Origin of the sequence: Streptomyces sp. RG80 (assembly GCF_040446465.1) — a bacterium.
Taxonomy (GTDB): domain Bacteria; phylum Actinomycetota; class Actinomycetes; order Streptomycetales; family Streptomycetaceae; genus Streptomyces.
In genome coordinates this window covers 1-228,561 of record NZ_JBEAAJ010000001.1, presented here as the reverse complement: position 1 = coordinate 228,561, position 228,561 = coordinate 1, and the positions used below count along the sequence as shown (strand labels likewise).

The 228,561-nt window shown below is 70.4% G+C and carries 210 protein-coding genes, 4 tRNA genes, 4 pseudogenes and 1 riboswitch (1 of these 219 only partly in view); of the genes and pseudogenes, 66 read left to right on the top strand and 152 right to left on the bottom strand.

Features of this window, described 5'->3' with window-relative positions; genetic code table 11:
- On the bottom strand, positions 1-23 hold the beginning of the coding sequence (locus ABKA17_RS01085) for a GMC family oxidoreductase (RefSeq protein ID WP_353689873.1). 1,501 nt of this gene lie to the left of the window's left edge; only the first 23 of its 1,524 coding nucleotides appear in the window; the start codon lies at positions 21-23; the stop codon falls past the left edge of the window.
- A gap of 41 nt (positions 24-64) precedes the next feature.
- Complete coding sequence (locus ABKA17_RS01080; RefSeq protein WP_353689872.1) at positions 65-1,573, bottom strand: aldehyde dehydrogenase family protein; 1,509 nt, start codon at positions 1,571-1,573, stop codon at positions 65-67.
- Between the two features lie 226 nt (positions 1,574-1,799).
- Between ABKA17_RS01080 and ABKA17_RS01075 the strand changes: the two genes are divergently transcribed.
- Positions 1,800-2,546, top strand: a complete 747-nt coding sequence (locus ABKA17_RS01075; protein ID WP_353689871.1) for a LolA-like protein — start codon at positions 1,800-1,802, stop codon at positions 2,544-2,546.
- Positions 2,547-2,608: 62 nt separating this feature from the next.
- Positions 2,609-3,535: a bifunctional helix-turn-helix transcriptional regulator/GNAT family N-acetyltransferase gene (locus ABKA17_RS01070; protein ID WP_353689870.1), complete on the top strand. Its 927-nt coding sequence runs from the start codon at positions 2,609-2,611 to the stop codon at positions 3,533-3,535.
- Positions 3,536-3,548: 13 nt separating this feature from the next.
- Here ABKA17_RS01070 and ABKA17_RS01065 read toward each other — a convergent pair whose 3' ends face one another.
- The 6 genes from ABKA17_RS01065 to ABKA17_RS01040 form a co-directional block, all read right to left on the bottom strand.
- Entirely contained in the window at positions 3,549-4,544 is a 996-nt protein-coding gene (locus ABKA17_RS01065; RefSeq protein ID WP_353689869.1) for a serine/threonine kinase C-terminal domain-containing protein, read from the bottom strand.
- A 117-nt stretch (positions 4,545-4,661) separates the two neighbouring features.
- Positions 4,662-5,651, bottom strand: coding sequence for a malate dehydrogenase (locus ABKA17_RS01060; RefSeq protein ID WP_353689868.1), 990 nt, complete (start codon positions 5,649-5,651; stop codon positions 4,662-4,664).
- 338 nt (positions 5,652-5,989) lie between these two features.
- On the bottom strand, positions 5,990-7,165 hold the full coding sequence (locus ABKA17_RS01055) for a helix-turn-helix domain-containing protein (RefSeq protein ID WP_353689867.1): 1,176 nt from the start codon (positions 7,163-7,165) through the stop codon (positions 5,990-5,992).
- A 335-nt stretch (positions 7,166-7,500) separates the two neighbouring features.
- Positions 7,501-7,968: a helix-turn-helix domain-containing protein gene (locus tag ABKA17_RS01050; RefSeq protein WP_353689866.1), complete on the bottom strand. Its 468-nt coding sequence runs from the start codon at positions 7,966-7,968 to the stop codon at positions 7,501-7,503.
- A 218-nt stretch (positions 7,969-8,186) separates the two neighbouring features.
- Positions 8,187-8,663, bottom strand: a complete 477-nt coding sequence (locus tag ABKA17_RS01045; protein WP_353689865.1) for a DUF3017 domain-containing protein — start codon at positions 8,661-8,663, stop codon at positions 8,187-8,189.
- Positions 8,653-9,507: a bifunctional methylenetetrahydrofolate dehydrogenase/methenyltetrahydrofolate cyclohydrolase gene (locus tag ABKA17_RS01040; RefSeq protein ID WP_353689864.1), complete on the bottom strand. Its 855-nt coding sequence runs from the start codon at positions 9,505-9,507 to the stop codon at positions 8,653-8,655. Before ABKA17_RS01040 ends, ABKA17_RS01045 begins: the two co-directional genes overlap by 11 nt.
- Positions 9,508-9,745: 238 nt before the next feature.
- Here ABKA17_RS01040 and ABKA17_RS01035 point away from each other — a divergent pair, with 238 nt between their 5' ends.
- The 8 genes and pseudogenes from ABKA17_RS01035 to ABKA17_RS01000 all read left to right on the top strand — a co-directional run bounded on the left by ABKA17_RS01035 (position 9,746) and on the right by ABKA17_RS01000 (position 17,847).
- Entirely contained in the window at positions 9,746-10,399 is a 654-nt protein-coding gene (locus ABKA17_RS01035; protein WP_353689863.1) for a hypothetical protein, read from the top strand.
- Positions 10,400-10,572: 173 nt separating this feature from the next.
- The gene (locus ABKA17_RS01030; RefSeq protein WP_353689862.1) at positions 10,573-11,319 is read left to right on the top strand and encodes an FHA domain-containing protein; all 747 of its coding nucleotides are present in this window, start codon (positions 10,573-10,575) and stop codon (positions 11,317-11,319) included.
- Positions 11,316-12,830 carry a protein kinase domain-containing protein gene (locus ABKA17_RS01025; protein WP_353689861.1) on the top strand — a complete coding sequence of 505 codons (1,515 nt, stop codon included), beginning with the start codon at positions 11,316-11,318 and terminating at the stop codon, positions 12,828-12,830. The genes ABKA17_RS01030 and ABKA17_RS01025 overlap by 4 nt, the downstream gene beginning before the upstream one ends.
- A gap of 90 nt (positions 12,831-12,920) precedes the next feature.
- Positions 12,921-13,394: a hypothetical protein gene (locus ABKA17_RS01020; RefSeq protein ID WP_353689860.1), complete on the top strand. Its 474-nt coding sequence runs from the start codon at positions 12,921-12,923 to the stop codon at positions 13,392-13,394.
- Positions 13,395-13,567: 173 nt separating this feature from the next.
- Complete coding sequence (locus tag ABKA17_RS01015) at positions 13,568-14,305, top strand: FHA domain-containing protein (RefSeq protein ID WP_353689859.1); 738 nt, start codon at positions 13,568-13,570, stop codon at positions 14,303-14,305.
- Positions 14,302-15,279: pseudogene (locus ABKA17_RS01010) on the top strand (serine/threonine-protein kinase); the annotation flags it as partial. The gene ABKA17_RS01015 and the pseudogene ABKA17_RS01010, both read left to right, overlap by 4 nt.
- Before the next feature lie 188 nt (positions 15,280-15,467).
- Positions 15,468-15,776, top strand: a complete 309-nt coding sequence (locus ABKA17_RS01005) for a hypothetical protein (RefSeq protein ID WP_353689858.1) — start codon at positions 15,468-15,470, stop codon at positions 15,774-15,776.
- Positions 15,777-15,912: 136 nt separating this feature from the next.
- Positions 15,913-17,847, top strand: a complete 1,935-nt coding sequence (locus ABKA17_RS01000; RefSeq protein ID WP_353689857.1) for a protein kinase domain-containing protein — start codon at positions 15,913-15,915, stop codon at positions 17,845-17,847.
- Positions 17,848-17,863: 16 nt separating this feature from the next.
- Here ABKA17_RS01000 and ABKA17_RS00995 read toward each other — a convergent pair whose 3' ends face one another.
- From ABKA17_RS00995 to purN, 3 genes are all read right to left on the bottom strand, one after another.
- Positions 17,864-18,604, bottom strand: a complete 741-nt coding sequence (locus ABKA17_RS00995) for an AAA family ATPase (protein WP_353689856.1) — start codon at positions 18,602-18,604, stop codon at positions 17,864-17,866.
- Positions 18,605-18,681: 77 nt separating this feature from the next.
- Positions 18,682-20,247 carry a bifunctional phosphoribosylaminoimidazolecarboxamide formyltransferase/IMP cyclohydrolase gene (purH, locus tag ABKA17_RS00990; RefSeq protein WP_353689855.1) on the bottom strand — a complete coding sequence of 522 codons (1,566 nt, stop codon included), beginning with the start codon at positions 20,245-20,247 and terminating at the stop codon, positions 18,682-18,684.
- Positions 20,244-20,873, bottom strand: a complete 630-nt coding sequence (purN, locus tag ABKA17_RS00985) for a phosphoribosylglycinamide formyltransferase (RefSeq protein WP_353689854.1) — start codon at positions 20,871-20,873, stop codon at positions 20,244-20,246. The genes purH and purN overlap by 4 nt, the downstream gene beginning before the upstream one ends.
- A gap of 307 nt (positions 20,874-21,180) precedes the next feature.
- On the opposite strand from purN, the gene ABKA17_RS00980 reads away from it, so the two are divergent.
- Positions 21,181-21,963, top strand: a complete 783-nt coding sequence (locus tag ABKA17_RS00980) for a hypothetical protein (protein ID WP_353689853.1) — start codon at positions 21,181-21,183, stop codon at positions 21,961-21,963.
- Positions 21,964-21,966: 3 nt separating this feature from the next.
- Here ABKA17_RS00980 and ABKA17_RS00975 read toward each other — a convergent pair whose 3' ends face one another.
- Entirely contained in the window at positions 21,967-23,898 is a 1,932-nt protein-coding gene (locus ABKA17_RS00975) for a cell division protein PerM (RefSeq protein ID WP_353689852.1), read from the bottom strand.
- A gap of 96 nt (positions 23,899-23,994) precedes the next feature.
- Here ABKA17_RS00975 and ABKA17_RS00970 point away from each other — a divergent pair, with 96 nt between their 5' ends.
- Entirely contained in the window at positions 23,995-25,083 is a 1,089-nt protein-coding gene (locus tag ABKA17_RS00970) for a helix-turn-helix domain-containing protein (RefSeq protein ID WP_353689851.1), read from the top strand.
- Positions 25,084-25,272: 189 nt separating this feature from the next.
- Here the strand turns inward: ABKA17_RS00970 and sucD are convergent, their stop codons facing one another.
- The 7 genes from sucD to ABKA17_RS00935 all read right to left on the bottom strand — a co-directional run bounded on the left by sucD (position 25,273) and on the right by ABKA17_RS00935 (position 36,400).
- Positions 25,273-26,157 (bottom strand): succinate--CoA ligase subunit alpha, encoded by an 885-nt coding sequence (sucD, locus tag ABKA17_RS00965; protein ID WP_286064160.1) that lies wholly within the window; start codon positions 26,155-26,157, stop codon positions 25,273-25,275.
- Between the two features lie 18 nt (positions 26,158-26,175).
- Complete coding sequence (sucC, locus tag ABKA17_RS00960; protein ID WP_353689850.1) at positions 26,176-27,354, bottom strand: ADP-forming succinate--CoA ligase subunit beta; 1,179 nt, start codon at positions 27,352-27,354, stop codon at positions 26,176-26,178.
- Positions 27,355-27,779: 425 nt separating this feature from the next.
- Complete coding sequence (locus tag ABKA17_RS00955; RefSeq protein WP_353689849.1) at positions 27,780-29,684, bottom strand: hypothetical protein; 1,905 nt, start codon at positions 29,682-29,684, stop codon at positions 27,780-27,782.
- A 131-nt stretch (positions 29,685-29,815) separates the two neighbouring features.
- Positions 29,816-30,829 (bottom strand): hypothetical protein, encoded by a 1,014-nt coding sequence (locus ABKA17_RS00950; protein WP_353689848.1) that lies wholly within the window; start codon positions 30,827-30,829, stop codon positions 29,816-29,818.
- Between the two features lie 241 nt (positions 30,830-31,070).
- Entirely contained in the window at positions 31,071-32,240 is a 1,170-nt protein-coding gene (locus ABKA17_RS00945) for a VWA domain-containing protein (protein WP_353689847.1), read from the bottom strand.
- A 139-nt stretch (positions 32,241-32,379) separates the two neighbouring features.
- Positions 32,380-35,088, bottom strand: a complete 2,709-nt coding sequence (locus ABKA17_RS00940; RefSeq protein ID WP_502994091.1) for a DUF5682 family protein — start codon at positions 35,086-35,088, stop codon at positions 32,380-32,382.
- A gap of 142 nt (positions 35,089-35,230) precedes the next feature.
- Positions 35,231-36,400 carry an ATP-binding protein gene (locus tag ABKA17_RS00935; protein ID WP_353689846.1) on the bottom strand — a complete coding sequence of 390 codons (1,170 nt, stop codon included), beginning with the start codon at positions 36,398-36,400 and terminating at the stop codon, positions 35,231-35,233.
- A 145-nt stretch (positions 36,401-36,545) separates the two neighbouring features.
- Between ABKA17_RS00935 and ABKA17_RS00930 the strand changes: the two genes are divergently transcribed.
- Both ABKA17_RS00930 and ABKA17_RS00925 read left to right on the top strand, forming a co-directional pair.
- Positions 36,546-37,895, top strand: a complete 1,350-nt coding sequence (locus ABKA17_RS00930) for an SWIM zinc finger family protein (protein WP_353689845.1) — start codon at positions 36,546-36,548, stop codon at positions 37,893-37,895.
- A gap of 277 nt (positions 37,896-38,172) precedes the next feature.
- Positions 38,173-39,831, top strand: a complete 1,659-nt coding sequence (locus tag ABKA17_RS00925; RefSeq protein ID WP_353689844.1) for a DUF5691 domain-containing protein — start codon at positions 38,173-38,175, stop codon at positions 39,829-39,831.
- Positions 39,832-39,914: 83 nt separating this feature from the next.
- On the opposite strand, the gene icmB is transcribed toward ABKA17_RS00925, so the two are convergent.
- Entirely contained in the window at positions 39,915-40,331 is a 417-nt protein-coding gene (gene icmB / locus ABKA17_RS00920) for a coenzyme B12-dependent isobutyryl CoA mutase small subunit (protein WP_353689843.1), read from the bottom strand.
- 584 nt (positions 40,332-40,915) lie between these two features.
- Between icmB and ABKA17_RS00915 the strand changes: the two genes are divergently transcribed.
- The gene (locus tag ABKA17_RS00915; RefSeq protein ID WP_353689842.1) at positions 40,916-41,782 is read left to right on the top strand and encodes a lipase family alpha/beta hydrolase; all 867 of its coding nucleotides are present in this window, start codon (positions 40,916-40,918) and stop codon (positions 41,780-41,782) included.
- A gap of 225 nt (positions 41,783-42,007) precedes the next feature.
- Positions 42,008-43,450 carry a M23 family metallopeptidase gene (locus ABKA17_RS00910; RefSeq protein ID WP_353690736.1) on the top strand — a complete coding sequence of 481 codons (1,443 nt, stop codon included), beginning with the start codon at positions 42,008-42,010 and terminating at the stop codon, positions 43,448-43,450.
- A gap of 62 nt (positions 43,451-43,512) precedes the next feature.
- On the opposite strand, the gene pcrA is transcribed toward ABKA17_RS00910, so the two are convergent.
- On the bottom strand, positions 43,513-45,996 hold the full coding sequence (pcrA, locus tag ABKA17_RS00905; protein WP_353689841.1) for a DNA helicase PcrA: 2,484 nt from the start codon (positions 45,994-45,996) through the stop codon (positions 43,513-43,515).
- A gap of 164 nt (positions 45,997-46,160) precedes the next feature.
- Positions 46,161-47,258, bottom strand: a complete 1,098-nt coding sequence (locus ABKA17_RS00900) for a ScyD/ScyE family protein (protein ID WP_353689840.1) — start codon at positions 47,256-47,258, stop codon at positions 46,161-46,163.
- Positions 47,259-47,542: 284 nt separating this feature from the next.
- Positions 47,543-47,700: riboswitch (cyclic di-AMP (ydaO/yuaA leader) on the top strand.
- Positions 47,701-47,708: 8 nt separating this feature from the next.
- On the opposite strand from ABKA17_RS00900, the gene ABKA17_RS00895 reads away from it, so the two are divergent.
- Entirely contained in the window at positions 47,709-48,863 is a 1,155-nt protein-coding gene (locus ABKA17_RS00895) for a C40 family peptidase (protein WP_353689839.1), read from the top strand.
- Between the two features lie 20 nt (positions 48,864-48,883).
- On the opposite strand, the gene ABKA17_RS00890 is transcribed toward ABKA17_RS00895, so the two are convergent.
- A complete protein-coding gene (locus ABKA17_RS00890) occupies positions 48,884-49,483 on the bottom strand; it encodes a hypothetical protein (protein WP_353689838.1) in 600 nt (199 codons plus the stop codon).
- Positions 49,484-49,606: 123 nt separating this feature from the next.
- Here ABKA17_RS00890 and ABKA17_RS00885 point away from each other — a divergent pair, with 123 nt between their 5' ends.
- Positions 49,607-50,590 (top strand): tellurite resistance/C4-dicarboxylate transporter family protein, encoded by a 984-nt coding sequence (locus tag ABKA17_RS00885; RefSeq protein ID WP_353689837.1) that lies wholly within the window; start codon positions 49,607-49,609, stop codon positions 50,588-50,590.
- A 1-nt stretch (position 50,591) separates the two neighbouring features.
- Here the strand turns inward: ABKA17_RS00885 and ABKA17_RS00880 are convergent, their stop codons facing one another.
- Entirely contained in the window at positions 50,592-50,945 is a 354-nt protein-coding gene (locus tag ABKA17_RS00880; protein ID WP_046261580.1) for a hypothetical protein, read from the bottom strand.
- 480 nt (positions 50,946-51,425) lie between these two features.
- Between ABKA17_RS00880 and ABKA17_RS00875 the strand changes: the two genes are divergently transcribed.
- Entirely contained in the window at positions 51,426-52,487 is a 1,062-nt protein-coding gene (locus tag ABKA17_RS00875) for a C40 family peptidase (RefSeq protein WP_353689836.1), read from the top strand.
- Positions 52,488-52,542: 55 nt separating this feature from the next.
- Here ABKA17_RS00875 and ABKA17_RS00870 read toward each other — a convergent pair whose 3' ends face one another.
- The gene (locus ABKA17_RS00870) at positions 52,543-53,253 is read right to left on the bottom strand and encodes a LuxR C-terminal-related transcriptional regulator (RefSeq protein WP_353689835.1); all 711 of its coding nucleotides are present in this window, start codon (positions 53,251-53,253) and stop codon (positions 52,543-52,545) included.
- A complete protein-coding gene (locus ABKA17_RS00865) occupies positions 53,250-54,578 on the bottom strand; it encodes an ATP-binding protein (protein ID WP_353689834.1) in 1,329 nt (442 codons plus the stop codon). Before ABKA17_RS00865 ends, ABKA17_RS00870 begins: the two co-directional genes overlap by 4 nt.
- A 153-nt stretch (positions 54,579-54,731) precedes the next feature.
- On the opposite strand from ABKA17_RS00865, the gene ABKA17_RS00860 reads away from it, so the two are divergent.
- Complete coding sequence (locus tag ABKA17_RS00860; protein WP_353689833.1) at positions 54,732-56,216, top strand: PspC domain-containing protein; 1,485 nt, start codon at positions 54,732-54,734, stop codon at positions 56,214-56,216.
- A complete protein-coding gene (locus ABKA17_RS00855) occupies positions 56,203-56,448 on the top strand; it encodes a hypothetical protein (protein ID WP_353689832.1) in 246 nt (81 codons plus the stop codon). The genes ABKA17_RS00860 and ABKA17_RS00855 overlap by 14 nt, the downstream gene beginning before the upstream one ends.
- Positions 56,449-56,715: 267 nt before the next feature.
- Here ABKA17_RS00855 and ABKA17_RS00850 read toward each other — a convergent pair whose 3' ends face one another.
- From ABKA17_RS00850 to ABKA17_RS00840, 3 genes are all read right to left on the bottom strand, one after another.
- On the bottom strand, positions 56,716-57,243 hold the full coding sequence (locus ABKA17_RS00850) for a DoxX family protein (RefSeq protein ID WP_353689831.1): 528 nt from the start codon (positions 57,241-57,243) through the stop codon (positions 56,716-56,718).
- 183 nt (positions 57,244-57,426) lie between these two features.
- A complete protein-coding gene (locus tag ABKA17_RS00845; protein ID WP_353689830.1) occupies positions 57,427-57,891 on the bottom strand; it encodes a hypothetical protein in 465 nt (154 codons plus the stop codon).
- A gap of 156 nt (positions 57,892-58,047) precedes the next feature.
- The gene (locus ABKA17_RS00840; RefSeq protein WP_353689829.1) at positions 58,048-59,325 is read right to left on the bottom strand and encodes a hypothetical protein; all 1,278 of its coding nucleotides are present in this window, start codon (positions 59,323-59,325) and stop codon (positions 58,048-58,050) included.
- Between the two features lie 187 nt (positions 59,326-59,512).
- Here ABKA17_RS00840 and ABKA17_RS00835 point away from each other — a divergent pair, with 187 nt between their 5' ends.
- Positions 59,513-60,433 (top strand): DUF4429 domain-containing protein, encoded by a 921-nt coding sequence (locus ABKA17_RS00835; RefSeq protein ID WP_353689828.1) that lies wholly within the window; start codon positions 59,513-59,515, stop codon positions 60,431-60,433.
- A gap of 17 nt (positions 60,434-60,450) precedes the next feature.
- Here ABKA17_RS00835 and ABKA17_RS00830 read toward each other — a convergent pair whose 3' ends face one another.
- Positions 60,451-61,254: a class II aldolase/adducin family protein gene (locus ABKA17_RS00830; RefSeq protein ID WP_353689827.1), complete on the bottom strand. Its 804-nt coding sequence runs from the start codon at positions 61,252-61,254 to the stop codon at positions 60,451-60,453.
- A 168-nt stretch (positions 61,255-61,422) separates the two neighbouring features.
- On the opposite strand from ABKA17_RS00830, the gene ABKA17_RS00825 reads away from it, so the two are divergent.
- The gene (locus ABKA17_RS00825) at positions 61,423-62,049 is read left to right on the top strand and encodes a hypothetical protein (RefSeq protein WP_353689826.1); all 627 of its coding nucleotides are present in this window, start codon (positions 61,423-61,425) and stop codon (positions 62,047-62,049) included.
- A 42-nt stretch (positions 62,050-62,091) separates the two neighbouring features.
- Positions 62,092-62,565, top strand: coding sequence for a pyridoxamine 5'-phosphate oxidase family protein (locus tag ABKA17_RS00820; protein ID WP_353689825.1), 474 nt, complete (start codon positions 62,092-62,094; stop codon positions 62,563-62,565).
- A 9-nt stretch (positions 62,566-62,574) separates the two neighbouring features.
- Here the strand turns inward: ABKA17_RS00820 and guaA are convergent, their stop codons facing one another.
- Positions 62,575-64,152 carry a glutamine-hydrolyzing GMP synthase gene (guaA, locus tag ABKA17_RS00815; RefSeq protein ID WP_353689824.1) on the bottom strand — a complete coding sequence of 526 codons (1,578 nt, stop codon included), beginning with the start codon at positions 64,150-64,152 and terminating at the stop codon, positions 62,575-62,577.
- Positions 64,153-64,478: 326 nt separating this feature from the next.
- On the opposite strand from guaA, the gene ABKA17_RS00810 reads away from it, so the two are divergent.
- Entirely contained in the window at positions 64,479-64,760 is a 282-nt protein-coding gene (locus ABKA17_RS00810; protein WP_353689823.1) for a chorismate mutase, read from the top strand.
- Between the two features lie 587 nt (positions 64,761-65,347).
- Here ABKA17_RS00810 and ABKA17_RS00805 read toward each other — a convergent pair.
- Positions 65,348-66,457 carry a hypothetical protein gene (locus ABKA17_RS00805; RefSeq protein WP_353689822.1) on the bottom strand — a complete coding sequence of 370 codons (1,110 nt, stop codon included), beginning with the start codon at positions 66,455-66,457 and terminating at the stop codon, positions 65,348-65,350.
- A gap of 217 nt (positions 66,458-66,674) precedes the next feature.
- Here ABKA17_RS00805 and ABKA17_RS00800 point away from each other — a divergent pair, with 217 nt between their 5' ends.
- Positions 66,675-67,706, top strand: a complete 1,032-nt coding sequence (locus ABKA17_RS00800; RefSeq protein ID WP_353689821.1) for an LPXTG cell wall anchor domain-containing protein — start codon at positions 66,675-66,677, stop codon at positions 67,704-67,706.
- Positions 67,707-67,779: 73 nt separating this feature from the next.
- Here ABKA17_RS00800 and ABKA17_RS00795 read toward each other — a convergent pair whose 3' ends face one another.
- The 8 genes from ABKA17_RS00795 to ABKA17_RS00760 all read right to left on the bottom strand — a co-directional run bounded on the left by ABKA17_RS00795 (position 67,780) and on the right by ABKA17_RS00760 (position 82,618).
- Positions 67,780-69,558, bottom strand: coding sequence for a GMC oxidoreductase (locus ABKA17_RS00795; protein ID WP_353689820.1), 1,779 nt, complete (start codon positions 69,556-69,558; stop codon positions 67,780-67,782).
- 11 nt (positions 69,559-69,569) lie between these two features.
- A complete protein-coding gene (locus ABKA17_RS00790; protein WP_353689819.1) occupies positions 69,570-71,180 on the bottom strand; it encodes a succinic semialdehyde dehydrogenase in 1,611 nt (536 codons plus the stop codon).
- 155 nt (positions 71,181-71,335) lie between these two features.
- Positions 71,336-72,985 carry a serine/threonine-protein kinase gene (locus tag ABKA17_RS00785; RefSeq protein WP_353689818.1) on the bottom strand — a complete coding sequence of 550 codons (1,650 nt, stop codon included), beginning with the start codon at positions 72,983-72,985 and terminating at the stop codon, positions 71,336-71,338.
- Positions 72,986-73,027: 42 nt separating this feature from the next.
- Positions 73,028-74,677: a serine/threonine-protein kinase gene (locus tag ABKA17_RS00780; RefSeq protein WP_353689817.1), complete on the bottom strand. Its 1,650-nt coding sequence runs from the start codon at positions 74,675-74,677 to the stop codon at positions 73,028-73,030.
- 133 nt (positions 74,678-74,810) lie between these two features.
- A complete protein-coding gene (locus ABKA17_RS00775) occupies positions 74,811-75,851 on the bottom strand; it encodes a serine/threonine-protein kinase (protein ID WP_353689816.1) in 1,041 nt (346 codons plus the stop codon).
- Between the two features lie 57 nt (positions 75,852-75,908).
- Complete coding sequence (locus ABKA17_RS00770) at positions 75,909-77,519, bottom strand: serine/threonine-protein kinase (protein WP_353689815.1); 1,611 nt, start codon at positions 77,517-77,519, stop codon at positions 75,909-75,911.
- Between the two features lie 152 nt (positions 77,520-77,671).
- Positions 77,672-80,299 (bottom strand): serine/threonine kinase C-terminal domain-containing protein, encoded by a 2,628-nt coding sequence (locus ABKA17_RS00765; RefSeq protein ID WP_353689814.1) that lies wholly within the window; start codon positions 80,297-80,299, stop codon positions 77,672-77,674.
- A gap of 174 nt (positions 80,300-80,473) precedes the next feature.
- On the bottom strand, positions 80,474-82,618 hold the full coding sequence (locus ABKA17_RS00760) for a serine/threonine-protein kinase (protein WP_353689813.1): 2,145 nt from the start codon (positions 82,616-82,618) through the stop codon (positions 80,474-80,476).
- Between the two features lie 394 nt (positions 82,619-83,012).
- Here ABKA17_RS00760 and ABKA17_RS00755 point away from each other — a divergent pair, with 394 nt between their 5' ends.
- Entirely contained in the window at positions 83,013-84,056 is a 1,044-nt protein-coding gene (locus ABKA17_RS00755) for a serine hydrolase domain-containing protein (protein ID WP_353689812.1), read from the top strand.
- A 205-nt stretch (positions 84,057-84,261) separates the two neighbouring features.
- On the opposite strand, the gene ABKA17_RS00750 is transcribed toward ABKA17_RS00755, so the two are convergent.
- Positions 84,262-85,968: a glycerol-3-phosphate dehydrogenase/oxidase gene (locus ABKA17_RS00750; RefSeq protein WP_353689811.1), complete on the bottom strand. Its 1,707-nt coding sequence runs from the start codon at positions 85,966-85,968 to the stop codon at positions 84,262-84,264.
- Positions 85,969-86,262: 294 nt separating this feature from the next.
- Here ABKA17_RS00750 and ABKA17_RS00745 point away from each other — a divergent pair, with 294 nt between their 5' ends.
- Both ABKA17_RS00745 and ABKA17_RS00740 read left to right on the top strand, forming a co-directional pair.
- Positions 86,263-87,474, top strand: coding sequence for a nucleotide sugar dehydrogenase (locus tag ABKA17_RS00745; protein WP_353689810.1), 1,212 nt, complete (start codon positions 86,263-86,265; stop codon positions 87,472-87,474).
- Between the two features lie 134 nt (positions 87,475-87,608).
- Positions 87,609-88,094, top strand: coding sequence for a hypothetical protein (locus ABKA17_RS00740; protein WP_353689809.1), 486 nt, complete (start codon positions 87,609-87,611; stop codon positions 88,092-88,094).
- A gap of 115 nt (positions 88,095-88,209) precedes the next feature.
- Here ABKA17_RS00740 and ABKA17_RS00735 read toward each other — a convergent pair whose 3' ends face one another.
- From ABKA17_RS00735 to ABKA17_RS00720, 4 genes are all read right to left on the bottom strand, one after another.
- Positions 88,210-89,334 carry a GuaB3 family IMP dehydrogenase-related protein gene (locus ABKA17_RS00735; RefSeq protein WP_353689808.1) on the bottom strand — a complete coding sequence of 375 codons (1,125 nt, stop codon included), beginning with the start codon at positions 89,332-89,334 and terminating at the stop codon, positions 88,210-88,212.
- Positions 89,335-89,440: 106 nt separating this feature from the next.
- Entirely contained in the window at positions 89,441-90,946 is a 1,506-nt protein-coding gene (gene guaB / locus ABKA17_RS00730) for an IMP dehydrogenase (RefSeq protein ID WP_353689807.1), read from the bottom strand.
- A 162-nt stretch (positions 90,947-91,108) separates the two neighbouring features.
- A complete protein-coding gene (locus tag ABKA17_RS00725; protein WP_353689806.1) occupies positions 91,109-91,696 on the bottom strand; it encodes a sigma-70 family RNA polymerase sigma factor in 588 nt (195 codons plus the stop codon).
- A gap of 296 nt (positions 91,697-91,992) precedes the next feature.
- Complete coding sequence (locus ABKA17_RS00720; RefSeq protein ID WP_003948568.1) at positions 91,993-92,604, bottom strand: response regulator transcription factor; 612 nt, start codon at positions 92,602-92,604, stop codon at positions 91,993-91,995.
- 382 nt (positions 92,605-92,986) lie between these two features.
- On the opposite strand from ABKA17_RS00720, the gene ABKA17_RS00715 reads away from it, so the two are divergent.
- A complete protein-coding gene (locus ABKA17_RS00715; protein ID WP_046261616.1) occupies positions 92,987-93,316 on the top strand; it encodes a WhiB family transcriptional regulator in 330 nt (109 codons plus the stop codon).
- Positions 93,317-93,355: 39 nt separating this feature from the next.
- Here the strand turns inward: ABKA17_RS00715 and ABKA17_RS00710 are convergent, their stop codons facing one another.
- Complete coding sequence (locus tag ABKA17_RS00710) at positions 93,356-94,261, bottom strand: LysR family transcriptional regulator (protein WP_353689805.1); 906 nt, start codon at positions 94,259-94,261, stop codon at positions 93,356-93,358.
- Positions 94,262-94,342: 81 nt separating this feature from the next.
- Here ABKA17_RS00710 and ABKA17_RS00705 point away from each other — a divergent pair, with 81 nt between their 5' ends.
- From ABKA17_RS00705 to ABKA17_RS00695, 3 genes are all read left to right on the top strand, one after another.
- Positions 94,343-95,011 (top strand): MOSC domain-containing protein, encoded by a 669-nt coding sequence (locus ABKA17_RS00705; protein WP_353689804.1) that lies wholly within the window; start codon positions 94,343-94,345, stop codon positions 95,009-95,011.
- An 86-nt stretch (positions 95,012-95,097) separates the two neighbouring features.
- Positions 95,098-95,871 (top strand): SDR family NAD(P)-dependent oxidoreductase, encoded by a 774-nt coding sequence (locus ABKA17_RS00700; protein WP_353689803.1) that lies wholly within the window; start codon positions 95,098-95,100, stop codon positions 95,869-95,871.
- A gap of 101 nt (positions 95,872-95,972) precedes the next feature.
- Complete coding sequence (locus ABKA17_RS00695) at positions 95,973-96,680, top strand: ester cyclase (protein ID WP_353689802.1); 708 nt, start codon at positions 95,973-95,975, stop codon at positions 96,678-96,680.
- A 78-nt stretch (positions 96,681-96,758) separates the two neighbouring features.
- Here ABKA17_RS00695 and groL read toward each other — a convergent pair whose 3' ends face one another.
- From groL to ABKA17_RS00675, 4 genes are all read right to left on the bottom strand, one after another.
- The gene (gene groL / locus ABKA17_RS00690; protein ID WP_353689801.1) at positions 96,759-98,387 is read right to left on the bottom strand and encodes a chaperonin GroEL; all 1,629 of its coding nucleotides are present in this window, start codon (positions 98,385-98,387) and stop codon (positions 96,759-96,761) included.
- Positions 98,388-98,504: 117 nt separating this feature from the next.
- Complete coding sequence (gene groES, locus ABKA17_RS00685; protein WP_171145943.1) at positions 98,505-98,813, bottom strand: co-chaperone GroES; 309 nt, start codon at positions 98,811-98,813, stop codon at positions 98,505-98,507.
- Positions 98,814-99,050: 237 nt separating this feature from the next.
- On the bottom strand, positions 99,051-99,857 hold the full coding sequence (locus ABKA17_RS00680) for a polysaccharide deacetylase family protein (RefSeq protein ID WP_353689800.1): 807 nt from the start codon (positions 99,855-99,857) through the stop codon (positions 99,051-99,053).
- Positions 99,854-100,777 carry a polysaccharide deacetylase family protein gene (locus tag ABKA17_RS00675; protein WP_353689799.1) on the bottom strand — a complete coding sequence of 308 codons (924 nt, stop codon included), beginning with the start codon at positions 100,775-100,777 and terminating at the stop codon, positions 99,854-99,856. Before ABKA17_RS00675 ends, ABKA17_RS00680 begins: the two co-directional genes overlap by 4 nt.
- A 90-nt stretch (positions 100,778-100,867) precedes the next feature.
- On the opposite strand from ABKA17_RS00675, the gene ABKA17_RS00670 reads away from it, so the two are divergent.
- Entirely contained in the window at positions 100,868-102,043 is a 1,176-nt protein-coding gene (locus ABKA17_RS00670; protein WP_353689798.1) for a THUMP-like domain-containing protein, read from the top strand.
- Here the strand turns inward: ABKA17_RS00670 and ABKA17_RS00665 are convergent.
- The 6 genes from ABKA17_RS00665 to ABKA17_RS00640 form a co-directional block, all read right to left on the bottom strand.
- Positions 102,035-103,291: an RNA polymerase sigma factor gene (locus tag ABKA17_RS00665; RefSeq protein ID WP_353689797.1), complete on the bottom strand. Its 1,257-nt coding sequence runs from the start codon at positions 103,289-103,291 to the stop codon at positions 102,035-102,037. The two genes, ABKA17_RS00670 and ABKA17_RS00665, sit on opposite strands and share 9 nt — an antisense overlap.
- Before the next feature lie 79 nt (positions 103,292-103,370).
- Positions 103,371-103,727 (bottom strand): YciI family protein, encoded by a 357-nt coding sequence (locus tag ABKA17_RS00660; RefSeq protein ID WP_353689796.1) that lies wholly within the window; start codon positions 103,725-103,727, stop codon positions 103,371-103,373.
- 152 nt (positions 103,728-103,879) lie between these two features.
- The gene (locus ABKA17_RS00655) at positions 103,880-105,256 is read right to left on the bottom strand and encodes an FG-GAP-like repeat-containing protein (protein ID WP_353689795.1); all 1,377 of its coding nucleotides are present in this window, start codon (positions 105,254-105,256) and stop codon (positions 103,880-103,882) included.
- Positions 105,257-105,358: 102 nt separating this feature from the next.
- Positions 105,359-106,396, bottom strand: coding sequence for an LCP family protein (locus tag ABKA17_RS00650; RefSeq protein WP_353689794.1), 1,038 nt, complete (start codon positions 106,394-106,396; stop codon positions 105,359-105,361).
- 89 nt (positions 106,397-106,485) lie between these two features.
- Positions 106,486-107,847 (bottom strand): glycoside hydrolase family 10 protein, encoded by a 1,362-nt coding sequence (locus tag ABKA17_RS00645; RefSeq protein WP_353689793.1) that lies wholly within the window; start codon positions 107,845-107,847, stop codon positions 106,486-106,488.
- A gap of 82 nt (positions 107,848-107,929) precedes the next feature.
- Positions 107,930-109,000, bottom strand: coding sequence for a LacI family DNA-binding transcriptional regulator (locus tag ABKA17_RS00640; protein WP_353689792.1), 1,071 nt, complete (start codon positions 108,998-109,000; stop codon positions 107,930-107,932).
- A 146-nt stretch (positions 109,001-109,146) separates the two neighbouring features.
- On the opposite strand from ABKA17_RS00640, the gene ABKA17_RS00635 reads away from it, so the two are divergent.
- The 3 genes from ABKA17_RS00635 (at position 109,147) to ABKA17_RS00625 (ending at position 112,788) form a co-directional block, all read left to right on the top strand.
- Positions 109,147-111,450 carry a beta-xylosidase/alpha-l-arabinosidase gene (locus ABKA17_RS00635; RefSeq protein ID WP_353689791.1) on the top strand — a complete coding sequence of 768 codons (2,304 nt, stop codon included), beginning with the start codon at positions 109,147-109,149 and terminating at the stop codon, positions 111,448-111,450.
- 27 nt (positions 111,451-111,477) lie between these two features.
- Positions 111,478-111,996, top strand: coding sequence for a hypothetical protein (locus ABKA17_RS00630; protein WP_353689790.1), 519 nt, complete (start codon positions 111,478-111,480; stop codon positions 111,994-111,996).
- A 102-nt stretch (positions 111,997-112,098) separates the two neighbouring features.
- Positions 112,099-112,788, top strand: a complete 690-nt coding sequence (locus tag ABKA17_RS00625; RefSeq protein WP_353689789.1) for a DUF4253 domain-containing protein — start codon at positions 112,099-112,101, stop codon at positions 112,786-112,788.
- Positions 112,789-112,795: 7 nt separating this feature from the next.
- Here ABKA17_RS00625 and ABKA17_RS00620 read toward each other — a convergent pair whose 3' ends face one another.
- From ABKA17_RS00620 to tsaB, 4 genes are read right to left on the bottom strand one after another with little or no spacing between them, the layout of a single operon-like run.
- Complete coding sequence (locus ABKA17_RS00620; RefSeq protein ID WP_353689788.1) at positions 112,796-113,050, bottom strand: hypothetical protein; 255 nt, start codon at positions 113,048-113,050, stop codon at positions 112,796-112,798.
- Entirely contained in the window at positions 113,047-114,132 is a 1,086-nt protein-coding gene (gene tsaD / locus ABKA17_RS00615; protein ID WP_353689787.1) for a tRNA (adenosine(37)-N6)-threonylcarbamoyltransferase complex transferase subunit TsaD, read from the bottom strand. The genes ABKA17_RS00620 and tsaD overlap by 4 nt, the downstream gene beginning before the upstream one ends.
- Entirely contained in the window at positions 114,125-114,622 is a 498-nt protein-coding gene (gene rimI, locus ABKA17_RS00610) for a ribosomal protein S18-alanine N-acetyltransferase (protein ID WP_353690735.1), read from the bottom strand. Before rimI ends, tsaD begins: the two co-directional genes overlap by 8 nt.
- Before the next feature lie 17 nt (positions 114,623-114,639).
- A complete protein-coding gene (gene tsaB, locus ABKA17_RS00605; RefSeq protein ID WP_353689786.1) occupies positions 114,640-115,296 on the bottom strand; it encodes a tRNA (adenosine(37)-N6)-threonylcarbamoyltransferase complex dimerization subunit type 1 TsaB in 657 nt (218 codons plus the stop codon).
- A 110-nt stretch (positions 115,297-115,406) separates the two neighbouring features.
- Between tsaB and ABKA17_RS00600 the strand changes: the two genes are divergently transcribed.
- On the top strand, positions 115,407-115,970 hold the full coding sequence (locus ABKA17_RS00600) for a hypothetical protein (protein WP_353689785.1): 564 nt from the start codon (positions 115,407-115,409) through the stop codon (positions 115,968-115,970).
- A gap of 25 nt (positions 115,971-115,995) precedes the next feature.
- Here ABKA17_RS00600 and ABKA17_RS00595 read toward each other — a convergent pair whose 3' ends face one another.
- The 6 genes from ABKA17_RS00595 to ABKA17_RS00570 all read right to left on the bottom strand — a co-directional run bounded on the left by ABKA17_RS00595 (position 115,996) and on the right by ABKA17_RS00570 (position 121,906).
- The gene (locus tag ABKA17_RS00595) at positions 115,996-116,163 is read right to left on the bottom strand and encodes a hypothetical protein (protein ID WP_353689784.1); all 168 of its coding nucleotides are present in this window, start codon (positions 116,161-116,163) and stop codon (positions 115,996-115,998) included.
- A 145-nt stretch (positions 116,164-116,308) separates the two neighbouring features.
- Positions 116,309-116,821: a tRNA (adenosine(37)-N6)-threonylcarbamoyltransferase complex ATPase subunit type 1 TsaE gene (gene tsaE, locus ABKA17_RS00590; protein WP_353689783.1), complete on the bottom strand. Its 513-nt coding sequence runs from the start codon at positions 116,819-116,821 to the stop codon at positions 116,309-116,311.
- Positions 116,787-118,022: an alpha/beta fold hydrolase gene (locus tag ABKA17_RS00585; protein WP_353689782.1), complete on the bottom strand. Its 1,236-nt coding sequence runs from the start codon at positions 118,020-118,022 to the stop codon at positions 116,787-116,789. The genes tsaE and ABKA17_RS00585 overlap by 35 nt, the downstream gene beginning before the upstream one ends.
- Before the next feature lie 70 nt (positions 118,023-118,092).
- The gene (gene alr, locus ABKA17_RS00580; RefSeq protein ID WP_353689781.1) at positions 118,093-119,262 is read right to left on the bottom strand and encodes an alanine racemase; all 1,170 of its coding nucleotides are present in this window, start codon (positions 119,260-119,262) and stop codon (positions 118,093-118,095) included.
- A 45-nt stretch (positions 119,263-119,307) separates the two neighbouring features.
- Complete coding sequence (locus ABKA17_RS00575; protein ID WP_353689780.1) at positions 119,308-120,183, bottom strand: L,D-transpeptidase family protein; 876 nt, start codon at positions 120,181-120,183, stop codon at positions 119,308-119,310.
- A 253-nt stretch (positions 120,184-120,436) separates the two neighbouring features.
- On the bottom strand, positions 120,437-121,906 hold the full coding sequence (locus tag ABKA17_RS00570; protein WP_353689779.1) for an NAD(P)H-hydrate dehydratase: 1,470 nt from the start codon (positions 121,904-121,906) through the stop codon (positions 120,437-120,439).
- 132 nt (positions 121,907-122,038) lie between these two features.
- Between ABKA17_RS00570 and ABKA17_RS00565 the strand changes: the two genes are divergently transcribed.
- Positions 122,039-123,184 carry a hypothetical protein gene (locus tag ABKA17_RS00565; protein ID WP_353689778.1) on the top strand — a complete coding sequence of 382 codons (1,146 nt, stop codon included), beginning with the start codon at positions 122,039-122,041 and terminating at the stop codon, positions 123,182-123,184.
- Positions 123,185-123,224: 40 nt separating this feature from the next.
- On the opposite strand, the gene ABKA17_RS00560 is transcribed toward ABKA17_RS00565, so the two are convergent.
- Entirely contained in the window at positions 123,225-123,596 is a 372-nt protein-coding gene (locus ABKA17_RS00560) for a holo-ACP synthase (protein WP_353689777.1), read from the bottom strand.
- 40 nt (positions 123,597-123,636) lie between these two features.
- Complete coding sequence (gene glmS, locus ABKA17_RS00555; protein ID WP_353689776.1) at positions 123,637-125,484, bottom strand: glutamine--fructose-6-phosphate transaminase (isomerizing); 1,848 nt, start codon at positions 125,482-125,484, stop codon at positions 123,637-123,639.
- Positions 125,485-125,672: 188 nt separating this feature from the next.
- Here glmS and coaA point away from each other — a divergent pair, with 188 nt between their 5' ends.
- A complete protein-coding gene (coaA, locus tag ABKA17_RS00550) occupies positions 125,673-126,641 on the top strand; it encodes a type I pantothenate kinase (RefSeq protein WP_353689775.1) in 969 nt (322 codons plus the stop codon).
- Positions 126,642-126,672: 31 nt separating this feature from the next.
- On the top strand, positions 126,673-127,593 hold the full coding sequence (locus ABKA17_RS00545; RefSeq protein ID WP_353689774.1) for a DUF389 domain-containing protein: 921 nt from the start codon (positions 126,673-126,675) through the stop codon (positions 127,591-127,593).
- A gap of 82 nt (positions 127,594-127,675) precedes the next feature.
- Here the strand turns inward: ABKA17_RS00545 and glmM are convergent, their stop codons facing one another.
- The 3 genes from glmM to rplM all read right to left on the bottom strand — a co-directional run bounded on the left by glmM (position 127,676) and on the right by rplM (position 130,225).
- A complete protein-coding gene (gene glmM / locus ABKA17_RS00540) occupies positions 127,676-129,034 on the bottom strand; it encodes a phosphoglucosamine mutase (protein ID WP_353689773.1) in 1,359 nt (452 codons plus the stop codon).
- 179 nt (positions 129,035-129,213) lie between these two features.
- Positions 129,214-129,741 carry a 30S ribosomal protein S9 gene (gene rpsI, locus ABKA17_RS00535; protein WP_045559466.1) on the bottom strand — a complete coding sequence of 176 codons (528 nt, stop codon included), beginning with the start codon at positions 129,739-129,741 and terminating at the stop codon, positions 129,214-129,216.
- Positions 129,742-129,781: 40 nt separating this feature from the next.
- Entirely contained in the window at positions 129,782-130,225 is a 444-nt protein-coding gene (rplM, locus tag ABKA17_RS00530; RefSeq protein ID WP_045559465.1) for a 50S ribosomal protein L13, read from the bottom strand.
- 435 nt (positions 130,226-130,660) lie between these two features.
- Between rplM and ABKA17_RS00525 the strand changes: the two genes are divergently transcribed.
- Positions 130,661-131,548 (top strand): hypothetical protein, encoded by an 888-nt coding sequence (locus tag ABKA17_RS00525; protein WP_353689772.1) that lies wholly within the window; start codon positions 130,661-130,663, stop codon positions 131,546-131,548.
- Positions 131,549-131,603: 55 nt separating this feature from the next.
- Here the strand turns inward: ABKA17_RS00525 and ABKA17_RS00520 are convergent, their stop codons facing one another.
- Positions 131,604-133,028, bottom strand: a complete 1,425-nt coding sequence (locus ABKA17_RS00520) for a cellulose binding domain-containing protein (RefSeq protein WP_353689771.1) — start codon at positions 133,026-133,028, stop codon at positions 131,604-131,606.
- Between the two features lie 300 nt (positions 133,029-133,328).
- On the opposite strand from ABKA17_RS00520, the gene ABKA17_RS00515 reads away from it, so the two are divergent.
- Together ABKA17_RS00515 and ABKA17_RS00510 are read left to right on the top strand one after the other, a co-directional pair.
- Positions 133,329-134,600, top strand: a complete 1,272-nt coding sequence (locus tag ABKA17_RS00515) for a nucleotide sugar dehydrogenase (RefSeq protein WP_353689770.1) — start codon at positions 133,329-133,331, stop codon at positions 134,598-134,600.
- Complete coding sequence (locus ABKA17_RS00510; protein ID WP_353689769.1) at positions 134,597-136,678, top strand: glycosyltransferase; 2,082 nt, start codon at positions 134,597-134,599, stop codon at positions 136,676-136,678. Before ABKA17_RS00515 ends, ABKA17_RS00510 begins: the two co-directional genes overlap by 4 nt.
- Positions 136,679-136,726: 48 nt before the next feature.
- Here the strand turns inward: ABKA17_RS00510 and ABKA17_RS00505 are convergent, their stop codons facing one another.
- Positions 136,727-138,199 (bottom strand): polysaccharide deacetylase family protein, encoded by a 1,473-nt coding sequence (locus ABKA17_RS00505; RefSeq protein WP_353689768.1) that lies wholly within the window; start codon positions 138,197-138,199, stop codon positions 136,727-136,729.
- A gap of 266 nt (positions 138,200-138,465) precedes the next feature.
- On the opposite strand from ABKA17_RS00505, the gene ABKA17_RS00500 reads away from it, so the two are divergent.
- Positions 138,466-140,268 carry an Ig-like domain-containing protein gene (locus tag ABKA17_RS00500; RefSeq protein ID WP_353689767.1) on the top strand — a complete coding sequence of 601 codons (1,803 nt, stop codon included), beginning with the start codon at positions 138,466-138,468 and terminating at the stop codon, positions 140,266-140,268.
- A gap of 51 nt (positions 140,269-140,319) precedes the next feature.
- Here the strand turns inward: ABKA17_RS00500 and truA are convergent, their stop codons facing one another.
- From truA to ABKA17_RS00320, 36 genes are all read right to left on the bottom strand, one after another.
- Positions 140,320-141,165: a tRNA pseudouridine(38-40) synthase TruA gene (truA, locus tag ABKA17_RS00495; protein ID WP_353689766.1), complete on the bottom strand. Its 846-nt coding sequence runs from the start codon at positions 141,163-141,165 to the stop codon at positions 140,320-140,322.
- A gap of 145 nt (positions 141,166-141,310) precedes the next feature.
- Complete coding sequence (rplQ, locus tag ABKA17_RS00490; protein ID WP_353689765.1) at positions 141,311-141,826, bottom strand: 50S ribosomal protein L17; 516 nt, start codon at positions 141,824-141,826, stop codon at positions 141,311-141,313.
- A gap of 181 nt (positions 141,827-142,007) precedes the next feature.
- Positions 142,008-143,030, bottom strand: coding sequence for a DNA-directed RNA polymerase subunit alpha (locus ABKA17_RS00485; protein ID WP_003966937.1), 1,023 nt, complete (start codon positions 143,028-143,030; stop codon positions 142,008-142,010).
- 171 nt (positions 143,031-143,201) lie between these two features.
- Positions 143,202-143,606 (bottom strand): 30S ribosomal protein S11, encoded by a 405-nt coding sequence (gene rpsK / locus ABKA17_RS00480; protein ID WP_003956432.1) that lies wholly within the window; start codon positions 143,604-143,606, stop codon positions 143,202-143,204.
- A 70-nt stretch (positions 143,607-143,676) separates the two neighbouring features.
- Complete coding sequence (rpsM, locus tag ABKA17_RS00475) at positions 143,677-144,057, bottom strand: 30S ribosomal protein S13 (RefSeq protein ID WP_037680379.1); 381 nt, start codon at positions 144,055-144,057, stop codon at positions 143,677-143,679.
- Positions 144,058-144,249: 192 nt separating this feature from the next.
- Positions 144,250-144,363 (bottom strand): 50S ribosomal protein L36, encoded by a 114-nt coding sequence (rpmJ, locus tag ABKA17_RS00470; protein ID WP_003998809.1) that lies wholly within the window; start codon positions 144,361-144,363, stop codon positions 144,250-144,252.
- Between the two features lie 71 nt (positions 144,364-144,434).
- Positions 144,435-144,656 (bottom strand): translation initiation factor IF-1, encoded by a 222-nt coding sequence (infA, locus tag ABKA17_RS00465; RefSeq protein ID WP_003948620.1) that lies wholly within the window; start codon positions 144,654-144,656, stop codon positions 144,435-144,437.
- Between the two features lie 253 nt (positions 144,657-144,909).
- Positions 144,910-145,743 (bottom strand): type I methionyl aminopeptidase, encoded by an 834-nt coding sequence (map, locus tag ABKA17_RS00460; RefSeq protein WP_353689764.1) that lies wholly within the window; start codon positions 145,741-145,743, stop codon positions 144,910-144,912.
- A gap of 103 nt (positions 145,744-145,846) precedes the next feature.
- Positions 145,847-147,031, bottom strand: a complete 1,185-nt coding sequence (locus tag ABKA17_RS00455) for a hypothetical protein (protein ID WP_353689763.1) — start codon at positions 147,029-147,031, stop codon at positions 145,847-145,849.
- 134 nt (positions 147,032-147,165) lie between these two features.
- Positions 147,166-147,546, bottom strand: coding sequence for a hypothetical protein (locus ABKA17_RS00450; RefSeq protein ID WP_353689762.1), 381 nt, complete (start codon positions 147,544-147,546; stop codon positions 147,166-147,168).
- 168 nt (positions 147,547-147,714) lie between these two features.
- On the bottom strand, positions 147,715-148,380 hold the full coding sequence (locus ABKA17_RS00445) for an adenylate kinase (protein WP_353689761.1): 666 nt from the start codon (positions 148,378-148,380) through the stop codon (positions 147,715-147,717).
- A complete protein-coding gene (gene secY, locus ABKA17_RS00440) occupies positions 148,380-149,693 on the bottom strand; it encodes a preprotein translocase subunit SecY (RefSeq protein ID WP_353689760.1) in 1,314 nt (437 codons plus the stop codon). Before secY ends, ABKA17_RS00445 begins: the two co-directional genes overlap by 1 nt.
- Positions 149,694-149,937: 244 nt before the next feature.
- On the bottom strand, positions 149,938-150,393 hold the full coding sequence (gene rplO / locus ABKA17_RS00435; RefSeq protein WP_353689759.1) for a 50S ribosomal protein L15: 456 nt from the start codon (positions 150,391-150,393) through the stop codon (positions 149,938-149,940).
- Positions 150,394-150,395: 2 nt separating this feature from the next.
- On the bottom strand, positions 150,396-150,578 hold the full coding sequence (gene rpmD, locus ABKA17_RS00430) for a 50S ribosomal protein L30 (protein ID WP_006376032.1): 183 nt from the start codon (positions 150,576-150,578) through the stop codon (positions 150,396-150,398).
- On the bottom strand, positions 150,578-151,183 hold the full coding sequence (rpsE, locus tag ABKA17_RS00425; protein ID WP_015658456.1) for a 30S ribosomal protein S5: 606 nt from the start codon (positions 151,181-151,183) through the stop codon (positions 150,578-150,580). Before rpsE ends, rpmD begins: the two co-directional genes overlap by 1 nt.
- Positions 151,184-151,224: 41 nt before the next feature.
- On the bottom strand, positions 151,225-151,608 hold the full coding sequence (gene rplR, locus ABKA17_RS00420; RefSeq protein ID WP_020132625.1) for a 50S ribosomal protein L18: 384 nt from the start codon (positions 151,606-151,608) through the stop codon (positions 151,225-151,227).
- Positions 151,609-151,611: 3 nt separating this feature from the next.
- Entirely contained in the window at positions 151,612-152,151 is a 540-nt protein-coding gene (rplF, locus tag ABKA17_RS00415; protein ID WP_037719144.1) for a 50S ribosomal protein L6, read from the bottom strand.
- Between the two features lie 24 nt (positions 152,152-152,175).
- On the bottom strand, positions 152,176-152,574 hold the full coding sequence (rpsH, locus tag ABKA17_RS00410) for a 30S ribosomal protein S8 (RefSeq protein WP_266521146.1): 399 nt from the start codon (positions 152,572-152,574) through the stop codon (positions 152,176-152,178).
- A gap of 214 nt (positions 152,575-152,788) precedes the next feature.
- Complete coding sequence (locus tag ABKA17_RS00405) at positions 152,789-152,974, bottom strand: type Z 30S ribosomal protein S14 (protein ID WP_003956452.1); 186 nt, start codon at positions 152,972-152,974, stop codon at positions 152,789-152,791.
- 5 nt (positions 152,975-152,979) lie between these two features.
- The gene (gene rplE, locus ABKA17_RS00400) at positions 152,980-153,537 is read right to left on the bottom strand and encodes a 50S ribosomal protein L5 (RefSeq protein WP_030619154.1); all 558 of its coding nucleotides are present in this window, start codon (positions 153,535-153,537) and stop codon (positions 152,980-152,982) included.
- Positions 153,537-153,860: a 50S ribosomal protein L24 gene (rplX, locus tag ABKA17_RS00395; protein ID WP_107904101.1), complete on the bottom strand. Its 324-nt coding sequence runs from the start codon at positions 153,858-153,860 to the stop codon at positions 153,537-153,539. The genes rplE and rplX overlap by 1 nt, the downstream gene beginning before the upstream one ends.
- Positions 153,861-153,862: 2 nt before the next feature.
- Positions 153,863-154,231, bottom strand: a complete 369-nt coding sequence (gene rplN, locus ABKA17_RS00390; RefSeq protein ID WP_003992364.1) for a 50S ribosomal protein L14 — start codon at positions 154,229-154,231, stop codon at positions 153,863-153,865.
- 108 nt (positions 154,232-154,339) lie between these two features.
- Positions 154,340-154,624: a 30S ribosomal protein S17 gene (gene rpsQ, locus ABKA17_RS00385; protein ID WP_353689758.1), complete on the bottom strand. Its 285-nt coding sequence runs from the start codon at positions 154,622-154,624 to the stop codon at positions 154,340-154,342.
- Positions 154,624-154,848, bottom strand: a complete 225-nt coding sequence (gene rpmC / locus ABKA17_RS00380) for a 50S ribosomal protein L29 (RefSeq protein WP_018564811.1) — start codon at positions 154,846-154,848, stop codon at positions 154,624-154,626. The genes rpsQ and rpmC overlap by 1 nt, the downstream gene beginning before the upstream one ends.
- Positions 154,848-155,267 (bottom strand): 50S ribosomal protein L16, encoded by a 420-nt coding sequence (rplP, locus tag ABKA17_RS00375; RefSeq protein ID WP_004927269.1) that lies wholly within the window; start codon positions 155,265-155,267, stop codon positions 154,848-154,850. The genes rpmC and rplP overlap by 1 nt, the downstream gene beginning before the upstream one ends.
- Before the next feature lie 5 nt (positions 155,268-155,272).
- Complete coding sequence (gene rpsC / locus ABKA17_RS00370) at positions 155,273-156,103, bottom strand: 30S ribosomal protein S3 (RefSeq protein ID WP_353689757.1); 831 nt, start codon at positions 156,101-156,103, stop codon at positions 155,273-155,275.
- The gene (rplV, locus tag ABKA17_RS00365; RefSeq protein ID WP_003974262.1) at positions 156,103-156,450 is read right to left on the bottom strand and encodes a 50S ribosomal protein L22; all 348 of its coding nucleotides are present in this window, start codon (positions 156,448-156,450) and stop codon (positions 156,103-156,105) included. Before rplV ends, rpsC begins: the two co-directional genes overlap by 1 nt.
- A gap of 44 nt (positions 156,451-156,494) precedes the next feature.
- Positions 156,495-156,776, bottom strand: coding sequence for a 30S ribosomal protein S19 (gene rpsS / locus ABKA17_RS00360; RefSeq protein WP_003992359.1), 282 nt, complete (start codon positions 156,774-156,776; stop codon positions 156,495-156,497).
- A gap of 12 nt (positions 156,777-156,788) precedes the next feature.
- A complete protein-coding gene (gene rplB / locus ABKA17_RS00355; protein WP_007494772.1) occupies positions 156,789-157,625 on the bottom strand; it encodes a 50S ribosomal protein L2 in 837 nt (278 codons plus the stop codon).
- A 38-nt stretch (positions 157,626-157,663) separates the two neighbouring features.
- Entirely contained in the window at positions 157,664-158,083 is a 420-nt protein-coding gene (rplW, locus tag ABKA17_RS00350; protein ID WP_353689756.1) for a 50S ribosomal protein L23, read from the bottom strand.
- Entirely contained in the window at positions 158,083-158,739 is a 657-nt protein-coding gene (gene rplD, locus ABKA17_RS00345; protein WP_353689755.1) for a 50S ribosomal protein L4, read from the bottom strand. Before rplD ends, rplW begins: the two co-directional genes overlap by 1 nt.
- Positions 158,740-158,746: 7 nt before the next feature.
- A complete protein-coding gene (rplC, locus tag ABKA17_RS00340; protein WP_020135811.1) occupies positions 158,747-159,391 on the bottom strand; it encodes a 50S ribosomal protein L3 in 645 nt (214 codons plus the stop codon).
- Between the two features lie 17 nt (positions 159,392-159,408).
- Positions 159,409-159,717: a 30S ribosomal protein S10 gene (gene rpsJ, locus ABKA17_RS00335; RefSeq protein WP_003948644.1), complete on the bottom strand. Its 309-nt coding sequence runs from the start codon at positions 159,715-159,717 to the stop codon at positions 159,409-159,411.
- Positions 159,718-160,157: 440 nt separating this feature from the next.
- A complete protein-coding gene (locus tag ABKA17_RS00330) occupies positions 160,158-160,754 on the bottom strand; it encodes a hypothetical protein (protein ID WP_353689754.1) in 597 nt (198 codons plus the stop codon).
- A gap of 42 nt (positions 160,755-160,796) precedes the next feature.
- The gene (locus tag ABKA17_RS00325) at positions 160,797-165,344 is read right to left on the bottom strand and encodes a DUF6531 domain-containing protein (RefSeq protein ID WP_353689753.1); all 4,548 of its coding nucleotides are present in this window, start codon (positions 165,342-165,344) and stop codon (positions 160,797-160,799) included.
- A 145-nt stretch (positions 165,345-165,489) separates the two neighbouring features.
- On the bottom strand, positions 165,490-165,666 hold the full coding sequence (locus tag ABKA17_RS00320) for a DUF397 domain-containing protein (RefSeq protein ID WP_353689752.1): 177 nt from the start codon (positions 165,664-165,666) through the stop codon (positions 165,490-165,492).
- Between the two features lie 12 nt (positions 165,667-165,678).
- Between ABKA17_RS00320 and ABKA17_RS47905 the strand changes: the two are divergent.
- Positions 165,679-165,906 (top strand): annotated as a pseudogene (locus tag ABKA17_RS47905) (hypothetical protein); the annotation flags it as partial.
- A 154-nt stretch (positions 165,907-166,060) separates the two neighbouring features.
- A pseudogene (locus tag ABKA17_RS47900) lies at positions 166,061-166,276 on the top strand (helix-turn-helix domain-containing protein); the annotation flags it as partial.
- Between the two features lie 17 nt (positions 166,277-166,293).
- Here ABKA17_RS47900 and ABKA17_RS00310 read toward each other — a convergent pair.
- On the bottom strand, positions 166,294-166,956 hold the full coding sequence (locus ABKA17_RS00310) for a hypothetical protein (RefSeq protein WP_353690783.1): 663 nt from the start codon (positions 166,954-166,956) through the stop codon (positions 166,294-166,296).
- 56 nt (positions 166,957-167,012) lie between these two features.
- Positions 167,013-167,363, bottom strand: a complete 351-nt coding sequence (locus tag ABKA17_RS00305; protein ID WP_353689750.1) for a hypothetical protein — start codon at positions 167,361-167,363, stop codon at positions 167,013-167,015.
- Positions 167,364-167,582: 219 nt separating this feature from the next.
- On the opposite strand from ABKA17_RS00305, the gene ABKA17_RS00300 reads away from it, so the two are divergent.
- A complete protein-coding gene (locus ABKA17_RS00300; protein ID WP_353689749.1) occupies positions 167,583-168,548 on the top strand; it encodes a hypothetical protein in 966 nt (321 codons plus the stop codon).
- Positions 168,549-168,583: 35 nt separating this feature from the next.
- On the opposite strand, the gene ABKA17_RS00295 is transcribed toward ABKA17_RS00300, so the two are convergent.
- Positions 168,584-168,799: a hypothetical protein gene (locus ABKA17_RS00295; protein ID WP_502994090.1), complete on the bottom strand. Its 216-nt coding sequence runs from the start codon at positions 168,797-168,799 to the stop codon at positions 168,584-168,586.
- 125 nt (positions 168,800-168,924) lie between these two features.
- Between ABKA17_RS00295 and ABKA17_RS00290 the strand changes: the two genes are divergently transcribed.
- Complete coding sequence (locus ABKA17_RS00290; RefSeq protein ID WP_353689748.1) at positions 168,925-169,305, top strand: phage holin family protein; 381 nt, start codon at positions 168,925-168,927, stop codon at positions 169,303-169,305.
- A gap of 86 nt (positions 169,306-169,391) precedes the next feature.
- On the opposite strand, the gene tuf is transcribed toward ABKA17_RS00290, so the two are convergent.
- The 4 genes from tuf to rpsL form a co-directional block, all read right to left on the bottom strand.
- Positions 169,392-170,585, bottom strand: coding sequence for an elongation factor Tu (tuf, locus tag ABKA17_RS00285; RefSeq protein ID WP_353689747.1), 1,194 nt, complete (start codon positions 170,583-170,585; stop codon positions 169,392-169,394).
- 144 nt (positions 170,586-170,729) lie between these two features.
- Positions 170,730-172,856, bottom strand: a complete 2,127-nt coding sequence (fusA, locus tag ABKA17_RS00280) for an elongation factor G (RefSeq protein WP_353689746.1) — start codon at positions 172,854-172,856, stop codon at positions 170,730-170,732.
- A gap of 39 nt (positions 172,857-172,895) precedes the next feature.
- Positions 172,896-173,366, bottom strand: coding sequence for a 30S ribosomal protein S7 (gene rpsG, locus ABKA17_RS00275; protein WP_003974303.1), 471 nt, complete (start codon positions 173,364-173,366; stop codon positions 172,896-172,898).
- Positions 173,367-173,368: 2 nt separating this feature from the next.
- Positions 173,369-173,740 carry a 30S ribosomal protein S12 gene (gene rpsL / locus ABKA17_RS00270; RefSeq protein WP_003948652.1) on the bottom strand — a complete coding sequence of 124 codons (372 nt, stop codon included), beginning with the start codon at positions 173,738-173,740 and terminating at the stop codon, positions 173,369-173,371.
- A gap of 383 nt (positions 173,741-174,123) precedes the next feature.
- Here rpsL and ABKA17_RS00265 point away from each other — a divergent pair, with 383 nt between their 5' ends.
- From ABKA17_RS00265 to ABKA17_RS00240, 6 genes are all read left to right on the top strand, one after another.
- On the top strand, positions 174,124-174,843 hold the full coding sequence (locus tag ABKA17_RS00265; protein ID WP_353689745.1) for a Crp/Fnr family transcriptional regulator: 720 nt from the start codon (positions 174,124-174,126) through the stop codon (positions 174,841-174,843).
- Between the two features lie 240 nt (positions 174,844-175,083).
- Positions 175,084-175,938: a hypothetical protein gene (locus ABKA17_RS00260; protein ID WP_353689744.1), complete on the top strand. Its 855-nt coding sequence runs from the start codon at positions 175,084-175,086 to the stop codon at positions 175,936-175,938.
- A complete protein-coding gene (locus ABKA17_RS00255; protein WP_353689743.1) occupies positions 175,935-178,115 on the top strand; it encodes a hypothetical protein in 2,181 nt (726 codons plus the stop codon). The genes ABKA17_RS00260 and ABKA17_RS00255 overlap by 4 nt, the downstream gene beginning before the upstream one ends.
- Positions 178,116-178,152: 37 nt before the next feature.
- On the top strand, positions 178,153-179,640 hold the full coding sequence (locus ABKA17_RS00250; protein WP_353689742.1) for a hypothetical protein: 1,488 nt from the start codon (positions 178,153-178,155) through the stop codon (positions 179,638-179,640).
- Positions 179,637-180,176 carry a Pycsar system effector family protein gene (locus ABKA17_RS00245; RefSeq protein ID WP_353689741.1) on the top strand — a complete coding sequence of 180 codons (540 nt, stop codon included), beginning with the start codon at positions 179,637-179,639 and terminating at the stop codon, positions 180,174-180,176. Before ABKA17_RS00250 ends, ABKA17_RS00245 begins: the two co-directional genes overlap by 4 nt.
- 38 nt (positions 180,177-180,214) lie before the next feature.
- The gene (locus ABKA17_RS00240; protein ID WP_353689740.1) at positions 180,215-181,336 is read left to right on the top strand and encodes a M48 family metalloprotease; all 1,122 of its coding nucleotides are present in this window, start codon (positions 180,215-180,217) and stop codon (positions 181,334-181,336) included.
- A 14-nt stretch (positions 181,337-181,350) separates the two neighbouring features.
- Here ABKA17_RS00240 and ABKA17_RS00235 read toward each other — a convergent pair whose 3' ends face one another.
- The 12 genes from ABKA17_RS00235 to ABKA17_RS00180 all read right to left on the bottom strand — a co-directional run bounded on the left by ABKA17_RS00235 (position 181,351) and on the right by ABKA17_RS00180 (position 196,246).
- Complete coding sequence (locus ABKA17_RS00235) at positions 181,351-181,881, bottom strand: DUF1707 and DUF4190 domain-containing protein (protein WP_353689739.1); 531 nt, start codon at positions 181,879-181,881, stop codon at positions 181,351-181,353.
- A 138-nt stretch (positions 181,882-182,019) separates the two neighbouring features.
- Positions 182,020-185,919: a DNA-directed RNA polymerase subunit beta' gene (locus ABKA17_RS00230; RefSeq protein WP_353689738.1), complete on the bottom strand. Its 3,900-nt coding sequence runs from the start codon at positions 185,917-185,919 to the stop codon at positions 182,020-182,022.
- 113 nt (positions 185,920-186,032) lie between these two features.
- Entirely contained in the window at positions 186,033-189,518 is a 3,486-nt protein-coding gene (rpoB, locus tag ABKA17_RS00225; RefSeq protein ID WP_353689737.1) for a DNA-directed RNA polymerase subunit beta, read from the bottom strand.
- Between the two features lie 581 nt (positions 189,519-190,099).
- Positions 190,100-190,483, bottom strand: a complete 384-nt coding sequence (gene rplL / locus ABKA17_RS00220; RefSeq protein WP_030773785.1) for a 50S ribosomal protein L7/L12 — start codon at positions 190,481-190,483, stop codon at positions 190,100-190,102.
- A 115-nt stretch (positions 190,484-190,598) separates the two neighbouring features.
- The gene (gene rplJ, locus ABKA17_RS00215) at positions 190,599-191,129 is read right to left on the bottom strand and encodes a 50S ribosomal protein L10 (protein WP_353689736.1); all 531 of its coding nucleotides are present in this window, start codon (positions 191,127-191,129) and stop codon (positions 190,599-190,601) included.
- 286 nt (positions 191,130-191,415) lie between these two features.
- Positions 191,416-192,276, bottom strand: a complete 861-nt coding sequence (locus tag ABKA17_RS00210; protein ID WP_353689735.1) for an SCO4651 family lipoprotein — start codon at positions 192,274-192,276, stop codon at positions 191,416-191,418.
- Between the two features lie 91 nt (positions 192,277-192,367).
- Complete coding sequence (locus tag ABKA17_RS00205; RefSeq protein ID WP_353689734.1) at positions 192,368-193,291, bottom strand: SCO4651 family lipoprotein; 924 nt, start codon at positions 193,289-193,291, stop codon at positions 192,368-192,370.
- Positions 193,292-193,427: 136 nt separating this feature from the next.
- Positions 193,428-194,159, bottom strand: a complete 732-nt coding sequence (gene rplA, locus ABKA17_RS00200) for a 50S ribosomal protein L1 (RefSeq protein ID WP_353689733.1) — start codon at positions 194,157-194,159, stop codon at positions 193,428-193,430.
- Positions 194,160-194,240: 81 nt separating this feature from the next.
- Complete coding sequence (gene rplK / locus ABKA17_RS00195; protein ID WP_353689732.1) at positions 194,241-194,675, bottom strand: 50S ribosomal protein L11; 435 nt, start codon at positions 194,673-194,675, stop codon at positions 194,241-194,243.
- A gap of 168 nt (positions 194,676-194,843) precedes the next feature.
- The gene (nusG, locus tag ABKA17_RS00190; protein WP_353689731.1) at positions 194,844-195,704 is read right to left on the bottom strand and encodes a transcription termination/antitermination protein NusG; all 861 of its coding nucleotides are present in this window, start codon (positions 195,702-195,704) and stop codon (positions 194,844-194,846) included.
- An 81-nt stretch (positions 195,705-195,785) separates the two neighbouring features.
- Positions 195,786-196,067, bottom strand: coding sequence for a preprotein translocase subunit SecE (gene secE, locus ABKA17_RS00185; RefSeq protein WP_353689730.1), 282 nt, complete (start codon positions 196,065-196,067; stop codon positions 195,786-195,788).
- A gap of 106 nt (positions 196,068-196,173) precedes the next feature.
- Positions 196,174-196,246: transfer RNA gene (locus ABKA17_RS00180), tRNA-Trp, on the bottom strand.
- Positions 196,247-196,531: 285 nt separating this feature from the next.
- On the opposite strand from ABKA17_RS00180, the gene ABKA17_RS00175 reads away from it, so the two are divergent.
- The gene (locus tag ABKA17_RS00175; RefSeq protein WP_353689729.1) at positions 196,532-197,758 is read left to right on the top strand and encodes a pyridoxal phosphate-dependent aminotransferase; all 1,227 of its coding nucleotides are present in this window, start codon (positions 196,532-196,534) and stop codon (positions 197,756-197,758) included.
- A 121-nt stretch (positions 197,759-197,879) separates the two neighbouring features.
- Complete coding sequence (locus ABKA17_RS00170; RefSeq protein ID WP_353689728.1) at positions 197,880-198,920, top strand: adenosine deaminase; 1,041 nt, start codon at positions 197,880-197,882, stop codon at positions 198,918-198,920.
- Here ABKA17_RS00170 and ABKA17_RS00165 read toward each other — a convergent pair.
- The 9 genes from ABKA17_RS00165 to ABKA17_RS00125 all read right to left on the bottom strand — a co-directional run bounded on the left by ABKA17_RS00165 (position 198,901) and on the right by ABKA17_RS00125 (position 205,302).
- Positions 198,901-199,572: a hypothetical protein gene (locus ABKA17_RS00165; RefSeq protein WP_353689727.1), complete on the bottom strand. Its 672-nt coding sequence runs from the start codon at positions 199,570-199,572 to the stop codon at positions 198,901-198,903. The two genes, ABKA17_RS00170 and ABKA17_RS00165, sit on opposite strands and share 20 nt — an antisense overlap.
- A 75-nt stretch (positions 199,573-199,647) precedes the next feature.
- On the bottom strand, positions 199,648-200,703 hold the full coding sequence (locus ABKA17_RS00160; protein ID WP_502994089.1) for a UDP-N-acetylmuramate dehydrogenase: 1,056 nt from the start codon (positions 200,701-200,703) through the stop codon (positions 199,648-199,650).
- Positions 200,704-201,604: 901 nt separating this feature from the next.
- A complete protein-coding gene (locus tag ABKA17_RS00155) occupies positions 201,605-203,059 on the bottom strand; it encodes an MFS transporter (protein ID WP_353689726.1) in 1,455 nt (484 codons plus the stop codon).
- 80 nt (positions 203,060-203,139) lie between these two features.
- Positions 203,140-203,709 carry a TetR/AcrR family transcriptional regulator gene (locus ABKA17_RS00150; RefSeq protein WP_353689725.1) on the bottom strand — a complete coding sequence of 190 codons (570 nt, stop codon included), beginning with the start codon at positions 203,707-203,709 and terminating at the stop codon, positions 203,140-203,142.
- A 136-nt stretch (positions 203,710-203,845) separates the two neighbouring features.
- Complete coding sequence (locus ABKA17_RS00145) at positions 203,846-204,274, bottom strand: MaoC family dehydratase (RefSeq protein WP_353690733.1); 429 nt, start codon at positions 204,272-204,274, stop codon at positions 203,846-203,848.
- Between the two features lie 8 nt (positions 204,275-204,282).
- Positions 204,283-204,735, bottom strand: coding sequence for an FAS1-like dehydratase domain-containing protein (locus ABKA17_RS00140; protein ID WP_353689724.1), 453 nt, complete (start codon positions 204,733-204,735; stop codon positions 204,283-204,285).
- Positions 204,736-204,855: 120 nt separating this feature from the next.
- Positions 204,856-205,020: a 50S ribosomal protein L33 gene (gene rpmG, locus ABKA17_RS00135; protein ID WP_003948671.1), complete on the bottom strand. Its 165-nt coding sequence runs from the start codon at positions 205,018-205,020 to the stop codon at positions 204,856-204,858.
- Between the two features lie 90 nt (positions 205,021-205,110).
- Positions 205,111-205,183, bottom strand: a tRNA-Met gene (locus tag ABKA17_RS00130).
- Between the two features lie 46 nt (positions 205,184-205,229).
- Positions 205,230-205,302, bottom strand: a tRNA-Thr gene (locus ABKA17_RS00125).
- A gap of 307 nt (positions 205,303-205,609) precedes the next feature.
- Here ABKA17_RS00125 and ABKA17_RS00120 point away from each other — a divergent pair.
- The 3 genes from ABKA17_RS00120 (at position 205,610) to ABKA17_RS00110 (ending at position 208,190) form a co-directional block, all read left to right on the top strand.
- A complete protein-coding gene (locus ABKA17_RS00120) occupies positions 205,610-206,866 on the top strand; it encodes an amidohydrolase family protein (RefSeq protein ID WP_353689723.1) in 1,257 nt (418 codons plus the stop codon).
- 276 nt (positions 206,867-207,142) lie between these two features.
- The gene (locus ABKA17_RS00115) at positions 207,143-207,799 is read left to right on the top strand and encodes an SDR family oxidoreductase (protein WP_353689722.1); all 657 of its coding nucleotides are present in this window, start codon (positions 207,143-207,145) and stop codon (positions 207,797-207,799) included.
- Position 207,800: 1 nt separating this feature from the next.
- Positions 207,801-208,190 (top strand): nuclear transport factor 2 family protein, encoded by a 390-nt coding sequence (locus tag ABKA17_RS00110; protein WP_353689721.1) that lies wholly within the window; start codon positions 207,801-207,803, stop codon positions 208,188-208,190.
- A 104-nt stretch (positions 208,191-208,294) separates the two neighbouring features.
- On the opposite strand, the gene ABKA17_RS00105 is transcribed toward ABKA17_RS00110, so the two are convergent.
- Positions 208,295-208,507: a hypothetical protein gene (locus tag ABKA17_RS00105; RefSeq protein ID WP_353689720.1), complete on the bottom strand. Its 213-nt coding sequence runs from the start codon at positions 208,505-208,507 to the stop codon at positions 208,295-208,297.
- Positions 208,508-208,792: 285 nt separating this feature from the next.
- Positions 208,793-208,874 (bottom strand) — tRNA-Tyr (locus ABKA17_RS00100).
- 223 nt (positions 208,875-209,097) lie between these two features.
- On the opposite strand from ABKA17_RS00100, the gene ABKA17_RS00095 reads away from it, so the two are divergent.
- Positions 209,098-209,586: a YajQ family cyclic di-GMP-binding protein gene (locus tag ABKA17_RS00095; RefSeq protein WP_353689719.1), complete on the top strand. Its 489-nt coding sequence runs from the start codon at positions 209,098-209,100 to the stop codon at positions 209,584-209,586.
- A 116-nt stretch (positions 209,587-209,702) separates the two neighbouring features.
- Here the strand turns inward: ABKA17_RS00095 and ABKA17_RS00090 are convergent, their stop codons facing one another.
- Positions 209,703-209,969, bottom strand: a complete 267-nt coding sequence (locus tag ABKA17_RS00090) for a GlsB/YeaQ/YmgE family stress response membrane protein (RefSeq protein WP_353689718.1) — start codon at positions 209,967-209,969, stop codon at positions 209,703-209,705.
- A gap of 191 nt (positions 209,970-210,160) precedes the next feature.
- Between ABKA17_RS00090 and ABKA17_RS00085 the strand changes: the two genes are divergently transcribed.
- A complete protein-coding gene (locus tag ABKA17_RS00085) occupies positions 210,161-211,411 on the top strand; it encodes an APC family permease (protein WP_353689717.1) in 1,251 nt (416 codons plus the stop codon).
- Between the two features lie 182 nt (positions 211,412-211,593).
- Here the strand turns inward: ABKA17_RS00085 and ABKA17_RS00080 are convergent, their stop codons facing one another.
- From ABKA17_RS00080 to ABKA17_RS00025, 12 genes and pseudogenes are all read right to left on the bottom strand, one after another.
- A complete protein-coding gene (locus ABKA17_RS00080; RefSeq protein WP_266823342.1) occupies positions 211,594-211,989 on the bottom strand; it encodes a YccF domain-containing protein in 396 nt (131 codons plus the stop codon).
- The gene (htpX, locus tag ABKA17_RS00075; protein WP_353689716.1) at positions 211,986-212,849 is read right to left on the bottom strand and encodes a zinc metalloprotease HtpX; all 864 of its coding nucleotides are present in this window, start codon (positions 212,847-212,849) and stop codon (positions 211,986-211,988) included. Before htpX ends, ABKA17_RS00080 begins: the two co-directional genes overlap by 4 nt.
- Positions 212,850-213,034: 185 nt before the next feature.
- Entirely contained in the window at positions 213,035-214,558 is a 1,524-nt protein-coding gene (locus ABKA17_RS00070; RefSeq protein ID WP_353690732.1) for an NADH-quinone oxidoreductase subunit N, read from the bottom strand.
- Positions 214,559-214,584: 26 nt separating this feature from the next.
- On the bottom strand, positions 214,585-216,159 hold the full coding sequence (locus ABKA17_RS00065; protein WP_353689715.1) for an NADH-quinone oxidoreductase subunit M: 1,575 nt from the start codon (positions 216,157-216,159) through the stop codon (positions 214,585-214,587).
- A 6-nt stretch (positions 216,160-216,165) separates the two neighbouring features.
- On the bottom strand, positions 216,166-218,160 hold the full coding sequence (locus ABKA17_RS00060) for an NADH-quinone oxidoreductase subunit 5 family protein (protein WP_353689714.1): 1,995 nt from the start codon (positions 218,158-218,160) through the stop codon (positions 216,166-216,168).
- Positions 218,157-218,549: an NADH-quinone oxidoreductase subunit NuoK gene (gene nuoK, locus ABKA17_RS00055; protein ID WP_353689713.1), complete on the bottom strand. Its 393-nt coding sequence runs from the start codon at positions 218,547-218,549 to the stop codon at positions 218,157-218,159. The genes ABKA17_RS00060 and nuoK overlap by 4 nt, the downstream gene beginning before the upstream one ends.
- Positions 218,549-219,424 carry an NADH-quinone oxidoreductase subunit J gene (locus tag ABKA17_RS00050; RefSeq protein ID WP_353689712.1) on the bottom strand — a complete coding sequence of 292 codons (876 nt, stop codon included), beginning with the start codon at positions 219,422-219,424 and terminating at the stop codon, positions 218,549-218,551. Before ABKA17_RS00050 ends, nuoK begins: the two co-directional genes overlap by 1 nt.
- Complete coding sequence (locus tag ABKA17_RS00045; RefSeq protein ID WP_353689711.1) at positions 219,421-220,059, bottom strand: NuoI/complex I 23 kDa subunit family protein; 639 nt, start codon at positions 220,057-220,059, stop codon at positions 219,421-219,423. The genes ABKA17_RS00050 and ABKA17_RS00045 overlap by 4 nt, the downstream gene beginning before the upstream one ends.
- A complete protein-coding gene (locus tag ABKA17_RS00040) occupies positions 220,059-221,027 on the bottom strand; it encodes a complex I subunit 1/NuoH family protein (protein ID WP_353689710.1) in 969 nt (322 codons plus the stop codon). The genes ABKA17_RS00045 and ABKA17_RS00040 overlap by 1 nt, the downstream gene beginning before the upstream one ends.
- Positions 221,024-222,988, bottom strand: coding sequence for an NADH-quinone oxidoreductase subunit C (locus ABKA17_RS00035; protein ID WP_502994138.1), 1,965 nt, complete (start codon positions 222,986-222,988; stop codon positions 221,024-221,026). The genes ABKA17_RS00040 and ABKA17_RS00035 overlap by 4 nt, the downstream gene beginning before the upstream one ends.
- A pseudogene (locus ABKA17_RS47895) lies at positions 222,976-223,338 on the bottom strand (NADH-quinone oxidoreductase subunit B); the annotation flags it as partial. The gene ABKA17_RS00035 and the pseudogene ABKA17_RS47895, both read right to left, overlap by 13 nt.
- A 104-nt stretch (positions 223,339-223,442) precedes the next feature.
- Complete coding sequence (locus tag ABKA17_RS00025; RefSeq protein WP_353689707.1) at positions 223,443-223,850, bottom strand: NADH-quinone oxidoreductase subunit A; 408 nt, start codon at positions 223,848-223,850, stop codon at positions 223,443-223,445.
- 214 nt (positions 223,851-224,064) lie between these two features.
- On the opposite strand from ABKA17_RS00025, the gene ABKA17_RS00020 reads away from it, so the two are divergent.
- The 4 genes from ABKA17_RS00020 to ABKA17_RS00005 all read left to right on the top strand — a co-directional run.
- On the top strand, positions 224,065-225,270 hold the full coding sequence (locus ABKA17_RS00020; RefSeq protein WP_353689706.1) for a sensor histidine kinase: 1,206 nt from the start codon (positions 224,065-224,067) through the stop codon (positions 225,268-225,270).
- Between the two features lie 176 nt (positions 225,271-225,446).
- The gene (locus tag ABKA17_RS00015) at positions 225,447-226,793 is read left to right on the top strand and encodes a sensor histidine kinase (RefSeq protein ID WP_353689705.1); all 1,347 of its coding nucleotides are present in this window, start codon (positions 225,447-225,449) and stop codon (positions 226,791-226,793) included.
- Between the two features lie 272 nt (positions 226,794-227,065).
- Complete coding sequence (locus tag ABKA17_RS00010; RefSeq protein WP_289922472.1) at positions 227,066-227,725, top strand: response regulator transcription factor; 660 nt, start codon at positions 227,066-227,068, stop codon at positions 227,723-227,725.
- Between the two features lie 266 nt (positions 227,726-227,991).
- The coding region (locus tag ABKA17_RS00005; RefSeq protein WP_353689704.1) for a 2-oxoacid:acceptor oxidoreductase family protein at positions 227,992-228,561 on the top strand (570 nt) is incomplete at its 3' end.

The window sequence follows — 228,561 nt, the reverse complement described above, 5'->3', positions numbered from 1 at the left end:
TAGTCGTATTCGTGCTGGTGCATGGGGGTACTCCAGGGACGTGCGGTGCGGAACGAGTGGTGCTTCAGCCGGCGAACCAGCGGACGGGCTTGGGCGCGAGGTTCTGGTAGATGTGCTTGGTCTCGCGGTACTCGGCGAGTCCGGCGGGGCCCAGTTCGCGGCCGGTGCCGCTCTTGCCGAAGCCGCCCCACTCCGCCTGCGGGAGATAGGGGTGGAAGTCGTTGATCCAGACGGTGCCGTGCCGCAGCCGGCCCGCGACCCGGCGAGCGCGTCCGGCGTCGGTGGTCCAGACGCCGCCGGCGAGGCCGTACTCGGTGTCGTTGGCGAGGAAGACCGCCTCGTCCTCGGTCTGGAAGGTCTCGACCGTGAGGACCGGGCCGAAGACCTCCTCGCGGACGACCCTCATCTCGCGGTGGCAGGCGTCCAGGACGGTCGGCTCGTAGAAGTAGCCCGCGCCCAGGCCCTCCGGTCGCTTGCCGCCGGTGCGCAGGACCGCGCCCTCCGCGACCGCCGAGGCCACATACCCCTCGACCTTGTCGCGCTGCTGCTCGGAGACGAGCGGCCCGCACTCGACGTCGGCGTCGGTGCCGCGGCCGAGGCGGATCCGCCCGGCGCGCAGGGCGAGTTCGGCGACGAACCGCTCCCGGACCGACTCCTCGACGATGAGCCGCGCGCCCGCGGAGCAGACCTGTCCGCTGTGGATGAAGGCGGCGTTGAGGGCCTGGTCGACGGCGGTGTCGAAGCCCTCCTCGGTGGCGCAGGCGTCGGCGAAGACGACGTTGGGGTTCTTGCCGCCGAGTTCGAGGGCGACCTTCTTGACGGAAGGGGCCGCGGCGCGCGCCACCTTGGTGCCGCTGGCCAGGCCGCCGGTGAAGGAGACGAGGTCGACGTCGGGGTGCTCGGCGAGCCGGGCGCCGACGGAATGGCCGGGCCCGGTCACGATGTTGGCGACCCCGGCGGGGAGTCCGGCCTCGACCAGCAGCTCGATCAGCGCGATGGTCGTCAGCGGCGTGATCTCGCTCGGCTTGACGACGAAGGTGTTGCCGGCCGCGAGAGCCGGGGCGATCTTCCAACTGGCCTGGAGCAGCGGGTAGTTCCAGGGCGTGATCAGCGCGCAGACGCCGACCGGCTCGTGCACGACGACGCTGTGGATCTCGGGTGACCCCGCGTCGACGACCCGGCCGGGGGCCTCGGCGGCGACGAGGCCGGCGAAGTAGCGGAAGGCGTCGGCGACACAGTCGATGTCGACGCGGCCCTCTTCGACGGTCTTGCCCGCGTCACGGCTCTCCAGCAGACCGAGCCGCTCGCGGTCGCGAACCAGGAAATCGGCGACGCGGTAGAGCAGTGCGGCGCGCTCGGAGACGGGGGTGCGTGGCCAGTCGCCGTGGTCGAAGGCCTGCCGGGCGGCGGCGATCGCCAGATCGGTGTCCTTCTCGTCCCCCTCGGCGACGACGGCGAAGGGCTGCGCGTCCGCGGGGTCGAGGATGTCGCGGGTCGCGCCCGAGACGGCTGTGCGCCACTCGCCGCCCGCGTGGATCGTCTGCCGCGCCTGTCGCGCGTGCTCTTCGGCCATGATCGGTGTTGCCTTCCGTTCCTGTTCGGTTCCCGTGAGTCACACGGGTGTCACTCACGAGGACCGTCGTCACCTGCCCCCGGCCCCCGATTGCATGCGCAATCGAACTCCGGAAGTGGGCCGTGTCACTGAACATGCGGACAAACAGGGGTGAATCGTACGCTGAGTAGTGGTCCGCACGTGACGGCCTTGTGGCGGCCACCACATGCGCACCAGGAGGTGACGCATGGCAGGGAAAGCGCTGATCTGCGCGACGGCCGTCCTACTGCTCGCACCGGCTCTGATCGCCGCGGACGACGGCGACGATCTGACCGCCCGGCAACTGGCCGACCAGGCGGAGGACAATCTCCTCGCCGCCGAGTCCGTCCATCTGAGGCTGACGGACCGCAGCACGAGCACCATCACCAGCAGGACACAGCCGACCTCGATGGACCTCGCCCTCGACCAGGACGGGAACTGCGTGGGCTCGATGCGGATGGCCTCGGGCGGCGGCAGCGTCGAACTCGTCAAACAGGGCGACGAGGTGTGGATGAAACCGGACCGGACCTTCTGGAAGGCCCAGGTGCCCGGCAGCCAGGGCGAGGCGGTCGCCGAGCTCTTCAAGAACCGCTACATCCACGGCTCCACGGACGACGCCATGCTCAAGGGCCTGGCCGACACCTGCGATCTGACCTCGTTCCAGCGCGACGTCAAGGGCGACGGCTCCACGGCGAACACGCTGAAGAGGGGCGAGCGGACGAAGGTCGACGGCACGGAGGTGATCCCGCTCAGCGGCGTCGAGGACGGCAAACGGTCGGTCCTGTACGTCACTTCGGACTCCCCGCACCGGCTGGTGAAGGCGATCCAGCGGGGCGAGGGCACCGACATGACGCTGACCTTCACCGACTACGACAAGCCGGTCCCGACCGCGACCCCCTCGGCGGACGAGTCGGTGGACGTGGGCAAGCTTCAGGAAGAGCTCCAGAACACCTGAGCAGCCGTGGACGCCACGGAGAAGCCATGGACGCCACGGAAACCTTTGACTAAAGTCAAAGAATGGACCCAGGACACCCGCACCCGATGCCGGCGGATCACGTAGCGGCCCTTCGCCTCTTCAACCGCTACTTCACGCGCCGCATCGGCGCACTGGACGACCACTACCTCGGCCAGGACCGCCCGCTCGGCGAGGCCCGGCTGCTGTTCGAGATCGGTGCGGGCGTGTCCCTGCGCGAGCTCAGGAGCCGTCTCGGTCTGGACGCCGGGTATCTGAGCCGGATGACGAAGACCCTGGAGGCCCAGGGCCTGGTCCGGATCAGCGTGCACCCCGAGGACAGCCGGCTGCGCAGGGTCGAGCTCACCCCGGCCGGCCGCGCCGAGGTCGAGGAGCAGAACCGCCGGGCCGACGACCTCGCCGCCGGCCTGCTCTCCGGCCTCACCGAGGGACAGCGCACCGACCTCACCGGCGCGCTCGCCACCACCCACCGCCTGCTGCGCCTCGCCGCCATCACGGTCGACCTCGTCGACGGCCACGCCCCGGACGCCCGCGCCTGTCTCGACGCCTACGCCGCCGACCTCGACGAACGCTTCCCGGAGGGCTTCGACAAGTCCGACCTGGTACGCCCCGAGGAGGTCTCCGGGGACGCGGGCGCGTTCTTCGTCGCGTACGAGGAGGGCCGGCTGGTGGGCTGCGGGGCGCTGCGCCGCCTGGAGCCGGGCATCGGGGAGATCCGGCATGTGTGGGTGCACCCTGAGGCCCGCCGCCTGGGCCTGGCCCGCCGGCTGCTCGTCGCGCTGGAACAGGCCGCGGTCGTCCGGGAGTTGAGCGTCGTACGCCTGGACACCCACGCCACGCTCACCGAGGCACAGGCCATGTACCGGGCGTGCGGATACACGGAGATCCCGGCGTACGACGACCACGTCTACGCCAGCCACTGGTTCGAGAAACGGCTGCCCGCGCCTCCTGACACAACCCTCGACCCCTGACACACGGGACCGCTCAGAGGCAGGGCCCGCTGCCCGGGCAGAACGAGCCCAGCGCCGCGGTGAGGGGTTCGCGGATCTGTGCCAGGGACAGGTCCTCGGGGCCGCTGGCGCGGATCGCGTAGAGCTCGCCGTCGTCCGCCTCGAAACGGTGGTCGATCACCCGGCGCGGGCCCTTGTCCTCGTCGTCGTAGCGGTAGGACAGCTCGGACCAGCCGTCACCCTCGTCGCGCTCGAGCGCCTGGTAGTCGGGCCGGCGGGCGAAGCCGTAACCGGGGTCGTTCTCGGCCAGGCGCAGGGACTCGGCGGGGCTTTCCTCGGCGAGCCGGAAGATCTGCAGTTGCCGGCCGTCGTCGGGGGCGTCGTAGAAGACCACCGGGGCCTTCTCGCCCTCCTTCTGTCTGCGGACCCAGTCCTGCGGGACGAAGAGCGTGTAGCCGACGGGGTCCTCGACGCTGCGGTAGCCGGGAGCGGGGGTCGGCGGTGGGGAATCCAGCGGCGAGGGCGGCGGTGTGGACTCCGGGACGGTCTCGGGAGGTGTGGTCGGCGGGGTCGAGGTCGTGACGGCGACGCTCGTTCCCGGGGTGGCCCCGGGGCTCGTCGAGCCGTCCCGGCTCAGGAACCAGACACCCGCGCCGACGCCCGCACCCAGCACGGCCATCGCGGTGAGGATCACCAGCAGCCGACGCGGGCCGGGAGGTGAAGGAGGCGGGGGCTGCACATACGTCGGGGGCGGCGGATACGTCGTTCCGCCCGTCTGCGTCGGGGCCGCGGCCCACGGCGGCGGGGTCATGGGCGAGCGGGTCTCCGCGGCGGCCCAGGGCGGCGGCGCGTTGGACGTCTGCGTCTCCGCCGAGGCCCACGGCGGCGGGGAGCCCTGCCCCTGCGCACCCCAGGCCGCCTGGCCTCGCTCCTCGCTGGGCTCGTGCTCGTCGGAACCCGAGCTGTAGCCGTGCCCGCTTCCGTGCCCGTTCCCGTGGCCGTTTCCGTTCCCGTGCCATCCGCTGTTCATCGCGAACCCCCCGAATCACCTTGGCGGGTAACGTTCTTGACGGTAGCGGTGAAAACGGGCGCGGGCCCCGCTCCGGAAGAAACCGGAACAGGGCCCGTGCAGGCTCGTGACAGAAACTCAGATGAGGCCGAGGGCGCGGACCGCCTCGCGCTCCTCCGCGAGCTCGGCGACAGAGGCGTCGATCCGGGCGCGGGAGAACTCGTTGATGTCCAGGCCCTGGACGATCTCGTACTTGCCGTCCTTGGCGGTGACGGGGAAGGAGGAGATCAGGCCCTCCGGGACGCCGTAGGAGCCGTCCGACGGGATGCCCATGGAGGTCCAGTCGCCGTCGGCGGTGCCGTTGACCCAGGTGTGGACGTGGTCGATGGCGGCGTTGGCGGCCGAGGCGGCGGAGGACGCGCCACGGGCCTCGATGATCGCGGCGCCGCGCTTGGCGACGGTCGGGATGAAGGTGTCGGCCAGCCACTGCTCGTCGTTCACGACCTCGGCCGCGTTCTTGCCGGCGATCTCCGCGTGGAAGATGTCGGGGTACTGGGTGGCCGAGTGGTTGCCCCAGATGGTCAGGCGCTTGATGTCGGCGACCGTGGTGCCCGTCTTCTTCGCGAGCTGGGTCAGCGCGCGGTTGTGGTCCAGGCGGGTCATCGCGGTGAAGCGCTCGGCCGGCACGTCCGGGGCGGCGGCCTGGGCGATCAGGGCGTTGGTGTTGGCCGGGTTGCCGACGACGAGGACCTTGATGTCGTCCGCGGCGTTGTCGTTGATGGCCTTGCCCTGCGGCTTGAAGATGCCGCCGTTGGCCTCGAGGAGGTCACCGCGCTCCATGCCCTTGGTGCGCGGGCGGGCACCTACGAGGAGGGCTACGTTCGCGCCGTCGAAGGCGACGTTCGGGTCGTCGCTGATCTCGATGCCCTGGAGCAGCGGGAACGCGCAGTCGTCGAGCTCCATCGCGGTGCCCTCGGCGGCCTTGAGCGCCGGGGTGATCTCCAGAAGGCGCAGCTTGACCGGCACGTCCGCGCCGAGCAGCTGGCCGGAGGCGATGCGGAAGAGCAGGGCGTAACCGATCTGGCCGGCCGCGCCGGTGACGGTGACGTTCACGGGAGTGCGGGTCATGGCGTTCTCCGTATGACAGCTGTCGGTGGTGGCGTCCCTGCCCCGGGGTGCGGGACGTACAAATGATCGATCTCTTGGTATCAAGAGATCCACCGGTCAGGCTATCGCGCATCCGGGATCTCGGACCGCCGGGTCCCTGTGGCCCACCCCACAGAGGCGAAAAAAAGGGGGCGGCCGCCCGTCCGGGAGAGGGGGGACGAAGGCGGCCGCCGTATGGGGGTACCGACTTGGCCGGACTCCCGTGGGGGTACGGTTCGCGTGCCCACGATCGGCCCGGCCATGCCTGCCGTCCCCCTGATTCTTTTGTCGTCCGCGTCACGCGGCCGGGGCGCGCCCTCCTACTGGGTGCACCCCTTCTCCCCCGCCGTCAGGGTCACACAGGCCGTCGCGTCGCCCGCGTCCTTGACCGCCACCATCGGCGTGTACGCGATGGTGTCGCCGGCCTCGGTGATCGAGCCGTTCTGCGCGGCCTTGCCGACGGTCACCGTGACCTCGTCGCCCTGCGCGGCCTGGGTGATACGACCCCAGGCGGCGCCGCACGTCTTGCTGTAGCGGACCTCCACGACCGTCGTGCCGACGGTGCGGGTGGCCGCCGTCGTCACCAGGTCGCCGCTGCACCCCATGCTCTCCGCGTCCTTGCCGGTGCAGGAGTCACCGCTGCACTTGACGCCGGGCGGCAGGTCGACGGAGGCGGTGGCGGACGGGGAAGGCGAGGCGCCCCCGCCCTCGTTCTGCTTCTCGCCGCCGCCCTTGGTGAGGAAGTAGGCGGCGCCGATCACCACGAGCACCCCGACGACCCCCGCGAGGAACATCGTCAGCCGCCGCCTGCCGCCCTGACCCGCCGGAGCGGCGGGACGCGGGCCCTGCGGCGGTTCGCCGTACGACGGACCGGGCGCCGGTGTGTGCGTCGGTACCGAGGTCGGTGCCGGGCGGGCCGTACCCTCCGGGGCGCGTCCGCCCGTCGGGGAAGGCCCCTTGTATCCGGCCAGGCCCCAGGAATTGGCGCCCTCACCGCTCTCCCTGACCCCCGGCGTCGAGTCCCTGACCTCGGACGACGTCGGCTGCGGCGGCACCGTGGGGGCCACGCCCGCAGGCCCGGCCACCCCCGGGGTCGCCGTGGCGCTGGTGCTCTTGCGGGCCGTCTTGCCGCCCTTGGCGTTCGCCGGAGGCGCCCCGAACTCACCGAGCGCGGCGCGCGCCTGGGAGATGCGGATGGCCTCCATGGTCATGTCGTGGCGCATCTCGGAGCGGCTCCAGGCACGCTCGGCGAGCTCCCACATCGTGGTCAGGTGAATCGGATTGGTACCGGTGACCTCGGCCAGTGCCACGATCGCGCCCTTGGGTGCGAGCAGCCGGCCGTTGAGATAACGCTCCCAGGACGTCTTGCTGTAGCCCGTGCGGTCGGCCAGCGCCGCGATGCTCAGGCCGCTGCGGTCCACGAGCCGCCTGAGCTGGCTGGCGAACTCCCTGACCTGCGGATCAAGTTCATCGGGCAAGGCCCTCCAACGAGGCATTGCTTCCCCCCTCTTCCCCCCGGTTGGTGCTGGTTTGTTCCCCCGCGCATGTGCCCTCTGCTCAGGTCCCCGTCTGGCTACCCAAAGGGATGCGCCCGATAAGGATCTCAGTTCCCGGGGTGGGGGCGCACGGGTGCATCGGGGCTGTGGGCATGCACCGTCGCACGCTCACCATGCCGCGGTCCAGTCTTCCAGCAGCCGGGACGTCCCGGACCGTCCCGGTTGACCACGCTAACTCGGTTCTTGAACGACTTCGTTGCACATCCGCTAACTTGTCAATACATCGACACACAGACCGCACACAAGTCGTAACACTCACCACTCTCGTGTGTAACTCACCCAAAAGCCACGACGCCGCCGACCGTGACGAGGAGCAGCACGAGCAACAGCAGCCCCGCGTACCGGAGCAGCCGTCCGCTCTTCTCCCCCGTCGCCGCCTTCTCCTGCGGCGGGGTGTCCCACCAGGGGAGCGTGGGGTCGTCCTCGTACTCCTCGGCGCCCTCCGGTGGCGGCGGGACGGTCGCCGGGCGGGGCCAGGCCTGGACGGCGAGTTCCCAGCGGACCTTGACGCGTTCGATCTCGGGGTCGGTGAGCCCGACGACACGGCACAGGGCGGTCACCGCCTGCCGCGGCGGTGGCTGTGTGGCGTTGAGATAGCGGTGCCAGGAGGACTTGCTGTACGCGGTGCGCGCGCCCAGCGACGCCAGGCTCAGGCCCGTGCGCTCCTTGAGCCGCCGCAGCTGCTCCACGAAGTGCCGCACCTCCGGCGGCAGCCCGTCCGGCAGCGGCTGCCAGGCACTCATCCACCTCACCTCCACGCTGTCGGACGACGTCAGGGCGGTGATCGGTTCCCGTGGTGACAGGGACCGGACACCGTAGCGGAACGGTCACTTCCGTGCCACAGCGCACTGCCAGGCGTTGAACAGGGCGTTCACCGTGCAAGAAGGTTGACGCAGACGGCGGCCCGTCCTTACTCGGGGGAGAGGACGAGCCGCCGTCGCCGTGCGGGCGCGGAGCGCGACTAGCTGTCGACCGTGAAGTGCAGGGTGTCCTTCAAAAACGGGATCTCCAGCCAGGGGTCCGGCTGGGCCATCATCGACAGCAGGACGATCACCGCGCCCAGCACGCCGTACGTGAGGATGTCCGTGAAGCGGGAGCGCACCGCGAGCATGCCGACGTCCCGGACCATCCAGCGCAGCACCGCACCGACCAGCAGCGCGGCGCCGATCAGCAGGGTGCCGTAGCGGAAGACGTCGAGCGCGGTGAGCAGCAGGCCGACCGCGACCGCTCCCAGCACGGTGAGGATCGGCCACTGCCGGGCGGGCGCCGGGGCGTCGCCGGGTGCGGCCCGGCCGCCGCCCTCGGGGCGGGCGGTGTCCCGGGTGAACAGCGGGAAGCGGCGGGTGACACGGCGCGGCCTGCCCTCCGCGTCGGGCGCGCTGATCGCGTCCCGCACCTCGATGTCGTCGATGTCGTTTCCCTGGTCGTCAGTCGACACTGCGCTCCGCCGCCTCGACCACGTTGACGAGCAGCTGGGCCCGGGTCATCGGGCCGACACCGCCGGGGTTGGGAGAGATGAAGCCGGCGACCTCGGCAACGCCGGGGTGGACGTCGCCGACGATCTTGCCCTCGGCGCTGCGCGAGACACCGACGTCGAGGACGGCGGCGCCCGGCTTCACGTCCTCGGGGCGGATCAGATGGGCGGAGCCGGCGGCGGCGACGATGATGTCCGCGCGCTTGAGATGCGCCGACAGGTCACGGGTGCCGGTGTGGCACTGGGTCACGGTCGCGTTCTCGCTACGCCGGGTCAGCAGCAGCGGCATCGGGCGGCCGATGGTGACACCGCGGCCGACGACCACGACCTCGGCGCCCTTGATCTCCACGCCGTACTGCCGCAGCAGGGTGAGGACACCGTTGGGGGTGCAGGGCAGCGGGGCCGGCTCGTTCAGGACGAGACGGCCGAGGTTCATCGGGTGCAGGCCGTCGGCGTCCTTGTCCGGGTCCATCAGCTCCAGGATGCGGTTCTCGTCGATGCCCTTGGGCAGCGGCAGCTGGACGATGTAGCCGGTGCAGTCGGGGTCCTCGTTCAACTCCCGCACCACCGCCTCGATCTCCTCCTGCGTCGCCGTCTCGGGGAGTTCGCGCTGGATGGAGGCGATGCCGACCTGGGCGCAGTCGCGGTGCTTGCCGGCGACGTACTTCTGGCTGCCGGGGTCGGTCCCGACGAGGATCGTGCCGAGGCCGGGCGTGACGCCCTTCTCCTTCAGCGCCGCCACGCGGGCGGTCAGATCGGACTTGATCGCGGCTGCGGTGGCCTTGCCATCGAGAATCTGGGCGGTCATGGCCCCATCCTCGCGGATGACCGGGCCCCGGTTCCAATCAGGGCCCTCCCGAAGATCAACGAGGTTGCACTTGCACAACACATATGGATTGCGGCTGGACAACGAACCAGCCACTGAAGAACGATTGTGGCCACAGTGCCGCGGGCTGTACCGGGGGGACGAACCGCATCTGTAGAACCTTCCTCCGACCGTGCCGCTCGTCGTCCCCGCACATTCGGTATACGGAGGAAACACCGCCATGAGTTTCGGCGATCCGAACAACCCCTACGGGCCCCCGCCCCAGCAGCCGCCCGCCGCTCCCCCCGGTTACGGCTACCCGCAGCAGGCCCCGCCGCCGCCCGGCGTCCCGCCGCAGCAGGCCTACCCCGGTTACCCGCCGCAGCAGCAGGCGTATCCCGGCTACCCGGGCTACCCGGGCGTCAACCAGATGATGCCGCAGTCGATGCCGGGCCTGCTGGTGACGGCCCGTGTCTTCCTCTACATCATCTCGGCCGTGCAGATCATCGGCGCCCTGGGCTTCCTCTACTTCGCCGCGTTCGCGAGCGACGTGTCGGACGGCGCCGACGAGTTCGGGTTCAGCGCCGGAAGCGACGGCGCCGACATGGCGGCCGGCATCTTCGGTGTCTTCGCCCTGATCGCGGCCGCGCTGGCGGCCCTGTCGATCACCCTCGGCGTCAAGTTCGGCCGGGGCGGCCAGGGCATCCGGATCACCACGGTGATCTACGGCGCGCTCGGTGCCATCGTCGGGCTCCTCGGCCTGTTCGTCGGCGTCGACTCCGGCTTCGCGTCGGCGGTCGTCGGCCCGCTGCTGTGGCTGGTCTTCGGCGGCATCATCGCGGCCGCCCCGGTCGTGCCCAGCGGTACGGCCTGGTTCGCGCGCCCGCGGTACTGAGCGGACCGTTCGCGACGGAACGGACCGTTCGCTGCTGAACGAACCGTTCGCGACTGAACAGTTCGCGCCAATCCTGCTCCAAGGGCCGTGTCTCACCCGTAAGAGGGGAGACACGGCCCTGGTGCGTCGCCCTAATCTGATCCGGGTAGCCGTCAGGCACGGGGAGACGCACCTTGTACAGCATCATCGTGGTACCTCCGCCGACCACGGAGGACGAGCGAAACCGCACCCAGTTCAGGCTCGCCCCCGGCGAGCGCCTCACCTTCGGCCGGTCCGCCCGGGAGAACGACCTGCGGATCGCCCATGACGGGGTGTCCCGCAGAGCCGGTGAGATCACCGCGCAGGGCGCCTTCTGGATACTCAGCAACCTCAGCCGGGAGCAGACGTACGTCGTCGAGAACCCGGAAGGGGCCGGCGAGCACATCAAGGTCGGACCGGGACGCCTCGACGCCCCCGTCCCCTTCGAGTTCTCGCGGATCGTGCTGCCCGCCGCCGGTGACCTGCTGGCCCTGGAGGTGTGGGCGCCGCGTCACGACTACCGGGACGGCGAGAGCGCGCGGGAGGGCGACACCACCGCCGCCGCGTTCTCCCTGGACGCCTCCAAGCGCTACTTCGCGGTCCTCGCCGCCCTGTGCGAACCGAGGCTGCGCGGCGAACCGCACGCCCCGCTGCCCACCGTCGACCAGGTCGTGGACCGACTGCGCCCCAACTGGCCCGCCGCGTCCCGCACTTCGGTGCAGTGGAACATCGACTACCTCGCCGTGAAGCTGCGCCTGAAGCCCGGCCCGGACGAGGCCGACACCGGCCCGCGCCTCAACGGCAAGAAGGAGTCACTGGTCTCCCTGGCGCTCCGCTTCGATCTCGTACGGGAGGACGACCTGGTCGTCCTGACGGAACCGTCCGGCCGGGTGGCCCGGTGACCGAGCCCTACGCCGTCCCGGTGCCCAAGGGGTACCGGGTGGGCGGCTGGGAGGTGCGCGAGCCCCTCGCCACGGGCGCTTTCGGCAGCGTCTACGCGGCCCGCCGCACCGGCCCGGGCGACCCGCGCACGGCCGCCCTGAAGTTCCTGCCCACCGGCACGGGAACCCCGAGACAGCTCACCCACCTGCGTGAACTCGTCGACCGTGAGGTCGAGTTGCACCGCCGCCTGAAGCAGCCGCGGCTGATCCGGATGTACGAGACGCTCGTCGTCGACGACCCGGGGCGCCCCGAACTCGACGGCGCCACCGTCCTCGTACTGGAGAAGGCCGAGGGCTCCCTGAACGGCGTACGGCCGCAGGAGCCCGGGCCGCTGCTCGCGCAGATCTGTGAGGGGCTGGCCCAGTTGCATCAGGCGGGCTGGGTGCACGGGGACCTGAAACCGGCCAATGTGCTGCTGATGGCGGACGGTTCCGCGCGGCTGGCCGACTTCAACATGGCGGCCGAGCTGGAGGGCACGCACGCGTACACACCCGCCTTCTCCACCCCGGACTACACACCGCCGGAGCTGCTCTGGTCGGAGATCGGCGAACGGGGCCGCCGGATCCGGCCGTCGGCCGACGTCTGGGCGTACGGCGTCCTGGCCCATCTGCTGCTCACCGGCTCCTTCCCGCTGCCGGGCGGCACCCCGTCGGCCCGCCGGGACGCGGCCGCCGCGTACGCCCGGGGCACCGACGAGCTGCGGCTGTCGCCCGAACTGCCGGACGCCTGGCGGGGGATCGTGCGGGAGTGTCTGGCCCGGACGCACGCCGAGCGGATCGGCACCCAGGCGCTGCTGCGGCGGGTGGAGGCCGCGGCGGGCACGGGCCGCTCGCCCCGGCTGCCCCGCCGCCGCTCCCGGCGTACGACGGTGGTGGCCGCGACGGCCACCACGGTCGCCGTGGCCGTGCTCGGGTACGGCGTCAACACCTGGGCGGATCAGGGCGGTTCGGACGGCAGGAACAACTCCGAGGCCACCGCCGCCGTCTACGGCGCCGCCGAGCTGCGTACCGGCAAAGGTGTTCCCGTGACCTATCGCCGTCTCATCGTCGACTCCGCCCACGACTGCCAACAGGCCGAGGTCACACCGGCGTTGATCGCCGCGATGCTCAAGACGGAGAGCGGCTTCGACCCGGAGCTGTCGGATCCCGCCAAGAACGAGTACGGCATCGCCCGCTGGACCCCGAGCGTGCTGCGCTGGTGGATCCGGGCGGACGGAACCCCCGCGAAGGAGACGCCCCGGCCGCCCCTCACCCCCGCCGAGTCCATCCCGGCCGTGGGCCGCTACCTCTGCTTCATCGAACCGCGGCTGAAGACCTCCCTGTCCGGCGACCGCCGGGTGCTGCTCGCGGCCTCGTACCGGACCTCGTACAAGAAGGTGAACGACGCGGGCGGAGTTCCCCCGAACCAGCGTGCCTACGCCGCCCGCGTCGCCCACTGGCTCAAGGAGTACACGCCGACCGGCGAGCAGTGACCCTGAGAGTTCTCAGGTACCCGCCCGCGACTCCCCCTGGAACGGTGGTCCACGGAAACACCGACCACGTTCATCCATGGGGGAACCATCGTGAACATCGTCAAGCCCGCCGCGCTGCTCGTCGCGGCCACCGCCCTGCTCGCCGGCTCCACGGTCGCGGCCACCGCGGCCGACGGCCCGGACGGCACCCGGGTGACCAGTCTCCAGCAGACCGCCGACGACGTGCTCGGCAAGGAGCAGAAGGCCCTGCGGGTCACCGCCGACAAGGTCACCTACGACGGCCTCAGCGTCACCAAGGCCCCGAAGGGCGCCGCCGGCGCCCAGGACCTGGCCTGCGACTACGGCCATCTCTGCATGATCGTCAAGGGCACCAAGTTCGACTTCTACAAGTGCCAGACGTGGACCGTCTCCAACTGGACCGGCAACGGCCCCTTCACCAACAACCAGACGCCCGGCACGGTCGCCAAGTTCTACAACCAGGACGGCAGCGTCCGCTGGACGTCGACGGCGTACCAGGCCGGCACGGCGACCTGGGACCCGATCTACTCGCTGCGCCCCTGCTGAGCCGCGCCGCACGGTGACCTCGGGTGGAGGCTTCGGGGACATCTCCCCGAACCCTCCACCTGACACGCCGTATCAGACTCAAGCTTCGGACTCTCCTACGAACGTCCCTTACCCTCCCCTGAGTTGGACTGGGGGAGGGTGGCCCTCATGGAATCGGGCGAGGGGACGAATCCATGTACAGCGTCATCGTCGTACCGCCGGCCTGCGCGCGGCCGGACGGTCAGATCAGGCTCGCCACCGGTGAGCGACTCGAGTTCGGCAGGGACGCGACGAACGGCCTCACCATCGCGCACGAGGGGGTCCCCCGGATCGCCGGGGAGATCGCCGCCCAGGGCACCTTCTGGCTGCTGAGCAACCGCAGCGAGCAGCAGACCTACGTCGTGGAGAACCCGGAGGGGGCCGGCGAGCACATCAAGGTCGGGCCGGGCCGGGTGGACGCGCCGGTGCCGTTCGAGTTCTCGCGGATCGTGCTGCCCGCCGCGGGCGATCTGCTCACCTTCGACGTCTGGGCGCCACGGCACGTCTTCCGCAGCGTCGCCCGGCACGGGCTCCCCGGAGCCCTCACCGCACCGGCGTTCACCCTCGACCGCACCAAGCGGTACTTCGCGGTCCTGGCCGCCCTGTGCGAGCCCCGGCTGCGCGGCGAACCGCACGCCTCGCTGCCCGCGGTCGAGCAACTCGTGGACCGGCTGCGCCCGATGTGGCCGTCGGTCAGCCGCTCGGCCGTCTACTGGAACATCGACTACCTCGCCCTGAAGCTGCGGCTGCGGCCCGGCCCGGACACGACGGAGCCCGGTCAGCGCGTCAACGGCAAGAAGGAGTCACTGGTCTCGCTCGCGCTGCGCTTCGACCTGGTGCGCGAGGACGATCTGGTGGTGCTGGCGGCGTCGGCGCGGGAGGCGTGCCGGTGAGCGGGCAGACGTGTGCCGTGCCGGTCCCGAAGGGATACCGGGTCGGGCGCTGGGAGATACGGGAGCCGATCGCGTCGGGGGCGTTCGCGACCGTGTACGAGGCTCATCGCACCGACGGGAGCAGGGGCGTCCCGCGCGCGGCCGCCCTGAAGTTCCTGCCGACCGGCGACCGCACCGCGCCCCGCCCGCGCCACCTGCGTGAACTGGCGCGGCGGGAGAGCGAGTTCCTGGCCCGGCTGCGGTCCCCACGGCTGATCCGGATGTACGAGACGCTCGTCGTCGACGACCCGGGGCACCCCGAACTCGACGGCGCCACCGTCCTCGTACTGGAGAAGGCGGAGCGGTCCCTCGACACCCTGCCCGGGCACGGCGATCCCGGACCGCTGCTCGCGCAGATCTGCGAAGGGCTCGTGGAGCTGCATCGCGCCGGGTGGGTGCACGGGGATCTGAAGCCCGCCAACGTGCTGCTGATGCGGGACGGTTCGGTACGGCTGGCCGACTTCGGCATGGCCGCCGAGCTGGAGGGCGCGCACGCCTACGCCCCCGTCTTCGCCACCCCGGACTACACGCCGCCCGAGCTGCTCTGGGCCGAGGTCGACGAACGCGGTACCCGGGTCCGTCCCTCCGCCGATGTCTGGGCCTTCGGTGTCCTCGCCCACACCGTCCTGACCGGCGCCTTCCCGCTGCCGGGCGGCACGACGGAGGCCCGGTCCGACGCGGCCATACGGCATGCCCGGGGGGCGGCCAAGCTACGGCTCTCCCCCGGGCTCCCGGACGCCTGGCGGGAGATCATCCGCGACTGCCTGGCCCCCACACACGCCGAACGCGTCGACACCGAGGAACTCCTCGGAAGGGTGGAGGCCGCGGTCGGTATCGCCCCCGCCCCCCGTCCACCCCGCCCCCGTCTGCGCCCTGTCCTGGCGGGCTCCCTCACGGCCGTACTCCTGGCGGTGTCAGGGCTGGGGTTCGCGACGGAGGTCGCCCACCGGACGGTCATGCGGGAGGACGGAAGCCGGGAGCACCGGCCCGTACCGGTCGCGGGAGGCGTCCCGCCCTCGTGGTTCCCGGCCATTCCCATTCGGATCAGGGCGTGAGCGTGTGGACGGTGCAGTTCTCGCACCCGTCGTGCTGTGAAGCCTGGTAGTTCCCCGTGGAGTTCTTGATGGTGGCCTTCGAGGCGCAGATCATCCTGTACGCCGAGGGCGTCAAGGAGAGCAACGGAACCCAGTTCGACAAGGCCGACATCGACGGCAAGTTCGGCGCGGCCGACGACAAGTGGAACTCCTCCACACGCGCGGGTGAGTTGGAGTACCGCAGCACCGGCTCCACCTCCGCCACGAAGTACAAGGTCCGCTACCACGGTTCCCGCTACTACTTCGACATCTTCCGCACGTCGGACGGCAAGTACCGCATCTACCACAACAGCCAGTGGCAGTACGCGAGCTACAAGAACAACAGCAGCTGCAGCTGACCCAGCGCCCCGCAGTCCGCGTTCTTCGGCCCGTCGGTTTCCAACCGGCGGGCCGAACAGCTGTCCGACGCGCTAGCCTCGGCTCAACTCGCGGGACGCCAGAGGGCGTTGAGGCGGCACAGCACTCGGGGGACTCATGACGGATCAGCGGCACGCCACGCCGCCGTACCACGCGGCCCTGATACAGGCGGGCGCCGATCCGCTCCAGCCCGCCGACCCCGCCCGTATCGGACCGTACGTGCCGCTCGGGCGGCTCGGCAGCGGCGGCATGGGCCGGGTCCACCTCGCCCGCCCCGCCGACGACGGCCCCGGGCTCGCCGCGGTGAAGGTGATCCGGCCCGAGTACGCCGAGGACCCGGAGTTCCGGCGGCGGTTCGAGCGGGAGGCGGCCGTGCACGGGCGGGTCAGCAGCCCGCACGCCCCGCAGCTGCTCGGCACCGGCTTCGAGGACGAACTGCTGTGGATGGCCACCCAGTTCGTGCCCGGCATCAACCTCGCCGACGCGGTGCGCCACGGCGGCAGGCTGGCACCGGACGGGGTGTGGCGGCTGGTGGCGGAGCTGGGGCAGGCCCTCGCGGCGCTGGCCGCCGTCGGCGTCGTACACCGGGATCTCAAGCCCTCCAACGTGCTGCTGTCCCTCCAGGGCGTGCACGTCATCGACTTCGGCATCTCCCGGGCCGTCGACAGCAGCGCGATCACCGGCACCGGCAGCCGGGTCGGCACACCCGCCTTCATGTCCCCCGAGTATCTGCGCGAGGGCCGCTGCGACGGGGCCTCCGACGTCTTCTCCCTCGCGGGCACACTGATCTACGCCGCCACCGGACATGCCCCGTTCGGGGACGGGACCGGCGTCGACGTCATGCACCGGGTGGCCTTCGAGGAGCCGAGGGCGGCGGTGATGTCCGACCTCGCCTCCGTGGACGGCCCGTTGGCCGCGCTCCTCACCGCCTGCCTCGCCAAGGACCCCGCCGGACGCCCCACCCCGGAGCAACTGATCGAGGCCGCCGCGACCGCGCGCCACGGTGACACCGACTCCTGGCAGGAACCGTTGGCCGGCCGTCTGATCGCCCGCCGGGAGGCATGCGCCCTGCTGGAGGCGGCCTCGGCACAGGAGACGGTCCACCTCCGCCGGCCGACGACACCCAAGACACCGACGACTCCGAAGACACCGATGGCGGTGCCGACCGCGCCGACCGCGCCGACCGCGCCGGGAACATCGCCGGCACCGGCGGCACCGGCAGCACCAGGGGCCAGTGAGGCTTCGCTCGCGACCCCCAGCCCCGGCCCCGGCCTCAGCCCCGGCCCCGGCTCCGGCCTCGCCACACCGCCCGGCGCCTACGGAGCCCCCACCCCGCCCGGCCAGTTCGGCCCTCCCACACCCCCGGGCCAGTACGGTCCCGTCGGGCCCGGCGCTCCCCGCAACCGGCGCAAGCCCTACCTCGCCCTCGCCGCCGGTCTCGCGGTGGCCGTCGTGGCCGCGGGCGCGTTCCTCCTCACCAGCTCGTCCCACGACGACACGGCCGCGCCCTCCCCGTCGCTCTCCACGGGCATCACCTCCGACGCCGAAGCGGCCTCCGCCCTGCCCGGCTTCTCCCCCTCCCCCTCACCGTCCGCGAGCGGGTCGGCGGGCGGAGTCGACGCCAAGGCGGGGGCGACGAGTACGGCGACGGACGGCGCGGCCGGTACCGACGGCGGCACGGACGGCCGTACCCCCTCCGCGACGGCCACCGGGGGCGGTGGCGCCGACGGCGGCACCGGCGACGGCGGCGCGCCCACTCCCACCGCCACGGTCACCGAGACCGCGACCACCCCCACCGAGCCGGCCTGGATCACCGACTGCACCTACTACTCCGGCACCGAACTCACCAAGCGCGGCGACAAGGGCCAACAGGTCGTCCAGGTCCAGTGCATGCTCACCCGGCGCGGCTACGACGTCGGCGGCTCGGGTGTGGACGGCCAGTTCGGCAAGGACACCCAGGCCGCGGTGAAGAGCTTCCAGAGTGCCAAGGGGCTGGCGGTCGACGGGCAGGTGGGGCCCAACACCTGGGCGGCGCTGCGGAGTTCGACCTAGCCTCGGTCTGGTGGGGTCAGCCGCCGACTATGTGCCGCAGATACGCCCGCGGATCGTCCAGATAGCGCCGCCAGTGCTCGACCAGCTCCAGTTCGGGCCACTCCACGGTGCGCATCCCGTGCTCGCCGACCTCGATGATCTCGGCGCCGGGCAGGGCCGTGAGCAGGGGTGAGTGGGTGGCGCAGATGATCTGGGCGCCCGTGCGGGACAAGTCGTCGAGCACGCCCACGAGTTCGAGGCAGGAGGCGAAGGACAGCGCGGACTCCGGCTCGTCCAGGACGTACAGGCCCGGGCCGAGGAAGCGCTCGCGGAACGCCATCAGGAAGCCCTCGCCGTGGCTCATCTCGTCCGGGGTGCCGGTGAGCCGGCCGGTGCGCTGCTCCCGGCCGAGGGCGTCGAGCGCGGTCTCGGCGCGCAGGAAGAAGCCCCGGCGTCGGGTGTGGGGCGCCCGCAGCATGTGGCGGCCGGCCTTGGTCGCCTCGAAGCGCATCCGGGCGCCGAGCAGCGAGGGGCCCCGCGGACCGGCGTAGCGATGGCCCGCAGAGCCACCCCAGGGGTCGAGACCGAAGGCCTCCGCGAACGCCTCGACGAGGGTCGACTTCCCCGAGCCGTTCTCCCCGACCAGGAAGGTGACCGGGGCCGTGAACCGCAGGCCGTCGTCGAGGAGCTGCCGCACGCAGGGCACCGACCAGGGCCAGCCGGCGGGGCCGGACAGCTCGGCCTCGGCGGCATGGGCGTAGGCGCGTTCCACGATCATGCCGCCAGGCTCTCATCCGGCACTGACAACGGCGCCCGGTCACCAGGACCGGGCGCCGTTGTTCAGCGGGATCGGGCTCAGTGGAAGAAGTGCCGCGTCCCCGTGAAGTACATCGTCACGCCCGCCTTCTGCGCGGCCTCGACGACCAGCTCGTCACGGACCGAGCCGCCCGGCTGCACGACCGCCTTCACACCGGCCTCGAGCAGGATCTCCAGGCCGTCGGGGAAGGGGAAGAACGCGTCGGAGGCGGCGTACGCGCCCTGCGCGCGCTCCGCGCCCGCCCGCTCGACCGCCAGCTTCGCGGAGTCGACGCGGTTGACCTGGCCCATGCCGACGCCGACCGAGGCGCCGTCCTTGGCGAGGAGGATCGCGTTGGACTTGACCGCGCGGCAGGCCCTCCAGGCGAAGGACAGCTCGGCGAGCTCGGCCGCGCTCAGCGCCTCACCCGTGGCCAGGGTCCAGTTCGCCGGGTCGTCGCCGTCCGCCTGGAGGCGGTCGGTGACCTGGAGCAGCGCGCCGCCGTCGACGAGCTTGAGCTCGGCCGGGCTCGCGGGCGCGGCCGGGGCCTTCAGCACCCGGATGTTCTTCTTCTTGGCGAGGGCCTCCAGGGCCCCCTCCTCGTAGTCCGGCGCGACGATGACCTCGGTGAAGATCTCGGCGACCTGCTCGGCCATCTCCTTCGACACCGGACGGTTGACCGCGATCACACCGCCGAACGCCGACAGCGGGTCACACGCGTGCGCCTTGCGGTGCGCCTCGGCGACATCCGCGCCGACCGCGATACCGCACGGGTTGGCGTGCTTGATGATCGCGACGGCCGGCTCGTCGTGGTCGTACGCGGCACGGCGGGCGGCGTCCGTGTCCGTGTAGTTGTTGTACGACATCTCCTTGCCGTGCAGCTGCTCGGCCTCGGCCAGGCCGCCGCCCGTGCCGTCCACGTAGAGCGCGGCGGGCTGGTGCGGGTTCTCGCCGTAGCGGAGGGTGTTCTTGCGCTCCCAGGTGGCGCCGAGGAAGTCGGGGAACTGCGACTCGTCCACGGGCGCGTAGGAGGACGCGAACCAGGAGGCGACCGCCACGTCGTAGGACGCGGTGTGCTGGAAGGCCTCGGCGGCGAGCCGCTTGCGGGTGGCGAGGTCGAAGCCGCCGTCCTGTACGGCGCCCAGGACGTCGGCGTACCGGGCGGGGCTGGTGACGACGGCGACCGAGGGGTGGTTCTTGGCGGCGGCGCGCACCATCGACGGACCGCCGATGTCGATCTGCTCCACGCACTCGTCGGGGGACGCCCCGGAGGCGACCGTCTCGCGGAAGGGGTACAGGTTGACGACGACCAGGTCGAACGGCTCGACACCCAGCTCGGCCAGCTGCCGCTGGTGGTCCTCCAGGCGCAGGTCGGCGAGGATGCCGGCGTGCACGCGCGGGTGCAGCGTCTTGACGCGGCCGTCCAGGCACTCGGGGAAGCCGGTGAGCTCCTCGACCTTGGTGACGGGAACGCCCGCGGCGGCGATCCGGCCGGCGGTGGACCCGGTGGAGACGAGCTCCACGCCCGCTTCGTGCAGCCCGCGCGCGAGGTCTTCCAGACCCGTCTTGTCGTAGACGCTGACGAGCGCCCGTCGGATGGGCCGCTTGTTGCTCTCGGCGGTCACTGGATAACTACCTTTCGTCCCTCAATGCGATAGCCGTTGCGGGCGAGCCGCCCCACGACATCGACGAGCAGCCTTCGCTCGACTTCCTTGATGCGCTCGTGCAGAGCGCTCTCGTCGTCCTCGTTGCGGACCTCGACCACGCCCTGCGCGATGATCGGCCCGGTGTCGACGCCGTCGTCGACGAAGTGGACGGTGCAGCCGGTGACCCGGGCGCCGTACGCGAGTGCGTCACGGACGCCGTGGGCGCCGGGGAAACTGGGCAGCAGCGCGGGGTGGGTGTTCACGAACCGCCCGCCGAAGCGCGCGAGGAACTCCTTGCCCACGATCTTCATGAACCCGGCGGAGACCACCAGGTCGGGCTCGTACGCGGCCACGGCCTCGGCGAGCGCGGTGTCCCACTCCTCGCGGGTCGCGTGGTCCTTGACCCGGCAGACGAAGGTCGGCAGCCCGGCGCGCTCGGCCCGGGCGAGCCCCTCGATGTCGCCGCGATCCGCCCCGACGGCGACGATCTCGGCCCCGTAGGCCTCGACGCCGGTCGTCGCGATGGCGTCCAGCAGCGCCTGGAGGTTGGTGCCGGATCCGGAGACCAGCACGACGAGGCGCTTGGCCACGGGCTTGGCGGCCACGGTGGGGCCCTTTCTCGGGGGAGCGTTTTCCGTACGGTCGACCGTATGTACGTTCGTACGAATGCTTCGCGCCCCGGGATACGGGGAAGTCTACGAAGCGGCCGAACGCCAGCAACGATACCGGCACTCCGGACGGCCCCCACGGGACGGGGGCGTGGCCGGAAGGTAGCGTCTGCAAGGGCCCGAGTCGGGAACGCGGTCGTCGTGCGGTGCGTTTCCGAAGGGGAAGGCTCACGCCGGACCCGCCGTACCAACGTCTGTTCGTCGCTGTAACACGTCGTATCACCTAGGGGAAGACGCTCACTTGATGCCGGACCGCAGCCTGCGAATCCTTTCGCTCCCCCCGCAGTCGGCGCGGGGAGGGGAGCACCGCGGCGTGCTGCTGCGGGAGCGCCCCGCCTCACCGCCCGACGCACCCTCGGACAAGCCGGACCGCAAGGCCGAGGAGGACAATCCGTTCGCCCCGCCGCCGGAGGGCACCCCGGACCGCCCGTGGCAGCCGCGGCGCCCGACGGGCGACTCCTCCGACGACTCGGGGGACTCCGGCGGCGACCGAGGCCGTCGCTCGCCGTGGGGCAGCCAGTGGAGCGACCGCCAGCCCGGCCGTTCCTCCTCCGGTGGCTTCGGCGACCGCCCCGGCGGCGGTCCCGGCCCCGAGGGCCAGGGCGGCCCCGGCACGGGCGGGGGCAACCGCTGGGACCCGACCGACCCGGCCCAGCGCCGCGCGCGGTACTCCCTGCTGAGCGGCATGTGGGCGTTCTTCTTCGCCCTCTTCAGCTGGCCGTACGTCGCCCTGCTGCTCGGCGCGCTCGCCCTGTACTGGGGCATCAGCGCGCTGCGCGCCAAGTCGCGCACACCCGACCCGGACGCCCCGGCGGCGGAGTCGGGGGGCCGTCCCCAGCGCACCGCCGCCATCAGCGGGCTGGTCACCTCGTCCCTGGCGATCGCCCTGGTGGCGGGGACGTTCACGGTCCAGCTGGTGTACAGCGACTTCTACACCTGCACCAACGACGCCCTCACCAACGAGGCGAAGCAGTCCTGCAACCAGCTTCTCCCGGAGGAGCTGCGGGACATGTTCGGCACCAGCTGACCCTCACGGCCCCTCCGGCGGCTCCAAGGGCGCCGACGCCTCCTTGAGCGCCGCCCAGCGGGCCTGCCGGGAGGCGTCGCGCGAGGCGTCGTCGGGCCAGGCCTGCGGGTCGGCGGGCAGGAAGTCGTACGGCTCGAAGGCGAGGTCGTCGTCGGCGGAGGCGTACGGCAGAGCGGGCGTGGCGGGTGCGGCGGCGGGTGGGGCCTGCTTGCCTCGCGAGAACCACGCGAGGTGGCGACGGGGCGCGGGGTGCGCGGCCGCCGGGCCGGTGTCCTCGTGCGCCGGGGCCGCCGGGACTCCGGTTCCGCTTCCGGCTCCGACTCCGCCTTCCGTCGTGGGCCGCGGGACGGGCCGATCGGCGCGCTTCCGGCGGGCGAACCAACCGCCCCGCCGCGTCGGCGTCTGATCGGCGCCGGGCAGTTCACCCGCCTCCGGCCGCTGCATCCACTCCGGCCCTTGCACCCGCTCCGGCCGCTCCACCCACTCCGGCCGCTCCGGCCGCAGCAAGCCGTTGTCGGTCTGCCGTGCCCCTGTCTCGGGTGCACCGTCCGCTGCCCCGGCGGCCCCGGACTTCCGCACCCGCCGCTCCCGGCACCGCCAGGCCCGCAGCCCCACGGCCGTGGGGACGGCCGTCGCCGAGAGCCAGACCAGCGCCGCCGGGCCGGTCAGCCACCACATCGGGCCGAACCGGGCGAGCGCGGCGCCCCCCAGCGGACCGCCCGCGAGCGCGGCGAGCACGGCGACAAGCGCCGCGCACAGGGCGGCCGCGAGCCAGGCGGTACCGGCGGTCCGGCCACGCGACCAGGGCGCGGGGTGCCCGGCGGGCGACCGGCCGCCCGTCCGAGGGCCGATGGAGGCCGCGTCGGCCCCAGCGTCCGCCCCCCGGCTCCCCGCTCTCCCCACGAACCACCCGACCGTCACCCCGGCCACCACCGGCACCCCGGCGGCCGCCCAGTTCGGCCACGTCCCCGCGCCCGCCTCCGGGACCGCCGCCAGCAGCGGGAACGGCGGCAGGAGCGGTGCCGGCGCCGACGACAGGGGCCCCACGACATGCCCCGCGCCGAGCACGAAGCCCGGCCCCAGCGCGTACGACGCCGACCAGACCGCCGCGTTCGGCACCAGCGCCACGCACAGCAGGAGCACCGCGAACCGGCCCGACCAGCCCTCCGTCAACTGCAGGAACGACAGCCGTGTCGCGTCGCCGTGCCACACCAGGGACGTGCCCAGCAGCAGCGCGCCGCCGCCCACCAGGACGGCCGCGCCCGCGCCCGCCGCCCGCGCCGCCGCACCGAGACGGCGGCGGGCATCCGGGCCGACGAGCAGCCGCCGTACCCCCGCGGGCAGCGACAGCAGCGCGGCGTCCACCGGTTCGCGCGGGCGGCCGTACGCCGTCCAGACGCCCGCGCCCGCGGCCCCGATCACCACCGCCGGCACGCACACCGCCGTCCACACCCACGCCGGCCGCAGGTCGCCCCCCGCCGCGTACAGCGCGGCACCCGCGCCGACGGCGAGGTAGCCGAGGAGCACCCCCGCGAACGCCGGCCAGCCCGAAGCCTCCGGGGCGTCGTCCACCGCGTCCCGCGCCGCCCGGTGCACCAGCCACACCGGCAGCACGAGCAGCAGCAACGGCGTCACCCCCATCGGCGCCGGAACCCCGGACAGCGTGTCGGTGCGCACCAGTTCCGCGCCGTGCGCCAACAGCCACAGCGCCGCCGCGACATGCAGCGCACCACTGGGCCCGCTGTCCGGATACGGCGAACTGATCCACAGCACCATCACCAGCACGGCGAGCGAACCGAGCCCGAGCCCCGCCGCGAGCAGTCCGCCGAGCAGTCCGGCGGCGAGCCCCGGCGATCGCTCGCGCAACCGGGCGAACAGGGACGACAGGGATGACAGGGGCGTGCGGCGAGCGGTCATCTGGATCACGCCCGTCATGGTCCCAACGACACGCGCTTTCCCGTCGTAACAGGCGAACCCCCGAAGTGTCGCTCAATATACGACTATGTTCATTTTCGTACGAAGGGGCGCCCTGTGACACAGAGCCCTGCGATCCCGCTCCCCCCGCCCAAGGAACGCCGACGCCTGCGCGAGGCCGGGTCCTTGACGCAGGCTCAGGTCGCCGAACGGGTGGGCGTCACCCGGGAGACGGTCCGCGCGTGGGAGTCCGGCCGTACGAACCCGCGCGGTCGCAAGCGGGAGGCGTACGCGAAGCTGCTGGGCTCCTTGCCGGAGGAAGTGACGCCCCGCCAGGAAGAACCCGCCGCGCCTGAACAAGCCCCGGAACCCCCCGCCCTCACCCCCGAACCCGACCCGCCCACCCCACCCCTGACACCCGCTCAGGCCTTCGACGCGCTGTACGCGTTCTGCGCCCCCGCCCTCGTACGCCAGGCCTATCTGCTCACCGGGCGACGCGAGCTCTCCCGCGAATCGGTCGAGCGGGCCTTTCAACTCGCCTGGCAGCGCTGGCCCGAGGTCGCCGTCGACCGCGACCCGGCGGGCTGGGTACGGGCCACGGCGTACGAGTACGCCCTCTCCCCCTGGCACCGCTTCCGCCCCCGCTACCGGCACCCGGAACCCCCGCCCGCCGACGCGTCGGACCGCGCCCTGCTGGACGCCCTCCTTCGGCTCCCGCCGCCGTATCGCCGCACGCTGTTGCTGTACGACGGGGTGGGCCTCGACCTGCCGGAAACGGCCGCGGAGACGGAGGCGAGCACGCCGGCGGCGGCCGGGCGTCTGTTGCGCGCGCGCGAGGCGATCGCGGCGCGGCTGCCGGAGCTTTCCGACCCGGTCGAGCTGCACCGGCGGCTCGCCGAACTCGCCTCCACGGAGCGGTTGCGTGCCGCGAAGCCGCCGACGGTGCGGACGGGGAGTGAGCGCAGGGCACGATTCTGGACCCGGGCCGCGATCGCGTTCACGGTGGCGCTGATCGGCACGACTGCGTTGACGGTACGGACGGCTCCGACGCACTACGAGCCGCCGATCGCCCCGGGCGCGGAGATCCAGGGGGTGCCGCCGCGGGTCGCACAGGGTGCGTTGTCGGAGGCGGAGGTGGAGCTGCGGGAGAAGCTGCGGAGCGGGATGACGAGCGGGCCGGAGAGACTGGCACCGCTGAGTCGTTAGCTGCGGGCCGGTGGGGGCTGGTCGCGCAGTTCCCCGCGCCCCTTAAAAGCAGGTCCGCTCAAGCGCCCCGTCTTTTAGGGGCGCGGGGAACTGCGCGACCAGCCACAACGCACCCGCACCCGGCAACGCACCGATGGGCCCGCCCCCACCCCGGGGAACGGGCCCATCAACGTGCAGCTAGGTACCTGCTCAGCCGGCCAGGATCTCGCGCGCCAGCTTCGCCGTCTCGGTCGGCGTCTTGCCGACCTTGACGCCGGCGGCCTCGAGGGCCTCCTTCTTCGCGGCGGCCGTGCCGGAGGAGCCGGAGACGATGGCGCCGGCGTGGCCCATGGTCTTGCCCTCGGGCGCGGTGAAGCCCGCGACGTAGCCGACGACCGGCTTCTTCACGTTGTCCTTGATGAAGGCCGCGGCCCGCTCCTCGGCGTCGCCACCGATCTCACCGATCATGACGATCAGGTCGGTGTCGGGGTCCGCCTCGAAGGCAGCCAGCGCGTCGATGTGGGTGGTGCCGATGACCGGGTCGCCACCGATGCCGACCGCCGACGAGAAGCCGATGTCACGCAGCTCGTACATCATCTGGTACGTCAGCGTGCCGGACTTCGAGACCAGGCCGATGCGGCCCGGCTTGGTGATGTCGCCCGGGATGATGCCGGCGTTCGACTGACCCGGCGTGATGAGGCCGGGGCAGTTCGGGCCGATGATCCGGGTCTTGTTGCCCTGCGACACGGCGTACGCGTAGAACGCGGCCGAGTCGTGGACCGCGATGCCCTCGGTGATGACGACCGCGAGCGGGATCTCGGCGTCGATCGCCTCGACCACGGCGGCCTTGGCGAAGGCCGGCGGCACGAAGAGGACGGATACGTTGGCACCCGTCTTCTCGATCGCCTCGGCGACCGTGCCGAAGACCGGGATCTCGTTGCCGTCGATGTCGACCGACGTGCCCGCCTTGCGCGGGTTCACGCCACCGACGATGTTCGTGCCGTCGGCCAGCATGAGCTTGGTGTGCTTCATGCCCGTGGCACCGGTCATGCCCTGGACGATGACCTTGCTGTCCTTGTTGAGGAAGATAGCCATGGCTGGTGTCCTCGTCCCTTACTTCGCAGCCGCGAGCTCGGCGGCCTTGTCGGCCGCGCCGTCCATGGTGTCCACGCGCTGCACCAGCGGGTGGTTGGCGTCGGAGAGGATCTTGCGACCCAGCTCGGCGTTGTTGCCGTCCAGACGGACGACCAGCGGCTTGGTGACTTCCTCGCCCTTGTCGGCGAGCAGCTGAAGCGCCTGGACGATGCCGTTGGCGACCTCGTCACAGGCGGTGATGCCACCGAAGACGTTGACGAAGACCGACTTGACGTCGGGGTCGCCGAGGATGATCTCCAGGCCGTTCGCCATGACGGCGGCGGAGGCGCCACCGCCGATGTCGAGGAAGTTGGCCGGCTTCACGCCACCGTGGTTCTCACCGGCGTACGCGACGACGTCCAGGGTGCTCATGACGAGACCCGCGCCGTTGCCGATGATGCCGACCTCGCCGTCGAGCTTGACGTAGTTGAGGTTCTTCTCCTTGGCGGCGGCCTCCAGCGGGTTCGCGGAGTCCTTGTCCTGGAGGGCCTCGTGCTCCGGCTGACGGAACTCGGCGTTCTCGTCGAGGGAGACCTTGCCGTCGAGGGCGATGACCTCGCCGGAGGCAACCTTCGCCAGCGGGTTGACCTCGACCAGGAGGGCGTCCTCCTTGATGAAGGTGTCCCACAGCTTGACGAGGACGTTCTCGACCTTGTCGGCGACCTCGGCCGGGAAGTTCGCGGCCTCGACGATCTGGCGGGCGACCTCGGGGGTCACACCCACGTTGGCGTCGATCGGCGTCTTGGCGACGGCCTCGGGGCGGGTCTCCGCCACCTCCTCGATCTCCATGCCGCCCTCGACGGACGCGATGGAGAGGAAGGTGCGGTTGGCACGGTCCAGGAGGAAGGAGACGTAGTACTCCTCCACGATCTCCGGGGCCGTCTCGGCGATCATCACCTTGTGGACCGTGTGGCCCTTGATGTCCATGCCGAGGATGTTGGTCGCGTGCTCGACCGCCTCGTCGGTGGTCGAGGCCAGCTTCACGCCGCCGGCCTTGCCGCGGCCGCCGACCTTCACCTGAGCCTTGACGACGGACTTGCCACCGAGACGCTCGGTGGCTGCGCGGGCCGCCTCAGGCGTGTCGATGACTTCACCGGCCAGCACCGGTACATCGTGCTTGGCGAAGAGGTCCCTCGCCTGGTACTCGAACAGGTCCACGCGCTTCCGTCCCTATCAGTGATCTCGCGGTTCGTTGTCTGCGTGGGCGTGCCGCGAGGGCAACGTGACGTCCGACTGTTGTCTGTCACAAGGGAGGCGCACACGGTGTCCGAGCGCGCGGCATGTCCGTCTCGCAGGTTATCGCTGCTTGCAGGGGGCCCCTAAATCGAGGGTCACACCTGAGCGGTGATACCTGTCACATGATGCCGCCCTCACTGGCACGCCGTGCCAGAAGTGCGGGGCCTCACCGGGCTGGGGTTGACCCGGTGAGGCCCCTTGAACAGCCCCTAAGGGCGCGGAGCGGACGATCCCCACCCCAATGGGGACCACTCCGCCCCGTCCGTGAGGTTTCGGCCGGACAAACCGACGGCTTTCGGCCGTCCGGGTCCTGCGTCCTCACGGAGTCGGGTGAGGGGGGAAGGTGATCAGACGTTGTACGAGGTGCCGTACGGAGTGCCGTTCGAGGTGCCGTACGAGGTGGAGTCCAGGCCGTTCTGCGCGTAGCCCGGCGTGACCGACTCGGCGACGCCCTGGACGCCGCCGACGGCGTTCCCGGCGAGCGGGGTCACACCGTCGACCGTGTGACCGACGACGGGTGCGACACCCTCGACGACGGGCCGCACGTCCCCGACCACGCCGTACGCGAAGGGGCCGACATCGCCCGTCACGCCGTACGCGAGGTTCCCGGCGCTGCCGCCGACGCCCTGGACGACGGGCTGGACGAGGTCGACGACCGGCTGGACGGCTTCGGCGACGCCCTGCCCGAACGGCTGGATCTCGCCGGTCACGCCGTACGCCAGATCGGCGGTGTGCCCGGCCACGCCGTACGCGAGCGGCGGCACGCCACCCACGACGGGCCGCACGTCGCCGGCCACGCCGTCCACGAGACCGCCCACGTCCGCGACGGCCCGCTCCGCGACCGGGACCACGCCGTGCACCGCGGTGTTCGCGACAGGCGGCAGGACGGCTCCCGTCGCATCGGCGGCGACCTGTCCGACCAGGCCGGTGGCGTACGCCGGTACGTCGGTGGCGACGCCGTTCACGACGGTGTGCACGTCGGCCACAGCACCGGTGGCTACGGGGGCCACCCCGTACACGGCCGCACCGGCGAGGTGGTGGGCGTGACCGACGGCGGCGGTGGCGACGGGCTGGACGTCGGCCGCGACGCCGTACGCGAGCGCGGTCGCGGCGTCGACGGTGTGGTGGGCGGTCCGCGCCACGCCGGTGACGGTGCCGCCGACGAGCGGGGTGACGCCCTCCACCGTCCCACCGACGACCGGGGTGACCCCGGCGACGGCGTGCTCGGCGGTCGGGACGACACCCGCCACGGCCTGCCCCGCGACCGGCAGCACACCGTCCACGGCTTCGGTCACCACCGGCGGCACGGCCGCGGCGACCGTCTCGTCCACGACCGGGGCGACGGTGCCCGGCACGGCGGCCACGGTGCCGACCACCTGCTGCCGTACACCGTCGACCGTGCCCGTGAGGTGGCTCGGCACGGCGGAGACCGTGGCCTCGGCCACCGTGGTGACGGTGCCGGTCTGCGTTCGGGCGACGCCGAGCGTGTCGGCGGCGCGGCCCTCGGCTCCGACCGCGGTGGTGTGCGCGGCGCCGGTCGCACCGGTGGCGGTACGGCCCGCGCCCGCGACGGTCTGCCGCACCTTCGTCCGTACGACGCCGTCGACGCCCCGCGCCTGGGTACGCGCCGCCGACTGGGTGGCCTGGAGCTTGGTCTGGGCGCCGGCGAGGGCGCGCTCGAGCTCCGGGGCGAAGGCGGCGAGGGGGCCGAAGAGGTAATCGACCTGGTCCTGCGGGGTGGTCGCGTCGGAGACGGCGGCTCGGGTGGTGGCCTGGGCTGTGGCGAGGGTCTCGTCGGCCGTGGCCGTGGGCATGTCCATGGGCTTGGCCTTGGCCTGCGCCTGGGCGGCCCGGGCGGCCTTCGCGCCCTGGATGGCAGCGGCGCCCTTGATCTTCGAGGCCTTCGCGGCATCGGCGGCATCGGCCGCCTGCGGGAGGGTGTCCTTCGACCGGGACGTGGCCGAGGCGGCGGTGTCCTCGACCGTGGTGGTCCCGCCGGAGACTGTGTCCCGCACGTCGGAGACGACGCCGTCGACCGTGCCGGTCAGGGCGTCCGTGACACCGGTGATGACGTCGGTGGTGGTGTCGGTGGTGGTGTCGGTGGTGGTGTCGGCGGCCGCGTCGGTCGTCGGGTCCGACACGGACAGGGAGGAGGCGGGGAGCTCGTCGGCGCTGGCCACGGTGGAACCGAGCGCCCACGCGCCGGTGACGCCGGCGGCTATGACGATGGAACGGCGGATGTTCTTGTTCATACGTGCGTCAGATCCTTAGATCCTGGGAGACCCGAGGCTTCCGGCAGGTCCGTTGCGGAGCTCCGGTGCTTCGGAGGGCTGGGGACACGTCCGCCCCCGCGAGACAGGTCGACGGGGGCCGAGGCCCTGCCCTAAGCCGGAGAAACCGGAATGTCCCGGTGCCGATCCCGGGTCTCGAACGCCTCGGCGGCCACAGCCGTACCGGCCACGAGCCGCACCGCCGCCCGGTGGTCCAGGGACACGGCCTGCGCGTCCCCGTGCCGCGACGAACCACCGTCCACCGCCGACCGGTTGCCCCTCAGACCGCCCGGGTCACCATCGGGCGCCTGCTGTACGGGGGCGTGCGCGTCCTGCACCGCAGCACGGTGTCCGTCGGTCCGCGGCGCCGCACCCGTTGTGGGCGAACCGGCGACGGACGCCGGGCCGTAGAAGGCGGCCCTGGTCACAGCCTTGCCCGAACGCTTTCCGGAGTCGTCGCCCTCGGAGGACGGCGAACCGGCCACCGGGGACTCCGGCTGAGGCGCCGTCGTGACCGGCGGCGTCTGCCCCGGAAGCCCGGGCAGTTCCGGCAGAGTCGGGAGCCCGGGGAACCCCGGGTACTCGGGCAGGCCCGGCAGCTCCGGCGCGGGCCAGGTCGGCATCGGCGGCATCTTCGCCGGCGCCCCCGCCAGTTGCTCGGTCACCGTCTCCACGAGGTCGCCGACCGGTTGCAGGACCTTTCCGTCCACGGCACCGACGACATGCTCGGTCACCGGACGCAGCACCTTGTCGTCGACCGCCGGCGGAAGGAGCGCCGAGGTGGCCGCGTCGGTGCCGCCGCCCAGCGGGGAGGACTTGGTGGCGGCAGCGGTGTCGTCGTCGGCCTTGGATTCGCCCGTGAGCTGGGCCGTGGGCTCTCCTGCCACCGGGGCGGGCGCAACTCCGGTGGCTCCGGTGGTGGCCCCGTCGACCGCTGCCGTCGTGGCCGCCGGTATGTCCTCCGCCGCACTCGCCTGGCCCCCGCAGAGGAACCCGAGCGCGAACAACCCGCCCACCAGCAGCGCCAGTCGCAGAGCAACTCGCACCGCCACTTGCCGCGCACGCCGCCCGGCCGCCGTGCGCGGGCTGCGCAGAGCGGCACCAGGCAGTGCGGCCGGCCAGGTCAAGGGGACGGGTCCTCCCGTGCGGCGGAACGAATCACGCGTGACGAGCAACGAGTCGGTTGCGACGCGGTACGAACGAGCGGTGCGCGGCGCACCGCTGACGAGGCACCGATACTCGCACGGGAGTGCGGAGGTTACGCAAGCCCCCCGTTACCGATGCGACTCATGTCCGTTTTGCTGGCCGAATTCGGATGTCGCCGGATCGACAAATCACCGCCTGCGCGCCCCCGTTACCAGCGGTCTCTCATGCCGTGTCCGGGATCGGTATCGGCCGCTTCTCGATCGCCGCCGCCATCACCTCCGGGAACAGATCGGGCGTACAGGCGAAGGCCGGTGCGCCCAGCGCGGCGAGCGCGGCCGCGTGCTCCCTGTCGTACGCGGGCGCCCCCTCGTCGGACAGCGCGAGCAGCGTCACGAACTGCACCCCCGACGCCTTCATCGCCGCCACCCGCTTCAGCATCTCGTTCCGGATGCCGCCCTCGTAGAGGTCGCTGATCAGCACGACGACCGTTTCCGCGGGCCGGGTGATCTGCGACTGGCAGTACGCCAGCGCCCGGTTGATGTCCGTGCCGCCGCCGAGCTGGGTGCCGAAGAGGACGTCGACGGGGTCGTCGAGCTGGTCGGTGAGGTCGACGACCGCCGTGTCGAAGACGACGAGCCGGGTGTTGATGGACCGCATGGAGGCGAGCACCGCTCCGAACACGGACGCGTAGACGACCGATGCCGCCATCGACCCGGACTGGTCGATGCAGAGGATGACCTCCTTCTTCACCGACTGCGACGCCCGCCCGTACCCGATGAGCCGCTCGGGCACGATCGTCCGGTACTCCGGCAGATAGTGCTTGAGGTTGGCCGCGATCGTGCGGTTCCAGTCGATGTCGTGATGCCGGGGCCTGCTGATACGGGCGCTGCGGTCGAGGGCACCGGTGAGAGTGGCCCGGGTGCGGGTGGCGAGCCGCTTCTCGAGGTCCTCCACGACCTTGCGGACGACGGCCCGTGCCGTCTCCTTCGTCGTCTCCGGCATCGCCTTGTTGAGGGAGAGCAGCGTGCCGACGAGATGCACGTCGGCCTCCACCGCCTCCAGCATCTCCGGCTCCAGGAGCAGCGTGGCGAGGCCGAGCCGGTCGATGGCGTCGCGCTGCATGACCTGTACGACGGAGGACGGGAAGTAGGTGCGGATGTCCCCGAGCCACCGCGCCACGGACGGCGCCGACGCCCCCAGCCCTGCGGAACGGTCCCGCCCGGACTGCTGTCCCTTCCTGTCCCCCTTCCCGTAGAGCGCGGCGAGCGCTCCGTCCATGGCGGCGTCCCGCCCGCCGAGCGCACATCCGGTGCCGTCGGCGGTATCACCCCCGAGCACGAGTCGCCAGCGCCGCAGCCTCTCCGGTGCCGGGTCCATGGCTTCCGTCGTCATCGGGCCACCCCCGTGAGCGGCCGTGCCCAGAGCGGAATCACCCGGACGGTCGTCGCCGGGCCCTCTTCCGTCGGGCGTCCGTCTCTCACGGCACGCGTCGCCGCCGCCCGTTCCCTTGGCTCGCTCAGCCGGTCGGCCGTCATCGCCCCACCCCCACAAGGTCGTTGTCGTCGGCGCCGTCCAGCCCCAGCAGCAGCCGCACCACCGGCAGCACCGCATCCGCACGGGCCGTCTCCAGGTCGGCGGCGAAGCCGGGTATCCCGGAACCGCCGCCCGTCACGCGCCCTCGCTCGCCCGGCCCCCGCCGGACCAGCTCGCCGAGCGTCCGCCGTACCCCCGGCTCGTACGCCGAGAAGGTCCGCCGCAGCAACGGCAGCACATCCGTGAACGCCTCCGCCGACACCCCGGTCAGCCAGGCGTCGACCAGCCCGAGCAACCGCTCGTCGTGCACGAGCAGCATCCCGCCGCCGGCACCGCCGCCGACGACCCCCTCGATCCACGCGGCCGCGTCCGCCGGCGGCGTCCCCGGCGACAGCACGAGCCCCATGAGCCGCGCCGCCTCGTCCTGCCCCAACTCCCCGTCGTCCAGCAACAACCGCACAGCCCGCCCCCGAACCACACCGGGCACGCTGTCCCGCCCCGACAACACCCGAAGAACCGACCGCCAACGCGGACGAAGGTCGCCGTGGGGCGGGGGCGGCGTGGCGGGCGTGGGTGCGGGCGCGGGCGCGGGCTCGGGCGCGGATGCGGTGACGGGCGCGGGGCCCTGCACCCGAGTGGTAGCGGGCGCCGGGCCCTGGTCCGGAGTAGTGGTGGGCGCGGGGCCCTGCGTCGCCGCGCCAGCGGGCACGCTTCCCGGCGCCACTGCGGTGGCGGGCGCGGGGTCGTTGTGGTCCGGGCCAGCCGTGTCCGTGGTGTGTCCCGGCCCCGGGATGTCCGGGGTGTCGCCCGACCCGGTACCCCCGCCCGGCGTCGCCCGTCCGACCGCGACCGCGTCCCCGAGCAACCCCACCGCCCCGTGGACCGCGTCCACATGGCGCCGCATCTCCTCCGCCGCGTCCGTGTCGAGCGCGGCGCAGGCCGGGGGCAGGCCGACGAAGACCCGCTCGGCGAGCCCCGCGGCGACCTCCGTCAGGGCGTGGGTGTCCGTGCCGCGTACGTCGCCGTAGCGCAGGGAGCGGACCAGGGCGGGCAGGGCCTGGGCGAGATGACCGACGTCGGCGTCGAGGGCGGCGCGGTCGGCGAGGACCCGCATCACCACCGGGAGCGCTTCGGGCAGTTCGGCCAGGAGGCAGCGCTCGGCGAGGGCGGTGACATCGGCGAGGCTCCGCGCGGCCACCGCGTCCGCTTCCACCTTGGCGGTCGCCGCGGCGAGTACGGTCGTCCCCCACACCCCGGCCTCGGCGACCCGCACCGCCAGCTCGGGCTCCCACCGCAGCCGCCACGTTTCCCGGAAGGTTCCGGTACTCCCCCGCGACGCCACCGGCTCGCCCCACCTGACGCCCAGCAGCCGCAGCCGGTGCAGCAGCCTGCTGCGCCCCGCGTCGGTCTCCTTGCGCAGATCGAGCTCCAACTCCCGCTCCAGCGCCTCCGGTTTGAGCCGCAACCGGCGCTGCGTCCGGTCGAGGTCGCGCTGCAACGGCACCGCGGGCGCCGCTCGCGGCACCTCACCGAGCACGTCCCCCACGACGAGCCGGTCGTGCACCAGCGACAGCGGTACGTCCGAGCCCTCGCACATCACCGCCCGCACCGCGTCGGTCGTCTCGCTCAGCCCCGCCAGCGGGCGCCCCCGCATCGCCGCCAGCGTCTCGGCCAGCCGCACCGCCTCGATGACATGGGCCGAGGAGACGATCCGGTCCTCCTCCCGCAGCAGCCCCGCCACCTTGGTCAGCCATCGCTCGACGGGCCGGTCCGGGGCGCCGAACAGATGCCCGTACCAACCCGGCGAGTCGATGCCGGCCCCGTACCCACTGCCCCGGGCCAGCCGCCGATACGTCCACGGCACCCAGGTCATGTCCGCCTTGACCTTGGGCAGCCCCTTCAGCAGGGCCCGGTCGGCGCCGACAGTCGTCCTCTCCCGCAGCGCGGGCACATGCCACGCCCCGCACACCACGGCCACCCCGCCCCCGAACTCCCGCTGCGCCGCCCGCACCTGGAGCCGCATATACGCCTCCCGCACGAGATCCCGCTCGTGCCCACCGCTCCCGAACTCCGCCCGCAGCGCCCCCATCGCCTCCTCCAGCGCGACGAACGGCGCGAACACGTCCCCGTCACCCACCCCCCGGTGCTCGACGACGTCCTCCCACCACCGCTCGGGATCGTCGTAACCGGCGGCCTCGGCAAGCACGGCGAGGGGGTCGATCCGAACATCAGGCTCACTGAAAACCTCAGTCCCGTCAGTCCCGTCAGCCTTGCCCGATTCTTCGGTCCCGTCAGTCCCGTCGGCCGCCGTGTCCCTCCCCCACACCAGCGAATGCGTGGCGGGCAAGTCGATGAACCTGGCCGGGACTTCGTGGTCCAGGGCCCAGCGGATCGCCACCCACTCCGGGGAGAACTCGGCGAGCGGCCAGAACGCCGACCGGCCCGGTTCGTCGACGACGGCGTGGGCGAGGAGGGCGACCGGTGGCCGCATGTCCTCGTCGGCGGCCAGCGGGATCAGGGCGTCCGCTTCGGGTGGCCCCTCGATCAGCACGATCCGCGGCCGCGCCACCTCCAGCGCCGCCCGCACGGCCCGCGCCGAACCGGGCCCGTGGTGCCGCACTCCCAGCAGCAGAGGCTGCCGTAGGTCACCCGCCCCGCTCCCGCCGCCCTCGACCGCAGCGCTCCCGTCCGTCTCACACCCCGTCACGCCGTCCCCCTCCCCTCCGGAACCACCGACCGGCGACCACTCATGAACGCCGACTTGCCCGACCCCTCACTCCCGCCCGAGCCTCCGGAGCCGCCCGTGCCCTGGCCCCCGCCGGGCCGGCCCCACCCCAGGTCGTCCCCGCTCACGCGCTCACCTCGCGACAAGCTCGGTAGAAGTCCTTCCAGTCGTCGCGCTCCCGGACGACCGCCTCCAGGTACTCCTGCCAGATGACGCGGTCGGCCGCCGGATCACGGACCACGGCGCCGAGGATGCCCGCGGCGATGTCACCGGCCCGCAGCACGCCGTCGCCGAAGTGGGCGGCCAGGGCGAGGCCGTTGGTGACGACGGAGATGGCCTCCGCCGTCGACAGCGTGCCGCTGGGCGACTTGACCTTCGTACGGCCGTCCGCGGTGACCCCGCCGCGCAGCTCGCGGAAGACGGTCACCACACGGCGGATCTCGTCGATCCCCTCGGGCACGGCGGGCAGGTCGAGGGAGCGGCCGATCTGGTCGACGCGCCGCGAGACGATGTCGACCTCGGCCTCGACGCTCTCCGGCAACGGCAGCACGACCGTGTTGAAACGGCGGCGCAGCGCGCTGGAGAGGTCGTTCACCCCGCGGTCGCGGTCGTTGGCCGTGGCGATGAGGTTGAAGCCGCGGACGGCCTGCACCTCCTGCCCCAACTCCGGTATCGGCAGTGTCTTCTCGGAGAGGATCGTGATGAGGGTGTCCTGGACGTCGGCGGGGATCCGGGTCAGCTCCTCGACCCGCGCCGTCATCCCCTCCGCCATGGCCCGCATCACCGGGCTGGGCACCAGCGCGTCACGGCTCGGTCCGTTCGCGAGCAGCTGCGCGTAGTTCCAGCCGTACCGGATCGCCTCCTCCGGGGTGCCGGCCGTGCCCTGCACCAGCAGGGTCGAGTCGCCGCTGACCGCCGCGGCCAGGTGCTCGGACACCCAGGTCTTCGCGGTGCCGGGCACGCCGAGCAGGAGCAGGGCGCGGTCGGTGGCGAGCGTGGTGACGGCTACCTCGACGATGCGGCGCGGTCCCACGTACTTCGGTGTGATCACCGTGCCGTCGGGCAGGGTGCCGCCGAGCAGATACGTCGCCACCGCCCACGGCGAGAGCTTCCAACGGGCCGGGCGCGGACGGTCGTCCTGGGCGGCCAGCGCGGCGAGTTCGACGGCGAAGGCGTCCTCGGCGTGCGGCCGCAGCGCCGCTGCCTCCGATGTGGGTGTGTCCGCGTTCCTGTTCGCGGGCGCGGACCCGTTCTGGCTCGGGTCGACGGTCGTCGGTTCTGCGGACACAGGCATGGCTGAGTCCCCCTCCAGCTCGGCCGGTTCGGATCTGGAGACCACGTTGCACCATGCCACTGACAATCCGTTCTGACCTGCGCAAACGTGCTCGCCAGGCCCAGCGCCGGACCGATTGTCAGTGGGGGGATCTACCTTCGATGACATGACTCAGCAGGGGGTGCGCTGGAGCGCGGACCAGGTGCTGGCACTGGCGCCTGACGCCGCGTCACGCAAAGCGGGAAGCAAACTCGGGGCGGCGGGGCCGTGGTCCGAGGCGGGGAGTTCCGAGGAGGGGGCGGTGTGGGGGCTGTGCAAGGGCAGTGGCAGCAAGCCGTATCAGACGGTCGTCGACCTGGCGGACGTGTCCGGGCCTGCGTACAAGTGCAGTTGTCCGAGCCGGAAGTTCCCCTGCAAGCACGCCCTCGGGCTGCTGCTGCTCTGGGCCGGCGAGGACGGTGCGGTGCCGCGGGGGCAGGCGCCGGACTGGGCGGAGCAGTGGATGGAGGGGAGGAGGCAACGCGCGGAGGAGAAGAAGGCCGCGACACCGTCCGACACCGGCGCCGGTGACCCGGAAGCGGCGCGGCGCAGGGCGGAGCGCCGGGCCACGCTGGTCACTGCGGGGGTCACGGAGCTGGAGCAGCGCCTCGCGGACCTGCTGCGCGGCGGACTGGCCGGCGCGGAACAGGCGGGGTACGGGCTGTGGGAGGAGACGGCCGCCCGCATGGTCGACGCCCAGGCGCCCGGACTCGCGGGGAGAGTACGGGAGTTGGGGGCGATCCCGGCGTCCGGACCGGGCTGGCCGGTGCGGCTGCTGGAGGAGTGCGCTCTGCTGCACCTCCTGAACCAGGGCTGGCTGCGCCGCGAGCAACTGCCCGAGGGCCTGGCGGCCACGGTCCGCTCGCGCGTCGGCCTGCCCGCCTCGGCGGAGGGGCCCGCCGTCCGGGACCGCTGGCTGGTGCTCGCCCAGTACGACACGGCGGACGCCCGGCTGACGACCCGCCGGATCTGGCTGCACGGCGCCGAGTCCGGCCGCACGGCCCTCCTCCTCTCCTTCGGCGCTGCCGGCCGCGCACCCGAACTGGCCCTGCCGGTGGGGCTGGTCCTGGAGGCGGAGGTGTCCGCCTACCCCGGCGCCGGTCAGGTGCGGGCCGCGCTGGGCGAGCAGTTCGCACCACCCGCGCCGTCGCCGATACGACCGCCCGGGACGACGACGCTTCAGGCTGCGGCGCGTTACGGCGAGGCGCTGCGCGACGACCCGTGGCTGGACTCCGTCCCGGTGACCCTGGACCGGGTCGTCCCGACCCCGCACGACGACACCTGGCAACTGGCGGACGCCGACGGGGACACGGCCCTGCCACTCACCCCCACCGCCCGCTCCCGCCCGGGCCTGTGGCGCCTGGTCGCCCTTTCGGGCGGCGCCCCGATCAAGGTCTTCGGCGAGTGCGGCCACCGCGGCTTCACCCCCCTGACGGCCTGGCCGGAGGGGGTGGGCGAGCCGGTACCACTGTGCTGAGCCGACGCCCCCGCACGACCCGCCCATGCCCTGACCACGCAGCACGCCCGTCCACGTCCCTCGACCTCGGAGCAGATACGAACACCAACCTGCACGCCCCCCACACCAGCCGCACAGCGCACACCGACACGGACAACGTGCACGCCACCCGCGTCCGCGCCCACCACGCCCACCAAGCCCGCGCCCACCGCGCCACGTACTCCGACAACCTCCACGCCACCCGGCGCACCCGCCGCCTCGCATCCCCCGCACTGGGCACGCCACGGAAAGGACCCGCATGAACAGCATGTCCACACCTGTGGATCCGCCCGCGCAGGCCGCCTGGGAGGAGCTCGTCACCACGGCCCTGCTCGGGACGGACCGGCGCACCCCACCGGCCGCGACACAGGGCGGGGCGCCGGGCTCGGCACCAGGCGCGGCGCCGGGCCGCAAGGCACCTGTGGTGTTGCTGGACGCCGCGGCCGCGGAGACCGTACGGCGGCGGGCCGGGCTGCGGCCCGCCCGTGCGGCGGCGCTGCCGGAGCCGGCTCCGGAGGATCCCCGCCCCGCGCTGCCCGCCGCGGCGGCCCGCAGGCTCTCAATGCTGCTGGCCGACCGTCCGGGCGCGGGCGGTGGCGGCCGCCGCGGTACGGCACCGGACCTGATGGAGCTGTTGCCGCAGTGGCTCGCGGCGGCGAACGGCCGGGGTTTCGCGGCGCCTCCGGAGGTGCTGCCGGCCCTGCTGGACGCGGCTCGGGGGCGTACCGACCTGCGCCCGGCGGCGCTGGCGTTCGCGGGGCCGCGTGCCGTGTGGCTGGCCCGGCTGAACCCGGACTGGCGGTTCGCCCTGCGCGCGGCCCCCGGCGGGGACCCGGCGCTGCCGCACCCGGGGGACACGGGCCGGGTCCGACAGCTCTGGCAGGAAGGCCTGTTCGCGGAGCGGGTCACGCTGCTCACCGCGATACGCGCCCGTGAGCCCGCGGCGGCTCGGGAGCTGCTGGCGACCACATGGGCCACGGAGCGGGCCGAGGACCGGCTGATGTTCCTCGACTCATTGCGGACGGGCCTGCGCGCGGACGACGAGCCGTTCCTGGAGCAGGCCCTGGCCGACCGGAGCCGCAACGTCCGGGCGACGGCAGCCGAGCTGCTGTCGGCGCTGCCGGGTTCCGCGCTCGCCGCGCGGATGGCGGTCAGGGCGACGGCGTGCGTGGCCCTGGACCGTATGCGGGAGACACCGACGATCACCGTTGAGGCACCGTTCGAGTGCGACGCGAGCATGGAGCGGGACGGTGTGGTGCCGAAGGCTCCGGCGGGGCGGGGTGAACGGTCTTGGTGGTTCGGCCAGTTGGTGGAAGCGGCGCCGCTCGGTACCTGGGCGGCGCGGCTCGGCGGCCGGACGCCGGAGGAGATCGTGGCGCTGCCGGTGACGGACGACTGGCAGGCCGATCTGCACGCGGCATGGTGCCGGGCGGCGGTACGGCAGCGGGACGGGGCCTGGGCGCGGGCACTGCTGGGAGCACCCGGGGCACCCGAGGCGGGCGGGCCCGGCGCGGTGTCCCTGGCCGAGCGCGCCAAGCTGCTCGGCACGCTGGACTCCGGCGAACGCGCCGACTGGGTGGCCGGGTTCATCTCGGCGCACGGTCTGTCGGAGGCGTTTCAGCTGCTCGGGGGATGTGCGGTGCCGTGGGCCGGGCCGCTGGGGCGGGCTGTGGTCGACGCGCTCAACATCGCGCGGGACGCGGGGAGTTACCCATGGAGTTTCAGTGGAGTGATGGGGCTGGCCGAGCGGTGCCTCGACCCGGCCGAGGCGGGGCGGCTCGACGGGCTGCTGGCGGTGCCGGACGAGTCGGAGGACTCGAGCCCCGGGGCGGGGGGTTACTGGGCCGAGGCGTTCCAGCGGTTGGTCACGACCTTGCGGCTGCGGGCGGCCATGGCCGAGGAGTTGGCGGCGGCCTGAAGACGCCGGTCGGGGCGCCAACCGGGACACCGGCCGGGACGCCGACCGGCGCCGGACGCCCCGGTCCACCGCTTCGCGGCAGCTCAGGCTCCCGCCGGCTCCTGCACGTTGGCGCGTACCCAGTCCACGATCGCCTGGGTCGTGGCCCCCGGCGTGAAGATCTCCGCGACACCCTTCTCCTTCAGCGGGGCGATGTCCGCCTCGGGGATGATCCCGCCGCCGAAGACGAGGATGTCCGCCGCGTCCCGCTCCTTGAGCAGGTCGATCACGGCGGCGAAGAGCGTGTTGTGGGCACCGGAGAGGATGGAGAGGCCGATCGCGTCGGCGTCCTCCTGGATCGCGGTGTCGACGATCTGCTCGGGGGTCTGGTGGAGCCCGGTGTAGATGACCTCCATACCGGCGTCGCGCAGCGCCCGCGCGATCACCTTGGCCCCGCGATCGTGGCCGTCGAGCCCCGGCTTGGCCACCACGACGCGGATCGGACCGGCTGCCACACCCATCACTGCCTCCATGAAGCGACTGCATCCATCCGTACCGACAGGTACCGCACAGGCCTGGAATGTCACCACGGCGGCGCCGGTACGGCACGGACGTCCTCACACCGCATTGTGCGAGGAAGTGAACGAACGTTATCTCCAGCATCCCGCAACCGGCAGTTTCGCGGCGCGGACCGAGGGGGAAATCACACGGTGGGACACGTTCGCCGCGCACCGTTCCGAGTCTTTGCGGCACACGGACCGCAGGACCCTGCGGCACCCGTACCGCAGCGGGAGCAAGCGCAACGGGAGCCGCAACGAGGTCGCCTTACCACCGCGTCGCGGGCCGCGCGCCGTGGCGGTGGGGCGCGTCGACGGTGGCACGAAGGGCACGTAGGGCAGGTAAGGCACGACAGCGGGGAGCCTCGTCGCCACACCGGCAGGGAGCCTCGTCACGTCATCGGCGCACCACGCTCCACTCGCGCCACACGCCGCACTCACCCCACGCGTCCTCCTCGTGCCGCGCCGAAGGCCTCGGCCGCGGTCTCCCACGAGGGCACACGGGGGACAGAGCCGTCCTTCGCATGTGTGCCGACAGGAGGTCGGCCATGAAGGTCACCAGGGCAGCGGCGCCCTTTCTTCCGCTCTGCCAGCGGCTGCTCCCGAGCAGACTGGCCGGACTGTCCGTGACGCTCCTGAAGGCGACCGCCCTCGAGATCGCGATCCTCGCCGGACACCTCCTTCTCTATCCCTCCGGCGTCCTGCAGGAACGCCGCGCGCCGGCCGTCCCGCTCCCTTCCCGGGACGGCCCCGCGCAGCTTCCGACGGAGACCAAGCCCCCGGTCGTGCTGCTGCACGGCTTCATCGACAACCGCTCGGTCTTCGTGCTGCTGCGCCGCAGCCTCCTCCAGCACGGCCACCAGCGGGTCGAGTCGCTCAACTACTCGCCGCTGACGTGCGACATCCGTACCGCGGCCGAGTTGCTGGGCCGCCATATAGAGGAGATCTGCGAGCGCACGGGCAGCAGGCAGGTCGATGTCGTCGGGCACAGCCTGGGCGGGCTGATCGCGCGTTATTACGTGCAGTGCCTCGGCGGCGACCTCCGGGTGCGCACCCTGGTCACGCTCGGCACCCCGCACTCCGGCACCCGGGTGGTGCCGCTGGCGGACACGCACCCGATCGTGCGGCAGATGCGCCCCGGCTCGGACGTCCTCGAGGAGCTGACCCGGCCCGCGCCGGGCTGCCGTACGCACTTCGTGAGCTTCTGGAGCGATCTGGACCATCTGATGGTGCCGCTGGAGACCGCCTGTATCGACCACCCCGACCTGATGGCGCAGAACGTCCAGGTGAGCGGGGTCGGGCATCTCGCCCTCCCCGTGCACCCGGCCGTCGCGACCGGGATACGGCAGGCGCTCGACACCCCGTGGACCGGAACCGCGGCCGCCACCGGAGCCGGAGGTCTGACAGTGGCGTGACAGTGGCGTGACAGCCGTCCAACATCGAACAACTTTCGAACACAAAGCCAAACCCGCGCCCACAGTCCCCCGAAACACGCCCGGATGCCCGTTTCCTGAAGAGGCGAAACCTGCCGAAGATTGTCGTGCCCGCGTACCGCCGGGTACAGTCACCGCACTGCTCTGGCAGCCCCTGTTGTCGAGGCGAAAGAGAAGTTGGTGAACGACCCGTACCCGTCGGGGACCATGACCACCCCGACCCCCGCTTCCGATGCCTCGGCGCACTACGCGTCGTACGGCACCCAGGAAGCTCAGTACGGAGACTTCGCCGGCTACAGCCACGACACGGGCGCCCACAGCACCACGCACTTCGACGCGGACCCTCTGTTCGGCAGTCTCCCCGGTGACGCCACCGGGTCGTACGACGCCAACCAGTGGGCCACGGACAGTCACCAGACCCTGAACTACGACGCGTACGCGGCCCAGCACCACGCCGCCTACGACACCGGCGCGTACGACACCACGAACTGGACCGGCGAGCACCAGCAGCTCTCCGCCATCCCGCCGCAGGTCGGCTCGCCCGACGTCAGTGGCCAGTGGGACGCGAACGCCTGGCTCCAGCCCGACCAGTCCAGCAACCCCGCCGACCAGACCCAGCACTGGGAATGGGGCACGCAGACCTTCGACACCGGCGCCTACGACGCCACGCAGTGGAACTCCGACGGCACCGCACCGGTCCACGAGGAGCCCGTCGACCACCAGTCGACGGCGATGTTCGAGCAGGTCGCGTACGACGAACCGGCCACGCACGACGCCGAGTCGATCGCCACCGGCGAGCTGCCGGCCCTCTCCGAGGACGCCTTCCCCGAGGACGCGGCCGCCCCGCTCCTCGACGGCGAGGAGGACGCGGTCCCGGCCCCGGGCTCGCGGATGGCCGCCCGCAACGCGGGCCGCTCCCGCCGCCGTACACCCCCCAAGCGCTCCGCGCTGATGAAGATCGCGGTGCCTTCCGCGTGTGTGATGGGCGTGACCGGGATCGCCGCCGCCTCCGTCGGCGGCATGAGCGACGACAAGAACACCTCGACGACCGCGTCCGACGCGACGACCAAGTCCGTCAAGCCGTCCGCCGCGAACAACAAGCTGGACACCCAGCTCGCGAGCCTCTCCGCCGGCGCCGACGACTTCGCCGACCGGGCCAGCCGTACGCAGGAACGTATCGACCTCAAGGCCCAGCAGGTGGCCGAGAAGAAGAAGGCGGCGGAGGAGGCGGCCCGCAAGGAGCGGCTGCGCCCCAAGTTCGCCCTCCCGGTCGCCCAGCACGGCCTCAGCGCCTACTACGGCCAGGCCGGCGTCAACTGGATGTCCGTGCACACCGGCATCGACTTCCCGGTCTCGTACGGCACCACGGTGATGGCCGCGACCGACGGCACCGTGCGGACGCAGTGGAACAGCGCCTACGGCAACATGATGATCGTGACCGCGAAGGACGGCACGGAGACGTGGTACTGCCACCTCTCCAGCTACCGCGTCGCCTCCGGTACGACCGTGAAGGCCGGCGACCCGATCGCGTACTCCGGCAACTCCGGCAACTCCACCGGCCCGCACCTGCACTTCGAGGTGCGCCCGGGGGGCGGCTCGGCGATCGACCCCCTGCCGTGGCTGCGCAGCCACGGGCTGAACCCGACGTAAGCCCTCAACTGCCTTGCGAGCCCCCGCTGTCGAACAGCGGGGGCTCACTCACGTAACGGCTCCTACAACTTCTCCACCGGCGCGTACCGCAGCAGCAGTCGCTTCGCCTTGGCGTCGCCGAAATCGATCGTCGCCTCCGCGTTCGCGCCCGTGCCCTTGACCGACGTCACGGTGCCGAGCCCGAACTGGTCGTGCGTGACCCGGTCCCCGACGGCCAGCGAGACCACCGGCTTCTCGGAGGTGCGGCGGGTGGCGAAGCCGGAGGCGCCCGAGGCGGAGGAGCGCGAGCGGGAGGACGACAGCGAGGCGGCGATCCCCGAGGTCGGGCCCGCCGGAGCCGAGGTGGCGCCGGTGCGCTTCCACTCCAGGTGCTGTTCCGGGATCTCGGAGAGGAAGCGCGAGGGCGGGTTGTACGACGGCTGCCCCCAGGCGCTGCGCAGCGACGAGCGCGTCAGGTACAGCCGCTCACGCGCGCGCGTGATCCCGACGTACGCCAGGCGCCGCTCTTCCTCCAGCTCCTTGGTCTGGCCGAGGGAGCGCATGTGCGGGAAGACGCCGTCCTCCATGCCGGTGAGGAAGACGACCGGGAACTCCAGGCCCTTGGCGGTGTGCAGGGTCATCAGGGTGATGACGCCGGAGCCGTCCTCGTCCTCGTCGGGGATCTGGTCGGAGTCGGCGACGAGCGCGACCCGCTCCAGGAAGTCGGAGAGCGAGCCGGTCTCCTCGCCCTCGGCGGACTCCTGCTCGAACTCCAGGGCCACGGCGGCGAGTTCCTGGAGGTTCTCGATCCGGGTCTCGTCCTGCGGGTCGGTGGAGGCCTGCAACTCGGCGAGGTAGCCGGTGCGTTCGAGCACCGCCTCCAGGACGGTCGCCGGGCCCGCGCCGGACTCGACGATGGTCCGGAGCTCCTCCATCAGCACGTTGAACCGCTTCACGGCGTTCGTCGACCGCGCTGCCATGCCGTAGGCCTCGTCGACCCGCTTGAGCGCCTGCGGGAAGCTGATCTTCTCGCGCTGGGACAGGGCGTCGATCATCGCCTCGGCGCGCTCGCCGATGCCGCGCTTGGGCACGTTGAGGATCCGGCGCAACGGGACGGAGTCCTCGGGGTTGGCGAGGACGCGCAGGTAGGCCAGGACGTCCCGGACCTCCTTGCGCTCGTAGAAGCGGACGCCGCCGACGACCTTGTAGGGCAGGCCGACGCGGATGAAGATCTCTTCGAAGACTCGGGACTGGGCGTTCGTCCGGTAGAAGACGGCGACGTCGCCGGCCTTCGCGTCGCCCGCGTCCGTCAGTCGGTCTATCTCGTCGGCGACGAACTGCGCCTCGTCGTGCTCGGTGTCGGCGACATAGCCGGTGATGTTCGCGCCCGCGCCCGCGTTGGTCCACAGGTTCTTGGGGCGGCGGGACTCGTTGCGCTCGATGACCGCGTTGGCGGCGGACAGGATCGTCTGGGTGGAGCGGTAGTTCTGCTCCAGCAGGATCGTGGTCGCCTGCGGGTAGTCCTCCTCGAACTGGAGGATGTTGCGGATCGTCGCGCCACGGAAGGCGTAGATCGACTGGTCGGCGTCACCCACGACACACAGCTCGGCGGGCGGGACGTCGAACTCGTTCGGGGGGACGTCCTCGTCGTGCGAACCGGTCCCGACCAGCTCCCTGACCAGCGCGTACTGGGCGTGGTTGGTGTCCTGGTACTCGTCGACCAGGACGTGCCGGAAGCGGCGGCGGTAGTGCTCGGCGACGTCCGGGAAGGCGCGCAGCAGGTTGACCGTCGTCATGATCAGGTCGTCGAAGTCGAGGGCGTTGGCCTCCCGCAGCCGCGACTGGTACATGGCGTAGGCCTGGGCGAGGGTCTTCTCGAAGCCGTCGGTGGCCTGGGCGGCGAAGTCCTCCTCGTCGATCAGCTCGTTCTTGAGGTTCGAGATCTTGGCGCTGAAGGACTTGGGCGGGAAGCGCTTGGGGTCGAGGTCCAGGTCGCGGCAGACCAGGGCCATCAGGCGCTTGGAGTCGGCGGCGTCGTAGATCGAGAACGACGAGGTGAAGCCGAGCTTCTTGCTCTCGCGGCGCAGGATGCGCACGCACGCGCTGTGGAAGGTCATGACCCACATCGCGTTGGCGCGCGGGCCGACGAGCTGCTCGACGCGCTCCTTCATCTCGCCCGCGGCCTTGTTGGTGAAGGTGATGGCGAGGATCTGGCCCGGGTGCACGTTCCGCTCGGCCAGCAGGTACGCGATGCGGTGGGTCAGCACCCGCGTCTTGCCCGAGCCGGCGCCGGCCACGATCAGCAGCGGGGTGTCCGAGTGGACGACCGCCGCCCGCTGGTTCTCGTTGAGCCCGTCGATGAGCGCGGCCGCGTCCAGGACCGGGCGTGGGGCCCCGTCGCGGTAGTACGCGTCCCGGTCCGGCGGCACGTCGAACTTCCCGCCGAACAGATCGTCCGGAACGGGCTCCGGCCCGTGCTCGTCCTCGGGCGGCGGCGGGGGCTCCTCCACATGGCCCTTGGGGCCCTGCAGATCCGCCAGGAAGCTGTCATCAAAGAGGCTGCTCATCGCTCTCCGAGTTTAGGGCCTCCCCGATGCCCCGGTCCGGGGGTCGCGGGGTCTGTTGACCAGGCCCCGGCGCAAAGCCGAACCAGGCCGTCGGACAGACCCTACGGCTCCCCACTGACACCCCGCCGCCGCCCTGGGAACATGGCCTCTTTTCGGCCGTCGGTTCAGAAGCCGAGGATCTTCCAGACCTGGCCGCCCGGTGTCTTCTTGCCCTCCATCACGGTGGCGTCACGGTCCGCGACCGACCAGGCCGAGACGTACACCTTGCCGTCGTACGGGTCGACGGCCACGCCCGCCGGGAACGGCACCTTCACGTTCGTACGCTTGCCGTGCGAGACCTTGGTCACGGCGCCGGTGAAGAGCTGGCTGACGTACAGGTCGCCGCTGTCGTTGAAGGCGATGCCGGTGATCGAGCCGAAGCCCGACTTCCAGCCGAGGATCCGGCCGGTCCGGGGGTCGACCTTCCACACGCGCGCCGTGGGCTTCTGGGCCTCGCCGTTCAGCTCGCCGACGTAGAGGTTGCCGTCGGGGCCGAGCGCCAGGGACGTGGGGACGGACTGGTTGCGGTCATGGTCCGGGAAGACCGTGAAGGGGCGCGCCTTGCCCTTGGGTGACACGACGACCAGGTCGTTGCCCGCCGCGTCGGCGACGATCCGGCGGCCGTCCGGGAGCGCGAGGACGGCGTACGGGTTGGACTCGACGGAGGCCTTGTGCGGGTTGTACCGGAACTCGACGGCCGAGATGTCGGCGGCGATCCTCGCCTTGTCGTGGCCGCCGCCGGGGTCGATGCGCAGCAGCTTGCCGAGCTTGTTCCAGGGTGGTGTCGTCGGGACGCCGGCCTCCGGCGGGGCGTAGGTCTCGACGCCCCAGAGCTCGCCGTGGAGGGCGGAGACGCCGTCCAGGCCGGTCGCGAAACCGCCGTCGGGGGCGGCGCCCGAGGGCAGGCCCTGCACGACCCGGTGGTGCTGCCACGCGCCCTGGGCCCAGTAGATCCTGGTGACGGCGGAGGAGAGGCCGACGCAGGTCTCGCCTTCGGGTCCCTCGCCGATGCACTTCTTGCCGCCGCGGCCGGCCTCGGCGACGTACAGCTGCCCGGTGTCGTGGTCGTAGGAGAGCTGGCGTGGGTTGTCGAGGCCGGTCGCGATCACGCGGACGACCGGCTTTCCGCCGCCGTGGCCGCCCGAGGCGGTCGCCGGGGCGAGGCCCGCGGTGGCGACGAGCGCGACTCCTGTGGCGACGACGAACGATGTGCGCTTCCTCATGGCCGAACCCCCTGTGCCCTTCGTGCGCCACGGCACCCGACCGCGGCTCGGCTGGAAGTTAGCGTCCGGAAGCGGGCGGACGTCGTCACTCCGCCCAAAATACGTACAACTCCTGGCAGATCACTCCGTATTGGCCACGGTCGGCTACGTCCTGACCTAAGGTCACGAAAATGTATCGGGCATATCGAACATCAACCTTCACAGGGGCCACACGCGTTGGCTACCGTGCCGGAAGGCCGTACGACCCCCACCGGCGAACATCGCCGGGCCGCGCGGCCTCCGCCGAGTCCGGTGCGCCCGTCCAGGCAGCCGGAGCCGGGGACCCACACCGACCTGGGGTGAATCGGCCCAACTCCCCTCCGGGGAACGGCCGTAGGGCACACCTTCCGAAGCACCCGCCCGAACCCGACAGCTAACTCGGTAGGCGGAGCATGGAAGGAGTCGCCAACCTTGGCGTCGCACCGCAAGTCGCCTCCCGCTGGTACGCGCGTGGCAGGTATACGCACCCCCGCTCTGGCCACGGCCGCCCTCACCTCCGTGGCGTTGCTCTCCCAGACGGCCACCGCGGCCCCCTCGACCGACGACAAGCCGAGCATCGAGGAGGTCGAGAAGAAGGTCGACGACCTCTACCGCCAGGCGGAGTCGGCGACCGAGAAGTACAACGCGACCAAGGAGAAGACCGCCAAGCAGCGCAAGGAGGTCGACACCCTCCTCGACGACGTCGCCAAGCGCACCCAGAAGCTCAACGAGGCCCGCGAGGAGCTCGGTTCCTTCGCCGCGGCCCAGTACCGCACCGGCGCCTCCGCGCCCGACACGGCGACCTTCCTGCTCGCGGACTCCCCGCAGGACTACTTCGACCAGACGCAGCTGATGGGCCGTATGACGTCCCGTCAGAAGGACGCGGTCGACGACTACGTCACCGAGCAGTCCGCGACGATGAAGAAGCGGCAGGAGGCCACCCAGAGCCTCGAGACGCTCACCGACTCGCAGAGCGACCTCAAGACCGCCAAGGCCACCGTCCAGCAGAAGCTGTCCGACGCGCGCGAGCTGCTGTCGAAGCTGACCGCGGAGGAGAAGGCGCGGCTCGCGGCGATCGAGAAGGAGAAGCAGGAGGAGGCCGCCCGCAAGGCCGCGGAACTGGCCAAGCAGCAGGCCGCCGAGGACAAGGCGGCTCAGGAGGCGGCCGCCGCCCAGGAGTCGACCAGCGGCTCGTCGTCGTCCTCCCAGGCCACGGACTCCTCGTACGCCACCAAGGCCGAGAAGGCGCTCGCCTTCGCCCGCTCACAGGTCGGCAAGCCGTACGTCTGGGGCGCCACCGGCCCCGACTCCTACGACTGCTCCGGCCTCACCCAGGCCGCCTGGAACGCCGCCGGCATCACCCTCCCGCGCACCACCTACGACCAGGTGAACTTCGGCGCCACGGTCACCCTCGCCAACGCCCGCCCCGGCGACCTCGTCTTCTTCTACGACGACGTCACCCACGTCGGCCTCTACATCGGCAACGGCATGATGATCCACGCGCCGAAGCCGGGGGCGTACGTGCGCGAGGAGTCGATCTACTACGACGGTGAGTCGGCGATCCACAGCGTGGTGCGGCCGGCCTGACGCGCCGCAGGGCCCTGGCGTCAGTGACCTCCGCGGTTCTCGACACAGGGCCCCTCACCGGGCTGGGGCTCGGCGTAGACGCCGTGCACCTCGCCGGTCAGCTCGTCCTTCGTCACTCGTCCGGAGACGCACACGACGCCCGTGTAGACGGCGTAGAAGCCGTTCCCGACGGACAGCCCGTGCTTCTCGCCGCAGCCGACACGGGCCAGCGCCGCCTTCACGCGCGCGTCGCTGAAGCCGCCGTACTCCCCCGACCCGCCTTCCTTCCGGACCTTCGCCAGCTCCGCGAGGATGAGTTCCGCCGACGCCTGGCCGCTGGCCCGCTGCTCGGCGCTCAGGGAGGCCTGCATGCGGTACGCGTGGTTGTCGGCGTAGTTCGGGGGCTGGTCGAGGTTCTCCTCCGGCCGGACCGTGCCGGTGCGGGGACTCGGATAGGACGGCACCGGGGCGGGCGTCCGGGCGGCCTGTGCGCACTTGGGCGGGGGCGCGTAGGAGGGCGAGGGAGCTGTCGACTGCGCGGACGGCGCGGACTCCGCCCGCGCACCACCCTTCTGGCTTCCGCACGCGGTCAGGGTGATCGCGAGGAGGGCGGCCGCTGCGGCTGATCGCCTGAGGAGCATGGGCAGAGTGTTCCGGCCCGGCACGGTGGTTGTCATGAGCGGAACTACTCAGATGGAGGCCATCTCCACGCACGCGCGCGTGCCCTGCCCCCGCCCTCCTCCCGCGCTCCCTAGCATCGCCTCATGCCCGGACCCTCCCCGCTCCGCGCCTGGTGGGCGCAGCGTCCGCCGGCCGCCGGCGCCGCCGTGATGGCGACCGGCATCCTGTCGGTCGGTCTGCATCTGACGGACCACGAGACCCTGTCCCGCATCGCCCTCGCACTGGCCGGCGCCGCCTGGATCGCGCTGGCCGCGGACTTCGCCGTACGACTGCTGCGGGACCGGCCGCGATGGGTGGCGGAGGCCGAGACACCGGGCGCCCTGACCGCCGTGGCCGCGACGACCGTGCTCGGCACCCGGCTCTCCGCGCTGGGCTGGCAGGCCCTCGCCGAGGCGCTGCTCGCGCTGTCCGCGCTGCTGTGGCCGGTGCTGATCGTGCTGGTCGTGGGGTACTGGAAGCGGCGGATGCCGGGGGCGGTGTTCCTCGCCTGCGTGGCCACGCAGGGGCTCGCCGTGCTCGGCGCCACGCTCGCCGCGGCCGAGTCGACGGCATGGCTCGCACACACGGCGCTCGTGCTGTTCTGGCTCGGCCTGGTCCTCTACGGCATCGCCCTGGCCCTCTTCGACCTGCGCCAGGTGACCGCGGGCGCCGGGGACCACTGGGTGGCCGGCGGGGCGATGGCCATCTCGGCGCTGGCCGGCGCGAAGCTCATCGCCGCGGACAGCGCCCGCCTGTATCTGTGGAACGTCGACGACAACGACGTACTGCGCGCCGTGACGGTCGCACTGCTCGTGCTCGACCTGGCCTGGTACGCCGTCCTGCTCGTCGCGGAAGCCCTGCGGCGCCGGCCGCGCTACGACGTGCGCCGCTGGGCGACCGTGTTCCCGATGGGCATGACATCGGCGGCGACGCTGTCCGTCGCCGCCGCCCTCGATGTGTCCTGGCTCAGGACGCCCGGTCAGGTACTGCTGTGGATCGCGGTGGCGGCCTGGCTCGCCGTCGCCGCGGGTGCCGCCGCGTCGGCGCGGGCCGCCCTCACGTCCCTCGCAACCACGGCACCACGCTGAATCAGGTCCAGAGCACCGCGATGAAGATGTCCGTGACGGTCAACGCGCCCACCAGGCCGAACAGCCCCTTCTCCACCTTCTCGTCGTCCCGCTTCACGTAGACGAGGCCGAGGATCACCACCAGCAGGGCCAGCTTGATGCCGATCTTGACGTTGTTGACGGACTGGTCGTCCGCCTGGTTGAGGCCGACCAGGATCACACCGGTGACCAGCATGGTGAGCGCGCCGTGCAGCATCGCCGGGACGAAGCGGGCGGTTCCCTGACCCATGGCCTTCATCTGGGTGAGGAAGCCGCCGAGCAACGAGGCGATGCCGATGATGTGCAGGCCCACGAAGAGATGGATGAGTACGTCCATGAGGCCGGAGCCTAATCAGAGGCACTTGAGCCGCCCTACACCGCCCTGCCGCTTCCGTCACGATCTTGCATATATGCGGCCCATAGCACCTCATCGCCCCCGTCCGTTCCGGAATCCCCACTTCGGTCATCACACTGCGTGAAGTCGACGGCACGAGAAGGGAATCACGGTCGCATGCGGTCACCCGGCCGCCCCTTCGGAGCAGTTCCGCGCATCCCGTTACCCCCACGACACAGTGAGGTTTAGCGTCCTCCACCAGGTGACCGGCTCCCCACCGCCGCCCGGGCCAGGGGCGGCAGTCGGACACCACCGCCGAGAAGGTCCGGCGGCGGCCCGCTCCCCCTGTGCGGGCCGCCGCCGGACGCGTGAACCGCCCCGGGCGGTCGCCCGTCCGCTCCCCCTGGCGGCCGAACGACCCACAGGACGTCCGGGGCGGCGGCACGGGAACCAGGCGGTCGTACGAAAGGACGTGCAGTCCACGTGGCAGCGCACCGCAAGCCCAGGCAGCGCTCGGCCGGCGGCAATACGGTCCGTACGGCGGCGACGATCGCCCTGGCGGGCGCGGCGACCGCGACCGGCTTCGACGGGACCGGGTACGCCGAGCCGAACCTGACACCGGCGCAGGTCAAGGCGAAGGTGGACAAGCTGTACCAGGAGGCGGAGGTCGCCACCGAGAAGTACAACGGCGCGAAGGAGAAGGCGGATGCGGCCGAGGAGCGGCTGAAGTCGCTGCGGGACGAGGCGGCACGCAAGACGGACAAGCTCAACTCGGCGCGGGACGCGCTGGGTTCGATGGCGGCGGCGCAGTACCGCGACGGCGGCCTGGACCCCGCGCTGCAACTGGCGCTCTCCGACGACCCCGACCGCTATCTCGAGGGCGCCGAGTTCGTCGAGCGGGCGGGCACCCGGCAGGCGAACTCCGTCTCGAGCGTGCGCAGACAGCTGCGGGAGATCGAGCAGCTGCGCGGCGCCGCCCATGTCGAACTGGCCTCGCTCAAGTCGCGGCAGGCGGAACTGAAACGGCACAAGAAGACGATCACCGGGAAGCTGGACGCGGCCCGCCGACTGATGGCACAGCTACCGGACGACGACAGCGCCGGCGATGCGCAGCGCGCCTCACGCTCCTCCGGCTACGGCTCCGGGTCCGGCGCCCGCGACGCCCTGACCGCCGCGAGTGACGTACAGGCCCCCAACTCCCGTGCCCAGTCCGCCATTTCGTACGCCTACTCGAAACTCGGCAGCCCCTATGTCTGGGGCGCCACCGGCCCCGACGCCTTCGACTGCTCGGGCCTGATCCAGGCCGCCTACCGCTCCGCCGGGATCTCCCTGCCCCGCACGACCTACGCCCAGATCGACGCCGGCCGCCGCGTCTCGCGCTCCGAACTCCTCCCGGGCGACCTGGTGTTCTTCTACTCCGCCATCAGCCACGTCGGCATCTACATCGGCAACGGCCAGATGATCCACGCCCCGAACCCCTCGGCACCGGTGCGGGTCGCGCCACTGGACGAGATGCCGTTCGCGGGGGCGACCCGGGTGGTGTGAGGTCCCGGGGTGCCGGGCTCCGGCCGGTTCGCCGGTCACCTCGGGCGGGCGGACCTCACACCAGCCGTCGGGCCGTCGCCCAGCGAGTCAGCTCGTGGCGGTTCGACAGCTGCAACTTCCGCAGCACCGCCGACACATGGGACTCGACCGTCTTCACGGAGATGAAGAGCTGCTTGGCGATCTCCTTGTACGCGTACCCGCGCGCGATCAGCCGCAGCACTTCCCGCTCGCGCTGGGTGAGGCGGTCGAGGTCCTCGTCCACCGGCGGCGCGTCCGTCGAGGCGAACGCGTCCAGCACGAACCCCGCCAGCCTCGGCGAGAACACCGCGTCCCCGTCCTGGACCCGGAAGATGGAGTCGACCAGATCCGTACCGGTGATCGTCTTGGTGACGTACCCCCGCGCGCCGCCCCTGATCACGCCGATCACGTCCTCCGCCGCGTCCGACACGGACAGGGCCAGGAAGCGGACCGGCTGCTCGGCGTCGGCCATCAACGGAGCACAGCGGCGCAGCACTTCGACCCCGCCGCCGCCCGGGAGGTGGACGTCGAGGAGGACCACCTCGGGCCGGGTCGCGGTGATGACCGTGATCGCCTGGTCGACGTCCGCGGCCTCGCCGACAACCTCGACACCGGTCTGCTCGGTCTGCCCGATCTCGGCCTGTACGCCCGTACGGAACATCCGGTGGTCGTCGACGAGGACCACGCGCACCCGGCGCTCGTCCGCGCTGTCGGTGGCCTCCGCCGTACCGTTCGCCTCGTCGCTCATGACGTCTTCTCCGCCCTCTCCATCTCCAGCTCGACCTCCGTGCCGCCGTCCGGCACCGCGCGCAATCTGGCCGTACCGCCGTTGCGCTCCATGCGGCCGATGATCGATTCTCTGACACCCATGCGGTCGGCGGGTATCGAGTCGAGGTCGAAGCCCGGTCCACGGTCCCGGACGGACACGAAGACCGTCCGTCCCTCGACTTCGGCGTAGACCTGCACCGCGCCGCCCTCGCCACCGTACTTGGCCGCGTTCACCATCGCCTCGCGCGCGGCCTGCATCTGCGGACCGATCCTCTCGTCGAGCGGGCAGTCCCCGACCACGACGACCTCTATGGGGACGCCGTGCTTGTCCTCCACCTCCGCGGCGTTGCGCCGCACCGCGTCGGCGAGGGTGGTGGGTTCGTCGGCCTCGTCCTTGCCGGTGCCCTCGGGTTTGTACAGCCAGGTCCGCAGGTCGCGCTCCTGGGCCCGGGCCAGGCGGCGCACCTCGCTCGCGTTCTCCGCGTTGCGCTGGATCAGGGTCAGGGTGTGCAGCACGGAGTCATGGACATGGGCGGCGACCTCGGCGCGCTCCTGGGCGCGAATGCGCATCAGGCGCTCCTCGGAGAGGTCCTGGGTCATGCGCACGAGGTAGGGGCCGGCGAGGAGCGTTATACCGACCAGGACCGCGAGGGCCGCCTGGAGGACCGAGCCGAGGTGGGCGGCGGAGCCCTGGAGGACGAAGATGCCGGAGACTCCGGCCGTCACCAGCAGGACACCGCCCGCGGCGCGCAGCAGGCTGAGGGTGCGCTTGCGGCGCCCGACCTCGACCCAGCGGGCCCGGCGGGCGTTGTCGGCCTGCCGCCAGACCAGGGCCACGCCGGCGCCGACCAGCACGGCGGGCCAGAGATAGGCCTTGGCGCCGGTGCCCAGATTGACGTTGCCCACGAAGACCATGGCCACGACGACCATCAGCAGCAGGGCGACGATCTGGCCCTTGTCGGGCCTGCGCGCGACGAGTCTGCGGCGGCCGTCCGGCGAGGTCTCGGTACTGACGAGGGAGGGCGGTCGCTGTCCGCCGACCCCGCCGACCCCGAGCGGCACGAAGAACCAGAACGCTGCGTACAGCAGAGCCCCGAGCCCGTCCGCCATGAACAGGCCCACGAAGACGAGCCGCAGCCAGATCACGGGCAGCCCGAGATGCCCGGCGAGCCCCCGCGCCACACCACCGAGCCAGCGTCCGTCGCTGCTGCGGTAGAGCTTGCGCGGCGGCCGCGGTTCGACGAGTGGCGCTGCTGCGGCTTCCGGCATGCCATCGATGTTCACACGGCGCGACTGCCGGGGCATCAGGGTCGGCCCCCTAGACTCCCCTGATCTTCGAAACGTGCAGAAACGTCGGGCCGTCGAACGCTTCCCCGGCGCCGGCTCAGGGGCGATATCAGGGTCCGGCCAGGGTCGTTCCGACTCCCGCCGGAGCGTCTCGCCCGTCACCATGGACACATGACAGATCACCGGCATGCCGCGGACCCGGCGCCCGACGAGGGCGCCTCGTCCGCCGCGCCTCCCGCGGCCGCCGCGGGTGAGGAACCGCGCGCGCACGAGCGGGCGGACGCGCATGAGCGGGTGGGCGCGCGCACGGAAACGGGGACGGCCGACCGACCGGCCCCGGCCGCCGGCGGCGTCGAGCCACCCGCCCAGGCCGGAGCCCCCGGGCCCCCCGCGAGGTTCCGGCGCGACCGTCGGTTCAAGGTGCTCGCCGGGGTGTGCGCGGGGCTCGGGCGGCAGTGCGACATGGACCCGGTGATCTTCCGCATCACGCTCGCCGTGCTCTCCGCGACCGGCGGCATCGGCCTCATCTTCTACGGCTTCGCCTGGCTCTTCGTCCCGTACGAGGACGACGAGGAGAACGAGGTCCGCAAGCTGCTGACCGGCCGCGTCGACGGCCAGGCCCTGACCGCCGTGCTGTTCGCCCTGGTCGGCTGCGGGGTGTTCCTGACGATGCTGAACAACGGCGGAGTGCTCACCTTCGCCGTCGTCCTCTCCCTCCTCCTCGCCGGCGCCGGGTACTGGACCCGCCGGCGCGGCGAGCCCGACACCGACCCACTGGCCGCGCAGGCAGTCGCCGACGCCCCGCCGGAGGCCCAGGCACCGCCGGTCGGCGCCGGGTACCCGTCCTGGTGGCGCGACCCCATCGTCAAGGACGGCACACACGAGGGCGGCACCGGCTATCTCTGGGGCCCCCGCGACTCCCGCGACCGGGACATCATGGCGGCCGTCAACATCGGCCTCGGCGCGTACGGCGAGGGCCGCGTCCCCACCCGCGTCACGCGCACCCAGCCGCCCAAGAGCCGCGGGCCCCGCTGGATCGGCGGCTGGATCTTCCTGTTCGCGCTGCTCGCGGGCGGCCTCGGCACCAGCCTGACGTGGGACGAACACCCGCTCGGCACGAGCCTCCAGACCGGCCTGTCCTGCGCCCTCATAGTCATCGGCCTCGGTATAGCGATCAGCTCCTTCCTGGGACGCACCGGAGCGGGGTCGGTCTTCCTCGCGGTGATCACGGCGGGGCTGCTCGCCGGCTCGGCGGCACTGCCCAAGGACATCGGCACGCACTGGATCGAGGAGACCTGGCGGCCCGTCGCGGTGACGGACGTCCGGCCCAAGTACGACCTGGGCACGGGCGTCGGCACCCTGGACCTGACGAAGCTGGACCTCACCAAGGGACAGACGGTGACCGCACGGGCCGAGGTGGGCGTGGGCAAGCTGAAAGTGGTCGTACCGCGGGACGCGACGGTGAAGGTCAGCATCGACGTCGGCGTGGGCGACATCCAGCTCCCGGGCGACGACCAGGAGGACGTGGACGTGGAACCGGGCAAGTACAAGGAGGCCACCCTGGCACCCCCCAAGGGCACCAAGTCCTCCGGCACCCTCGACCTCGACCTCCAGGTCGGCGTCGGCCAGGCGGAGGTGAGCCGTGCTACGTCATGAGTTCCGCCCCGGCAGACTGATCGCCGGCTTCTTCCTCACCCTCGCGGGCATCATCTACGCCGGTGACGCGGGCGGCGCCTGGGAGACACCGTGGTTCGCGGTCATCCCCCTCGTCACGGGCGGCCTCTGCCTGGCGGCCACGGTGGGCATGCTGACCCGAACCCTCCGCCGACGCCGCAACGCGACGGCCGCGAGCACGACAACGGAGGCCGAGGCACAGATACCGACCTGACCGACCGGGCTGACCTGACCGGCCTCCCGGACCGCCGAGGGCGCAGACCTAGGCCACCGAGGACGCTGACCGGGACCACCGAGGGCGTGGACCGGGGTCACCGAGAACGTGGACCGGGGTCACCGAGCCGGGTGCACGGACAGGACAGGCATGGCCGTGGGAGGGCCGGGTCGGCCTCCCCGGCTCGGGTCCGCGTCCGATGGCCCGGCCAGTACCCCGCGGCTCATGTTCGGCCCGACCAGTACCCCGCGGCTCATGCTCGGCCGGCTAGTACGCCGCCGCCCGTTCTCGCCGCCGAGCGCGCCACGCCGCGTCCACCGAGAGGTACGGCGCGCCGGCCAGGACCAGGGGGAGCCAGGCCATCAGATAGGCAAGGTCGTTTCCGTAGTAGTACGGATCCGAGGCCCAGCTCATCGTCAGCCACAGGCTCAGGGAGATCAGTGCTCCGCCGAGGGCGGCGAGACGGGCGAGGAGGCCGATGAGCGTTCCGATGCCGACGGCCAGTTCGCCGAACGCGATGGCGTAGCCGAAGCCGACGGGGCTCTTCAGGGCCATGTCGATCATGTCCGGGATCGCCGCGGAGTCCCGCACGTTGCGCATCTGCTCGCCGATGGAGCCCGTACCGGAGGACTTCATGAAGGCGCTGTCGGTGATCTTGTCCAGGCCGGCGTAGATGAACGTGACGCCGAGGAAGAGCCGCAGCGGGAGCAGGGCGTAACGGGTGGCGGTGTCCCGCCAGCTCCGACCGCCGTCGTAGTAGGGGGTGTGCGTGTCCGTACGGAAGCTGTGCGTCATCGCCTCGAGCCGCCTCTCACCCAGCGTGCCGTGACCCCTCAAAAGACGATACGCACGAAAGGGAGATGCCGCTCAATGCTGACGCGACCGTTTTCCCCGGCCCGGACAGGCCGCAGCCGGCGCCCGCGGGACCGCGCACCCGGGACGCCCGGGACGCCCGGGACGCCCGGGACGCCCGGGCGATCAGATGTGGGCCTGGATCTGGCGCACCGGGTGCCCGAGGGCCTCGGCGACGGCGGCGAGCTGCTCGTCGGTGAGCCGGTCGAGCTCCGGGTTCCACGCGGCGATCTCGAAGCGGGCGAAGCCGCAGGGCCAGTCGAAGTCGAGGGTGTCGAGGGAGGTGGTGGCGCCGCAGCAGGGGACGTCCATGGAGAGGGTGGGGAATCCGTCCTCGTGGTCCTCGACGAGGTCCGCCCACCAGTCGAGGTCGATCGACCCCCGGCAGTGCGGGCACCCGATCCGGGCCAGGTTCTGCGCGCTGTCGACCACGGCGGGCGCGTCGTACCAGTCGACGTCGACCTCGACGTTCGTGTCGACGGCGAGACCGCCGGTCAGGGCGGTCACGAGGGCGGTGGCCCGGTCGGCGGCGAGGCGCTCGGGCTGCCAGTGCGGGTCGGTGGGGATGACGGAGAGGACGTCGTCACTCATCGGTCACCGCTCTTCGGTCCTTCACCCCGTCACCCCTTCACCCGTCGTCATGAATCAGCCCCGCCCACACTCCGCACCACCGGCCGTCCCACCTCACGCACCGACCGCCCCACCTCACGCACCAGCCGCCCCACCTCCCGCACCGGCCATCGCGCCTCAGTCCGTCACATCGATCGCGTACCGGTTCGTCTCCACGCCCGCCGCCGTGATCACCTGGACCTCCACCCGCCCTGGCTCCACATCGGCCGGGACCGGCACGGTCAGGACGGCGTCCGTCGGGTTGCTGAAGCCGCCGGAGACCGGCACGAGCGGGACGTGGACGTGGACCGTGCCGACGCGGACCGTCATCCGGGAGAGCCGGTCGGCGCCCTGGGCGCCCGGGGGTACGAAACCGGCGCCGCGGATCTCGATGTCGTCGCCCGTGCGGATCGGGGCGTCGAGATCGCCGGCCTCGCGGGCGCGGACGACGGAGAGGATGACCGGGCGGCCGCCCTCGGCGTACTTCCCGGCGACGTAGGTCGCCGCCGAGACGAGGACCACCACCGCGAGGCCCCAGGGGAGGTCGGGCAGTTGGTCGGGGCGGCGGGCCAGCCGCACCGCCGCGAACAGCAGGGCGACGGCGCTGATGACGACGTACTGGATGTCGGCGAAGGTGCCCCGGCCCGCGTCGTCCGTGAGCAGGTCCGCGGCGCGCGGCCGGTCGGCGGGTACCTTCTGGAGCCGCTGTCCGAGCACCCGCAGCCCGACGACCCGCCGCACCAGGACCGCGATCCCGCACACCACGGCGAGGACGGTCACCACTCCGGCGCCGCGGGCGAGTTCGAAGCCGGAGATCAGGGTGTCGCGCTCGGCGGGGTCGGAGGCGGCGGCGAGCCGGCCGACCAGGACCAGCACGGCGTAGGCGACGAACAGCACCCAGGCCACCGCCACCGCGCGGGAGGTGGAGAGCCGGTTGTCCTCGCCGATGACGGGCGCGAGCGCGCCGCCCCGGGTCCGGTGGAACCAGGAGGCGGCCGTCAGGGCACCGGCGGTCAGCAGCGCGGCGAGCAGGCCGGCCGTGCGGGCGGTGGTCCAGCCCGCGCCGATCGCCGTCAGTGCCTGGACGAGCAGCAGGACGACCACGCCGGCCCAGACCGTGCAGGCCGTACGGCTCCACAGGCGGGCCAGCCAGGCCTCGCCCTCGGCGCGGCCGCGTTCGGCGACGACCTCGGCGGACTGGGTGAGTTCCTCCGACACCCACTGGCGGGAGGCGGAGGCCGAGTGGGCGACCGCGGCCGGCAGTCCCTGTCCGGCGGCGAACTCGTCCCGTTTCAGCAGGAATTCGGCGACCGCCCGCCGATGTCCCGCACGCGCCCCGTGCGGACAGTCCCCGCAGGTGCAGCCGCCTCCGTGAGCGCCCGATTCCACGCTCTGTCTCGCCTCCTGCACCGCCACGCCCGACGCCTGCCTTCCCCGCGATCTCCATGCGCTGCGGCCCCTGCCGAACCCTCGGCGACCGCCCTGCAACTCCCGTGCGACGAAAGCGAATTGTGCCCTACGCCACTGGGTGCTCGACCGCCAGGTCTGGTCAGGGCGGGTGAAGACGGGGCCGCCGTGTTGACCCGGCTGCGAGAATTTCCCTATGGCCGAGATCATCCAGCGCGACGGGACCTGGGCCTTCGACGGCACGACGGTCAGGATCACGCCGGGCCTGCACCGCTCGGTGCCGCTGTTCCGGCAGACGTACGGCGAGATCGCGGTGCCCCTGGAGGCCGTCTCGAGCGTGGTCTACGAACCCGAACGCAAGCGGGGGCGGCTGCGGATGCGGCTGCGCGAGGGGGCGGACCCACTGCTCCAGGCGACGGGCGGCCGGCTGCCGGACCCGGCGGATCCGTACCGGCTGCTGGTGGACATCGACCGCTCCGGGGTGGCCGAGTACGTGGCGGAGGAGATCCGCCGGGCGCTGTTGCTCGACCAGGTCCCCAAGGACCCGACGAAGACGTATCTGCTGGCGGGCCCGCCGGTTCCGGTCTCGGTGCGCTCCTCCGACGGCACGGTCTCCTTCGACGGCCTCCAGGTCCGTATCGACTGGTCGGACACCTCCGACCGGGTCAAACGGGCGACCGGGCCGCGGATCATCGCCGCCGGCGATCTGGTGGGGGTCGAGTGGCTGCCCAACTCCGGTTACGAGGACGGGTTCCTGCGGTTCGTGACCCGCGAGACGGCGTTCTCCAAACTCCCGCCGGAGAAGGACCCCTACGCCCTCGACCTGTGGGGCAGCGCCCGCCGCGACCTGCTCACGGCCCTGGTCGCCACCGCCGTCACCGCCCGCCTCCCGCACCCCTCCACTCGCACCGGCACCGGCACCGGCACCGGCACCGGCACCGACCACGCGGACGCACCGCGCCACCTCCAGGCCGCCGTCCCGGCCCAGGCCGCCCGGCCCGACCACCACGACGTACTGCTGCGCAGACTGCGGGAGTTGGGCGAGCTGCACCGCGACGGCGTGCTCACGGACGAGGAGTTCGCGCTGACCAAGGCGGCCGTGCTGCGAGGGTTCTGACCCTGGTGAAGGCGCCCTTAACTCAGCAGGTCGGGTTCGCTGCGGCTGATGTCCTGCCACAGCGGCTGGTAGTTGATCCACGCCACCAGATCGCCGCCCAGCTGCTCCCGCGTGGACACGGCCGCCCTGTGCTCGATCAGCACCGGCCGTCCCGCCGCCCGGGCCGTCAGCTGGACCTGCGAGGAGCGTTCCATGGACAGGAACCACCAGGCCGCCGCGTCGACGGAGTCGCCGACCGTCAGCAGGCCGTGGTTGCGCAGGATGAGGGCCTTGCGGCAGTCGAGGGCGGCGGCGATACGCCGGCCCTCGGCAGCGTCGACGGCGACGCCGGTGTAGGCGTCGTAGAGGGCGTGGTCCTCGTAGAAGGCGCAGCTCTCCTGGGTGATGGGGTCCAGGAGGTCGCCGAGGGCGGCGAGCGCCCGGCCGTGCACCGAGTGGCAGTGGGCGACCGCGACGACGTCGGGCCGGGCGGCGTGCACCTGGGCGTGCACGGTGAAGGCGGCCTGGTTGACGTGGTACCGGCCCTCGACGACCTGTCCGTCGGAGTTGGCCAGGACCAGGTCGCTCACCGTGACGTGCTTGAACGGCATGCCGAACGGATTGACCCAGAAGCAGTCGGTCAGCTCCGGGTCCCGCGCGGTGATGTGACCCGAGACGCCGTCCTCGAAGCCCATCCGCCCGAAGATCCGCAGCGCCCCGGCGAGCCGCTCCTTGCGGTGCCGGCGCTCGTCCTCGACCGAGTCGTGCATCGGGGGCATCGCGAACTGGAGTTTGTCGGTGGGCAGGGGGGTCGGCGGGTTGGGCCCATACGTCCCGTGCATAGATCCTCCTGCACTGGGGTTGCTTTACGTGGCGGAAGTTACCGTCGGTCAGCGCAGGAGAACAGGCTTGAGAAGTAACGATGCCGTGCACAACCGTTCCCGGAGCTCAGGGGTCTGGGATGCGGAACAAGAAGTTCAGCACCTGTTTTGAGCCACCCGGAGCCCTCCTTGAGCATCGCCGAACGTCACCTCAGCTCCCTCATGCGGCAGCTCGCGACCCAGGACCACGTCGAGCTGGTCCACCCCTTCGCCGAGCACAAGACCTTCGGCGCGCTCGTCTACGTCGCCGAGTGCTTCGGCTTCCGCTACTCCGGTGTCCGCCTCGTCGGTCGCCACAAGGTCCTGCACGTCCATCTCGTCCGCTCCCCCGAGCCCTGGGCCCAGCAGCGTGCCGCCGCGAACCTCGCCGCGTTCGGGCAGGTGGGCGCGGGCGGGCCGGTGCCCGGTATGTACCTGAACTCGCTCACCCCGGTCCCCGAGGCACAGGCCGACGTCGACCTGATCATCGCGCTCATCAAGTACGACGGCCTGGTCGAGGCGGGCAACCGCAAGCAGCTGCTGACCATCGCCTGGGGCTCCGGCGCCCTGTTCCTGCTGCTGGCGCTGCTGACGGGTGTGTACGCCGTCCTGCTGCCGCTCGCGGTCCTGATGCCGGCGTTCGTGCTGTGCGCCCTCCGGATCAACACGGTCCGGCGCGCCAAGCTCGGCGCACAGCTGACGGCGGCCGGATGCGCGCAGGTGCGGGACGACGCGGGCCGGGAGCGGTACGTACGACCGGTACCGCACGTCGCGTAAAAGCAGACAGCGGATGTCGGGTATTGGCGTCACACTCGTCGTATGACAGCGAACTGGTCCACCTTCACCGACGCCGAACCCGAGCTCGCCAAGATCGTGGAGGATCGCTTCAGCGCTTTCACCCACCACGTCCTCGCGACGCTCCGCAAGGACGGCTCCCCGCGCACCACCGGCCTGGAGGTTCGTTTCCTCAACGGCGAACTCTGGCTCGGCATGATGCCGGGCTCCCTCAAGGCGCTCGACCTGCTCCGCGATCCGCGTTTCGCGCTTCAGGCGAACCCCGGGGAGGGGCAGACCCTGGGCGGCGGGGACGTGCGGATCAGCGGGCGGGCGATCGAGGTGCACGACGCCGCGACCCGGGCCCGGTACAGCGAAGAGGTGGAACCGCCGGAGCCGTTCCACCTCTTCCGCACCGAGCTGACGGAGGTCGTACGGATCTCCATCGAGGACGAGAAGTACCTGGTCGCCCAGGTCTGGAAGCCCGGAGAGCCGGTGCGCACTCTCAAGCGGACCTAGTCAGCGGGACTACTCCCACTCGATCGTGCCCGGCGGCTTCGACGTGACGTCGAGGACGACCCGGTTGACGTCCGCCACCTCGTTGGTGATCCGCGTCGAGATCTTCGCGAGCACCTCGTACGGCAGGCGCGACCAGTCGGCGGTCATGGCGTCCTCGGAGGACACCGGGCGCAGCACGATCGGGTGGCCGTAGGTGCGGCCGTCGCCCTGGACGCCGACGCTGCGGACGTCCGCCAGCAGGACCACCGGGCACTGCCAGATGTCCCGGTCGAGGCCGGCCGCGGTGAGCTCCTCACGGGCGATGGCGTCGGCGTCGCGCAGCAGGTCCAGACGCTCCTTGGTGACCTCGCCGACGATCCGGATGCCGAGGCCCGGGCCGGGGAACGGCTGGCGCTGGACGATCTCGTCCGGGAGCCCCAGCTCCTGGCCGACCATCCGGACCTCGTCCTTGAACAGCTTGCGCAGCGGCTCGATCAGCTTGAACTCGAGGTCCTCCGGCAGACCGCCCACGTTGTGGTGGGACTTGATGTTGGCCGTGCCGGTACCGCCACCGGACTCGACCACGTCCGGGTAGAGCGTGCCCTGGACCAGGAACTCCACCGCCGGACCGGCGTCCGCGATGATCTCCGCCTGTGCCTGCTCGAAGACCCGGATGAACTCCCGGCCGATGATCTTCCGCTTCTCCTCGGGGTCCGAGACACCCTTGAGGGCGGTGAGGAAGCGCTCCTCCGCGTCGACGACGACCAGCTTGACGCCGGTCGCGGCCACGAAGTCCTTCTCGACCTGCTCGGTCTCGCCCTTGCGCATCAGGCCGTGGTCGACGTACACGCAGGTCAGCTGGTCGCCGATGGCGCGGGCGACGAGGGCCGCGGCCACGGCGGAGTCGACGCCGCCGGACAGACCGCAGATGGCGCGCTTGTCGCCGACCTGCTCACGGATCGCGGCGACCTGCTCGTCGATCACGTTGCCCGTGGTCCAGGAGGGCGCGAGCCCGGCGCCGCGGTACAGGAAGTGCTCCAGGACCTGCTGGCCGTGCGTGGAGTGCATGACCTCGGGGTGGTACTGGACGCCGTAGAGCTTCTTCTCGTCGTTCTCGAAGGCGGCGACCGGGACGACGTCCGTGGACGCCGAGACGGCGAAGCCCTCGGGGGCGGCGGAGCAGGCGTCGCCGTGGGACATCCACACCGACTGCTCGTCCGGGGTGCCCTCGAAGAGCGTCGAACCGGACTTCGACACGTGCAGCGGCGTACGGCCGTACTCGCGCGCGCCGGTGTTGTCGACCGTGCCGCCGAGGGTCGTGGCCATCAGCTGGAAGCCGTAGCACATGCCGAAGACGGGGACGCCGGCCTCGAAGAGGGCGCGGTCGACGGTCGGGGCGCCCTCGGCGTACACCGAGGAGGGGCCGCCGGAGAGGATGATCGCCGCCGGGTTCTTGGCGAGCATCTCCTCGACCGGCATGGTGCTCGGCACGATCTCGCTGTAGACCCGCGCCTCGCGGACGCGACGGGCGATGAGCTGGGCGTACTGCGCGCCGAAGTCGACGACCAGGACGGTGTCGGGAGCGGCGGCGGGGTTCGCTGATGACACGGGTTGCCTTCCGGCGGTGAGCGAGGGGTGTGTGAGGCCGAGTCTACCGGGCGCGGCGGGCCCGTCCCCGGGGTAAGCCCCGTCTCAGGATGCGAACCGGGTTGGACGCCCCCGGAAGGCGGGGCATACTGCTGCCATGCTCACGCACCCGACCTACCTCTTTACCTATGGCACCCGGCCCGCCGGCTGCCATGGTCGTGCTGCTTGAGCTACTGACAAGCGACTTCCCAGGCGCCCCGGGCCGACAAGGTCCGGGGCGTCTGTCGTCTGCTTCCGGGCCTTGCCGCTCCGGGGCACCTCCACCCCTTGCCGACGAGGAGCCCCTTATGACCGCCATCGACGTGACCGGCGCCCGTACCCCCGAGGCCGCCGACGTGATCACCGGCGCCCGTGAGCGCATCGACGCGCTCGACGACCGGATCATCGGTCTGATCCAGGAACGGATGGCCGTGTCCGCCGTCGTCCAGGAGGCACGGATCACCTCCGGGGGCCGGCGGGTGAACCTCTCCCGCGAGATGGAGGTGCTGAGCCACTACAGCGAGGCGCTGGGCAAGCCGGGCACCTCGCTGGCGATGACCCTGCTCGAACTGTGCCGGGGTCGCATCTGAGTTCGGGCCCCCTCTCACCCGTACGGTGCGTGACCGGGACGCGGACCGCTTCGTTGGTGGGGTGTCCGTGCCAGCCAGGGGCGGGCCCGAAAGAACCACGCGTGGCTCGCTGGAGCGATGAGACGTACGGATCGTGCCGTGCGTCGTGGGACCTCGCTCCAGGTAAGTGACCGGACGGCAGGGGACAGCAGCCCGGTCACCCAAGAGAACGGTCGGCTCCGGGGACGCTCGGGGCCGACCGACGGAATGTGCACACACGAGTACCAGGCAAAGTACGAGAACACGTACAAGGCTGGGCCAAACGGTTGCGGTGACCGGGTCCATCCAGCACGATGCCTACACAGCCCAAGTCCCCTCGCAGACAACCACATTGCCTTTGTGTTCCCGCACTGCCAGAGGTCGAGACCAGCCGCGCGCCCCGTCTGCGCCGGGGCGCCGACCCAGGGCACGTGAGGCAAGCGGCGCAACCCCCCGGCGCCGCTCCCCAGGCACCGGCGCTGCCCTGACGCCGGTGCTGACGAAAGAAGGGCCCCGCGGCTCCGTCCCGTGGGGCCCTTCGCCTGTCCTCGCGGCCGGAAGACTCCCGTTCAGACGCGGGAGACCGTCCCGCAGTCCTTCTCCTGCCGGATGTCCTTGCTGCGGTCGTAGGGGTCGCTCGTCGGACCCGACGGGGGCGCGCTCGTGGGGGCGTCCGAGGGGAACTGCGGATGGAACCAGCCGTCGTGGATGTCACAGGCCGAGTTGCCGGCGTCCCGGTCGTAGCGCAGGACGGTGAGCTTGCCGGGGGTGACGTCGTACGTGGCCGGGTCGGAGAGTTCGAGGTCCAGGACGCGGCGGACGATGATGCGGGTGACCTCGGTCGAGCCGTCGGCGCGGACCACCGGGTAGACGAAGGTGTAGTCGGCGTGGACGGCCACGGCTCTGCCCTTGCCCGCCTCGAAGGTGATGCGGCCGCGGGTCTTGACGACATCGCCGACGGTACGGACCTCGTCCGGGTCGAAGCGGGTGAACATCGCCAGCGGGTCGTGCTTCTCGGTCGGCTTGCTCAGGCCCGCCTTCAGCTCCGACAGGACGCCCGACTGCTTCGGGTCCAGTATGTCCAGCGCCTTCTCGGGGCGTTCGCCGCGCAGGGTCGCCGGGTCCAGGTTCGCGTCGATCAGCAGTTCCCGCGTCGACCGGAGGGCCTGTGCGACGTCCGCCTTCGACCTGCCGCCGACCGCTTCCGCCTTCGGTACGACGATGCCGGCCTGTCCGTCGGCCCAGCGCTTGGCCGGGGAGCCGGCGAACGGGTCGTCCAGGGTGGGGGTGGCCGGTGCCGCGGCGGAGGGCGGGGCGGTCGGGGCCACGGTCTCGTCGGGGAGCGGGGACTCGGCGGCGGAGTCGGAGCTTCCGCTGCCGAAGGGGTCGCCCGGTATCAGCGACGGCTTGAGCGCGACGACGGCCACGGCGACGGCGAGGAGCACACCGAGGGCCGTCCAGACACCCCGTCCGCGCTTTCGCCGCGGCGCCGGGCCCGTACGCCAGCCCTCTGCCGTCTCACCCCGGGCCTCCTGCTGCCGCAGCCGCTCCGTCACCATGCGGGCGCGCGCGGAGGGTTCCTTCGGAGCGTCCCGCTCGTTGGCACGGGCGAACTGTTCCCAGACGTCGTCGGGGACTTCGGGGGTCGAGGAGGAGTCCTCGGACGGCTTGTCAGACACGACCGCAGTTCTAAGGGCTGGGAAAGCACTTTCACAAGCGCGATCCGGATGTGACTCAGGCCACATAAGGTTTCTGTGAATGCTGGTGCAACCATTCACAGGCTTCACGAATCAAACCAGGCGAACCAAGGGTCACACCCGCGCCCCACACGCGAGACCCGCGCCACCCCACTCGCGTGCTGCGACGCGCAGCACACCGGACGTCCTGAGGTCTTTCATGAAGCTTCGCCGTGCCATGGCCGCAGCGGCCGCGACGGCTGTCATAGCCCCGCTCGCACTGCTGTCCGCGCCTGTCGCGTTCGCGGACGAGACGACTGCGACCCCCACCGAGACGGTCACCACCACGCCGTCGACCGAGCCGACCGACACAGCCGAGCCGACCCCGACCGACACCGCGCTGCCCACCGACACCGCGCTCCCGACCGACACGGCCACGCCCACCGCCACGGCGACGGACACCACCACGCCCACCGCCACGGCGACCGAGACGGGCGAGCCCGAGCCCACCGACTCGGCCGAGCCGAGCGAGGAGCCGAGCGACCCGGACGTCCCGTACTGCGAGGAACTCGACGAGGACTTCTCCGACGCCAAGGTGTCCGCGGACATCAAGGGCCTGCCGGGCAAGATCGTCGCCGGTGACGGCTTCCACGGCTTCAAGCTGGTCGTCACCAACGACTCCGGCACCACGGTCGACGGTGTCGCGTTCTACGCCGAGATCGAGAACTACGAGGTCGAAGAGGCGAAGTTCCTGAGCCCGTACGTCGACCTGGAGTTCAAGAACCCCGAGACGGGTTCCTGGGACCGCATCGGCTCCGACGAGTGGGCCGGCGACTACTTCTTCTACGTCGACTCGCTGAAGGCCGGCAAGAGCAAGACCGTCGACCTGCGCGTCAGCATCGACGCCAAGGCCCCGGCCGGCGACGCCTACTCCTTCGGCTCCGGCGCCTACCTGGACAACGTCGACGGCCAGGACTGCATCGCCGAGGGCTGGGCCCAGTACGACTTCGAGGTCCTGAAGGCCGGCACGCCCAACCCGAACCCGGGTACGGCCGACCCGAGCGACAACGGCTCCAAGGACTCGGTGAAGAAGCCGCAGGGTGACGTCTCCGAGCTGCCGACCGGCAACCTCGCCGACACCGGTTCCGGCTCGGCGCTGCCGACCATCGGTCTGGTCGGCGGTGTCGCGATCGTCGCCGGTGCCGGTGCCGTGTTCGCGATGCGCCGCCGCAAGGCCGGTGCGAACGCCTGAGGCGTAACCGCAGAAAAAGAGAAGGACCTGCGCTCGGAGGGGGGCGCAGGTCCTTCTCTTCATGTGCGGGTGACTACTTCTTCGGCGGCACCGCCGGTATCCCCAGGAACGGCAGCCGCAGCGCGCCGAACGCCTCCGTCGGGACCGCGGGTGTCCGCGGCTCGACCGGCTCCAGGCGCTCGTACGTCGCCCCCTGCGCCGGACGCGGGTCCGCCTCGCCCTTGTTGGGCCAGTACGACATGGCCCGCTCGGCCTGCGCGGTGATCGTCAGGGACGGGTTCACCCCGAGGTTCGCCGAGACCGCGGCACCGTCGACGACCGAGATGCCCGGGTGGCCGTAGAGCCGGTGGTACGGGTCGATCACGCCCTCCTCCGCGCTGGCGCCGATGGGGCAGCCGCCGAGGAAGTGGGCGGTGAGGGGCGTGCCCATCAGCTCGCCGACGTTCGAACCCGCGAAGCCGTTGATCTCGGCGGCGATCGCGGCGGCGCCCTCCGAAGCGGCCTTGATCTGCTTGGGGTTGGGGCTGCCGTGGCCCTGGCGTGCGGTCAGCAGGCCCTTGCCGACGCCGTCCGGCTTGAGGTACGTCGTCAGGGAGTTGTCCAGCGACTGCATCACCAGGCCGATGATGGTCCGCTCCGACCAGCGCCGGTTGGACAGGGAGCGCAGGACGAGCATCGGATGCCGGGCCGCGTTCGTCATCCAGCCCAGGACGCGCGAGGAGCCCTCGGCGTACGGGACCTGGAGGATGGACAGGCCGCCCATCGAGTTGGAGCCCTTGCCGTAACGGACCGGCTCGATATGGGTGTTGGCGTCCGGGTGGATGGAGGACGTGATGGCGACCCCGCGGGTGAAGTCGACCCGCTTCTCCCCCGTCGCCTTGCGGTAGCGCCGGTTGTCGGTCTGCGCTCCGACCAGCGCCTCGGAGTTGGTGCGGGTCAGCTCGCCCAGCTTGCCGGACAGGTACGGCAGTTGGCCGCCGGCCTTCATCCGGTGCAGCAGGGTCTGGGTGCCGTAGGTGCCGGCGGCGAGGACGACCCGGCGGGCCTTGAAGGTCCGGCCCGCGCCCTTGCGCTTGCGGTCCGTGGGGAGGGTCGCGACCGCGTATCCGCCCTGTGAGTCGTCGGTGAGCGAGACGACCGTCGTCAGGGGGTGCACGACCGCGCCCGCCTTCTCGGCGAGGTAGAGGTAGTTCTCGTTGAGGGTGTTCTTCGCGCCGTGCCGGCAGCCGGTCATGCACTCGCCGCACTCGGTACACGCCTTGCGTGCGGGTCCCGCGCCGCCGAAGTAAGGGTCGGCGACCTGCTCGCCGGGTTTCGCCTTCCCCGCGCCGTCGGCGTCCTGGCCGTCGCCGAAGAACACGCCCACGGGCGCCATGTGGAAGGTGTCGCCCACGCCCATCCGCTGGGCCGCCGCCTTCAGATGGACGTCGGACGGGGTCATCGTCGGGTTGAGCCGTACGCCGAGCATGCGCTGTGCCTGGTCGTAGTACGGCTTCAACTCCGCTTCCCAGTCCGTGATGTCACGCCACTGCGGGTCCTCGAAGAACGGCTTCGGCGGTACGTAGAGGGTGTTGGCGTAGTTGAGCGAACCGCCGCCCACGCCCGCGCCGGCCAGGACCATGACGTTGCCCAGCAGATGGATGCGCTGGAGGCCGTACATGCCGAGCTTGGGGGCCCAGAGGTAGTTCTTGATGTCCCAGGAGTTCTTGGGGAGGGTCTCCTTGGTGAAGCGCCGGCCCGCCTCCAGGACTCCCACGCGGTAGCCCTTCTCCGTGAGGCGAAGGGCGGTGACCGAGCCGCCGAATCCGGAACCCACGACGATGACGTCGTAGTCGTAGTCGTCCTGTGCCACGTGCGTTCTCCCTACCGGAACCGGAACGCCTTCATCAGCCGCAGACTGCGGCTCATGAACTGCGCGTACGCCTCGTCGTTCATGCCGAGCGACGGCGCCATCGGCAGCAGCCGCTGCTGGGCGACCGTCTGGGCCTCCGTGTACTTGAGGATGCCCTCGGAGCCGTGCCGGCGGCCGAGCCCGGAGTCCTTCATGCCGCCCATCGGGGACTGCACGCTGCCGTAGGCGGGCGCGTAACCCTCGTTGACGTTGACCGTGCCGGTCCGCAGCCGCCCGGCGACCTCGCGGCCCCGCTTGCCGCCCTTCGTCCAGACCGAGGAATTCAGGCCGTACGACGTGGAGTTGGCCTGCGCGATCGCCTCGTCGTCGGTCTTGAAGCGGTAGATGGAGACGACCGGGCCGAAGGTCTCCTCGGCGCAGATCGCCATGGGCTCGGTCACGCCGTCGAGGATGGTCGGCTCGAAGAAGTACGGGCCGATGTCCGGGCGGGCGACCCCGCCGGCGACGACCTTGGCGCCCTTCTCGACGGCCTCCTCGACATGGCGGGTGACGGTCTCCAGCTGGCGCTCTCCGACCAGCGAGCCCATGTCGGCGCCGTAGGCGAGGGACTTGCCGAGCCGCATGGCCTTGGTGCGGGCGGCGAAGCGCTCCAGGAAGGCGTCGGCGATCGACTCGTGGACGTACAACCGCTCGATGGAGATGCAGAGTTGGCCGGCGGAGGAGAAGCAGGCGCGGACCGCGCCGGCCGCCGCCTTCTCGATGTCGGCGTCCTCCAGGACCAACATGGCGTTCTTGCCGCCGAGTTCGAGGGAGACCCCGACCAGGCGGGCGGCGGCGCCCTGGGCGACCTGGCGGCCGGTGCGGGTGGAGCCGGTGAAGGAGACGTAGTCGGCGTGCCGGACGACCTCGGGGCCGACGACGGGGCCCTCGCCGAGGACGACCTGGAAGACGTCGGCGGGCAGGCCGGCCTCGATGAGGAGGTCACGGGCCCAGAGCGCGGTGAGGCAGGTCTCGGTGTCCGGCTTCATCACGACCGCGTTGCCCGCGACGAACGCGGGCAGCGCGTCGCCGACGGACAGCTCCAGGGGGTAGTTCCAGGGGGCGATCTGGCCGACCACACCGCGCGGGTGGCGCAGCTCGGTGACCTTGGTGAGGGTCGGCATGGCGCCCGCGTGCCGCTTGGGTCGCAGGTAGGAGGGGGCCTTGCGGCCGTAGTGGCGGGCGGCGACCGCGACGGCCTGCACCTCCTCATGGGCGTGCAGACGGGCCTTGCCGGTCTCCAGCTGGATCAGGTCGAGGACCTCGGCCTGGCGTTCGAGGACGAGGTCGTGGAAGCGGAGCAGGACGGCCGCGCGCTGCCGTACGGGCGTCTGCTCCCACACCGCCTGTGCCTTGCGGGCCGCCTGGAAGGCCTTCTCGACGTCCTCGGGCGTCGACTCGGGCAGGTCGGCCAGCTTGTCGCCGGTGAACGGCGTGTGGTTGGCGGTACGACCGGAGCCGACCACACCCTTGGTGAGCTGGGCGACCAGCTCCGGGGTGACCACGTCGGCCGCGGTCCGGGCGCCCTCCGGGGCGGGGGCGAGGGGGTTGGTGGCCTGATCCGAAGCCTTCGAGTCCGTCATGACGCGCAGGGTATGCCGGGTCGGGGACTTTGGGTACCCGTCGGTAATCGGGATTCACCGAGTACTCACACACTGCCAGCGATCACTGGCGGAAAAGCCGCTGATCAGCGCGTTGGGTGGTGACGATCACCGGCCACTCGCTCTTTTCCGGCCACTCACTCTTTTTCGATCACCAGCCGGTCGCGGGCCGTCTTGAACAGCGCCGCACCCTCCTTCTCGGCCGCCGTCCCCTTCGGCATGTCGACACGGAGCTCGTAGAGCCGCCCGTCACCGGTCCGCACGAACAGCTGCATGACCCGGACCGGCTTGGCGCCCTTGTCGTCGTAGGCGGTGTCGGCCTGGACGGCGTACGCGCCATCGAGGCTGGTCTCCGTGAGCTGGGTGTCGGCCTCCCCGTGTGTCGCCCAGGCCTTCTTCTGCTCGTACGCCCGGCCCATGGGCGAGGTGGGGGCCCGGTCCCACAGGCTCAGCCGGAGGTCGATGCCGTCCTCGCCGTAGACCACCATGCGGGGCTGGTCGGTGGCGCTGCCCTGCCGGTGGGCCTCCCCGTACCGGCTCGGGACGGCGAGCGTGGCCTTCAGGGCTTTCTCGGTGTGCTTCTCCCAGGGTTCGTCGGCGATGCCGGTGACGGCGGGCGCGAGCGGGGCCGAGGTGTACGTCGGCTCGGCGACCTCGTAGGTCTCGGGCTCTGGGTCGGCGAGGAAGTAGGACATGCCGAGCCAGGCGCCGCTGGCAAGGGTGACGGCGAGCAGGGCAGCGGGGAGGGGGCGGCGCAGGAGGTGGGGCTTGGCCGGCGGCGACGTCGGCACGACGGTGGTGTCCGACTGTTTCGGTACGGCGGTGGGGTCCGGCTTCGGTACGGGCTCGGGCTTCGGTCCCCGCAGGCGTACGGTTCCGGAGTCCTCGCCCAACTCGCTTATTCGGTCGAGTACTTGGGGTGCGGGCGTGGCGGGCAGTGGCGGCACCGGCCACCCTTCCGCCGCCGCCTCCAGGCTCTTGGCGGCCTCCTCGGCGTCCGGCCGCAGGTCCGGGTCCTTCCCCAACAGTCCGCTGATCAGGGGCGCGAGCGGTCCGGCCCGCTGGGGTTCGGGCGGGTCGAAGGAGAGGATCGCGGCGAGGGTGGACTCCAACGTCGTACGGCGGAAGGGCGGTTCGCCCTCCACGGCGGCGTACAGCAGCACGCCGAGCGACCACAGGTCGGAAGACGGGCCGGCGCCCCGGCCGGACATCCGCTCGGGGGCGACGAAGTCGATGGAGCCGACGAACTCGCCGCTGACGGTGAGGGATTCCTCGCCCTGGACATGGGCGATGCCGAAGTCGGTGAGGACGACCCGGCCGTGCGGGCCGAGCAGCACGTTGGCGGGCTTCACATCGCGGTGCACGATCCCGACGGCGTGCGCGGCGCGCAGGGCGCCGAGGACGGCGAGGCCGATCCGGGCGGTCTCGGCGGGGGCGACGGGGCCGCGCCGGAGCACCTCGTGCAGGGACTCGCCGCGGACCAACTCCATGACGATCCAGGGCAGTCCGTCCTCGACGACCACGTCATGGATGGAGACCGCGGCGGGATGGTCCACCCGGGCGGCGGCCCTGGCCTCCCGGTAGAGCCGGTGGGAGGCCCGCTGATGGGCCTCCGCCTCCGGGTCGCCGGGCAACCGCGGCTGCTTCACGGCGACTTCCCGGTCCACGAGTTCGTCGTGCGCCCGCCAGACGGTGCCCATGCCGCCCGAACCGATACGCTCCGCCAGCCGGTAACGGCCGCCTATCAGTCGGCCCTTGGGGCCACCCGCGCCCCGGTCGTTGCTCATGTCCCATCAGTACCGTGCGGAACGCTCGCTTGTCGACGCGAGTCAGAGCACATCGACGTCCAGGTTCGCGATCGCCGTCTCGGCCACCTCGCGCCCCCGATCCGTGAAGTCGCCCTTGCCCGGATAGCTGACGGTGAGCTTGTACATGTCGCCCTTGGAGGTGCGGTAGTAGAACATCTGCATCTCGCGGGGAAGCGGGTTCTCGGTGTCGTCGGTGTCGTAGACGATCGTGTTCTTGGCGGCCTTCTTGCCCTGGTAGGTCGTCTCGCCCTCGGTGGTCGTCGTCGGGTTCTCCGGCATGTCGAGGTCGTACTCGCCGTTCTCCTCGAACGTCTTGTTGTCCTCGTACATCTCGGCGGCGGCCGAGCCACCGATGCTGTTGTTCGAGTCCTCGGCCTTCCTGTCGAGCCGCAGCCCGATCCAGATGGCGCCGCTGGGGTCGGTGTAGGTGACCCAGTGCCCCTCGTCCGTCTCCCGGTCGGGCACCCGCTCCTTGTAGTGGCCGGGCACCGCCAGCGTCGCGGCGACGTCCTTCACCTGCTTGGTCTCCCAGCCGTCCGGCAGCGGCCCCGCGAACGGATCCGCGATCACCAGATACGCCGCCACCGCGGCCGCGACGACGGCGGCACCGAGACCGAGCAACGTCCTACGGCCCAGCCGTACGCCACCCTTAGGGAGACCCTCGCCTCGGTGCACCACCTGGGTCGGCACCGGGACCGGCGCCGGCGGGTTGGCGGCCGCTTCCAGCTGGGCGCGCACCTGGGCCGCGTTCGGGCGGCGCGCGGGGTCCTTCTGGAGCAGGCCCGTGATGACGTCGGCCAGCGGACCGGAGGCGGAGGCCGGGGCGGCGGGGGTGGCGTTCAGGACCGACTGGAGGGTGGCCGGGGTGTTGCTGCGGCGGAACGGCGAGACGCCCTCGGTCGCCGCGTACAGGACGACACCGAGCGACCACAGGTCCGAGGCCGGCCCGGGGCGCTGCCCCAGCACCCGCTCGGGCGCGATGTACTCGGGCGAGCCGACGAAGCCGCCCGTGTCGGTCAGACTGGTCTCGCCCTCGATCTGGGCGATGCCGAAGTCCGTCAGCACGACCCGGTCATGGCTGCCGAGCAGCACATTGTCCGGCTTGACGTCCCGGTGCAGGATGCCCGCCGCGTGCGCGGCCTCCAGCGCGCCGAGCACCTGCAGACCGACCCGCGCCGCCTCCCGGGCCCCGAGGGTGCCCTCCTGCAACGCGTCGCCCAGTGAACGGCCCCGCACCAGCTCCATGACGATCCAGGGCTGGCCGTCCACGACCGCCACGTCGTGCACGTCCACGACGGCGGGGTGATCCAGCCGGGCCGCGGCCCGCGCCTCGCGGCGCATGCGCTCGAAGGCGTTGGCGCGTTCGCGCTCGGGAAGATGATCCGGTACGCGGGGTTCCTTGACGGCGACCTCGCGGTCCACCGTCTCGTCCTTGGCCCGCCACACCGTGCCCATGCCGCCGTGCCCGAGCTTGGCCAGCAACCGGTAACGACCCGCGATCAACCGGCCCGTACCCGGATCCTGTTCGGGCGCCGCCTGGTGCGGCACGACCTGGGTGGGCGCGGCGTACGGGTTGTCAGGGTGCGGCACGGCCGCGGGCGGGTTCGGCGGTTGCAGACCAAAACTCGTCGGCTCGTCGGACCCGTAAGGGGCTCCCCCGTTGCTGCTCATGGGTCCGTTCATATCGCGCCAGCCGGGCCCGAATCCACTCAGAAGGCATTGCGGTCACAGAGCCGTGACTCAGGAGGTCGCTTATCTCCCTTTTAGGTCCCGGCGGGCGTCACAGCAGGCCTCACAGCTGGTGTCACGGGACCGTTGCGGAGGGCGTCGCCGGGGCGCTCGTGCTCACCGAACCGCTGACGGACGGCGGTGACGGCGAGGGTGTCCCACCCCCGTCCCCCTCCTGATGCATGATCAGCGCCGCCCCCGACACCCCCGCCCCCGCCATCGCGGCGACCAGCAGCACGGCGACCAGTACGCCCCGCAGGGAGCGGTGCCCGGAGGTGGGGATGTGTCCCGTTTCCAGGAACGCCCGCAGCATCCGCTCCGCCCGCTCCCCGTCCAGCCGCCGCTCCGGATTCCGTTCCAGCAGCCCTCGTACGACGGGCAGGATCGGCGCGGCCTGCGCGGGTGGCCGTATCTCCGCGGCGAGGACGGCGTGCAGGATGCCGCTCAACGAGTCGCGACGGAACGGCGATTCGCCGCTCACGGCCGTGCACAGCAGCGCCCCCAGCGACCACAGGTCGGAGGCGGGGCCGGTGCGCGCCCCCGACATCCGCTCCGGCGCGGTGTACTCGGGCGAACCGACGAAGGAGTCCAGCTCGGTGAGCGTGGTGGCGCCCGCGACCTGGGCGACGCCGAAGTCGGTGAGGACGACCCGGCCGGTGCCGGCCTCCAGCAGGACGTTCGCGGGCTTGATGTCCCGGTGCAGAACGCCGGCCGCGTGCGCCGCTCGCAACGCGCCGAGCAGGTCGACGCCGATCCGCGCGGCCTCGGCGGGCACCACCGGTCCGTGCCCGGCGATCCGGTCGGCGAGAGAGCCGCCGTCGATCAACTCCATGACGAGGTAGGGCCGTTCGTCATGCTCCACGACATCGTGGACGACGATGATGTGCGGATGCCGCAACTGCGCGACGGCCCGAGCCTCACGCAACGTACGGTCCCGCTGCCGACGGGCCTCACCCTCGGACAGCGTCTCGTCGAGAACCAGCTCCTTGACCGCCACCCGCCGCCCGAGCAACAGATCGGTCGCCCGCCACACGACCCCCATACCGCCCCGCCCGATCCTGACCTCCAGGCGATAACGGCCCGCTACGACACGGAAGTTGTCCCCCGGGGTCCCCATGCGCCCCATGATGCCGCGCCGGACGGATCCCTTCCGGGGCGCTGACCGGCCAAGTTGTCAGGGGGTTTTCGGCTCCCAGCTCTGAAGGATCAGGTCGAACTGCTTGCGGGTGGTCGCCCAGTCGGCCGCCGGTGAGGACGCGTAGAGGGCGTACTCGGTACCGTCGCGGTCGAAGTACCCCACGTCGATCGCCCGGTAGGGCCCCGGGAAGTGGTGCGGAGCGTCCTGCGCCCGCGCGGTCCACGAGTACTCCCAGCGGGAGCCCGGCAGGTCGCGGAAGAGCGTCTGCTTGAGGCTCAGCTGCTTGTAGTCCACCAGGCGGCGGGTGAGATCCGCGTCCAGGTTGACCATGTGGTCGTAGGAGCTGCTGAAGTCCGATGCGGTGTCGACGGCGACGCGCACGAGGTGCTTGCCGTCGTCGGGCGAGTAGTCGACCTGCCGCAGTCCGTCGCCGTTGATCGAGACGGACCGCTTCCAACCGTCGTCGGGCAGGTAGATGCGGAACCCGAAGGGGTCCTTGTACGGCACCCAACTGGCGGGAATCGTCCCCCGGTCTCCCTCCTGGCTCGGCGTGACGCTCGAGCTCGACGAGGCAGAGTCGGTGGGGCCGCCCCCCGCGCCGAACTGCTGCCACGCGGCCGCGGCACCCCCTCCGACGATCGCCGCGAGGGCGACGACCAGCGCGAACGTCCGCAACCGGTGCCGCTTCGGCGGTGCGGGCGCGGGCCCGACCGTCACCGGCGGATACGGCGTGGCGGCGCCCGTCTGCGCGCGGGTACCGGTCCCCGTCCCCGTCTGGAACGTCTCGTACCGCACCTGCCCCGTCGGAGCGTAAGCCTGCGCCGCACTCGACAGCCGCCCCTCCGCCGCCTCGGCAAGCATCATCTCCGCCTCCGCCGCGCTCGGCCGGTCGGCCGGATCCTTGCGTAGCAGTGCGGTGAGGACGGGTCCGAGGGCGCCGGCGTTGGCGGGCTCGGCGGGCTCCTCCTCGACGACCGCCTGCATGGTGCCGATCGGCGAGGTGCGGCGGAACGGTGAGCGGCCCTCCACCGCCGTGTAGAGGGTCGCGCCCAGGGCCCACAGGTCGGAGGCCGGGCCGGGGTCGTGGCCGCGGACCCGCTCAGGCGCGAGGTAGTCCACCGAGCCGACGACCTCCCCGGTGCGGGTGATGGTCGTGTCGCCCTCGATCTGGGCGATGCCGAAGTCGGTGAGGAGGACCCGGCCGTCGTGGGAGATGAGGACGTTGCCGGGCTTCACATCGCGGTGCAGGACCCCGGCGGAGTGCGCGGCGCGCAGGGCCCGCAGCACCCACAGCCCGATCCGCGCGGCCTCCGCGGGCTCGATCCGCCCCTCGGCCTTGACCGCGTCGGCCAGCGAGCGGCCCTCGATCAGCTCCATCACGATCCACGGGCGGGCGTCGTGGTCGAGCACGTCGTGCACGGTGACGACGGCGGAGTGGTTGATCCGGGCGGCCGCGCGGGCCTCGGCACGGGTGCGGTGGAGCAGCCGCTCCTGGTCGCTCTCGGAGACGTAGAGCGCGGCGGTCAGTTCCTTGATGGCGACAGCCCGGTGCAACACCTCGTCATGGGCACGCCACACACGCCCCATGCCGCCGCTGCCGATGGTGTCGGCGAGCCGGTAGCGGCCCGCGAGGAGCAGGCCCTGCATCTGATTCACGTTGCCCCGCAATGGTCTTGACAAGTTCAGATTAGGGACCGGCCGGGACGCAGGGAACCACAGGGGTACCAAGGTTTCGCTGTTGTGACCGTTATCGCTTTCGGGAACCGGACGGGGCCGTCACCCGTTGTACGGGACGGTGCTCAGCCGGTGACCTCGTAGGTCGCCGCCGCCTGCTCGAAGAGCCGCGTCACCTCGTCCCGCTCCGCCTCCGGCCCGCGCACCTGCACCACGTGGTACTTCCCGTCGACGAGCATCGCGAGATTGCGTACGAACAGCTCCCGCCCGGCGTCGTCGGTCCAGGTGAACTGCCCCTCCGCCATGGTCCGCCCGCCCACCTGGATCGTCTTCAGCCCGGAGGCACTGGCCCAGCTGGAGTCGCGGTACGGCTGGAGCTCCCGCTCGTCCTCCCGCTGATAGGCCATGGGGTCCTCGCCGTACTCGTCCGCGCTGTCCCTTCCGGGTACGACGATCAGGTCGAAGTCGCCGTGCGCGTATACGACCTGACCGCGGCCGTTCTCGGGCGTGTGGTCCCAGCCGCTCGCGACGGCCACCCGGAACCCGGCGGAGTCCGAACGCAGGGTGAAGCCGTCGGCGACCTCGGGACCGGAGGTCTGGGTCTCGTTGGAGCCCGAGGGGCTGTCCTTGGGCTTCGGCGAGGTCTGGTCGGGCCGTGGCTCACTGCTGGCGGGCGCCTCGCTGACCTCACCGGCGGCACCGGTCCGGTCGGTGTCGCCCGCACCGCTCGTGGAGTCGCCGTTCTTGGGCATGAAGAGCATGGCGTACGCGATCGCGGCGGCCATCAGAAGCAGCACCAACAGCAGCAACGTACGGCCGAGCCGGCGCGGTGACCGCCCCGCCTCCTGCTTCGCCCGCTTGTGCCGTCCGTGTGCGCTGGTCGCGGGCAGCCCGGCCCGCCGCCTGCGCACCAGCTCGCCCCGCCGCCGTACGACGGGCAGCCGGCTCGCGTCGACGGGCGGCGCGACGACGACGTGGGCCCCGGCCTCGGGCTCGGGCGCGGACCGCACCAGCGAGCGCAGCCAGCCCCGCAGCTCCTCGAAGTCCAGCCGCTCGGTGGGGTCCTGGCGCAGCAGCGACTCCACGACCGGCCTGAGCGGCCCGCACTCCTCGGCGAAGGCGGGCGGCTCGGCGCACACCATCTGCACCAGCTCGGCCGTCGACTCCTCCGGATAGGGCGCGTGTCCCTGTACGGCCCTGAAGAGCAGCGCGCCGAGTGCCCACAGGTCGGTGGCGGGCCCGATGGGCGCGGCCAGCTGCCAGTTCTCGTGCACCGGCCCGGCCTGCTCCGGCGCCCACCGCTCGGTCACCGGTCCGACCACGGCCATCCTGGCCTGCCGAGCCCGCTCGGCGGCGAGCGCGGTGGCGGGACCGCGGGGGGCCGGGGCCGCAGCGGCCAGCTCGTCCCAACGGCTGGGGGTGGGAGCGGGGTCGGGGACGGGCGGAAGGGCGGGGGCGCGCTCCTGCCCCGCCGCCGGGAGCGCGTGGCCCGCACGCACGCCGTAGGGGTCGGCTATCTGCCCCGGAGGCATGGCGCCGGACCGTGGACGCTCCCCACGGCCGGGCTGCACCGCACCGCTCACGGGCGAGGAACCCGGCGGCAACCCGACCCCGTTGCTCGCGGGGTACGGCATCTGCCGCGCACCGCTGCCCGAGTCGTACGGCGGTGTCGGCCCCCCGGGCCCCGCCGCGGGGTCCGCCTCGGGCGCCGACCGGGCTCCCGGCAGCGCCGCGCGACCGTTCTGCTGGGCCTCCTGGACCCGGGCTGCGGCTCGGGCGCCCGCGCGATACGCGGCGATCGCCCCGGCGCGCGCGGCCCGGACGTCGTCGCCGCTCTCCACGGCCCGGCGCGCGACCGTTGCCGACGCGGCCGTACCGTTCGTGACCTCGTCGCCGAGGCCGGGCAGCCCACCGGCCTCCCGCGCCTCGATGGCGGCCCGCCGCGCGGCCTCGGGATCGACATCACCCGCCTGCACACCGACGCCACCGCCACCGCCACGAGCACCAGCACCAGCACCAGCACCAGCACCAGCACCAGCACCACCGACGCCGCCCGGTCCGTCGTGGGTCCCCGGGCCACCCGGGATGCCCGTCCCCCGACGGTCACCGAACCCCGCGCCACCGTCCTCGGGCGGCACCGGGTCGTACCCGCACAGCGCCTCCTCGGCCGCCCCGACCGCGAGGCCGGTCAGCATGACGCGGCCGTCGTCACAGACGAGGACGGTCCGGGCGGTGATGTTCCGGTGCACCCAGCCGTGGGCGTGCAGCACCCGCAGGGCCATGAGGACGTCGGAGGCGACCTCGGCCGCCCGGTACGGCGTCAGCGGCTTCTCCGCGAGGAGCGCCGCCAGTGGCCGCGCGGCCACCAACTCGCTCACTATCCACAGCGACCCGCCCTCGGCGAACACGTCGAAGACCTGGTCGAGCCGGGGATGATCGGGTATCCGGGCGGCGGCCTGCGCGGCCTCCACGGCCCGTCGCACGGCCGGTTCGGTCGGCCGCCGCGTGCTCGTACGCGCCGCGGAACGCCGAACTCCCCGGTCCCTGGGGTCCCTTGCGGTGAAACCGTCGGGCAGCCCCTCCGCGTCGAGCACCTCCGCCTCGACGACCTCGGGCAACGGCACCTGCCGGACCAGGACTTCCTGACCGCTGTAGGTGTCGAAGGCCCGGGACTCGGTGAGTTCGTACTCGTCGGAGGGCGGCAGCGGCAGGCGGTAGCGGTCGGCGAGTACCCGTCCCGCATAGTCGTCCACGTTGCCTCCCCCGGCCCTCCGGATCGGTCAATTCCGTTCGCCCCGCGTACCGTTCCGCCCATACCTGGATGCGTACGGTCCGCGAGCACTCACGATACGTGCCGGAGGCAACCCGCAAAGAGGGGATGCCAGATCTCACGCCCCAATCGCGGGACCGGTCACCTCACGGTCACTTCACGATTTCGGTTCGAACGTCTTCGCGAGCGTCTGCCAGGTGTCCTTGCGCAGCTCGCTGCCCCAGTTCGCGGCTTTCGCCGTGTACATCAGCGCATACCCGAGATGGCCGTTGACGACGAACCCACGGTCTATCGTCCGGTACTTCGTCCCGCCCTCGACATAGGTGAACTCCCAGTCGGCCGCCAACCAGCCGCGGTAGTTCACCTTGGCTATGCGCACCCGGTCGTACTGGGAACGCGCCATGTACTGCTCCTGGGCCCTCCAGTCCGCCACCGGGTCGCCCTTCGGCGTGGACGTCCAGGCCACCAGCAGCTTCTGTCCGTCGGGGCCGGTGAAACGATCCCCCGCCGAACTCGACGTCTGGAACTTCCACCCCTTGGGCAGCCCGATCGAGTACCCCTGACCGCCCTTGTACGTCTTCTCCGCCGTGCTGCCGCCGTCACCGGTGGAGCCGCCCGCGGTACTGCCGCCGGTCGCGGTCGGACTGTTGCTCGGCGTCTTCTCGGCCGCCGCGCCCGATCCCGCGGACTCGGTCGCCTGACCGCCCGTCCGGGCACCGCCGCCCTGGTCCTCCTTGGTGGAGGCACTCGCGCTCGCGCCGGCGGAAGGCTTGGCGCCGCCGCCCGCCGCACCGTCGGAGGAGTTGTCGTCGCCACTGAACGCCACGGCCAGCACGACCGCGACCACGGCGAGCACCAGGACCACCGCGATGATCACCAGCGTCCGCTTCGGCACCACATCGGTGAGCGGCGCCTTCGGCACGGGCCGCGGCGGCAGATCCGCCGGCGGCGTCATCACGGGCCACCCCGAACTCCGGCCCCCGCTCGCCGCGTTGCCGCTCGAGGCCGCGCCTGGAGCGACGGGACCGCCGGTGCCGGGGGCGCCCACGCTGGGGGAACCCGACACCGCGGTACCGGACGAACCCGGCCCCGAGGCCGCCGCACCGCCCGCCGGGCTCGAAGCCGCGGCGGCACCGGAAGACCCGGCAGTCGTCGAAGGAGACGGCGGAGCAGACGGCGGTGCCGGGGGAGCGGACGGAGGTGCCGGAGGAGCGGACCGGGGGGCCGGAGGAGCGGACCGGGCAGCCGAAGCCGCCTTCCCGCTCCCGGACTTGGTCCGCGAAGCGGCCGCCGTACCGGCCGCCCCCGCGGCCACCGCCGCCTTCCGCACGGAACGCAGCGCCCCGCGCAACCGCTCCCCGCCCTCACCCGAACCCCGGTCGGGCTGCGGAGGCAACGGCACGACCTTCGTCGCGTCCGGAGCCGACTCCGGCTCCTGCGCCTTCGGCTCGGGGGCGTGGATCACCTCGGTGAGCATCACCCGCGCACCGGCGTCGTCGAGCCGCTTCTCGGGGTCCTTGGTGAGCAGGCCGTAGATGACGTCCTTCAGCGGGCCCGCGTTCTTGGGCTCCTCCATCGGCTCGGTCATCACGGCGGTCAGCGTCGCGATCGCCGAGCCCTTGTCGTACGGCGGCACACCCTCGACCGACGCGTACAACAGCCCACCCAGCGACCACAGGTCGGCGGCCGGTCCCGGCTTGTGCCCGCGGGCACGCTCCGGGGAGATGTAGGAGGGGGCTCCGACCAGCATGCCGGTCGAGGTGATGGACGGGTCGCCCTCGACCTGGGCGATGCCGAAGTCGGTGAGCACGACCCGGCCGTCCTCCGAGATCAGCACGTTGGACGGCTTCACGTCACGGTGCAGGATGCCCTCGCGGTGCGCCGAGCGCAGCACGTCGAGCACCGCGAGCCCGACCTCCGCCGCGCGCTTCGGCTCCAGCAGGCCGTCCTCCCGGATGACCTCGGCGAGCGACTTGCCCTCGACGAGCTCCATCACGATCCACGGCCGGTCGTCCTCCTCGACCACGTCGAAGACGGTCACCGCGCTGTTGTTGCGGATCCGCGCGATCGCCTTGGCCTCACGCAGCGTCCGCGTGATCAGCCGGCGCTTCTCCTCCTCGTCGATATTGGAGGGGAACCGCAGCTCCTTCACGGCGACGATCCGGCCCAGGGTCTCGTCCTCGGCACGCCACACCGTGCCCATGCCGCCGCGGCCGAGCACTGCTCCCAACCGGTACCGCCCGGCGAGGAGACGTTCGCTCTTGTCCTGACGGGATGCCCCCGCCCGCTCCGCCTCCGACATGCGTCCCCTCATACAACCCGCCCTGACAGAGCCTCCATTGTCCCTCACCCGACAAGTGCCCGACGCCCAGGGTGCCCCTGTGGACCAGCCGCCCGTCACAAGGACCCGACAGCCGCACCCCCATGACCACGGCGCGCCACGACCCCTCACACCTGGGTGACGATCCCACGCCCCACACCACCCGCTCCACCCCACCAGGAACCCACCGGAGGAACAGATTCCGCAGCCCTGCATGATGGGCCAGGCACCAAGGGCCCTGGGCGCGCAGGGCCTCGAGCGCACGGGACCCTGGCCACACTCGGGGTCTGCCCTTCACCCAGGGCACGCCCCCATGATGGGCACACCCCGCACACCGCCCACCCAGGCCCACGAATAGAACAAGAAGGGGACCGAGATGCCGCCACTACGGACGCTACTGGCCGTACCGGTGTCCCTGGCGCTCCTCGCCCTCACCCCGAGCGCCTCCTCCGCTCCCTCGACACCGCCGACCGACGCGATCCTCCCGCTACTGGTCAGCAAGGGCGATGCCCCCGCCGCCGCCCTGCTGGCCCGCGAGGAGACCGGCACCCGTTACGCGCAGGCAGGACAAGGCATCGCCCGCGCCGACCACTTCCGCGCCGGCAGCATCACCAAGACCTTCATCGCGACGGTCGTCCTCCAACTGGCCGCAGAACACCGGCTGTCCCTCTCCGACACCGTGGAGCAGCACCTGCCCGGCCTGGTGCGCGGAGCCGACGCCGACGGCCGCGCCATCACCCTGCGCGCCCTGCTCACCCACACCAGCGGCCTGGCCGACTTCACCACCGCCACCCGGGGCGAAGTCCCCCTCACTCCTCGTCAAGCCGTGCGTATCGCCCTCACCCACCCCCTGACCGACCTCGGCCATTACTCCTACTCGAACACCAACTACGTCGTACTCGGCATGGTCGTCGCACAGGTCACCGGCCACTCCTACGCCACCGAGGCCGAGCACCGCATCGTCGCTCCGCTCGCTCTGACGGGCACCTCCTTCCCCGGCTCCCGCACCACGCTTCCCTCGCCGCACGGCCGCGCCTACGACACCGACGGATCCGATGTCACCGAGCTGGATCCGCGGGTCGCCGGGGCGGCCGGCGAGCTGGTGACCACGCTCGCCGACCTGGACCGCTTCTACGCGGCGCTGCTCGGCGGTGAACTGCTGCCCCCGCGCTGGCTGCGCGAGATGCGCGACACCCGCACCGCACACGGCCTGTACGGCATGGGACTGTTCCCGGTGAAGCTGCCGTGCGGCACGACGGTGTGGGGTCACAACGGCCGTATCGCCGGCAGCTACGTGCGTACCGCGGCCACCGTCGACGGCCGTCGTGTCCTCACCTTCCGCGTGAACACGACCGCGATCGCAGACCCCGACCTCGAACCGGCCCTGCTCGCCGCCGAGTTCTGCCCCCGCACCTCGTAGAACGCCCGGTCCCCGAACGAAGATCCCGCCTCACGACACTCGTTCGAGTGACCTTCTCTGCCCCTGCCCCACCCGGGCGCCCGATCACCCAGGCACCCGATCACGCGGTCACCCAGCCACCCGGCCACCCGAGAACACCCCTCGAAGCGAACCCGGAACCCACCTGGCGCCCCCTCCGGGCGCCCACCCGGCATCCCCCACCGCCCTACAACGGCACGATGTCCGGCGCCCCCAACCGAGCCGCGTCCGCCGTCAAGTCATCCGGCTGCCGTTGCGACTCCCGCTCCGCCTCCACCCGCTTCTCGTAGTGCTCGACCTCCCGCTCGATCTGGTCCTTGTCCCAGCCCAGCACCGGCGCCATCAGCTCGGCGGCCTCCCGCGCGCTGCGCGTTCCCCGGTCGAAGGTCTCGATGGAGATCCGCGTCCGCCGGGTCAGCACGTCGTCCAGATGCCGCGCTCCCTCGTGCGAGGCGGCGTACACGATCTCGGCGCGCAGGTAGTCCTCGGCCGCGTGCAGCGGCTCCCCGAGCGAGGCATCCGCCGCGATGAGGTCGAGGACCTCCTCCGCCAACGAACCGAAACGGTTCAGCAGATGCTCGACCCGCACCACGTGCAGCCCCGTCCGGGCGGCGATCCGCGCTCGCGCGTTCCACAGCGCCCGGTACCCCTCGGCGCCCAGTAGCGGCACGTCCTCGGTGACGCACTCGGCGACCCGCAGGTCGAGCCCGTGCACCGCCTCGTCGACCGCGTCCTTGGCCATCACCCGGTACGTCGTGTACTTGCCGCCCGCCACGACCACGAGCCCGGGCACGGGATGCGCCACGGTGTGCTCGCGGGACAGCTTGCTGGTGGCGTCCGACTCACCGGCGAGCAGCGGCCGCAGGCCCGCGTACACACCCTCGACGTCGTCCCGGGTGAGCGGCACCGCGAGCACCGAGTTCACATGCTCCAGCAGATAGTCGATGTCCGCGCTGGACGCGGCCGGGTGCGCCTTGTCCAGGTCCCAGTCGGTGTCGGTCGTACCGATGATCCAGTGCCGGCCCCACGGGATGACGAACAGCACGGACTTCTCGGTGCGCAGGATGAGACCCGTCGTCGACTTGATCCGGTCCTTGGGCACGACCAGGTGGATGCCCTTGGAGGCCCGGACGTGGAACTGCCCGCGCTCGCCCACCATCGCCTGGGTGTCGTCGGTCCACACGCCCGTGGCGTTGACGATCTGCTTGGCGCGGATCTCGTACTCCCCGCCCGCCTCGACGTCCTGCACCCGAGCCCCGACGACCCGCTCGCCCTCGCGCAGGAACCCGGTCACCCGGGCCCGGTTGGCGACCTGCGCCCCGTAGGCCGCCGCCGTACGCACGATCGTCGCCACGAAGCGGGCGTCGTCCATCTGCGCGTCGTAGTACTGCAACGCCCCGACCAGCGCGTCCTTCTTCAAGGCGGGTGCGATGCGCAGGGCGTGACGGCGGCTCAGGTGGCGGTGCATGGGCAGGCCCCGGCCGTGTCCGCGGGCCATGGACATGGTGTCGTAGAGCGCGACGCCCGACCCGGCGTACAGGCGCTCCCAGCCCTTGTGCTGAAGCGGGTAGAGGAAGGCAACCGGCTTCACGAGATGCGGAGCGAGCCGTTCCAGCAGCAGGCCGCGCTCCTTCAACGCCTCCCGGACGAGCGCGAAGTCGAGCATCTCCAGATAGCGCAGGCCGCCGTGGATGAGCTTGCTCGACCTGCTGGAGGTGCCCGACGCCCAGTCACGTGCCTCGACCAGGCCGACGGACAGCCCGCGCGTCACCGCGTCGAGGGCCGTCCCGGCACCGACCACGCCGGCGCCCACCACCAGTAGGTCCAGCTCTCGCTCGGCCATGGCGGCGAGCGCCTCGGCTCGCTGCGCCGGCCCCAGTGTCGCTGTCCTCACCGCTGCCTCCCGCTGTCGGTCACGCCGGTCTCACCCGTGAGGAGTGACCCGGTCCGTATCCCCCATGCCCAAATTCTGACCGGCTTGCCCGACTTCAGCCACCAGTCACCCCCAGCCTGTGGACAACTTCCACACCACCTGGGCCAATGCTCGAGAGACCCCGCAGGAAGACACAAGGAATCAATCTCGTATTTCGGTCAGATTTACTCTTAGTCTGACATTGCGCTCGCCCGTCCTGTCCACAGGGCTTGCGCACCTGTCCCGCTTCGGTTACTGGGAAGGACGGTCCACGCCATGCCCGCAGATCTCGCCGTCATCGGACTCGGTCCGTACGGACTGCCGCTGGCCCAGGCCGCAGTAGCCGCCGGCATCCCCACGCTCGGTTACCGCACCGGGCCGGAGGCCGGCTCGCTCAGCCCCGCCGAACTGCGCCGGATGCTCTCGGGGGGCTTCCGGCCGGCCACCTCTCCGGCCGAACTCGGCCGGGTGCGCACCGCGGTCATCTGCGCGCCCACCCCGCGCGGGGCGGACGGCGGCCTCGACCTCACCCAGGTGGAGGCCGCGGCCCGCACCCTGGCCGCCCATCTGCGCCCGCACACCACGGTCATCCTGGAGTCGCCGGTCCCGCCGGGCACCACGGAGGACTTCCTCCGCCCGCTCCTGGAGGAGGGTTCACGCCTGCGCGCGGGCCGCGACTTCCACCTCGCCTACTCCCCCAGCCGGGTCGACCCCGGCAACCGCGACTTCACCCCCGCCAACACCCCGAAGGTGCTCGGCGGCCTCACGCCCGCGTGCACCGAATCGGCCGCCGCGTTCTACGCGCGGCTCACCGACAAGGTGGTACGCGCGCGTGGACCGCGGGAAGCGGAGACGGTCCAACTCCTGGAGACCAACTACCGCCACGTCAACATCGCCCTCGTCAACGAGATGGCGGTCCTCTGCCACGACCTGGGCGTCGACCTGTGGGACGTGGTGCGCTGCGCCGAGACCAAGCCCTTCGGCTTCCAGGCCTTCCGCCCCGGCCCCGGCGTCGGCGGCCACGCGGTCCCGCAGGACCTGACCGGCAAACCCGGCGGCCGGACACTCCGCATGGTCGAACTGGCCCAGCAGGTCAACAGCCAGATGCCCCGCTACGTCGTGCAGCGCGCCGCCGCCCTCCTCAACGAGCACGGCAAGTCCGCGCGCGGCGCCCGCGTCCTGCTCCTCGGCGTGACGTACAAGCCCGACCTCGCCGACCAACAGGCCACCCCCGCGCGTGAGATCGCGATCCGTCTGATGGAACTCGGCGCCTCGGTCAGCTACCACGACCCGCACGTCCCCTCCTGGAACGTCCTGGACCGCCCGGTCCCGCGCGCGGACTCCTTCTACGAGGCCGCCGCCGACGCCGACCTGACGATCCTGCTCCAGCAGCACCGGACGTACGACCTCCAGGGCCTTTCCGTGAAGGCGCAGTTGCTGCTGGACACGCGCGGGGCGACGCCGACAGGGGCGGCGCACCGGCTCTGACGGCGAAATTGGCTGGTGGCAGCGGTCGGTGTCACTGCTACTCTTCGGCGACTCGCTTCCCGGCGAGCCTCGTCGCACACTCGTGCGCACACCCCACACCGCTCGTCCGTCAGTCCCATGGGGGGATCTCTGTCATGACCCAGCCGACGCCACCGCAGCAGCCGGCCCCCGGCAACCCGTTCGCCCAGCAGCCGGCCCCGGTCCCGCCCGCGCCGGCCCAGGGCAACGTGGCCCTCGGCGTGGTCGCCGCCGTCGTCGTGGCCCTCGTCACCGCGTTCATCTACGCCGCGATCCTCAAGTCCACGGACTACGAGATCGGCTACGTCGCGGTCGGCGTCGGCTTCGCCGTCGGCTACGCCGCGGGCAAGATCGGCGGCGCCAACCCCGCCCTGCCGATCGTCAGCGCCGTCCTCGCGCTGGGCGCGGTCTACGCCGGCCAGATCCTCGGCATAGCGATGATCGGCGCCGACGAGTCCGGCATGAACATCGGCACCATCCTCACCGACCACTTCAGCCTGCTCACCGACGCCTGGAGCGAGGAGGCCGACGTACTCACCTTCGCCTTCCTCGGCATCGGCGCCTTCGCCGCGTTCTCCGGCGCGAAGAAGGCCGTGGCCTGACCCCGACGCACCCGAAGGCGCACGCGAAAGGGCCCGCCCACCTCACCGGTGGCCGGGCCCTTCGCGTCGTGTCGGAGCCGTCGTACGAGACCGTCGTACGAAGCCGTCGTACGACCTAGCGCTTGTGCTGTGAGTCCGCGACCGTCACCTCGACGCGCTGGAACTCCTTGAGCTCGCTGTAGCCGGTCGTGGCCATGGCCCGCTTCAGGGCGCCGAAGAGGTTCATGGAGCCGTCGGGGGTGTGCGACGGGCCCGTCAGGACCTCCTCGATGGTGCCGACCGTGCCGAGGTCGACCTTCTTGCCGCGCGGCAGCTCCTCGTTCACCGCCTCCATGCCCCAGTGGTGGCCCTTGCCGGGCGCGTCCGTGGCACGGGCCAGCGGGGAGCCCATCATGACCGAGTCGGCGCCGCAGGCGATCGCCTTGGGGAGGTCGCCGGACCAGCCCACGCCACCGTCGGCGATGACGTGCACATACCGGCCGCCGGACTCGTCCATGTAGTCACGGCGGGCCGCCGCCACGTCCGCGACCGCGGTCGCCATCGGGACCTGGATGCCCAGCACGTTGCGCGTGGTGTGCGCCGCGCCGCCGCCGAAGCCGACCAGGACGCCCGCGGCGCCGGTACGCATCAGGTGCAGGGCCGCCGTGTACGTGGCACAGCCGCCCACGATCACCGGGACGTCGAGCTCGTAGATGAACTGCTTCAGGTTCAGCGGCTCGTGCGAACCCGAGACGTGCTCCGCCGACACCGTCGTACCGCGGATGACGAAGATGTCCACGCCCGCGTCGACCACGGCCTTGGAGAACTGCGCCGTGCGCTGCGGGGAGAGCGCCGCCGCGGTGACCACACCGGAGTCGCGCACCTCCTTGATGCGCGCACCGATCAGCTCCTCCTTGATGGGGGCGGAGTAGATCTCCTGGAGCCGGCGCGTGGCCGTCTCCGAGTCCAGGCCGACGATCTCGTCGAGCAGCGGCTGCGGGTCCTCGTACCGCGTCCACAGGCCCTCGAGGTTCAGCACGCCGAGGCCGCCGAGCTCGCCGATGCGGATCGCGGTGGCCGGGGAGACGACCGAGTCCATGGGAGCGGCCAGGAAGGGCAGCTCGAAGCGGTAGGCGTCGATCTGCCAGGCGATCGAGACCTCCTTCGGGTCGCGCGTACGACGGCTCGGGACGACGGCGATGTCGTCGAAGGCGTACGCCCGGCGGCCGCGCTTGCCGCGCCCGATCTCGATCTCAGTCACGTGTGTGGCCTTTCCCTGATGCGTTTCAGCGCCTCCCAGTATCCCCGACGGGTACGACAAGGGCGGCCCCGGAGGTTCCGGGACCGCCCTGGAGGAAGCCTGCCGACTACTTACGGCTGTAGTTCGGCGCCTCTACCGTCATCTGGATGTCGTGCGGGTGGCTCTCCTTGAGGCCCGCCGAGGTGATCCGGACGAAGCGGCCGTTGGCCTGGAGCTCCGGCACCGTGCGGCCGCCGACGTAGAACATCGACTGGCGCAGACCGCCGACCAGCTGGTGGACGACCGAGTGCAGCGGGCCGCGGTAGGGCACCTGGCCCTCGATGCCCTCGGGCACCAGCTGCTCGTCGGAGGCGACGCCCTCCTGGAAGTAGCGGTCCTTGGAGAACGACTTGCGCTCGCCGCGGGACTGCATGGCGCCGAGCGAGCCCATGCCGCGGTACGACTTGAACTGCTTGCCGTTGATGAAGAGGAGCTCGCCGGGAGACTCCTCGCAGCCCGCGAGCAGCGAGCCCAGCATCACGGTGTCGGCGCCCGCGACCAGCGCCTTGGCGATGTCGCCGGAGTACTGGAGGCCACCGTCGCCGATGACCGGGACACCGGCCTCCTTGGCGGCGAGCGCGGCCTCGTAGATGGCGGTGACCTGCGGGACGCCGATGCCGGCGACGACACGGGTCGTACAGATCGAGCCGGGGCCGACGCCGACCTTGATGCCGTCCACGCCGGAGTCGATGAGGGCCTGGGCGCCGTCACGCGTGGCGATGTTGCCGCCGATGACGTCGACGCCGGAGGAGTTCGACTTGATCTTGGCGACCATGTCGCCGACCAGCCGGGAGTGGCCGTGCGCGGTGTCCACGACGATGAAGTCGACACCGACCTCGATCAGGGCCTGGGCGCGCTCGAACGCGTCACCGGCGACACCGACCGCGGCACCGACGAGCAGCCGGCCCTCGGAGTCCTTCGCGGCGTTCGGGTACTTCTCGGCCTTGACGAAGTCCTTGACGGTGATGAGGCCCTTGAGGACACCCGCGTCGTCGACCAGCGGAAGCTTCTCGATCTTGTGCTTGCGCAGCAGCTCCATGGCCTCGACACCGGAGATGCCGACCTTGCCGGTGACCAGCGGCATCGGCGTCATGACCTCGCGGACCCGGCGGGAGCGGTCGCTCTCGAAGGCCATGTCGCGGTTGGTGACGATGCCGAGCAGCTTCTTGCCGGGGTCGGTGACCGGGACACCGCTGATGCGGAACTTGGCGCACAGCGCGTCCGCCTCGGCGAGCGTGGCGTCCGGGTGCACGGTGATCGGGTCGGCCACCATGCCGGACTCGGAGCGCTTCACCAGGTCGACCTGGTTGGCCTGGTCCTCGATGGAGAGATTGCGGTGCAGAACACCGACGCCGCCCTGACGGGCCATCGCGATCGCCATACGCGACTCGGTGACCTTGTCCATGGCGGCGGACAGCAGCGGGATGTTCACCCGCACGTTCTTGGAGACGTACGAGGCGGTGTCGATCTCGTCGGGCGCCATGTCCGACGAGCCCGGCAGCAGCAGCACGTCGTCGTAGGTCAGCCCGAGTGTCGCGAATTTGTCAGGCACTCCGTCGACGTTTGCAGTCATGACACCTTCCCCAATGGCCTTGATCGGTGCGGATGTCCATGCTAACGGGAAGGAAGGGTCCCGAATTCCACGGTTCCGTCCGGCTACCGGCTTCGTATGTTCGTACGGAATTGAGGTGCACCCTGTTCAACAAAGGCACAACGGCAAGGGACGCCGACAGAACTACTGCTCGGCCAGGGCCCGCAGCCGACTCAGTGCCCGGTGCTGGGCCACCCGGACCGCACCCGGTGACATTCCCAACATCTGGCCCGTCTCCTCCGCCGTCAGCCCGACCGCGATCCGCAGCAGCAGCAGCTCCCGCTGGTTCTCGGGGAGGTTGGCCAGCAGTTTCTTGGCCCATTCGGCGTCACTGCTGAGCAACGCCCGCTCCTCGGGGCCGAGCGAGTCGTCCGGCCGCTCGGGCATCTCGTCGGACGGCACCGCCGTGGACCCCGGTCCGCGCATGGCGGCGCGCTGCAGGTCGGCGACCTTGTGGGCGGCGATGGCGAAGACGAACGCCTCGAAGGGGCGGCCGGTGTCCCGGTAGCGCGGCAGGGCGAGAAGGACGGCGACGCAGACCTCCTGCGCGAGGTCCTCCACGAAGTGACGCGCGTCGCCGGGCAGCCGCGACAGACGGGTGCGGCAGTAGCGCAGCGCAAGGGGGTGGACATGGGCGAGCAGGTCGTGTGTGGCCTGCTCATCCCCGTCCACGGCGCGGTGAACGAGCCCACCGATCGCCCCTTGGGGCTGGGCCGCCTCGTCCTCGCGCATCGGTCCATGGTGCCTTGCGGCCGATTCATCCGTGGCACCGCGTCCGATGTTGTGCACCGAAGCGTTATGAGCAGGTGCGCCGGAACTCATCCCCTGCGCCCTCCCCTTCCGCTCGATCGACTCGTCCCCGAGAGACTCCACACCTCAAGGATGCGGCATCGGCGCCGAAACAAGCAGCGGGCACCGACAGGGACGATTTGACCGGCGCCGGCATCCGCGCCCCGTAAGGGGCGCGGGGAACTGCGCGACCAGCCACAAACGACCCGCACACAGCAACGGCCTGCAGAACCGCGCTCTTAGCGAACCAGACCCCACCGGAAGCCAAGTGCAACGGCGTGCGCCCGGTCGGACGCACCCAGCTTCTTGAACAACCGCCGCGCATGCGTCTTGACGGTGTCCTCGGAGAGAAAAAGCTCACGCCCGATCTCCGCGTTGGACCGCCCGTGACTCATCCCCTCGAGCACCTGGATCTCACGCGCGGTGAGCGTCGGCGCCGCGCCCATCTCGGCGGACCGCAGCCGCCGTGGAGCGAGCCGCCACGTCGGGTCGGCCAGCGCCTGAGTGACCGTGGCCCTCAACTCCGCGCGCGACGCGTCCTTGTGCAGATAGCCCCGGGCGCCCGCGGCGACCGCGAGGGCCACGCCGTCCAGGTCCTCGGCGACGGTGAGCATGATGATGCGCGCACCGGGGTCGGCGGACAGCAGCCGGCGGACGGTCTCGACGCCGCCCAGACCGGGCATGCGTACGTCCATCAGAATCAGGTCCGAACGGTCCGCGCCCCAGCGGCGGAGGACTTCCTCGCCGTTGGCCGCGGTCGTCACGCGCTCGACGCCGGGCACGGTCGCGACCGCGCGGCGCAGCGCCTCTCGGGCAAGCGGGGAGTCGTCGCAGACGAGGACGGATGTCATGGCCGCCCTCCGCAGCTGATGCACGTCACCTTGAGCCTCCAGGCTGGTACGAAATCGTCACCTGTGCGGTCGACCGTCTCGGACGCCTGCCCGAGCGCTTTGTTGTTCAACCGCCTCCGCACTCTCAACGACGGTCACTCGAAAGAGTTACGGGGCCGTGCGCCGTCTTCGGCACTCTACGTGAGGGTGCGGACACGGTGCAGACATGCACGACGGACCCACAACGTTTCATCACAACCAGTGCCCCATTTAGCTCTATTTCTTCCCATTTACTGGTGTCTGAGGCTAGATTCGCAATGAGTCATATTTTCATCTCCTTAGATCGCAGATGTACGGTCGTAGACACCGTATCCGCCACAGAACGGCTACAAGGGGTCACGCAATGGCAGATTTCTCCCGCCTTCCCGGACCGAACGCGGACCTGTGGGACTGGCAGCTTCTGGCCGCCTGTCGCGGGGTGGACAGCTCGCTCTTCTTTCATCCGGAGGGCGAGCGGGGAGCGGCCCGGAGCGCTCGCGAGAACTCGGCCAAGGAGGTCTGCATGAGATGCCCGGTGCGCGCGCAGTGCGCGGCACACGCGCTGGCGGTGAGGGAGCCGTACGGCGTGTGGGGCGGATTGACCGAGGACGAGCGCGAGGAACTCATGGGACGGGCCCGCAACAGACTGGTGACCGCGTCGTCGGTCGGCGGACATGCCGTCTCGAACAACTGAAGGAACGTTTCTGCAATAAGGGCACGCGCACGCGTGCCCTTATTGTTTGCGCCCCGCCGCGTCGCCGAGCCGGTCCAGGGTCGCCACCACCGCGGGCACTTGGGCGAGGTCGGGCAGCGTCAGCGCGACGATCTCCCGGCGCACGGCCGGTTCCAGCGTGACGGTGCGCGCGCCTCGGGGCCGTACCGACTCGATGGCGAGCTGGGGCAGCACGGCCACTCCCAGTCCGGCGCCGACCAGTCCCACCACGGCCGGGTAGTCGTCGGTCGCGAAGTCGATGCGGGGCGTGAAGCCGGCGCCCTCGCACACCTCGACCAACTGCCCCCGGCAGCGCGGGCATCCGGCGATCCAGGGCTCGCCTGCGAGCTCCCCGATGGCGACCGACCCGGCCGCCGCGAGCCGGTGCCGCTCGGGCACCAGCGCGACGAGCCGGTCGCGCAGCAGCGGGCGTACGACGAGGTCGTCCCACTCGTCGCCGCCGCCCGCCGCGCCTTCGTACCGGAAGGCGAGCGCGATGTCGCAGTCACCTTGCCGCAGCATCTCGACGGACTGCGGGGGTTCGGCCTCCTCAAGGGAGACGCGGGTGCCGGGGTGCGCGGCGCGCAGGGCGGCAAGTGCGGTGGGTACGAGAGTGGAGCTGCCGCTGGGGAACGACACCAGCCGCACCCGGCCGGCCCGCAGTCCGGCGATGGCGGCGACCTCCTCCTCGGCGGCGGTGAGCCCCGCGAGGATCCCGGTGGCGTGCCGCACCAGCGCCTCCCCCGCCTGGGTCAGCCGCATCTCGCGCCCGCTGCGGACGATCAGCGGGGTGCCGACGGACGCCTCCAGGGCTTTCATCTGCTGGCTCACGGCGGGCTGGGTGCAGCCCAGTTCGCGTCCGGCGGCGGAGAAGGAGCCGGTGGTGGCGACGGTGCGCAGGACGCGGAGGTGGCGGGCTTCGATCACGCTTCGAGGATAAGGCAACCTTTGACATGGTGCCGAATAATGCGTAGCGGCTTTGATGACCGACCGCCTACCGTGCCGTCCATGAAGCTTCTCTCTGTCAACCTCGGCCAAGCGCGGGCCGTGCCGTACACCGACAACCCGGAGGGTGTCACCGGCATCGACAAGCGGCCGGTGGAAGGGCCCGTCCGGGTGGCGGCACCCGGTCCGAAGGGCAGCGCCGGGAGCGGGCTGGCCGGGGACGCGGTGTGCAAGCTCCAGCACCACGGCGGTGACGACCAGGCGGTGTACGCGATGGCGCGCGAGGATCTGGACGCCTGGGAGGGCGAGTTGGGCCGGCCGCTGGCGAACGGCGGCTTCGGCGAGAACCTCACGACGCACGGCCTGGACGTGTCGGGCGCGTTGATCGGCGAGCGCTGGCGGATCGGCGGCGAGGTGGTGCTGGAGGTGACGTGCGGTCGTATCCCCTGTGCGACGTTCCAGGGCCACTTGGGCGAGAAGCGCTGGGTGAAGCGGTTCACGGAGCGGGGCGCGCCGGGTGCGTATCTGCGGGTGATCTCGCCGGGTGAGATCCGCGCGGACGACCCGATCGAGGTCGTCCACCGTCCGGACCACGAGGTGACGGTGGCCCTTCAGTTCCGCGCGGCAACGACCGAACGGACGTTGCTGCCAAGGCTGTTGGCGGCCGGGGAGGCGCTGCACCCGGAGGTGCTGGCGGACGCCCGGAAGTACGTGGCGAAGTACGGCGCCTGAGGCCTGTTCACAGAAGGTGCACAGGGCGTGGCCGAGGACGCCGACGGCAAGCGGACGTGCCTGGTCCGGGTCATTAACCTTGCGCCATGACAACGGCATTGATTACGGGATCGACCGCGGGCATCGGTGCCGCGTTCGCACGGCGCCTGGCCGCCGACGGCCACAACCTCGTCCTGGTGGCCCGCGACACCAAGCGGCTGCGCGAACAGGCCACCGAGCTGCACGACCGGCACGGCATCGAGGCCGAGGTCCTCACCGCGGACCTCGCGGAGGACTCCGGGATCGAGTCGGTGGCCACCCGTCTCGCCGACCGCAGGAACCCGGTCGACCTGCTGGTCAACAACGCCGGCTTCGGCAACAAGGGCCGCTATCTCGACGTCTCCATGGCCGATGAGCTGAAGATGCTCAAGGTGCACTGCGAGGCGGTGCTCCGGCTGACGTCGGCGGCGACGGAGGGGATGCGGGAGCGGGGCCGCGGCGGTGTCGTCAACGTCGCCTCGGTGGCGGCCTTCGTCCCGCGCGGCACGTACGGCGCCTCCAAGGCGTGGGTCGTGCAGTTCACGCAGGGCGCGGCGCGGGATCTGGCGGGCAGCGGGGTCCGGCTGATGGCGCTGTGCCCGGGGTTCGTGCGGACCGAGTTCCACGAGCGGGCCGGGATGGGCACGGACAACATCCCCGGCTGGATGTGGCTGGACGCCGACAAGCTGGTGGCGGCCGCGCTGAACGATCTCGCGCGCGGGAAGTCGTTGTCGATCCCGGACCCCCGCTACAAGGCGCTGATGGGCATGGCGAAGGTGGTGCCGCGGGGGATGCTCGGGGGGATCTCCTCCCGGACGGGGCGGAAGTACGGGCCGCAGTAGGGCTCCGCTCCCCCGGGCCGCGCTGTGCGCATCGACCCCTGTCGGGAGGAGAATGGTGCCGTACTACCGGACCCCGGGGGGACTGGACCGGAGGCGGCGCCATGACCTTCGTACAGCTCATCGATTGCAGGACCAGCCGGTTCGACGAGATGAACCGGTTGATGGACAGGTGGGTCGAGCAGACCAAGGGGAAGCGGACCGCGACGCACGACATCGTCGGGAAGGACCGGTCGGACGCGTCGCACTTCATCGAGATCGTGGAGTTCCCGTCGTACGAGGACGCGATGCGGAACTCGAATCTGCCGGAGACCGACAAGATCTTCCAGGAGATGGTCGCCCTGTGCGACGAGATGCCGACCTTCACCGATCTGGACGTGGTGCGGGACGAGCAGCTCTACTCGACCACCGCTCGGCGGTTCTTCGAGACGCTGGCCGGGAGCGGGGAGCTGTCGGCGCTCGGTGATCTGCTCGACGCGGACTACCACGACCACGATCCCGCCAACGATCAGGACGTGATGGGGCTCGACGCGGTGCGCGAGGAGATCGAGACGTGGCGGGCCGGGTTCGACTTCGGGTTCACCGTCCATGAGCAGATCGCCCAGGGCGACCGGGTGTGCACCCGGTGGACCTGGAACGGGACGCATGTCGGCGACTTCATGGGGATCCCGGCCAGTGGCAAGCGGGCGTCCATGACCGGGACCACCATCCACCGGTGCACGGCCGACGGGAAGATCGCCGAGGGCTGGTGGCAGTACGACCGGCTCGGGCTGATGGCGCAGCTGGGTGCGCTGGACGCGCTGGAGCAGTAGGACCGCGGAGCAAAAAACGGCGAAGGCCCGGCACCCTCTCGGGGTGCCGGGCCTTCTACGAGCTACGAGCTACTGAGCTCAGTGGGAGTGGCCGTGGCCGTGGCTGTGACCCGCCTCGGCCGGCTCCTCTTCCTTCTTCTCGACGACGAGGGTCTCGGTCGTCAGGAGGAGGGAGGCGATGGAGGCGGCGTTCTCCAGGGCGGAGCGGGTGACCTTGACCGGGTCGATGACGCCGGCCTTGACCAGGTCGCCGTACTCGCCGGTGGCGGCGTTGAAGCCCTGGCCCTTGTCGAGCTCGGCGACCTTCGAGGTGATGACGTAACCCTCGAGGCCCGCGTTCTCGGCGATCCAGCGCAGCGGCTCGACGACGGCCTTGCGGACGACGGCGACACCGGTGGCCTCGTCGCCGGTCTTGCCCAGACCGCCCTCGAGAACCTTGGCGGCGTGGACCAGAGCGGAGCCACCACCGGAGACGATGCCCTCCTCGACCGCGGCGCGGGTCGCGGAGATGGCGTCCTCCAGACGGTGCTTCTTCTCCTTCAGCTCCACCTCGGTGGCGGCGCCGACCTTGATCACGCACACGCCGCCGGCCAGCTTCGCGAGGCGCTCCTGGAGCTTCTCGCGGTCCCAGTCGGAGTCCGTGTTCTCGATCTCGGCCTTGATCTGGGCGACGCGGCCCGTGACGTCCGCGGAGTCACCGGCACCGTCGACGACCGTGGTGTCGTCCTTGGTGATGGTCACGCGGCGGGCGGAGCCCAGCACGTCCAGACCGGCCTGGTCGAGCTTGAGGCCGACCTCCTCGGAGATGACCGTGGCGCCGGTGAGGACCGCGAGGTCCTGCAGCATCGCCTTGCGGCGGTCACCGAAGCCGGGGGCCTTGACCGCGACCGCGTTGAAGGTGCCGCGGATCTTGTTGACGACCAGGGTGGAGAGGGCCTCGCCCTCGACGTCCTCGGCGATGATCAGCAGCGGCTTGGAGGCACCGCCCTGGATGACCTTCTCGAGGAGCGGGAGCAGGTCCTGGATCGAGGAGATCTTGCCCTGGTTGATCAGGATGTACGGGTCGTCGAGGACGGCCTCCATACGCTCCTGGTCCGTCACGAAGTACGGCGACAGGTAGCCCTTGTCGAAGGCCATGCCCTCGGTGAAGTCGAGCTCCAGGCCGAAGGTGTTGGACTCCTCGACGGTGATGACACCGTCCTTGCCGACCTTGTCCATCGCCTCGGCGATGAGCTCGCCGACCTGCGAGTCCTGCGCGGACAGCGCGGCGACGGCGGCGATGTCCGCCTTGTCGTCGATCGGACGGGCGGTGGCGAGAAGGTCCTCGGAGACGGCGGCGACGGCCGCGTCGATGCCCTTCTTCAGCAGCGCCGGGGAGGCACCCGCGGCGACGTTCTTCAGGCCCTCGCGGACCAGCGCCTGGGCGAGCACGGTGGCGGTGGTGGTGCCGTCACCCGCGATGTCGTTGGTCTTGGTCGCCACCTCCTTCACCAGCTGAGCGCCGAGGTTCTCGTACGGGTCGTCGAGCTCGACCTCACGGGCGATCGTGACACCGTCGTTGGTGATGGTGGGCGCGCCGAACTTCTTGTCGATGACGACGTTGCGACCCTTGGGGCCGATCGTCACCTTGACCGTGTCGGCAAGCTTGTTGACGCCGCGCTCGAGGGCGCGACGGGCGTCCTCGTCGAACTTCAGGATCTTCGCCATGGGAGCGGTTCAGCCCTCTCGGAAAATGTGGGTGAAACGAACTGCGCCCCAGACGCCCGGCTTCATAAGGTGGCGGGGGCCCGGGGCGCAGCTCACAAGCAATGTGCTTGAGGTGACTTACTTCTCGATGATCGCGAGCACGTCGCGAGCCGAGAGGACGAGGTACTCCTCGCCGTTGTACTTCACCTCGGTGCCGCCGTACTTGCTGTACAGCACGATGTCGCCGACGGCGACGTCGAGCGGAAGACGGTTGCCGTCCTCGAAGCGGCCCGGACCCACGGCGAGGACGACGCCCTCCTGGGGCTTCTCCTTCGCGGTGTCCGGAATGACCAGGCCAGAGGCGGTGGTCTGCTCGGCGTCGAGCGGCTGGACCACGATGCGGTCCTCGAGCGGCTTGATGGCAACCTTGGAGCTGGTGGTCGTCACGATCCGACCTCCCCCTTCGGAGATCTCACGGGGTTAACTGTCTGAGGTGGCGACCAGGTGGATCCGTCGTCGCGGGTGCCGGACCTGCCCGTCGCTATTGGCACTCTCCAGGGGGGAGTGCCAGACCCGAGACTATGACCGTGATTAGCACTCGGTCAAGCGGACTGCTAATGCCGTGCGGCGCGGCACGAGGATTTCCGGGTCCGGCGGGCCGGAAACGGGCCTCCTAGACAGTCCCTAGACGTAGTCCTCCAGCCGCCCCACCGTCAGTCCCGCCCGCTGGATCTCCCGCAGCAGCCGTGTCGTGCGGCCCACCAGGGTGAGGCCCGTGGTCTCCAGGGAGGCCACGGAGACGATGTCGCCGGGGCCCAGGTGGCGCCGCCCCCGCGGATACGTCAGCCGCCCGTCCTCCATGGACGCGCGCCACAGGACGACCGCGGAGAGGCCGCAGTCGGTCGCCGCGCGGAGGGTCGTGGGGTCGTAGGTGCCGTAGGGCGGGCGCAGGAGGTGGGGGCGGATACCGAAGCGGGACTTCAGTTTGTCCTGCTGGCCGCAGATCTCGGCGCGCTGGCCGGCGTAGGGCAGGCCGCGCAGGGCGGGGTGGTCGAGGGTGTGGTTCTGGATGGACGCGCCGACCGAGCGCAGGCGCGCGAAGTGGCCGTAGCCGGGGCCGACCACGCTGTCCGTGAGGAACATGCTGACCGGCAGCCGCAGTTCGCGGACCAGGTCGACGAAGCGTTCGTCCTGTTCGGCGCCGTCGTCGTAGGTCAGGAAGACGACCTTGTCGCGGGTCGGGACGCGGGAGAGCACCGGCAGCGGGGTGCCCTTCAGTACCGGGCGGGCGGCCGGACGCGGGGCCGGGGCGAGGGGGGCGCGCAGCCCCCAGCGGGCGTACGGCGGCTCGCCCGCGGCCGAGCCGGACAGCGGGCGCACGCCTTGCGGGGCCCGCTCGCCGACCCGTGCGACGGGGCCGGCGGCGGACTGCGCGCAACCGGTGAGCAGCAGGGCCGTCAAAGCCGCGGCCGCCGCACGCCGGGACCTCACAGGTAGTCCTCCAGCCGGGCCACCGCGTACCCCTCGGCCGTGATCTTGTTCAGGAAGCGGCGGATCATGTCCGGCATCGTGCCCTTCCACTCCTCCCGGCCGCGGAAGTGACTCAGCACGATGTCACCCGGGCGGATCTTCCGGTCCCACTCCCGGTAGTCCCAGCGGTCGACGAAGACCTCCTCGTTCCAGATCGGCGCGTACTTCACCCCGCAGGACTTCGCGGCGCGCAGCGTGTCCTCGTTGTAGTTGCCGAAGGGCGGGCGGAACAGCAGCGGCCGCTTGCCGTAGCGCTTCTCGATGACGTCCTGCATGCCGCAGATCTCCCGCTTCTGGCGGGCGTACGACAGTCCTGGCAGGTAGGGGTGGTGGAGCGTGTGGTTGTTGAGTCCGACGCCCGCGTCCCGCATCCGCTTGAAGTAGCCGTAGTCCTCCTTGACCAGGTAGTCGCTGAGGAAGGCGGTGTACGGGATCTTCAGCTCGCTCATCATCCGCAGGAACGCCGGGTCCTTCTCGGCGCCGTCGTCGATGGTGAGGAAGACGACCTTGTCGCGGGTCGGGATCGTGGTGAAGACCGGCGGCAGGCCCTTCTCCTCGTGGCCGTCCACCTCGAAGCCCTTGCGAGTGGTGATCCGCGGCTTCTTCGCGGGCGGCGCCGGGGGCGCCAGCGGGACACGAGCCAGACCCCAGCGTTTCGCGATCCGTGCGGAGGCGCGGAGCTTGGTGGCGTACGAGTCCAGGGCCCTGGCCGGAGCGGCCTTCAGCGGCTGCTGGCCGGGGGCGGGGCGGACCGCCGGGCCGTCGCTCGGGGTGCAGCCCGAGGCGATCGCGGCGACGGCGAGCACGGCGAGGCCGCCACGGATCCGGGACACCGACACCCCAAAAGAGCGGCTTTTATCATTTTGTACTACTGATCCCATGGCGCCGGATCCTCGCAGGTCACCGCCCTGACCCCGGACCGACACCGCCGCCGGAGGCGGACCATCCACCGACTGGCCCACAATGTCCCGGTGAACGACCTCGCCCCCCTCCTCACCCCCGAGGGCCGCGCCCTCCTCGACGACGTGCGCGACACCGCCCCCGCCGACGAACTCGCCGTCGCCACCCGGCTGCGCCGCGAGCACCCCGCCGAGCTGGTGTCGGCCGCGCTCGGCCAGGCCCGGCTGCGGCAGCGGGCGGCGGCCAAGTTCGGGGCCGAGGACGCGGGGCGGATGTTCTTCACGCCGAACGGGGTGGAGCAGTCGACGCGGGCGAGCGTGGCCGCCTACCGGGCCGGGCGGATGAGGGAGCTCGGCATCTCCTCCGTCGCCGACCTGTGCAGCGGCATCGGGGGCGACGCGATCGCGCTGGCGCGGGCCGGGATCAGGGTGCTCGCCGTGGACCACGACCCGCTCACCGCCGCCGCGGCCCGGGCGAACGCCGACGCGCTGGGCCTCGCCGACCTGATCGAGGTGCGGGAGGCGGATGTCACGGACGTGGACGTCGCCCCCTACGACGCCGTGTTCGTCGACCCGGCCCGGCGCGGTGGCCGTGGGCGGATCTTCGACCCCGAGGCCTACTCCCCACCCCTGTCCTGGGCGATCGACACCGCCCGCAAGGCGCCGCACGCCGCACTGAAGATCGCCCCCGGCATCCCGCACGACACCGTCCCCGCCGAGGCCGAGGCCGAGTGGATCTCGGACGGCGGTGACGTCAAGGAGGCGGTGCTGTGGTTCGGGACGGCACCGGGCGCCGTCCGGGCGACCCTGCTGCCGGGCCCGCGCACCCTGCTCGGCCGCGGCCTCCCCGACCCTCGAGTCCGGCCTGTGGGGCGGTACTTGTACGAGCCCGACGGCGCCGTCATCCGCGCCCACCTGGTCGCCGAGGTGGCCGAGGAGCTCGACGGCGGCCTCCTCGACGAGACCATCGCGTACGTCACCGCCGACGAACTCCGCCCGACCCCGTACGCCACGGCCTACGAGATCACCGACCGACTCCCCTTCAACGTCAAGAAGTTGAAGGCGCTCCTGCGGGAGCGGGAGGTCGGGATCCTGACCGTGAAGAAGCGTGGGTCGGCCGTGGAGCCGGAGGAGCTGCGGCGCAAGGCGCTGCCGAAGTCGCAGGGTCCGAACTCGGCGACCGTGTTCCTGACCCGGGTCGCCGGGGCCCCGACCATGCTGATCGGCGCCCCCGCGCGCCTACAGTGACCGCAGCCTCGCCTCCAGCAGCTCCCGCTCCCGACCGTTCCGCGCCAGCCCCGCCGCCCGCTCGAACTCCGCGCGTGCCTCCGCCGTACGTCCGAGGCGAGCGAGGAGGTCGCCCCGGACGCTGGGGAGCAAGTGGTAGTCCCGCAGGGCCGGTTCGTCGGTGAGGGAGTCGACGATCGCCAAGGCCGGGCCCGGCCCCTCGGCCCTCGACACGGCGACCGCGCGGTTGAGTTCGACGACCGGGGAGGGGGCGCGGGCGGCGAGGAAGCCGTACAGGGTCGCGATGCTCGGCCAGTCGGTCTCCTCGTAGGTGTAGGCGTGCGCGTGGCAGGCGGCGATGGCGGCCTGGAGGGCGTACGGGCCGGGGGCGCCGGTGCGGGTGGCGTCGGCGCGGGCGAGGGCCTTGATGCCGCGGGCGATGAGCATGCGGTTCCAGCGGCGGCGGTTCTGGTCCTCCAGGAGGACGGGTTCGCCGGCGGGGCCGGTGCGGGCGGCGGTGCGGGAGGCCTGGAACTCCAGGAGCGAGGCCAGGGCGTGCACTTCCGGCTCCTTCGGCATCAGCGCGGTCAGGACGCGGGCCAGGCGGAGGGCGTCCTCGCAGAGACCGGGGCGCAGCCAATCGTCGCCGGCCGTGGCGGCGTAACCCTCGTTGAAGATCAGGTAGATGACGTCGAGGACGTCGCTCAGGCGGGCCTCGCGCTCGGGGCCGTAGGGCACCTCGAAGTCGACGTTCTTCGTCGCGAGGGTGCGTTTGGCGCGGACGACGCGCTGGGCGATGGTGGGCTCCGGGACCAGGAAGGCGCGGGCGATCTCGGCCGTGGTGAGGCCGCCGAGCAGCCGCAGGGTGAGGGCGACGCGGGCCTCGGCGGACAGCACCGGGTGACAGGTGGTGAAGACCAGGCGGAGCAGGTCGTCGTCGATGTCGTCCGGGTCGGCGGGTTCCTCGGGCGGGACCGTCGTCTCCAGGCTGCGGCCGATCTCCTGGAGCTTGCGGGCGTAGTTCTCCCGGCGCCGGACCAGGTCGACGGCGCGGCGCCGGGCGATGGTCACGAGCCAGGCGCCCGGGTTGTCGGGGACGCCGTCGCGCGGCCACTGCTCCAGGGCCGCGACCAGGGCGTCCTGGGCCAGCTCCTCGGCGATGCCGACGTCACGGACGACACGGGCGACGGCGGCCACCACGCGCGGGGACTCGATACGGAAGACGGTCTCGATGGCGTGGCGGGGGTCGCCGGAGGACTGTGGGCTCACAGCCCCCCATGCAACACCCCTCGCCCCGTACGGCCAAGGAGGACCCCACTCGGCCCCACTCAGCCCCGGTCCGCCCCGCTCAGCCCTCCGCGATCTCCCGCACCTCGCAGGTCACCGTCCAGTGCTCCTCGTGCACGTGCAGGAACCGCTTGGTCCACTCGACGGCCTCGGCCATGTCCTTGCACTGCACGATCGCGTACCCCCCGACGACCTCCTTGGACTCCGTGAACGGCCCGTCGGTGACAGAGGTCCGGCCACCGCTCCAGTGCACCCGGGTGCCCTGCGCGGAGGGCGTGAGCCCGGCGGTGTCGAGCAGGACCCCGGCCTTGGTCATCTCCTCGATCAGCTCACCCATGCGCTGCATCAGCTCGGCGCTCGGGCCCTCGGCGGGGGCGGTGGACTCGTCGATCTGCACGAGGGAGAGGTAGCGGGGCATGGTGACTCCTCTGGTCGGGGGGCCGGGTCTTTCCGGCCTCTCACACCATGCGTCGAACGGGAGACACCCGGATCGACACGCACGCCGAAATTTCCCGAAGATTTTTCTACGGCAGCGTCATGGCGGAGTTTTCGCAGGTCGACACCCTGCCCCTAGTCGAGCTCCGCCCCGAACCTGGCCTTGGCGTACGGCGCCCCGACCGTCCTCCCGCCGAAGACGAACGCGGCGTCCGTCACGATCCCGGTCGGCCGTCCCCGCAGGGACCACACCGCACCGGCGCCGGAGTCCTCCCCCGGGGCGGCGGCTGCCAGGTCGGCGTAGCCGTTGCCGTTGGTGTCGAGGAGCTGGACGGCGGCGCCGAAGCCGTCGCCCGCCTCCGCGGCACCGGGGACGCCGGCCGTGTTCTGGGTGAAGCCCTGGGCGCCCGTGCCGGTGAGGCCGGTGCGGGCGCCGTACAGGACGTCCACGGTGCCCGCGCCGTCGTCGTAGCCCAGTTCCTCGCCGGGCGCTCCGACGGCCACGTCGGCGAAGCCGTCGCCGTTGACGTCGTCGACGGCCACCGCGGCTCCGAAGCGGTCCACGTCCTCCCATGCGCCGGGGACGCCGGGGGTGTCCTGGCTGTACGTCCGGCCCGCGCCGACGCCGGCGGCGGAGCCGAGGCCCACCACGATCCTCGACTCCTCCGGCAGGCCCCGGACGATGTCGTCGTAGCCGTCGCCGTTGACGTCCCCGAGGGCGACACCGCCGGTTCCGGCGGGGGCGGTGGCGGAGGTGAAGGCCGCCCCGGAGGCGGAGCCGAGGTAGAAGGCCGAGCCGTAGCCGCCGTCGCCGACGTAGACGGTGAGCGCGAGGTCGTCGCGGCCGTCGCCGTTCACGTCCCCGACCGCGCCGTCCCACACGTCGTGGTACCGCAGGTCGTCGGGGCCGAAGGCCTTCGTGGCGGCCGGTTTCCCGGCGCGGGAGAGCGGGCCGGTCCAGACCGTGGGGGTGGTGCCGTAGGGGTCGTCGCCCTGGGCGCGGCCGCCCTTGAAGAGGGCGAGGTCGGTGTGCCCGTCCCCGTCGAAGTCGCCGGCCTGGGTGCTCGACGCGGGCACGGACACCGCACCGGACAGCCCGCTCCGGCCGCCCCAGAGGACCACCGCGTCCTTCACCACGGAGACGTGCCCCACGACCAGGTCCGTGCGCCCGTCGCCGTCCAGGTCGCCCTTGGCCAGCTGGACGCCGAACTTCTCGCCCTTGGCGGGGCTGCCGGGGACGCCGCCGGTGGCGCGGCTGATGACCGTCCGCCGGTCCTTGGTCAGGCCGTGCGGGCCGCCGTACATGACGACGACGTAGCCCGCGCCGCTCTGGCCGCCCACCGTGGCGTTCGGGGCGCCGACGGCGAGGTCCTGGTAGCCGTCGCCGTCGAAGTCGTCACGGACGGGGGCGGGGGCCGGGGCGGCCTCGGCGGCGGTGGGCAGGGCGCCCAGGGAGAGGAGGCCCGCGGCCAGCGGAACCGCCCAACGGCCGTACGTACGAAGGGAGAACACAGGCGACCCTCTCATCGCGGCGACACGGTCACCGCACAAGACTCGCCACCTCACCGTGGGGTTGTAGGGCCACCTCACCGTGGGGTTGCAGGCGCGGCGCCGTCAGCGCAGCGACTTCCAGAGCTCGCTCGCCTCCGGCTCGTCCGCGACCACCCGGTTGGCGTCGGAGGGGGCCGTCACCACCGGCATCGTCACCGTCTTCATCCGGTCCGCCGACAGCCCCTTCAGGCTCTGCCCGAGGCTCATCAGCTCGCTCAGCGAGTCCAGACCGGTGTCGGTGGTGAGGCTGCCGGTGACCGCGTCGGCGACCTTGTAGAGCTTGGTGGGGCTGGTCAGCAGGTCGGTCGAGGAGATCTGTTCCAGCAGTGCCTTCACCAGCTTCTGCTGGAGGCCTATTCGGCCGAGGTCGCTGCCGTCGCCTATGCCATGCCGGGTGCGGGCGAGCGCGAGGGCCTGCTTGCCGTCGAGGTGATGGGTGCCGGCCTTCAGGGTCAGATGGCTGCTGGAGTCGTCGATGTCCTCGTCGGTGGTGACCGTGACCCCGCCGAGCGCGTCGACGAGCTTCGCGAAGCCGGAGAAGTCGATCTCGATGTAGTGGTCCATGCGGACGTTCGTGATCGACTCGACGGTCTTGACCGCGCAGACGGGACCGCCGACGGAGTACGCGCTGTTGAACATCGCGTTGTACGCCACCGCCGTGGAACCCCCGTCATCCAGCGGGCAGGACGGACGCGTGACCAGGGTGTCGCGCGGGATGCTCACCACCGTCGCCTCGGTGCGGCCGGCGTCGATGTGCACGACCATCGCCGTGTCGGACCGGGCCCCGGAGCTGTCGCCGCCGCCGAGTTCCTGGTTCTCCTTGCCGCTGCGCGAGTCGGAGCCCAGCACGAGGATGTTCAGGGCCTCGGTCGGCAGGAGGGTCTCCGACGCCGAGGGGGACGGGGTCGTCACCACCTTCGCGGGGCGGTCGTCACCGAGCGCGCTGTTGATGTCGACGCTCTTGATGTTGTCGTTCAGATGCCAGTAGGCCCAGCCCGCGGTCGCGGCACCCGCGATCAGCACACCGGCGAGTGTGAGGCCGGCGGTCTTCAGCACTCTCGACCGCCGGCCCACTCGTCTGCCCTCGTCGTCTCCGGTCACAGAGAGGAACGTAAGTCCGAATTATTACAGGGAGCGATGCTCAGGCCTCTTTTCTTCGGAAAATCTCATCTTCGGAAATCTCCGACTTCTCAGCCCAGCGTCACGCTCGGCACCGGGTTGCTCCCGCTCCACGACGCGTTGAACCCGAAGGTCACCGAGCCGCCGTCCGGGACGGTCCCGTTGTAGGAGGCGTTGGCACAGCTGACCGCCGCGCCCGACTGGGTGCACGTGGCGTTCCAGGCCTGGGTGATCTGCTGGCCCGCCCCGTACATCCAGTTCACCTTCCAGGACGACAGCGCGGCGCCCGAGCAGGCGATCTTCACCTGGCCGGTGAAGCCGGTGTTCCACTGGCTGGTCACGCTGTAGCTCGCGGCGCAGGCCCCGGTCGGCGGGGTGGTCGTACCGCCGAGCGCCTCGGCGATCGCGTGGTACGCCGGTTTCGGCGCGTAGTTCTCGTCGTACGGCGTCGCCGCGCCCTGTCCCGGGAAGGTGCTCGGGATCCAGGAGTCGGAGTCGGTGAAGCCCCAGACGGTGACGCCGGTGCAGCGGGTGACGGCGACGCAGGCGTTCATGACGGCCTTGTAGTCGGCGGCCTGCTGGGTGAGCTTGGCGCTGTCCGCCGGCAGGTTCATCCGGATGTCCAGCTCGGTGATCGCCACGTCGACGCCGAGGTCGGCGAAGCGCTGGATGTTCTGCTGGAGCGTGGACGGCACCTGGCCGAGGATGAGGTGGGCCTGGAGGCCGACCCCGTCGATGGGAACCCCTTGTTCCTTCAGGGACTTGACCAGGTTGTAGAGCGCCGTGCTCTTCGCGTTGACGCCCTCGACGTTGTAGTCGTTGATGTACAGCTTGGCGGCCGGGTCGGCGGCGCGGGCGGCGGTGAGTGCCTGGGCGATGTAGCCGGAGCCGAGGCCGTTGTACCAGAGGGTCTGGCGGTAGGTGCCGTCCTCGTTGAACGGCTCGTTCACGACGTCCCAGGCGGCGAGGCGGCCCTTGTAGCGGCCCACCTCCAGCGCGATGTGGTCGTTCATCAGCGTGCTCAGCTGGGCCGCGGTCCAGGTGCCGTTCGTCAGCCAGCTGGGGTTCTGGCTGTGCCAGACCAGGGTGTGGCCGCGCACGTCCTGGTCGTGGGCCTCGGCGAAGGCGACGATCTGGTCCGCCTCCGCCCAGTTGTAGCTGCCCCGGGTCGGCTCGACCGAGCCCCACTTCATGGCGTTGCCGGGGGTCAGCCAGTTGAACTGAGCCCCGGCGAGGTCGCCGTAGGTCCCGGTCAGCTTGGAGCCGGTGACCGCCGTACCCATGGCCTTGCCCTTGGCTGCGGCGAGGTCGCGCAGGGGGGTGTCGGCGGCCTGGGCGGTGGTCGCACCGGCCGTCAGGAGGGCGGCGACGGTGGCCGCTCCGGACAGCAGAGCGGCGAGACGTACACGGAACGACGATCTGGAGGATCTCATTGCGGGTGCCTCCGAAAGTTTCGGTCGTGCAGCCGATTGACTTCGGAGGAGTGTGGAGGTGACACCCCCACCCGTCAATACGTCAACTTCCGGCCAACGGCGGCCCGGCCGTACTGCTGCGCACCACCAGACTCGTCGCCAGCTCCACCCGGGTGGCCGCCGGAGACCCCTCCTCACGTGCCAGATCGAGCACCAGCCGGGCCGCCGCCTCGGCCATCTCGGTGAGCGGCTGCCGTACGGTCGTCAGCGGCGGCCCCACCCACGGCGCGACCGGCAGGTCGTCGAACCCGACCACGCTCAGGTCCTCCGGGATCCGCAGTCCCAGCTCGCGCGCCGCCTCGTACAGCCCGAGCGCCTGGAGGTCGTTCCCGGCGAAGACGGCGGTCGGCCGGTCCGGGCGGCGCAGCAGGTCCAGGCCCTGGCGGTAGCCGGCCTCGTGATGGAAGTCGCCGTTCTTGATCAGCGCCGGGTCGACCGGCAGCCCGGCGGTCTCCAGGGCCGCCCGGTAGCCGTCGATGCGGGCGCGGCTGCACATCATCCGGGAGGGCCCGCTGATCGCGCCGATCCGGGTGTGCCCGAGGTCGACGAGGTGCCGGGTGGCGGCGAGTCCGCCCTGCCAGTTGGTGGCGCCGATGGAGGGCACGTCGGCGCCCGGGTCGCCGGCCGGGTCCATGACGACGAACGGGATGGAGCGGCTGGTGAGCAGGGCGCGCTGGGACTCGTCGAGCCCGGACAGCACGAGGATCACGCCGTGCGGGCGGCGGGCGGCGACCTGGTCGGCCCAGGTGCGCCCGGGTGTGAGCCGCCCCGCGCTCTCGCTGAGCACGACGCTCAGTCCGGCGTCCCGGGCGACGTTCTCCACGCCCCGGATGACCTCCATCGCCCAGGCGCTCTCCAGTTCGTGGAAGACCAGGTCGATCAGGGGCGAACGGCTCGCCTCGGCCCGCCGTCGGCGGTAGCCGTGGGCGCGCAGCAGTTCCTCCACGCGGGTACGGGTCGCCGGGGCGACGTCGGCGCGGCCGTTCAGCACCTTCGAAACAGTCGGCGCCGAGACGCCGGCCTCGCGGGCGATCTCGGCGAGCGTCGCGGTCTGCGACGAACGGCCGGTTGCTGGGGCTGTCGCCCGGGATTCAGCGGGCTCCGGGGGTGTCATGGCGGCGATCGTATCCCTGCACGACCTCTTGACGAACCCTTCCGGCCCGCCTAGGTTCCCAAAACATTCGACATGCATATCGAAACATTCGTTAGGGACATTCGATTAGGGACATTCGTGAGGGCTCTCACCCTGACAGGAGTTTCATGACCACCGCCCCCTGGCGTGACCCCGCCCTGCCCGCCGCCACCCGCGTCGACGACCTCCTCTCCCGGATGACCCTCGCGGAGAAGACCGCCCAGCTGTACGGCGTGTGGGTGGGCGCCGAGACGGACGGCGACGGAGTCGCGCCGCTCCAGAGCCAGATGACGGCCGACTACGAGTGGGACGAGCTGATCACCCAGGGCCTCGGCCAGCTGACCCGCCCGTTCGGCACCGCGCCCGTGGACCCGGCGCTGGGCGCGCAGGCACTGGCCCGCGCCCAGCGCCGTATCGCCGCGGCGGGCCGCTTCGGCATCCCGGCGCTCGCCCACGAGGAGTGCCTGGCGGGCTTCACCGCCTGGCAGGCCACCGCCTACCCGGTCCCCCTCGCCTGGGGCGCTAGCTTCGACCCGGCGCTCGTCGAGGAGATGGCCCGGCACATCGGCCGCGACCTGCGCTCGGTCGGCGTCCACCAGGGTCTCGCGCCGGTCCTGGACGTCGTCCGCGACCCGCGCTGGGGCCGGGTCGAGGAGACCATCGGCGAGGACCCGTACCTGGTCGGCACGGTCGGCGCCGCCTATGTCCGGGGGCTGGAGTCGACCGGGATCGTCGCCACCCTCAAGCACTTCGCCGGGTACGCCTCCTCGGCCGGCGCCCGCAACCACGCCCCGGTGCGGGCGGGCGTCCGGGAGCTCGCCGACGTGACGCTGCCGCCGTTCGAGATGGCACTGCGCGAGGGCGGGGCGCGCTCGGTGATGGCGGCGTACAACGAGACGGACGGTGTCCCGGCCTCGGCGGACCCGGGACTGCTCACCGAACTCCTGCGGGAGAGCTGGGGCTTCACCGGCACGGTGGTCGCGGACTACTTCGGCGTCGGCTTCCTCCAGTCCCAGCACCGGGTCGCCGGCACCGAGGCGGAGGCGGCCCACGCGGCGCTCGCGGCGGGCCTCGACGTCGAACTGCCCACCCTGAAGTGCTACGGCAGACCGCTCCTGGAAGCCGTACGGGCGGGCGAGGTCCCCGAGGAGCTGATCGACCGCGCGGCCCGCCGGGTCCTCGTGCAGAAGTGCGAGCTGGGCCTGCTCGACGAGGACTGGAGCCCCGAGCCGACCGGCCGGATCGACCTGGACTCCACGGCGAACCGCGCCCTGGCCCGCCGGCTGGCCGAGGAGTCCGTGGTCCTGCTGGACAACCCGGACGGCGTCCTGCCGCTCTCCCCCGACCTGCGGATCGCCGTTGTGGGTCCGAGGGCGGCGGACGCGCTGGCGATGCTGGGGTGCTACTCCTTCCCCTCGCACGTCCTGACCCACCACCCGGACGTGCCGATGGGCGTCGAGATCCCGACCGTCCTGGAGGCGCTGCGCACCGAACTTCCGGACGCCAAGGTGACGTTCGCGGCCGGCTGCGACACCTCCGACCCCGACCGGTCCGGCTTCGAGGAGGCGGTGGCGCGCACCGCCGAGGCGGATGTGTGCGTGGCCGTCCTGGGCGACCGGGCGGGTCTGTTCGGGCGGGGCACCTCGGGCGAGGGCTGCGATGTGACGGACCTGCGACTGCCCGGAGTGCAGGGCGAGTTGCTGGACACCCTGGTCGCCACCGGCGTCCCCGTCGTCCTGGTCCTGCTGACCGGCCGACCGTACGCGCTGGGCCGCTGGAACGGCCGGCTCGCCGCCGCGGTCCAGGCGTTCTTCCCCGGCGAGGAGGGCGGCCCGGCGGTCGCGGGAGTGCTGTCGGGCCGCGTCAACCCCTCGGGCCGCCTCCCGGTGAGCGTCCCGCAGGTGCCCGGCGGCCAGCCCTGGACCTACCTCCAGCCGCCCCTGGGGCTCGCGGGCGAGGTCAGCAACCTGGACCCGACGCCGCTGTACCCGTTCGGGCACGGGCGCGCGTACACGACGTTCGCGTGGGAGTCGCAGTCCACGGGCGCGGAGATCGGCACGGACGGCTCGTACGACATGGCGGTGACCGTCCGCAACACCGGGGAGCGGGCGGGCGCCGAGGTCGTCCAGCTGTATCTGCACGACCCGGTGGCCTCGGTGACCCGACCCGACATGCGCCTGATCGGTTACCGGCGCGTGGAGCTGGCGCCCGGGGAAGCGGCCCGCGTGTCCTTCCGCTTCCACACGGACCTGTCAGCCTTCACAGATCGTTCACGCCGCCGGGTCGTCGAACCGGGCATTCTGGAGCTGCGGTTGGCGGCGTCCAGCGCGGACGTACGGCACACGGCCCGGCTCGAACTCACGGGACCGGTAAGGGTGCTGGGCCCCGACCGTGTACTGCGCTGTGAGACGGAGGTGTCGGGACCGGCCTGACCCCTCCGTGACTGGGGGAGGCTCACCATGGACCGTTATGTCCACCACGAACTGAGATCGGTGTACACCGCGCTGGCCGCTCTCGCCATCTCCGTGACGGCGACGAGCGGCGTGCGCGGCGCCCCGCTGACGGCCTTCGGGCTGGGCTGGTTCCTCATGGCCATGCTCGCCTTCACGGTGGTGTACACCCTGCTCGGGGCGACCCGGCTCAAGTGGGTCGGCGAGATACGGGACTTCGAGGCCGCGGTCCCGCTGGAGGAGGCGCCGACCGGCGTCTCCCTGCGCCGCCACCCGCTCAACTGGTGGCTCTTCATCGTCATGCTGGTCCCGAGCTTCGCCCTCGCCCTCGCCTGGGAGCCCTGGGTCGCCCTCCTCCCGCTGTGGTCGGCGCTCGCCTGGTCGGGCCAGGCCTGGCTGGCCGTCGACTGGGAGCGCAAGCACGGCAGGGTGCTGTGGCGGGGCCACGACCAGAACGCGCCGTGGAAGCTGTCGTACTCCCCCGGCAGAACCTCGCAGGGAACGGCTCGAAGGACCGCACCGGCGTAGTCCGGGCGCCCCGCGCGGCGTCACGGCCGGCTGCCGGCTGCCGGGACCCTGTCGGATCCCAGGCCGTGCCCCGTTGTCAGTGGCGCCGCCTAGATTCCGGCCATGGAAGCAACCCTCCCGCAGTCCCTGCCGCCGGGCAGGATCGTCGAGTCGTACGGCCGCTCCGGCCGGCTGGTGTGGATGAGCGACGGCCCCGTCCCGGACGCGGACGACTGGTGGCGCCGCCTGTACGCCGAGCGGGCCAGGACCGGCCTGTATCCCGTACTCCTCGAGTACTGCGAGGACTTCTCCGGGTTCAACGTCGGCGGGGACGACCCGGTCGACGCCGCCGCGTACCTCCGCGACCTGTGGAGGCCCGGCTCCTGGCCGAGCTTCCCGGAGTGGCCGGGCCTGGCCGCACCGGCCGCGACGGGGCTCGACCCGGGTGCGTGCGCGGCGGAGGTCGCCACCGGCGTCGTACGCGAGAACTGGGCCCGCTGTCTGGCTCTGGTCGAGGTGGAGCGAGGCTCCGACGCGCCGGCCGCCCTCCACTGGCCGGGCACCGATGACGCGCTGACGGCACTGCTCCGCTCCTGGGAGGACCGCTTCGGCGCCCGGGTGGTGGCCTTCGTGCACGGCGGCCTGTTCGTCTCGGCCGCGATACCCCCGAAAGACCTCCACGAGGCCCACGTCCTGGCCGGCGAGCACTATCTGGCCTGCCCCGACGTCTTCCACAACAACTTCGACGACTGGGAGAACACCTACCCGCCGGAACTGCTGACCCAGCGACGTTGGTACTTCTGGTGGGACTGAGTCCGCGTCAGTCCGCCACCGACTCGAACCGCCACCGATGCACGGCCCGGGTCACCAACTCGTCGTCCGGTTCCGGAAGTTCGGGCAGCTCGGCGTCGAGTGCCGCTTCCCACCACGTGATGACCAGCACCCGGTCCTGCGGCGCCCGGAAGGTCTCCCGGCGCAGAGGCTCGGGCGTGAGCCGCTGTTCCCGCGCCCAGGCGAGAAGGTCAGCGCCCCCGCCGTCGACCGCCCGGGCCTCCCACATCAGCGCGACCGTCACGAGTACAGGTTCTCCTTGCTGACCTCGTGCACATGGTCGTGTCCGGGAACGTGCGGGTCGGTCACCGGCAGGGAGGAGTCGGCGGACAGGTCCCAGCTGGAGGCGGGCCGGTTGCGGGCGACCATCTCGGCGCCCAGGGCCGCCACCATCGCCCCGTTGTCGGTGCACAGCTTGGGCCGCGGCACCCTCAGCCGGATCCCCGCCGCCTCGCACCGCTCCTGGGCGAGCACCCGCAGCCGGGAGTTGGCGGCCACACCGCCGCCGATCATCAGGTGGTCGACGCCCTCGTCCTTGCAGGCCCGCACGGCCTTGCGGGTCAGCACGTCCACGACCGCCTCCTGGAAGGACGCCGCCACGTCCCGCACCGGCACCTCCTCCCCCGCCGCCCGCCTGGCCTCGATCCAGCGGGCCACGGCCGTCTTCAGCCCGGAGAAGGAGAAGTCGTACGCGGGGTCGCGCGGGCCCGTCAGGCCACGCGGGAAGGCGATCGCACTCGGGTCGCCCTCCTTCGCGTACCGGTCGATGACCGGGCCGCCCGGGAAACCGAGGTTCAGCACGCGCGCGATCTTGTCGAAGGCCTCGCCGGCCGCGTCGTCGATGGTCGCGCCCATGGGCCGCACATCGGAGGTGATGTCGCTGGACAGCAGCAGGGAGGAGTGGCCCCCGGACACCAGCAGGGCCATCGTCGGCTCGGGCAGCGCCCCGTGCTCCAACTGGTCCACACAGATGTGGGAGGCGAGGTGGTTGACGCCGTAGAGCGGCTTGCCGAGCGCGTAGGCGTACGCCTTGGCGGCGGAGACGCCGACCAGCAGGGCGCCCGCGAGACCGGGACCGGCGGTCACCGCGATCCCGTCGAGGTCCCGCGCGCTCACCCCCGCCTCCTTCAGCGCGCGGTCGATGGTGGGCACCATCGCCTCCAGGTGCGCCCGCGAGGCGACCTCGGGCACGACCCCGCCGAAACGGGCGTGCTCGTCGACGCTGGAGGCGATCGCGTCCGCGAGCAGGGTGGTGCCCCGGACGATGCCGACGCCGGTCTCGTCGCAGGAGGTCTCGATCCCCAGGACCAGAGGTTCGTCAGCCATTGATCTCGGTTCCTTGTTCGGAGGTCGGTCCCGCGGCGGAGCCGCTGTCGGACTGGGTGTTGAGTCGCATCACCAGGGCGTCCACGTTCCCCGGCTGGTAGTAGCCGCGCCGGAAGCCGATCGCCTCGAAGCCGTACCGCTCGTACAGCCTCTGTGCGCGGACGTTGTCGATCCGGCACTCCAGCATCACTTCGGCGCACTCGAAGGCGGTGGCCGCCCGCAGCAGTTCGGTCAGCAGCACCCCGCCGAGCCCGGTGCCCCAGTGGTCGCGGGCGACGGCGATGGTCTGCACGTCGGCGAGGTCCCCGGACGCGGCGAGCCCGGCGTACCCGACGAGCCGCTCGCCGTCCTCGGCGACGACATAGCGCCGGGTGGCCGCGGCACCGCGCGCATGGGCCAGCTCGGACCAGAACATGCCCCGCGACCAGGCGTCCTCGGGGAAGAGGTCCTTCTCCAGCGCCAGTACGGCGTCGATGTCCCACCAGCGCATCTCGCGCAGCACGGCAGTCACTTGGGGGTGACCACCTTGTAGTTCTTCGGCACCTGGGCGTCGGGCCGGCGCAGGTACATCGGCCGCGGGGCGGGCAGTTCCACGCCCGCCGCCAGCCGTTCGGCGGCGAGCGAGGCCAGCGCGGCCGCCGAGACGTGCTCGGGCTCGTGCGCGTTCGGGAAGGTGTCGGGGTAGAGCAGCGCGCCCGCGCCCACCGCGGGCAGCCCCGCGACCTGCTCGGCGATGTCGGCGGGCCGGTCGACGGCCGGGTCGGTCAGCCGCGTACGGGAGTCGGCGTAGCGCGCCCAGTAGACCTCCTTGCGTCGCGCGTCGGTCGCCACGACGAAGGGGCCCTGGTCGATGTCGGCGGCGAAGGCGAGCCCGTCCAGCGTGCACACACCGTGCACGGGGACGCCGAGGGCGAGCCCGAAGGTGTCGGCGGTCATCAGACCGACGCGCAGTCCGGTGTAGGGGCCGGGCCCGGTCCCTACGACGATGCCGGTGACGGCGTCGAGTCGGAGCCCGGCCTCGGCGAGGACGCGGTCGACGGCCGGCAGCAGCAGCTCACCGTGCCGGCGCGCGTCCACCTGGCTCGAGGAGGCGACGACGTCCGCGCCGTCGTGCAGCGCGACGGTCACGGCGGGGGTGGCGGTATCCAGAGCGAGCAAGAGCACGCAAACAGCCTACGGCTCCCACGCCGCGCACATCGCCGCCCCGGTCGGGCCGCCGCCGACTGCTAACGTCGCGGAGAATCACACCCGTACGACAACAAGGTGGACGAACCGTGCCAAGCACCAGCGCCGGGATCGTTTCGGGGCTCACCGCGGCCGCGCTCGTGACGGTCGGGGTCCTCGCCTACCAGGCCTCCGCCACCGTCCCGGCCTCGCTCGGCACGTCACGGCTGAGCGGGGAGCCCGCGGCCGTCGTCTCGAAGGCGCCGCGCGACACGAAGCACCCCGCCGCGCTGCCCCCGGGTTCCGGAAAGGGTGAACGGGTCGTGTATTCGGTGGACGACGACCGGGTCTGGCTGGTCGGCGCGGACGACAGGGTCCGGCGGACCTTCCAGGTCACCCCGGGCACGGTGGACCCGGCCCCGGGCACCTACTTCGTCACGTCCCGCTCGAACTCGGTCACCGGCACCGACGGCATCCCCATCGAGCACGTCGTCCGCTTCGCCGGTGTCGACGGCGTGACCATCGGCTTCAGCGCGGCCGTCGAAGGCTCGACCCCGGCGGCCACCCCAGCGGCGCCCGCCGCCCGCACCGGCGGCATCCGGGAGTCCCGCGCGGACGGCGACGCGATGTGGGACTTCGCGACGATCGGCCACAAGGTGATCGTGATCCGCTGAGCGGGCCGGGCGAAGCGGCGGTTCCCTATGCCGCTTCGCGGTGTCCGGTCACAGGCGGCCGTACCGCTTCCCGGTCGGGAACGCGCGGCGGTGTGGAGATCGCGTTCGCGGCGGCACAGGCCGCCAGCAGGTCACGCATGGGCACCGCGGACACCGCGCGCGGCACCGACTCGTCTCGTTCCGTGGCCGGCATGGACGCCTCCTGAGGACCGGGGGCGGACGTAGTTAGGTAGACCTAACTACGAACTGGGTACCATGTGACCACGCGCACGACCGCAAATGCAATAACTTGCCGACGTCTTGTCGGAATATTCATTTACGCCGGTCCGGGCGGACGCTCAGGCGGCCAGCGCACCCAGCTCGACGGCCGCCCACCGCTCCCCGAGCCCGGTCAGCGTCACGTGCCGCACCTCGTCCGTGGTGTCTCCGACGGCACGGTGGATCCACACCTGGAGCCGGTCGTCGGTGAGCTCCTCGACCTTGCCCTCGCCCCACTCCACGACGATCACCGAGTCGGACAGCGAGACGTCGAGATCGAGGTCCTCCATCTCGTCGAGCCCGCCGCCGAGCCGGTACGCGTCGACGTGGACGAGCGGCGGACCGTCACCGAGGGAGGGGTGTACCCGGGCGATGACGAAGGTCGGCGAGGTGACGGCGCCCCGGACCCCGAGCCCTTCCCCGAGCCCCCGGGTCAGCGTCGTCTTGCCCGCGCCGAGCTCACCGCTGAGCATCACGAGGTCCCCGGCGCGCAGCAGCTTGGCCAGCTTCAGGCCCAGCTCGCGCATCTGCTCGGGGGAGGTGACGGTCAGCTCGGTCTCAACCGGGTTGTGCGGTGCTGCTGGTGCTTCCATAGCCACCCACGGTAGCCCCTGCCGGGACGGCACCCGCGCGGGTGAGGAGGTCGGCGAGGCGGTCGGTGACCACTTCCGGGTGTTCCAGCATCACCAGGTGTCCGGCGTCCGGCACGAGCACCAGCTCGGCTTCCGGGAGCAGTCCGGCGATGGCCTCGCTGTGCTCGCTGGGCGTGACGAGGTCCCCGATCCCGGCGAGCACCAGCACCGGGAGGTCCTGGAAGTGGGCGAGCGCCTCGGTCTTGTCGTGGTCGGTGAACGCCGGGTAGAACTCGGCGACCACGTCGATCGGCGTCCCCTCGATCATCCGCTCGGCGAACCGGGCCACGGCCGGGTCGACGTCCCGGCTCGCGAACGAGTACCGCTTGATGATCCCGGCGAACAGGTCGGCGGTGGCCTGCCGCCCCTTCTCCACCAGCTCGGCCCGCTGCCCCAGCGCCTTCAGCACGCCGGGCAGGATCCGCCGTACGGCGTTCACTCCCGCGACCGGCAGCCCGAAGTTGACCTCGCCGAGCCGCCCCGAGGACGTACCGACGAGGGCGACGGCGACGACCCGCTCACGGATCAGCTCGGGGTACTGGTCGGCGAGCGCCATCACGGTCATCCCGCCCATGGAGTGGCCCACGAGCACGATCGGTCCCTCGGGCGCGGCGGCGTCGACGACGGCCTTCAGGTCACGGCCCAACTGCTCGATGCTGACCGGCACATCGTCCTGCACCTGCTGCACACCGCGCGCGGACCGGCCGTGGCTGCGCTGGTCCCAGTGCACGGTCCGCACAACCCCGCGCAGCGCGGCCCGCTGGAAGTGCCAGGAGTCCTGGCTGAGGCAGTAGCCGTGGCTGAAGACGACGGTGACGGGCAGCGGCGCCTTGCGGCCGAAGAGCCGCCGCCGGCGCGGCGCGGACCCGCCCTCCGGCTCCACGTCGTCGACCTCGTAGTACAGCTCGGTGCCGTCGTCGGCGTACGCCTTGCCGGGCGTCCCGCGCAGCGAGCCGTACGGTCCCGCCGAGTCGAGCGCGAGCCGGGCCTTCTTGCGCATGCCGCGTCCGACGGTCATCCGCTCCAGGGCGACACCGGCCGCCGCACCGGCCGCGACCACGCCTATCGCGGCGCCCGCGATCCCGGTCGCCCTGCGCCAGTTCCCGGCCGCCCCCGTGGCGGAGGCGACGGCTACGACGGCCTCCGCGCTGCTCTCGCTCACGTACCGCTCCTCTTCCCCGGATCCACGACAGACAGGACTACACGACTTCGGTCGCTTGCTGCTGGGGCGGTTACCCCGCTTGTCCCTCATTCACATAGACGCGGGGGACGCGACTTCCGATCCGGGTGACGATCTCGTACGCGATGGTCCCGGCCGCCTGTGCCCAGTCCTCGGCGGTGGGCTCACCGCGGTCGCCGGGTCCGAAGAGGATCGCCTCCGAGCCGGGCTCGGGCTCGTCGCCGCCGAGGTCGACGACGAACTGGTCCATGGCGATCCGCCCCGCGACGGTCCGCCACTTGCCGCCGACCAGGACGGGCCCGGTGCCGGAGGCGTGCCGCGGGACGCCGTCCGCGTATCCGACGGGCACCAGGCCGAGGGTGGTCTCGCCCGGGGTGACGTAGTGATGGCCGTAGCTGACGCCGTGTCCGCCGGGGACCCGCTTGACCAGTGCCAGCGACGCGCTCAGCGTCATCACCGGCCGCAGCCCGAAGTCCGCCGGACTCCCCAGCTCGGGGCTGGGCGAAATGCCGTAGACGGCGACCCCGGTCCGTACGAGATCGAAGTGCGCCTCGGGAAGCGTGAGCGTGGCGGGCGAGTTGGCGATGTGCCGCACCTCGGGCCGGACCCCGGCCTGTTGGGCGTACGCCACCATCTCCCGGAACAGCGAGAGCTGGGCGGCGATGGAGGGGTGCCCGGGCTCGTCGGCGCAGGCGAAGTGCGACCAGAGGCCGGTGATGCGGAGCAGGCCCTCCTCCTCGGCGCGCAGGGCGTGGGCGACCAGCTCGGCCCAGTCGTCGCCCGGCTGACATCCGTTGCGCCCCAGCCCGGTGTCGGCCTTGAGCTGCACGCGCGCGGGACGCGAGGCGCCCCGGGCGGCCGCGACGACCTCGTCCAGTGCCCACATCCCGCTCACGGAGACGTCGAGATCGGCCTCCACGGCCTCCCGCCAGGGCCCGCCGGGTGTCCAGAGCCAGCACATGACGCGCCCGGTGATGCCGTGGGCGCGCAGCTCCAGGGCCTCCTCCGGAGTGGCCGTGCCCAGCCAGGTCGCCCCCGCCTCGACGGCCGCGCGGGCACACGGGACCGCCCCGTGGCCGTAGGCGTCGGACTTGACCACGGCCATCAGGGCCGCGCCCGGCGCGAGGGCGCGCAGGGTCCGCACATTGGCCCGCAGGGCGGCCAGATCGATCTCGGCGCGAGCACGCAGCGGCGTGCTCCGCGGGACAGGTGTCTCACTCATGGCGCCCCCAGTCTCTCAGAGGGGTCGGACAGTCCCTCCGGACGCCTACGCTCCGGCCCGCCGCCCCCAGACATAGACCCGGTCGCCCTTCTTCAGCACGCCCCACAGCTCGCGCGCGTCGCCGAGCCGCAGATTGACGCAGCCCATCGAGCCGACGGTGGTGAAGATGCTGCCGTAGACGGCGTGGAAGGCCTGGCCGCCGCTGAAGAACTGCGCGTAGGGCATGGGCTGGTGGTAGAGCGTGGACACGTGGTTCTTGTGCTTCCAGTAGACCTTGAACCACCCGCTACGGGTCCGGTACCCCGCCCGCCCGCTCCGCATGGGCACCGGCCCGAAGACGACCTTCTTCCCCTTCTGCACCCAGGTGATCTGCCGGTTCTGGTCGACGCAGGCGACGCGATAACGGCGTTCGGGGCACTTCTTGGCGGCGTTGGGGTTCTTCCTCGCGGACAGATACTGCATCCGCGCCCAGGTCACGGGCCCGGCGAAGCCGATGGCGGGCTTGATCTTCTGCTTCTTCTGGAAAGCCCGGACGGCCTTGCAGTCCGCCTTCGACTGCTTCCCGTCCACCTTCAGCTTCAGCCACTTCTCGACCTGCCGCTGAAACGGCCCGGTCGACTTCGTACAGGAGACCCGGGCCACGGCATCGGCGAGCGGCACGTACTCGACCAGGTCGTACGTCCCCGGCGCGGCCTCGGCCGGCTCGACGGCGTCCTCCTGGACACCGGGCGTGTACACCTTCGGCGCCAACACCTGGTCCGGGGTATCGACCTGCCACGGCTGATAGACCCCGGGCACGAGCTGCGCCTCGGGGCCGGGAGCGGGGGGCGCGGGGTCGGCGACGGCGGTTCCTGCGGGGAGCGCGGTGACGGCGGCGAGCAGCACGGCTGCACTCCGGTGCGCGATACGTCTGCTGATCATGCGATCAGAGAAACGCGGGCGGGGAGGGGGCCGGGAGTGCCGCGCGGAGGGGTCACCCTTATTGCAGAGGGATCACTCTTATTGCCGAGTGCGCGCGCTTTCAGCCCGCGCGCCAGGACGGACAGGCACCACCCCCAGCCCGTCCGGCGTTTGAGGACGAGGCCCCTTCAGGGCCGAAGCGGGGGTCTGGGGGCGCAGCCCCCAGGAACGGGATGGGACGGGTAAGGGCGGCGGGGGCGAGAAAAACCCGCGACTACCCCGCCCGCACATCCCGCCAAGCCCCCCGAATCCCGTCCGCCACGTCATGCGCCCCCACCGGCGACCCGTCCGCCGCGAACCGCCCCGCCAGCCCATGCAGATACGCCGCCACACTCCCCGCGTCCACCACCGACAGCCCCGCCGCCAGCAACGACCCCGCGAGCCCCGACAACACGTCCCCACTCCCCGCCGTGGCCAGCCAGGCGGTCCCCGTCGGATTCACCCGCACCGCCCCGCCCCCGGAGTCCGCGACCAACGTCGTCGACCCCTTGAGCAGCACCGTCGCCCCGTACCGCCCCGCCAACTCCCGCACGGACGCCAGCCGAGCCCCCTCGACCTCCTCCCGCGCCACCCCGAGCAGCGCCGCCGCCTCCCCGGCATGCGGCGTCATCAGCGTCGGCGCGCCCCTCCCCCGCACGGCGTCGACGTCCGCCAGCCGCAGCCCGTCCGCGTCGATCAGCACCGGCACGTCCGCCGACAGCACCTCGCCGACGGCCGAGGCGTCGTCCCCCGCGCCCGGCCCGACCACCCACGCCTGCACGCGCCCGGCCCGCTTCGGCCCCTGGTCCGACACGAGCGCCTCGGGAAAGCGGGCGATCACCGCGTCCCCGGCGGGCCCGACGTACCGCACGGCCCCCGCCCCGCCCCGCAGCGCCCCCGCCACGGCGAGCACCGCCGCCCCGGGATACCGGGCGGACCCGGCGGCGATCCCCACGACTCCCCGCCGGTACTTGTCGCTCTCCCCGCTCGGCACCGGCAGCAGCCGGGCCACGTCCGCGTGCTGCAAGGCCTCCAGCTCGGCCTCGACCGGCAGCGACAGCCCGATGTCGACGAGCCGCACGGACCCGGCGTACTCCCGCGCCGGATCCACCAGCAGCCCCGGCTTGTGGGTACCGAAGGTGACGGTGAGGTCGGCCCGGATCGCGGCGCCCCGCACCTCGCCCGTGTCGGCGTCGACCCCGCTGGGCAGATCGACGGCGACGACGGTGGCCCGCGAGGTCTCCAGCACCGAGCCCAGCGCCGCCGCTTCGGGCCGCAGCCCGCCCTTCCCCCCGATCCCGACGATGCCGTCGAGGACGAGGTCGGCGCGGAGGATCGCGTCCTCGGCGTTCGCACCGCCGCCCACCGCGCCACCATCGCCCATTCCGCCGCCGCCCAGGACGACACCACCGGCCCGCCGCAACGCCGCCAGCCCGCCGGCATGCGCCCGCTCCGGCGAGAGCAGCACCGCCGCGACCCCGGCGCCCCGCCGGGCGAGCCGCGCCCCGGCGTAGAGGGCGTCGCCGCCGTTGTCCCCGCTGCCGACCAGGAGCACGACCCGACGGCCGTACACCCGCCCCAGGACATCGGCGCACGCGGCGGCCAGTCCCGCGGCCGCGCGCTGCATCAACGCCCCCTCCGGCAGCCGTGCCATGAGCTCCCGCTCGGCCGCCCTGACCGTCTCCACGCTGTACGCAGTCCGCATGGGTCCGAGTCTCCCCCGTGCGTGACGAACCTCGCCGCAGCCATTGACGCTTTACCGCGCCTTTGCCAAACTCCCCCACCCCCACAGGTGAATCGATTCAGTCGAATCGATTCGACAACAGGACGGACCCCCATGCGACCCAGAGCCGCACTGATCGCCGGCGCCGCAGCCGCCGCCCTCCTGACCACCGGCGTCAACGTCACCACCGCTCCCGAGGCCGCGGCGGCGGCCTGCGGCGAGGGTTCCTACCAGGCGGAAGCCGTACTGAGCGGCGGCACCTGGACGGCCCGCCGCGGCGGCACGACCGTCTACACCGGCACCGACCTGCGCGCCGCGGCCCAGGCGGCGGTCAACAGCCTGACGGCGGGCCGCACGGCGAAGGAGCGGGTCGTCGTACGCGGCTCGGGCTCGATGTCCGCGGGCTCGCGCATCTCCCTGCCCAGCTACACGGTGCTCGACGTCTGCGGCACGATCAACGTCACCGGCTCCGGCAGCGGCGACCAGGCCCCGATCTACTCCCGCGGCACCCGCGACATCGAGGTCCAGCACCTCAACCTCACCGGCAGCCCGCTCTACGGCGTCTTCCTGCGCAACGTCCAGAACGTCGTCCTCGGCCAGCTCGACATGCGTCTGTCGGCGGGGCTCGGCGTACGCATCGACAACCGCGGCGACACCAGCCAGTGGACGCGCAACGTCCGCATCGACAACGTGTACGTGTCGGGCGCGTCCAGCCACGCGGTGGAGACCTACGGCGTGGACGGCCTCACCGTCGGCACGGTGACGGCGCGGAACGTCGGGGAGTCGGGCCTCCTGCTGAACCAGACCATCAACGCCACGGTGGCCAAGGTCGACGCGGAGAACGCCGGCACCGGCACGGGGTACGCGGCCTTCCGCATGGCCAACCGCAACGGCCGGGTGGGGAGTTCGTACCCCACGAACATCCGGGTGGGCGAGGTGATCGCCCGCGGCGGCGGCCGGGGCGTCTTCTGTGTCTCGGAGAGCGGCGGGGCGGTCATCGACAAGGTCACCCTGAACAACACCGGCAACAACTCGGTGCTGATCGAGAACTGCTACAACGTCAGCCTCGCCACCCAGAGCGGCACGATCACCGGCGGCGGCGAACTGCGCCTCGCGGCCCGCTCGGAGTTCCCGAACAACGACAACATCACCGTCCAGAACCTGACGGTGACCAACTCCTCGATCCGCGAGAGCCCCTGCGGCACCAACACGACGTTCCGCAACATCACGCGGGTCAACACGACCCAGTCCATCTGCTGACGCGCGGCGGAGCCGCAGATCGGCACAGCCGGCGGAGCGCTCAGGCCTCCGCGATGACGACCGCCGAGGCCACCCCCGCGTCATGGCTGAGCGACACATGCCAGGACCGCACGCCCAGCGCGGCCGCCCGGGCCGCGACCGTCCCGGTGACCCGGAGCCGGGGCCGGCCGCTGTCCTCGACGTACACCTCGGCATCGGTCCAGTGCAGTCCGGCGGGCGCGCCCAGGGCCTTGGCGAGGGCCTCCTTCGCGGCGAACCGTGCCGCGAGGGAGGCGATCCCCCGGCGCTCCCCGCTGGGCAGCAGCAACTCGCTGTCGAGGAACAGCCGCCGCGCCATGCCGGGCGTACGTTCCAGCGACGCGGCGAACCGCTCGATCTCCGCCACGTCGATCCCGACGCCGATGATGCTCATGCCGAGCACCCTATGACCCCACGCGGCGCACTCCGGCCGGCTACTCCACCGTCACCGACTTGGCCAGGTTGCGGGGCTGGTCCACCTCGTTGCCCCGGGCCGTGGCCAGCTCGCACGCGAAGACCTGGAGCGGCACCGTGGACACCAGCGGCTGAAGCAGCGTGGGCGTGGCCGGGATCCGGATCAGATGGTCGGCGTACGGCACCACCGCCTCGTCCCCCTCCTCGGCGATCACGATGGTCCGGGCGCCCCGGGCCCGGATCTCCTGGATGTTGGAGACGATCTTGTCGTGCAGGACGGACCGGCCGCGCGGCGACGGCACGACCACCACCACCGGCAGGTCCTCCTCGATCAGCGCGATCGGCCCGTGCTTCAGCTCGCCCGCCGCGAAGCCCTCGGCGTGCATGTAGGCGAGCTCCTTCAGCTTCAACGCCCCCTCCAGCGCCACCGGATACCCCACGTGCCGCCCCAGGAAGAGCACGGTGTCCTTCGCGGCCAGCGACCTGGCCAGGGCCCGCACCGGCTCCATCGTCTCCAGTACGCGCTCGACCTCGCCCGAGATCCGCGACAGGTCCCGGATGACGGCGGAGATCTCGTCGCCCCACTTGGTGCCCCGCACCTGGCCCAGATAGAGGGCGACCAGATAGCAGGCCACCAGCTGGGTCAGAAACGCCTTGGTCGAGGCGACCGCCACCTCGGGCCCGGCATGTGTGTACAGCACCGCGTCGGACTCACGAGGGATGGTCGAGCCGTTGGTGTTGCAGATGGCCAGCACCTTCGAGCCCTGCTCCCGGGCGTGCCGCAGCGCCATCAGCGTGTCCATGGTCTCGCCGGACTGCGAGATCGCGATCACCAGGGACCGGGCACCGAGGATCGGGTCCCGGTACCGGAACTCGCTCGCCAGCTCCACCTCGCAGGGGATCCGCGTCCAGTGCTCGATGGCGTACTTGGCGATGAGGCCGGCGTGGAAGGCCGTACCGCACGCCACGATCACCACCTTGTCCACCTCGCGCAGCTCGGAGGCGCTGATCCGCACCTCGTCCAGCGTCAGCGAGCCGGCCGCGTCGATGCGCCCGAGGAGCGTGTCGGCGACCGCCTTGGGCTGCTCGGCGATCTCCTTGAGCATGAAGTAGTCGTAGCCGCCCTTCTCGGCGGCCGAGGCGTCCCAGTCGACGTGGTACGAGCGCACCTCGGCGGGGCGCCCGTCGAAGCCGGTGACGGTCACCCCGTCCCGGCGCAGCTCCACCACCTGGTCCTGGCCCAGCTCGATCGCCGAGCGGGTGTGCGCGATGAAGGCCGCCACATCGGAGGCGAGGAAGGCCTCGCCCTCCCCGACGCCGACCACGAGCGGGGAGTTCCGGCGCGCGCCGACGACCACGTCCGGGTCGTCCGCGTGCACCGCGACCAGCGTGAACGCGCCCTCCAGGCGCCGGCACACCAGCCGCATCGCCTCCGCCAGGTCCGCGCAGGAGGAGAACTCCTCCGCCAGCAGATGCGCGACGACCTCCGTGTCGGTCTCGGAGCTGAGCAGATGCCCCCGCTCCGCCAGCTCGGCCCGCAGCGCGGCGAAGTTCTCGATGATCCCGTTGTGGACGACCGCGACCCGGCCGGCGTTGTCCAGATGGGGGTGCGCGTTGACGTCCGTCGGCCCGCCGTGGGTGGCCCAGCGGGTGTGCCCGATACCCGTCCCGCCCGCCGGCAGGGGCCGGTCCACCAGCTCCTTCTCCAGATTGACCAGCTTGCCCGCCTTCTTCGCGGCCGCCATCCCGCCGTCCGCCGGCACGGCGACGCCCGCCGAGTCGTACCCCCGGTACTCCAGCCGCTTCAGTCCGGGCATCACGACATCGAGCGCCGACTGCGACCCCACGTAACCCACGATTCCGCACATGCGCCGCAGCCTAGAGGCGCGACCCCGCCAGAACAGAGCCCGAACCGGCCGCCTCCTGCCCGAAATCGGAAATTCCCACGGCCTACGACCGTCCCCGCGCCCCCGGCCCGGCCGCCGCGTGACGGACCCCACCCGCCATCGTGTTCAAACTCCGTTAACAATGGACTGTGATCTCTCCGGTCTCCTCGATGCCCCGGAGCACCCACCGGCAGAAGCCGGAGGTGACTCCCTACGTCGACCTCACCCGTGCCGAGTGGAGCGCGCTGCGCGACAAGACGCCGCTGCCGCTCACCGCCGAGGAGGTCGAGAAGCTGCGCGGCCTCGGCGATGTCATCGACCTCGACGAGGTGCGTGACGTCTACCTCCCGCTGTCCCGGCTCCTCAACCTCTACGTCGGCGCCACGGACGGCCTCAGAGGGGCACTGAACACCTTCCTCGGCGAACAGGGCGCCCAGTCCGGCACCCCCTTCGTCATAGGGGTCGCGGGCTCGGTCGCCGGCGGCAAGTCCACGGTCGCCCGGCTCCTCCAGGCGCTGCTCTCCCGCTGGCCCGAGCACCCGCGCGTGGAGCGCGTGACGACGGACGGCTTCCTGCTCCCCACCAAGGAGCTCCAGGCCCGCGGCCTGATGTCGAGGAAGGGTTTCCCGGAGTCCTACGACCGCCGGGCCCTGACCCGCTTCGTCGCCGACATCAAGTCGGGCAAGGGCGAGGTGACGGCCCCCGTCTACTCCCACCTCATCTACGACATCGTCCCCGGTGAGAAGCTCGTCGTCCGCCGCCCGGACATCCTGATCGTCGAGGGCCTCAACGTCCTCCAGCCCGCCCTGCCCGGCAAGGACGGCCGCACCCGCGTCGGTCTCGCCGACTACTTCGACTTCAGCGTGTACATCGATGCCAGCCCCGAGGACGTCGAGCGCTGGTACCTCAACCGCTTCAAGAAGCTGCGCCGGACGGCCTTCCAGAACCCCGACTCCTACTTCCGCAAGTGGACCCAGGTCTCCGAGGAAGAGGCCCTCGACTACGCCCGCACCCAGTGGCGCACCATCAACAGGCCCAACCTGATCGAGAACATCGCCCCCACCCGCGGCCGCGCCACCCTCGTCGTCCGCAAGGGCCCGGACCACAAGGTCCAGCGGCTGCGCCTGCGCAAGCTGTGAACTGGCAAGCCGGGCCTGTTAAAAAGGCGTCATGCTGCATCTGCGCCTGATCACACCGGCCGAGAAGACCGACGCCGTGGTCCGGCTGATCGAGAAGACCGTCGGCACCACACATCTGGTCGTCCTGCCGGGCGCCGCCCGCAATCCCACGGGGGACGTGGTGATGTGCGACGTGGCCCGTGAGGCGGGCGACGAACTCATCGGCGCACTCCGCGAGTCGGGCCTCGACGAGACGGGCTCCATCGCCGTCGAGAACATCGACCTGTCCCTCTCCAAGCGAGCCGACAAGGCCGAGGAGGAGGCCCCCGGCGAGGGCGCGGACGCGGTCCTGTGGGAGCACCTGGCGGACGCGACGCATGAGGAGTCGACGCTCTCCATCACCTACATCGCCTTCATCACGCTGGCCACGATGATCGCCGCCTGCGGTGTGGTCCTCGACAACGCCATCCTGATCGTGGGCGCGATGGCGGTGGGCCCGGAGTTCGGCCCCCTGGCCGCGTTCAGCACCGCGATCGTCCAACGCCATCCCAAGCTGGCGCTGCGCTCACTGATCGCGCTGCTGGTGGGCTTCGCGGTGGCCATGTTGGTGACGGTCGGCTTCAGCTACTTCATGGACTCCGTGAACCTCTTCAGCGCCGAGCAGTTGGATGCCACGCGTCCCAACACCAACTTCATCTACCGGCCCGACTGGTTCTCCTTCGTCGTGGCCGTCCTCGCCGGCTGCGCGGGCACCCTGTCCCTGACCTCGGCCAAGTCCGGCGCTCTGGTCGGCGTCGCGATCTCGGTGACCACGGTCCCGGCGGCCGCGAACGCCGCCGTCGCCTTCAGCTTCAACGAGTACAAGCAGGCCTGGGGTTCAACAGAGCAGCTACTGCTGAACCTCCTGGGCATCGTCCTGGCAGGCACCCTCACCCTGCTCTTCCAGAAGTGGCTCTGGCGAAAGCGCCCCTGAAGGGGCGCGGGGAACTGCGCGACAAGCCACGAAGCACCCGCAGCCCGCAACACACAGAACCCCCACCCCGAACCCGGCGCTCTTACCCCAGCGCCGACTTCACCGCATCAGCCAACCGCCCAGCCACAGACCGAGCCTGATCAATATCCGCGGCCTCGACCATCACCCGAACCAACGGCTCAGTACCCGACGGCCGCAACAACACCCGCCCGGTCTCACCGAGCTCCCGCTCCGCATCGGCCACGGCAGCCGCAAGCTCCCCCGAGGTCCCCACCCGCGTACGATCCACGTCCGGCACATTGATCAGCACCTGCGGCAACCGCTCCATCACAGAGGCGAGGTCCCGCAGCGAACGCCCCGTCTCAGCGACCCGCGCCGCCAGCATGAGCCCGGTCAGCGTCCCGTCACCCGTGGTCGCGTGATCGAGGATGATCACGTGCCCGGACTGCTCACCGCCCAGCGCGTACCCGTGCTCCTTCATCGACTCCAGCACATACCGGTCCCCGACCGCCGTCTGGATCAGCTGAAGCCCTTCACGCTCCATCGCCAGCTTGAACCCGAGGTTCGACATGACCGTGGCGACCACGGTGTCCGCCCGCAGCGCGGACCGCTCCCGCATGGCCAGCGCGAGTACGGCCATGATCTGGTCGCCGTCCACCTCGTCACCGGTGTGGTCCACGGCGAGGCACCGGTCGGCGTCCCCGTCGTGCGCGATGCCGAACGCGGCCCCGTGCTCCACGACGGCGGCCTTGAGGAGCCCGAGGTGGGTCGAGCCGCAGCCCTCGTTGATGTTGAGCCCGTCCGGCGAGGCACCGATGGTGATCACCTCGGCGCCGGCCCGCGTGAACGCCTCCGGCGACACCCGCGCCGCGGCACCGTGCGCCTCGTCGAGGACGATCTTCAGGCCGTCGAGTCGGTTCGGGAGGACGGCGATGAGGTGGGCGACGTACTGGTCGAAGCCCTCCAGGTACTCACGGACCCGGCCGACGCCCGAACCGGTGGGCCGGTCCCACGGCTCACCGTGGCGGTGGGACTCGTAGACCGACTCGATCCGGTCCTCGAGCTCGTCGTCGAGCTTGTGGCCGCCGCGGGCGAGGAACTTGATGCCGTTGTCGGGCATGGCGTTGTGGCTGGCGGACAGCATGACGCCGAGGTCGGCGCCGAGGGCACCGGTGAGATACGCCACGGCCGGCGTCGGCAGTACGCCGACCCGCAGGACGTCGACGCCCGCGCTCGCGAGGCCGGCGACCACGGCGGCCTCCAGGAACTCCCCGGACGCACGCGGGTCCCGTCCGACCACCGCCGTCGGGCGGTGGCCCTCGAACGTGCCCGACTCGGCCAGTACGTGGGCCGCCGCCACCGACAGGCCCAGCGCCATCTCGGCCGTCAGGTCCGCGTTGGCGACGCCGCGCACGCCGTCCGTGCCGAAGAGTCGTCCCACTTGTCCTCCTGTTGGAGCGTCATTTCTCGGAGATCATCCGATCGCACAAGCCTTTGAACGTCTTGTGCCGTTATACGCCTAAGGCTGTGATAAACGAACGCCCCGGCGGCACTGTGGCGTGCCGCCGGGGCGTTCGGACGTACTGCTGAAGTGCGAGTACGAAGTGCAGGCAGCGAAGCTTAACGCTTGCTGTACTGCGGGGCCTTGCGGGCCTTCTTGAGACCGGCCTTCTTGCGCTCGACCGCACGGTCGTCGCGGCGGAGGAAGCCGGCCTTCTTGAGGGCGCCGCGGTTGTTGTCCACGTCGGCCTCGTTCAGCGCGCGGGCCACGCCGAGGCGCAGGGCACCGGCCTGACCGGAGACACCGCCACCCGCGATGCGGGCGATGACGTCGTAGCGGCCCTCGAGCTCGAGCACCTTGAAGGGCTCGTTGACTTCCTGCTGGTGCACCTTGTTCGGGAAGTAGTCCTCGAGGGTGCGACCGTTGATCTTCCACTTGCCGGTGCCCGGGACGATCCGGACGCGGGCGATGGCGTTCTTGCGACGGCCCAGGCCGGCGGCCGGCTGCGGGTCGCCAAAGCGGCCGGCGAGGGACTCCGAGGTGTAGTCGCCCTCGACGGGGACCTCGGACTCGGTGGTGTAGCTGTCGATGTCGACAAGCTCGGTCTCGGTCTCTTCGACCGGCTGCTCAGCGGTGGTCTCGGCCACGATGCTCCTCAGATCTTTTCTGTTTGGTGTGTGGCCGGAACTACTGCGCGACCTGGGTGATCTCGAACGGCACCGGCTGCTGGGCAGCGTGGGGGTGCTGGTCGCCCGAGTAGACCTTCAGCTTGGAGAGCATCTGACGGCCCAGGGTGTTCTTGGGGATCATGCCCTTGATGGCCTTCTCGACGGCCTTCTCGGGGTTCTTCGCCAGCAGCTCGTCGTAACGGACGGAGCGCAGACCACCCGGGTAGCCGGAGTGGCGGTACGCCAGCTTCTGGGTCTTCTTGTTGCCGGACAGGTGAACCTTGTCGGCGTTGATGATGATGACGAAGTCGCCCATGTCCATGTGAGGGGCATAGGTCGGCTTGTGCTTGCCGCGCAGGAGGTTCGCGGCAGTGGTAGCCAGACGGCCCAGGACGATGTCCTGTGCGTCGATGACGTGCCACTGGCGAGTCACATCGCCGGGCTTGGGGCTGTACGTACGCACTTCGCAGCCTTCTTCTTCAGTGGATGGGTGCTGACACATGGCATCACTGAAGCGATCGTGCAGCTGGGGACGACAGTGCCGGGAACGATGCCCGTATGCCGCCCACTGGTAACTGCTCCAGGGAACCTACGTAGGGGCTTCTCGCCTGAGAGCGACCAAGCCGATACGCATAACAAGCTGCAAGCCTACTCGGGCTGCCCCGGACGGGTCAAAACGAGCCCGCCACCGTACGGTCACACCGCCGTCACCGCGATCCGGCACCCCCGCCCACGTGAACATGCCAGGCGTGGTCCGCGCCACACCCGCGTCCAGGCAGAACGCCGCACCAAGCACCCTCAGATGTCACGTTTGCCCGCACTCGTTCCCGAACACCTGGGACCGCAGAGCCCGTTGAGGCGGACCGGTCCGCCGCGCGCCCCGTCTAAGATGCGCCCCATGAGCTACGGGCAGCAAGGGGGACCCCCGTCCCAGTGGGACCCCTGGAAACCGAATTCCCAGCAGCCGTGGACCAGCGGCGGTGACGGCCAGACCCCGGACTGGGCCGCGCTCGCCGAGGCGTCGGAGACCCGCAACAAACGGCGCAAGCTGCTGTTCGTCGGCGGCGGCGCCCTGGCCACCGTCGCGATAGGCACCGCCGTCGCCGTGGCCGTGGTCTCGGCGAACAGGAGCGACAACGAGGCCTCCACGACCTCCTCGCTGCCCGCCAGCGCCGACATCCCGAGCCAGTCCCCCACGGACCCGTCGTTCGCCCCGACCAGCGCCCCGCCGCCGCTGGACCCGAAGGACTTCGTGGCCAGCAAGACCAAGGACACGGCCCCGCTCAGCGTGGCGTCCCTGTTCCCGGGCACGCAGCTGACCATGGGCGAGACGGTGTACAAGAAGGGCGCGTCGGGCGACACCGAGAAGTGCGCCGCGGCCGCCAACGCCGGCGGCACCCTCGGCAAGGTCCTCAACGCCAACGACTGCACGCGCGTGCTGCGGGTGTCGTACGTCAAGGACGGTGTCGCGGTGACGGTCGGCGTGGCCGTCTTCGACACCGAGGCGCAGGCGACGAAGGCCAAGAGCCAGGCCGACGACAAGAGCGTCATCGCCTCGCTGTCCGGCGACGGCGTGAAGTCCTTCTGCACCTCCGCGATCTGCCGTACGACGACCAACTCCTACGGCCGCTACGCCTACTTCACGGTCGCCGGGTTCACCGACGGCAAGGACGTGACGAAGAAGAGCACCTCGGTCTTCTCGACCGGCGACGACCTGGCCGAGTTCACCTTCCGGCAGATCCGCCGGCGGGGCGAGGCGCAGGCGTCGGCCGCCGCCGAGGGCTGACCGTCCCGCGCCGGCCGTCCCGCGGACGCGGGGCGGCCGGCGCTCGGGTCACCGGTCAGGAGCCGGACAGCGTGTCGAACCAGCTCACTCCGTCCCCGTGGAAGCCCTTGGCGGCCTTCTCGGCCTCCTTGGCCGACAGGGCCTCGCCGGACTGGTAGTAGAGCCAGTCGATCTTCATGTCCCAGGCGCGGTCGCCGGTGAAGGGCAGATCCACGAACCAGGTGTTGAAGTTGATCGCCATGTCGGCGCGCGGGGCGTAGTCCGAGCCGCTGCGGTAGAGGGTCTTGCCGTCGATGCTGTAGGTGACCGAGTTCTTCTTCACCGTGATCACCATGGTGTGCCAGCCGGCGATGCTCTTCTCGGTCTTCTGGGTCACCCGGTCGCCCTCGTCGGCGTTGCGCCAGGTGGTGGTGTCCAGCTTGGGGCCGGGCGCGCCCCAGCCGCCGTTCGGCATGTACTCGTTGTCGAGCTCGCTGTACTTGTCTCCCGAGCCGCCGATGGTGAAGAACGTCTGGTTGACGTGGTCGCCGTTCTTGCCGGTCGTCGGCTTGTCGGTGAAGTGGATGCGGGCCGCGTAGGTGCCGGTGCGGAACTTGGCCTCCTTCGTGCCGACGGCCGCCTGTTCGGTGCCCGACTTGGTGCCGTCGGTGGAGGCGCGCAGCTGGAGCACCTGTCCGCCGAGGGCCTTGTCGTCGCCGGGGAAGGTGACGCCCTTCGTCGTCCAGGTGTCGTCGATGCCGGGGCCGCCCTCGCTGGTCCGCACCAGCCAGCCGTGCTTGAACAGGGCGGTGTCCTTGGGGCCCCGGTAGTTGAAGTCGTCGAAGAAGGCGCCCTCGGGGAGTTCGGGCACGGCCCTGGGCGCGGGCGAGGCCTTGGCCTCGGCGCCCTCGCCGCCGGGCTCCTCGCCCCACACCAGGGCGCCGCGCAGATAGGCCGGGACCCGGTCGGAGTCCTGGTAGGTGCGCTTGGCGGCGTCGAAGGACCAGTCGCCGTCCTGGCTGACCTTCTTGTGGTCGGTGCGGTAGAGCTGGATCTCCAGCCCCTCGCTGTTCGCACCGGGCTTCAGGGTCCCGGCCTTCTCGGTGAAGCCGAGCTCCAGGTAGTGGTCGGCCCCGTCCTGGGGCTTGTCCATGGCGACCACGGTCCCGGTCAGGTTCGAACAGCCCACCGCCGCCTCCACACAGTTGAAGGCGTACGACGCGTCCCCGTCGGCGGTGAAGTAGTAGCGCAGCGCGACCTCGCTGAGCGGCACCGGCTTCTCGGAGGTGTTGAAGACCTCCAGCCAGGGCCGGGCGGCGTCGGCGTTCGCCCCGGTGGCCGTCCGGTAGCGGACGGTGAGGTCGGGCGGCTCGGGGTTGAAGTGCTGCCACAGCGGCTTCGCGGCGAGGACACCGCCGCCGAGGACGGCCACCACGAGCAGCACCTTGAACGCTCTGGCTATGCGGCTCGGGCGGCGGGGCTGACGGCGAGAGGTCGCCACGGAGACTCCTTCGGGGGCGCGCGGGGCGGGCGCCCGGCGGATGGATCGGCAGTGAGGGTACCCGCCGGCGCCGCCGATGCCAGGGGCGTATGAGAAAGACGACCGGCGCCAACGGGGCCGACTCACAGCGGAGGCCAAGGGTTGTACGGGTAGCTACGTGACAATCACGACTGTGTGTGACCTATGGAGACGGAGTGACGAGGTTGTTAGCATGCTCGCTCCTGTATTCGATAGATAAATATCTGTGCGCCTAGCCATCGGAGCTCTTTGGGGGGCGGCGCCGGGGTGGGATGCATTGCTGTGAACCGAACCTCCACTGTCGACCTCGTCATCGTCGGGCTCGGCTACGTAGGGCTGCCCCTTGCCCGCGCAGCAAGCGCTTCCGGACTGACAGTCGTCGGTCTCGACCGCAACGAGCGTGTGGTCCGGGGACTGAACGAGGGCGCTTCACACGTCGACGACATCAGTGACGCCGACGTGCGCGCGATGCTCGGCCAGGGTTTCCGGGCGGTCGACTCGCCCGAGGTCATCGCGGACGCGGCCGCGGTCGTCATCTGTGTGCCGACCCCGTTGACCGAGCACGGCGCGCCCAACCTCGGAGCGGTGGACGCCGCCGTCGAGGACATCGCGGCGCACCTCACCCCGGGCACCCTGGTGGTCCTGGAGTCCACGACGTACCCGGGCACCACCGACGAGGTGGTCCGCCCGCGTCTGGAGGCCGGCGGCCTGAAGGCGGGCGTCGACTTCTACCTGGCCTTCTCCCCCGAGCGCATCGACCCGGGCAACCCCACCTACGGCCTGGAGAACACGCCCAAGGTGGTCGGCGGCACCACGCCCGACTGCACCAAGGCCGCCCGCGCGCTGTACGAGCGTTTCGTCGGCGGTGTGGTGGAGGCCAAGGGCACCCGTGAGGCCGAGATGGCCAAGCTGCTGGAGAACACCTACCGGCATGTGAACATCGCCCTGGTCAACGAGATGGCGATGTTCTGCCGCGAGATCGGTGTCGACCTCTGGGACTCCATCCGCTGCGCCTCCAGCAAGCCGTTCGGCTTCGCGCCCTTCTACCCCGGTCCCGGCGTCGGCGGTCACTGCATCCCGATCGACCCCAACTACCTGTCGTACAAGGTGCGTTCGCTCGGCATCCCGTTCCGCTTCGTGGAGCTGGCCCAGGAGATCAACCAGCGGATGCCCGCCCATGTGGTGTCGCGCGCCGCCGATCTGCTCAACCAGCAGGGCAAGCCGATCCGCGGCTCGCGTGTGCTGCTGCTCGGCGTGACCTACAAGCCCGACATCTCCGACCAGCGGGAGAGCCCGGCCGTCGACGTGGCCGAGCTGCTGCTGGAGCGCGGCGCCGAGCTCGTCTACTACGACCCGCGCGTCGAGGGCTGGACCGTGGAGGGCGCCGAGGTGCCCCGCGTCGAGGACTACCTCGCGGGCGCCGAGCAGGCGGACCTGACCATCCTGCTCCAGCAGCACAGCGAGCTCGACCTGGACCAGCTGGTGGACCGTGCCGCGCTGCTCTTCGACACGCGCGGCAAGACGGCCGACCATCCCTCGGTGGTCAAGCTGTGACCGACTCCTACGTACAGGGCGCCGTCGACTCCGACGGCCGCCGCCGGCACAAACGGCGACGGCATCTGAAGGTCTCGTACTTCTTCTTCCTCGCCATCGCCGCCGTCATCGTCACCAAGCTGGACCCCAGCTCGCTGCACCTCTACTCGTTCGGCGCGATGGCGCTGCTCAGCCTGAAGATGTTCGGGGCGCTCTTCTACCGGCCCGCCAAGGCGGACCGCGAGGAGCTGCTGCTCCTGGACAACTCCTGGGTCACCGCGGTCATCCCGATCTACAACGAGGACCCGGTGATGTTCGAGCAGGGCATGCGCAGCCTCCTCGCGCAGAGCCGGCTCCCCAACGAGATCCACATCATCGACGACTGCAGCGCCGACGCCGGCGGCATCAAGGCGGCGAAGAAGCTGCGCCGCGAGTTCGAGGCCAAGGGCGTCAAGTACACGGTGAGCGTGCAGCCCGAGAACAAGGGCAAGCGCGAGGCCCTCGCCCTCGGCTTCGAGGCGGCGCCCTACACCGACCTGTTCCTGTGCGTGGACTCCGACACGATCCTGTCCCGGGACACGGTCCGTGAGCTGCTGCTGCCGATGGCCGACCCGAAGATCATGGCCTCCACCGGCATGGTGCTCGCGCTCAACCACGACAGCAACATCTTCACCCGCCTCCAGGACCTGCGGTACGGCAACTCGTTCCTCTTCGAGCGAGCCGCGTACTCCCGACTGAAGTCGGTCCTGTGCTGCTGCGGCGCCCTGTCGGTGTACCGCGGCACGCTGGTGCGCAAGTACCTGCCGGACTTCCTGAACCAGCAGTTCCTCGGCAAGCCCGCCGTGTTCGGCGACGACCGCCGGATGACCAACTACTGCCTGATGGAAGGCCAGGTCGTCTTCCAGGAGACGGCCGTCGGCTACACCGCCGTACCCGAGAAGCTGCCGCACTTCCTGCGCCAGCAGGTGCGCTGGAACAAGTCCTTCTTCCGTGAGTCCCTGTGGGCCTTCACGCACCAGAAGAAGTTCCGGCCCGCCTTCTGGCTCACCTGCATGGAACTCGCCCTGTGGCTGATCTTCGGCTCGGCGATGTTCTACTCGATGGTCATCCTGCCGGTCATGCACCCCGAGCGGTTCGTCAACCACATCGGCGACTACCTGCTCTTCATGGTCCTCATGGGGTACCTGCGCAACGTCCGCTACCTGGACTTCCCACGCCGCGGCATGGGCTTCATCAGACGCTTCGGCATGTTCCTGCTGGCTCCGCTGTACGGCGTCATCCAGCTGCTCCTGCTGACCCCGCTGCGGTTCTACGCCCTGGTCACCCTGCACAAGGGCAGCTGGGGCACCCGCCAGGCCGGCGTCGAGGTGTCGGTCGCGGGCCATGAGCAGGAGGTCTCGGAGGTCTGGGAGGAAGAGGACGAGTACTCCTCCCAGCAGGTCTCCTCGACGATCGAGATGATGCGGCTCGAGGGCATCGCCCTGGCCCGCACCGCCCCGCACGCGACCCCGCGGCAACCGGTCGGCGTGGGGGCGGGCGCCCAGCAGTCCTACGGCACCCACTCCCAGGGCGAGCTGCGGGACCTCGGCCGGCACACCCCGCAGCAGGCGGTGGCCTGGCAGGGCGTGACCCAGCCGGGACCCCAGCAGCCGCAGCAGCCCCAGCCGCACCAGCCGGTCCCGCCGCAGGGCTTCGGAGCCCAGCAGCAGGGCCGGCAGCCGTACGCCGGCCAGGGCCAGGGCCAGGGCCAGGGGCAGCCTCCGTACCAGCAGCAGCCGCAGGGATACAACCAGTGGCAGGGCCAGGACCAGGGGCAAGGACACCCGCAGGGACAGGGACACCCACAGGGCCAGGGCCACCCGCAGGGACACCGGGGCCAGATGCCCTACATCCCGCAGCAGCCTCAGGGCTCGTACTCCCAGCAGCCCCAGGGCTCCTACTCCCAGCAGCCCCAGCAGCACCCGAACCCCCAGCAGCCGCAGCAGCCCCACGGCGGCGGCCGGCAGCAGTACTGGGACCCGGAGACCGGCGCACCCCTGCCGGAGCAGCAGCACCAGGACCCGTACTGGCAGGACGGCTGGAACGGCGACCGTCGCTAGCACCGGCGCCACGGTGACCGCCCCGAGAGGCGGTCACCGTCGGTCCGGTCAGCTGTAGTACGCCATGGCCTCCTGGACCGTGAGCACCTTGATCCCCCGCTTGTCGATCTCGGTCATCAGCTGCTTGAGCCCCGCCTGACTGATCTCGGTGCTCGTCGCCGGGACACCCGCGACCACCTTGTGCAGGCAGAGGATCAGCCAGTCGCCACTGCGGGCACAGCGGTCGAGGCTCCCCCCGGCGCCGATCACCTTGGTCAGTGTCGTACCGCCGATGCCCGACCCGTCGTTGATCCCCGTCAGCGCCTTGAGTCGGTAGGGCATCGCCGGGGCGTAGCTCTCGATCGTCTCGGAGATGATCGAGCGGGCCGTGGTGAAATGCCGGGCCGCGAGTTGGTCCACGGGCACACCGTCCGTGGTCTTCTGAAAGGCGCCGTGCGGATAGGCGAAGTGCTCGCTGGAGAATCCATTGCCGACGAGCCACTCACGGAGCTTGCCGAAATCCTGGTCGACCTGCTGCGCGGTGAGCTTGGGATAGCTCGCCGTGTGCGTCGCGTTGGCGTAGGAATGCCCGGCCATTTCCCAGCCTGAGGAGTCCTGGAGGGAACGCATCTTCGCGATATCCAGGAAGGAGCCGGTGCCTATCACGTCGGCGATGTTGTAGACCGTGCCCGGCATTCCGAACGCGTCCATGACCGGGCGGCCCAGGTCGTGGACGGAGGTGTGCGAGTCGTCGAAGGTGATGGACACCACGCCCTTGGGGAAGACGGTCGTGGTGTCGGGTATCAGCTCGATCGCCTGGAGGTGATACGTCACCGGCCCGCCCGCGTCGTCGTAGACCGCGAACGACATGTCGGTGAACCCCGACCGCACGGACGGCTCGCCCTGCGCGGAGATCGTGTACGCGCCGGCCGCGGCGGCGACGTCGGCCCACTGGAGATGGACCGTCACCCACTCCCCGGACTGCACGTAGTTGGCCGCGGTCGCCGAGTGGGTGTGCACACGCCAGTTGAAGGAGTCCTTCAGCCCGTTGCTCCCCAGGTAGAAGACCACCTTGCCGAGATGGGCGACGTCCGTGACCCGGAAGAGGATCCGGATCATCTTCCCGCTGAGGTCCATCGCGGTCATGCCGGTCTTGCGGACGTACGACTGGACTCCGCTGCCCGCCGTCGTCACTCGTACCGAGCGGGTGCCGCGGGTGAACACCGCGGTGTCCCCCGGGTTCGACGAGGCGGTGCCGCCGCCCCCGGCCGACCAGCCGTGTCCCTCCTGGAACTGCTGGCTCCAGGTCGCCCGGCGATGCCGCGGCCGGCGTCCGCTCGGCGCGTACGGCGGTGCCGTCAGGTCGCCGGCCGCCGCCGCGTCGGCCCGCGAGAGGAGATCGTCACCGAGCAGCCCCGCCGCCCCGCTCCCCACGACCAGCCCCCCGACGCCCAGATAACGCAGCGCGGAGCGCCGACCGACCCCGCGCTCCGGCTTCCTTTTGCGTCCGGCCGAAACGGATTGCTCTCTACCGCTGCTCAAAGCGTGGCTCCTGACTCAACTCGACGTACACAGAAGTTTCTTATCGCACATCGACCCCACTGTCTGCGAAACGGAAGTCCCAATTCAACGTCACATTCCCGGTGTTCAATGCGCCCACTGTGACAGTAAACTCATCTGTGACGGGTGGGGATGATGCGTACGGTCCTTTTTCTCATCCAGGACCGGGCCGGGATCGGGGAGTCTCGCCGTCCCACCGTCTTCACGGGCCCCAGGGGGGGCTGTGTACCCAGACACTGGAGGGGTCAATGAGACAGGGTTCCGTCACGCTGCGCCGCGGCGTTCGTGCCACGGGCGCGGCCGCGCTTCTGGTCACGAGCCTGGGCATGGGGGGAGCCTTCCCGGCCGCCGCGGCGACCGAGCCGTGCAAGCCGACGGAGGGCTTCACCCACTGCCGGATCTTCGACCACACCGGCGCGGCCGTGGACTTCCAGGTCCCGGCCGGAGTCGAGGAGTTGGACTTCCGCGGCTGGGGCATGGGCGGCGACGGCAACCCGTTCGCCAGCGGTGGCAACGCCGCGTATGTGGGAGGTTCGCTGGACGTCACCCCCGGTGAGCATCTGACCGTGAAGGTCGGCGGCTGGCGCACCGGCGGGGGCAAGCTCTTCGGCGACGCGCTCGGCGGCAAGCCCGGCTCGGGCAGTTGGGGTGAGCGCGGTGGCGCGAGCACCGCGGTCCGCGACGCCGACGGTTCCGCCCTGTTCATCGCCGCCGGCGGCGGTGGAGGCGGGGCCGGCGTCAGGGCGAACGGCGACGCCGGTAGCGGCGGCGCACAGGACGGCTTCGACGCCGCCGAGAAGGACCTCGGCGGCAAGGGCGCCAAGGGTGGCACGGGCGGCGCGGCCGGCGGCGAAGGCGGCAAGGCGGGCGCCGACCACACGCAGGGCGGCGCCGGCGGTGACGGCGGTCCCGAGGCGGGCGGCGGCGGCGCGGGCTACGCGGGCGGTGGTGGCGGCGCCGGCGAGAACGCGGCGGGCGACTCCGGCAGCGGCGGCGGCGGTTCCAGCTGGGTCGACGCCGAACGCACCTCCGACGTACGCATGGTGACCAGCACCAACTGGGAGCCGGCGGCGAAGAGCGACCCGTTCTGGGTGCACAATCCGCTCGACGACAACGAGCCGGACATCTCCGGCGTCGGCCAGGGCGGCAGCAACGCCCGCGGCGGCGACGGTCGCGTCGTCCTCCAGTGGAAGTCTCCCGACGGCGCCCCCGTGGTGACCGAGCTGACCCGGGAGTCCGGCGACGACCAGAGCGTCCTCCCGCTCGGCGTCTCCGACCCGCTGGTGGTCGTGGCCCGCGACAAGAAGGGCGAGCCGCTTCCCGACCAGAAGGTGGCCTTCACCCTGGTGGACCCGGACAACCTCGGCGTGAAGTGGGAGGACTTCCCCAACGAGGTCTACACGAACGCCCAGGGTCGCGCCCAGTCCCCCAGCTTCATCACCGGCGAGAAGGAGGGCGACTTCACGGTCCGGGCCACCTCCGGTGACGCCACGACGACGTTCACCGCCCACGTCAAGAAGACGACCCATGTCATCGAGATCACGGGCGGCGACGAGCAGCGGGCCGAGCCCGGCGCGGCCTTCGCCGACCCCCTGACGGTCAAGGTGACCAAGGCGGACAAGCCGGTGACCACCACCGTGAAGTTCCAGGTGGAGGGCGACGCCGAGGACGCCCCGGTGTTCCACGGCGGCGAGAGCGTCGCGCGCGTCGCCACCGACACCGACGGCGAGGCCACGGCCCCGGAACTGACCGCCGGCCTGGCCACGGGCACGTACACCGTCGTCGCCACCGTCGGTGAGGCCTCGGCCCGCTTCACCCTCGAGGTGACCGAGGAGGGCGCGACCGCCTCCCCGTCGCCGAGCCCCTCCACCACGACGGGTACGACGGGTACCACCGGCGGCTCCGACAACACCGGCACCCAGGGCGACTCCGGCAGCCTGGCCCTGACCGGCGCCGCCGGCGTCGGCACCCTCGCCGGAGCGGCCGTGGCCCTGGTCGGCCTCGGCTGGGCGGCGACCCGTCTGCGCAAGCGCCCCCGCACCCAGGACTGACACCGACGCGGTGACGTCAGCCGAAGGGGGCCCCGTGCCACGGGGCCCCCTTCAGTGCACCTGCCCCCGCACCCGCCGCGCCTGCCGCTGCCGCTCCGCGAGCATCTCGTCGGCCGGATAGGCGACCTCCTCCAAGGTCAGCCCATAGGGCCGTACGACATGGACGGCACTGTCCCGCACCCCGGCGTCCAGCACCTTGCGCGGCCACTCGACCCCCCGGTGCCCGTCCCCCACGAACAGCAGCGCCCCGACCATGGACCGCACCTGGTTGTGGCAGAAGGCGTCGGCACGGACCTCGATCTCGACGACCCCGTCCGTACGCCTGCGCACCCCGAAGTCGAAGATCTCCCGGACCGTCGAGGCCCCCTCGCGCTTCTTCGCGTACGCGGCGAAGTCATGTTCCCCCACCAGCGACTTGGCGGCGGCGTCCATGACCTGGACGTCCAACTCCCAGTCGTGCCACAGCACATGATTGCGCAGCAGCGGATCCACACCGCCCGGCCGGTCGCCGACCCGGTAGACGTAGCGCCGCCACAGGGCCGCGAACCGCGCGTTGAACCCCTCCGCCGCCTCGGTGAGCGCCCACACCCGCACGTCCTTGGGCAACCGTCCGGCCAGCCGCTTCAGCAGCTTGTCCCGATGCTCGCCCCACAGCTCGACGGGCAGATCGACATGAGCCACCTGCCCCCGGGCGTGCACCCCGGCATCGGTCCGCCCCGCCACGGTCAGCTCGTACGTCGTCTCCCCCGACCGCGTCACGGTCCTGAGCGCGTCCTCGACCTCCCCCTGCACGGTCCGCTGCCCCCCGGCCTGCTTGGCCCACCCGGAGAACGCGGTCCCGTCGTAGGACAGATCAAGCCGGACACGGACGTATCCGGGCGCTACTTCATCACTCACGTACAGATCCTCTCAGGACACAAAAGCGGGCCCGCCCCTCAGAAGAGGAACGGACCCGCTGACACGCCCCCGAAGGGGCGCGGGGAACTGCGCGAACAACCACGACGAACGCCGCAGCCGCCGACAGCCAGAACCCGGCAGACGCTTACGCGTCCTTGGACTCCTCGGCAGCGTCCTCGGCCGGAGCCTCGTCAGCCTTGGTGGTGTCGACCTTGGTCTCCTCGGCAACCGGAGCAGCCTCGGCGTCCTTGGCGGCACGCTTGGTGGCGGCCTCGGCCTCACCCGTGGCCTCCTGCGCGACCGTCAGCGCCTCGACCAGCTCGATGACAGCCATGGGCGCGTTGTCGCCACGGCGGTTACCGATCTTGGTGATACGGGTGTAGCCACCCGGACGGTTCTCGTACCGCGGGCCGATCTCGGTGAAGAGCGTGTGCACGATGCCCTTGTCCGTGATGACCTGGAGCACCTGGCGGCGGTTGTGAAGGTCGCCCTTCTTCGCCTTGGTGACCAGACGCTCGGCGTACGGCCGCAGCTTGCGGGCCTTCGCCTCGGTCGTGGTGATACGGCCGTGCTCGAAGAGCGCCTTCGCGAGGTTCGCGAGGAGGAGCTTCTCGTGCGCGGCGCTGCCGCCCATACGGGCACCCTTGGTGGGCTTCGGCATGGTGTTTCTCCTAGGTGTCTGCCCCGGCCGTATCAGGTACCGGAGTCAGTATCCGAGCAGACGGTTGTCCGTCGGAGATCCGGCCAAGGCCCCGAAGGGGCCTGACCGGAAGGGGCGCGGGGAACTGCGCGATCAAGCACAGCGCACCCGCACCCAAGTACGGACCAGATGGCCCGAGCTCTTAGTACTGCTCAGTCTCCACGAACCCGGCGTCCGCGTCGTCGTCCGCGCCAAACGCGTCCGCCGCAGCGGTCGGGTCGAACCCGGGAGGCGAGTCCTTGAGCGCCAGGCCCATACCCGCCAGCTTCGCCTTGACCTCGTCGATCGACTTCGCACCGAAGTTGCGGATGTCGAGCAGGTCCGCCTCGGAACGCGCGACGAGCTCACCCACGGAGTGGATGCCCTCACGCTTGAGGCAGTTGTACGACCGAACGGTGAGCTCCAGCTCCTCGATCGGCAGCGCCAGGTCGGCGGCGAGGGCGGCGTCCGTCGGGGACGGGCCCATGTCGATGCCCTCGGCGTCGATGTTGAGCTCGCGAGCCAGACCGAACAGCTCGACCAGGGTCTTACCGGCCGACGCCATGGCGTCACGCGGACGCATGGCCTGCTTGGTCTCGACGTCGACGATCAGCTTGTCGAAGTCGGTGCGCTGCTCGACACGCGTGGCCTCGACCTTGTACGTGACCTTGAGAACCGGCGAGTAGATGGAGTCGACCGGGATACGGCCGATCTCCTGGCCCACCTGCTTGTTCTGCACGGCGGAGACGTAACCACGGCCACGCTCGACCGTGAGCTCCATCTCCAGCTTGCCCTTGCCGTTGAGCGTGGCGAGGACCAGGTCGGGGTTGTGCACCTCGACACCGGCCGGAGGCGCGATATCGGCGGCGGTGACCAGACCCGGACCCTGCTTGCGCAGGTACATCACAACGGGCTCGTCGTGCTCGGACGACACGACCAACTGCTTGATGTTGAGGATCAGGTCGGTGACGTCCTCCTTGACGCCCGGCACGGTGGTGAACTCGTGCAGGACACCGTCGATCCGGATGCTGGTGACAGCAGCGCCGGGGATCGACGACAGGAGGGTACGGCGCAGGGAGTTGCCGAGGGTGTAGCCGAAGCCCGGCTCCAGCGGCTCGATCACGAACCGGGAGCGGAACTCGTCGACGACCTCTTCGGTCAACGAGGGACGCTGAGCGATCAGCATGTTGCGATCCTTCTGTCAGGGGCGCCCGCTATTTGACGCCCTGATGTGGAACAAGGGTACGGGCGATACGACCGAAGAGGTCGTACCGCCCGGCTGTTTACATGTGGGGGACAACCCCCACGCCCCCGGCCGACAAGCCCGGAAGCACAGCAAGCCCTTAAGGCACCGACGTCAGACGCGGCGACGCTTCGGCGGACGGCAGCCGTTGTGCGGGGTGGGCGTGACGTCCTGGATGGAGCCGACCTCGAGACCGGTCGCCTGAAGCGAACGGATGGCCGTCTCGCGACCCGAACCCGGGCCCTTGACGAACACGTCAACCTTGCGCATGCCGTGCTCCTGCGCGCGGCGGGCGGCCGACTCGGCGGCCATCTGCGCGGCGAAGGGGGTGGACTTGCGCGAGCCCTTGAAGCCGACGTGGCCGGCGGAGGCCCAGGAGATCACGTTGCCCGAGGGGTCCGTGATCGAGACGATCGTGTTGTTGAACGTGCTCTTGATGTGGGCGTGCCCGTGAGCGACGTTCTTCTTTTCCTTGCGGCGCACCTTCTTGGCAGCGCCCTGACGACCCTTGGGGGGCATCTAGTAACTCCTACGGGGAGGTGGTCGGTCCTACAGCGAAGACCGCTGATGAAGCGTTGTCCGCTGAGGACTACTTCTTGCCCGGCTTCTTCTTGCCGGCGATGGCGCGACGCGGGCCCTTGCGGGTACGAGCGTTCGTGCTGGTGCGCTGACCGCGGACGGGCAGACCACGACGGTGACGGAGACCCTGGTAGCAGCCGATCTCGACCTTGCGGCGGATGTCGGCCTGGATCTCGCGACGGAGGTCACCCTCGGTCTTGATGTTGTTGTCGACGTACTCACGAATCGCGACGAGCTGCTCCTCGGAGAGGTCGCGAACGCGGGTGTTCGGGTCGATGCCGGTCTCGGCCAGCGTCAGCTGGGAGAGAGTGCGGCCGATACCGAACACGTAGGTCAGGGCGACCTCCACGCGCTTTTCGCGCGGGATGTCAACACCGGAAACGCGTGCCATTCAATGGCTCCTGGTGATCTTCGGAGGTCTTCCACAGAGCCGGTTCCCAGCCGCCGTACCAGGTACGAACTGGGTCCTCGGCCTCCGAACCGAGGGTGTCAGGCACCAAGGCGCCTGGGCTCTGCGTATGAACATATTCAGCTCGCGTCGCGCGAATCTCTGCGATGTCGATGCAGAGGGATAGGTCGTGCGTCAGCCCTGGCGCTGCTTGTGGCGCGGGTTCTCGCAGATGACCATGACCCGACCGTGACGGCGGATCACCCTGCACTTGTCGCAGATCTTCTTGACGCTCGGCTTGACCTTCATTAGGTGAGGTTCTCCGGGTCAGTGCCACCACCCGCGTCCCGGAGACCGGGCCACGGAAGCGGGGGCAAGATCTACTTGTAGCGGTAGACGATCCGGCCACGCGTCAGGTCGTACGGAGACAGCTCCACCACGACCCGGTCGTCAGGGAGGATGCGGATGTAGTGCATACGCATCTTGCCGCTGATGTGTGCCAGGACCTGGTGGCCGTTCTGGAGCTCGACCTTGAACATGGCGTTCGGAAGAGACTCGACGACAGTGCCCTCGATCTCGATGGCACCTTGCTTCTTGGCCACGCTTCGCCCTTCGAATCGACTACCTTGATCGACCCTGTGCGAGCGCATGAAGACATGCGGGTGCACGAGAGCCGACGAGTCAGTCTACGTCAGCGCACCCGGAAAGACGAATCGAGGAAGAATGCCCCGGACGGGAGATCATTAAGCACGCCGGGTACGAGAACGCGCCCCCGAAGGGGCGCGGGGAACGGCGCGACCAGCCACGACGCACCCGCAGCCGCCCGACGACAGAACCGCCCTCCCCGGAAGGCGCTCAGGCCAGCGGATCCGGCGCGGCGACAACGCCATACTCGGCCAGCTTCGCCTTACCCCCGTCGGGAGCCGTCAGCACCAGCGGACCGTCCACGGTCAACGCGACGGAGTGCTCCCAGTGCGAGGACCACGTGCCGTCGGTGGTGATGACGGTCCAGTCGTCCGACAGGACCTCCGTCCGAGGCGTCCCCAGCGACACCATCGGCTCGATCGCGAGGCAGAACCCCGGAACCAGCTTCGGCCCCTTGCCCCGCCGCCGGTCGACGTAGTTCAGCAGATGCGGGTCCATGTGCATCTCGGTGCCGATGCCGTGGCCGCCGTAGTCCTCGACGATCCCGTACTTCCCGCCGCCCGGCTTCGGCTGCCGGCGGATGTACGTCTCGATGGCCCGCGACACGTCCACGAGCCGGTTGCCCTGCTTCATCGCGGCGATACCGGCCCACATGGACTCTTCCGTCACCCGGGAGAGCTCGACCAGCTCCGGAGCGTGACCGGAGCCCACAAAGGCCGTGTAGGCCGCGTCGCCGTGCCAGCCGTCGACGATCGCGCCGCAGTCGATGGAGATGATGTCGCCGTCCTTGAGGACGACGTCCTCGGACGGGATGCCATGGACCACGACCTCGTTCACGGAGGTGCAGATCGTCGCCGGGAACCCGCCGTACCCGAGGAAGTTCGACTTCGCCCCGTGCTCGGCGAGCACCTTGCGCGCGACCTCGTCCAGGTCCTTTGTGGACGCCCCCGGCACGGCCGCTTCGCGCGTGGCCGCGTGGATGGCGGCGACGACCAGCCCCGCCGCCCGCATCTTGGCGATCTGGTCGGGGTTTTTGATCTGCACTGTCAGCTCTGCCCTTTCACGGGATCCCGGTCTTGTACACCACAACAGTACGGCCCCCGGTGGCGTGCCGACACGCGGTCGTCCCCGTCGGGCCCCGCCCCGGTCAGCGCCGGGTGAAGACCGGCGTCCAGCGGCTGTCGTCGCGCAACGTCTGCGACCGGAAACCGGAGAGCGGCGCGGTGCTCCCGTCGAGGCCGACCAGGAGCAGCTGGTTGCGGAACTCGCCCTTGCCCGGATCGCAGCGCTCGGGATCGCAGCGCCAGGCGATGAGGTGCCGGTCGTCGGCCCATGCGAGCAGCTGCTGGCCGGGGACCACGGCGGCCCGCTCACCGTCCTTCACCCGACGCACCTCGGAGACGATCTCATCGCCTTCCCCCACGAAGGCCCCGGTCTCCAGCTTTCCGTCGGGAGACCGTGCGACCCCCGGGTCGTACGGGTCGGCCTCCTGCTCCGGGGCCGGGACCTCCTTGCCGGTCCCGTCGTAGAAGACCCGGCCCGACTTGTTGTCGGCGGGCGCCCACACCCGCTTCCCGTCACGGCTCCACTGGAAGTCCTGGCGCCCGCCGACGGGCACCCCCGGCTCGGTCTTCCCGGCCGGCCGCTCGGCGAAGGCCGCCTTGCCGGAGGCGACGTCGATCACGTAGAAGCCGGCGCGGCTCTGCTTGGGCCCCGGGACCGTCCGGTCGTTCAGCTCGTAGGACGCGTCCTTGAACAGACCGTCCGGGTTGAGCCGGTACGCCGTCGCCAGCAGCCGCTTGCCGTCCGGCGAGAACCGCACGCCGCCGACACCGCCGCCGACACCGCCGTCGGCACCGCCGCCGACGTCGATCCAGCGCCGTACCTTGCCCGTGGCCAGGTCCACCAGCCCTATCCGTTCGACGGGCAGATCGCGCTCCAGAACCGCCGCGGTCCGCATCCCGGGGGCGACGTCCACCCAGGCCCAGTCGGTCTTCGCGTACCGGCCGGTGGCCGTGTCGAGCAACCACCATTCATAGGTGCCGACCGCGTTCCCGTCCGGCCGCTTCACGAGCTTCGTCGTGTAGTACGTCGAGACGGCGACGCTTCCCGCCGCGATCAGCTGCCGGGGCGGGGACTGGTCCGGGTGCGCCGCGACGCCCGTGACACCGGTGACACCGGCCGCCTTCGCCGCGGGCCGCCCCTCCCTGTCATCGCCGCCGCGCAGGGCGAGCGGTACGGCGATCCCCGCGGCGACGACGGCGGCGACGAGGCCGGCCACCACGAGGCGGCGAGCCCTGAACGGGGTACTGGTCTGCGGGTCGGGGGCCATGCTGCACCTCCACAAGAGACGGGAAAACGAGAAAGGGGCCGCTCCCGCAAACACGGAGCAGCCCCTCTGGAGCAGATCTCAACCCATGAGCCGGTGAAGCGTCAGCGCACGGGTCGAGCTAGCGCATCCGCGGTTTACTCGTTGAACCACTCCGGCGACCAGACGGCGGCGCCGCCACCGTTCCACCAGACCTGCATCTTGTAGACCGACAGCTGGCCGATGTTCTCGCCCTTCTTGTCGCACCCGGCGTTGCCGCCGTCGTCGAGGGTCCACAGCCGCGACTGGATACCGGCGGAGTTCCGGACCCACAGGGCACCGGTGACTCCGTAGCCGTCGGCCTTCTTGTCGCAGACCTCGAAGACATCGCCGTCGTCGTGGAAGTGCATGTAGCCACGGCCCGACGGAAGGGTGATCTGCTTGTCGCTCTCGGCCTGCGCCGAGGCACTCAGCCCGACCACCAGAGAGGCGGTCGCACCGGCCACCAGGGCCGCACGGGTGAGCTTTGCCTTCAACATATTCCTCTTCCCCATGAGGTTGTTGCGTCACCGGAGGTCAGCCGGTGAGGTCCTGTGAACCCTATGGGGCGCCTGTGTCTCATGTCCACATCAATTTGACCTTGCCGTAGGCACAACACAACGGCCGCGGTGCCCCGAAGGACACCGCGGCCGTGGGGGCCACGCGAACTACTTGTTCTCGGCGGCTTCGCCCTTGAGCGCCTCAAGGGCGCGCTGCGTGATCTCGTCCACCGGACCCAGGGAGGAGATCGTCACGACCAGCCCCTGCGCCTTGTAGTAGTCGATGATCGGCTCGGTCTGTGTGTGGTAGACCTCAAGGCGCGTGCGGACGGTCGCCTCGGAGTCGTCGTCCCGCTGGTACAGCTCGCCGCCGCAGACGTCACAGACGCCTTCCTTGACCGGCTTCTTGTACGTCACGTGGAAGACGTGCGAGGAGTCGTTACGGCAGATGCGCCGGCCGGCGATCCGCTTGACGACCTCCTCCTCGGGGGCCTCCAGGTCCAGCACCGCGTCCAGCTTGATGCCCTCGGTGGTGAGGAGTTCGTCCAGCGCCTCGGCCTGCGAGACGTTCCGCGGGAAGCCGTCGAGCAGGAAGCCGTTCACGGCGTCCGGCTGCTCCATACGGTCCTTGGCCATCGCGATGGTGACCTCGTCGGGGACGAGGTTGCCGGCGTCCATGTAGGACTTCGCGAGTTTGCCCAGATCCGTCTGCTGGCTGATGTTGGCGCGGAACAGGTCGCCCGTGGAGATGTGCGGGACACGCAGTTTCTCTGCGAGGCGTGTGGCCTGCGTTCCCTTTCCGGCGCCAGGCGGCCCGACGAGGACGATTCGCATCAGCGGAGGAACCCTTCGTAATTGCGCTGCTGGAGCTGGCTCTCGATCTGCTTCACCGTCTCGAGACCCACACCCACGATGATCAGGATGCTGGTCCCGCCGAACGGGAAGTTCTGGTTTGCCCCGAAACCAACCAACGCCATCGTCGGGATGAGAGCGATCAGACCCAAGTACAGCGAACCCGGCCAGGTGATCCGGTTGAGCACGTAGGAGAGGTACTCAGCGGTCGGTCGGCCAGCCCGGATGCCCGGGATGAAGCCACCATACTTCTTCATGTTGTCGGCGACTTCCTCGGGGTTGAACGAGATCGCGACGTAGAAGAAGGCGAAGAAAACGATCAGCAGAAAGTAAACGCTGATGTAGATCGGGTGGTTGCCCTTGGTCAGGTTCTCCTCGATCCAGACTTTCCAGCCGGAGTTGCCGCTCGAGAACTGCGAGACGAGAGCCGGGATGTAAAGCAGCGACGACGCGAAGATGACGGGAATCACACCCGCCTGGTTCACCTTCAGCGGGATGTACGTCGACGTACCGCCGTAGGCGCGGCGACCGATCATCCGCTTCGCGTACTGAACCGGGATCCTGCGCTGGGCCTGCTCGACGAAGACCACCAGGCCGACCATGACCAGGCCGACCGCGATGACCGTGCCGAACTCGATCCAGCCGCCCGCCAGGGTGCCCTGCTTCTTGATGGCCCACAGCGCGGACGGGAAGGTGGCGGCGATCGAGATGAACATCAGGATCGACATGCCGTTGCCGATGCCGCGGTCGGTGATGAGCTCACCGAGCCACATGACGACGGCCGTACCGGCGGTCATGGTGATGACCATGACGATGGTGGTGAAGATCGCACGGTCCGGCACGATGGTCGACGCGGCGGTGCAACCGGAGAACAGGGCGCCGCTGCGGGCGGTGGCGACGAGGCCGGTGCCCTGAAGGATGGCGAGCGCCACGGTCAGATAACGGGTGTACTGCGTGATCTTCGCGGTACCGGCCTGACCCTCCTTCTTGAGGGCTTCCAGACGCGGGATGACCACGGTCAGCAGCTGCAGGATGATGCTCGCCGTGATGTACGGCATGATCCCGAGCGCGAAGATGGTGATCTGCAGCAGCGCCCCACCGCTGAACATGTTGATCAGGCCGAGGGGGCCCTGGTTCGCGGACGCCTCGTCGACGCACTGCTGGACGGACTTGTAGTCGACGCCCGGGATCGGGATGTGGGTACCTACTCGGTACACCACGATGATGCCCAGCGTGAAGAGCAGCTTCTTGCGCAGGTCGGGCGTCTTGAACGCCCGGGCGAACGCGGTGAGCACGGTGCCTCCTGCGACCCCCGCGCTACTGCGTCAAGGGTGACGGTCTTGAGGTTCGACGGATACAGACGAATACGTAACGGCCAACTGCCGCTCAGGGTGCCCCAGGTGAAGAACCCTGTGAAAGTTGGCAGTGCAGGCCACCTTACCGGCGAGACTGCCACCCTAGGAACGACCAACCGGGGATACCCCATTTGTGGGGTATCCCCGGTCGGGATCGCTCAAGTCATCGAGGCGCCTGTGGTGTTCAGACGAGCTCGGTGACGGTACCGCCGGCGGCGGTGATCTTCTCCTTGGCGGAACCGGAGACGGCGTCGACCGTCACCTGGAGCGCCACGGAGATCTCACCCTGGCCGAGGACCTTGACGAGGCTGTTCTTGCGAACGGCACCCTTGGCGACCAGACCCTCGACGGTGACCTCGCCACCCTCGGGGTACAGGGACGCCAGCTTGTCGAGGTTCACGACCTGGAACTCGGTCTTGAACGGGTTCTTGAAGCCCTTCAGCTTCGGAAGACGCATGTGGAGGGGCATCTGGCCACCCTCGAAGCGCTCCGGAACCTGGTAACGGGCCTTCGTACCCTTGGTACCACGACCGGCCGTCTTACCCTTCGACGCCTCACCACGACCGACACGGGTCTTGGCGGTCTTGGCGCCGGGGGCGGGACGGAGGTTGTGGATCTTGAGCGGGCTGTTCTCCGCCATGATCAGTCGACCTCCTCAACCGTCACGAGGTGGCGGACGGTGTGCACCATTCCGCGGAACTCGGGGCGGTCCTCCTTGACGACCACGGTGTTGATCCCCTTGAGACCAAGGGACCGCAGAGTGTCACGGTGGTTCTGCTTGCTGCCGATGTACGACTTCGTCTGCGTGACCTTGAGGCGAGCCATTACGCACCCGCTCCCGCACGCGCACGAAGCAGAGCCGCGGGGGCGACGTCCTCGAGCGGCAGACCGCGGCGGGCCGCGACCTCCTCGGGACGCTGCAGGCCCTTGAGGGCCTCCACGGTCGCGTGCACGATGTTGATCGCGTTGTCGGAGCCGAGCGACTTCGACAGGATGTCGTGGATACCGGCGCACTCGAGCACGGCACGCACCGGGCCACCGGCGATAACGCCGGTACCGGGGGACGCGGGCTTGAGCAGCACGACGCCGGCAGCCTTCTCACCCTGGATGGGGTGCGGGATGGTGCCCTGGATACGGGGGACCTTGAAGAAGTGCTTCTTGGCCTCCTCAACACCCTTGGCGATGGCGGCCGGCACCTCCTTGGCCTTGCCGTAACCGACACCGACGGTGCCGTCACCATCGCCCACTACGACCAGCGCAGTGAAGCTGAAGCGACGACCACCCTTCACAACCTTGGCGACACGGTTGATCGCGACAACGCGCTCAACGTAAGCGGTCTTCTCGGCGGCAGCTGCGCCGCCGTCACGGCCCTTCCGGTCCCGCCGCTCGCCGCCACCGGCACCGCCACCGCGGCGCTGGGGTCCAGCCATTGGAATTACCTCTCTCTGTTTCCGCTAGCTACGGAACCGGCTCAGAACTTCAGTCCGGCTTCGCGGGCGGCGTCCGCCAGGGCGGCGATGCGCCCGGCGTACTGGTTACCACCACGGTCGAATACGACAGCCTCGACACCGGCGGCCTTGGCGCGCTCGGCGACCAGGGCGCCGACCGACTTGGCCTGCGCGGACTTGTCGCCCTCGCCGCCGCGGATCGTGGTGTCCAGAGTCGACGCCGACGCCAGGGTGTGACCCTTGATGTCGTCGATGACCTGGGCCACGATGTGGCGGTTGGAGCGCGTCACGACGAGGCGCGGACGCTCAGCCGTACCCGAGATGTGCTTGCGGATCCGGATGTGGCGACGCTTGATCGCGGCACGCTTGTAAGCGTCGCCCTTGAGGATCTTCTGTCCGTATGCCATGGCTTACTTACCCGCCTTTCCGACCTTGCGGCGGATGACTTCGCCCTCGTACTTGACGCCCTTGGCCTTGTACGGGTCGGGCTTGCGCAGCTTGCGGATGTTGGCCGCAACCTCGCCGACCTTCTGCTTGTCGATGCCCTCGACCGAGAACCGGGTGGGGGCCTCCACCTTGAAGGTGATGCCCTCGGGGGCCTCGACGGTGATCGGGTGGCTGTAGCCGAGAGCGAACTCGAGGTTCGAACCCTTGGCCTGCACGCGGTAACCGACACCGCTGATCTCGAGCTTCTTCACGTAACCCTGGGTCACGCCGGTGATCATGTTCGCCACCAGCGTGCGGGACAGGCCGTGCAGGGCCTTGTTCTGACGCTCGTCGTTGGGGCGGGTGACGTTGAGAACGCCGTCCTCACCCTTGGCGATGTCGATCGGCGCAGCGACGGTGTGGGTCAGTTCGCCCTTGGGGCCCTTGACCGAGACCGTACGGCCGTCGATGGTGACGTCCACGCCGGCGGGAACCGTGATGGGGAGCTTGCCAATACGCGACATAGCTGTTTCCTCCGTTCCCTTCCGCTACCAGACGTAGGCGAGAACTTCTCCGCCTACGCCCTTCTTGCCGGCCTGCTTGTCGGTGAGGAGCCCGTGCGACGTGGAGATGATCGCCACGCCGAGGCCGCCCAGCACCTTCGGCAGGGAGGTGGACTTCGCGTAAACCCGGAGACCGGGCTTGGAGATCCGCTTGATGCCCGCGATGGAGCGCTCACGGTTCGGGCCGAACTTCAGCTCGAGGACGAGGTTCTTGCCGACCTCGGCGTCCTCGACCTTCCAGCCCGTGATGAAGCCCTCCTGCTGGAGGATCTCCGCGATGTGAGACTTGATCTTCGACGCCGGCATCGCCACGGAGTCGTGGTACGCCGAGTTCGCGTTACGCAGACGCGTAAGCATGTCTGCGATCGGATCAGTCATGGTCATGAATTGGCCTTCGGCCTCTCTCGCCGGGGTTTCCAGGTGCCCATCCCTCTCCTCGATCCGAGACGAGGCGGGTGCGGTGCGGTGGACCTACGGCGTAGTAAGTCGTACGGGCGACCGTCAGGCGCCCAACCCTCCAAGCCTAAGCCATGGAGAGGTGGGCGCCTGACACGCCCATTGCTTACCGAGAGCTTCGGGAATCCCTAAAAAGCGGGGATTACCAGGAGCTCTTGGTCACGCCCGGCAGCTCGCCACGGTGAGCCATCTCACGAAGGCAGACGCGGCACAGGCCGAACTTGCGGTACACGGAGTGCGGACGGCCGCAGCGCTGGCAGCGGGTGTACGCACGCACACCGAACTTGGGCTTACGAGCAGCCTTGGCAATCAGAGCCTTCTTCGCCATCTCGCTCACGCCTCCTTGAAGGGGAAGCCGAGGTGACGAAGGAGCGCGCGGCCCTCAGCGTCGTTGGTCGCCGTGGTCACCACGGTGATGTCCATGCCCCGGGTACGGTCGATCTTGTCCTGGTCGATCTCGTGGAACATGACCTGCTCGGTGAGACCGAAGGTGTAGTTGCCACGGCCGTCGAACTGCTTGGGGGACAGACCACGGAAGTCGCGGATGCGCGGGAGCGCGAGCGACAGGGTGCGGTCCAGGAACTCCCACATGCGGTCGCCACGGAGCGTGACGTGGGCACCGATCGGCTGGCCCTCACGCAGCTTGAACTGCGCGATGGACTTGCGGGCCTTGGTGACGGCCGGCTTCTGACCGGTGATCGTGGTGAGGTCGCGAATCGCGCCGTCGATCAGCTTGGAGTCGCGGGCGGCGTCGCCCACACCCATGTTGACCACGATCTTGACGAGGCCGGGGATCTGCATGACGTTCTCGTAGGAGAACTCCTCACGCAGCTTGCCCGCGATCTCCTCGCGGTACTTCGTCTTGAGACGCGGAGTCGTGGTGGTAGCCATCAGATGTCCTCACCCGTCCGCTTGGCAACGCGGATCTTGTTGCCCTCGTCGTCGAAGCGGTAACCGACACGCGTGACGACCTTGTTGCCGTCCTTCTCAACGACCAGCTGGACGTTGGAGACGTGGACAGGCGCCTCGGTCGTGACGATGCCACCGGCCTGCGAACCCTTGGCGGTCGGGCCGGCCTTGGTGTGCTTCTTGACCCGGTTGACACCCTCGACCAGGACGCGGTCCTCGCGGGGGTAGGCCGCGATGACCTTGCCCTGCTTGCCCTTGTCCTTACCGGTGATGACCTGAACCAGGTCGCCCTTCTTGATCTTCATGCTTACAGCACCTCCGGCGCGAGCGAGATGATCTTCATGAACTTCTTCTCGCGCAGCTCCCGGCCCACCGGGCCGAAGATACGGGTGCCACGAGGGTCGCCGTCGTTCTTGAGAATGACAGCGGCGTTCTCGTCGAAGCGGATGTACGAGCCGTCCGGACGGCGGCGCTCCTTGACGGTGCGAACGATGACCGCCTTGATGACGTCACCCTTCTTCACGTTGCCGCCGGGGATCGCGTCCTTGACGGTGGCGACGATGACGTCACCGATGCCCGCGTAGCGGCGACCGGAGCCACCGAGCACACGGATGCAAAGGATCTCCTTCGCACCAGTGTTGTCGGCGACACGCAGTCGCGACTCCTGCTGGATCACGTCTATCTCCTGTTTGTCTGCCGGTTCCCGGCAGGGGCCTTATCCCTTACGGGAGTTGAGCCCCTGCCGAGCCTGGCGGAACTGACCTGCGGATGTACCCCGCAGGAATTACTTGGCCTTCTCGAGGATCTCGACGATGCGCCAGCGCTTCGTGGCGGACAGCGGCCGGGTCTCCGCGAGGAGGACACGGTCGCCGACACCAGCGGCGTTCTGCTCGTCGTGCGCCTTGAGCTTGTTCGTACGGCGGATGACCTTGCCGTACAGCGCGTGCTTCACACGGTCCTCGACGGCGACGACGACGGTCTTGTCCATCTTGTCGCTGACGACGAGACCCTCACGGGTCTTGCGGAAGCCGCGGGCCTCTGCGTTCTCAGTCACGTTCTTCTCGCTCATCAGGCGTTCTCCACCGTTTCGATGCCCAGCTCACGCTCGCGCATCAGGGTGTAGATCCGCGCGATGTCCTTGCGGACCGCCTTCAGACGGCCGTGGTTCTCGAGCTGTCCGGTCGCCGCCTGGAAGCGGAGGTTGAACAGCTCTTCCTTGGCCTCGCGGAGCTTGCCCAGAAGCTCCTCGTTGCCCAGCTCGCGCAGCTCGGACGCCTTGGTACCGGCCGACATCACGCTTCACCTGCCTCGCGCTTGACGATCCGGCACTTCATCGGCAGCTTGTGGGCTGCGCGAGTAAGGGCCTCACGGGCGATCTTCTCGTTGGGGTAGGACAGCTCGAACATGACCCGGCCCGGGTGCACGTTCGCGATCCACCACTCGGGAGAACCCTTACCGGAACCCATGCGGGTCTCGGCAGGCTTCTTCGTGAGCGGGCGGTCCGGGTAGATGTTGATCCAGACCTTGCCGCCACGCTTGATGTGGCGGGTCATCGCGATACGGGCCGCCTCGATCTGGCGGTTGGTCACGTACGCCGGCGTGAGGGCCTGAATGCCGTACTCGCCGAACGCGACCGTCGTACCGCCCTTGGCCTGACCACGGCGCTTCGGGTGGTGCTGCTTGCGGTGCTTGACCCTACGGGGGATCAGCATGTCGGTCAGGCCTCCGTTCCGGTGCTCTCAGCCGGAGCGGCGGCAGCGGGAGCCTCGGCCTTGGGGGCCTCGGCGCCGGCAGCCTGCTGCGGCTTGCGACCGCGCCGCTCGCCACCACGGCCACCACGGGCCGGGCGGTCGGAGCCGCCGCCACCGCGAGCCGGGCGGTTACCCGCACGGGCGGCAGCGTTCTCAGCGCGGACCTCGGCGATGTTCTTGACGTCGCCCTTGTAGATCCAGACCTTCACACCGATGCGGCCGAAGGTCGTCTTGGCCTCGAAGAAGCCGTAGTCCACGTTCGCGCGGAGCGTGTGCAGGGGCACACGGCCCTCGCGGTAGAACTCCGAGCGGGACATCTCGGCGCCGCCGAGGCGGCCGCCGCACTGGATCTTGATGCCCTTGGCGCCGGCCTTCATCGCCGACTGCATGCTCTTACGCATGGCGCGACGGAAGGAGACGCGGGAGGAGAGCTGCTCGGCGACGGCCTGAGCAACCAGCTGAGCGTCCGTCTCGGGGTTCTTGACCTCGAGGATGTTCAGCTGGACCTGCTTGCCCGTGAGCTTCTCGAGGTCACCGCGGATGCGGTCGGCCTCGGCGCCACGGCGGCCGATGACGATGCCCGGACGCGCGGTGTGGATGTCCACGCGGACACGGTCACGGGTGCGCTCGATCTCAACCTTCGAGATGCCGGCGCGCTCCATGCCGGACGTCATCATCCGACGGATGGCGACGTCTTCCTTGACGTAGTCCTTGTACAGCTTGTCGGCGTACCACCGGGACTTGAAGTCCGTGGTGACACCGAGCCGGAACCCATGCGGGTTAACCTTCTGGCCCATTACCGGGTTCCTTCCTTGCTGCTGACGACCACGGTGATGTGGCTGGTCCGCTTGCGGATCCGGTAGGCACGGCCCTGGGCGCGCGGCCGGAACCGCTTCAGGGTCGGGCCCTCGTCGACGTACGCCTCGGAGATGAAGAGGCTGTCGGCGTCGGTGTGGTCGTAGTTGTGCGCGGCGTTGGCGATGGCGCTGTCGAGCACCTTGCCGACCGGCACGGAGGCTGCCTGCGGAGCGAATCGCAGAACAGCCTGAGCCTCCGTGGCATCCATGCCACGGATCAGGTCCACCACGCGGCGGGCCTTCATGGGCGTGACGCGGATGTACCGCGCCTGGGCCCTGGCTTCCATGGTTGTCCCTCTCAGTTACTTACGTGTCTGAATGCGATCCGCTACTAGCGGCGCTTCGACTTCCGGTCGTCCTTGACGTGACCCCGGAAGGTGCGCGTCGGCGAGAACTCGCCGAGCTTGTGGCCGACCATCGACTCGGTGACGAACACCGGGATGTGGGTCTTGCCGTTGTGCACCGCGAGCGTGTGGCCGAGCATGGCCGGCACGATCATGGAGCGACGGGACCAGGTCTTGATGACGTTCTTGGTGCCTGCTTCGTTCTGGGCGTCCACCTTCTTGATCAGGTGGTCGTCGACGAAGGGCCCCTTCTTGAGACTGCGCGGCATCTAAACCCGCTCCTAGCGCTTCTTGTTCGTCTTGCGGCGGCGGACGATGTACTTGTTCGAAGCCTTCTTCGGCGAACGAGTACGACCCTCCTTCTGACCCCACGGGGAGACCGGGTGGCGACCACCGGAGGTCTTGCCCTCACCACCACCGTGCGGGTGGTCGACCGGGTTCATCGCCACACCGCGAACGGTCGGACGAACGCCCAGCCAGCGCTTACGGCCGGCCTTGCCCCAGTTGATGTTGCTCTGCTCGGCGTTGCCGACCTCGCCGACCGTGGCGCGGCAGCGCTGGTCGACCAGGCGGATCTCACCGGAAGGCATGCGGAGGTGGGCCATCGAGCCCTCCTTCGCGAGCAGCTGCACGGAGGCACCGGCGGAGCGGGCGAACTTGGCGCCGCCACCGGGACGGAGCTCGATCGCGTGGATCGTGGTACCGACCGGGATGTTGCGGAGCGCCAGGTTGTTGCCCGGCTTGATGTCGGCCCCGGGACCGTTCTCGACGCGGTCACCCTGCTGCAGGTTGCGGGGGGCGAGGATGTAGCGCTTCTCGCCGTCCGCGTAGTGCAGCAGCGCGATGCGCGCGGTGCGGTTGGGGTCGTACTCGATGTGCGCGACCTTCGCCGGCACGCCGTCCTTGTCGTGACGACGGAAGTCGATCACTCGGTAGGCGCGCTTGTGTCCGCCACCCTGGTGGCGAACGGTCACACGACCGGCGTTGTTACGGCCGCCCTTGCTGTGCAGCGGGCGGACCAGCGACTTCTCCGGCGTGGACCGCGTGACCTCGACGAAGTCGGCGACGCTGGAGCCACGACGGCCCGGCGTAGTCGGCTTGTACTTGCGGATTCCCATTTTTCAGTCCTCGTCCGATATCGGACGATCCGACCCGCTTACGCGGTCGGACCGCCGAAGATGTCGATACGGTCGCCCTCGGCAAGGGTCACGATCGCGCGCTTCGTGCCGGCACGCTGACCGAAGCCGGTCTTGGTGCGCTTGCGCTTGCCGATGCGGTTGATCGTGTTGACCCCGGTGACCTTGACCGAGAAGACCGCCTGGACGGCCTGCTTGATCTGGGTCTTGTTGGCGTTGGGGTCGACGATGAACGTGTACTTGTTCTCGTCGAGGAGCGCGTAGCTCTTCTCCGACACGACCGGCTTCAGCAGGACGTCACGGGGGTCCGTGTACGACTTGCTGAGCGGCGTCTCGACGGTGTTCTTGCCCTCGGCGGCGTGACGACGCGCCTTGGCGACGCGCGCGGCCTTGGCGGCCTTCGCCGCCTTGGAGGCGATGGAGGGGTGACGGATGGCCATCAGACCTCAGTCCCTTCGGTGTCGTTGGCCTTCGGGCCGGCGACGAAGGACTCGAGAGCGGCCTGGGTGAAGACCACGTCGTCCGAGACGATCACGTCGTACGTGTTCAGCTGGCCCGGCTCCAGGATGTGGACCTGGGGCAGGTTGCGGGCGGACAGCCACGCGGCCTCGTCGGCGCGGTCGACGACCAGGAGCAGGTTCTTGCGCTCCGAGATCTTGCCGAACAGGCTCTTCGCGGCCTTCGTGGAGGGGGTCTCGCCCTCGATCACGCCGGTGACGACGTGGATGCGGTTGTTGCGGGCCCGGTCGGTGAGGGCGTGGCGCAGGGCCGCGGCCTTCATCTTCTTCGGGGTCCGCTGCGAGTAGTCACGCGGCACGGGACCGTGCACGACGCCACCACCGGCGAACTGCGGCGCGCGGGTCGAGCCCTGACGGGCGCGGCCGGTGCCCTTCTGGCGGTAAGGCTTCTTGCCACCACCACGGACTTCGCCACGGGTCTTGGTCTTGTGCGTGCCCTGACGGGCAGCCGCGTTCTGCGCAACGACGACCTGGTGGATCAGCGGGATGCTGACCTTCTCCACGCCGAAGATCTCCGCGGGGAGTTCGACGCTTCCGGTCTTCTCGCCGGCAGGCGAAAGGATGTCAACAGTGCTCATCGGTACCTCAGGCCCCCTTGGCCGCGGTGCGGACCAGGACGAGGCCGCCGTTCGGACCGGGGACAGCGCCCTTGATGAGCAGCAGACCCTTCTCCGCGTCAACGGCGTGGACGGTCAGGTTCTGGGTGGTGACCCGCTCGTTGCCCATACGACCCGCCATGCGGAGGCCCTTGAACACGCGGCCCGGGGTGGCGCAGCCACCGATGGAACCGGGAGAGCGGTGCTTGCGCTGGGTGCCGTGTCCGGCGCCGAGGCCCTTGAAGTTGTGACGCTTCATGACACCGGCGAAGCCCTTGCCCTTGCTCTTGCCGGTCACGTCGACCTTGATGCCGGCCTCGAACACCTCAGCGGTGATCTCCTGGCCGAGGGTGTACTCGCTGGCGTCAGCGGTACGGATCTCGACGAGGTGGCGGCGGGGAGTGACGTCGGCCTTGGCGAAGTGGCCCTTGAGGGGCTTGTTCACCTTGCGCGGGTCGATCTCGCCGAACGCGATCTGGACGGACTCGTAGCCGTCGACGTCGTTCGTGCGGACCTGGGTGACGACGTTGGGGCCGGCCTTGACGACGGTGACCGGAACAACGCGGTTGTTCTCGTCCCACACCTGCGTCATGCCGAGCTTCTCGCCCAGGATGCCCTTGATCTGCTTAGCCATTCTCAGATCACCGATCCCTAGAGCTTGATCTCGATGTCGACACCGGCCGGAAGGTCGAGTCGCATCAGAGAGTCAACGGTCTTGGGCGTCGGGTCGAGGATGTCGATCAGGCGCTTGTGCGTGCGCATCTCGAAGTGCTCGCGCGAGTCCTTGTACTTGTGCGGCGACTTGATGACGCAGTACACGTTCTTCTCAGTGGGCAGCGGCACCGGGCCCGCGACCGACGCACCAGTGCGAGTCACCGTCTCGACGATCTTCTTCGCCGAGGAGTCGATGACCTCGTGGTCGTAGGCCTTGAGCCGGATGCGGATCTTCTGTCCCGCCATGGCTACTCAGTAGTCCTTTGTCTCGTTTAACGCTCTGGAACCCGGTGTTCCTGTCATCCGCTCTCCGACCCACGCGGTCGGGTGTGTCGCGCTCTTACTGACACAGATGCCCCTTGTTCGAGCATCCCTTGTCTGGGAGCGCGGCCCTTCCGGAACCGCAGGCCGGGGGCGGAAGGCCCACCGGGTGCCTGGTCTGTGCCGTACCTTGCTTCCCGAAAGATTCCCGTACGTCCGCCCCAGCGCTGCCGTGTGGCAGTTAGGGCGACGAGTACTGTGGGACTCGCTTTCAGTCCTCCCGGCGGGAGGCGCGCAGCATCAACACTCGACCGAGCAACTCGGACAGTCTGCCATATGGGGCAGGGGGTCCGCCAATCGAGCCGGAGAGAATACCCCGGACGTGACGCAGGTCAAACACAGGCCACTCCGTCCGCGGGGCCCCGTCAGATTCCCCACGGGTCGGGGTGCGGCTTGGCCGCCGGGTCCTCGGACCACAGGAGGCGTGCCTCGATCTGGTCCCCGGTGAGTTCGCGGAGACGGTCGGCCGCCCAGCCGTTCCACTGGATCGCACGGGGGAACTCCGGCAGCCGGAAGGCCGGCAGGTGTGCGGGCAGCGCCTCGGGACGGAACACCGCCTTCTTGACCTCGCCGTCCGACTTCCTGGGCTTGGACGACCGGCGCGGGTCCAGACAGTCGACCACCTGTTCCACCAGGTAGAGGACGTACTCGTCGCCCTTCGCGCCCTCGATGTCGACCGGCACCAGGCTCCCGGCCTCCTCCAGCGCCTCTCGGAGGCCCTCGGCGAGGCGTCGGCTGAGCACGGGAGCGCCCGGGCGGCCGGAGGGGAACTCGCTCCTGGACCAGCGCCGCTCCCCCAGCCACTTGGCACGCAGGCGCGTGAGCCGGTCCCCCTCCGCGCCGGAGCGCTGCCAGCGCATCAGCCGGATCATGTCGGAACTGTCGAGATGCAGCCCCTGGTATTCGCTCAGGCTCGGCAGGAGCCGGTACACCGACAGGCTCTTCCCCGGTTCATCCGCCATGGCGTCACCATCCGTGTTCGTCGTCGCGTCGGCCATGTTCCCTCACGGTGCCGTCCACACCGCGCCGGGCCCCGGCTGTCCGGTCGCCAGTTCGCGCTCGATCTGCTGTCCGATGCCACGGAGCTCGTTGCGCAGGGCACCTCGGATGGCGCGCGCTCCGTAGCCGTCGGCCGTCATCCTCTCCGCCACGTCCTGCAAGTGGGTGTTGAGGCGCTGCAGGAACGGCTTTCGGTGGGTGAAGTTGTGCGGCCTCGGGTGGCCCAGCGGGACCCCGTTCGCCGCGTCGTTGATGTCGACCCCGTACTTCTCCAGCAGCTCACGGGCCTCTTTCGCGCCGTTGCGCTTCATGCCTGACGGCACGATGTGGGCCGCGGCCTCGCCCGCGACCTTGCCCCGCCCTTCGCGGGCCAGGTTCTTCGCCAGCAGGTCGGCGTTCTCGGCGCAGGTGAGCAGTCCGAGGTAGTCGAGCCAGGAGAGGGGGTTCGGTACGTAGGCACGCGGGTTCGGGCCGGCGTCGAGGCCGAGCGGGTCCGCGCTGAGGTAGGCCGCGGTGACCGGGTCGTAGTAGCGGAAGAAGTTGTAGTGCAGCTGCGTCTCGGGGTCGCAGTACTGTCCGGGGAATCGCAAGGGGGTGGTGGTGTCGTACGCCCCGTCGAGCGCCGTGAGTCCCCAGAGTGTGGCGTCGGAGCGCCAGGCGATGTCGCCGCTGTCGGAGACGAGTTCCGTCGGGGTGCCGACCAGGTCGGTGACGATGGCGAAGAACCGCTCGTCGACGACCTCCTGCGGTGCGTCGGCGAGGGTGGTGCGCTCCGTCTGGGTCAGTGGCCGGGCGCCGTCCCGTTCCCAGGTCAGGGTGGAGACCTCGGGAGAGCCGGCCCGCGTCGTCGTCTGCTCCACGAGGTGCGCGCCGTCCCAGGTGAACCGGGTCTCCTCGGCGATGCCCTGCCCGTCCGCGGTCAGTCGCCGCTTGGCGATCCGGCGCCCGAGGGGGTCGTACAGGTAGCGCCAGACCGTGCCGTCGGGGGTGACAGCCGAGGTGAGACGGTCTTCCGCGTCCCAGCTGTAGCGCCAGATGTCGGGCTTGCGCGACAGCCGGGTCCTGCGGCGCAGGACGACCCGCCCCGCGGCGTCGTACTCGTAGTGGACGTCGCCCGCGCGCAGTACGCGGTTGCCCTGGTGGAGGCGCTCGCCGCGGCTCTCCTGGGCCGGGAAGCGGTCGGGCCAGGAGGCGCGTGTCTGGTTGCCCTGCTCGTCGTAGGCGTAGGACTCGGTCCACTCCTCCGCTCGTACGCCGAGGACGCGTCCCGCGGGGTCGAGGGTGAAGCCACGGCGTCCGGTCGCGCGGTCGTCGAGCGCGGTGACGTGGCCGTCGGGGCGGTAGCTGTAGCTGCGGTGCGCGAGTGTCCGGGTGCCCTGTGCGGTGGCCAGCTGCTGTGTGGTGAGCCGGTCGACGGCGTCCCAGGTGAGGGTGAGGGTGAGGTCGGAGTCGAAGCGCCTGGTCGTCTCACGGCCCAGGACGTCATGGGCGAAGGCGAGCGTGCGGCCGCCGGCGGCGAGCCCGGTACGGTGTCCGGCCCGGTCGTATCCGTACGTGGTGACGGCACGGCTCGGGGTCGTACGGCGGGTAGGGCGGCCCAGGACGTCGTACGCCGTGGTGAGGGCCCGTCCGTCGACGGCCTCGACGGTGACGCGGCCCCCGCGGTCGTACTCGTACGAGAGTGTGGCGTCCGGACCCACCGCGCTGACGAGCCGGCCGGCCCGATCGTGGGTGTAGGCCGTCGTCCTGCCGTCCAGCGTGGCGCCGATCTGGTTGCCGACCTCGTCGTAGGAGAACTCGACCGTCTGTCCGACGGCGTTGGTGCGGGCCAGCAGCCGGCGTGCGGGGTCGTAGGCGTAGTCGAGGGTGCGGTCGTCGAAGTCGGTCTCCGACAGCAGGTTGCCGACCGGGTCGTAGCGGTAGTCCCAGGTCAGTCCGCGCGGGTCGGCCACCCTCAGGAGCCGCAGCTCCGTGTCGTGCGTGAAGGTGTGGCGGACGCCGTCCGGTGTGGTGCGCGAGGTGAGCACGTCGAAGGGGCCGTAGGTGAACGTGGCGGTCCGGCCGAGTGCGTCGGTGTGGGTGAGCTGGTTCCCCTCGCCGTCGTACGTCCACCGCTGCACGCTGCCGTCGGCGTCGGTGCGCGAGGTGAGCCGGCCTTCCACGGTCCAGGTCCGCCGGGTCCGCCCGTCGAGCGGGTCGACGACGGTGACGCACCGGCCGAAGGGGTCGTAGGTGTACGTGGAGACCGCACCGAGCGGGTCCACGCCCGAAGTCGGCTGTCCTGCGGCGTTGTTGGTGAAGCGGTGGACCGCGCCGGCCGCGTCCGTGAGCGAGGTCAGCGCCCCCGTCGTATCGCGGGTGAAGACGGTCGTGGTGCCGTCGGCGGTGGTCACGGAGGTGCAGTTACCGCGTTCGTCCCACTCCTGGCGCAGGACGCCGCCGTCGTACTCGGTGATCTCCACCGGCAGCCCGAGGTCGTTGTAGCGGGTCGTCGAGACGGAGCCGTCGGGGAGCCGGACGGCGATCGGGCGGCCCGTGTCGCCCCATTCGACGCGGAGCTCTCGCCCCAGCTGGTCGGTGCGGCTGAGCAGCCGGTCCCGGTGGTCCCACTCCTGGGTGACCGTGTGGCCGAGCGCGTCGGTCTCCGAGATCAGCTGGTAGGCGTCGTTGAACCGGTAGTGGGTGGCCTGTCCCAGTGAGTCGAAGGCGATGGTGCGGTGGTTCTCGTCGTCGTACTCGAAGGTGTAGGAGAGGAAGCCGTCCACGCCGTGGCCGGCCACGCAACGGCCGGCGTCGTCGTACTCGAAGCCGTACCGGACTCCGTTACGGTCCTCCCAGCCCGTGATGCGACGCCGGTCGTCGTAGGTGAGGCACAGGGGCAGGCCGGAGGAGTTGCGGATCTCGCTGAGGTTGCCGCGGTCGTCGTAGCCGTAGCGGACCAGGGTCGGCCGGTCGGGGTGGCTGCGCAGGGTCAGCTCCGTGATCCTGCCGTTCTCGCAGCCGACGCCGATGCGGTAGCCGCCGTGATGGACGACCTCCGCGGGGGTGCCGTCCGCCCGGTAGGACACTCCGATCGTGTTGCCGTTGCGGTCGCGGATCTGCGCCAGCGGGAGTTCGGCGGGAGACCGATCGGGCAGGGGCCGGAAACGCAGGGTGTGACCCGTCTCGGGCCGGTGCACGACGAGTTCGCCCTGAGCGCTGCCGTCCCAGCTCAGCGGCCAGGCCGGGCCCTCCACCGGCAGGACGGGGGCGTCCGGGTCGGGGACCGGGTAGTGCAGCACCATTCCGTCCTCGACGGCCAGCCGCACACCGTCCGCGTCCAGCAGGAGGCGTTGGTCGAGGGTGCAGGTCCAGCTCGGGCCCAGGAGGCGGCCGCTGCGGACTCGGGTGCGGTAGTGGCGTTCCAGGACGAGCGGAAGCATCCCGTCCAGCGTCACGTCCGTGGCGGACATGACCATCTCGCCGGTCGCCAGGTCGATGGGATCACCGCGGGTGATCAGCGTCTTCATCTGCCGTGCCAGGCCACGGGCGCCCTTGCCGAGGCCCTTGACGCCCATGGCCATGCCCTTGAGGCCGACCTTGCCGAAGGCCTTCATGCCCTTGGCGAGGCCGCCGAGCGTGGTCAGGCCCTTCATGCCGGGGATGCAGTCGAGTGCGGCCAAGCCGACGTCCCACAGGGAGGCTTGGCCTTTCGAATACTTGTAGAGCGTGTCGGCGAGCACGACGAGGGCCGCGATCAGGACGATCACGCCCAGGATCGGCCCACCGATGATCATCGCGACGACACCCAGCACCGCCACCACGATCTTGCAGGCCGTGACGATGTTGTCCCAGTTGTCGCTGAACCAGTCCCCGACCTCCTCCCACCACGACCGGTTCTGAATACCGGCGTCGGAGGCCTCGTCGATCTTCGACTTCGCGTCCCGGGCCGCCTCGTCCCGCATCTTGCGCGCATCGGCGGCCATCTTCTTCGCCGCGTCCAGAGCGTCCTGCGCGCTGTCGACGTCCGACTGCGCCTTGGTCTGCGCCGACTGCGCGTGCTGGGCATCCCGAGTGGCGGCCCGCACCTTGGACTCGTCCGGCTTGTCACCACCCGACTTGCTGCCAGTGGGATCGTCCTTGTACTTGTCGGCTTCTTTGTTCGCCCGGGTGACCCACGAATCGGCGGACGTGAGACGGGAGTTGGCGGAGGTGAGGTCCGCCTGGGCCTCGCGGGCCTTGGCCAGTGCCCGGTCGGCGAGGGCCTGCGCCCGCTCCAGCTTCGGCCAGAAGTCAGCCAGGGCGTCCCCGCACAGCGCGTAGGACTTCTCCAGCTTCTTCAGGTTCTTCGGAACCCCGCCGAACTCCTCCTTGAACACCGCCGCCGACTTACCCGCCCACTCCAGGAGGGTCTCCTCGCCGGCCATGCCGTTGACCAGACGCAGCGCGTCCGAGACGTCGTCGGCGAAGTCGTGCAGCGTCTTGGCCAGCTTCCGGACCCGGTCCGGATCACCCGGCGTCGGATCCTTGTCCAGATCCAGGACATGCCAGTCCGCAGGCCGATGCCCAGCCATACCGCAACCCCCGTCACACGCGCATCGTCAACAACCGTATGCACACGCGAACTTACCCGGTACGGGCGTTCGACGGGAAGAACAAAAGAGTCGGCGCGAACACGACGTAGGCCCCATGCCGACGCCCACTGCCCCTTCATGCGCCTCAGCGGCACGCGTACGACACGAACTCCGCCCACGCTGCCGGCACCAGCGCGAGCCGGGGACCGTCGGTGTGCTTGGAGTCGCGGACGTGGATGGTGCGGGGGGGGGCTACCGCGATCTCGACGCAGGAGTCACCCTCGCTGCCGCTGCTGTAGCTGCTCTTGAACAGCTTCGGCACTGTTCACGGCAAGTGTGGACGGCCACGCTGAGTGACGTGATCCGCAACTTCAGCGTCCAGTTGTCCGCCACGCCCCGCGGCGCCCGCCTCGCCCGACTGCTCGCCACCGAGCAACTCCGGTCCTGGGAGCTGCCGTTCGATGCCGCGCTGGTCCTCGTCGATGCCCTGTCGTCCCGCTGGGGAGTCTCCGAGGGCCCGGCCCCGCGCAAGACCGTATGGGCCGAAGTGACCCTGCCACCGTCCTCCGGGAACCCGTACTCCGGTGCCACGGGCGATCTTCCCCAAGGACCACTGGAGAGAAAGGACCCGTGCCAAGCCCCACCCCTCCTCCCGCCCGTCCGCGCAGCTCACCCGCCCGGGTGAACATCACCAACTCGGCTGGATTTCGGACCGGTTGCTTGCTCTACGCTCAGCGCAACGCCTAGCAGCAGCACAACCCCACAAAGACAACGGCCCCCGCCGGGACTGCAAGAACCACCCTCACGCGGGCCTCGCCCACGACAACGCCCGCCACACCACCCGCTTCACGGTGATCGGCAACCACCTCGCCCAGCACCGGGAGCTCTCCGGCCTGGCCATCGGACTGGGCGTCCACATCCAGTCCCTGCCGTGGGAGGCGGACCCGGTTCAGGCCCCGGCGGCCGGCCGCGCGGTCTCGCGCCACGCGTCCCCGACGAGCAACGCGTCCAGCACCTCGTCGTACGCCCGGAACCCGGCCTTCAGATACGCCGGCGTGGGTGACCGCCGGTCGAGGATCCCCGGCAGCTGCGCGACCCGCCACATCCGGAAGACCTGCGCCGGGGTGGTGCCGCCCGACGTGTCCGCGAGGTCGCAGGCGAGCGCGAGTACGTCGACGATCCGTGCCGCGCCCTGCCCGGTGTCCGTCTCCGCCTCCGTCTCCACCCGGACGACGACGCCGATCAGGGCCCCCAGGAACTCCGTCAGCTGGAGGTCCGCCGCCATCCGGCACATCCGCCGGACGACGGACGGCTCGTCGAGCCGTCGCAGGAACTCCGGGTCGGCGGCAAGGTTCCCGGAGTACAGCGCCGGGTACGGCGCGGTCACCTCGTAGTCCCGGAACCAGCCCAGTTCGTCGGCGATGGCCATGGCCTCGTCGTCGAACCGGCAGACCGACCGGATCCCGTCCATGAGCCGCTCGACGTCGTCGCGCCGCCGCGCCAGGAACTCTCCCATCGAGACCTCGGCGAGCAACCCCGTACCGGTGGCGTTCACGGCCCCGGCCAGCACGACTCCGCCGAGCGGTCCGAAGATCCATCGCGCGCGTTCCATGCGGCCACCCTAGGCGGGCCGGTTCACGGCTCCGCCACGGTCAGTCTCCCGGCGTCCTAGGGCCAGTCGACAAGCGCCGCGAAGGCGACGTAGGCGAACGGCACCATCAGCGGAGCCGCGAGGGCGAAGGCCGCACGGCGGGCCATGTACCGGTGCTCCCACGGCAGTGCCCAGCTCACGAACAGCAGGACGAGAGCGAGGCACAGTCCGACCAGCAACACCGGGAACGCGATGCCGTAGCTCGAATCGAACGCGTCGGCCTGCGCGTCGCCGCAGGAATCGCACGCCATCGGGGACAGCCCGCCGACGAGATAGGCGACGAAGCACGCGGGGAGCGTGACCAGGGTCGAGATCAGGGGCGCGATCCATGCCCCGGGCGCCCGTGCGACAAGTGTGTGGTCCGACATGGGTCCATCCCATCGCCCGGGCGGGCTCGACGGCATGGGCGTTCGTACTCAGAACGCCTGCTCTCCGTACGGAGCCCGCCGGCGGATCACCGATGCCGAGCCACTGTCGAACAACCTTCCGGACTTCCGCGAAGTTTCCCGCGCCGCACCCGCCCAGGGTCAACCCATCGATGACAACTCGCCCATGCCCAGGGGCCGTTCGGCCGTACGCTCACCCCCATGCCTCGCAGCACCCCACCCCGCCCCCTCGACGTCGCCGCACACTTCCCCGAGCTGGCGCCCCTGGCCCGCACGGCTGTACGGCTGCACCCCCGCCCCGGCTTCCCCACCGCGAGGGACAGCTCCATCGGCGGTCCCCTCCTCTGGCCGGCCCACGCCCCGTGGCCCACCTGCCCCGAGCACGACGGCCCGGCGTACCTCGGCCACACCCCCGACGACATCCGGCTGCGCCGGCGCATCCTCGCCGAGGCCTGGAGCCGCCCCCGTGCCGAGGGCGCCGACTTCCTGACCCCGCAGGAGCGGGCCCGCTACGACAGTGCCTCGGAGGAGCGGCTGATCCCCCAGGAGGGCCCCGTCCCCATGATCCCCGTCGCCCAGCTGCACGCCCGTGACATCCCCACGCTCCCCCGGCCGCCCGGCACCGACCTCCTACAGCTCCTCTGGTGCCCCTTCGACCACGAGGGCCACGTGCCCCGTACCGAGTTGCGCTGGCGAACCGCCGCCGAGGTCACCGACCCGCTCGTGACCGCCCCTCAGCCGTCGGTCATCGGCAAGGCCCCCTTCCTCCCCGAACCCTGCCTCCTGCACCCGGAGCCCGTCACCGAGTACCCCGCCCCGCACGAGCTGCCCGAGGAGCTGGCCGACCGGGTCGAGGACTGGGCGGAGGGCCAGGGCGCGGACTACCAGTACGACCTCGCCGTCGCCCCCGGCTGCAAGGTCGGCGGCCACGCCCCGTGGAGCTACACCGACCCCTTCCCGATGGCCTGCTCCGAGTGCGGCGCGGCGGTACGCCCGCTGCTCACCATCGACGGCTACGAGTACGACGGCGGCACCCGGAGCTGGCGGCCGCACGGGGACACCGGCCCGGCCACCCCCACCCACCTCAACATCGGCCGGGACCACGCCCTCCAGCTCTACGTCTGTACGACGTCGTACGACCATCCGCATCTGCGGAACATCCAGTGACCCGAGCGCGGTGACAGGCCGCGCCGGGGCACGGCTCAAGGGCTGCCCGTCTCCGAGACGCCCTCCGCGACCTGCCCGACGACATCCAGGATCCCCCGGCCGAGAGACGTCGGGGCGATCAGCAGACCGAACACCAACGCGAGAGCCACCGTTGTGCTCTGGTCCGCCCTGCTGCGCGCGTGCACGCGACGGCGCAGCCGCAGGACGAGGACGACGGCCAGCAGCACCGCCACATCGATCGTCAGCATCATCAGGCGAGTCCTCCCGTACGCGAGCGCGTCCCAGCCATGAGCGCCATGAACGCTACGCAGCCCGCCTAGGGCCGGACTCGATCCGCCCCTTGTCAGGGACCCGTCCCGCCTCCATGATCGCGGCCATGTACAAGCGACGCGTGCTCGGCACCTGGCTCGGCGTGGCCCTCGCCGCCGTCCTGCTCCCCGGCATCTCCCAGGTGGTCGACGATCCGCCCTGGTCCGGGATCCTGGCCGGCTGCGCCTTCATGCTGATCAACCAGCTGATCCACGTCTATCCCGGCGCGATCCGTTCCGCTCCCCCGTTGATGCTGCTGATCCTCGCCGGGATCGGTGTCGTCCAGGACACCCTCATCTGGCTGCTGGTCTCCTGGCTCTCCGCCCAGGCCACCCACGGCCTTCACGTCGACGGGATCCTGGCCGCCCTGCTGGGCGGGGTGATCGTGCGCGGGACCACCCTCGCGGTGATGGCCGTAGGGCCGCAGCAGACTCCCGAACCGGCCTGAGGACATGCGAAAGGGCCCGCACGACCGAAGTCGTACGGGCCCCTTCAGGTGCTCTGCGAGCTACCAGGCTGTCAAGCCAACAAGAATTACTTGTTGATCTTGGTGACCTGGCCGGCGCCCACGGTCCGGCCACCCTCACGGATGGCGAACTTCAGGCCCTCTTCCATGGCGACGGGCTGGATGAGCTCCACCTTCATCTCGGTGTTGTCACCCGGCATGACCATCTCGGTGCCCTCGGGGAGGGTCACAACGCCGGTCACGTCCGTCGTACGGAAGTAGAACTGCGGACGGTAGTTGTTGAAGAACGGCGTGTGGCGGCCACCCTCGTCCTTGGACAGGATGTAGGCCTGGGCCTCGAACTCGGTGTGCGGCGTGACCGAACCGGGCTTGATGATGACCTGGCCGCGCTCGACGTCCTCGCGCTTGATGCCACGGAGGAGCAGACCGACGTTCTCACCGGCCTGGCCCTCGTCGAGCAGCTTGCGGAACATCTCGATGCCGGTGACCGTGGTGGTGGTCTTCTCCTGCTTGATGCCGATGATGTCAACGGTCTCGTTGACCTTCAGGACACCACGCTCGATACGGCCGGTGACGACCGTACCGCGACCGGTGATCGTGAAGACGTCCTCGACGGGCATGAGGAACGGCTTGTCGACGTCACGCTCGGGGGTCGGGATGGACTCGTCGACGGCGGACATCAGGTCGAGGACCGTCTGGCCCCACTCCTTGTCGCCCTCGAGCGCCTTGAGCGCCGAGACCTTGACGACCGGCAGGTCGTCGCCCGGGAACTCGTACTCGGAGAGGAGCTCACGGACCTCGAGCTCGACGAGCTCCAGAATCTCCTCGTCGTCCACCATGTCGGCCTTGTTCAGGGCGACGACGATGTACGGAACGCCGACCTGGCGGGCCAGGAGCACGTGCTCCTTGGTCTGCGGCATCGGGCCGTCGGTGGCGGCGACAACGAGGATGGCGCCGTCCATCTGCGCCGCACCCGTGATCATGTTCTTGATGTAGTCCGCGTGACCGGGGCAGTCGACGTGGGCGTAGTGACGCGTCTCGGTCTGGTACTCGACGTGCGCGATCGAGATCGTGATACCGCGCTGGCGCTCCTCGGGAGCCTTGTCGATCTGGTCGAAGGCCGAGGCCTCGTTCAGGTCCGGGTACGCGTCGTGCAGCACCTTGGTAATGGCGGCCGTGAGGGTCGTCTTACCGTGGTCGATGTGACCGATGGTGCCGATGTTGACGTGGGGCTTAGTCCGCTCGAACTTCGCCTTCGCCACTGGGTCCTCCTGTGGAGTGGTTCTGGTACGCCTTACTCATCGGCGCCAGGGTGATCTTTGCTGGGATGCCGCCCGCCGGGGTTTCCCCTTGCCGGGTGAGCCCCGGCGGTCGGTGTCAAGCCTAAAGCGTGTAAACGGTGTGTGTTACTCGCCCTTGGCCTTCGCGATGATCTCCTCGGCGACGTTCCGCGGAACCTCGGCGTAGGAGTCGAACTGCATCGAGTAGCTCGCGCGACCCGACGTCTTGCTGCGGAGGTCTCCGACGTAGCCGAACATCTCCGAGAGGGGCACGAGGCCCTTCACGACGCGGGCACCGGCCCGCTCCTCCATGGCCTGGATCTGGCCACGGCGGGAGTTGATGTCGCCGATGACATCGCCCATGTAGTCCTCGGGCGTGGTCACCTCGACCGACATCATCGGCTCGAGGAGCACGGGGCTGGCCTTGCGGGCAGCCTCCTTGAACGCCTGCGAACCGGCGATCTTGAACGCCAGCTCGGAGGAGTCGACCTCGTGGTAGGCACCGTCGAGAAGAATGACGCGGACGCCCGTCATCTCGTACCCGGCCAGGATGCCGAACTGCATGGCCTCCTGCGCACCGGCGTCGACCGAAGGGATGTACTCCTTCGGGATACGGCCACCGGTGACCTTGTTCACGAACTCGTACGACGTGTCGCCGCCCTCGATGGGCTCGATCGCGATCTGCACCTTGGCGAACTGACCGGTACCACCGGTCTGCTTCTTGTGGGTGTAGTCCACGCGCTCGACGGCCTTGCGGATCGTCTCGCGGTACGCGACCTGCGGCTTGCCGACGTTGGCCTCGACCCGGAACTCACGGCGCATACGGTCGACCAGCACCTCGAGGTGCAGCTCGCCCATACCACCGATGATGGTCTGGCCGGTCTCCTCGTCCGAGTGGACCTGGAAGGAGGGGTCCTCCTCCGCGAGACGCTGGATGGCGACACCCAGCTTCTCCTGGTCACCCTTGGACTTGGGCTCGATGGCGACCTGGATGACCGGCGCCGGGAAGTCCATGGACTCCAGGATCACCGGCTGCTTGTCGTCGGACAGCGTCTCACCGGTGGTGGTCTGCTTCAGGCCCATGACGGCGACGATGTCGCCGGCGCCCACCGACTCGATCTCCTCACGCTTGTTCGCGTGCATGCGGTAGATCTTGCCGATGCGCTCCTTCTTGCCCTTGACGGAGTTCAGCACGGCGGTGCCGGACTCCAGGCGACCGGAGTAGATCCGGACGAAGGTGAGCTTGCCGAGGTGCGGGTCGCTCATGATCTTGAACGCCAGCGCCGACAGCGGCTCCTCGTCGGACGGCTTGCGCTTGACGACGACCTCGGGGTCCTTGACGTCGTGGCCCTCGATGGCCTCGACGTCGAGCGGGGTCGGCAGGTAGCGCACGACGGCGTCGAGCAGGGGCTGGACGCCCTTGTTCTTGAACGCGGTACCGCAGAACACCGGGGTGACCGTCACGCCGTCGGACTTGCCCGACGCGATGGTGATACGGCGGACGGCGGCGTACAGCTGCTCCTCGGTGGGCTCCTGGCCCTCCAGGAACAGCTCCATGATCTCGTCGTCGTTCTCGGCGACGGCCTCGACCAGCTTGCCGCGCCACTCTTCAGCGGCCTCGACGTGCGTGTCGGGGATGTCGACGACGTCGTACATCTCGCCCTTGGCCGCCTCGGCGGACCACACGAGCGCCTTCATGCGGACCAGGTCCACAACGCCCTTGAAGTCCATCTCGGCGCCGATCGGCAGCTGCATGACGAGCGGGACGGCGCCCAGACGGTCCGAGATCATGTCCACGCAGCGGTGGAACTCGGCGCCGGTACGGTCCAGCTTGTTCACGAAGCAGATGCGCGGCACGCCGTAACGGTCGGCCTGACGCCACACCGTCTCGGACTGCGGCTCAACGCCCGCGACACCGTCGAACACCGTGACGGCACCGTCGAGGACGCGGAGCGAACGCTCCACCTCGACCGTGAAGTCGACGTGCCCGGGGGTGTCGATGATGTTGATGGTGTAGTCGTTGTCCTCGAGCGGCCAGTGACAGGTGGTGGCAGCAGAGGTGATCGTGATGCCACGCTCCTGCTCCTGCTCCATCCAGTCCATGGTGGCAGCGCCGTCGTGGACCTCACCGATCTTGTAGCTGACGCCGGTGTAGAAGAGGATCCGCTCGGTGGTGGTCGTCTTGCCCGCGTCGATGTGGGCCATGATCCCGATGTTGCGGACCCTGGCCAGGTCAAGTGAAGTGGTAGCCATAAGGCTTCGGTCTTCTCTCGGTCTCGATGGGGGTAGCGACTACCAGCGGTAGTGCGCGAAGGCCTTGTTGGACTCGGCCATCTTGTGGGTGTCCTCGCGCTTCTTCACAGCGGCACCGAGGCCGTTGGAGGCGTCGAGAAGCTCGTTGAGCAGACGCTCGGTCATGGTCTTCTCGCGACGGGCGCGGGAGTAACCGACCAGCCAGCGCAGCGCGAGCGTGTTGGCACGACCGGGCTTGACCTCGATCGGAACCTGGTACGTCGCACCACCGACACGGCGGGACTTGACCTCGAGGGTCGGCTTGATGTTCTCCAGAGCGCGCTTCAGCGTGATGACCGGGTCGTTGCCGGTCTTCTCGCGCAGGCCCTCCATGGCGCCGTAGACGATGCGCTCGGCGGTGGAGCGCTTGCCGTTCAGCAGCACCTTGTTGATGAGCGACGTGACAAGAGGAGAACCGTAGACCGGGTCGATGATGACCGGGCGCTTCGGGGCGGGGCCCTTACGAGGCATTCTTACTTCTCCTTCTTGGCGCCGTAGCGGCTGCGGGCCTGCTTGCGGTTCTTGACACCCTGGGTGTCGAGGGAACCGCGGATGATCTTGTAGCGAACACCCGGCAGGTCCTTCACACGGCCACCACGCACGAGCACGATGGAGTGCTCCTGCAGGTTGTGTCCCTCACCCGGAATGTAAGCGGTGACCTCGATCCCGCTGGTCAGACGCACACGCGCGACCTTACGCAGGGCCGAGTTCGGCTTCTTCGGGGTGGTCGTGAACACACGCGTGCAGACGCCGCGACGCTGGGGCGAACCCTCGAGTGCGGGCGTCTTGTTCTTCTCGACCTTGTCCTGCCGGCCCTTACGGACCAGCTGCTGGATCGTAGGCACTACTTCTCCGGTTTCTGTGTGCCGAATGGTGAAGCTAACCTGGAACATCGCCGACCCACGCGGTCGGGTGTGTCGGATCCCGCAGACTTCCACCCGAAGGCAAGAAGGGCGCGGATTCACGGTGGCCGATGGAGGCTCGCCATGCGGGTGATGGCACGCACGAGAGCCAGGGCACACCCCAGGCACAAGGTCTGAGCGTACCTACCTCACGGACTTCGGTCAAAACAAATGGAGCGGGCCCCGACACGCCGGACTTTCGGATGTCAAGAGGACCGCTACCGCGCCACTGGCCGATTCGCGCTCTTCCGTCCCCTTCGATCTTGGGCGTTCAGTACGTTGACCCGTCTTCACGAGGGGCCCGCAGGGGATTCGGGGGATGAGGCATGACGACGACGTGGACACCGGCGTACTCGCCGGACGACGGTGGCCTGGACGACCGGGTGCCGTTCCTGGCGCGGCTGGAGAGCGAGGACCGCTCGGACCTGCTGGCACTCGGCCGCACCCTGGACTTCCCGCCGCGCACGGTCCTGCTGCGCCAGGAGGAGCCGTCCGCGCACGTCCTGTTCCTCGTCCACGGCTGGACCAAGGTCACCGCGTCCGCCGCCAGCGGCTACGAGGCGCTGCTCGCCCTGCGCGGCCCCGGTGACGTGGTCGGCGAGTCGGCGGCGCTGACGGGCCGCCCGCGCGGAGCCACGGTGACCGCGCTGGAGCCGGTCCGGGCGGTGGCCGTCGACCGCGAGCGCTTCCGGGGCTTCCTGCACCGCTCCCCCACCGCCTCCTTCGCCCTCCTCGGCCTCACCGTGGACCGCACTCGCGCGGCGGACCGGCGCCGGCTGGAGTTCGCGTCCATGAGCGTGCGGGAACGCTTCGCCGTCCTCCTCCTCGACCTGGCCCGCACCCACGGCCGCCGCACCCCGGAGGGCATCGAACTGGCCGTCCCCCTGAGCAAACAGGAACTGGCGGGCTCGGTAGGAGCCTCCCGGGAGATGGTGCAGCGCCTCCTGAAGGAGCTACGGGACAAGGGCGCGGTGGCGACGGGAAGACGAGCGATGCTGATCATGCGCCCGGACGTGTTGCGCCGGATAGCGGCGTCAGCGGACTGACGGTTTGGCGGCGCAGCCGCCTCTTCAGGGGCGCGGGGCTGTGTCCATGTGCGGCTACCGCCGCGTGGGCGCGACCAGCCACAACGCACCCGCACACGGCAACGACCCACAAGCCCCCACCCCCGCCCCTCCCGAACTGTGCACACGGTCACATTCCAACTGCGTCATCCGCCCTCCACGCCCCACCCCTCCCTCCCGCACGCTTCTCGTCTGCACGCCCCACCCCCTCGAGAGGCGACCATGAGCGACCCCGTGACCCGGACGATCCTCCTGCTGGACATCGAGCGGTACAGCGACCGGGACGACGTGGAACAGGCCTACCTCCGCCGCATGCTCTACGACGTCACCGACCGCACACTCCAGCGCGCCGGCATCGACGAGACCCTCCGGCTGCGCGCCGACCGCGGGGACTCGGTCATGGAGCTCATCGACGCCAACCAACCGGTCACCGCCCTGCTCAGGGCCCTGCTCAGCGAGGTCCCGGCACAGCTGAGGGCGGTCAACCGGATGGCGTCCCGCTCGGCACAGATCCGGCTGCGGGCCGTCGTCGCCACCGGCTGGGTCGCCGTGGACGAACACGACGGCTGGGTCGGCTCCGACCTGAACCACGCCTGCCGCCTGCTGGACGCCGACGTCCTGCGCGCCGCCCTGCGCGAGCGCCCCGACGACTTCGCCCTGTGCGTCTCGGACCCGCTGTACGCCGGGGTCGTACGCCACGACCACGAGGGCATCCCCGCCGACGGCTTCCACGAGGTCACGGTGGACGGCAAGAACGGCCCGCTGACGGCATGGCTGCACGGCCCGCTCCCGGGGGCCGCGGCCGGCCAGGACCACCGTGGGACGGGGGAGGCGTCGGGCGGATCGGGGGACCGCCCGGCGCCGCGGGTGCCCGAACAGGGCGGGCACCGCCAGGACCGCCCGGCGCCGGACGGAACCAGGGGAGCCCCGGCGCCGGGCCCCGCCGTCAGCTTCAGCGGCGGCTCGGTGAGCTTCGGCGGCGCCTTCGTCGCCGGGAACCAGTACGGCGGGGTCAGCGGCGGCCAGGTCACCGGCGACGTCCACCCGGGCGCCCGGGAGCGGGGCGAGCGCGCGTGAGCACACCGGAACAGCAGAGCCCGAGACCGGCGGCCCAGGGCGAGGAGCCCGCCGCCGAGGAGCCACGCAAGGGCGACACGGGCGAGCCGGACGAGGAGCGCGACCAGCCGCAGGACGCCTGGGAGGCCCGGCGCGACCTCATCGACCACAGCCCGCGCACCATGCGCCTGGGCGACCGGACCCGCTTCGGCGGCGGCATGGTCGGCGGCGACCAGTACGGCGGGGTCAGCGGCGGCCGGGTCACCGGTGACGTGATCATGGGCAGCAAGACGGAGATCCACGTCGCGATACCCGGGCTCACCTCCCCAGGCGCCGCCTCCGGCGAGGTCCCGCGCGCCGCACTGGACCGGCTCACCGAGAGCTTCGTCGCCGACGAGCGGGTCATGGCCGAGCTCACCGAACGACTGCGGCGCGACCGCGTCCTGGTCCTCGCCGGGGCCCGCTTCACCGGCCGCCGTACGGCCGCGCTGATGCTGCTGCGGCGGCTGGACGCCTTACCCGTGCGCACCCTGGAGCGGGACACCCCGCCGGGCAACCTGCCCGAGGCGTTCGGCGCGGAGGACGGCGCCCGCGGTTACGTCCTCAGTGACCTCGGCACCCGCCGCGACCGCCCGTTGCGCGAGCCGCACCTGCTGGCCGCGAAGGACCGGCTCGCGGAGCAGGACGCCTACCTGGTCGTCACCGTCGGCCCCACCGCCGTACTGGAGGACGTCGTACCCGTCGAGTGGCGGCCGCCCGTCGCCGCCGACGTCCTCGGCGCCCATCTGCGCGCACGCACCGACGACGAGACCGCCGCCAAGCTGCTCGCACTCCCCGATGTGACCGAGTTCCTCACCCGCAGCCACCAGCTGCGCGAGGTCGCCGCGTTCGCCGGGCTGCTCGCCCGGTACGCGGCCGGGGAGGTGGCCGAGGCCGCGGTCGCCCAGTTCTCGCTGGTCTCGCTGGAGAACCAGGTCCAGGAGTGGTTCGAGGAGGACGAGAGCGCGATCCATCTGCGCGACAAAGCGTTCCTGGTGGCCCTGGCCGCGTTCGACGGCGGCCCGTACGCCCTCACCGCCGAACTCAGCGACCTGCTCCACCGCTTCCTCCAGAAGACCGAGCACCCCGGCCTCCCGCCCGAGGTCCCGGTCTTCGGCACCCACATCGGCAAGCGGCTCCAGCTCGCCCGCGCGGAGGAGTACGAGGAGGACGAGCACACCGAGTGGGGCCCGGTCACCCAGCGGAAAGCGGCCTTCCGTGACGAGCGGGCCTCGCTGGTCCTGCTGCGCGAGGTGTGGACGGGCCATCCCTCCGCCCGCCCGGCGCTCATCGAGTGGCTGCGCCGCCTCGCCGACGACGGCCGCCCGCTGGTCCGCACCCGCGCCGCGTCCACCGTCGCCGTCCTCGCCCGTACCGACCTGCCCTCGGCGATGGCGCTGATCATCGAACCCTGGGCCACCTCCAAACGGTTCCGGCAGCGCCTGGTCGCGGTCAACGCGCTCACCTTCGCCCACCTCATCGACACGCCCAACATCCCGCGCATCCTCGACGTCTGGTGCGAGGCCGACGATCCGCGGCTGCGCTGGGTGGCGGTCCGGGCATACGGACTGCTGGGCCCGGAGCGCCCGGCGCAGGCACTGGCCGCGCTGCGCAAGGCCGTTCGCCGGCTCTACGCCGACGGCCCCGACGACCTGGACGAGGCCGTGGCGGGCGAACTCGCGGAAGCGGTCGAGCTGTTGCTGCTCTCCCCCGCGGGCGAGGAGGTCCTCGCGGAGCTGCGGACCCACCTGGCCGACGACCGCGCGGTGCACGACCTGACCCTCGCCGGCTTCGTCGCCGCCTGCCGCCGCACCGAGGACGGCGAGCGGTACGGCACCCCGCTCGTCCTGAGCTGGTACGCCCGCGGCGCGACCGAGGACAGCGGAAACGCGAGGCACGACCTGCCGTTCCTGTGGCGGGCCGCCCTGTCCGACGCGCGCTCCACCCGGCACGCGCTCGCCGTACTGCACGACTGGGTGCTGATCGCCGATCGGTCCACCGCCACCGAGTGGGCGCTCGCCGCGCTGCTGCCGGCCCTCGTCACCACGTCCGAGGAGCACATGCGGCTGAGCCATCTGCTGCGGACCATGCCCGGCGAGGACGGCCACCCACCGCCCCCGGTCGCCGCCCGCCTGCTGACCACGCTGCCCAACCGCTGACCCGCACCGGGTCGGTACGTCCGAGGAGACACACCCCATGCCCACCTTCCGCCAGCCCGAGTGGCAGCAGAACGCCGACCGCCACACCGAGCTGATCGACCCGGTCCTGACCGTACGTCAGCTCTCGCGCTTCGAGTTCAACCTCAAGTCGTACGTCCGGATCGACCACGCCCTGGTCTTCGCCACGGCGAAGGGCGGCTACGAGCCGTATCTGCCGCCGCGCCGGCCGACCCGCGGCGAGATAGCGACCAACCGGTACACCGCCGTGTACGAGGTCGACATGGGCGTGCACCCGCACACCGCCGAACTGCCGCTGCCCAGCGACAACGACGCGTTCGAGTTCGCGGCGCAGGTCGACCTGTCCTGGCAGGTGCTGGACCCGGCCCGCTTCGTCGCCTCCGGCCACCGGGACGTACCGGGCCTGCTCCTGGGTGAACTCCAGCAGGCGGCCCGCCCGGTGACCCGGCGTTTCACGATCGCCGACAGCGCGTCGGCCGAGCGGGAACTGCTGGCCGCGATGAACCTGCTGGGCCCGCTGGGCGCCCCCGCCGGCCTCCAGGTCACCTGGACCCTGCGGCTGCGCCGCGACCAGGAGAACATCGACCATCAACGCAGACTCCAGGCCATCGACCACTCCGCCGAGGAACAGATCCGGGTGGCGCAGCGCGGCGTGGACATCGACGCGCTCCAACTCGACCGGGCCATGGCCTACGGCGGCCGGCAGCAGGAACTCCTCCTCCAGCAGCAGCGCTGGCAGCACGAACAGGCCATGCTCCAGGGGCGGCAGACGCTGGAGCTCCAGCAACTGGAGGCCGAGAAGGTCGCCTTCTTCGCCTGGCATCTCCAACAGGGCGGCGTCCACCAGTGGGCCCTCCACCTCGCCCAGCACCCCGAGGACTCCCGACTGGTGATGCAGAGCATGCGCGAGGACCAACTCCGCATGATCCAGGCCCAGATGGACCTGGTGAAACAGCTGCTCGGCAGCGAGGCGGCGGAGAACTGGGAACTGGAGGGCCCCAAACAGCTGGCCCTGCGCACGGTCCACGACATCCTCAACCAACGCCTCCCGGGAGTGGCCCAGCCGACACTGCCGGAGGGCGCCGGCCACCCGGGGACGGCCCCCAAGCCGGACCAGCCCACCCCGCCCGCGCCCGCATCGGCATCCGCCCCGGCCCCCTACCCCGGGGCCAGCACCCCGTACGGCACCCCGAGCCCGTACGGCCCGCCCACCCCGTACGGCACGCCCTCCCCGTACGGCACGCCCTCCCCGTACGACTCCCAGCAGCCCACCCCCGCCTGGCAGCCCCCGCCTCCGTACGCCCCCCAGCCCGCGCAAGCCCCCCAGAGCCCGTACCCCGCCACGCCCCCTCCCCCGGTCCCGCCCGCCCCCGCGCCCGCGCCCGCCTGGCAGCCCCCGCCCGGCTACGGCCGGACCCCGACGCTCCCCGACGCAGCCGTACCGGACAGCCCGCCGCCCCCCGGCGGCCCCGACGGCCCCGACGGCCCGGAGGAGAAGCCCGTATGAGCACGTCGGCCCCCGCCCCGACGGCGGATCCACCCCCGGCCGACCCCGCCCTCGTCCCCCTCTGCGAGCGCCTCCTCGGCGAGCTGCGGACCGAGGTCTCCCGGGCCGACACCAAGGCGTCCGTGCTGGTCGCGGCGCTCGGTATGACCGCCGGAGTGCTCAGCGGGCTGCTGGCCGGCCGGGACTGGAGCCCTGCCGAGCTGTCCGCCCTGGGCACGCTGCTGTGGTGGACGGGGGCGGCGTCGCTGGTCCTGTCGCTCTTCGCCCTGCTGCTGGCGGTACTCCCCCGCTTCCGCTCCCCGCACTGGGCCCCGGGCCGCCCCCTGTCCTACTTCGGCGACATCCAACAGGCCGTCCGGAACGGGCAGTTGGAGAGCGCGCTGACCGAGACCCGGCGCGCCCCCGTGGTCGCGCTGACCGGCGCGCTCACCGAGATGAGCCGCATCGCCGTACGCAAACACCAGTGGATCCGCACCGGCCTGATCGCCTTCTGCGTCGGCACGGTCCTGCTCCCCGCCGCACTGCTGCTCGGCTGACACCACCGACCGGCCACCGCTCCCATGAAGGAACCGACATGACCCAGCCACCCCAATACCCCGAACAGCCACCCCAGTACCCGCAACAGGTCCCACCGCGGTACCCCACCGCGCAGACCCCGCCCCCGCCGTCCTACCCCACCGCCCCGATACCCCCGCAGTACCCCCACCAGGCCGCACCCCCTGCCCCCACCGACCCGGCCCACCCCCACCACATCAACACCGACGCCCGCCGGATCCACCTCTCCAACCAGCAGCGCCGCACCGACGCCACCGCCGTCGGCAACCTCCTCCTCCACCTGCCGAACTTCCTGTGCAGCCTCTTCGTCGTCGGCCTGGTCGCAACGTTCTTCGGTGACTTCGCCCTGGTCGTGATCCTGCTGTGGATCGCCAGCGGCGCACTCGTCTTCCATCGCCCCACCGAAAGCGCCCTCGCGCGCCATCTGCTCCGTCTGCGCTACCCCACGCCGCAAGAACGAGCCAAACTCGAACCGGTCTGGCGCGAGGTGACCGCCCGCGCCGGCGTCGAGGGCCACACCTACGAACTGTGGGTCGAGGACAGCGACGGCCTCAACGCGGTCGCCGCCGCCGGCCACATCGTCGGTGTCACCCGCTTCGCCATGAACCAGCTCCCCAACGGCGAACTCGCCGCCGTCCTCGCCCATGAACTGGGCCACCACGTCGGCGGCCACGCCTGGTCCGGTCTCCTCGGGTACTGGTACGCGCTGCCGGGCCGTCTCGCGTGGCGTGTGGTGAAGGCGCTGTCCACGATCGCCTTCCACGTCTCGAAGGCCTTCGGCTGCTTCGGCGTCGCCTTCGTCATCCTGCTCGTCGGCGGACTGGCCTTCGCGACCATCAGCACCCTCTACGGGCTTCCGCTGCTGATCCTCGGCGTGCCCTACGCCCTCGCCGCCGTCGGCCGCCGCTCCGAACTCCGCGCCGACGAGCACGCGGCCGCCCTGGGCTTCGCCCCGATGCTCGCCGCGGTCCTGGACAAGCTGCACCAGCAGGAGCAGTACGAGCAGGCCTCGCTCACCGCCCGCAACGGCGGCGTCCCCGTCGAGGAGGGCGCCCTGAGCCGGCTGCTGTCCTCGCACCCCGACCACCACACCCGGCTGCACCATCTCCAGCCGTACCTCCAGCCGCAGCGGCCGTACTGAGGCTCACGCCGCGTTCACCCACCGCCGATGGCCACGGCGAGCGCCAGGGTCAGGAACACGGTCCAGGCCGCGACGGACATCCAGCCCAGGACCAGCCCGAGCAGCGCCAGACCGTCGCCGCCCTCACCGGTGCGCTGTATCTCCGACCGCGCCGCCTGTCCGAGCACGACCGCCGGGATCCCGGTGAGCCCGAAGCTCGGCAGACACAGCACCCCGCACACGGCGGCCCCGACGGCCTTCCCGTTGGTCCGCGGCCGCGGCAGGGCCACGAACGTGCGCGGCACCGCCATGGCCGGCTGTGCCATGGGCCCCTGCGGCAGGTCCCCGACGAGCAGCGCCAGCTCCCCGACGGTCCGGGTCGCATAGGCCCGGGCGACCCGTCTGTCGAACTCCGCCTTCTCCAGCCGCCCCTCCCCGTACCCCGCCCTGAGCACGTCCACGGCCCGCTCCCGATCGGCGTGCGAGGCGAGCATGGACGACGGCACACCATGGGGCTGCCAAGGCTGTGGGACGCCCTGCCAGGGCTGCCACGAAGGATTCGACACGGAGCACCTCCCCTACCCCCCGAGCTCCCTCCATGATGCGCCGAACCGGCATTTCCGGCACAGAGCGCGTCACCTCCGGAAACGCCGAAGGGCGGCCACCCCGTACGAAACGGAGTGGCCGCCCTTCAGAACCGACTGCTACTGGTTGTACGGACCGTAGTCGTAGTCCTCCAGCGGAACGGCCTGGCCGGAGCCCGTGCCGAACGGCGAGTAGTCGATGTCGTCGTAGCCGACGGCCGAGTACATCGCGGCCTTGGCCTCCTCGGTCGGCTCCACCCGGATGTTGCGGTAGCGGGACAGACCCGTACCGGCCGGGATGAGCTTACCGATGATGACGTTCTCCTTGAGGCCGATGAGGCTGTCGGACTTGGCGTTGATCGCCGCGTCCGTCAGGACTCGGGTCGTCTCCTGGAAGGAGGCGGCCGACAGCCAGGATTCCGTCGCCAGCGAGGCCTTGGTGATACCCATCAGCTGCGGACGACCGGAGGCCGGGTGACCGCCCTCCTGGACCACACGACGGTTCTCGGTCTCGAACTTCGAGCGCTCGACCAGCTCGCCGGGCAGCAGCTCGGCGTCGCCGGACTCGATGATCGTCACACGGCGCAGCATCTGCCGGATGATGATCTCGATGTGCTTGTCGTGGATCGACACACCCTGCGAGTTGTAGACCTTCTGGACCTCGCCGACCAGGTGGACCTGGACGGCACGCTGACCCAGAATGCGCAGCACGTCGTGCGGGTTGGTGGCACCCACGGTGAGCTTCTGGCCCACCTCGACGTGCTCGCCCTCGCTGACCAGGAGACGGGCACGCTTCGAGATCGGGAACGCCGTCTCGTCGCTGCCGTCGTCCGGGGTGACGACGATCTTCTTGGTCTTCTCGGTCTCCTCGATCCGGATGCGGCCGTTGGCCTCGGAGATCGGGGCGACACCCTTCGGCGTACGAGCCTCGAAGAGCTCGACGACACGGGGCAGACCCTGGGTGATGTCGTCACCGGCCACACCACCGGTGTGGAAGGTACGCATCGTCAGCTGGGTACCGGGCTCACCGATGGACTGGGCGGCGATGATGCCGACCGCCTCACCGATGTCGACCAGCTTGCCGGTGGCGAGCGAACGGCCGTAGCACATGGCGCAAGTGCCGACCTGGGACTCACAGGTCAGGATCGAACGCGTCTTGACCTCCTCGACACCGTGGTGCACGAGCTGGTCGATCAGCACGTCGCCGAGGTCCACGTTGGCCGGCGCGATCACCTTGCCGTCGATGACGACGTCCTCGGCGAGCATGCGGGCGTAGACGCTGGTCTCGACGTCGTCCGCCTTGATGAGGACGCCGGCGGCGTTCTTCGAGGCGATCCGCAGCTTCAGACCGCGCTCGGTGCCACAGTCCTCCTCGCGGATGATGACGTCCTGCGAGACGTCCACCAGACGACGGGTCAGGTAACCCGAGTCGGCGGTACGCAGGGCGGTGTCCGCCAGACCCTTACGGGCACCGTGCGTGGAGATGAAGTACTCCAGCACGGACAGGCCCTCACGGAAGGACGCCTTGATGGGACGCGGGATGGTCTCGTTCTTGGCGTTCGACACCAGACCACGCATACCGGCGATCTGCCGCATCTGCATCATGTTTCCTCGGGCACCCGAGTCAACCATCATGAAGATGGGGTTCGTCTTGGGGAAGTTCGCGTTCATCGCCTCGGCGACCTCGTTGGTCGCCTTGGTCCAGATCGCGATGAGCTCCTGCGTGCGCTCTTCCTTGGTGATCAGACCGCGCTCGTACTGCTTCTGGACCTTCTCGTCCTGCGCCTCGTAGCCGCGGACGATCTCCTTCTTCGCCTCGGGAACGACGACATCGGAGATGGCCACGGTGACACCGGAACGGGTCGCCCAGTAGAAGCCGGCCGCCTTCAGGTTGTCGAGCGTCGCCGCCACGATGACCTTGGGGTAGCGCTCGGCCAGGTCGTTGACGATCTCGGAGAGCTGCTTCTTGCCCACCGAGTAGTCGACGAACGGGTAGTCCTCGGGCAGCAGCTCGTTGAAGAGCGCGCGGCCCAGGGTGGTCTTCAGACGGAACGAGTCACCGTTCTGCCACTCCGGCTCACCCTCCTCGCGCACCGGCGGCGTCCAGCCACGCGGCGGGATGGTGCCCACCGGGAAGCGGATGTCGACCTGCGACTGGAGCGCCAGCTCACCGGCGTCGAACGCCATGATCGCCTCGGCCGTGGAGCCGAAGGACCGGCCCTCGCCCTTGGTGTCACGGAGCTCACCGTCGGTGGTGAGGAAGAACAGACCGAGAACCATGTCCTGGGTCGGCATGGTGACGGGGCGACCGTCAGCCGGCTTCAGGATGTTGTTCGAGGACAGCATCAGGATGCGGGCCTCGGCCTGCGCCTCCGCGGAGAGCGGCAGGTGGACGGCCATCTGGTCACCGTCGAAGTCCGCGTTGAACGCGGTGCAGACGAGCGGGTGGATCTGGATGGCCTTGCCCTCGACCAGCTGCGGCTCGAAGGCCTGGATGCCGAGGCGGTGCAGGGTGGGAGCACGGTTCAGCAGAACCGGGTGCTCGGCGATGACCTCTTCGAGGACGTCGTACACGACCGTGCGGCCGCGCTCCACCATGCGCTTGGCGCTCTTGATGTTCTGCGCGTGGTTCAGGTCGACCAGGCGCTTCATCACGAACGGCTTGAAGAGCTCCAGCGCCATGGCCTTCGGCAGACCGCACTGGTGCAGCTTCAGCTGCGGACCGACGACGATCACGGAACGCGCGGAGTAGTCCACACGCTTGCCGAGCAGGTTCTGACGGAATCGACCCTGCTTGCCCTTCAGCATGTCGCTGAGGGACTTCAGCGGGCGGTTACCGGGACCGGTGACCGGGCGACCACGACGACCGTTGTCGAAGAGGGCGTCGACGGCCTCCTGGAGCATGCGCTTCTCGTTGTTCACGATGATCTCGGGCGCACCGAGGTCGAGAAGGCGCTTCAGACGGTTGTTCCGGTTGATCACACGGCGGTACAGGTCGTTCAGGTCGGAGGTCGCGAAGCGGCCACCGTCCAGCTGCACCATCGGGCGAAGGTCCGGCGGGATGACCGGGACGCAGTCGAGGACCATGCCCTTGGGGCTGTTGGAGGTCTGCAGGAAGGCAGACACGACCTTCAGCCGCTTCAGCGCACGGGTCTTCTTCTGGCCCTTGCCGGTACGGATGATCTCGCGGAGCTTCTCGGCCTCTTCGTCGAGGTCGAAGGACTCCAGACGCTTCTGCAGCGCCGCGGCACCCATCGAACCGTCGAAGTACGTGCCGAAGCGGTCACGCAGCTCGCGGTAGAGCAGCTCGTCGCCCTCGAGGTCCTGGACCTTGAGGTTCTTGAACCGGGTCCACACCTCGTCGAGACGGTCGATCTCGCGCTGCGCACGGTCACGCAGCTGCTTCATCTCACGCTCGGCACCCTCGCGCACCTTGCGGCGCACGTCGGCCTTGGCACCCTCGGCCTCGAGCTCGGCCAGGTCGGTCTCGAGCTTCTTGGCGCGGGCCTCCAGGTCGGAGTCGCGACGGTTCTCGACCTGCTGACGCTCGACGGAGACGTGCGCCTCCAGCGAGGGCAGGTCACGCGTACGACGCTCGTCGTCGACGTACGTGATCATGTACGCCGCGAAGTAGATGACCTTCTCGAGGTCCTTCGGGGCGAGGTCGAGCAGGTAGCCCAGACGCGACGGGACACCCTTGAAGTACCAGATGTGCGTGACGGGGGCGGCCAGCTCGATGTGGCCCATCCGCTCACGACGCACCTTGGCGCGAGTGACCTCGACGCCGCAGCGCTCACAGATGATGCCCTTGAAGCGGACGCGCTTGTACTTGCCGCAGTAGCACTCCCAGTCCCGGGTCGGACCGAAGATCTTCTCGCAGAAGAGTCCGTCCTTTTCGGGCTTGAGGGTGCGGTAGTTGATGGTCTCGGGCTTCTTGACCTCGCCGTGGCTCCACTGACGGATGTCGTCAGCGGTGGCCAGACCGATCCGGAGCTCGTCGAAGAAGTTGACGTCGAGCACTATGCGTCAATCCCTCTCAGGGTTGTAAGTCATGGGGTCTGATACGGGGGTCCTGGGGCCGGCGGGCCTTCCTTCACCTTTCCAAAGGCTTCAGAAGGCCCGCCGAACTCCCGTCAGACCTCTTCGACGCTGCTCGGCTCGCGCCGGGACAGGTCGATGCCAAGCTCCTCCGCAGCGCGGAAGACATCCTCGTCGGTGTCGCGCATCTCGATGGACATGCCGTCCGAGGACAGCACCTCCACGTTGAGGCACAGGGACTGCATCTCCTTGATGAGCACCTTGAAGGACTCGGGGATGCCGGGCTCGGGGATGTTCTCGCCCTTGACGATGGCCTCGTAGACCTTCACGCGACCGGTGACGTCGTCGGACTTGATGGTCAGCAGCTCCTGGAGGGCGTACGCGGCGCCGTATGCCTCCAGCGCCCACACCTCCATCTCACCGAAGCGCTGGCCACCGAACTGGGCCTTACCACCCAGCGGCTGCTGGGTGATCATCGAGTACGGACCGGTCGAACGGGCGTGCAGCTTGTCGTCGACCAGGTGGTGCAGCTTGAGGATGTACATGTACCCGATGGAGATCGGGTCCGGGAACGGCTCGCCGGAGCGGCCGTCGAACAGCCTCGCCTTACCGGTCGGCTGCACCATGCGCTCGCCGTCGCGGTTCGGGATGGTGTGGTTCAGCAGACCCGCGAGCTCGTCCTCACGCGCACCGTCGAAGACCGGGGTGGCCACGTTGGTGCCCGGCTCGACGGAGTCGGCGCCGATCGCCTGGAGGCGCTGCGCCCAGTCCTCGCCGAGCCCGGAGACGTCCCAGCCGCGACTGGCGAGCCAGCCGAGGTGGATCTCCAGCACCTGTCCCGGGTTCATTCGGGACGGCACACCCAGCGGGTTGAGGATGATGTCGACCGGGGTCCCGTCCTCGAGGAACGGCATGTCCTCGATGGGCAGGATCTTGGAGATGACACCCTTGTTGCCGTGACGGCCGGCGAGCTTGTCACCGTCCGTGATCTTGCGCTTCTGCGCCACGTAGACACGAACCAGCTGGTTCACGCCCGGCGGCAGCTCGTCGCCCTCTTCACGGTCGAAGACGCGGACGCCGATGACCTTGCCGATCTCGCCGTGCGGCACCTTCAGCGAGGTGTCACGGACCTCACGGGCCTTCTCACCGAAGATCGCGCGGAGCAGGCGCTCCTCCGGCGTCAGCTCGGTCTCACCCTTGGGCGTGACCTTGCCGACGAGGATGTCGCCGGCGACGACCTCGGCACCGATCCGGATGATGCCGCGCTCGTCGAGGTCGGCGAGGACCTCCTCGGAGACGTTCGGGATGTCCCGGGTGATCTCCTCGGGGCCGAGCTTGGTGTCACGGGCGTCGACCTCGTGCTCCTCGATGTGGATCGAGGAGAGGACGTCGTCCTGCACGAGGCGCTGCGACAGGATGATCGCGTCCTCGTAGTTGTGACCCTCCCACGGCATGAACGCCACGAGCAGGTTCTTGCCCAGCGCCATCTCGCCGTTCTCGGTGGCCGGACCATCGGCGAGCACCTGGCCCGTGATGATGCGGTCGCCCTCGTTGACGATGACCTTCTGGTTGACCGAGGTGCCCTGGTTGGACCGGGAGAACTTGGCCAGGCGGTACGTGATGTACGTGCCGTCGTCGTTGGCGGTGGTGATGTAGTCCGCGGAGACCTCCTGGACCACACCGTCCTTCTCGGCCTTGACCACGTCACCGGCGTCGACGGCGGAGCGGTACTCCATGCCGGTGCCGACGAGCGGGGCCTCGGACTTAATCAGCGGCACGGCCTGACGCATCATGTTCGCGCCCATGAGGGCACGGTTGGCGTCGTCGTGCTCGAGGAACGGGATCATGGCGGTCGCGACCGACACCATCTGGCGCGGCGAGACGTCCATGTAGTCCACGTCGTCACCGGGGACGTAGTCGACCTCGCCGCCACGACGGCGGACCAGGACGCGGTTCTCGGTGAAGCGCATGCCGTCGTCGAGCGTGGCGTTGGCCTGCGCGATGACGAATCGGTCCTCTTCGTCGGCGGTGAGGTAGTCGACCTCGTCGCTGACGACACCCTCGACGACCTTGCGGTACGGCGTCTCCACGAAACCGAACGCGTTGACGCGGCCGTAGGAGGCGAGCGAACCGATCAGACCGATGTTCGGGCCTTCGGGCGTCTCGATCGGGCACATACGGCCGTAGTGAGACGGGTGCACGTCACGGACCTCGAAGCCGGCCCGCTCACGGGACAGACCACCAGGGCCCAGCGCCGAGAGACGACGCTTGTGCGTCAGACCCGACAGCGGGTTGTTCTGGTCCATGAACTGCGACAGCTGGCTGGTGCCGAAGAACTCCTTGATGGAGGCGACGACCGGCCGGATGTTGATCAGGGTCTGCGGCGTGATCGCCTCGACGTCCTGGGTCGTCATGCGCTCGCGGACGACGCGCTCCATACGAGCCAGACCCGTACGGACCTGGTTCTGGATGAGCTCGCCGACACTGCGCAGACGACGGTTGCCGAAGTGGTCGATGTCGTCGGTCTCGACGACGATGTTCGCGCCGCTGTCGCCGACCGTCTCGGTCTCGCCCGCGTGCAGCTTGACCAGGTACTTGATCGTCGAGATGACGTCCTCGACGGTCAGGACGCCCGCGTCGAGCGGAGCCTCCGCACCCAGCTTCTTGTTGACCTTGTAGCGGCCGACCTTGGCGAGGTCGTAGCGCTTGGGGTTGAAGTAGAGGTTCTCGAGCAGCGTCTGCGCGGCCTCACGGGTCGGCGGCTCGCCCGGACGCAGCTTGCGGTAGATGTCGAGCAGCGCGTCGTCCTGGCCCTGGGTGTGGTCCTTCTCCAGGGTGGCGCGCATGGACTCGTACTCGCCGAACTCCTCGAGGATCTGCTCGGTGGTCCAACCGAGCGCCTTGAGAAGGACGGTCACGGACTGCTTGCGCTTGCGGTCGATACGGACACCGACCATGTCGCGCTTGTCGATCTCCATCTCCAGCCAGGCACCCCGGGAGGGGATGATCTTGGCCGAGAAGATGTCCTTGTCGGACGTCTTGTCGATGGAGGAGTCGAAGTAGACACCCGGCGAACGGACCAGCTGCGACACCACGACACGCTCGGTGCCGTTGATGACGAAGGTGCCCTTGTGGGTCATGAGCGGGAAGTCGCCCATGAAGACCGTCTGGGACTTGATCTCGCCGGTCTCGTTGTTGGTGAACTCAGCCGTCACGAAGAGCGGGGCCGCGTACGTGAAGTCGCGGTCCTTGCACTCGTCGATGCTGTTCTTCGGCGGCTCGAAGCGGTGGTCGCGGAACGTCAGCGACATCGACCCGGAGAAGTCCTCGATCGGGGAGATCTCCTCGAAGATCTCCTCCAGACCGGACTTGGTGGGGACGTCCTGACCGGACTCCAGAGCCTCCTCGACCCGACTCTGCCAAGCGGTGTTGCCGAGCAGCCAGTCAAAGCTCTCGGTCTGAAGCGCGAGCAGGTTGGGAACCTCGAGAGGCTCCTTGATCTTTGCAAAAGAGATGCGCAGCGGGGCAGTGCTGGCGCCATTGTTCGTATTCGCGTTCGAGGCAGTGCGCGAGGCGGCCAAGAGGGGGTCCTTCCGAGGGCTCGGACTCACTACGCGCGTACCGGTCCCTCTCCCGCACACGAAGACAAGATCCCCCTAATTTGGCTTTACGGGCCAGGTCAGAGAGTTCCGGTCATCGATGCTGAGGTGAGGGCAGACCCCTGGTGACGGGCAGGGGACAGCTAACAGGCAGCGCAAAGGGTCAGTGTAGCCACTTGGCGCACTGATGTCCAGCCCCGATTTTCTGTGTCCCTCGTTGCCCTCAACGCCTTCGGCACGCTTGTCCTCAACGCACGTTGATACTGCCCTCTTCGTCGCCGATCCATGCCTCGGATTCGGACCGTTCTGGCGACGCGTCCTGAGAATTGCGCGCTGCGTGCGGTTCGTCAAGGCCTGTCTTGCCCAAACCGGGTGCTGCCCTCGTCACTTGTGGTCTGCCACCAGGGGCGCTCAAGGGGCACGACGAAGATCACCATACTCCCCGCGACCCGGGCCGCAAGGCAGCCGCCACGACGCCCCCGGGAACGCCGAAGAGCGACCACCCGGATGGATGATCGCTCCTCAGCGCTTATGCGTTACAGGTCCATGGGACCGGTGAGGTCTTACTTGACCTCGACGGACGCGCCGGCACCCTTGAGGGCCTCGGCAGCCTTGTCCGCGGCCTCCTTGTTGACCTTCTCCAGGACGGGCTTCGGGGCGCCGTCCACGAGGTCCTTGGCCTCCTTCAGACCCAGGGAGGTCAGCTCACGCACGACCTTGATGACCTGGATCTTCTTGTCGCCGGCGCCGGCGAGGATGACGTCGAACTCGTCCTTCTCCTCAGCGGCCTCGACCGGGGCGCCCGGGGCACCCGGAGCGGCAACGGCGACGGCCGCGGCGGCGGTGACGTCGAACTTCTCCTCGAACGCCTTCACGAACTCGGAGAGCTCGATGAGGGTCATCTCCTCGAACTGCGCGAGCAGGTCGTCCTGAGACAGCTTCGCCATGATGGGCGATCCTTCCACTAATTTCGGCAGGTGCCGGATGTATCGAAACGGCGGGCGTACATACGGCCCGCTACGACCCACGCCTCACGCGGCGCGGATCAATGCGCGAGCCGAGTTACTCGGCACCGCCCTGCTCGTCCTGCTTGGCACGAAGCGCGTCCACGGTGCGGACGAGCTTCGACGGGAGCGCCTGGAAGACCTGAGCAGCCTGAGTCTGCTTGCCCTTGAAGGCACCCGCCAGCTTGGCGAGCAGAACCTCGCGGGACTCGAGGTCCGCAAGCTTCTTGATCTCGTCGGCGGACAGCGCCTTGCCGTCAAGGACACCGCCCTTGATGACGAGGTTCGGGTTGTCCTTGGCGAAGTCACGAAGACCCTTCGCCGACGTCACCGGGTCACCGGAGATGAAGGCAACCGCCGTCGGACCGTTGAACAGGTCGTCGAGCGTCGAGATCCCGGCCTCGTTGGCCGCGATCTTGGTCAGCGTGTTCTTCACCACGGCGTACTGGGCGTCTTCACCGAGCGAACGACGCAGCGTCTTGAGCTGCGCCACGGTGAGACCCCGGTACTCGGTCAGCACGGCGGCGTTCGAGCTACGGAACTGGTCCGCGAGCTCGGCTACCGCGGCAGCCTTGTCGGGCCTTGCCATAAGCGTGGCCTCCTTCCGGGTGATGAGGACCGCTCGGAAGGGGCTGGGCAAAACGAAACGCCCCGGCGCAGGCGCTCGGGGCGTAGCTCGACCGGTACTCGCATGCTGTTGGGCAGCGAACTCCGGGAGCACTTCCACAGTCACCTGCGCGGGTCGTCCGCGAATTTCAGCGGATCCTTCGGCCACCGAACCCTCTTGCGAGAGCACGGCAACGACCAGCGGTCTTTGGCTTCTGTAGGAGAGTACGTGACCGGATCGCCGTCAAGCAAATCCGGCCCTACGAGGCTCAGCTCTCGTCGAGCCCCTTCATCATCTCCGCGAGGTCCGCGGTGTCCTTCGCGGCCGGGGCGGTGACCGTGACGGGCTTGTTGTAGTCGAGGAAGGTGATGGTCATGTCGAGCGGGCCCTTGTCGGCGTCGCCCTTCATGCGGAACTGCTTGGTCTTGTCGTCACCGTCGACCCACATGTCCATCGTGAGCTTGTCGATGCCCATCTTCTCGTACTGCTCGATACTCTTCTCGCGCTGCTCGCGGGTGGCCTTGTCCTCGTCCTTGAAGGAGTCCCGCAGGGTGTCGAGAGTGACGGTGCCCGAGTAGTGGGTCGTCTCGACGCCGTCGACCTTCTCGGTGCCGACCTTCTTCACGTCCTTGGCGCCGGTGAGGAACGTGGACTCGGCCGCCGGGTTCTGCTCGGCCTGGCCGGCGCCGGGCGCACCCCCGCCGAGGTCCTTGTCGCTCAGCGCGGACAGGTCGAACTTGATCCAGGTCTTGCCGTCCATCTCCTTGGCCATCTCGGGGTTGCCGCCGATGTACATGGCCTTGTCGACGAGCCGGATCTCCGCGGAGCCGTCCTTGCCCTGGTCGAGCGCCGTCATCTTCATGCTCATGGCGATGGTGGGCTTCATCCGCATCGACGCCTCGGCCTTGATGCGGCCCTGCTCCGGGTACTCCCCCGTCATGCGGTAGCGCAGGGACGTGATGTCCCCCGCGTTCTTCGCGGCCTTGGCGACGGCCGCGGCCGGGGTCATCTTCGGGGACTCCTCGGACGCCCCCTTGGAACAACTCACCGCCCCCGCGGCGAGGGCCACGGCGGCGAGGCCGGCACCGAGCGTCCGACGGCGCGCGGAATGTCGTACAGAAGATCCCATCGATTCCCCCCAAGGAACACATGGACGATTCACAGCAGAGCCGCGAGCCTAACCGATCGGTACGGAAGTGGCCCCGTGAATTCCGTGTGACTCAGGAGGTGGTGCCCGCCACGGTGCCGCCCTGCTTCTCCAGCAGTTCCTTGAAGTCCTGGGTGTCGCTCGCCGGGGGCTTCGTCGCGGAGACCTTCACTCCGTAGTCGCTGTAGTACGCGGTCTGGGTCAGCTCACCGGTGGCCATGCGGCCCTTCTCCACCTTCTTGACCAGCAGGTCCTGGTCGTTGACCCAGATGTCGACCTGCTGGGTGGTCACACCGGCCTGTTCGAGCTGTTTCTTCAGGTCGGCGAGCTGGCTCGCGCTGAGGCTGGAGTTCTTGCCGGCGAGGTCGGCGACGTCGACGGAGCCCGAGTAGTGCGTGGTGTCCTGGCCGCGGACCTTCTCCTCGCCGACCTTCTTCACGTCCCCGGAGGCCAGCAGCAGCTTCACCGACTGGTTGGGGGTGGTGTTCTGCATCTGGTCCTTGAGGTACGCGCCGGAACCGCCCCCGAGGTCCGCGAGGTCGTCGTAGTCGTACCGGATCCAGTGCTTGCCGCCGGCCTGCTCGGCGAACTTGTCGCCCATCCGCGCGTAGTAGGCGTCGGACAGATAGCGGGCCTCCATCGACGTGGTGCCCAACTGACGCATGGTGTCGGCCATGGTGCCGCCGGTGTACTCGATGGTCATGGTGCCGGTGACGCCGTCGCCCCAGCCGAGGGCGCCGTCGGCGGTCATGGACATCATCGTGCCCATGGTGGTCGTGGACTCGACCTTGGCGGAGTCGGCGGCGTCGGTGGACTTCTCCGCCGACCGCAGGGCCGCCACGGGGCTCAGACCGCTCGGACCCTTGCCGGACGACGCCGACTTGTCGTCCTTGCCGGTGCCCCCCGGGTCCCCGTCGGACGTACAGGCCGCCAGACCGGTCAGCGCGGTCGCCGCCGCGATCGCCAGGGCCATCCGGCGCACGCTCGTGCTCTTCATTCGTCCCCACCCCCATGCGGTGTGCTGTGCCCGCACGTTAGCGCGGGGCACTGACTACACGTACCCGGAAATGGGGACGGGCCCCGCACCGTGAAGGTTGCGGGGCCCGTGACCTGACTTCGGTGAGCGCTCAGGCTCAGACCGCGGCCGGGTCCTCCTCGACGAGGAGGTTGCGGGTGCGGTTCGGGTCGAGCTGGATGCCCGGGCCCATGGTGGTGCTGACCGCGGCCTTCTTGATGTAGCGGCCCTTGGCGGCGGACGGCTTCAGACGGAGGATCTCCTCCAGCGCGGCGCCGTAGTTCTCCACCAGCTTGGTGTCCTCGAAGGACGTCTTGCCGATGATGAAGTGCAGGTTCGAGTGCTTGTCGACGCGGAACTCGATCTTGCCGCCCTTGATCTCGGTCACGGCCTTGGCCACGTCCGGGGTCACAGTGCCGGTCTTCGGGTTCGGCATCAGGCCACGCGGACCGAGCACACGGCCGAGGCGGCCGACCTTGCCCATGAGGTCCGGGGTGGCGACGACGGCGTCGAACTCGTTGAGGCGGTTGCCCGCCGCGATCTCGGCGATCAGTTCGTCGGAGCCGACGATGTCGGCGCCCGCGGCTTCCGCGGCCGCAGCACGGTCACCGGTCGCGAAGACCAGGACCCGGGCGGTCTTACCGGTGCCGTGCGGAAGGTTCACGGTGCCACGGACCATCTGGTCGGCCTTGCGCGGGTCTACACCCAGACGGAAGGCGACCTCGACGGTGCCGTCGAACTTGGTCGTGGAGGTCTCCTTGGCGAGACGGACGGCCTCGAGCGGGGCGTAGAGCTTCTCCCGGTCGATCTTGGCGTCCGCAGCCTTGAGAGCCTTGCTGCGCTTGCTCACTGCTTCTCCTGGTGATTCTTAGGAGTCGTGGTCGGGGCCGAGCCGGCCCTTCCACTTCTGCTGGTGTACGGGTGGTGGGGCTCAGCCCTCGACGACGACGCCCATGGAACGCGCGGTACCGGCGATGATCTTCGCGGCGGCGTCCAGGTCGTTGGCGTTGAGGTCGGGGAGCTTGGTCGTGGCGATCTCGCGGACCTGCGCCTCGGTGATCTTGGCGACCTTGGTCTTGTGCGGCTCGCCGGAGCCCTTCTCGATGCCCGCGGCCTTGAGGATCATCTTGGCGGCCGGCGGCGTCTTGGTGACGAAGGTGAAGGAACGGTCCTCGTAGACCGTGATCTCCACCGGGATCACCCAGCCACGCTGCGACTCGGTCGCGGCGTTGTACGCCTTGCAGAACTCCATGATGTTGACGCCGTGCTGACCCAGCGCGGGGCCGACCGGCGGAGCCGGGTTGGCGGCACCGGCCTGGATCTGGAGCTTGATGAGCCCCGTGACCTTCTTCTTCTTGGGAGGCATTACTCTCCGGGTCCTTTCAATCGAGGTGTGCCCACGCCCGGGTCGCGTCCCGGATGCAGGCATACCGCACAACGATAACGGGTATAGGTGTGCGGCTAAAAACCGAGCAGGTCAGACAAGCTTTGACAGCCCGTCTGACCTGGTCGGAAGCGTGCGGTCCGAAGAACCTCAGTTCTTCTGGATCTGGTCGAACGAAAGCTCGACCGGCGTCTCGCGGCCGAAGATCTCGACGAGGCCCTTGACCTTCTTCGAGTCGGCGTTGATCTCGTTGATCGTGGCCTGCAGCGTGGCGAACGGGCCGTCGGTGACGGTGACCGAGTCGCCGACCTCGAAGTCCAGCACCTGGACCTCGACCTTGCGCTGCGGAGCCGGCTTGCCCTCGGCCTCGGCGGCCTCACGGGCGGCCTTCTCCTCGGCCTCCGGGGCGAGCATCTTGACGATCTCGTCCAGGGTCAGCGGGTACGGGTCGTAGGCGTTGCCCACGAAGCCGGTGACGCCGGGCGTGTTGCGGACGACGCCCCAGGACTCGTTCGTCAGGTCCATGCGCACCAGCACGTAGCCGGGGAGCTTGTTCTGACGGATCGTCTTGCGCTCGCCGTTCTTGATCTGGGCGACCTCTTCCTGCGGCACCTCGGCCTGGAAGATGAAGTCCTCGACGTTCAGCGAGACGGCACGCTGCTCGAGGTTGGTCTTCACGCGGTTCTCGTAACCGGCGTAGGTGTGGATGACGTACCACTCGCCGGGGAGGGTGCGCAGTTCCTCGCGCAGGGCGACGACGGGGTCGACCGGCTCGGCCGGCTCCTCCTCGGCGTCGGCTTCCTCGTCCTCGACGGCCTCGACGTCGCCGCCGGACTCGTCCTCGGCGTCCTCGTCCTCGACGTGGAGAGCGGCTTCCTCGGCGGGCTCGCCGGCCTCGGCGTCGGCAGCCTCGACCTCGTCCAGGTCCTCGTCCGCGCCTTCGATGATGTCGAGCTCGTCCTCCACGGACTCGTCCGGCTCGATGGCGTCGTTCAGGTTCTGGTCAGACACGGTGGCTGCTTCTTCCTGGATACATAGGGGTGGAACATGCGAAAGGGGCGCCGGTAACCACGGCGCCCTTCGCGATTTCGCTCAGCCGAAGACGTACTTGGCAGCGTGGGCCAGTCCATAGTCAATCACGGTGACCAGGCCGATCATGACGACCACGAAGACGATCACCACGGTCGTGTAGGTCGTCAGCTGACTGCGCGACGGCCAGACGACCTTGCGAAGTTCGGCGACGATCTGCCGGTAGAAGAGCGCGAGGCGCTTCAGCGGGCCCTTCTTGGCACGCTTGCCACCCTTGCGGGCCTTCTTCGACGGTGCCTCATCCTGGGCATCAGGCGTATCGATGGAGCCCACGGCGTCCGCCATTCGTCCTCACCTGTTCCCGGGTCGTGGCCGTGCCGCGCCCGGTCTGAGCCGCACGGCGATGCATTACCTGTACGTACATGCGCACACATCCTGGCGGTGTGTGTAGCAGGGCCGGAGGGACTTGAACCCCCAACCGCCGGTTTTGGAGACCGGTGCTCTACCAATTGAGCTACGACCCTTTGTGGTTCTCCCCAAACGTACCGCATTCGCCCGGGTGCTCGGTGTGCACCGGATGAGTGCGGCCGCTGTGAGGCCAACGAGGTGAGAGTGTACGTGCTTCGAAGCCCTCCGTCGAACAGAAAGCGCCCGTAGGGGCCTTGTGAACCGAAGATCGTCCTGGGGCCGGCCGGGTGGCAGCCGAAGATCACCCAGGCCACAGCGCGGATCCGGACGGATGTTCAGCCGCTGTTCAGTCTGTGAAACCCGTGTGCCGGTGGCGTTTCCGGTCTGGAACGATGGGCCCCATGAGCGCTGCAACCCCTCCCACCGAGCGCCGGGTCTCCGCCCGAGTCGGCGCGATCTCCGAGTCCGCCACCCTCGCCGTGGACGCCAAGGCCAAGGCCCTCAAGGCCGCCGGGCGTCCGGTGATCGGCTTCGGCGCCGGTGAGCCCGACTTCCCGACCCCGGACTACATCGTCCAGGCCGCCATCGAGGCCTGCTCGAACCCGAAGTACCACCGCTACACGCCGGCCGGTGGTCTGCCCGAGCTGAAGGCCGCGATCGCCGCGAAGACGCTGCGCGACTCCGGCTACGAGGTCGAGGCGAGCCAGGTCCTCGTCACCAACGGCGGCAAGCAGGCCATCTACGAGGCCTTCGCCGCGATCCTCGACCCGGGCGACGAGGTCATCGTCCCGGCCCCGTACTGGACGACGTACCCGGAGTCGATCCGCCTGGCCGGCGGTGTCCCGGTCGACGTCGTCGCGGACGAGACCACCGGCTACCGCGTCACCGTGGAGCAGCTGGAGGCGGCCCGCACGGAGAACACCAAGGTCCTGCTCTTCGTCTCCCCCTCCAACCCGACCGGCGCCGTCTACACCCGCGCGCAGATCGAGGAGATCGGCCGCTGGGCTCTCGAGAAGGGCCTGTGGGTCCTGACCGACGAGATCTACGAGCACCTGGTGTACGGGGACGCGGAGTTCCACTCCCTGCCGGTGGTCGTCCCCGAGCTGGCCGACAAGACCATCGTGGTCAACGGTGTCGCGAAGACGTACGCGATGACCGGCTGGCGCGTGGGCTGGGTCATCGGCCCGAAGGACGTGGTCAAGGCCGCGACGAACCTCCAGTCGCACGCCACGTCCAACGTCTCCAACGTGGCCCAGGTGGCCGCGCTGGCCGCGGTCTCCGGTGACCTGTCGGCCGTGGAGAAGATGAAGGAGGCCTTCGACCGGCGCCGCAAGACCATCGTGCGGATGCTCAACGAGATCGACGGCGTGCTCTGCCCGGAGCCCGAGGGCGCGTTCTACGCGTACCCGTCGGTCAAGGGCCTGCTCGGCAAGGAGATCCGCGGCAAGCGCCCGCAGGACACGGTCGAGCTGGCCGCGCTGATCCTGGAGGAGGCCGAGGTCGCGGTCGTCCCGGGCGAGGCGTTCGGCACGCCGGGCTATCTGCGGCTGTCGTACGCGCTGGGTGACGAGGACCTCGTCGAGGGTGTCTCGCGGATCCAGAAGCTGCTGGCCGAGGCCACGGACTGACCCTGTGTGTCGCGCGGGCCGTCTCCTTCGGGAGGCGGCCCGCTTCGTGTTTGCGTGCGAGCAAGACCACGTTCGGGGAAAGCGCTACCGGGACGGCAGTGACGTACGGCAGGATCCTGGAATGGAGCGTGTACGTGATGTCTCTGAGCTGCCGAAAGCCCATCTGCACCTGCACTTCACCGGGTCGATGCGCCCGGGGACGGTTCTGGAACTGGCCGACAAGTACGGCGTACGGCTGCCCGACGCCCTGACCGAGGCGCTGACCAGCGGGGAGCCGCCGAGGCTGCGGGCCACGGACGAGCGGGGCTGGTTCCGGTTCCAGCGGCTGTACGACGCCGCGCGGTCGTGTCTGAGGCGGCCCGAGGACATCCAGCGGCTGGTGCGGGAGGCCGCGGAGGAGGATGTGCGCGACGGCTCGCGGTGGCTGGAGATCCAGGTCGACCCGACGTCGTACGCCCCCCGTCTGGGCGGTCTGATCCCTGCGCTGGAGATCATCCTCGATGCCGTGGAGACGACCTCGCGGGAGACCGGGCTCGGGATGCGGGTGCTGGTGGCGGCGAACCGGATGAAGCATCCGCTGGACGCGCGGACACTGGCGCGGCTCGCCGTGCGGTACGCGGACCGGGGGGTCGTCGGGTTCGGGCTGTCCAACGACGAGCGGCGGGGCATGGCCCGGGACTTCGACCGGGCGTTCGCCATCGCGCGGGAGGGCGGGCTGCTGTCGGCGCCGCACGGCGGGGAGCTGACCGGGCCGTCCTCGGTGCGGGACTGTCTCGACGACCTGGACGCGCACCGGATCGGGCACGGGGTACGGGCCGCGGAGGACCCCCGGCTGCTGAAGCGGCTCGCCGACCGGGGAATCACGTGTGAGGTGTGCCCGGCGTCGAACGTGGCGCTGGGCGTGTACGAGAAGCCGGAGGACGTGCCGCTGCGGACGTTGTTCGAGGCGGGCGTCCCGATGGCGCTCGGCGCCGACGACCCGCTGCTCTTCGGATCACGGCTGGCCGCCCAGTACGAGCTCGCCCGCCAGCACCACGGCTTCACGGACCAGGAGTTGGCGGAGCTGGCGCGGCAGTCGCTGCGAGCCTCGGCGGCGCCGGAGGGCGTCAAGGCGCAGCTGCTGGCCGGGGTGGACGAATGGCTCACTCGCCCGGCCGCTTGAAGTGGGCGTAGGGCGGATACGCCTTGTAGCAGATGTCCACTTCCAGGGGGTGCCCGCCGCTGTTGGGCGGCTCGGCCAGGGTGAAGGCCGTCATGAACGCCATGTGCCCCTCGGCGACCCGCTTCTGTCGCGGCCCCCAGCCGGCCGCGTAGGCGAACTCGGTGGCCGTCTGGGCGAAGACGTCCCTGGTGCCGAACAGGAAGAACGTCCGGGCGTGGGTGGTGTGCCGCAGGTCCTCCCTCGCGTTCGCGTACGACTGGCGAGCCCGCCAGGACTCCGCGTCCCGCACGGTGCGGGCCTCATCGGTGCGTACGGTCAAGGGGGTGCCGTGAGTGAGCTTCCGGCGCAGCTCGGGCCACTGGCTGGCGCGCATGCCGAGACTGTGGTGGGCCAGGACGAGGTCGACCCGCTCACCCCATCCCTCGTCGGCCGGGACTCCGTCACGCAGGGGGACATGGACGATCGTGTGGCGGGAGTAGGCGGCGAAGGAGAACAGTCCGGCCAGCCGGTTGAGGCCGTCGTGGTCGCCGAGCAGCAGGCCGATGGGATCGGGAGCGCTCAGCGAGGTATGGCGCAGCGGTTGCCGGGGCTGGACGACACGGTGCTCGTGCGGCCCGGTCCTGGGCCTGAACTGACGCAGCCTCAGCTGCATACGGGGTTCCTCATGGGACGAGGGTCGGGGTCGGGTGGCCTGCTCCGCAACGGAAATTCGGGACCCGGGACCGGACTACAGGCTGACGCCGACCGTCACCGGCTCGTTGACCAGCGTGATGCCGAAGGTCTCGCGGACACCGGCGACGACCTCGCGGGCGAGGTCGAGGAGGTCCTCGGTGGTGGCCTCGCCACGGTTGGTGAGGGCGAGGGTGTGCTTGGTGGAGATACGGGCGCGGCCGGTGCCGTAGCCCTTGGTGAAGCCCGCCTTGTCGATGAGCCAGGCCGCGGAGGTCTTGGTGTGGCCCTCGCCCGCCGGGTAGGCGGGGGGCGTGGTGTCCTCGCCGAGGTGGGCCTTCACGCGCGCGTGGAACGCGGTGAACTGCTCGTCGGTGAGGATCGGGTTGGTGAAGAAGGAGCCCGCCGACCAGGTGTCGTGGTCCTCGGGGTCCAGGACCATGCCCTTGCCGGAACGCAGCTTCAGTACGGCCTCGCGGGCGGCGGCGAGGGGGACGCGGTCGCCGGGTTCCACGCCGAGGGCGCGGGCGGTCTCGGCATACTTGAGGGGCGCGGAGAGGCCGTCGGCGTCTTCCAGCTCGAAGCGGACGCGGAGGACGACGTAGCGCTCGGGGTCGGCCTTGAAACGGCTGTGGCGGTAGGAGAAGGCGCAGTCGGCGTTGGGGATGGTGACCGTTTCGTGGGTTCGGCGGTCGTAGGCGATCACCTCGGTGATCGTGGAGGAGACCTCCTGGCCGTAGGCGCCGACGTTCTGGATGGGGGTGGCGCCCGCGGAGCCGGGGATGCCGGCGAGGCATTCGACGCCGGCGAGTCCGGCGGCGACGGTGCGGGCGACGGCGTCGGTCCAGACCTCGCCGGCGGCGAGTTCCAGGCGGGTGCCGTCGAGCTCTACGCCCTTGGTGGCGATCACGAGTGCGGTGCCGTCGAATCCCTTGTCGCCGATGACGAGGTTCGAGCCGCCGCCGATGAGCAGGAGGGGGGTGCCGCTGTCGTCGGCCTCGCGGACGGCTGCGATCACCTCGGCGTCCGTGGTCGCGGTGACCAGGCGGGTGGCGGGGCCGCCCAGGCGGAAGGTGGTCAGCGGGGCGAGGGGGGCGTCGTGTCGTTCCTGCACGGGCTCAAGGGTACGAGACGTCTCTGACGGTGGTGGGGTGGATGCCTGCGGCGGCCCGCGCGGGTCGGGTGGGGGCTCGCGTCGCGCACCACGGTTCGTCGTGAGTCGGTGCCGCACCGGGGGGTGTCCGTCCTCGGTCGGGCGCAACTGTTTCGCCTGGGCTGTGCTGTCGGTCGGACGCCCGACACTGCGGGCGGACACCCCCCGATACGTCCCCTGCTCGCCGTTGCGCCGGTGCGGGTGCGTCCCACCTGGGGATAGGGCGGCAGCGGGGGCCAGGGCGCCTTCAACGCCGGTCCGCGCGATCTCAGCCCGCCCGGAGTTTGAGGCCGAGGTCTTGCCGTCCCGATCCCACGCCCACCCGGGCAGGGGGCCGCGCCCCTCGACGCCGGCCAGCTGTCCTTCGGCCCGTCCAGCGTCCGGGGCCGAGGTATTCCCGTCCCGATCCCCCACCCACCCGCCGGGGGCCGCGCCTCTATACGCCGGTCCAGGCAATCCCAGCCCGTCCAGCGTCCGAGGCCGAAGTCTTCCCATCCCGATCCCCCACCCACCCGCCAGGGGCCGCGCCCCTCAACGCGGGCCCAGGCAATCTCAGCCCCTCCAGCGTCCGAGGCAGAAGTCTTCCCATCCCGATCCCCCACCCACCCGCCAGGGGCCGCGCCTCTATACGCCGGTCCAGGCATCTCAGCCCGTCCGGCGTTTGAGGACAAGGCCCCTTCAGGGCCGTCGGGGGTCCAGGGGGCGGAGCCCCCTGGGAGGCGGGGTCGAAGGGGCGGCAGCCCCTGGAGGATGGGAACGGGTAGGGGCGGCGGGGGCGAAAGTCGTCCGGGGTCCGCCACGGCGCCGGCGCACATGCGGGACGGCCCCGCCCTCGCAGGCGGAGCCGTCTCAGGGGGTGGGGTCAGCCGGACACGCTCTCCAGTGTCGGGGCCGGCTCCTGCGAAGGCGTACGCACCGCGAGACTCACGGAACGCCTCGACGGGATCACAAGGGCCGCGACTCCCGCGAGGGCGACCACCGCCGCACCGGTCACGAGCGCGGGCTGGAGGCCGTCCACGAAGGTCTGGCCCGTCTCGTAACCGCCCTGCGCCGAGAAGATGGAGCCCATGATCGCGATACCGAGCGCGCCACCGACCTCACGGAGGGCGTTGTTCGCACCGGACGCGATGCCCTGCTCGGACCCCCGGACACTGGACATGACCAGGTTGGAGGCGGGGGCGAAGAAGAGCCCCATGCCGATGCCGCTGATGATCAGACCGGGCAGCTGGACGGAGTAGGAGGCGTCCACCGTGATGACGGAGGCCAGGTAGGCGAGGCCCGCCGCCTGGAAGAAGAGGCCCGCCGCGACGACCGGACGGCCACCGATGCGGTCCGAGAGGATGCCCGCGACCGGGGCGACCAGCATCGGCATACCGGTCCACGGCAGCATCCGCAGCCCCGCCTCGGTGGGCGAGTAGCCGAGCACACCCTGCATGTACTGGCTGAGCAGGAAGATCGAGCCGAACATGCCGAGGAACATCAGCAGGCTGGCCGCGTTGATCCCGGCGAAGGCACGGGAACGGAACAGCCGCATCGGCAGCATCGGGTTCTTGGCACGGGTGCTGTAGATGACGAAGCCGACAAGGAGAGCCGCCCCGGCGAACAGGGACGTCAGGACCAGGTTGTCCGTCCAGCCGTCCGCCGGACCGCGCACCAGGCCGTAGACGATGCCGAAGAGGCCGCCGCTGGCGAGCAGGGTGCCGGGGATGTCGAGGGGCGCGCCGGTGCCGTAGGACTCCGCGAGGCGCAGACGGGCGAGGGGCAGCAGGGCCACGCCGAGCGGAACGTTCAGCCAGAAGATCCACTGCCAGGAGATGTGCTCGGTGAGGCTGCCGCCGATCAGCGGTCCGGAGGCCACCGCGAGCCCGTTGACGGCACCCCAGATGCCGTACGCCAACCCGCGCTTGGCCGCGGGGACGGCTGCCGTGAGCAGGGTGAGGGTGAGCGGCATCATGATGGCCGCGCCCACGCCCTGCACCGCGCGGGCCGCGATCAGGCTGTCGATGCCGGGGGCCAGCGCCGCGGCGGCGGACGCCCCCGTGAAGACCGTCAGTCCGACGAGGAAGAGCCTGCGACGGCCGAAGCGGTCACCCAGGGCCGCGCCGAACATCAGCAGGACCGCGAAGGTGAGCGTGTAGGCGCTGACCGTCCACTCCAGGTCGTGCAGTCCGCCGCCGAGGTCCTCGCGGATGGAGGGCAGCGCGGTGGTGACGACGAGGTTGTCGAGGGCCGCCATGAATCCGGCGACGCTGGTGATGACGAGAGCCCAGACGGCTCCCCCGCGTGAGGTCTCGTGTTGTACGGCTTGCTGTGACATCGCTCCCCCAGAGCCTTGTAGATAGTTATTGATCACTAACTTTTGCGCTCATGAAAAGGCGCCTACGACGCCCATCCCGCTCACTTCTCCAGTCGGCCCTTGAGCCGCGCCGACGGATACATCCCCTCCCACACCCGATGCTCGGGCGGGAACCCCATCGCGACCAGGCAGTTGATGAGCATCCCGAACGCCAGGAAGACCGTGGTCTCGTTGGCGTCGGCGCCCAGCGGCAGATGGACCGTGTCCCACAGCCGCATCCAGCCGTCCCGCACCGCCACCCCGAACTCGTGGTCGCCCTCCTCCTCGGCGGCGCCCACGGCGACGTACGTCTGCATCTGCATCAGCAGCCGCTCGGGATGCTCCGCGATGACCTTGGTGTACGCGTTCGCCATGGCATGCAGCGCTTCCTCACCCTGAAGGCCCTCGGAGGCCTCCGCGAAGGTGCGGATGGTGTCCTCCATGCACCGCGCCGACGCGGCGAGGAAGATCGCCTTCTTGCTCGGGAAGAGCCGGAAGAGATACGGCTGCGAGACGCCGACCCGCTTGGCGATCGCCTCGGTCGACGTGCCGTGGTACCCGCCGCGGGCGAACTCGCTCGTCGCCGCACGGATGACGCTCTCGCGCCGCTCCTCCGCGCTCATCCTGACCATGAGACGAAGTTAGTACTCAATCACTAACTTTGCAAGGGGTGCGGCGGGGTCGGTGCGGAACCGGGAATGGGGACAAGGTAAAGGCACAGGTAAGGGGCGCCCCGCCATGGAGAGCGCCCCCTGCTTCACCCGCAGGTCAGGCCAGGCGTACGACCGCTCGGGACATGCCCAGCACCTTCTGACCGGCGCTGGTCGCCGTGAGGTCCACGCGGACCGTGTTGTCGTCGAGCTTGGCGGCGACCTTGCCGCTGACCTCGATGACGGCGCCCTGGTCGTCGTTCGGGACGACGACGGGCTTGGTGAAACGGACGCCGTACTCGGCGACGGCCCCCGGGTCGCCGACCCAGTCGGTCACCACACGGATCGCCTCGGCCATGGTGAACATGCCGTGCGCGATGACGTCCGGCAGCCCGACCTCCTTGGCGAACTTCTCGTTCCAGTGGATCGGGTTGAAGTCCCCCGAGGCTCCCGCGTACTGGACGAGGGTGGCGCGGGTCACGGGAAAGGTCTGGGTCGGCAGTTCGGTGCCGATCTCGACGTCGTCGTAAGCGATCTTCGCCGTCATGTTCTTTCTCACGCCCCCTCTGCCGCGCGCGCGACCAGCTTCGTCAGTGCCGTCACCACGTGATCGCCGGCCTCGTCGTGGACCTCGCCGCGGATGTCCACGATGTCGTTGCCCGCGAGGGACTTGATCGCCTCGATGGTCGAGGTGACCGTGAGGCGGTCGCCCGCGCGGACGGGGCGGGTGTAGGCGAACTTCTGGTCGCCGTGCACCACACGGCTGTAGTCCAGACCCAGTTGCGGGTCCGCGACGACCTGCCCGGCGGCCTTGAAGGTGATCGCGAAGACGAAGGTCGGCGGGGCGATCACATCGGGGTGACCGAGCGCCTTGGCGGCGTCCGGGTCGGTGTACGCCGGGTTGGCGTCCCCCACGGCCTCCGCGAACTCGCGGATCTTCTCCCGGCCCACCTCATAGGGGTCGGTGGGCGGGTAGGTCCGCCCCACGAAGGACTGGTCGAGCGCCATGGGCTCGGCACCTCCTGATCGCTGGTACTGGCTGATCGCTGGTACTGGCCGGTATCGGCTCATGAACGACGCGAGGCCGCCCCCTGGAGTACAGGGGACGGCCTCGCGTACGAGCCTGATTTATCGCGTTTCGCGGTGCGCGGTGTGCGCGTTGCAACGCGGGCAGTGCTTCTTCATCTCCAGTCGGTCCGGGTTGTTACGCCGGTTCTTCTTGGTGATGTAGTTCCGCTCCTTGCACTCCACGCAGGCCAGCGTGATCTTCGGGCGGACGTCGGTGGCAGCCACAGGAGTGCTCCTTGACGAACGGATAGGACTGATTTAACGCAAAGAAGAGTAGCCGATCGAAGGACCGACCCCACAATCGGCTACTGTCAGTAGCGGTGACCGGACTTGAACCGGTGACACAGCGATTATGAGCCGCTTGCTCTACCGACTGAGCTACACCGCTGTGATGCGATCAGTTCCCACCTTGCGGCGGGAACCTCTCACACCAGAGCCCCAATACGGAATCGAACCGTAGACCTTCTCCTTACCATGGAGACGCTCTACCGACTGAGCTATTGGGGCGAGCGATGAAGACATTACACGCTCGGCAGCCGTTCACCCAAATCCGTTTCCGGGCCCCGTCCGCGGCCCGTCAGGAGGCTCCATCGGAGGCCTGTCCAGCGGTCTGTCAGGTGGTCTGTCAGGTGGTCTGTCCGGTGCTTCTCCCACCGGCCCCTGCTGCCTCTCTCGTACGACGAACCGCACCGGTACGACTATTGCGCTCCTCCCCGCCGCGAGCGGATCACCACCCTAGGCTCGACTCACTCTGCGTGATCTTGCGTCCCTCGTGCGCAGCCCCCAGCCACGAGCCTTGAGCCCCTGGAGTGCGATGCCCGACAGTCAGCCGCAGCCACCTCACTCGTCGTCCTCCCCGGGCCCGGCCGACACCACCTCACTCCTGCTGTGCGGGGCACGGCTGACGGACGGCCGGACCGTGGACGTACGGCTGGGCGGCGGGCGCATCGAGGCGGTCGGCACGGCGGGCAGTCTGGCGGCGGAGGGCACGCGCGCGTGCGGCGCACGGGTGGACCTCGGCGGCTATCTGCTGCTTCCGGCACCGGTCGAACCGCACATCCACGGCGACACGGCACTGTCGGCCGACGAGGGCGGCCCGGTCTCCTACGACCCCCAGGACGTCCAGCGCCGGGCGACGGAGACGGCACTGCTCCAGCTCGGACACGGGGCCACCGCGCTGCGGGCACACGTACGCGTGGGCGACGTCCAGGGATTGGGCGCACTGGCCGCCGTACTCCAGGCACGGCGGTCGCTGCGTGGGCTCACCGAGCTGACCACGGTGGCCATGCCCCGGGTACTGACCGGGGCGGCCGGGGCGGAGGGGCTCGCGATGCTGCGGGACGCCGTGAAGATGGGCGCCTCGGTGATCGGCGGCTGCCCCGACCTCGACCCCGATCCGACGGGCTATGTGCAGGCGGTGCTGGACGTCGCCGCCGAGCACGGCTGCCCGGTCGATCTGCACACCGACGCCGCGGACCCGGCCCGGCTCGCCCGGCTCGCGGCGATGGCCGGCGGACTGCGCCCCGGAGTGACCCTGGGCCCGTGCGGCTCGCTGGGCCGGCTGCCCACGGAGATCGCCTCCCGCACCGCCGACCAGCTCGCCGCGGCCGGGGTGACCGTGGTCTGCCTGCCGCAGGGCGGCTGCGGGGGCGTGGAGCGGCGCGGCACGGCTCCGGTACGGCTGCTGCGGGCGGCCGGGGTACGGGTGGCAGCCGGCAGCGGCGCGCTACGGGACGTGTCGAACCCGGTGGGACGCGGAGACCCGCTGGAGGCGGCCTATCTGCTGGCCTCGCGCTACGGCCTGCGCCCCGAGGACGCCTACGACGCGGTGAGCGCCTCCGCGCGGGCCGTGCTGGGGTTGCCCGAGGTGCGCGTGGAGGCGGGATTTCCGGCCGAGTTGCTGGCGGTGCGCGGGGATCGGCTGGCGGGGGCGCTGTCGCTCGCGTACAGCCGGATCGTCGTGCACCGGGGGCGTGTGGTGGCCCGGACGAGCGCGGTGCGGGAGTTCTGCGACTCGGCGGTGGCTGTGGAGTTGGGGCTGCCGCGGCAGGGGCGGGGGAAGTTGTCGTGACGGGGTGGGGTGGGTGAGGTGGGGTGGAGCGTGGGGCGCGCATCGGCGTGGTGAGTGCGTGGGGCGTGTGGTGAGGTTTCGGCGCCAGGGAGTGCGGATGATGGGGATGATTTTGCGCGCCGGGGGTGCGTGATCAGGACCTGAGCGCGGGGGCGCGTGGCTCTTGCATTCGCGCTCGGGGGCGCCGCTCCCGTTGCCCGGTGGCCTGGTCGCGCCCTCTGAGACGTGGCTCAAGTCGTGCGGCGGATGCGGTCGTCCGGGCGTACGGTCGAAGGCATGCGCATTGTCATCGCTGGTGGTCATGGTCAGATCGCGTTGCGGCTGGAGCGGCTGCTCGCCGCGCGCGGGCACGAGGTCGCGGGAATCATCCGCAAAGCCGAGCAGGGCGACGACCTGCGGGAGGCCGGTGCCGAACCGGTGCTCCTGGATCTGGAGTCGGCCTCGGTCGAGGAAGTCGCGGCCCATCTTCAGGGCGCCGACGCGGCGGTCTTCGCGGCGGGCGCGGGTCCGGGCAGCGGCGCGGCCCGCAAGGACACGGTGGACAAGGGCGCGGCGGTGCTGTTCGCGAAGGCGGCGGTCCGGGCCGGCGTACGGCGGCATGTGGTCGTGTCGTCGATGGGCGCCGATCCGAAGCACCAGGGCGACGACATCTTCGACGTCTACCAGCGCGCCAAGGGCGAGGCCGACGAGTACGTCCGCGGCCAGGACGCCCTGGACTGGACGATCCTGCGGCCCGGCGCGCTGACGAACGACGCCGGCACCGGACTCGTACGCCTGGAGGCGCACACGGGTCGTGGTCCGGTCACGCGCGACGACGTGGCCGCCGTGGTGGCGGAGTTGCTGGACACCCCGGCGACGGCCGGCCTGACCCTGGAGCTGGTCGGCGGGTCGACTCCGGTGTCGGTGGCGGTGAAGGCCGTGGCCGGGAACTGAGGTGAGTGCCGAGGGGGTACCGGCCGCGCGTGAGGAACTGCTGCGGCAGATGTACGAGGTCTTCTCCACCGACGACCGGGACGCCTTCGTACCGCACTGTCTGACCCCGGACGTGGACTGGCCGAACGTCCTGGAAGGAACCCGACTGCACGGGCGCGCGGCGGTACGGGCGTACTGGGCACGGCAGTTCGCGGCCGGACATCCCCTCGTACGCCTGGAAGGGCTGCGGCTCGACGGGGACGGAGACGGCGAGGCGGTGGTGGCGACCGTGCGGCAAGGGATGCGGGACGACGCCGGCGTCGATCACTGGGCGGTTGAGACGGTCGAGCACGTGTACCGCTTCGGCGGGGACGGGCTGGTGGCCCGCATGGATGTGCGAGCTGGGGTGTAGGAGCAACGGTTCGGGCAGGGCTTGGACGCGGTGCGGAGCCGGGTCGGCCGCGATGCGGTGTGCGGCTCGGAGCGCGGTGCGGAGCGCGCGGCTCTGATCGCGTTTCAGAAAAGGGGCATCTGGCCCGGGATCTCCGGAACCACATAGCCGTCCAACGACGGTTGGGCCGCGCCCAGTTGGGCCTGGCTGCGGGAGCCGGGGCAGGAAGTGAGCTCGCCGTTCTCACGGGCGCCGGGCGGGTCGTGGCGCGCGAAACGACCGGCGACGACGGCGATCTCGCGGCGGCATTCAGGACAGTTCCTGCGGCGGGTGGACATGTGGTCAGTGTGCCCCGTACGAGCTTGTGACGTGCGCGTCAGACGGGTGGCGGACGGGGTTCGGCGTACTCAATCGGGGGTGTCTGAAGGCGTCCAGGGGCCGTCGGGGGCGAAGCACGTCAGGGTAGTGGGATGAACCCATCCGAAGGCGCCCGGCCTCTCTGCGCGGAACGACAGCATGAGAGACAAGTCACCGCCTCGGCAGCCGCCCCGAACACACCCCGGAACACGAAGAGACCCCCTCCGTTCTGCGTTTCCGCAGTTCGGAGGGGGTCTTCCCCAGTGTGGCGGCGCCAGGATTCGAACCTGGGAAGGCTGAGCCGGCAGATTTACAGTCTGCTCCCTTTGGCCGCTCGGGCACACCGCCTGGGTTGCTGCCCTTCGAACCGTCTTTCGGCGGTGCTCTGTGGCAACGACGTAAACAATACCCGATGGGGAGGGGTGCTTCGCCACCCGATTGATCAGCGCTCGGGGGGCGCGGGGTGGCTAGGCTTGTGCGGATGCGGCCCGGGGTCTACGCCGGGCTCGGCGAGCCCCCACGTACGCCGATACGCAGCCCGACACGCACCCGATACAAGGAGCCACAGGACATGGCCGACTCCAGTTTCGACATCGTCTCGAAGGTCGAGCGGCAGGAGGTCGACAACGCCCTCAACCAGGCCGCCAAGGAGATCTCCCAGCGCTACGACTTCAAGGGCGTGGGCGCCTCGATCTCGTGGTCCGGTGACAAGATCCTGATGGAGGCGAACTCCGAGGACCGGGTGAACGCTGTCCTCGACGTCTTCCAGTCCAAGCTGATCAAGCGCGGGATCTCGCTGAAGGCGCTGGACGCCGGTGAGCCGCAGCTGTCCGGCAAGGAATACAAGATCTTCGCGTCGATCGAGGAGGGCATCTCCCAGGACAACGCGAAGAAGGTGGCGAAGATCATTCGCGACGAGGGTCCCAAGGGCGTGAAGGCCCAGGTGCAGGGCGACGAACTGCGCGTGAGTTCCAAGAGCCGTGACGACCTCCAGGCCGTCATCGCCCTGCTCAAGGGCAAGGACTTCGACTTCGCCGTTCAGTTCGTGAACTACCGGTAGTCCGCGGTTCGTTCACGCGGCGCTGAGTGCGCTCTGGCTCCACTCCGCACGAGGAAGGGTGGGCACCTGGCCGGTGCCCACCCTTCTCGCCTGCTGGCTGCGGTTCGGGGGTGTGCTCAGTTGCGCGAGTTGCCGAACAGGATGCGGTAGCCGATCAGGAGGACGAGTGAGCCTCCGATGGCGGCCGCCCAGGTGGTTCCGTCGTAGAAGTTTTTGGTGACCGGGTGGTCCAGCCAACGGGCCGATATCCAGCCGCCGATGAACGCGCCCGTGATGCCGATGACGGTCGTGCCGATGAAGCCGCCCGGGTCGCGGCCCGGCAGCAGGAACTTGGCGATGGCCCCGGCCAGAAGCCCCAGGATGATCCAACCGATGATGCTCATGCCCTGAACCTGCCCTTCCGCGCTGTGCCCACGCTGTCCCGGAGATGTGATCTCGGTCCGGACGGGCTGTGCGCCGGCGGGTTGTGCGTGGAGCATTTTCGTCTACCCGCGGCAGCACTGTTGGTGCCGTGTTGATGTGGAGGACGTCACGAGGCCACCGGTCGGTTGCACCGATCAGTAGGGTGCGGCTCATGACACCTTCCAGCTCTGCCCCCGAGCTGCGACGCACCTTGGGTGTGGGAGACGCCGTGGTCATCGGGCTGGGCTCGATGGTCGGGGCGGGCATCTTCGCCGCCCTGGCGCCCGCCGCGCGCGCGGCCGGGTCCGGGCTGCTGCTCGGGCTCGCGGTGGCCGCCGTGGTCGCCTACTGCAACGCCACCTCCTCGGCACGGCTGGCCGCGCTCTATCCGGCCTCCGGCGGCACGTATGTGTACGGGCGCGAGCGGCTCGGTCCGTTCTGGGGTTATCTGGCGGGCTGGTCGTTCGTGGTCGGGAAGACGGCCTCCTGTGCGGCGATGGCGCTCACCGTGGGCGCGTACATCTGGCCGGATCAGGCGCACGCCGTGGCCGTCGCGGCCGTCGTGGCGCTGACCGCGGTGAACTACGGCGGTGTCCAGAAGTCCGCCTGGTTGACCCGGGCGATCGTGGCGGTCGTGCTGGCGGTCCTCGCATCCGTGGTGGTCGTGTGTCTGGGCTCGGGGGCGTCCGAGGCCGGGCGACTGGACAGTGAGGCCTCGGGTGGCCTGGGCGGGGTGCTCCAGGCCGCCGGTCTGTTGTTCTTCGCGTTCGCCGGGTACGCGCGGATCGCGACCCTCGGGGAAGAGGTACGGGATCCCGCACGCACCATCCCGCGCGCGATCCCGCTCGCTCTCGGCATCGCGCTGGGCGTGTACGTGTGTGTGGCGGTGGCTGTCCTTTCCGTGCTGGGTGCGGAGAGTCTGGGGCAGGCCGGCGCCCCGCTGACCGATGCCGTACGAGCCGCGGGCGTGCCGGGGTTGGCGCCGGTGGTGCGGGTGGGTGCCGCCGTGGCCGCGCTGGGTTCGTTGCTCGCGCTGATCCTGGGGGTTTCGCGGACGACGCTGGCCATGGCCCGTGACCGGCATCTGCCGGGCGCGCTGGCGGCCGTGCATCCGCGTTTCCAGGTGCCGCACCGGGCTGAACTGGCCGTGGGCGCGGTCGTCGCGGTCCTCGCCGCCACGGTGGACGTGCGGGGCGCGATCGGGTTCTCCTCCTTCGGTGTGCTGGCGTACTACGCGGTGGCCAACGCCGCGGCCTGGACGCTCGATTCGGCTCCCGCGGCCCGGGCGGTGCCGGTGGTCGGGCTTCTCGGGTGCGTGGTGCTGGCGTTCGCGCTGCCGGGGGTCTCGGTGGCGGTGGGCGCGGGTGTGCTGGTGGTGGGTGTGCTGGCGTACGGCGTACGACGGTGGATGGCTGCGCGGTAGGCGGCGTACGGCGAGGGAAGGGGTGTCGGCCCTCCCCCGCACGTACGCCGAGTCCCGTCAGACTGTGCGGGCGCGAATGCCGGGCTCGGCGGGCCCGTTCGCGGTCATGAGGTCATGATGCAGGTCGCCACTGACAGTCGGGCGGACCTGTGGACAAGCTCCGGGCTGTGGAAAACCCTGGCCTACCAGCGCGACGAGAACGGCTGGTCGGTGGAGACGATTTCGCGGCCCAGCGGGAGCAGCGACACCGGGATCAGCTTGAAGTTGGCGATGCCGAACGGGATACCGATGATCGTGACGCACAGGGCGATGCCGGTGACGATGTGGGCCAGGGCCAGCCACCAGCCCGCGAGGACCAGCCACAGGACGTTGCCGACACAGGAGGGGGCGCCCGCATCGCGGCGTTCGACCGTCGTGTACCCGAAGGGCCACAGGGCGTAGACGCCGATACGGAAGGCCGCGATGCCGAACGGGATACCGATGATCGTGATGCACAGCAGTACCCCGGCGAGCAGATAGCCGAGGAACAGCCAGAAGCCGCTCAGGACGAGCCATATGACGTTCAGGATGGTTTTCACTGGTGGCGACCTGCCATCTTCTCAAGGCGTGCGATGCGTTCCGCCATCGGCGGGTGCGTGGAGAACATCTTCGAGAATCCCTGCCCCGGACGGAACGGGTTAGCGATCATCATGTGGCTCGCGGTCTCGATACGCGGCTCCGGGGGCAGCGGGAGCTGCTTGGTGCCCGTCTCCAGCTTGCGCAGCGCGCTGGCCAGGGCCAGGGGGTCGCCGGTGAGTTGGGCGCCGGACGCGTCCGCCTCGTACTCCCGGGAGCGGCTGATGGCCAGCTGGATGAGGCTCGCGGCGAGCGGGCCCAGGATCATGATGAGCAGCATGCCGAGGATGCCGGGGCCGTCGTCGTCGTTGGAGCGGCCGATGGGGATCAGCCAGGCGAAGTTGACGAGGAACATGATCACGGAGGCGAGGGCGCCGGCGACAGACGAGATCAGGATGTCGCGGTTGTAGACGTGGCTGAGCTCGTGGCCGATGACACCGCGCAGTTCGCGCTCGTCGAGGATGCGCATGATGCCCTCGGTACAGCACACGGCGGCGTTGCGCGGGTTGCGGCCGGTCGCGAACGCGTTCGGTGCCTCCGTCGGCGAGATGTACAGGCGTGGCATGGGCTGGCGGGCCTGGGTGGAGAGCTCGCGGACCATGCGGTAGAGCGCGGGTGCCTCGAACTCGCTGACCGGACGGGCGCGCATCGCGCGTAGCGCCAGTTTGTCGCTGTTCCAGTACGCGTACGCGTTGGTCCCCACGGCGATCAGGACCGCGACGACGAGCCCCATACGGCCGAAGAAGCTGCCGATGACGATGATGAGTGCGGACAGTCCCCCGAGGAGTACTGCGGTCCTGAGCCCGTTGTGCCGGCGGTGCACGGTACGCCCTCCAAGTCGTGCAGCAGGGGAACCCTTTGCTTGCTGATCTGCGGTCCTTCTGGTGTCACCACCAGTGGACCCTCCTGTTCTGGTCAACGCCAGGCGGGAGCAGCTAGTTCCCTTGTGCGTGCGGGGGCCGGTGTGCGCCGTCCGGGTGAGGGCTCGGAAGTTCGCCGGTCGTGGGTTCAGAAGAGTCCGGTGTCGGCGAAGCGCAGGACCAGCTGGGGCGCGCCGGAGAGGGCGATGCCGAGGACACCGGACAGTGCGATCGCGGCGGTCAGCGGGGCGGGGATCCGGTGCTGTACGGGTTCGCCCTCGGGGGCGCGGAACAGCAGCGCCGTCCACTGGAGGTAGTAGAACAGCGCGATCACCACGTTGACGGCCATGACCACGGCGAGCCAGCCGAGGCCCGCGTCGACAGCCGCGGAGAAGACGGTGACCTTCGCGAAGAGGCCGATGATGCCTGGCGGCAGTCCGGCGAGGCAGAGCAGGAAGAAGGCCAGGAGAAGAGCGGCCAGCGGGTTCGAGGCGTACAGGCCGCGGTAGTCGGTGAGGCGGTTGAGGGCTCTCGTACGGCCCACCAGTGCGGCCACCGCGAAGGCGCCGAGGTTCACGGCGGCGTACATGAGGGCGTAGGCGACGGTGGAGCCGATGGAGCGTTCGGCGTCGTCGGAGTACGCGGCGGCTGCGATCGGCACCAGGAGGTAGCCGGCCTGGCCGACGGAGGACCAGGCGAGCAGGCGTACCGCGCTGTACGCGCGCGTGGGCTGCTGTCGCAGGGCGCCGACGTTGCCGACGGTCATCGTGAGGGCGGCCAGCGCGGCCAGTGCCGGGCCCCAGACGTCGGCGTACGACGGGAGGGCGACGACCGTGACGAGGATCAGGCCGGAGAAGCCGACCGCCTTGCCGACGACCGACAGGTAGGCGGCGATCGGGAGGGGGGCGCCCACGTAGGTGTCCGGGACCCAGAAGTGGAAGGGCACGGCGGCCGTCTTGAAGGCGAAGCCTACGAGGGTGAGGACGACGCCGGTCTGGGCGAGGGTGTGGAGCTGGCCGTCGACGTGCTGGATCCGGTCGGCGATCTGGGTGAGGTAGAGGGTGCCTGTGGAGGCGTACACGAAGCTGACGCCCATAAGGCTGACGGCCGTCGCGGTGACCGAGGACAGGAAGAACTTCAGGGCCGCTTCGGAGGACTTGCGGTCGCCTTGGCGCAGGCCGACGAGGGCGAAGGCGGGCAGCGAGGCGACCTCCAGGGCGACGATCAGGGTCGCCAGGTCGCGAGAGGCGGGCAGGAGCGCGGCGCCGGCCGCGGAGGAGAGCAGCAGGAACCAGTACTCCCCTTCGGGGAGTCCCTTGTCGGCGTCCTTGAGGGCGGTGACCGACAGAAGGGCCACCAGCAACGCTCCCCCGAGGACCAGGAGCTGGAGGACGAGGGTGAAGCGGTCCGCCGTATAGCTGCACACGTCCGGGTCGCCGGTCAGGCAGAACGTGGCGCGGTCGCCGTCGAGAAGGGGCAGGAGCATGAGCGTCGAGGCGGCCAGGCCCGCGACCGACGACCACCCGAGCAGCGCCTTCTTGTCGTCGCCGACGAACAGGTCCGCGACGAGGACGACGAGGCCCACGACCGCCGCGATGGTGGGCGGTGCGATGGCGAGCCAGTCGACGGACTGGACGAGGTTCGCGGCGAGCGGCTGGGCCGAAGAGGCCAGCGGCTGGGCCACTGCGGCCAGGGAGCTCATCGGGTGCCTCCTGCAAGGAGCTGCTGCACGGCCGGGTCGGTCAGCCCCAGGAGGGCCTTCGGCCACAGGCCGGCTACGACGGTGAGGGCGACGAGCGGGGACCAGGCCGCGAATTCGTACGTGTGGACGTCGGCGAGCTTCGGGGCGTCCTGGGGTACGGCGCCCATGCAGACGCGGCGGACCACGGCGAGGAGGTAGGCGGCGGTGAGGAGGGTGCCGAAGGCCGCGATCGCCATGAAGGTCAGGAACGCCGGGCGGCTGAGGCCGTCCGCGGGGTCGAACGCGCCGAACAGTGCCAGCATCTCGCCCCAGAACCCGGCGAGGCCCGGCAGGCCGAGGGAGGCGACGGCGGCGAACGCGAGCAGGCCGCCGAGGCGCGGGGCCTTGCCGTACAGGGCGGCGCCGGTCTGCTCGGCGAGGGCGTCGAGGTCGGTGCTGCCTGTGCGGTCCTTCAACGCGCCGACCAGGAAGAACAGCAGGCCGGTGATGAGGCCGTGGGCGATGTTGGCGAACAGGGCGCCGTTCACGCCGGTCGGGGTCATCGTGGCGATGCCGAGCAGGACGAAGCCCATGTGGCCGACGGAGGAGTAGGCGATCAGGCGCTTGAGGTCGCCCTTCGCGCCCTGCTTGGCGAGGGCCAGGCAGGCCAGGGATCCGTAGATGATCCCGACGACGGCGAAGGCGGCGAGGTAGGGCGCGAAGTCGCGGAAACCGTCCGGCGCGATGGGAAGGAGGATCCGGACGAACCCGTACGTACCCATCTTCAGCATGACGCCGGCCAGCAGGACCGAGCCGACGGTCGGGGCGGCGGTGTGGGCGTCGGGCAGCCAGCTGTGCAGGGGCCACATCGGGGTCTTCACCGCGAGCCCGATCCCGATCGCCAATACCGCGATGACCTGCACGGATGTGGTCAGCGACCGGCCGTTGTCAGTGGCGAGTGCCACCATGTCGAATGTGCCCGCCTTGATCCCGATCAGGAGCAGGCCGAGCAGCATGACGACCGAACCGAGCAGCGTGTAGAGGATGAACCGCCAGGCGGCCTGCGTCCTGCCCTCGCCGCCCCAGCGGGCGATGAGGAAGTACATCGGGATGAGCACCATCTCGAACGCGAGGAAGAACAGCAGCAGATCGAGGACGGCGAAGGTCGCGAGGGTGCCGGACTCGAGGACGAGCAGCAGTGCGACGAAGGCCTTCGGGGTCGGCCCCGCAGGCATCTTGAAGTAGGAGTAGAGCGCGCAGAGGAAGGTCAGCAGCGCGGTCAGGACCAGAAGGGGGAGGGAGATGCCGTCGATACCGAGGTGGATCCGCACGTCGAGTGCGGGGATCCAGCTGATGTCGGTCGTGGCCTGCATCTTCGACGGGTGGTCGTGGTCGAAGCCGAGCGTGAGGACGATCGCGGCGATGAGGATCGCGCCGGTCACGGTGACGCCGTGCCGGAGCACTGCCTGCTCGGGTGACTTCCCCTTCAGCCCGGGCGGGGCCGGCAGGAGGGCGGCGACGGCGCCGAGAAGCGGGCCGACGACGACGAACGCCAGAAGGAACTGCATCACGGACTCGTTGATATCGATCACGCCTGCTCACGCTCCCGTGGCGACGAGGACGGCGGCGACCACCAGGACGACGGTGCCGGCGAGCAGCGCGCTCACATAGGTCTGCACATTGCCGGTCTGGGCCCGGCGTACGGCCGCGCCCAGCAGCCGGGGTAGGGCGCCCGCGCCGCGTACGTAGGTCTCGACGACCTCGCGGTCCAGGAACCGGACGAGGGTGGCGCCGGCCTGGACCGGGCGGACGAAGAGCGCCGAGTACACGGCGTCGAGGTGGAAGCCGACGGCCGCGTGCCGGTGCAGCGGGCCCAGCAGTAGGCGGCCCGGGTCCGCGGGGTCGGGCGCGTGGGCCACGTCTCCGTACGCGGGCGCGTGGCTGGCGATGGCTTCGGCCTCGACTTCGGCGGCGTCGCCCTGAGGGTGGGCCGCGACCGCGCCCATCGGGACCCGGGCGGCGAGTGCCGTGGTGTGCCGCCAGGCGGCATAGGTGACGATGCCGCCGACCAGGGCGACGCCCGTGCCGACGACGGACGTCGTGAGGGTCGGGGTGAGGTCACGTCCGTCGAACCAGTCCGGCAGCACCCGGTAGGCGAACCCGCCGACGGCGAGGGACGGGACCGCGAGGACCCACAGGACCACGGTCATGGTCAGCGGCTGCCTGCCGTGGTCGGCGGCCTCGGCGCCCCGGCCGTGGAAGGCCAGCAGCCACAGCCGCATCGCGTACGCCGCGGTGAGCAGGGCCGTGAGCAGGCCGGCGACGAGGACGACCCAGCCCGCGGCGCCGGGGGCGTGCTCGGTGTGGCCGGTGGCGACGTGCTCGGCGGCTCCGAGGACGGACTCCTTGGAGAAGAAGCCGCTGAAGGGCGGGATCGCGGCGAGTGCGAGGAGCGCCACGGTCATCGTCCAGTAGGCGTCGGGGACGCGGTCGCGGAGGTGGCTCATGCGGGACATGGCGGCCAGCGAGTTGGTGCCGGAGGCGTGGATGATCACGCCTGCCGCGAGGAACAGCAGCGCCTTGAAGGCGCCGTGCGAGAGGAGGTGGAAGACGGCGGCGCCGCGGTCGGCGACGGCGAGGGCGCCGGTCATGTAGCCGAGCTGGCCGATCGTCGAGTAGGCGAGGACACGCTTGATGTCGTCCTGGGCGAGGGCGGCGAGCGCGGAGCCGGCCATCGTCACGGCCGCCATCACGGCGAGGACGACCATCGCGGCCTGCGAGGCCTCGAACACCGGGAGGAGACGGGCGATGAAGTAGACACCGGCGGCGACCATCGTCGCGGCGTGGATGAGCGCGGAGACGGGTGTCGGGCCCGCCATCGCGTCCGGGAGCCAGGTGTGCAGCGGGAACTGCGCCGACTTGCCGGCCACGCCTGCCAGAAGCAGCAGGGCGATCAGGGTCGGATGGTCGAGCCCGCCGTGTGCGACGGCGCCGAGGACCTTCGTGATGCGGAAGGACCCGGCGTCGGTGGCGAGCGCGAACAGGCCGATCAGGAACGGGACATCGCCGAGCTTGGTGACCAGGAAGGCCTTGATGGAGGCGGCGCGGGCCTCCGGGGTCTCCCAGTAGTGGCCGACCAGGAAGTACGAGCAGATGCCCATGATCTCCCAGCCGACCAGCAGCACCATCAGGTCGCCGGAGTAGACGACGAGGAGCATCGCGGCGGTGAAGAGGGAGACCAGGGCGGCGTAGGAGGGATAGCGCGGGTCGTCGCGCAGGTAGCCCGTCGAGTAGATCTGCACGCAGGTCGCGACCAGGCCGACGAGTACGGCGACGAGGGCGGCGAAACCGTCGATGTGCAGGGCGAGTTCGATCGGGATCGAGCCGGTGGGCGTGAGCTCGGTGGCGGCGTTCACGGCCTCGTCACCGCCCTGACGTACGGCGACCACCGCGGCCAGGACGAGGGCGGTGAGCGTCGGCAGGACGGCGAGCGGGCGGACGAAACCGGGGGCCGTACGGCCCAGGAGCAGACCGGCGGCCGCGCCCAGGAACGGCAGGAGGGGGACGAGGGCGGCGAGGGTGGTGGTGGTCACGCGGTGGCCTCAGCCTTCTCGGCCGCGGGGGCGTCGGAGTCGTCGGCGTGGTCGCCGTGGTCGGGCTCATGACCCTCGGCGGTGTCGCGGAGCTTGTCGATGTCCGAGGTGCCGCGGTTGCGGTAGACCGCGAGGACGATCGCGAGGCCGATGCCGATCTCGGCGGCGGCGATGGCGATGGTGAACAGGGTCAGGGCCTGGCCGGAGTGCAGGGTCTCCTCGGCGGCCTTGCTGAGCCAGACGTCGAAGGCGACCAGGTTGAGGTTGACGGCGTTGAGCATCAGCTCGACCGACATCAGCACCAGGATCGCGTTGCGGCGGGCGAGGACGCCGTAGAGGCCGGTGCAGAAGAGGAGGGCGGCGAGTACGGCGGGATAGGCGAGGTGCATCAGCGGGCGCCTTCCTGCTCGGCCGGGGTGTGTCGGTCAGCCGACTGGGTCGGCTGGGTCGGATCGACCGGCTCGGTTTGTGCACCTGGCTCGGTTCGTGCGCCTGGCTCGGTTCTGGCGCCCGTCTCGGTCTCTGCGGCCGGCTTGGCTTTCGCTTCCGGCTTGGTCTTTCCGTCCGGCTTGGTTCCCGATCCTTGCCCATTTCGCCCGATCGGGTGATTACGGGAATTCGGTGCGGATGGGGAACTAGCGGTCGTGGACCGGGAGTTCACTGGGGGAGAGCTCGACTCCGCCTTCGCCTTGCGGGACAGGACGATCGCGCCGACCAGTGCGGCGAGGAGAAGGACGGAGAGGGCCTCGAAGGGGAGGACCCAGTTCTGGAAGAGGCTCGCTCCGGTGGCCTCGGTGGAGCCGGCGGCGGGACCGTCCAGGTCGATCCAGGTCGTGCGGAAGGCGTCGACGACGACCCAGACCAGGGCGGCGGCCGAGGCGACGGCGACCGTGAGGGCGGCCCAGCGGTTACCGGAATCCGCGTCCGGGGAGCGGCCGATGGGGGCCTTGGTGAGCATCAGACCGAAAAGAAGGAGGACGACGACAGAACCCACATAGATGAGGACCTGCACCCAGGCGATGAACTCGGCGGTCAGCAGGAGGTACTCCACGGCGATACCGCCGAGGGTCACCACCAGCCACAGGGCGGCGTGTACCAGCTGCCGGGTGGTGACGGTGACGATCGCGGCACCGAAGGTGACCAGGCCGACGAGGAGAAACGCGATCTCGACTCCGGTCGGGGAGAGAAAGCCGTGGTTCTCGGCGGCGGCCTTGGTGAGGGCGGCGGCGGGCGCGGATGTGGCAGTGGCTGCGGCGAGGGTCATGACTCGCCTCCCTCGGGTGCGGAGGGGGCGGTCGGGTCACCGGAGCCGGTCGGCCCGGTCGGGCGGGTGGGCGGAAGGGGCTCGTCTGGAAGTGTGGTCGGTTCGGCTTGGGTCGCTGCTGCCAGTTTCTCGGCGGTCTTGCGGGCGGCGGCGATCTCCTTCGGCTCCTCGGCAGCGGGGTCGAGGGCGGGTGGTGCCGGGACGGTCCACATCCACTCGCGGAGCTTGTCGCGTTCGTGGGTGAGTTCGCGGATGTCGGTCTCGGCGTACTCGAACTCCGGGGACCAGAACAGGGCGTCGAAAGGACAGACCTCGATGCAGATACCGCAGTACATGCACAGGGAGAAGTCGATCGCGAAGCGGTCGAGCACGTTGCGGCTGCGCTCACGGCCACCGGGGGCGGCCGCCGGGACCGTCTCCTTGTGGGAGTCGATGTAGATGCACCAGTCCGGGCACTCCCGGGCGCACAGCATGCAGACCGTGCAGTTCTCCTCGAAGAGGCCGATCACGCCGCGGGTGCGGGGCGGGAGGTCGGGCTGCACGTCGGGGTACTGCTCGGTGACGGTCTTCCTCGTCATCGTGCGGAGGGTGACGGCCAGGCCCTTGGCGAGACCGGAGCCGGGGAACGGGGCCACTAGGAGATCACCACCTTGACGATGCCGGTGAGGGCGATCTGGGCGAGGGAGAGGGGGACGAGGAGGGTCCAGGAGAGCTTCTGGAGCTGGTCCTCGCGCAGACGGGGATAGGTCACACGCAACCAGATGACGAGGAAGGCGAGGATCGCGGCCTTCAGCAGGGTCCAGACCCAGCCGAGGCCGTCGGCGCCCCACGGGCCGTGCCAGCCGCCCAGGAAGAGGACGGTGGTCAGGCCGCACAGGACGACGATCCCCGCGTACTCGGCGAGGAGGAACAGGGCGAAGCGGAGGCCGGTGTACTCGGTGTACGCGCCGAAGATGATCTCCGAGTCGGCGACGGGCATGTCGAAGGGCGGGCGCTGGAGTTCGGCGAGGCCGGCGACGAAGAAGACGATCGCGCCGACGATCTGCCAGGGCAGCCACCACCACTCGAAGGCGTCGACGATGCCGGGGAGGGAGACCGTGCCGGCCGCCATGGCGACGGAGGCGGCGGTGAGCAGCATCGGGAGTTCGTAGGCGAGGAGTTGGGCGGCGGTGCGGAGGCCGCCGAGGAGGGAGAACTTGTTGGCACTGGCCCAGCCGGCCATGAGGGAGCCGAGGACGCCTACGCCCATCACGGCCAGGACGAAGAAGACACCGGCGTCGACGACCTCGCCGACGGCACCCTCGCCGGGGCCGATCGGGATGGCGAGGAGGACCAGGAGGTAGGGCAGAAGGGCGACCGCGGGGGCGAGTTGGAAGATGCGGCGGTCCGCGCCCGTGGGGACGACGTCTTCCTTCTGCACGAACTTCACGCCGTCGGCGACGAGTTGGGCCCAACCGTGGAAGCCGCCGGCGTACATGGGGCCGAGGCGGCCCTGCATGTGAGCCATGACCTTGTGTTCGGTCTGGCCGACGATCAGGGGGAAGGTGAGGAAGACGACGAAGACGATCAGGAGTCGCAGGGCGACGTCGAGAGCGTCGTTCACTGCGGGCCTCCTGCGGGATTTTCGGGAGCGTCGGGGTCTGAGGGGGCTGTGGGAGCGTCCGGGTCTGAGAGGTCTGCGGAGCCTGAGGGGTCTGCGGAGCCTGAAGGATCTGTGGAGCCTGAGGGAGCGTCGGGATCCGAGACATCTGCGGAGTCTGCGGGGCTTGCGGGCTCTCCCGAGGGTTCCGGGGGCTCTCCGGGAGCGCGGGCGGGGGCCGTGGCGGGCGGCGCCTCCGAGCGCGGCTCGCCCAACGGCTGTGGCTCAGAGTCCTGCGGCTCGGAGTCCTGCGGCTCGGAGTCCTGCGTCTCAGGCTCCCGGCGGCGCTCAGCCTCCGGCTTCGGGTCGGTTCCGGGTTCGGGTTCGTCGAAGGCCGGGCGGGCGTGGTGCCACGGGGCGTCCGGGCTTCGGGGGGCCGTGGCGGGCTTCGGGGGTGTGGCTTCGGTGCCCGGGGTGGGGGTGTCCGCCGTGGAGGAGGGGGAGGTCGGGTCGCCGGGTGCGGTCCGTTGGCTTGCCAAGCCCGCCGAGGCGCTGCGTGACCGGCGTGGGCCCGAGGGGGTGGTACCCGGTTCGGGGCGCTGGGAGGCCGAGCCCTCGCTCGCGCTTCGCGCACGGTGCGCTGCGGCCGGGGTGCCGGATGCCGCCGGGGGCGTACCGGTATCGGCCGGGGCGTCGTCGGGCGTGGGGGCCGGAGACTCCGAGGCCGCAGCCGTTTGGCTGGCGGAGCCCTCGGCCGCCGTACGGGCACGACGCGGCCCGGCAGCGGGAGTCGCTGCCCCCTCCGCCTGACTCGCCGAACCTTCTGCCGCCGAACGCGAACGACGCGCACCCGACGCCGACGCACCCGACGACTCGGGCACCCCCGCCTGACTCGCCGAACCCTCAGCCGCCGAACGCGAACGACGCGCACCCGACGCCGACGCACCCGACGACTCGGGCGCCGCTGTCTGACTCGCTGGACCCTCCGCCTGGCTCGCGGAGCCCTCCGTCTGGCTCGCTGTGCCCTCCGCTGTCGTGCGGGTACGGCGGGCTGGGCGTTCGCCCGTGGCTCGGGTTCCGGTTGCTCGGGTGGGGCGGGTCGGGGCTGGGGGGAGTTGGCCCTTGAGGGGGCCCCATTCGTTCGGGTCGGGGACTCCTGGGGGGAGCATCTGGCGGCGCTTGGGGCCGCCGTGGTCGGACTCGCCCGGTTCCTTGGCGCCGGGCCAGGCCTTGGCGACCCGGGCTGCCAGGACGAAGTCCTTGCGGAGCGGGTGGCCCTCGAAGTTCTCGGGAAGAAGGAGGTGATCCAGGGCGGGGTGGCCCACGAAGTCGACGCCGAACATTTCGTGCGTCTCGCGTTCGTGCCAGGCGGCGCCGGCGAACACGTCGACGGCGCTCGGCAGGGCCGGGGCCTCGTGCGGGACCGTTGTGCGCAGCAGCAGTCGGCGTACCGGTGCGGGGGAAAGGGCCGCGACGTGTGCGGCGACTCGGAAGCCCGTGCCCGGCTCGTCGACGGCGCTGAGCCAGTCGAAGTAGGTGCAGCCCAGTTCGTCGCGCGCTGTCTCCAGTGCCGTGATCCAGGATGCCGACGGCACGTCCACCGTCAGGACCTCGTACGACAGCTCTGCCGTGGCGTCCGCGCCGAAGAGTTCCTCGGCGGGGGCCGGCAGCCAGCCCACCGTGGTCATCGCGTCTCCCCTGGGGTGGGGTCGGAGGTCGGCCCGGGAAGCGGGTCGGTGGCCGGCTCGTTCGCGGCTGGGCCCGCGGGCACACCGGAGTCCGAGCCGGAAGCCACCCCCGGCCCCACTCCAGTTCCCGCTCCCGCTCCCCCAGGTGCTCCCGGCCCCTTCACCAGCCCGCTCTGCAACGCACCCACCGAAGCCCCACCTCCAGTCGCTCCGTACCGCTCCCCCAAAGACTCCCGGGCGATCTTCTCCTGGAGTTTGAGGATGCCCTGGAGCAGCGCCTCGGGGCGGGGCGGACAGCCGGGGACGTAGACGTCGACCGGGATGATCTGGTCGACGCCCTTGGTCACCGAGTAGGAGTCCCAGTACGGGCCGCCGCAGTTGGAGCAGGCGCCGAAGGAGATGACGTACTTCGGCTCCGGCATCTGTTCGTACAGGCGTTTGACGGCGGGGGCCATCTTGTCCGTGACCGTGCCGGAGACGACCATCAGGTCGGCCTGGCGGGGTCCTGGCGCGAAGGGGATGACGCCGAGGCGGATGAAGTCGTGGCGGGCCATCGACGCGGCGATGAACTCGATCGCGCAGCAGGCGAGGCCGAAGTTGAAGACCCAGAGCGAGTAGCGGCGGCCCCAGTTGAGGACCACTTTCATCGGCTCGGGGGCGAGGCGGGCGAGCGCGCCCAGCCGCTTCGGCTCCGGCAGCAGCACGGACTCGGTCTCGGCCTGGGCATGGGCCTGCGCCTGGGCCTCGGGGGTTACGTCCATGTCAGGACGCCCTTCTTGTATGCGTACAGCAGTCCGACGGCCAGGAAGCCGAGGAAGATGAACATCTCTAAGAGGGTGGCGGCGCCGTAGCCGGGGGCGGCGAAGACCGTGGCCCACGGGAACAGGAAGATCGAGTCGACGGCGAAGATGACGTAGAGGAAGGCGTAGACGTAGTAGCGGACCTGGGTGTGGGCCCAGCCCTCGCCGACGGGGTCGACGCCGCACTCGTACGTCAGGAGCTTCTCGGGGGTCGGGACGACGGGGCGCAGCAGGCGGCCCGCGCCGAAGGCGACGGCGACGAACAGCACGCCGACGACGGCGAGCAGTCCGACGACCGAGTACGACTGGAAGTAGTCCGCCGCAACGACGACGGTCGACCCGACGGTCGGTTCCGGCACGTCCGTCCCCTCGCTCCCTGTGAACACACCGAAGATCACTGAAGATCGCTGGACACCCGCTGTTCGACGATCTGTACGCACGGGAGTCTAGGGCCTGCTAAAGAGACCGTAAGCAGCCCGTCACGGCTGAAGATGCCGGGGTGGGGTTTTCCCCAGGGGATCTCGGCGGTCCGCCTCATGGCGCGGCGGCGCGCCGCGCGGCACGCTAGCCCATATGACCGAACGCCCCAGACACCTCCCGGAACGGAAAGCCGAGGCCGCCGCGCCGCTTCCGCCCGTCCGCTTCGCCTACGACGCGCACACCTGGAAGGAGATCACGCATCTCCTCGTCAACCTTCCGGTGGCGTTGCTCGGCTTCGTCTATGTGACGACCGTGCTGTTCACCGGCTTCATGCTGACGGTGACCGTGATCGGGTTCCCCGTGCTCGCGGCGGGGCTGATGGGTGCGCGGAAGCTGGGCGCGATGGAGCGGGCGCGGGCCCGGGCGCTGCTCGGGGTGCGGATCGACGAGCCGAGTCCGTTGCCGCTGAAGACGAGCAACTCGGGGTTCTTCCAGCAGCTGTGGATGATGCTGAAGGACCCGGTGGGCTGGCGGACGATCCTGTACGACTTCATCCGGTTGCCCTGGGGCATCCTCACCTTCACGATCACGCTGACCTCGTTGTTCGTGCTGTGGCCGGTGCTGCCGTTCATCGCGCGCGGGCTGGCCAACGCCGACCGGGCGATGGTGCGCGGACTGCTGTCGCCCTCGGACGAGTTGGAGCGGCGGATCGCCGAGCTGGAGTCGGACCGCGGGGTCGTGGTGGACGCGGCCGCCTCCGATCTGCGGCGCATCGAGCGCGATCTGCACGACGGGGCGCAGGCCCGGCTGGTCAACCTCGCCATGGGCCTCGGCCTGGCGAAGGAGAAGCTGCTGGAGGACCCGGAGTACGCGCAGGCCATGGTCGCGGAGGCGCACGGCGAGGTGAAGCTGGCGCTCCAGGAGCTGCGGGATCTCGCGCGGGGCATCCATCCCGCCGTACTCACGGACCGCGGTCTCGACGCCGCGCTGTCCTCGGTCGCCTCGCGCTCCACGGTGCCGGTGAAGGTGACCGCCGACCTGGGCTCCAGGCCGGCCGCGGCCATCGAGGGCATCGCCTACTTCACCGTCTCCGAGCTGCTCCAGAACGTCAGCAAGCACAGTGGGGCACGGTCCGCGTCCGTCGACGTGTGGCGCGCGGAGGACCGGCTGCTGATCCAGGTGTGGGACGACGGCCGCGGCGGCGCCCGCCTCGACGGCGGCTCCGGAATGCGGGGCCTCGCGGAGCGCCTCGACGCCGTCGACGGCCTGTTCGTCATCGACTCCCCGCCGGGCGGCCCTACGACGGTGACGGCGGAGCTGCCGTGGCGGGACCGGTCGTTCGACACCGGCCGGAAGTGACATCGACCAGGGGCAGCACGGCCGTAGCGGAGGCGGCTGCGGCGCCTAGGTAGGGAAAACCCCCCTTCCAAGACGCCGACGGACTCCATGGTCCGCGGACCTGCGGCGCAGCAGGGTGGAGATACGACAGAGACCGGTGCGACACCCAGGCGCGGGACGAGAGAAGGACGACGCCGATGGCCACGGACTACGGACAGAGCTACGGGTTCCTCGACGAGGGGACACGGCGGCGCCGGCTGCCGATGGGGCTTCGGGCGCCGTTCGAGGGGCGGGCCTGGCGGGAGTTCGGATATGTGCTGCTGAGCCTGCCGATCAGCATCGTGCTGTTCACGTACGCCGTGACGATGGTGGCGGTCGGCGCCGGGTTGCTCGTGACGTTCCTCGGTATCCCGGTGCTGGCGGCGGGACTGGCCGGCTGCCGGGGCTTCGGGGCGATGGAGCGGGCGCGGGCGCGCGGGCTGCTGGGCCTCGAGGTCGCCGACCCGGAGCCGCTGCGGATGCGCGGCAACGGCTTCCTGGCCTGGATGGGCGCGGTGCTCAAGAGCGGCACGTCCTGGCGGACGCTGCTGTACTCGGTGATCCACCTGCCCTGGTCGGTGTTCTCCTTCGTCGTCGCCGTGAACTTCTGGGCCTACGGCTGGGCGCTGCTGACGTATCCGCTGTGGTTCTGGCTCTTCCCGGTGTACGGCGGTCAGGACGGGCTTCAGCTGTACGGCGACGAGACGCACCACATCTACCTCGACAACCCCTTCGAGATCGGGGTGACCGCGCTGGTCGGACTGCTGTTCACGCTGGCCACGCCGTGGATCGTGCGGGCGCTGACGATGGTGGACCGGGTGATGGTGCACGGGCTGCTCGGGCCGTCCCGGCTGGCCACGCGGGTGGTCGAGCTGGAGTCGGACCGGGGGGTCGTGGTGGATACGGCGGCGGCGGATCTGCGGCGCATCGAGCGCGACCTGCACGACGGGGCGCAGGCCCGGCTGGTGGCCCTCGCCATGGATCTCGGGCTGGCGAAGGAGAAGCTCACCGAGGATCCGGAGGCCGCCGCGCGGATGGTGGACGAGGCGCACGGTGAGGTGAAGACGGCGCTTCAGGAGCTGCGGGACCTGGCGCGCGGGATCCATCCGGCGGTACTGACGGACCGGGGGCTGGACGCGGCGCTGTCCGCGGTGGCGTCGCGGTGCACGGTGTCGGTGCAGGTGGAGGTGGACCTGGTGGAGCGGCCGGCGCCGGCGATCGAGGGGATCGCGTACTTCACGGTGTCGGAGCTGCTCCAGAACATCAGCAAGCACTCGCGGGCGACGTGGGCGGCGGTGGACGTGTGGCGGGTGGAGAACCGGCTGATGCTTCAGGTCGTGGACAACGGGGTCGGCGGGGCCGACACGGCCGCCGGGTCCGGGCTCGCGGGACTGACGGAGCGGCTGGACGCGGTGGACGGGATCCTGGTGGTGGACTCGCCGGTAGGCGGGCCCACTCGGATCACCGCGGAGCTGCCCTGGCGGGGGGAGCGGGCGTTGGGGTGACGTGACCGGTTCGGCCGTGGGCGACGTGGGGCTTTCTCGCCCCCGCCGCCCTTACCCGTTCCCCTCCCCAGGGGCGCTGCCCCTTCGACCCCGCCAGGGGCTCCGCCCCTGCACCCCGCACAGCGTCCGGGACCCGCCGTGGCCCGCACGTAATGCCACTGATTCCCGTTGCCCCGGCACACCGGCACGTGAATGCTGGAATGCTGGACTTTGCCCGTCGGGGAGGCGGGTACGGAGGCGGGCTGTGGGGGCAGAGGATCGTGGAGGACAGGGTGCGGGTGGTCATCGCCGAGGATTCGGTTCTGCTCAGGGAGGGACTGACCCGGCTGCTGACCGACCGCGGGCACGACGTCGTCGCCGGGGTCGGTGACGGGGAGGCGCTGGTCAAGACCATCACCGAGCTGGACGCGCAGGGCGAGCTGCCCGACGTCGTCGTCGCCGACGTACGGATGCCGCCGACGCACACCGACGAAGGGGTGCGGGCCGCCGTACAGCTGCGGAAGGCGCATCCGGGGCTCGGGGTCCTGGTGCTGTCGCAGTACGTGGAGGAGCGGTACGCGACCGAACTGCTCGCCGGTTCCAGTCGTGGGGTCGGCTATCTGCTCAAGGACCGGGTAGCCGAGGTTCGTGAGTTCGTGGACGCGGTCGTGCGGGTCGCCGAGGGGGGTACGGCGCTGGACCCCGAGGTCGTCGCGCAGCTGCTCGGCCGCAGCCGCAAGCAGGACGTGCTCGCGGGACTCACCCCGCGGGAGCGGGAGGTCCTGGGACTGATGGCCGAGGGACGGACGAACTCGGCGATCGCCCGGCAGCTCGTGGTGAGCGACGGCGCCGTGGAGAAGCACGTCAGCAACATCTTCCTGAAGCTGGGCCTGTCCCCGAGTGACGGGGATCACCGACGTGTTCTTGCGGTGCTCACCTATCTGAACTCCTGATGTCCTGACACCGTGTCAGCCGTACGGGTGACACCAATGCGTACGACATGCGTACGACCCAGAACCGAACGTGAGCGGAGAGCGTCTTGTAGGGAAGCGCCGGGGGGCGAGTAAATCATGACAAGTCAGGGCGGCGGGCCGTCTCAAAATCGTGTCCATCATGCGATTGGCCACAGGAAGGCGACCCTTACGGACGTAGGGTTGATCCTGGGCGGGCCTGCGGGAGGGCCTGTCCCGGACAGCCGCCTCGAGGGAGGTCCAGTTCAGTGACCAGCCAGGTCAGTAGCCCAGCGGAGCAGGCCGACGAAGCCGTCGTGGGAGAGCAGCGCAAACCGGCAGGGACGAAGGATGTCCGCCGGCTGGACCGGGTCATCATTCGCTTCGCGGGGGACTCGGGTGACGGTATGCAGCTCACCGGTGACCGGTTCACCTCCGAGACGGCGTCCTTCGGCAACGATCTGTCGACACTGCCGAACTTCCCCGCCGAGATCCGGGCACCCGCCGGGACCCTGCCGGGTGTCTCCTCCTTCCAGCTCCACTTCGCCGACCACGACATCCTCACCCCCGGCGACGCGCCCAACGTCCTGGTCGCCATGAACCCCGCCGCTTTGAAAGCCAACATCGGCGACCTGCCACGCGGCGCGGAGATCATCGTCAACACCGACGAGTTCACCAAACGCGCCATGCAGAAGGTGGGCTACGCGGCCTCGCCGCTGGAGGACGGCTCCCTCGACGGCTACAGCCTCCATCCGGTCCCTCTGACCACGCTGACCGTCGAGGCCCTCAAGGAATTCGACCTCAGCCGCAAAGAGGCCGAGCGCAGCAAGAACATGTTC

Bases quoted from the DNA above. Each gene is read 5' to 3' on its own strand.
- ABKA17_RS01080 (WP_353689872.1), bottom strand. From the start codon at position 1,573: ATGGCCGAAGAGCACGCGCGACAGGCGCGGCAGACGATCCACGCGGGC.
- ABKA17_RS01075 (WP_353689871.1), top strand. From the start codon at position 1,800: ATGGCAGGGAAAGCGCTGATCTGCGCGACGGCCGTCCTACTGCTCGCA.
- ABKA17_RS01070 (WP_353689870.1), top strand. From the start codon at position 2,609: ATGGACCCAGGACACCCGCACCCGATGCCGGCGGATCACGTAGCGGCC.
- ABKA17_RS01065 (WP_353689869.1), bottom strand. From the start codon at position 4,544: ATGAACAGCGGATGGCACGGGAACGGAAACGGCCACGGGAACGGGCAC.
- ABKA17_RS01060 (WP_353689868.1), bottom strand. From the start codon at position 5,651: ATGACCCGCACTCCCGTGAACGTCACCGTCACCGGCGCGGCCGGCCAG.
- ABKA17_RS01055 (WP_353689867.1), bottom strand. From the start codon at position 7,165: ATGCCTCGTTGGAGGGCCTTGCCCGATGAACTTGATCCGCAGGTCAGG.
- ABKA17_RS01050 (WP_353689866.1), bottom strand. From the start codon at position 7,968: ATGAGTGCCTGGCAGCCGCTGCCGGACGGGCTGCCGCCGGAGGTGCGG.
- ABKA17_RS01040 (WP_353689864.1), bottom strand. From the start codon at position 9,507: ATGACCGCCCAGATTCTCGATGGCAAGGCCACCGCAGCCGCGATCAAG.
- ABKA17_RS01035 (WP_353689863.1), top strand. From the start codon at position 9,746: ATGAGTTTCGGCGATCCGAACAACCCCTACGGGCCCCCGCCCCAGCAG.
- ABKA17_RS01015 (WP_353689859.1), top strand. From the start codon at position 13,568: ATGTACAGCGTCATCGTCGTACCGCCGGCCTGCGCGCGGCCGGACGGT.
- ABKA17_RS01005 (WP_353689858.1), top strand. From the start codon at position 15,468: ATGGTGGCCTTCGAGGCGCAGATCATCCTGTACGCCGAGGGCGTCAAG.
- ABKA17_RS01000 (WP_353689857.1), top strand. From the start codon at position 15,913: ATGACGGATCAGCGGCACGCCACGCCGCCGTACCACGCGGCCCTGATA.
- ABKA17_RS00995 (WP_353689856.1), bottom strand. From the start codon at position 18,604: ATGATCGTGGAACGCGCCTACGCCCATGCCGCCGAGGCCGAGCTGTCC.
- ABKA17_RS00980 (WP_353689853.1), top strand. From the start codon at position 21,181: ATGCCGGACCGCAGCCTGCGAATCCTTTCGCTCCCCCCGCAGTCGGCG.
- ABKA17_RS00975 (WP_353689852.1), bottom strand. From the start codon at position 23,898: ATGACGGGCGTGATCCAGATGACCGCTCGCCGCACGCCCCTGTCATCC.
- sucD (WP_286064160.1), bottom strand. From the start codon at position 26,157: ATGGCTATCTTCCTCAACAAGGACAGCAAGGTCATCGTCCAGGGCATG.
- ABKA17_RS00955 (WP_353689849.1), bottom strand. From the start codon at position 29,684: ATGAACAAGAACATCCGCCGTTCCATCGTCATAGCCGCCGGCGTCACC.
- ABKA17_RS00945 (WP_353689847.1), bottom strand. From the start codon at position 32,240: ATGACGACGGAAGCCATGGACCCGGCACCGGAGAGGCTGCGGCGCTGG.
- ABKA17_RS00935 (WP_353689846.1), bottom strand. From the start codon at position 36,400: ATGCCTGTGTCCGCAGAACCGACGACCGTCGACCCGAGCCAGAACGGG.
- ABKA17_RS00930 (WP_353689845.1), top strand. From the start codon at position 36,546: ATGACTCAGCAGGGGGTGCGCTGGAGCGCGGACCAGGTGCTGGCACTG.
- ABKA17_RS00925 (WP_353689844.1), top strand. From the start codon at position 38,173: ATGAACAGCATGTCCACACCTGTGGATCCGCCCGCGCAGGCCGCCTGG.
- icmB (WP_353689843.1), bottom strand. From the start codon at position 40,331: ATGGGTGTGGCAGCCGGTCCGATCCGCGTCGTGGTGGCCAAGCCGGGG.
- ABKA17_RS00915 (WP_353689842.1), top strand. From the start codon at position 40,916: ATGAAGGTCACCAGGGCAGCGGCGCCCTTTCTTCCGCTCTGCCAGCGG.
- ABKA17_RS00910 (WP_353690736.1), top strand. From the start codon at position 42,008: ATGACCACCCCGACCCCCGCTTCCGATGCCTCGGCGCACTACGCGTCG.
- pcrA (WP_353689841.1), bottom strand. From the start codon at position 45,996: ATGAGCAGCCTCTTTGATGACAGCTTCCTGGCGGATCTGCAGGGCCCC.
- ABKA17_RS00900 (WP_353689840.1), bottom strand. From the start codon at position 47,258: ATGAGGAAGCGCACATCGTTCGTCGTCGCCACAGGAGTCGCGCTCGTC.
- ABKA17_RS00890 (WP_353689838.1), bottom strand. From the start codon at position 49,483: ATGCTCCTCAGGCGATCAGCCGCAGCGGCCGCCCTCCTCGCGATCACC.
- ABKA17_RS00885 (WP_353689837.1), top strand. From the start codon at position 49,607: ATGCCCGGACCCTCCCCGCTCCGCGCCTGGTGGGCGCAGCGTCCGCCG.
- ABKA17_RS00880 (WP_046261580.1), bottom strand. From the start codon at position 50,945: ATGGACGTACTCATCCATCTCTTCGTGGGCCTGCACATCATCGGCATC.
- ABKA17_RS00870 (WP_353689835.1), bottom strand. From the start codon at position 53,253: ATGAGCGACGAGGCGAACGGTACGGCGGAGGCCACCGACAGCGCGGAC.
- ABKA17_RS00865 (WP_353689834.1), bottom strand. From the start codon at position 54,578: ATGCCCCGGCAGTCGCGCCGTGTGAACATCGATGGCATGCCGGAAGCC.
- ABKA17_RS00860 (WP_353689833.1), top strand. From the start codon at position 54,732: ATGACAGATCACCGGCATGCCGCGGACCCGGCGCCCGACGAGGGCGCC.
- ABKA17_RS00850 (WP_353689831.1), bottom strand. From the start codon at position 57,243: ATGACGCACAGCTTCCGTACGGACACGCACACCCCCTACTACGACGGC.
- ABKA17_RS00845 (WP_353689830.1), bottom strand. From the start codon at position 57,891: ATGAGTGACGACGTCCTCTCCGTCATCCCCACCGACCCGCACTGGCAG.
- ABKA17_RS00835 (WP_353689828.1), top strand. From the start codon at position 59,513: ATGGCCGAGATCATCCAGCGCGACGGGACCTGGGCCTTCGACGGCACG.
- ABKA17_RS00830 (WP_353689827.1), bottom strand. From the start codon at position 61,254: ATGCACGGGACGTATGGGCCCAACCCGCCGACCCCCCTGCCCACCGAC.
- ABKA17_RS00820 (WP_353689825.1), top strand. From the start codon at position 62,092: ATGACAGCGAACTGGTCCACCTTCACCGACGCCGAACCCGAGCTCGCC.
- ABKA17_RS00810 (WP_353689823.1), top strand. From the start codon at position 64,479: ATGACCGCCATCGACGTGACCGGCGCCCGTACCCCCGAGGCCGCCGAC.
- ABKA17_RS00800 (WP_353689821.1), top strand. From the start codon at position 66,675: ATGAAGCTTCGCCGTGCCATGGCCGCAGCGGCCGCGACGGCTGTCATA.
- ABKA17_RS00790 (WP_353689819.1), bottom strand. From the start codon at position 71,180: ATGACGGACTCGAAGGCTTCGGATCAGGCCACCAACCCCCTCGCCCCC.
- ABKA17_RS00785 (WP_353689818.1), bottom strand. From the start codon at position 72,985: ATGAGCAACGACCGGGGCGCGGGTGGCCCCAAGGGCCGACTGATAGGC.
- ABKA17_RS00780 (WP_353689817.1), bottom strand. From the start codon at position 74,677: ATGAGCAGCAACGGGGGAGCCCCTTACGGGTCCGACGAGCCGACGAGT.
- ABKA17_RS00775 (WP_353689816.1), bottom strand. From the start codon at position 75,851: ATGGGGACCCCGGGGGACAACTTCCGTGTCGTAGCGGGCCGTTATCGC.
- ABKA17_RS00770 (WP_353689815.1), bottom strand. From the start codon at position 77,519: ATGCAGGGCCTGCTCCTCGCGGGCCGCTACCGGCTCGCCGACACCATC.
- ABKA17_RS00760 (WP_353689813.1), bottom strand. From the start codon at position 82,618: ATGTCGGAGGCGGAGCGGGCGGGGGCATCCCGTCAGGACAAGAGCGAA.
- ABKA17_RS00755 (WP_353689812.1), top strand. From the start codon at position 83,013: ATGCCGCCACTACGGACGCTACTGGCCGTACCGGTGTCCCTGGCGCTC.
- ABKA17_RS00745 (WP_353689810.1), top strand. From the start codon at position 86,263: ATGCCCGCAGATCTCGCCGTCATCGGACTCGGTCCGTACGGACTGCCG.
- ABKA17_RS00740 (WP_353689809.1), top strand. From the start codon at position 87,609: ATGACCCAGCCGACGCCACCGCAGCAGCCGGCCCCCGGCAACCCGTTC.
- guaB (WP_353689807.1), bottom strand. From the start codon at position 90,946: ATGACTGCAAACGTCGACGGAGTGCCTGACAAATTCGCGACACTCGGG.
- ABKA17_RS00725 (WP_353689806.1), bottom strand. From the start codon at position 91,696: ATGCGCGAGGACGAGGCGGCCCAGCCCCAAGGGGCGATCGGTGGGCTC.
- ABKA17_RS00720 (WP_003948568.1), bottom strand. From the start codon at position 92,604: ATGACATCCGTCCTCGTCTGCGACGACTCCCCGCTTGCCCGAGAGGCG.
- ABKA17_RS00715 (WP_046261616.1), top strand. From the start codon at position 92,987: ATGGCAGATTTCTCCCGCCTTCCCGGACCGAACGCGGACCTGTGGGAC.
- ABKA17_RS00705 (WP_353689804.1), top strand. From the start codon at position 94,343: ATGAAGCTTCTCTCTGTCAACCTCGGCCAAGCGCGGGCCGTGCCGTAC.
- ABKA17_RS00700 (WP_353689803.1), top strand. From the start codon at position 95,098: ATGACAACGGCATTGATTACGGGATCGACCGCGGGCATCGGTGCCGCG.
- ABKA17_RS00695 (WP_353689802.1), top strand. From the start codon at position 95,973: ATGACCTTCGTACAGCTCATCGATTGCAGGACCAGCCGGTTCGACGAG.
- groL (WP_353689801.1), bottom strand. From the start codon at position 98,387: ATGGCGAAGATCCTGAAGTTCGACGAGGACGCCCGTCGCGCCCTCGAG.
- ABKA17_RS00675 (WP_353689799.1), bottom strand. From the start codon at position 100,777: ATGGGATCAGTAGTACAAAATGATAAAAGCCGCTCTTTTGGGGTGTCG.
- ABKA17_RS00660 (WP_353689796.1), bottom strand. From the start codon at position 103,727: ATGCCCCGCTACCTCTCCCTCGTGCAGATCGACGAGTCCACCGCCCCC.
- ABKA17_RS00645 (WP_353689793.1), bottom strand. From the start codon at position 107,847: ATGAGATCCTCCAGATCGTCGTTCCGTGTACGTCTCGCCGCTCTGCTG.
- ABKA17_RS00640 (WP_353689792.1), bottom strand. From the start codon at position 109,000: ATGACACCCCCGGAGCCCGCTGAATCCCGGGCGACAGCCCCAGCAACC.
- ABKA17_RS00635 (WP_353689791.1), top strand. From the start codon at position 109,147: ATGACCACCGCCCCCTGGCGTGACCCCGCCCTGCCCGCCGCCACCCGC.
- ABKA17_RS00630 (WP_353689790.1), top strand. From the start codon at position 111,478: ATGGACCGTTATGTCCACCACGAACTGAGATCGGTGTACACCGCGCTG.
- ABKA17_RS00625 (WP_353689789.1), top strand. From the start codon at position 112,099: ATGGAAGCAACCCTCCCGCAGTCCCTGCCGCCGGGCAGGATCGTCGAG.
- tsaD (WP_353689787.1), bottom strand. From the start codon at position 114,132: ATGGCTGACGAACCTCTGGTCCTGGGGATCGAGACCTCCTGCGACGAG.
- rimI (WP_353690735.1), bottom strand. From the start codon at position 114,622: ATGCGCTGGTGGGACATCGACGCCGTACTGGCGCTGGAGAAGGACCTC.
- ABKA17_RS00595 (WP_353689784.1), bottom strand. From the start codon at position 116,163: ATGCCGGCCACGGAACGAGACGAGTCGGTGCCGCGCGCGGTGTCCGCG.
- tsaE (WP_353689783.1), bottom strand. From the start codon at position 116,821: ATGGAAGCACCAGCAGCACCGCACAACCCGGTTGAGACCGAGCTGACC.
- alr (WP_353689781.1), bottom strand. From the start codon at position 119,262: ATGAGTGAGACACCTGTCCCGCGGAGCACGCCGCTGCGTGCTCGCGCC.
- ABKA17_RS00575 (WP_353689780.1), bottom strand. From the start codon at position 120,183: ATGATCAGCAGACGTATCGCGCACCGGAGTGCAGCCGTGCTGCTCGCC.
- ABKA17_RS00570 (WP_353689779.1), bottom strand. From the start codon at position 121,906: ATGCGGACTGCGTACAGCGTGGAGACGGTCAGGGCGGCCGAGCGGGAG.
- ABKA17_RS00565 (WP_353689778.1), top strand. From the start codon at position 122,039: ATGCGACCCAGAGCCGCACTGATCGCCGGCGCCGCAGCCGCCGCCCTC.
- ABKA17_RS00560 (WP_353689777.1), bottom strand. From the start codon at position 123,596: ATGAGCATCATCGGCGTCGGGATCGACGTGGCGGAGATCGAGCGGTTC.
- glmS (WP_353689776.1), bottom strand. From the start codon at position 125,484: ATGTGCGGAATCGTGGGTTACGTGGGGTCGCAGTCGGCGCTCGATGTC.
- coaA (WP_353689775.1), top strand. From the start codon at position 125,673: ATGCCCCGGAGCACCCACCGGCAGAAGCCGGAGGTGACTCCCTACGTC.
- ABKA17_RS00545 (WP_353689774.1), top strand. From the start codon at position 126,673: ATGCTGCATCTGCGCCTGATCACACCGGCCGAGAAGACCGACGCCGTG.
- ABKA17_RS00525 (WP_353689772.1), top strand. From the start codon at position 130,661: ATGAGCTACGGGCAGCAAGGGGGACCCCCGTCCCAGTGGGACCCCTGG.
- ABKA17_RS00500 (WP_353689767.1), top strand. From the start codon at position 138,466: ATGAGACAGGGTTCCGTCACGCTGCGCCGCGGCGTTCGTGCCACGGGC.
- rplQ (WP_353689765.1), bottom strand. From the start codon at position 141,826: ATGCCGAAGCCCACCAAGGGTGCCCGTATGGGCGGCAGCGCCGCGCAC.
- ABKA17_RS00485 (WP_003966937.1), bottom strand. From the start codon at position 143,030: ATGCTGATCGCTCAGCGTCCCTCGTTGACCGAAGAGGTCGTCGACGAG.
- rpsK (WP_003956432.1), bottom strand. From the start codon at position 143,606: ATGCCCCCCAAGGGTCGTCAGGGCGCTGCCAAGAAGGTGCGCCGCAAG.
- rpsM (WP_037680379.1), bottom strand. From the start codon at position 144,057: ATGGCACGCGTTTCCGGTGTTGACATCCCGCGCGAAAAGCGCGTGGAG.
- rpmJ (WP_003998809.1), bottom strand. From the start codon at position 144,363: ATGAAGGTCAAGCCGAGCGTCAAGAAGATCTGCGACAAGTGCAGGGTG.
- ABKA17_RS00455 (WP_353689763.1), bottom strand. From the start codon at position 147,031: ATGGCCCCCGACCCGCAGACCAGTACCCCGTTCAGGGCTCGCCGCCTC.
- ABKA17_RS00450 (WP_353689762.1), bottom strand. From the start codon at position 147,546: ATGTTGAAGGCAAAGCTCACCCGTGCGGCCCTGGTGGCCGGTGCGACC.
- ABKA17_RS00445 (WP_353689761.1), bottom strand. From the start codon at position 148,380: ATGCGAATCGTCCTCGTCGGGCCGCCTGGCGCCGGAAAGGGAACGCAG.
- rplO (WP_353689759.1), bottom strand. From the start codon at position 150,393: ATGGCGGAGAACAGCCCGCTCAAGATCCACAACCTCCGTCCCGCCCCC.
- rpmD (WP_006376032.1), bottom strand. From the start codon at position 150,578: ATGGCTCGCCTCAAGGTCACGCAGACGAAGTCGTACATCGGCAGCAAG.
- rpsE (WP_015658456.1), bottom strand. From the start codon at position 151,183: ATGGCTGGACCCCAGCGCCGCGGTGGCGGTGCCGGTGGCGGCGAGCGG.
- rplR (WP_020132625.1), bottom strand. From the start codon at position 151,608: ATGGCATACGGACAGAAGATCCTCAAGGGCGACGCTTACAAGCGTGCC.
- rplF (WP_037719144.1), bottom strand. From the start codon at position 152,151: ATGTCGCGTATTGGCAAGCTCCCCATCACGGTTCCCGCCGGCGTGGAC.
- rpsH (WP_266521146.1), bottom strand. From the start codon at position 152,574: ATGACCATGACTGATCCGATCGCAGACATGCTTACGCGTCTGCGTAAC.
- ABKA17_RS00405 (WP_003956452.1), bottom strand. From the start codon at position 152,974: ATGGCGAAGAAGGCTCTGATTGCCAAGGCTGCTCGTAAGCCCAAGTTC.
- rplE (WP_030619154.1), bottom strand. From the start codon at position 153,537: ATGGCTACCACCACGACTCCGCGTCTCAAGACGAAGTACCGCGAGGAG.
- rplX (WP_107904101.1), bottom strand. From the start codon at position 153,860: ATGAAGATCAAGAAGGGCGACCTGGTTCAGGTCATCACCGGTAAGGAC.
- rpsQ (WP_353689758.1), bottom strand. From the start codon at position 154,624: ATGAGCGAGAAGAACGTGACTGAGAACGCAGAGGCCCGCGGCTTCCGC.
- rpmC (WP_018564811.1), bottom strand. From the start codon at position 154,848: ATGTCGGCCGGTACCAAGGCGTCCGAGCTGCGCGAGCTGGGCAACGAG.
- rplP (WP_004927269.1), bottom strand. From the start codon at position 155,267: ATGCTGATCCCCCGTAGGGTCAAGCACCGCAAGCAGCACCACCCGAAG.
- rpsC (WP_353689757.1), bottom strand. From the start codon at position 156,103: ATGGGCCAGAAGGTTAACCCGCATGGGTTCCGGCTCGGTGTCACCACG.
- rplV (WP_003974262.1), bottom strand. From the start codon at position 156,450: ATGGAAGCCAGGGCCCAGGCGCGGTACATCCGCGTCACGCCCATGAAG.
- rpsS (WP_003992359.1), bottom strand. From the start codon at position 156,776: ATGCCGCGCAGTCTCAAGAAGGGGCCCTTCGTCGACGACCACCTGATC.
- rplB (WP_007494772.1), bottom strand. From the start codon at position 157,625: ATGGGAATCCGCAAGTACAAGCCGACTACGCCGGGCCGTCGTGGCTCC.
- rplW (WP_353689756.1), bottom strand. From the start codon at position 158,083: ATGGCCATCCGTCACCCCTCCATCGCCTCCAAGGCGGCGAAGGCCGCC.
- rplD (WP_353689755.1), bottom strand. From the start codon at position 158,739: ATGAGCACTGTTGACATCCTTTCGCCTGCCGGCGAGAAGACCGGAAGC.
- rplC (WP_020135811.1), bottom strand. From the start codon at position 159,391: ATGGCTAAGCAGATCAAGGGCATCCTGGGCGAGAAGCTCGGCATGACG.
- rpsJ (WP_003948644.1), bottom strand. From the start codon at position 159,717: ATGGCGGGACAGAAGATCCGCATCCGGCTCAAGGCCTACGACCACGAG.
- ABKA17_RS00330 (WP_353689754.1), bottom strand. From the start codon at position 160,754: ATGGCGGATGAACCGGGGAAGAGCCTGTCGGTGTACCGGCTCCTGCCG.
- ABKA17_RS00325 (WP_353689753.1), bottom strand. From the start codon at position 165,344: ATGGCTGGGCATCGGCCTGCGGACTGGCATGTCCTGGATCTGGACAAG.
- ABKA17_RS00310 (WP_353690783.1), bottom strand. From the start codon at position 166,956: ATGGAACGCGCGCGATGGATCTTCGGACCGCTCGGCGGAGTCGTGCTG.
- ABKA17_RS00305 (WP_353689750.1), bottom strand. From the start codon at position 167,363: ATGTCGGACCACACACTTGTCGCACGGGCGCCCGGGGCATGGATCGCG.
- ABKA17_RS00300 (WP_353689749.1), top strand. From the start codon at position 167,583: ATGCCTCGCAGCACCCCACCCCGCCCCCTCGACGTCGCCGCACACTTC.
- ABKA17_RS00295 (WP_502994090.1), bottom strand. From the start codon at position 168,799: ATGATGCTGACGATCGATGTGGCGGTGCTGCTGGCCGTCGTCCTCGTC.
- ABKA17_RS00290 (WP_353689748.1), top strand. From the start codon at position 168,925: ATGTACAAGCGACGCGTGCTCGGCACCTGGCTCGGCGTGGCCCTCGCC.
- fusA (WP_353689746.1), bottom strand. From the start codon at position 172,856: ATGGCTACCACTTCACTTGACCTGGCCAGGGTCCGCAACATCGGGATC.
- rpsG (WP_003974303.1), bottom strand. From the start codon at position 173,366: ATGCCTCGTAAGGGCCCCGCCCCGAAGCGCCCGGTCATCATCGACCCG.
- ABKA17_RS00265 (WP_353689745.1), top strand. From the start codon at position 174,124: ATGACGACGACGTGGACACCGGCGTACTCGCCGGACGACGGTGGCCTG.
- ABKA17_RS00260 (WP_353689744.1), top strand. From the start codon at position 175,084: ATGAGCGACCCCGTGACCCGGACGATCCTCCTGCTGGACATCGAGCGG.
- ABKA17_RS00250 (WP_353689742.1), top strand. From the start codon at position 178,153: ATGCCCACCTTCCGCCAGCCCGAGTGGCAGCAGAACGCCGACCGCCAC.
- ABKA17_RS00245 (WP_353689741.1), top strand. From the start codon at position 179,637: ATGAGCACGTCGGCCCCCGCCCCGACGGCGGATCCACCCCCGGCCGAC.
- ABKA17_RS00240 (WP_353689740.1), top strand. From the start codon at position 180,215: ATGACCCAGCCACCCCAATACCCCGAACAGCCACCCCAGTACCCGCAA.
- rplL (WP_030773785.1), bottom strand. From the start codon at position 190,483: ATGGCGAAGCTGTCTCAGGACGACCTGCTCGCGCAGTTCGAGGAGATG.
- rplJ (WP_353689736.1), bottom strand. From the start codon at position 191,129: ATGGCAAGGCCCGACAAGGCTGCCGCGGTAGCCGAGCTCGCGGACCAG.
- ABKA17_RS00210 (WP_353689735.1), bottom strand. From the start codon at position 192,276: ATGGGATCTTCTGTACGACATTCCGCGCGCCGTCGGACGCTCGGTGCC.
- ABKA17_RS00205 (WP_353689734.1), bottom strand. From the start codon at position 193,291: ATGAAGAGCACGAGCGTGCGCCGGATGGCCCTGGCGATCGCGGCGGCG.
- rplK (WP_353689732.1), bottom strand. From the start codon at position 194,675: ATGCCTCCCAAGAAGAAGAAGGTCACGGGGCTCATCAAGCTCCAGATC.
- secE (WP_353689730.1), bottom strand. From the start codon at position 196,067: ATGGCGGACGCCGTGGGCTCCATCGATACGCCTGATGCCCAGGATGAG.
- ABKA17_RS00175 (WP_353689729.1), top strand. From the start codon at position 196,532: ATGAGCGCTGCAACCCCTCCCACCGAGCGCCGGGTCTCCGCCCGAGTC.
- ABKA17_RS00170 (WP_353689728.1), top strand. From the start codon at position 197,880: ATGGAGCGTGTACGTGATGTCTCTGAGCTGCCGAAAGCCCATCTGCAC.
- ABKA17_RS00165 (WP_353689727.1), bottom strand. From the start codon at position 199,572: ATGCAGCTGAGGCTGCGTCAGTTCAGGCCCAGGACCGGGCCGCACGAG.
- ABKA17_RS00155 (WP_353689726.1), bottom strand. From the start codon at position 203,059: ATGTCACAGCAAGCCGTACAACACGAGACCTCACGCGGGGGAGCCGTC.
- ABKA17_RS00150 (WP_353689725.1), bottom strand. From the start codon at position 203,709: ATGGTCAGGATGAGCGCGGAGGAGCGGCGCGAGAGCGTCATCCGTGCG.
- ABKA17_RS00145 (WP_353690733.1), bottom strand. From the start codon at position 204,274: ATGACGGCGAAGATCGCTTACGACGACGTCGAGATCGGCACCGAACTG.
- ABKA17_RS00140 (WP_353689724.1), bottom strand. From the start codon at position 204,735: ATGGCGCTCGACCAGTCCTTCGTGGGGCGGACCTACCCGCCCACCGAC.
- ABKA17_RS00120 (WP_353689723.1), top strand. From the start codon at position 205,610: ATGCCCGACAGTCAGCCGCAGCCACCTCACTCGTCGTCCTCCCCGGGC.
- ABKA17_RS00115 (WP_353689722.1), top strand. From the start codon at position 207,143: ATGCGCATTGTCATCGCTGGTGGTCATGGTCAGATCGCGTTGCGGCTG.
- ABKA17_RS00105 (WP_353689720.1), bottom strand. From the start codon at position 208,507: ATGTCCACCCGCCGCAGGAACTGTCCTGAATGCCGCCGCGAGATCGCC.
- ABKA17_RS00095 (WP_353689719.1), top strand. From the start codon at position 209,098: ATGGCCGACTCCAGTTTCGACATCGTCTCGAAGGTCGAGCGGCAGGAG.
- ABKA17_RS00090 (WP_353689718.1), bottom strand. From the start codon at position 209,969: ATGAGCATCATCGGTTGGATCATCCTGGGGCTTCTGGCCGGGGCCATC.
- ABKA17_RS00085 (WP_353689717.1), top strand. From the start codon at position 210,161: ATGACACCTTCCAGCTCTGCCCCCGAGCTGCGACGCACCTTGGGTGTG.
- nuoK (WP_353689713.1), bottom strand. From the start codon at position 218,549: ATGCACCTCGCCTATCCCGCCGTACTCGCCGCCCTCCTCTTCTGCACC.
- ABKA17_RS00050 (WP_353689712.1), bottom strand. From the start codon at position 219,424: ATGACCCTCGCCGCAGCCACTGCCACATCCGCGCCCGCCGCCGCCCTC.
- ABKA17_RS00020 (WP_353689706.1), top strand. From the start codon at position 224,065: ATGACCGAACGCCCCAGACACCTCCCGGAACGGAAAGCCGAGGCCGCC.
- ABKA17_RS00015 (WP_353689705.1), top strand. From the start codon at position 225,447: ATGGCCACGGACTACGGACAGAGCTACGGGTTCCTCGACGAGGGGACA.